General features: G+C 66.2%; 217 protein-coding genes, 6 tRNA genes, 2 other RNA genes and 2 pseudogenes (2 of these 227 cut by a window edge). 72 read left to right on the forward strand and 155 right to left on the reverse strand.

Annotated features, from left to right (window positions below; all coding sequences use genetic code 11):
- Both EJL01_RS01385 and EJL01_RS01390 read right to left on the reverse strand, forming a co-directional pair.
- Positions 1-47: the beginning of an antitoxin VbhA family protein gene (locus EJL01_RS01385; protein ID WP_125105938.1), read on the reverse strand. 154 nt of this gene lie to the left of the window's left edge; the window shows 47 of its 201 coding nt (coding positions 1-47); it begins with the start codon at positions 45-47; its stop codon lies off the left edge, out of view.
- A gap of 113 nt (positions 48-160) precedes the next feature.
- The gene (locus EJL01_RS01390; protein WP_125105939.1) at positions 161-385 is read right to left on the reverse strand and encodes a helix-turn-helix domain-containing protein; all 225 of its coding nucleotides are present in this window, start codon (positions 383-385) and stop codon (positions 161-163) included.
- 97 nt (positions 386-482) lie between these two features.
- Here EJL01_RS01390 and EJL01_RS01395 point away from each other — a divergent pair, with 97 nt between their 5' ends.
- The 3 genes from EJL01_RS01395 to EJL01_RS01405 are packed head-to-tail and all read left to right on the forward strand — an operon-like array spanning position 483 to position 2,409.
- Entirely contained in the window at positions 483-1,076 is a 594-nt protein-coding gene (locus tag EJL01_RS01395) for a helix-turn-helix domain-containing protein (protein ID WP_125105940.1), read from the forward strand.
- Between the two features lie 49 nt (positions 1,077-1,125).
- On the forward strand, positions 1,126-2,205 hold the full coding sequence (locus tag EJL01_RS01400; protein WP_125105941.1) for a tyrosine-type recombinase/integrase: 1,080 nt from the start codon (positions 1,126-1,128) through the stop codon (positions 2,203-2,205).
- 6 nt (positions 2,206-2,211) lie between these two features.
- On the forward strand, positions 2,212-2,409 hold the full coding sequence (locus tag EJL01_RS01405) for a tyrosine-type recombinase/integrase (RefSeq protein WP_125105942.1): 198 nt from the start codon (positions 2,212-2,214) through the stop codon (positions 2,407-2,409).
- A gap of 79 nt (positions 2,410-2,488) precedes the next feature.
- Here the strand turns inward: EJL01_RS01405 and EJL01_RS01410 are convergent.
- From EJL01_RS01410 to EJL01_RS01420, 3 genes are all read right to left on the reverse strand, one after another.
- Positions 2,489-2,574 (reverse strand) — tRNA-Leu (locus EJL01_RS01410).
- A gap of 120 nt (positions 2,575-2,694) precedes the next feature.
- On the reverse strand, positions 2,695-4,167 hold the full coding sequence (locus EJL01_RS01415) for an HNH endonuclease signature motif containing protein (RefSeq protein WP_125105943.1): 1,473 nt from the start codon (positions 4,165-4,167) through the stop codon (positions 2,695-2,697).
- Positions 4,168-4,410: 243 nt separating this feature from the next.
- Positions 4,411-5,412, reverse strand: coding sequence for an alcohol dehydrogenase catalytic domain-containing protein (locus tag EJL01_RS01420; protein ID WP_241209172.1), 1,002 nt, complete (start codon positions 5,410-5,412; stop codon positions 4,411-4,413).
- Positions 5,413-5,469: 57 nt separating this feature from the next.
- On the opposite strand from EJL01_RS01420, the gene EJL01_RS01425 reads away from it, so the two are divergent.
- From EJL01_RS01425 to mshC, 3 genes are all read left to right on the forward strand, one after another.
- Positions 5,470-6,786, forward strand: coding sequence for a M20/M25/M40 family metallo-hydrolase (locus EJL01_RS01425; RefSeq protein WP_125105945.1), 1,317 nt, complete (start codon positions 5,470-5,472; stop codon positions 6,784-6,786).
- 84 nt (positions 6,787-6,870) lie between these two features.
- Positions 6,871-7,719, forward strand: coding sequence for an undecaprenyl-diphosphate phosphatase (locus EJL01_RS01430; protein ID WP_125105946.1), 849 nt, complete (start codon positions 6,871-6,873; stop codon positions 7,717-7,719).
- 36 nt (positions 7,720-7,755) lie between these two features.
- Entirely contained in the window at positions 7,756-9,000 is a 1,245-nt protein-coding gene (gene mshC, locus EJL01_RS01435; RefSeq protein ID WP_125107350.1) for a cysteine--1-D-myo-inosityl 2-amino-2-deoxy-alpha-D-glucopyranoside ligase, read from the forward strand.
- 34 nt (positions 9,001-9,034) lie between these two features.
- On the opposite strand, the gene EJL01_RS01440 is transcribed toward mshC, so the two are convergent.
- Positions 9,035-10,036 (reverse strand): proteasome assembly chaperone family protein, encoded by a 1,002-nt coding sequence (locus EJL01_RS01440; protein WP_125105947.1) that lies wholly within the window; start codon positions 10,034-10,036, stop codon positions 9,035-9,037.
- Between the two features lie 76 nt (positions 10,037-10,112).
- Between EJL01_RS01440 and EJL01_RS01445 the strand changes: the two genes are divergently transcribed.
- From EJL01_RS01445 to EJL01_RS01470, 6 genes are read left to right on the forward strand one after another with little or no spacing between them, the layout of a single operon-like run.
- Positions 10,113-10,799, forward strand: a complete 687-nt coding sequence (locus EJL01_RS01445; protein WP_125105948.1) for an HAD family hydrolase — start codon at positions 10,113-10,115, stop codon at positions 10,797-10,799.
- The gene (locus EJL01_RS01450; RefSeq protein ID WP_125105949.1) at positions 10,796-11,842 is read left to right on the forward strand and encodes a tRNA (adenine-N1)-methyltransferase; all 1,047 of its coding nucleotides are present in this window, start codon (positions 10,796-10,798) and stop codon (positions 11,840-11,842) included. The genes EJL01_RS01445 and EJL01_RS01450 overlap by 4 nt, the downstream gene beginning before the upstream one ends.
- Positions 11,839-12,759, forward strand: coding sequence for an FKBP-type peptidyl-prolyl cis-trans isomerase (locus EJL01_RS01455; protein WP_125105950.1), 921 nt, complete (start codon positions 11,839-11,841; stop codon positions 12,757-12,759). The genes EJL01_RS01450 and EJL01_RS01455 overlap by 4 nt, the downstream gene beginning before the upstream one ends.
- Positions 12,759-13,721: an FKBP-type peptidyl-prolyl cis-trans isomerase gene (locus EJL01_RS01460; RefSeq protein WP_125105951.1), complete on the forward strand. Its 963-nt coding sequence runs from the start codon at positions 12,759-12,761 to the stop codon at positions 13,719-13,721. The genes EJL01_RS01455 and EJL01_RS01460 overlap by 1 nt, the downstream gene beginning before the upstream one ends.
- A 59-nt stretch (positions 13,722-13,780) precedes the next feature.
- Complete coding sequence (locus EJL01_RS01465; protein ID WP_164509681.1) at positions 13,781-14,722, forward strand: helix-turn-helix transcriptional regulator; 942 nt, start codon at positions 13,781-13,783, stop codon at positions 14,720-14,722.
- Positions 14,719-15,693, forward strand: coding sequence for a helix-turn-helix transcriptional regulator (locus EJL01_RS01470; protein ID WP_125105953.1), 975 nt, complete (start codon positions 14,719-14,721; stop codon positions 15,691-15,693). Before EJL01_RS01465 ends, EJL01_RS01470 begins: the two co-directional genes overlap by 4 nt.
- A 51-nt stretch (positions 15,694-15,744) precedes the next feature.
- On the opposite strand, the gene EJL01_RS01475 is transcribed toward EJL01_RS01470, so the two are convergent.
- Positions 15,745-16,032, reverse strand: a complete 288-nt coding sequence (locus EJL01_RS01475) for a hypothetical protein (protein WP_164509682.1) — start codon at positions 16,030-16,032, stop codon at positions 15,745-15,747.
- A 56-nt stretch (positions 16,033-16,088) separates the two neighbouring features.
- Between EJL01_RS01475 and tatA the strand changes: the two genes are divergently transcribed.
- From tatA to lnt, 4 genes are all read left to right on the forward strand, one after another.
- Positions 16,089-16,361 (forward strand): Sec-independent protein translocase subunit TatA, encoded by a 273-nt coding sequence (tatA, locus tag EJL01_RS01480; RefSeq protein WP_125105955.1) that lies wholly within the window; start codon positions 16,089-16,091, stop codon positions 16,359-16,361.
- Positions 16,362-16,433: 72 nt separating this feature from the next.
- Complete coding sequence (gene tatC / locus EJL01_RS01485) at positions 16,434-17,189, forward strand: twin-arginine translocase subunit TatC (protein WP_125105956.1); 756 nt, start codon at positions 16,434-16,436, stop codon at positions 17,187-17,189.
- Entirely contained in the window at positions 17,186-19,588 is a 2,403-nt protein-coding gene (locus EJL01_RS01490) for a DEAD/DEAH box helicase (protein WP_125105957.1), read from the forward strand. The genes tatC and EJL01_RS01490 overlap by 4 nt, the downstream gene beginning before the upstream one ends.
- The gene (gene lnt / locus EJL01_RS01495) at positions 19,585-21,153 is read left to right on the forward strand and encodes an apolipoprotein N-acyltransferase (RefSeq protein ID WP_125105958.1); all 1,569 of its coding nucleotides are present in this window, start codon (positions 19,585-19,587) and stop codon (positions 21,151-21,153) included. The genes EJL01_RS01490 and lnt overlap by 4 nt, the downstream gene beginning before the upstream one ends.
- A gap of 193 nt (positions 21,154-21,346) precedes the next feature.
- On the opposite strand, the pseudogene EJL01_RS01500 reads toward lnt, so the two are convergent.
- Positions 21,347-21,691, reverse strand: a pseudogene (locus EJL01_RS01500) (RNA polymerase-binding protein RbpA); the annotation flags it as partial.
- Between the two features lie 58 nt (positions 21,692-21,749).
- Entirely contained in the window at positions 21,750-22,502 is a 753-nt protein-coding gene (locus EJL01_RS01505) for a glycerophosphodiester phosphodiesterase family protein (protein ID WP_125105960.1), read from the reverse strand.
- An 18-nt stretch (positions 22,503-22,520) separates the two neighbouring features.
- Between EJL01_RS01505 and EJL01_RS01510 the strand changes: the two genes are divergently transcribed.
- Positions 22,521-23,297, forward strand: a complete 777-nt coding sequence (locus EJL01_RS01510) for an SDR family oxidoreductase (protein ID WP_125105961.1) — start codon at positions 22,521-22,523, stop codon at positions 23,295-23,297.
- 12 nt (positions 23,298-23,309) lie between these two features.
- Here EJL01_RS01510 and EJL01_RS01515 read toward each other — a convergent pair whose 3' ends face one another.
- From EJL01_RS01515 to EJL01_RS01520, 3 genes are all read right to left on the reverse strand, one after another.
- Positions 23,310-23,735, reverse strand: coding sequence for an SRPBCC family protein (locus EJL01_RS01515; protein WP_164509683.1), 426 nt, complete (start codon positions 23,733-23,735; stop codon positions 23,310-23,312).
- A gap of 73 nt (positions 23,736-23,808) precedes the next feature.
- Entirely contained in the window at positions 23,809-23,988 is a 180-nt protein-coding gene (locus tag EJL01_RS12900; RefSeq protein WP_164509684.1) for a hypothetical protein, read from the reverse strand.
- A gap of 154 nt (positions 23,989-24,142) precedes the next feature.
- Positions 24,143-24,850, reverse strand: coding sequence for a M50 family metallopeptidase (locus EJL01_RS01520; RefSeq protein ID WP_125105963.1), 708 nt, complete (start codon positions 24,848-24,850; stop codon positions 24,143-24,145).
- 22 nt (positions 24,851-24,872) lie between these two features.
- Here EJL01_RS01520 and EJL01_RS01525 point away from each other — a divergent pair, with 22 nt between their 5' ends.
- Complete coding sequence (locus EJL01_RS01525; RefSeq protein WP_125105964.1) at positions 24,873-25,814, forward strand: DUF4031 domain-containing protein; 942 nt, start codon at positions 24,873-24,875, stop codon at positions 25,812-25,814.
- Between the two features lie 12 nt (positions 25,815-25,826).
- Positions 25,827-27,332 (forward strand): S1C family serine protease, encoded by a 1,506-nt coding sequence (locus EJL01_RS01530; RefSeq protein WP_241209069.1) that lies wholly within the window; start codon positions 25,827-25,829, stop codon positions 27,330-27,332.
- Between the two features lie 137 nt (positions 27,333-27,469).
- Here the strand turns inward: EJL01_RS01530 and EJL01_RS01535 are convergent, their stop codons facing one another.
- Positions 27,470-29,554 carry a DNA gyrase/topoisomerase IV subunit B gene (locus EJL01_RS01535; RefSeq protein ID WP_125105965.1) on the reverse strand — a complete coding sequence of 695 codons (2,085 nt, stop codon included), beginning with the start codon at positions 29,552-29,554 and terminating at the stop codon, positions 27,470-27,472.
- 147 nt (positions 29,555-29,701) lie between these two features.
- On the opposite strand from EJL01_RS01535, the gene EJL01_RS01540 reads away from it, so the two are divergent.
- Complete coding sequence (locus EJL01_RS01540) at positions 29,702-30,697, forward strand: sugar-transfer associated ATP-grasp domain-containing protein (RefSeq protein WP_164509685.1); 996 nt, start codon at positions 29,702-29,704, stop codon at positions 30,695-30,697.
- On the opposite strand, the gene EJL01_RS01545 is transcribed toward EJL01_RS01540, so the two are convergent.
- The 4 genes from EJL01_RS01545 to EJL01_RS01560 form a co-directional block, all read right to left on the reverse strand.
- Positions 30,684-31,373: a coenzyme F420-0:L-glutamate ligase gene (locus tag EJL01_RS01545; protein WP_125105967.1), complete on the reverse strand. Its 690-nt coding sequence runs from the start codon at positions 31,371-31,373 to the stop codon at positions 30,684-30,686. The two genes, EJL01_RS01540 and EJL01_RS01545, sit on opposite strands and share 14 nt — an antisense overlap.
- 10 nt (positions 31,374-31,383) lie before the next feature.
- Positions 31,384-32,787 carry an RNA polymerase sigma factor gene (locus EJL01_RS01550; protein WP_125105968.1) on the reverse strand — a complete coding sequence of 468 codons (1,404 nt, stop codon included), beginning with the start codon at positions 32,785-32,787 and terminating at the stop codon, positions 31,384-31,386.
- A 106-nt stretch (positions 32,788-32,893) separates the two neighbouring features.
- Positions 32,894-34,243: an MFS transporter gene (locus tag EJL01_RS01555; RefSeq protein WP_125105969.1), complete on the reverse strand. Its 1,350-nt coding sequence runs from the start codon at positions 34,241-34,243 to the stop codon at positions 32,894-32,896.
- On the reverse strand, positions 34,243-35,157 hold the full coding sequence (locus tag EJL01_RS01560; RefSeq protein WP_125105970.1) for a PAC2 family protein: 915 nt from the start codon (positions 35,155-35,157) through the stop codon (positions 34,243-34,245). Before EJL01_RS01560 ends, EJL01_RS01555 begins: the two co-directional genes overlap by 1 nt.
- 50 nt (positions 35,158-35,207) lie before the next feature.
- On the opposite strand from EJL01_RS01560, the gene EJL01_RS01565 reads away from it, so the two are divergent.
- The 3 genes from EJL01_RS01565 to sucB all read left to right on the forward strand — a co-directional run bounded on the left by EJL01_RS01565 (position 35,208) and on the right by sucB (position 39,590).
- Complete coding sequence (locus tag EJL01_RS01565) at positions 35,208-36,668, forward strand: leucyl aminopeptidase (RefSeq protein WP_125105971.1); 1,461 nt, start codon at positions 35,208-35,210, stop codon at positions 36,666-36,668.
- A gap of 109 nt (positions 36,669-36,777) precedes the next feature.
- Positions 36,778-38,154, forward strand: a complete 1,377-nt coding sequence (gene lpdA, locus EJL01_RS01570) for a dihydrolipoyl dehydrogenase (RefSeq protein ID WP_125105972.1) — start codon at positions 36,778-36,780, stop codon at positions 38,152-38,154.
- Positions 38,040-39,590, forward strand: a complete 1,551-nt coding sequence (gene sucB, locus EJL01_RS01575; RefSeq protein WP_125105973.1) for a 2-oxoglutarate dehydrogenase, E2 component, dihydrolipoamide succinyltransferase — start codon at positions 38,040-38,042, stop codon at positions 39,588-39,590. Before lpdA ends, sucB begins: the two co-directional genes overlap by 115 nt.
- Before the next feature lie 89 nt (positions 39,591-39,679).
- Here the strand turns inward: sucB and EJL01_RS01580 are convergent, their stop codons facing one another.
- Complete coding sequence (locus EJL01_RS01580) at positions 39,680-40,714, reverse strand: protein kinase family protein (protein WP_125105974.1); 1,035 nt, start codon at positions 40,712-40,714, stop codon at positions 39,680-39,682.
- Positions 40,715-40,830: 116 nt separating this feature from the next.
- Here EJL01_RS01580 and EJL01_RS01585 point away from each other — a divergent pair, with 116 nt between their 5' ends.
- Positions 40,831-41,535: a DUF4191 domain-containing protein gene (locus EJL01_RS01585; RefSeq protein WP_125105975.1), complete on the forward strand. Its 705-nt coding sequence runs from the start codon at positions 40,831-40,833 to the stop codon at positions 41,533-41,535.
- On the opposite strand, the gene EJL01_RS01590 is transcribed toward EJL01_RS01585, so the two are convergent.
- Entirely contained in the window at positions 41,532-41,957 is a 426-nt protein-coding gene (locus tag EJL01_RS01590; RefSeq protein WP_164509686.1) for an RDD family protein, read from the reverse strand. The two genes, EJL01_RS01585 and EJL01_RS01590, sit on opposite strands and share 4 nt — an antisense overlap.
- Positions 41,958-42,079: 122 nt before the next feature.
- On the opposite strand from EJL01_RS01590, the gene glnA reads away from it, so the two are divergent.
- Positions 42,080-43,504, forward strand: a complete 1,425-nt coding sequence (gene glnA / locus EJL01_RS01595) for a type I glutamate--ammonia ligase (RefSeq protein WP_125105976.1) — start codon at positions 42,080-42,082, stop codon at positions 43,502-43,504.
- An 89-nt stretch (positions 43,505-43,593) separates the two neighbouring features.
- On the forward strand, positions 43,594-44,322 hold the full coding sequence (locus tag EJL01_RS01600; RefSeq protein ID WP_125105977.1) for a VIT1/CCC1 transporter family protein: 729 nt from the start codon (positions 43,594-43,596) through the stop codon (positions 44,320-44,322).
- 21 nt (positions 44,323-44,343) lie between these two features.
- Here EJL01_RS01600 and EJL01_RS01605 read toward each other — a convergent pair whose 3' ends face one another.
- Positions 44,344-47,307 carry a bifunctional [glutamine synthetase] adenylyltransferase/[glutamine synthetase]-adenylyl-L-tyrosine phosphorylase gene (locus EJL01_RS01605; RefSeq protein WP_125105978.1) on the reverse strand — a complete coding sequence of 988 codons (2,964 nt, stop codon included), beginning with the start codon at positions 47,305-47,307 and terminating at the stop codon, positions 44,344-44,346.
- 3 nt (positions 47,308-47,310) lie between these two features.
- Complete coding sequence (locus EJL01_RS01610) at positions 47,311-48,642, reverse strand: glutamine synthetase family protein (protein WP_125105979.1); 1,332 nt, start codon at positions 48,640-48,642, stop codon at positions 47,311-47,313.
- A 53-nt stretch (positions 48,643-48,695) separates the two neighbouring features.
- Between EJL01_RS01610 and panB the strand changes: the two genes are divergently transcribed.
- Complete coding sequence (gene panB, locus EJL01_RS01615) at positions 48,696-49,508, forward strand: 3-methyl-2-oxobutanoate hydroxymethyltransferase (RefSeq protein ID WP_125105980.1); 813 nt, start codon at positions 48,696-48,698, stop codon at positions 49,506-49,508.
- 18 nt (positions 49,509-49,526) lie between these two features.
- Here the strand turns inward: panB and EJL01_RS01620 are convergent, their stop codons facing one another.
- Positions 49,527-49,715, reverse strand: a complete 189-nt coding sequence (locus tag EJL01_RS01620) for an SPOR domain-containing protein (RefSeq protein WP_125105981.1) — start codon at positions 49,713-49,715, stop codon at positions 49,527-49,529.
- Positions 49,716-49,727: 12 nt separating this feature from the next.
- Between EJL01_RS01620 and map the strand changes: the two genes are divergently transcribed.
- Together map and ppgK are read left to right on the forward strand one after the other, a co-directional pair.
- The gene (gene map / locus EJL01_RS01625) at positions 49,728-50,609 is read left to right on the forward strand and encodes a type I methionyl aminopeptidase (protein WP_125105982.1); all 882 of its coding nucleotides are present in this window, start codon (positions 49,728-49,730) and stop codon (positions 50,607-50,609) included.
- Between the two features lie 44 nt (positions 50,610-50,653).
- Positions 50,654-51,439: a polyphosphate--glucose phosphotransferase gene (ppgK, locus tag EJL01_RS01630; RefSeq protein ID WP_125105983.1), complete on the forward strand. Its 786-nt coding sequence runs from the start codon at positions 50,654-50,656 to the stop codon at positions 51,437-51,439.
- A 9-nt stretch (positions 51,440-51,448) separates the two neighbouring features.
- Here the strand turns inward: ppgK and rnpB are convergent.
- The 4 genes from rnpB to EJL01_RS01650 form a co-directional block, all read right to left on the reverse strand.
- An RNA gene (gene rnpB, locus EJL01_RS01635) (RNase P RNA component class A) lies at positions 51,449-51,797 on the reverse strand.
- Between the two features lie 33 nt (positions 51,798-51,830).
- Positions 51,831-52,283, reverse strand: coding sequence for a reverse transcriptase-like protein (locus tag EJL01_RS01640; protein ID WP_125105984.1), 453 nt, complete (start codon positions 52,281-52,283; stop codon positions 51,831-51,833).
- On the reverse strand, positions 52,283-53,017 hold the full coding sequence (locus tag EJL01_RS01645) for a zinc ribbon domain-containing protein (protein ID WP_125105985.1): 735 nt from the start codon (positions 53,015-53,017) through the stop codon (positions 52,283-52,285). The genes EJL01_RS01640 and EJL01_RS01645 overlap by 1 nt, the downstream gene beginning before the upstream one ends.
- 6 nt (positions 53,018-53,023) lie before the next feature.
- Positions 53,024-53,878 carry a Nif3-like dinuclear metal center hexameric protein gene (locus EJL01_RS01650; RefSeq protein ID WP_125105986.1) on the reverse strand — a complete coding sequence of 285 codons (855 nt, stop codon included), beginning with the start codon at positions 53,876-53,878 and terminating at the stop codon, positions 53,024-53,026.
- Between the two features lie 44 nt (positions 53,879-53,922).
- Between EJL01_RS01650 and EJL01_RS01655 the strand changes: the two genes are divergently transcribed.
- The 3 genes from EJL01_RS01655 (at position 53,923) to EJL01_RS01665 (ending at position 56,803) form a co-directional block, all read left to right on the forward strand.
- Positions 53,923-54,414, forward strand: coding sequence for a PH domain-containing protein (locus EJL01_RS01655; protein WP_125105987.1), 492 nt, complete (start codon positions 53,923-53,925; stop codon positions 54,412-54,414).
- 2 nt (positions 54,415-54,416) lie between these two features.
- Positions 54,417-54,983 carry an adenine phosphoribosyltransferase gene (locus EJL01_RS01660; RefSeq protein WP_241209070.1) on the forward strand — a complete coding sequence of 189 codons (567 nt, stop codon included), beginning with the start codon at positions 54,417-54,419 and terminating at the stop codon, positions 54,981-54,983.
- Between the two features lie 428 nt (positions 54,984-55,411).
- Positions 55,412-56,803, forward strand: coding sequence for an APC family permease (locus EJL01_RS01665; protein WP_125107355.1), 1,392 nt, complete (start codon positions 55,412-55,414; stop codon positions 56,801-56,803).
- Here the strand turns inward: EJL01_RS01665 and EJL01_RS13060 are convergent.
- The 3 genes from EJL01_RS13060 to EJL01_RS01680 form a co-directional block, all read right to left on the reverse strand.
- Positions 56,800-57,402, reverse strand: coding sequence for an aminotransferase class III-fold pyridoxal phosphate-dependent enzyme (locus EJL01_RS13060; protein WP_125105988.1), 603 nt, complete (start codon positions 57,400-57,402; stop codon positions 56,800-56,802). The genes EJL01_RS01665 and EJL01_RS13060 overlap by 4 nt on opposite strands.
- Before the next feature lie 8 nt (positions 57,403-57,410).
- A tRNA-Val gene (locus tag EJL01_RS01675) sits at positions 57,411-57,484 on the reverse strand.
- Positions 57,485-57,504: 20 nt separating this feature from the next.
- Entirely contained in the window at positions 57,505-57,975 is a 471-nt protein-coding gene (locus EJL01_RS01680) for a redoxin domain-containing protein (protein WP_164509687.1), read from the reverse strand.
- A gap of 164 nt (positions 57,976-58,139) precedes the next feature.
- Between EJL01_RS01680 and aceE the strand changes: the two genes are divergently transcribed.
- The 6 genes from aceE to EJL01_RS01710 all read left to right on the forward strand — a co-directional run bounded on the left by aceE (position 58,140) and on the right by EJL01_RS01710 (position 65,731).
- Positions 58,140-60,869: a pyruvate dehydrogenase (acetyl-transferring), homodimeric type gene (gene aceE, locus EJL01_RS01685; RefSeq protein ID WP_125105990.1), complete on the forward strand. Its 2,730-nt coding sequence runs from the start codon at positions 58,140-58,142 to the stop codon at positions 60,867-60,869.
- 18 nt (positions 60,870-60,887) lie between these two features.
- Positions 60,888-62,099 (forward strand): PucR family transcriptional regulator, encoded by a 1,212-nt coding sequence (locus tag EJL01_RS01690; RefSeq protein ID WP_125105991.1) that lies wholly within the window; start codon positions 60,888-60,890, stop codon positions 62,097-62,099.
- A 51-nt stretch (positions 62,100-62,150) separates the two neighbouring features.
- The gene (locus EJL01_RS01695; RefSeq protein WP_125105992.1) at positions 62,151-63,077 is read left to right on the forward strand and encodes an ACP S-malonyltransferase; all 927 of its coding nucleotides are present in this window, start codon (positions 62,151-62,153) and stop codon (positions 63,075-63,077) included.
- Complete coding sequence (locus EJL01_RS01700; RefSeq protein WP_125105993.1) at positions 63,074-64,075, forward strand: beta-ketoacyl-ACP synthase III; 1,002 nt, start codon at positions 63,074-63,076, stop codon at positions 64,073-64,075. The genes EJL01_RS01695 and EJL01_RS01700 overlap by 4 nt, the downstream gene beginning before the upstream one ends.
- Before the next feature lie 60 nt (positions 64,076-64,135).
- Positions 64,136-64,387 carry an acyl carrier protein gene (locus EJL01_RS01705; RefSeq protein WP_125105994.1) on the forward strand — a complete coding sequence of 84 codons (252 nt, stop codon included), beginning with the start codon at positions 64,136-64,138 and terminating at the stop codon, positions 64,385-64,387.
- A gap of 90 nt (positions 64,388-64,477) precedes the next feature.
- Positions 64,478-65,731: a beta-ketoacyl-[acyl-carrier-protein] synthase family protein gene (locus EJL01_RS01710; RefSeq protein WP_125105995.1), complete on the forward strand. Its 1,254-nt coding sequence runs from the start codon at positions 64,478-64,480 to the stop codon at positions 65,729-65,731.
- A 77-nt stretch (positions 65,732-65,808) separates the two neighbouring features.
- Here the strand turns inward: EJL01_RS01710 and EJL01_RS01715 are convergent, their stop codons facing one another.
- The 3 genes from EJL01_RS01715 to glgP form a co-directional block, all read right to left on the reverse strand.
- Complete coding sequence (locus EJL01_RS01715; RefSeq protein ID WP_125105996.1) at positions 65,809-66,426, reverse strand: DUF2207 domain-containing protein; 618 nt, start codon at positions 66,424-66,426, stop codon at positions 65,809-65,811.
- 542 nt (positions 66,427-66,968) lie between these two features.
- Complete coding sequence (locus EJL01_RS01720) at positions 66,969-67,472, reverse strand: DUF3145 domain-containing protein (protein ID WP_164509688.1); 504 nt, start codon at positions 67,470-67,472, stop codon at positions 66,969-66,971.
- Between the two features lie 164 nt (positions 67,473-67,636).
- Positions 67,637-70,186, reverse strand: coding sequence for an alpha-glucan family phosphorylase (glgP, locus tag EJL01_RS01725; RefSeq protein ID WP_125105997.1), 2,550 nt, complete (start codon positions 70,184-70,186; stop codon positions 67,637-67,639).
- Between the two features lie 92 nt (positions 70,187-70,278).
- Here glgP and EJL01_RS01730 point away from each other — a divergent pair.
- Together EJL01_RS01730 and EJL01_RS01735 are read left to right on the forward strand one after the other, a co-directional pair.
- Positions 70,279-70,355: transfer RNA gene (locus tag EJL01_RS01730), tRNA-Ile, on the forward strand.
- 36 nt (positions 70,356-70,391) lie between these two features.
- On the forward strand, positions 70,392-70,721 hold the full coding sequence (locus EJL01_RS01735; protein WP_125105998.1) for a Fic family protein: 330 nt from the start codon (positions 70,392-70,394) through the stop codon (positions 70,719-70,721).
- A gap of 182 nt (positions 70,722-70,903) precedes the next feature.
- Here EJL01_RS01735 and EJL01_RS01740 read toward each other — a convergent pair whose 3' ends face one another.
- Both EJL01_RS01740 and proB read right to left on the reverse strand, forming a co-directional pair.
- Positions 70,904-72,196, reverse strand: a complete 1,293-nt coding sequence (locus EJL01_RS01740) for a glutamate-5-semialdehyde dehydrogenase (RefSeq protein ID WP_125105999.1) — start codon at positions 72,194-72,196, stop codon at positions 70,904-70,906.
- Positions 72,197-72,226: 30 nt separating this feature from the next.
- Positions 72,227-73,414: a glutamate 5-kinase gene (gene proB / locus EJL01_RS01745; RefSeq protein ID WP_125106000.1), complete on the reverse strand. Its 1,188-nt coding sequence runs from the start codon at positions 73,412-73,414 to the stop codon at positions 72,227-72,229.
- Positions 73,415-73,450: 36 nt separating this feature from the next.
- Here proB and EJL01_RS01750 point away from each other — a divergent pair, with 36 nt between their 5' ends.
- On the forward strand, positions 73,451-73,783 hold the full coding sequence (locus EJL01_RS01750; RefSeq protein ID WP_125106001.1) for a thiamine-binding protein: 333 nt from the start codon (positions 73,451-73,453) through the stop codon (positions 73,781-73,783).
- Here EJL01_RS01750 and EJL01_RS01755 read toward each other — a convergent pair whose 3' ends face one another.
- Both EJL01_RS01755 and EJL01_RS01760 read right to left on the reverse strand, forming a co-directional pair.
- On the reverse strand, positions 73,784-75,007 hold the full coding sequence (locus EJL01_RS01755; RefSeq protein ID WP_125106002.1) for a glycosyltransferase: 1,224 nt from the start codon (positions 75,005-75,007) through the stop codon (positions 73,784-73,786). It abuts the gene before it with no gap.
- A gap of 72 nt (positions 75,008-75,079) precedes the next feature.
- Positions 75,080-75,988 carry a DMT family transporter gene (locus tag EJL01_RS01760; RefSeq protein WP_125106003.1) on the reverse strand — a complete coding sequence of 303 codons (909 nt, stop codon included), beginning with the start codon at positions 75,986-75,988 and terminating at the stop codon, positions 75,080-75,082.
- Positions 75,989-76,039: 51 nt separating this feature from the next.
- On the opposite strand from EJL01_RS01760, the gene def reads away from it, so the two are divergent.
- Together def and EJL01_RS01770 are read left to right on the forward strand one after the other, a co-directional pair.
- Positions 76,040-76,612, forward strand: coding sequence for a peptide deformylase (def, locus tag EJL01_RS01765; RefSeq protein ID WP_125106004.1), 573 nt, complete (start codon positions 76,040-76,042; stop codon positions 76,610-76,612).
- A 4-nt stretch (positions 76,613-76,616) separates the two neighbouring features.
- Positions 76,617-77,870, forward strand: coding sequence for an APC family permease (locus EJL01_RS01770; RefSeq protein WP_125106005.1), 1,254 nt, complete (start codon positions 76,617-76,619; stop codon positions 77,868-77,870).
- Between the two features lie 59 nt (positions 77,871-77,929).
- Here EJL01_RS01770 and EJL01_RS01775 read toward each other — a convergent pair.
- The 35 genes from EJL01_RS01775 to EJL01_RS01945 form a co-directional block, all read right to left on the reverse strand.
- A tRNA-Asn gene (locus EJL01_RS01775) sits at positions 77,930-78,002 on the reverse strand.
- 107 nt (positions 78,003-78,109) lie between these two features.
- A complete protein-coding gene (locus EJL01_RS01780; protein WP_125106006.1) occupies positions 78,110-79,105 on the reverse strand; it encodes a D-isomer specific 2-hydroxyacid dehydrogenase family protein in 996 nt (331 codons plus the stop codon).
- Positions 79,102-80,082 (reverse strand): ATP-binding cassette domain-containing protein, encoded by a 981-nt coding sequence (locus EJL01_RS01785; RefSeq protein ID WP_125106007.1) that lies wholly within the window; start codon positions 80,080-80,082, stop codon positions 79,102-79,104. The genes EJL01_RS01780 and EJL01_RS01785 overlap by 4 nt, the downstream gene beginning before the upstream one ends.
- A 24-nt stretch (positions 80,083-80,106) precedes the next feature.
- Positions 80,107-81,984 carry a DNA primase gene (gene dnaG, locus EJL01_RS01790; RefSeq protein ID WP_125106008.1) on the reverse strand — a complete coding sequence of 626 codons (1,878 nt, stop codon included), beginning with the start codon at positions 81,982-81,984 and terminating at the stop codon, positions 80,107-80,109.
- A 10-nt stretch (positions 81,985-81,994) separates the two neighbouring features.
- Positions 81,995-83,278 (reverse strand): deoxyguanosinetriphosphate triphosphohydrolase, encoded by a 1,284-nt coding sequence (locus tag EJL01_RS01795; protein WP_125106009.1) that lies wholly within the window; start codon positions 83,276-83,278, stop codon positions 81,995-81,997.
- A 2-nt stretch (positions 83,279-83,280) separates the two neighbouring features.
- Positions 83,281-84,435, reverse strand: a complete 1,155-nt coding sequence (dusB, locus tag EJL01_RS01800; RefSeq protein ID WP_125106010.1) for a tRNA dihydrouridine synthase DusB — start codon at positions 84,433-84,435, stop codon at positions 83,281-83,283.
- A 51-nt stretch (positions 84,436-84,486) separates the two neighbouring features.
- Complete coding sequence (locus tag EJL01_RS01805) at positions 84,487-85,872, reverse strand: glycine--tRNA ligase (RefSeq protein WP_125106011.1); 1,386 nt, start codon at positions 85,870-85,872, stop codon at positions 84,487-84,489.
- Positions 85,873-85,923: 51 nt separating this feature from the next.
- On the reverse strand, positions 85,924-86,949 hold the full coding sequence (gene lipA / locus EJL01_RS01810; protein ID WP_125106012.1) for a lipoyl synthase: 1,026 nt from the start codon (positions 86,947-86,949) through the stop codon (positions 85,924-85,926).
- Positions 86,946-87,596 carry a lipoyl(octanoyl) transferase LipB gene (lipB, locus tag EJL01_RS01815; RefSeq protein ID WP_125106013.1) on the reverse strand — a complete coding sequence of 217 codons (651 nt, stop codon included), beginning with the start codon at positions 87,594-87,596 and terminating at the stop codon, positions 86,946-86,948. The genes lipA and lipB overlap by 4 nt, the downstream gene beginning before the upstream one ends.
- 27 nt (positions 87,597-87,623) lie before the next feature.
- The gene (locus EJL01_RS01820; RefSeq protein WP_125106014.1) at positions 87,624-88,427 is read right to left on the reverse strand and encodes an isoprenyl transferase; all 804 of its coding nucleotides are present in this window, start codon (positions 88,425-88,427) and stop codon (positions 87,624-87,626) included.
- A gap of 5 nt (positions 88,428-88,432) precedes the next feature.
- Positions 88,433-89,197, reverse strand: a complete 765-nt coding sequence (gene recO / locus EJL01_RS01825) for a DNA repair protein RecO (protein WP_125106015.1) — start codon at positions 89,195-89,197, stop codon at positions 88,433-88,435.
- 15 nt (positions 89,198-89,212) lie between these two features.
- The gene (gene leuA, locus EJL01_RS01830) at positions 89,213-90,952 is read right to left on the reverse strand and encodes a 2-isopropylmalate synthase (protein ID WP_125106016.1); all 1,740 of its coding nucleotides are present in this window, start codon (positions 90,950-90,952) and stop codon (positions 89,213-89,215) included.
- A gap of 157 nt (positions 90,953-91,109) precedes the next feature.
- Positions 91,110-91,850, reverse strand: coding sequence for an ATP-binding cassette domain-containing protein (locus EJL01_RS01835; RefSeq protein WP_125106017.1), 741 nt, complete (start codon positions 91,848-91,850; stop codon positions 91,110-91,112).
- Between the two features lie 94 nt (positions 91,851-91,944).
- Positions 91,945-92,616, reverse strand: a complete 672-nt coding sequence (locus tag EJL01_RS01840) for a response regulator (RefSeq protein ID WP_125106018.1) — start codon at positions 92,614-92,616, stop codon at positions 91,945-91,947.
- A gap of 9 nt (positions 92,617-92,625) precedes the next feature.
- Positions 92,626-93,984 carry a sensor histidine kinase gene (locus EJL01_RS01845; protein ID WP_125106019.1) on the reverse strand — a complete coding sequence of 453 codons (1,359 nt, stop codon included), beginning with the start codon at positions 93,982-93,984 and terminating at the stop codon, positions 92,626-92,628.
- Entirely contained in the window at positions 93,950-94,837 is an 888-nt protein-coding gene (gene era / locus EJL01_RS01850; RefSeq protein ID WP_125106020.1) for a GTPase Era, read from the reverse strand. The genes EJL01_RS01845 and era overlap by 35 nt, the downstream gene beginning before the upstream one ends.
- Positions 94,834-96,099, reverse strand: coding sequence for a hemolysin family protein (locus EJL01_RS01855; RefSeq protein ID WP_241209072.1), 1,266 nt, complete (start codon positions 96,097-96,099; stop codon positions 94,834-94,836). The genes era and EJL01_RS01855 overlap by 4 nt, the downstream gene beginning before the upstream one ends.
- 15 nt (positions 96,100-96,114) lie before the next feature.
- The gene (gene ybeY, locus EJL01_RS01860; protein WP_125106022.1) at positions 96,115-96,591 is read right to left on the reverse strand and encodes an rRNA maturation RNase YbeY; all 477 of its coding nucleotides are present in this window, start codon (positions 96,589-96,591) and stop codon (positions 96,115-96,117) included.
- Positions 96,588-97,514: a PhoH family protein gene (locus tag EJL01_RS01865; protein WP_125106023.1), complete on the reverse strand. Its 927-nt coding sequence runs from the start codon at positions 97,512-97,514 to the stop codon at positions 96,588-96,590. The genes ybeY and EJL01_RS01865 overlap by 4 nt, the downstream gene beginning before the upstream one ends.
- 28 nt (positions 97,515-97,542) lie before the next feature.
- Positions 97,543-97,890: a histidine triad nucleotide-binding protein gene (locus EJL01_RS01870; RefSeq protein WP_125106024.1), complete on the reverse strand. Its 348-nt coding sequence runs from the start codon at positions 97,888-97,890 to the stop codon at positions 97,543-97,545.
- Between the two features lie 18 nt (positions 97,891-97,908).
- Positions 97,909-98,640 carry a 16S rRNA (uracil(1498)-N(3))-methyltransferase gene (locus tag EJL01_RS01875; RefSeq protein WP_125106025.1) on the reverse strand — a complete coding sequence of 244 codons (732 nt, stop codon included), beginning with the start codon at positions 98,638-98,640 and terminating at the stop codon, positions 97,909-97,911.
- Complete coding sequence (dnaJ, locus tag EJL01_RS01880) at positions 98,640-99,734, reverse strand: molecular chaperone DnaJ (protein ID WP_125106026.1); 1,095 nt, start codon at positions 99,732-99,734, stop codon at positions 98,640-98,642. The genes EJL01_RS01875 and dnaJ overlap by 1 nt, the downstream gene beginning before the upstream one ends.
- Positions 99,735-99,780: 46 nt before the next feature.
- Positions 99,781-100,791, reverse strand: a complete 1,011-nt coding sequence (gene hrcA, locus EJL01_RS01885) for a heat-inducible transcriptional repressor HrcA (RefSeq protein ID WP_125106027.1) — start codon at positions 100,789-100,791, stop codon at positions 99,781-99,783.
- Positions 100,792-100,811: 20 nt separating this feature from the next.
- Positions 100,812-102,026, reverse strand: a complete 1,215-nt coding sequence (hemW, locus tag EJL01_RS01890) for a radical SAM family heme chaperone HemW (RefSeq protein WP_125106028.1) — start codon at positions 102,024-102,026, stop codon at positions 100,812-100,814.
- Positions 102,016-102,747, reverse strand: a complete 732-nt coding sequence (gene thyX, locus EJL01_RS01895; protein ID WP_193128264.1) for an FAD-dependent thymidylate synthase — start codon at positions 102,745-102,747, stop codon at positions 102,016-102,018. Before thyX ends, hemW begins: the two co-directional genes overlap by 11 nt.
- Before the next feature lie 70 nt (positions 102,748-102,817).
- Positions 102,818-103,270 carry a tetratricopeptide repeat protein gene (locus tag EJL01_RS01900; RefSeq protein ID WP_125106029.1) on the reverse strand — a complete coding sequence of 151 codons (453 nt, stop codon included), beginning with the start codon at positions 103,268-103,270 and terminating at the stop codon, positions 102,818-102,820.
- Positions 103,271-103,273: 3 nt separating this feature from the next.
- Positions 103,274-103,996, reverse strand: a complete 723-nt coding sequence (dapB, locus tag EJL01_RS01905) for a 4-hydroxy-tetrahydrodipicolinate reductase (RefSeq protein WP_125106030.1) — start codon at positions 103,994-103,996, stop codon at positions 103,274-103,276.
- Between the two features lie 22 nt (positions 103,997-104,018).
- The gene (locus EJL01_RS01910) at positions 104,019-104,618 is read right to left on the reverse strand and encodes a histidine phosphatase family protein (protein WP_125106031.1); all 600 of its coding nucleotides are present in this window, start codon (positions 104,616-104,618) and stop codon (positions 104,019-104,021) included.
- The gene (locus EJL01_RS01915; RefSeq protein WP_125106032.1) at positions 104,615-105,961 is read right to left on the reverse strand and encodes a M16 family metallopeptidase; all 1,347 of its coding nucleotides are present in this window, start codon (positions 105,959-105,961) and stop codon (positions 104,615-104,617) included. Before EJL01_RS01915 ends, EJL01_RS01910 begins: the two co-directional genes overlap by 4 nt.
- Before the next feature lie 74 nt (positions 105,962-106,035).
- Positions 106,036-108,297 (reverse strand): polyribonucleotide nucleotidyltransferase, encoded by a 2,262-nt coding sequence (locus tag EJL01_RS01920; protein ID WP_125106033.1) that lies wholly within the window; start codon positions 108,295-108,297, stop codon positions 106,036-106,038.
- Positions 108,298-108,550: 253 nt separating this feature from the next.
- Entirely contained in the window at positions 108,551-109,711 is a 1,161-nt protein-coding gene (gene metB / locus EJL01_RS01925; RefSeq protein WP_125106034.1) for a cystathionine gamma-synthase, read from the reverse strand.
- An 82-nt stretch (positions 109,712-109,793) separates the two neighbouring features.
- On the reverse strand, positions 109,794-110,735 hold the full coding sequence (gene ppk2 / locus EJL01_RS01930; protein WP_125106035.1) for a polyphosphate kinase 2: 942 nt from the start codon (positions 110,733-110,735) through the stop codon (positions 109,794-109,796).
- 107 nt (positions 110,736-110,842) lie between these two features.
- Entirely contained in the window at positions 110,843-111,112 is a 270-nt protein-coding gene (rpsO, locus tag EJL01_RS01935) for a 30S ribosomal protein S15 (protein WP_125106036.1), read from the reverse strand.
- A 111-nt stretch (positions 111,113-111,223) separates the two neighbouring features.
- Complete coding sequence (locus EJL01_RS01940) at positions 111,224-111,592, reverse strand: FKBP-type peptidyl-prolyl cis-trans isomerase (protein ID WP_125106037.1); 369 nt, start codon at positions 111,590-111,592, stop codon at positions 111,224-111,226.
- On the reverse strand, positions 111,589-112,779 hold the full coding sequence (locus EJL01_RS01945; protein WP_125106038.1) for a PrsW family intramembrane metalloprotease: 1,191 nt from the start codon (positions 112,777-112,779) through the stop codon (positions 111,589-111,591). Before EJL01_RS01945 ends, EJL01_RS01940 begins: the two co-directional genes overlap by 4 nt.
- 42 nt (positions 112,780-112,821) lie before the next feature.
- On the opposite strand from EJL01_RS01945, the gene EJL01_RS01950 reads away from it, so the two are divergent.
- Positions 112,822-113,238 (forward strand): hypothetical protein, encoded by a 417-nt coding sequence (locus tag EJL01_RS01950; RefSeq protein WP_125106039.1) that lies wholly within the window; start codon positions 112,822-112,824, stop codon positions 113,236-113,238.
- Positions 113,239-113,243: 5 nt separating this feature from the next.
- Here EJL01_RS01950 and EJL01_RS01955 read toward each other — a convergent pair whose 3' ends face one another.
- Positions 113,244-114,767, reverse strand: coding sequence for an aspartate ammonia-lyase (locus EJL01_RS01955; RefSeq protein ID WP_125106040.1), 1,524 nt, complete (start codon positions 114,765-114,767; stop codon positions 113,244-113,246).
- Between the two features lie 74 nt (positions 114,768-114,841).
- Positions 114,842-117,001, reverse strand: coding sequence for a DEAD/DEAH box helicase (locus EJL01_RS01960; protein ID WP_125106041.1), 2,160 nt, complete (start codon positions 116,999-117,001; stop codon positions 114,842-114,844).
- Positions 117,002-117,211: 210 nt separating this feature from the next.
- Here EJL01_RS01960 and EJL01_RS01965 point away from each other — a divergent pair, with 210 nt between their 5' ends.
- On the forward strand, positions 117,212-117,847 hold the full coding sequence (locus EJL01_RS01965) for a maleylpyruvate isomerase family mycothiol-dependent enzyme (protein WP_164509689.1): 636 nt from the start codon (positions 117,212-117,214) through the stop codon (positions 117,845-117,847).
- On the opposite strand, the gene EJL01_RS01970 is transcribed toward EJL01_RS01965, so the two are convergent.
- From EJL01_RS01970 to truB, 4 genes are read right to left on the reverse strand one after another with little or no spacing between them, the layout of a single operon-like run.
- A complete protein-coding gene (locus EJL01_RS01970) occupies positions 117,840-118,772 on the reverse strand; it encodes a bifunctional riboflavin kinase/FAD synthetase (RefSeq protein ID WP_125106043.1) in 933 nt (310 codons plus the stop codon). The two genes, EJL01_RS01965 and EJL01_RS01970, sit on opposite strands and share 8 nt — an antisense overlap.
- The gene (locus EJL01_RS01975; RefSeq protein WP_125106044.1) at positions 118,769-119,182 is read right to left on the reverse strand and encodes a hypothetical protein; all 414 of its coding nucleotides are present in this window, start codon (positions 119,180-119,182) and stop codon (positions 118,769-118,771) included. Before EJL01_RS01975 ends, EJL01_RS01970 begins: the two co-directional genes overlap by 4 nt.
- Positions 119,182-119,541, reverse strand: a complete 360-nt coding sequence (locus tag EJL01_RS01980) for a hypothetical protein (RefSeq protein ID WP_125106045.1) — start codon at positions 119,539-119,541, stop codon at positions 119,182-119,184. Before EJL01_RS01980 ends, EJL01_RS01975 begins: the two co-directional genes overlap by 1 nt.
- Positions 119,538-120,488: a tRNA pseudouridine(55) synthase TruB gene (gene truB / locus EJL01_RS01985; RefSeq protein WP_125106046.1), complete on the reverse strand. Its 951-nt coding sequence runs from the start codon at positions 120,486-120,488 to the stop codon at positions 119,538-119,540. The genes EJL01_RS01980 and truB overlap by 4 nt, the downstream gene beginning before the upstream one ends.
- A gap of 39 nt (positions 120,489-120,527) precedes the next feature.
- Between truB and EJL01_RS01990 the strand changes: the two genes are divergently transcribed.
- Together EJL01_RS01990 and EJL01_RS01995 are read left to right on the forward strand one after the other, a co-directional pair.
- A complete protein-coding gene (locus EJL01_RS01990) occupies positions 120,528-121,520 on the forward strand; it encodes a ketopantoate reductase family protein (protein ID WP_125106047.1) in 993 nt (330 codons plus the stop codon).
- On the forward strand, positions 121,517-122,407 hold the full coding sequence (locus EJL01_RS01995) for an HhH-GPD family protein (protein WP_125106048.1): 891 nt from the start codon (positions 121,517-121,519) through the stop codon (positions 122,405-122,407). The genes EJL01_RS01990 and EJL01_RS01995 overlap by 4 nt, the downstream gene beginning before the upstream one ends.
- 10 nt (positions 122,408-122,417) lie before the next feature.
- Here the strand turns inward: EJL01_RS01995 and rbfA are convergent, their stop codons facing one another.
- The 14 genes from rbfA to EJL01_RS02065 form a co-directional block, all read right to left on the reverse strand.
- Positions 122,418-122,849 (reverse strand): 30S ribosome-binding factor RbfA, encoded by a 432-nt coding sequence (gene rbfA, locus EJL01_RS02000; protein ID WP_125106049.1) that lies wholly within the window; start codon positions 122,847-122,849, stop codon positions 122,418-122,420.
- Positions 122,842-125,763 carry a translation initiation factor IF-2 gene (gene infB / locus EJL01_RS02005; protein WP_125106050.1) on the reverse strand — a complete coding sequence of 974 codons (2,922 nt, stop codon included), beginning with the start codon at positions 125,761-125,763 and terminating at the stop codon, positions 122,842-122,844. Before infB ends, rbfA begins: the two co-directional genes overlap by 8 nt.
- Positions 125,764-125,833: 70 nt before the next feature.
- A complete protein-coding gene (locus EJL01_RS02010; protein ID WP_348982887.1) occupies positions 125,834-126,136 on the reverse strand; it encodes a YlxR family protein in 303 nt (100 codons plus the stop codon).
- Between the two features lie 6 nt (positions 126,137-126,142).
- Positions 126,143-127,171 (reverse strand): transcription termination factor NusA, encoded by a 1,029-nt coding sequence (nusA, locus tag EJL01_RS02015; protein ID WP_125106052.1) that lies wholly within the window; start codon positions 127,169-127,171, stop codon positions 126,143-126,145.
- A 50-nt stretch (positions 127,172-127,221) separates the two neighbouring features.
- Positions 127,222-128,985, reverse strand: a complete 1,764-nt coding sequence (locus tag EJL01_RS02020; RefSeq protein ID WP_431834719.1) for a proline--tRNA ligase — start codon at positions 128,983-128,985, stop codon at positions 127,222-127,224.
- An 11-nt stretch (positions 128,986-128,996) separates the two neighbouring features.
- On the reverse strand, positions 128,997-129,797 hold the full coding sequence (locus EJL01_RS02025; RefSeq protein WP_164509690.1) for a tetratricopeptide repeat protein: 801 nt from the start codon (positions 129,795-129,797) through the stop codon (positions 128,997-128,999).
- Positions 129,798-129,805: 8 nt separating this feature from the next.
- Positions 129,806-130,843: a vWA domain-containing protein gene (locus tag EJL01_RS02030; protein WP_125106054.1), complete on the reverse strand. Its 1,038-nt coding sequence runs from the start codon at positions 130,841-130,843 to the stop codon at positions 129,806-129,808.
- Complete coding sequence (locus EJL01_RS02035) at positions 130,840-131,832, reverse strand: vWA domain-containing protein (protein WP_125106055.1); 993 nt, start codon at positions 131,830-131,832, stop codon at positions 130,840-130,842. The genes EJL01_RS02030 and EJL01_RS02035 overlap by 4 nt, the downstream gene beginning before the upstream one ends.
- Complete coding sequence (locus EJL01_RS02040; RefSeq protein ID WP_125106056.1) at positions 131,823-132,326, reverse strand: hypothetical protein; 504 nt, start codon at positions 132,324-132,326, stop codon at positions 131,823-131,825. The genes EJL01_RS02035 and EJL01_RS02040 overlap by 10 nt, the downstream gene beginning before the upstream one ends.
- Complete coding sequence (locus EJL01_RS02045) at positions 132,313-133,203, reverse strand: DUF58 domain-containing protein (RefSeq protein WP_125106057.1); 891 nt, start codon at positions 133,201-133,203, stop codon at positions 132,313-132,315. Before EJL01_RS02045 ends, EJL01_RS02040 begins: the two co-directional genes overlap by 14 nt.
- On the reverse strand, positions 133,200-134,198 hold the full coding sequence (locus tag EJL01_RS02050) for an AAA family ATPase (protein ID WP_125106058.1): 999 nt from the start codon (positions 134,196-134,198) through the stop codon (positions 133,200-133,202). The genes EJL01_RS02045 and EJL01_RS02050 overlap by 4 nt, the downstream gene beginning before the upstream one ends.
- Positions 134,199-134,253: 55 nt before the next feature.
- The gene (gene ispG / locus EJL01_RS02055) at positions 134,254-135,399 is read right to left on the reverse strand and encodes a flavodoxin-dependent (E)-4-hydroxy-3-methylbut-2-enyl-diphosphate synthase (RefSeq protein ID WP_125106059.1); all 1,146 of its coding nucleotides are present in this window, start codon (positions 135,397-135,399) and stop codon (positions 134,254-134,256) included.
- Positions 135,400-135,470: 71 nt separating this feature from the next.
- Complete coding sequence (locus tag EJL01_RS02060) at positions 135,471-136,805, reverse strand: M50 family metallopeptidase (protein ID WP_206427663.1); 1,335 nt, start codon at positions 136,803-136,805, stop codon at positions 135,471-135,473.
- A 37-nt stretch (positions 136,806-136,842) separates the two neighbouring features.
- Positions 136,843-137,955 (reverse strand): 1-deoxy-D-xylulose-5-phosphate reductoisomerase, encoded by a 1,113-nt coding sequence (locus EJL01_RS02065; protein ID WP_125106060.1) that lies wholly within the window; start codon positions 137,953-137,955, stop codon positions 136,843-136,845.
- An 86-nt stretch (positions 137,956-138,041) separates the two neighbouring features.
- Between EJL01_RS02065 and EJL01_RS02070 the strand changes: the two genes are divergently transcribed.
- Complete coding sequence (locus EJL01_RS02070) at positions 138,042-139,052, forward strand: asparaginase (RefSeq protein ID WP_125106061.1); 1,011 nt, start codon at positions 138,042-138,044, stop codon at positions 139,050-139,052.
- Here EJL01_RS02070 and EJL01_RS02075 read toward each other — a convergent pair.
- From EJL01_RS02075 to prmC, 16 genes are all read right to left on the reverse strand, one after another.
- Entirely contained in the window at positions 138,977-141,817 is a 2,841-nt protein-coding gene (locus EJL01_RS02075; RefSeq protein ID WP_164509691.1) for an FtsK/SpoIIIE domain-containing protein, read from the reverse strand. The two genes, EJL01_RS02070 and EJL01_RS02075, sit on opposite strands and share 76 nt — an antisense overlap.
- Complete coding sequence (locus tag EJL01_RS02080; RefSeq protein ID WP_125106063.1) at positions 141,814-142,896, reverse strand: DUF4192 family protein; 1,083 nt, start codon at positions 142,894-142,896, stop codon at positions 141,814-141,816. Before EJL01_RS02080 ends, EJL01_RS02075 begins: the two co-directional genes overlap by 4 nt.
- A 117-nt stretch (positions 142,897-143,013) precedes the next feature.
- Positions 143,014-143,817, reverse strand: a complete 804-nt coding sequence (locus EJL01_RS13340; protein ID WP_125106064.1) for a DUF5684 domain-containing protein — start codon at positions 143,815-143,817, stop codon at positions 143,014-143,016.
- A 111-nt stretch (positions 143,818-143,928) separates the two neighbouring features.
- Positions 143,929-144,690, reverse strand: a complete 762-nt coding sequence (locus tag EJL01_RS02090) for a YaaA family protein (protein ID WP_125106065.1) — start codon at positions 144,688-144,690, stop codon at positions 143,929-143,931.
- Positions 144,687-144,962, reverse strand: a complete 276-nt coding sequence (locus EJL01_RS02095) for a F0F1 ATP synthase subunit epsilon (RefSeq protein WP_125106066.1) — start codon at positions 144,960-144,962, stop codon at positions 144,687-144,689. The genes EJL01_RS02090 and EJL01_RS02095 overlap by 4 nt, the downstream gene beginning before the upstream one ends.
- Before the next feature lie 3 nt (positions 144,963-144,965).
- Positions 144,966-146,432: a F0F1 ATP synthase subunit beta gene (gene atpD, locus EJL01_RS02100; RefSeq protein WP_125106067.1), complete on the reverse strand. Its 1,467-nt coding sequence runs from the start codon at positions 146,430-146,432 to the stop codon at positions 144,966-144,968.
- Positions 146,433-146,465: 33 nt separating this feature from the next.
- A complete protein-coding gene (locus EJL01_RS02105) occupies positions 146,466-147,362 on the reverse strand; it encodes a F0F1 ATP synthase subunit gamma (protein WP_125106068.1) in 897 nt (298 codons plus the stop codon).
- A gap of 26 nt (positions 147,363-147,388) precedes the next feature.
- Positions 147,389-149,032, reverse strand: coding sequence for a F0F1 ATP synthase subunit alpha (gene atpA, locus EJL01_RS02110; RefSeq protein ID WP_125106069.1), 1,644 nt, complete (start codon positions 149,030-149,032; stop codon positions 147,389-147,391).
- 45 nt (positions 149,033-149,077) lie between these two features.
- Positions 149,078-149,869 (reverse strand): F0F1 ATP synthase subunit delta, encoded by a 792-nt coding sequence (locus tag EJL01_RS02115; RefSeq protein ID WP_125106070.1) that lies wholly within the window; start codon positions 149,867-149,869, stop codon positions 149,078-149,080.
- Entirely contained in the window at positions 149,869-150,444 is a 576-nt protein-coding gene (locus EJL01_RS02120) for a F0F1 ATP synthase subunit B (RefSeq protein ID WP_193128256.1), read from the reverse strand. Before EJL01_RS02120 ends, EJL01_RS02115 begins: the two co-directional genes overlap by 1 nt.
- An 11-nt stretch (positions 150,445-150,455) precedes the next feature.
- A complete protein-coding gene (atpE, locus tag EJL01_RS02125) occupies positions 150,456-150,689 on the reverse strand; it encodes an ATP synthase F0 subunit C (RefSeq protein ID WP_125106071.1) in 234 nt (77 codons plus the stop codon).
- Positions 150,690-150,793: 104 nt separating this feature from the next.
- The gene (atpB, locus tag EJL01_RS02130) at positions 150,794-151,591 is read right to left on the reverse strand and encodes a F0F1 ATP synthase subunit A (protein ID WP_125107365.1); all 798 of its coding nucleotides are present in this window, start codon (positions 151,589-151,591) and stop codon (positions 150,794-150,796) included.
- Between the two features lie 194 nt (positions 151,592-151,785).
- Positions 151,786-152,238, reverse strand: a complete 453-nt coding sequence (locus tag EJL01_RS02135) for a Cg1360 family ATP-synthase-associated protein (RefSeq protein WP_125106072.1) — start codon at positions 152,236-152,238, stop codon at positions 151,786-151,788.
- Positions 152,235-153,509, reverse strand: coding sequence for an MraY family glycosyltransferase (locus tag EJL01_RS02140; RefSeq protein WP_125106073.1), 1,275 nt, complete (start codon positions 153,507-153,509; stop codon positions 152,235-152,237). The genes EJL01_RS02135 and EJL01_RS02140 overlap by 4 nt, the downstream gene beginning before the upstream one ends.
- Positions 153,510-154,187, reverse strand: a complete 678-nt coding sequence (locus EJL01_RS02145) for an L-threonylcarbamoyladenylate synthase (protein ID WP_125106074.1) — start codon at positions 154,185-154,187, stop codon at positions 153,510-153,512.
- Between the two features lie 13 nt (positions 154,188-154,200).
- A complete protein-coding gene (gene prmC, locus EJL01_RS02150; protein WP_125106075.1) occupies positions 154,201-155,040 on the reverse strand; it encodes a peptide chain release factor N(5)-glutamine methyltransferase in 840 nt (279 codons plus the stop codon).
- Positions 155,041-155,185: 145 nt separating this feature from the next.
- On the opposite strand from prmC, the gene cysK reads away from it, so the two are divergent.
- Entirely contained in the window at positions 155,186-156,124 is a 939-nt protein-coding gene (cysK, locus tag EJL01_RS02155) for a cysteine synthase A (RefSeq protein WP_125106076.1), read from the forward strand.
- 89 nt (positions 156,125-156,213) lie between these two features.
- Positions 156,214-156,798 carry a serine O-acetyltransferase gene (gene cysE / locus EJL01_RS02160; protein WP_125106077.1) on the forward strand — a complete coding sequence of 195 codons (585 nt, stop codon included), beginning with the start codon at positions 156,214-156,216 and terminating at the stop codon, positions 156,796-156,798.
- A 3-nt stretch (positions 156,799-156,801) separates the two neighbouring features.
- On the opposite strand, the gene prfA is transcribed toward cysE, so the two are convergent.
- The 7 genes from prfA to argS form a co-directional block, all read right to left on the reverse strand.
- A complete protein-coding gene (gene prfA / locus EJL01_RS02165; RefSeq protein ID WP_125106078.1) occupies positions 156,802-157,896 on the reverse strand; it encodes a peptide chain release factor 1 in 1,095 nt (364 codons plus the stop codon).
- On the reverse strand, positions 157,893-159,839 hold the full coding sequence (rho, locus tag EJL01_RS02170; RefSeq protein ID WP_125106079.1) for a transcription termination factor Rho: 1,947 nt from the start codon (positions 159,837-159,839) through the stop codon (positions 157,893-157,895). Before rho ends, prfA begins: the two co-directional genes overlap by 4 nt.
- 129 nt (positions 159,840-159,968) lie before the next feature.
- Complete coding sequence (gene thrB / locus EJL01_RS02175; RefSeq protein WP_125106080.1) at positions 159,969-160,925, reverse strand: homoserine kinase; 957 nt, start codon at positions 160,923-160,925, stop codon at positions 159,969-159,971.
- Complete coding sequence (locus tag EJL01_RS02180) at positions 160,922-162,232, reverse strand: homoserine dehydrogenase (protein ID WP_125106081.1); 1,311 nt, start codon at positions 162,230-162,232, stop codon at positions 160,922-160,924. Before EJL01_RS02180 ends, thrB begins: the two co-directional genes overlap by 4 nt.
- Positions 162,229-163,644, reverse strand: a complete 1,416-nt coding sequence (lysA, locus tag EJL01_RS02185; protein WP_125106082.1) for a diaminopimelate decarboxylase — start codon at positions 163,642-163,644, stop codon at positions 162,229-162,231. Before lysA ends, EJL01_RS02180 begins: the two co-directional genes overlap by 4 nt.
- Positions 163,645-163,673: 29 nt before the next feature.
- Positions 163,674-164,429 (reverse strand): LmeA family phospholipid-binding protein, encoded by a 756-nt coding sequence (locus tag EJL01_RS02190; protein WP_125106083.1) that lies wholly within the window; start codon positions 164,427-164,429, stop codon positions 163,674-163,676.
- A 3-nt stretch (positions 164,430-164,432) separates the two neighbouring features.
- On the reverse strand, positions 164,433-166,097 hold the full coding sequence (argS, locus tag EJL01_RS02195; RefSeq protein WP_125106084.1) for an arginine--tRNA ligase: 1,665 nt from the start codon (positions 166,095-166,097) through the stop codon (positions 164,433-164,435).
- A 57-nt stretch (positions 166,098-166,154) separates the two neighbouring features.
- On the opposite strand from argS, the gene EJL01_RS02200 reads away from it, so the two are divergent.
- Positions 166,155-166,227, forward strand: a tRNA-Arg gene (locus EJL01_RS02200).
- A 22-nt stretch (positions 166,228-166,249) separates the two neighbouring features.
- Here EJL01_RS02200 and EJL01_RS02205 read toward each other — a convergent pair.
- The 3 genes and pseudogenes from EJL01_RS02205 to EJL01_RS13445 form a co-directional block, all read right to left on the reverse strand.
- On the reverse strand, positions 166,250-166,984 hold the full coding sequence (locus tag EJL01_RS02205) for a gamma-glutamyl-gamma-aminobutyrate hydrolase family protein (protein ID WP_125106085.1): 735 nt from the start codon (positions 166,982-166,984) through the stop codon (positions 166,250-166,252).
- A gap of 68 nt (positions 166,985-167,052) precedes the next feature.
- On the reverse strand, positions 167,053-167,241 hold the full coding sequence (locus EJL01_RS12905; RefSeq protein ID WP_164509665.1) for a DivIVA domain-containing protein: 189 nt from the start codon (positions 167,239-167,241) through the stop codon (positions 167,053-167,055).
- 33 nt (positions 167,242-167,274) lie between these two features.
- Positions 167,275-167,370: pseudogene (locus EJL01_RS13445) on the reverse strand (DivIVA domain-containing protein); the annotation flags it as partial.
- Between the two features lie 333 nt (positions 167,371-167,703).
- On the opposite strand from EJL01_RS13445, the gene EJL01_RS13065 reads away from it, so the two are divergent.
- The 3 genes from EJL01_RS13065 (at position 167,704) to EJL01_RS02225 (ending at position 170,950) form a co-directional block, all read left to right on the forward strand.
- A complete protein-coding gene (locus EJL01_RS13065; protein WP_193128249.1) occupies positions 167,704-169,719 on the forward strand; it encodes a TPM domain-containing protein in 2,016 nt (671 codons plus the stop codon).
- 85 nt (positions 169,720-169,804) lie between these two features.
- Positions 169,805-170,542, forward strand: coding sequence for a PspA/IM30 family protein (locus EJL01_RS02220; RefSeq protein ID WP_125106087.1), 738 nt, complete (start codon positions 169,805-169,807; stop codon positions 170,540-170,542).
- 3 nt (positions 170,543-170,545) lie between these two features.
- Positions 170,546-170,950, forward strand: a complete 405-nt coding sequence (locus EJL01_RS02225) for a Fe-S oxidoreductase (RefSeq protein WP_125106088.1) — start codon at positions 170,546-170,548, stop codon at positions 170,948-170,950.
- A 29-nt stretch (positions 170,951-170,979) separates the two neighbouring features.
- On the opposite strand, the gene EJL01_RS02230 is transcribed toward EJL01_RS02225, so the two are convergent.
- From EJL01_RS02230 to EJL01_RS02240, 3 genes are read right to left on the reverse strand one after another with little or no spacing between them, the layout of a single operon-like run.
- The gene (locus EJL01_RS02230) at positions 170,980-172,422 is read right to left on the reverse strand and encodes an amidase (protein WP_125106089.1); all 1,443 of its coding nucleotides are present in this window, start codon (positions 172,420-172,422) and stop codon (positions 170,980-170,982) included.
- Positions 172,423-172,424: 2 nt separating this feature from the next.
- Positions 172,425-173,129, reverse strand: a complete 705-nt coding sequence (locus tag EJL01_RS02235; RefSeq protein ID WP_125106090.1) for a uracil-DNA glycosylase — start codon at positions 173,127-173,129, stop codon at positions 172,425-172,427.
- Complete coding sequence (locus EJL01_RS02240) at positions 173,126-173,806, reverse strand: type 1 glutamine amidotransferase family protein (protein WP_125106091.1); 681 nt, start codon at positions 173,804-173,806, stop codon at positions 173,126-173,128. The genes EJL01_RS02235 and EJL01_RS02240 overlap by 4 nt, the downstream gene beginning before the upstream one ends.
- 132 nt (positions 173,807-173,938) lie before the next feature.
- On the opposite strand from EJL01_RS02240, the gene EJL01_RS02245 reads away from it, so the two are divergent.
- Positions 173,939-175,231, forward strand: coding sequence for a bifunctional o-acetylhomoserine/o-acetylserine sulfhydrylase (locus EJL01_RS02245; protein ID WP_125106092.1), 1,293 nt, complete (start codon positions 173,939-173,941; stop codon positions 175,229-175,231).
- 26 nt (positions 175,232-175,257) lie between these two features.
- On the forward strand, positions 175,258-176,499 hold the full coding sequence (metX, locus tag EJL01_RS02250; protein WP_125106093.1) for a homoserine O-acetyltransferase MetX: 1,242 nt from the start codon (positions 175,258-175,260) through the stop codon (positions 176,497-176,499).
- On the opposite strand, the gene EJL01_RS02255 is transcribed toward metX, so the two are convergent.
- The 5 genes from EJL01_RS02255 to EJL01_RS02275 are packed head-to-tail and all read right to left on the reverse strand — an operon-like array spanning position 176,496 to position 182,617.
- Positions 176,496-177,833: a glycosyltransferase 87 family protein gene (locus EJL01_RS02255; RefSeq protein ID WP_125106094.1), complete on the reverse strand. Its 1,338-nt coding sequence runs from the start codon at positions 177,831-177,833 to the stop codon at positions 176,496-176,498. The genes metX and EJL01_RS02255 overlap by 4 nt on opposite strands.
- Entirely contained in the window at positions 177,830-178,747 is a 918-nt protein-coding gene (locus EJL01_RS02260; RefSeq protein WP_125106095.1) for an ADP-dependent NAD(P)H-hydrate dehydratase, read from the reverse strand. The genes EJL01_RS02255 and EJL01_RS02260 overlap by 4 nt, the downstream gene beginning before the upstream one ends.
- Before the next feature lie 25 nt (positions 178,748-178,772).
- The gene (locus EJL01_RS02265) at positions 178,773-179,807 is read right to left on the reverse strand and encodes a hemolysin family protein (RefSeq protein WP_125106096.1); all 1,035 of its coding nucleotides are present in this window, start codon (positions 179,805-179,807) and stop codon (positions 178,773-178,775) included.
- The gene (locus EJL01_RS02270; RefSeq protein WP_125106097.1) at positions 179,804-181,159 is read right to left on the reverse strand and encodes a hemolysin family protein; all 1,356 of its coding nucleotides are present in this window, start codon (positions 181,157-181,159) and stop codon (positions 179,804-179,806) included. The genes EJL01_RS02265 and EJL01_RS02270 overlap by 4 nt, the downstream gene beginning before the upstream one ends.
- A gap of 27 nt (positions 181,160-181,186) precedes the next feature.
- Positions 181,187-182,617, reverse strand: a complete 1,431-nt coding sequence (locus EJL01_RS02275; protein ID WP_125106098.1) for a GMP reductase — start codon at positions 182,615-182,617, stop codon at positions 181,187-181,189.
- Positions 182,618-182,763: 146 nt separating this feature from the next.
- Here EJL01_RS02275 and EJL01_RS02280 point away from each other — a divergent pair, with 146 nt between their 5' ends.
- Positions 182,764-186,447, forward strand: coding sequence for a multifunctional oxoglutarate decarboxylase/oxoglutarate dehydrogenase thiamine pyrophosphate-binding subunit/dihydrolipoyllysine-residue succinyltransferase subunit (locus EJL01_RS02280; protein WP_125106099.1), 3,684 nt, complete (start codon positions 182,764-182,766; stop codon positions 186,445-186,447).
- A gap of 545 nt (positions 186,448-186,992) precedes the next feature.
- Here the strand turns inward: EJL01_RS02280 and rsrA are convergent.
- Both rsrA and EJL01_RS02290 read right to left on the reverse strand, forming a co-directional pair.
- Entirely contained in the window at positions 186,993-187,235 is a 243-nt protein-coding gene (rsrA, locus tag EJL01_RS02285; protein ID WP_125106100.1) for a mycothiol system anti-sigma-R factor, read from the reverse strand.
- Entirely contained in the window at positions 187,232-187,855 is a 624-nt protein-coding gene (locus tag EJL01_RS02290) for a sigma-70 family RNA polymerase sigma factor (RefSeq protein WP_206427664.1), read from the reverse strand. The genes rsrA and EJL01_RS02290 overlap by 4 nt, the downstream gene beginning before the upstream one ends.
- A gap of 118 nt (positions 187,856-187,973) precedes the next feature.
- Between EJL01_RS02290 and aroA the strand changes: the two genes are divergently transcribed.
- The 3 genes from aroA to EJL01_RS02305 are packed head-to-tail and all read left to right on the forward strand — an operon-like array spanning position 187,974 to position 191,310.
- Positions 187,974-189,401 (forward strand): 3-phosphoshikimate 1-carboxyvinyltransferase, encoded by a 1,428-nt coding sequence (aroA, locus tag EJL01_RS02295; RefSeq protein ID WP_125106102.1) that lies wholly within the window; start codon positions 187,974-187,976, stop codon positions 189,399-189,401.
- 2 nt (positions 189,402-189,403) lie between these two features.
- Complete coding sequence (gene rsgA / locus EJL01_RS02300; protein ID WP_125106103.1) at positions 189,404-190,468, forward strand: ribosome small subunit-dependent GTPase A; 1,065 nt, start codon at positions 189,404-189,406, stop codon at positions 190,466-190,468.
- A 29-nt stretch (positions 190,469-190,497) separates the two neighbouring features.
- Complete coding sequence (locus EJL01_RS02305) at positions 190,498-191,310, forward strand: inositol monophosphatase family protein (RefSeq protein ID WP_125106104.1); 813 nt, start codon at positions 190,498-190,500, stop codon at positions 191,308-191,310.
- On the opposite strand, the gene EJL01_RS02310 is transcribed toward EJL01_RS02305, so the two are convergent.
- Positions 191,307-192,752 (reverse strand): MFS transporter, encoded by a 1,446-nt coding sequence (locus EJL01_RS02310; protein ID WP_125106105.1) that lies wholly within the window; start codon positions 192,750-192,752, stop codon positions 191,307-191,309. The genes EJL01_RS02305 and EJL01_RS02310 overlap by 4 nt on opposite strands.
- 141 nt (positions 192,753-192,893) lie before the next feature.
- Here EJL01_RS02310 and EJL01_RS02315 point away from each other — a divergent pair, with 141 nt between their 5' ends.
- On the forward strand, positions 192,894-194,117 hold the full coding sequence (locus EJL01_RS02315) for a cobalamin-independent methionine synthase II family protein (protein WP_206427709.1): 1,224 nt from the start codon (positions 192,894-192,896) through the stop codon (positions 194,115-194,117).
- Positions 194,118-194,129: 12 nt separating this feature from the next.
- Here EJL01_RS02315 and aroQ read toward each other — a convergent pair whose 3' ends face one another.
- Together aroQ and ssrA are read right to left on the reverse strand one after the other, a co-directional pair.
- The gene (gene aroQ, locus EJL01_RS02320; protein ID WP_125106107.1) at positions 194,130-194,657 is read right to left on the reverse strand and encodes a type II 3-dehydroquinate dehydratase; all 528 of its coding nucleotides are present in this window, start codon (positions 194,655-194,657) and stop codon (positions 194,130-194,132) included.
- A gap of 118 nt (positions 194,658-194,775) precedes the next feature.
- Positions 194,776-195,145: a transfer-messenger RNA gene (gene ssrA / locus EJL01_RS02325) on the reverse strand.
- Between the two features lie 147 nt (positions 195,146-195,292).
- Here ssrA and EJL01_RS02330 point away from each other — a divergent pair.
- Positions 195,293-197,125, forward strand: a complete 1,833-nt coding sequence (locus EJL01_RS02330) for a hypothetical protein (RefSeq protein WP_125106108.1) — start codon at positions 195,293-195,295, stop codon at positions 197,123-197,125.
- Positions 197,126-197,213: 88 nt separating this feature from the next.
- On the opposite strand, the gene smpB is transcribed toward EJL01_RS02330, so the two are convergent.
- The 15 genes from smpB to EJL01_RS02405 form a co-directional block, all read right to left on the reverse strand.
- The gene (smpB, locus tag EJL01_RS02335) at positions 197,214-197,699 is read right to left on the reverse strand and encodes an SsrA-binding protein SmpB (protein ID WP_125106109.1); all 486 of its coding nucleotides are present in this window, start codon (positions 197,697-197,699) and stop codon (positions 197,214-197,216) included.
- Between the two features lie 82 nt (positions 197,700-197,781).
- Entirely contained in the window at positions 197,782-198,696 is a 915-nt protein-coding gene (ftsX, locus tag EJL01_RS02340) for a permease-like cell division protein FtsX (protein WP_125106110.1), read from the reverse strand.
- Positions 198,696-199,598 (reverse strand): cell division ATP-binding protein FtsE, encoded by a 903-nt coding sequence (gene ftsE, locus EJL01_RS02345; protein WP_125106111.1) that lies wholly within the window; start codon positions 199,596-199,598, stop codon positions 198,696-198,698. The genes ftsX and ftsE overlap by 1 nt, the downstream gene beginning before the upstream one ends.
- A 51-nt stretch (positions 199,599-199,649) precedes the next feature.
- Positions 199,650-199,760: a methionine/alanine import family NSS transporter small subunit gene (locus tag EJL01_RS02350; RefSeq protein WP_125106112.1), complete on the reverse strand. Its 111-nt coding sequence runs from the start codon at positions 199,758-199,760 to the stop codon at positions 199,650-199,652.
- On the reverse strand, positions 199,757-201,385 hold the full coding sequence (locus EJL01_RS02355; RefSeq protein ID WP_125106113.1) for a sodium-dependent transporter: 1,629 nt from the start codon (positions 201,383-201,385) through the stop codon (positions 199,757-199,759). Before EJL01_RS02355 ends, EJL01_RS02350 begins: the two co-directional genes overlap by 4 nt.
- Positions 201,386-201,438: 53 nt before the next feature.
- On the reverse strand, positions 201,439-202,554 hold the full coding sequence (gene prfB, locus EJL01_RS02360) for a peptide chain release factor 2 (protein WP_125106114.1): 1,116 nt from the start codon (positions 202,552-202,554) through the stop codon (positions 201,439-201,441).
- Between the two features lie 32 nt (positions 202,555-202,586).
- Positions 202,587-203,255 carry a FadR/GntR family transcriptional regulator gene (locus tag EJL01_RS02365; protein ID WP_125106115.1) on the reverse strand — a complete coding sequence of 223 codons (669 nt, stop codon included), beginning with the start codon at positions 203,253-203,255 and terminating at the stop codon, positions 202,587-202,589.
- A gap of 8 nt (positions 203,256-203,263) precedes the next feature.
- Entirely contained in the window at positions 203,264-204,400 is a 1,137-nt protein-coding gene (locus EJL01_RS02370) for an L-talarate/galactarate dehydratase (protein WP_125106116.1), read from the reverse strand.
- 106 nt (positions 204,401-204,506) lie between these two features.
- Positions 204,507-204,932 (reverse strand): pilus assembly protein TadG-related protein, encoded by a 426-nt coding sequence (locus EJL01_RS02375; protein ID WP_125106117.1) that lies wholly within the window; start codon positions 204,930-204,932, stop codon positions 204,507-204,509.
- Positions 204,932-205,390, reverse strand: a complete 459-nt coding sequence (locus EJL01_RS02380; RefSeq protein ID WP_125106118.1) for a TadE/TadG family type IV pilus assembly protein — start codon at positions 205,388-205,390, stop codon at positions 204,932-204,934. The genes EJL01_RS02375 and EJL01_RS02380 overlap by 1 nt, the downstream gene beginning before the upstream one ends.
- Positions 205,374-205,751, reverse strand: coding sequence for a TadE family protein (locus EJL01_RS02385; RefSeq protein WP_125106119.1), 378 nt, complete (start codon positions 205,749-205,751; stop codon positions 205,374-205,376). Before EJL01_RS02385 ends, EJL01_RS02380 begins: the two co-directional genes overlap by 17 nt.
- Positions 205,720-205,920, reverse strand: coding sequence for a hypothetical protein (locus EJL01_RS02390; RefSeq protein ID WP_125106120.1), 201 nt, complete (start codon positions 205,918-205,920; stop codon positions 205,720-205,722). The genes EJL01_RS02385 and EJL01_RS02390 overlap by 32 nt, the downstream gene beginning before the upstream one ends.
- Positions 205,921-205,958: 38 nt before the next feature.
- Complete coding sequence (locus EJL01_RS02395; RefSeq protein WP_125106121.1) at positions 205,959-206,903, reverse strand: type II secretion system F family protein; 945 nt, start codon at positions 206,901-206,903, stop codon at positions 205,959-205,961.
- Positions 206,900-207,766 carry a type II secretion system F family protein gene (locus EJL01_RS02400; protein ID WP_125106122.1) on the reverse strand — a complete coding sequence of 289 codons (867 nt, stop codon included), beginning with the start codon at positions 207,764-207,766 and terminating at the stop codon, positions 206,900-206,902. The genes EJL01_RS02395 and EJL01_RS02400 overlap by 4 nt, the downstream gene beginning before the upstream one ends.
- Positions 207,763-208,992 carry a TadA family conjugal transfer-associated ATPase gene (locus EJL01_RS02405; protein WP_125106123.1) on the reverse strand — a complete coding sequence of 410 codons (1,230 nt, stop codon included), beginning with the start codon at positions 208,990-208,992 and terminating at the stop codon, positions 207,763-207,765. The genes EJL01_RS02400 and EJL01_RS02405 overlap by 4 nt, the downstream gene beginning before the upstream one ends.
- 75 nt (positions 208,993-209,067) lie before the next feature.
- Here EJL01_RS02405 and EJL01_RS02410 point away from each other — a divergent pair, with 75 nt between their 5' ends.
- The 3 genes from EJL01_RS02410 (at position 209,068) to EJL01_RS02420 (ending at position 210,588) form a co-directional block, all read left to right on the forward strand.
- Positions 209,068-210,090, forward strand: coding sequence for a nitronate monooxygenase (locus EJL01_RS02410; protein WP_125106124.1), 1,023 nt, complete (start codon positions 209,068-209,070; stop codon positions 210,088-210,090).
- 39 nt (positions 210,091-210,129) lie between these two features.
- Positions 210,130-210,211, forward strand: a tRNA-Leu gene (locus tag EJL01_RS02415).
- A 143-nt stretch (positions 210,212-210,354) separates the two neighbouring features.
- Positions 210,355-210,588: a thioesterase superfamily protein gene (locus EJL01_RS02420; RefSeq protein ID WP_206427665.1), complete on the forward strand. Its 234-nt coding sequence runs from the start codon at positions 210,355-210,357 to the stop codon at positions 210,586-210,588.
- A 31-nt stretch (positions 210,589-210,619) separates the two neighbouring features.
- On the opposite strand, the gene rdgB is transcribed toward EJL01_RS02420, so the two are convergent.
- From rdgB to murI, 3 genes are read right to left on the reverse strand one after another with little or no spacing between them, the layout of a single operon-like run.
- The gene (gene rdgB, locus EJL01_RS02425; RefSeq protein WP_125106126.1) at positions 210,620-211,219 is read right to left on the reverse strand and encodes an RdgB/HAM1 family non-canonical purine NTP pyrophosphatase; all 600 of its coding nucleotides are present in this window, start codon (positions 211,217-211,219) and stop codon (positions 210,620-210,622) included.
- Complete coding sequence (gene rph, locus EJL01_RS02430) at positions 211,216-211,944, reverse strand: ribonuclease PH (RefSeq protein WP_125106127.1); 729 nt, start codon at positions 211,942-211,944, stop codon at positions 211,216-211,218. The genes rdgB and rph overlap by 4 nt, the downstream gene beginning before the upstream one ends.
- Positions 211,941-212,780, reverse strand: a complete 840-nt coding sequence (gene murI, locus EJL01_RS02435) for a glutamate racemase (RefSeq protein ID WP_125106128.1) — start codon at positions 212,778-212,780, stop codon at positions 211,941-211,943. The genes rph and murI overlap by 4 nt, the downstream gene beginning before the upstream one ends.
- A 91-nt stretch (positions 212,781-212,871) precedes the next feature.
- Here murI and EJL01_RS02440 point away from each other — a divergent pair, with 91 nt between their 5' ends.
- Positions 212,872-214,224: a nicotinate phosphoribosyltransferase gene (locus EJL01_RS02440; RefSeq protein ID WP_125106129.1), complete on the forward strand. Its 1,353-nt coding sequence runs from the start codon at positions 212,872-212,874 to the stop codon at positions 214,222-214,224.
- A 2-nt stretch (positions 214,225-214,226) separates the two neighbouring features.
- Here the strand turns inward: EJL01_RS02440 and EJL01_RS02445 are convergent, their stop codons facing one another.
- From EJL01_RS02445 to EJL01_RS02460, 4 genes are all read right to left on the reverse strand, one after another.
- Positions 214,227-214,514: a DUF3039 domain-containing protein gene (locus EJL01_RS02445; RefSeq protein WP_125106130.1), complete on the reverse strand. Its 288-nt coding sequence runs from the start codon at positions 214,512-214,514 to the stop codon at positions 214,227-214,229.
- 28 nt (positions 214,515-214,542) lie between these two features.
- Complete coding sequence (locus tag EJL01_RS02450) at positions 214,543-216,012, reverse strand: hypothetical protein (RefSeq protein WP_125106131.1); 1,470 nt, start codon at positions 216,010-216,012, stop codon at positions 214,543-214,545.
- A gap of 62 nt (positions 216,013-216,074) precedes the next feature.
- Positions 216,075-216,965 (reverse strand): ABC transporter ATP-binding protein, encoded by an 891-nt coding sequence (locus EJL01_RS02455; protein ID WP_241209073.1) that lies wholly within the window; start codon positions 216,963-216,965, stop codon positions 216,075-216,077.
- A gap of 35 nt (positions 216,966-217,000) precedes the next feature.
- Complete coding sequence (locus tag EJL01_RS02460) at positions 217,001-217,807, reverse strand: carbon-nitrogen hydrolase family protein (protein WP_125106132.1); 807 nt, start codon at positions 217,805-217,807, stop codon at positions 217,001-217,003.
- Positions 217,808-217,936: 129 nt separating this feature from the next.
- On the opposite strand from EJL01_RS02460, the gene EJL01_RS02465 reads away from it, so the two are divergent.
- Positions 217,937-218,281: a hypothetical protein gene (locus EJL01_RS02465; protein WP_125106133.1), complete on the forward strand. Its 345-nt coding sequence runs from the start codon at positions 217,937-217,939 to the stop codon at positions 218,279-218,281.
- A gap of 64 nt (positions 218,282-218,345) precedes the next feature.
- Here the strand turns inward: EJL01_RS02465 and EJL01_RS02470 are convergent, their stop codons facing one another.
- From EJL01_RS02470 to EJL01_RS02480, 3 genes are all read right to left on the reverse strand, one after another.
- Complete coding sequence (locus tag EJL01_RS02470; RefSeq protein ID WP_125106134.1) at positions 218,346-219,140, reverse strand: ABC transporter ATP-binding protein; 795 nt, start codon at positions 219,138-219,140, stop codon at positions 218,346-218,348.
- Complete coding sequence (locus EJL01_RS02475) at positions 219,140-220,117, reverse strand: ABC transporter permease (RefSeq protein WP_125106135.1); 978 nt, start codon at positions 220,115-220,117, stop codon at positions 219,140-219,142. Before EJL01_RS02475 ends, EJL01_RS02470 begins: the two co-directional genes overlap by 1 nt.
- A gap of 88 nt (positions 220,118-220,205) precedes the next feature.
- Positions 220,206-221,207, reverse strand: a complete 1,002-nt coding sequence (locus EJL01_RS02480; protein ID WP_164509692.1) for an ABC transporter substrate-binding protein — start codon at positions 221,205-221,207, stop codon at positions 220,206-220,208.
- Positions 221,208-221,340: 133 nt separating this feature from the next.
- On the opposite strand from EJL01_RS02480, the gene EJL01_RS02485 reads away from it, so the two are divergent.
- The 5 genes from EJL01_RS02485 to EJL01_RS02505 all read left to right on the forward strand — a co-directional run.
- Positions 221,341-221,820 (forward strand): Lrp/AsnC family transcriptional regulator, encoded by a 480-nt coding sequence (locus EJL01_RS02485; RefSeq protein WP_125106136.1) that lies wholly within the window; start codon positions 221,341-221,343, stop codon positions 221,818-221,820.
- Complete coding sequence (locus EJL01_RS02490; protein ID WP_125106137.1) at positions 221,821-222,654, forward strand: alpha/beta fold hydrolase; 834 nt, start codon at positions 221,821-221,823, stop codon at positions 222,652-222,654. It abuts the gene before it with no gap.
- A gap of 11 nt (positions 222,655-222,665) precedes the next feature.
- A complete protein-coding gene (locus EJL01_RS02495) occupies positions 222,666-223,484 on the forward strand; it encodes a hypothetical protein (protein WP_125106138.1) in 819 nt (272 codons plus the stop codon).
- 48 nt (positions 223,485-223,532) lie between these two features.
- Positions 223,533-224,069 carry a MarR family winged helix-turn-helix transcriptional regulator gene (locus EJL01_RS02500; RefSeq protein WP_125106139.1) on the forward strand — a complete coding sequence of 179 codons (537 nt, stop codon included), beginning with the start codon at positions 223,533-223,535 and terminating at the stop codon, positions 224,067-224,069.
- Positions 224,070-224,234: 165 nt separating this feature from the next.
- Positions 224,235-225,564 carry the 5' portion of a thiamine pyrophosphate-dependent enzyme gene (locus tag EJL01_RS02505; protein ID WP_125107370.1) on the forward strand. It continues 317 nt past the right edge of the window, so the window shows 1,330 of its 1,647 coding nt (coding positions 1-1,330); the start codon lies at positions 224,235-224,237; the stop codon falls past the right edge of the window.

Below are 225,564 nucleotides of genomic sequence, written 5' to 3' on the forward strand. Positions count from 1 at the left end.
AGCACACGCCGGACATGGGCCTCAGATACCGGAGTCTTGAGTGCCATTCGGGGTGCCTCCTTGTGGTTGGCGTTCTTGGGCTAGTTTACGTCGCTTGGCCGACATTCACATGGAAGCCGGGCACGGGGGTGCCGATTCGGCACAGCGGGCAGTGGAGAGGTCAGGACTCACTGTTGTCGCTCGCGGTGTCGGCGAAGAGGGCGAGGAACTTCTCGCGCGGGATCACGATGCGCCGCCCGAGCTTCACATACGGGATCGTGCCCTCGTTGATGCTCGTGGTGATCGTGCGCGGATCAACCCCGAGCGCTTCGGCGGCTTCTTTGCGGGTGATGACCAGGCTGCGCCGCTTGCGGAGGTCGTCCATGTCCAGGGTGCTCTGCCGCATGAGGTCACCGTCCGATCCAATACAGGGAGATTGAGGGGTGCCTACCACGGTAGAAGCCAAACCTGCTGTGTCAAGTACAACCATGTATGTTCTTAGTATGGAAACAGAGAGGGTGCGGGGCAACCCGCCAGGACACACCAACCAGTACGTCGCCGTAAACATCCGTGCGGCTCGTCAAGCGATCGGCATGGACTTGCGCACCATGTCGAAGCTGCTGACCGACGCGGGGCGAAAACTCTCCCCATCGGGGATCAGCAAGCTCGAAGCCGGGGATCGCCGCGTGGACGTGGACGACCTCACCGTGATCGCCTACCTGCTGCGCACCACCCCGGCCGCGCTCCTCACCCCGCCCGAAGCAGCAAGCGGCGTGACGGGGGTGCCTGGTGAGTATCTGACGGAAGAGATCGAGAAGTGGATGCAGGGCTGGCTCACGCTCACCCCGGAGGGGCTGCTGACCTATTGGCAGCAGGAATGGTTCGCCTGCCAGAACCGCATCCAGTATTACGAGTCCTCCCTCAGCATCCCCGGCAGCGACCAGCTCCCCAGCACCGAGACCTATATGCAGCGTCTCGCGGAGCAGCGGGAACGTGCACGGTTCATCCGGGTGCGAGGCGAGCAGATCGACCCGAGCGGGCGCGTATTCAGCGGCCCTGACTTCCTCGACCGCCTCGCCCCAGGCGGCACTGAGTAGTCCGCGCACACCCCAGCGAAACCGCTCACCCAGCAGAAGGGATTAGGCAATGGCACGAAAGGCCACAGCCGCCGGGCACGACCCCGGCGCAGACCCCGCAGGCGAGGGGGTGAAACCGGCGCGACGCTCCCGCTCTCGGCAGCCCGGCTCGATCCAGGGTTACGACACCGATAAGGGCAAGCGGTGGCGGTTCCAGATCTACGTCCTGAAAGACCCCGAGTACCCCGAGATGGGGATGCGGCGTCTCACCCGCTCCGGGTTCACCAGCACCGACGAGGCCAACGATGCCTTGCAGGAGGCGTTGAAGCAGCGCAAGCAGAACGAGAAGTTCGGCAACAAAGTTCCCTCCCTCGGCGTCTACGCCGACGAGTGGGCAGCGGGGCTGAAGCTCGCGGCATCCACGATCAAGGGGTACAAGAAGATCATACGCAACCACATCAAGCCGCAGCTCGGCACGATCCGGCTCGATAAACTTACCGCGACCAGGATCGCCCGCCACTACCGAGACTTGGAGAAGTCGGGCCGTAAAGACACATACGGCAAGGGCAAGCCGCTGTCGGCAAACAGCGTCCGTAAGGTGCACGTCGTGCTCGGCGCGATCCTCGACGCCGCGATCGACGACGGGCACGTGACAGTGAACCCGGCGAAGAAGAAGCGTACCGTGAAAGCTCCGACCACGAGCGAGGTGCGGGCGCAAAAGCCCGAAATCGTCACCTGGACAGCCGAGCAGCTCGTCCTGTTCCTCACCTGGAACGAGGACGAGCTGAAAGACGAGCTGTTCCCCATGTGGCGACTCATCGCGTACACGGGCATGCGCCGAAGTGAAGCCCTCGCCTTGAAGTGGAGCGACCTCAGCACCAAGGCAATGCGGGTCAGCATCCGCCGCGCGGTCGATACCGACGACTGGACGAAGACCAAGCCCCCGAAGACCGGCCACGCTCGGGTGATCGACGTAGACGAGGACACCCTGAAAGTGCTCGCCTCCTACAAGGTCGCCCGCGCGGAACTCTCGTTCACGCTCGCCAAGGCCGACGCCTACATCTTCGGCGACGACGATGGGAAGCTGCGCTCACCCGATGCGATGACCAGCCGATGGGATCGCCGCATGAACTGGCTCACCAAGAAGTAAGACACCATGCACCGGGTCACGATCAAGGGCCTGCGTCACACGCACGCGACCCTGCTGCTCGAACTCGGCGAGCATCCCAAGGTCGTCCAGGAGCGCTTGGGTCACTCAACGATCACCACGACGATGAACATCTACTCCCACGTCACCCCGACCATGCAACGGTCGGCCGTGACCCGCTTCGCCGCCCACCTCGGCAAGGCTTAGCACTTTTTCTAGCACTTCCGACGCGAAAGACCCCCAACCCGGAGAACTAAATCCCAGGTCAGGGGCCATTTCATTCGCGTGCGCGAGGGGGGACTTGAACCCCCACGACCTAATACGGTCACTAGCACCTCAAGCTAGCGCGTCTACCAATTCCGCCACCCGCGCGGGTGTTTTGTGCTCGTGGGCACGAATGACTACTTTAATGCTTCATTCGGTGCAGCGCAAATCGGCCCAGTTGCCCAACCGATCTGCCCACTTTTGTCGCGTGCAGACGGGTTATCCGACCTAGAACGGTGCCGGATCGTTGACGGCGTCGTAGCCCTGTTCCTCGACGGGTTTGAAGATCGGCCCGACTGGTGCGGGTGCGACCGTGACCCACTCGCCGCGCGGTGTTCTCCACCCGACCTTGCCGCCGCCGAGTTGTTCGCACTCCCACGGACGTTGATGTTTCAGCGTGTGGTGTTTTGGACAGAGGTGTCCCAGGTTGTCGACGTCGGTTTTGCCGCCCGCGGCCCACGGTTTCGTGTGATCAAGTTCGCTTTGATGCGCGGGTCTGCGGCAGCCCGGGAACAAACACACTTGATCCCTCGCCTGCAAGAACTGTCGCATCGATGGCGTCGGAGTACGCGAATCAACGGTCAATACGTGCCCGGTGATCGGGTCAGTGAGGATGCGTTGGAAGCACTTCGCCTTCGATGCCATTTCGTGGGCCTCGGTCATGCTGACCGGCGTCATCCCGTTGATCGTCGCGACATCGCGCGGTGCGTCCGGGTTCAGGAGATTCATGATCGGGATGACGATGCTCACCGTCGCGTTAACGCGCGGCCGGCCCTTGGCGTCGTATTCGCGCACGCTTTGCGGCGTCGAGGTCAGGAACGTCTCCACGAACAGGTCAGCCATGAGCTGGCGGACGGTGCGGGGATCCTCGATGAACTCGGCGTCTGCAGCGGAGAGTGCTTCCCCACGTGCCTGTGCGTCGCGGACGCGGCGACGGTGCTCGTCAGCCTCGTTCACGTGCTCCTCACGCAAAGCTTTCGCTTGCTGGTACATGAGGTCATACATCGCGTGGGCTTGCAGGGTCGGAACGTCGGCAGTGATGCGCGACATGCCAAAGTCGCGGTCTTCGATCGTGACGTGGCGGGCCTGGTATTCGTGCTCGAACGCCGCCTCGAACTCCTCAGCACCCAGTTGGGCGGCGAGCTTGCGTGCGAATGCGTCGGTTGCGGCGACGGTCTCGCCCTTCGCGAGCTCGAGCACCTTGTTCGCGTATTCATCGCGGCGCGCGTCAGGCACGATGCCCGCATGCCGCAGCAACGCGCGAGCATGCCGCATCGTCACCGCAGCCTCGCGCAGTGGGTCGAGCCACACAACAAAGTCAGTACCCAACCGGTGCGCGTCGTATGCGCGGTTCAGGAGGGCGGTGTCGGACTCGTTGGTGTGAATCCCGAACTCCGCCACGATCGACCGCAGGTTCAACCGCAGCAGGTCGTCGGGACTCGCGACCGAGGAACGTTCCTGCAGTTGCGCGTACGTGCGGTGCTCGGCGACTGCGTACGCCTGCGCGAGCCCCATCATCTTCATGTACGCGCCGACTTGCTCAAGTTTCGCCCCGTTGAGGACCATGCCCTCAATCGCCGCGAGCGCGTCATTGAGCCCGTCAGTCTCAGGTGGAGGGGTGGTGCCGTCTGGCCGGTGCTTCGGGGCGCGACGAATCGGCTCATCAGCGTCAGAGCCGGGTGGGGGAGTCGTTGCGGTCATCGGGCGTCACCTCCTCGAAGGCGCGTCAATGGGGGAACCGCTGTAGCAAGTATATACGCATCAAGGCAAAATGTGAAGGGAACATCTGTTCTAAACTTGCTGGCTTGGATGTTCGAGGTTTCGAGCATCCGCGGTCGGGTTTCTGAGACAAGTTCACTCTCGCACGAGCCACCGACATCAACTGGCCGCATGAGTGACTCGGTTAGTGACGGTTGGTGCCCGGGCTACTTCGTCGGCGTAGATCTAGCTCGCGTTGCTCAAGGAAGTACTGATTGCGATCTTGCCGTGGACGTGGCGGCTGCGCTGGTGTGAGATCGCGAGATGGAACTGGTCGAGGGTGTAGGTCGCGGCGATGGGGATGCGCAAGGACTTGGTGGAGATCAGCTCCAAGAGCCGGTCGAGCGCATCGGGCGACGCGTCGGAACCATTGACCCGAACAACACCGGCGGGCGGTTGGTCCGCCTCGATGGTGACCACGCGGTGTGGCGGGACGCCCGAGCGGATCGCAGCCTGAGCGGTGTCCGTTCCATGCAGGTCCGCAGTCGCAGCGATAGGTATGTTGCTCGCGGCAATGTCGGCGGCCAGCTCGTCGCCGTATCTCATGGGCCGCGCGCCGAGCGACCGAATGTAGTCGGTCGAAGCGAGTGACCCGGTTCCAATGACGTTGGCGCCGTGCCGAACGAGTAGCTGCGTGAGGATCGAACCAACGCCTCCGCCCGCCGCGCCGACGAGGACGGTCTCGCCGGGCTGCACAGACAGAGCGTCAGCGACGGCAGACGCCGTCCGTCCCGCGATGTCCAGCACTCCAGCCTCGAGGTCGGAGACCGTCGGTGGCGTGCGGCGCAGACTCGGATGATTTTCATCGAGGACGATCGAGGTCGCGACGGCACGGCCGCGGGCCCCGCCGAAGACACGGTCGCCGACGCTCCAGCGGCGCACGTAGGGGCCGGTCTCGACCACGATCCCGGCGAAGTCGTTGCCGAATCCCATCGGAAGCTCGAGCCCGAACACGGTGGCGAGGGCGCGAGATTCGACGATCTGCCAGTCCACGGGGTTGAGGCCCGCGACGGTGACACCGATGCGCACCTCCGTTGCCAGTAGCGGTCGCGTCTCGATGCGCGCGAGTCTCAGGTGATTGGTGTCACCGAACTGATCCAGAACAAGCGCAGAACCCATGACTTGCCCAACGATGTTTCGCGCGTGCCTATTCCGCTGGTGCACGAACCACTGACGCGCCGGCCGCACCGTCAAACAGCGTCAAGCGCGCCCCGCCCGCGCATCCACCGGCCTAGGCTTGATTTCATGACTGAGGAACACCCGCTTACTTCCGATCCGACCGTCAGCCTCACGCGCGAGCTCATCCGCATCGACACGCAGAACTGGGGCAATGGCAAGAGCTCGGGGGAGCGGGAGGCCGCGGGGTTCCTCGCCGAGCGCCTCCGCGCGCTGAACACCGAGCCGGTGCTGTTCGAGTCCGAGCCGAATCGCACGAGCGTCGTGGCGCGCATCCCAGGCCGTAACCCCGACAAGCCCGCACTCGTCGTGCACGGCCACACCGACGTCGTGCCGGCCGACGCCTCCAACTGGAGCGTCGACCCGTTCGCCGCCGAGGTGCGCGACGGCTGCATCTGGGGCCGCGGCGCCGTCGACATGAAGAACATGGACGCCATGATCGTCACGGCCCTCGACAACATCATCGCCTCGGGCGAGCTGCCGGAGCGCGAACTGATCGTCGCGTTCTTTGCCGACGAGGAAGACGGCGGCAAGCTCGGCGCCCACTGGGCGGTCGACAACAAGCCCGAGCTCTTCGCGGGAGCGACCGAGGCGATCAGCGAGGTCGGCGGCTATTCGATCAACATCGACGGCCAGCGGGCCTACCTACTACAGACCGGCGAGAAGGCCATGATCTGGCTGCGCCTGCGTGCGCGCCGCCCCTCCGGCCACGGTTCGAAAGTCGTGCCGACGAGCGATAACTCGATCTCCGAGCTCGCCCGCGCCATCGTGCGCCTCACCGAACACGAGTGGCCGGTGCAGCTCAACGAGACCTCCTCCGAGATGATCGCCGCGCTGTGCGAGGCCACCGGCGCGGATGCGGAGCAGGTTTCACCGGACGAGCTCGCCCTCCGTGGCGGCTTCGCGGCGGCCTGGTTGCGCGCCTCCCTGCGCACGACTGCGAACCCGACCATGCTCGATGGCGGCTACAAGCACAACGTGATCCCCGAGACCGCGTCGGTCGCGATCGACGTGCGTCCGCTGCCGGGCGAAGAGGATGCGGTGCTCGAGCAGATTCGCGAGATTGTCGGCGAGGGCATCGAGGTCGAGATCGACTGGCAGGCAATCGGCGCCCAGGCACCCTCAACGGGCCCGCTCGTCGACGCGAGTCTCGCATCCCTGCGCGAGTACGACCCCGAGGCCAAGATCATCCCGTACCTGCTGCCCGCCGGCACCGACAACAAGTCGCTCGCCCGACTCGGCATCAACGGCTACGGCTTCGCACCGCTGCAGCTCCCGGCCGAACTCAACTTCCCGGCGATGTTCCACGGCGTTGACGAGCGAGTGCCGCTCGAATCACTCGTCTTCGGTCGCCAGGTGCTCGAGCACTTCTTGCGCACCTACTAGCCACCGCGCGTCTCCCACGGCTTCTCGGGAAGCCTGGGCGTAATATCAACGGCTGGCATTAGGCGAGCGAAAGGAACAACGCACATGGGCTGGTTGGAGGCGATCGTTCTCGCCATCGTGCAGGGGCTCACCGAGTTCCTGCCGATCTCCTCAAGCGCGCACATCCGCGTCGCGGGCCTCGCGATGGGCATGGACGACCCGGGTGCGACCTTCACCGCCATCATCCAGATCGGCACCGAGCTCGCCGTCGTCGTCTATTTCTGGCGCGACATCGTGCGCATCATCACGAAGTGGGTGCAATCACTCACCGGCAAGGTGCCGCGCAACGACCCCGACGCGCGCATGGGCTGGCTCATCATCATCGGTTCGGTGCCGATTGTCCTACTCGGTGTGCTGCTGCAGGACCTCATCCGCACGCAGTTCCGTTCGCTCTGGATCATCGCGATCTCGCTCATCGTCTTCGGCATCATTCTCGGTCTCGCCGACGTGCTCTCGCGGCGTGCGAAGACTCTTGAGCACCTCAACTGGAAAGACGGCCTGCTCTACGGTCTTGCCCAGGCGCTCGCGCTGATTCCCGGCGTCTCGCGCTCGGGCGGCACCATTACCGCGGGTCGCCTCATGGGCTACGACCGTCCCTCGGCCGCACGCTACGCATTCCTGCTCGCGATCCCGGCCGTGCTCGGCTCGGGTGGGTATGAGCTACTTGGCGCGCTCACTGAAGACCAAACCACCGGCACACCGCTCAACTGGGGTGCCACGCTGCTCGCCACCGTCATCTCGTTCCTCGTCGGCTGGGTAGTCATTAAGTTCCTGATGAAGTGGGTCGAGACCCGCAGCTTCATGCCGTTCGTGATCTACCGCATCGCGCTCGGCACGCTGCTGATCATCCTGCTCATTACGGGCGTCGTCGACCCGCTCGCCGGGAGCGCTTAACGCGCCGCGCCCCGGTAGACTGTCGGGGTGAAGCGAATCGAGTCTTGGCCGCGTCCTGCAGTTCCACAGCTGGAAGGCGAAGCGGCCCCGGTTCGGCTGTTCGACACGGCCGCTGACGCCGTGCTCCCGCTCGAGGCGGATGCGGATGGCCGAGTGCGCCTCTACGTCTGCGGCATCACGCCCTACGACGCGACGCACCTCGGCCACGCGGCGACGTATCTCGCGTTCGACACGCTCATCCGGGCGCTCTCGCAGGCCGGCGTCGAGGTCGAGTACGCGCAGAACGTCACCGATGTCGACGATCCGCTGCTCGAGCGGGCGGCGAAGACCGGCGTCGATTGGGAAGACCTGGCCGAGTCGCAAACCGACCTCTTCCGGGGCGACATGGCTGCGCTGCGCGTGATTCCGCCGAACGCGTACGTGCGAGTCAAGGACATCGTCGACGAGATTGCGGAGGCGGTCGACCGCCTCGTCGCAGACGGCTTCGGGTACGCCGTGCCCACCAACGACGCCGACGGTGACGACATCTACTTCGACGTCGCCGCAGTGCAGGCCACCGGTCGGTACGGCCTCGGCGAGATGAGCCACTTCTCACCCGACAAACTCGCGAGCGCATTCGTTGAGTTCGGCGGCGACCCCGATCGCCCCGGCAAGCGTTCGCCGTTCGACCCGCTGCTTTGGCGCGCCCACCGCGAGGGCGAGCCGAGCTGGGATGCTGGTGTCGGCGCCGGTCGCCCGGGTTGGCACGTCGAGTGCGCCGTGATCGCCACCAGCGAGCTCGGTCCCCAGGTGACAGTGCAGGCGGGCGGCCGCGACCTACGTTTCCCGCACCACGAAATGACCTGCGCCCACGCCACGGCGCTGACGGGCGAGCCGTTCGCCCGCCACTTCGCCCACGCCGGCCTCGTCGGGTATGAGGGCACCAAGATGTCGAAGTCGCTCGGCAACCTCGTGCTCGTCTCGAAGCTCACGCAGGCCGGTCGCGACGCGGCCGCGGTGCGGCTCACCGTGCTCGGGCACCACCGCCGCAGCGACTGGGAGTGGTTCGAGGGCGAACTCTGCGAGAACGAGGCGCGCCTCGAGCGCTGGCGTGAGGCCGCCGGCCGCGCGACCTCGGGTGGTGCCGAAACCGTATCGGAAATGCGTGCGCGTATCGCCGATGACCTCGACACCGCCGGTGCGATCGCCGCGGTTGACGCCTGGGCCGCCGAGGCGACACCTGGCATGGAGGTCGTCGCTGCGGTCGATGCGCTGCTGGGCATCGACCTACTCGCAAGCTAGGTAGTTCCAGGCGCGCTGCGCCAACCGCCGCGGCCTACTTCGAGCCGTCGCCCTCGTCGTCCGAGCCCTCGGCACCGGATTCGTCGGTTCCGCCGTTCTTCGAGTCGCCGGGCTCAACGCGGGGCAGTGAGCCCGTGTCGCCGCGCGTCGCATGGCCACCGGCACGATTGGGATTGTTGCGACCATCGGCCAAAAAGCGCTCAAACTCGGCGGCGATGGCGTCGCCGGTCGCCTCCTCCGAGTCGACCACGTCGCGGGTCTGCTCGAGATACTCAACGTAACCACGCAGCTCGTCATCGGCCTCGACCGCCTCAGAGACGCGCTCCTCCCACGTGGTGGCTTCCTCGCGCAGGTGATCCGACTTGATGTCGACCTTGAGCAGCTTTGCAAGCTCGTTCACGAGCGAGAGCGTCGCCTTCGGGTTCGGCAGCTCGGGCGTCTGCGCGTAGTGAGGCACCGAGGCCCACATCGACACGATTTGGATGCCCGCGCCATGCGCCTCCTCGGCGATGGCCGAAAGGACTCCCGTGGGCCCCTCGTAAGACGACGCCTCGATGCCGAGCTCGTGCTGCGGGCCCTCGTCGTCGCTGCTCAGCGACACCTGGATGTCGCGGGTGTGTGGTGCGTCGGCGAGCAGTGCGCCAACGAGCACGATGCTCGAAATGTCGATGCGCTCGCTTGCAGCTACGACCTCGCTCGCGTAGCGGCGCCAGCGGAAGTTCGGTTCGACGCCAGTAAGCGTGTAGATACGCCCACCGCGCACCGGTCCGGCGAGGGTCGCGCCCGGCCAGCGGATCACCTTGCGGCCGTCGCCCGCGAACTCGACCCGAGGGCGCGCCACGCTGTAGTCGAAGAAATCCTCCGACTCGAAGCGCTCAACGAGCAGGTCGATGTTGAGCTGCTCTTGGAGTTCCTTCGCTGCCGAGCTTGCCGCCTCGCCGGCGTCGTTCCAGCCCTGCAGCGCAATCACTAGGGTGTTGCCCTCTGCAAAGGGGGTGTTCGAGTCGAAGTTCGGCAGGGGAAGCTGTGAGGTCACGCGGTTTCTCCGTAGGAAATTGGGTTCCGCCTAGCCTACGACGTTGCGATGACGGTCGCCGGTAGGATGTTCTCCTATGAGCGAGCGCGCACCCGTAGCCGTCCTCTGGGACATGGATGGCACGCTTGCCGACACCGAGCCGCACTGGATTCGGGCGCAGTCGGCGCTGTTGTCCCGTCGCGGCTTGCCGACCCTGACCCGGCAGCAGGAGATCGACCTGGTCGGCGCATCCTCCGAGCAGGTCGTAACCCTGTTCCAGTCGCTCGGCGTGACCGACGAGTTCGAAGAGATCGTCGACGAGGTCTTTGCCGACGTCTGCGACAGCGTCACCGACGATATCCAGTGGCGACCCGGCGCCGTCGAACTCCTCGCCGACCTCAATCACCACGGGGTACCGACGGCTCTCGTCACCAACTCAAATCGGGCGCTGGCGGATGCGGTCCTCCGGCATCTACCCGGCTGCCAGTTCACGCTGACGGTCACGAGCTCGGACGTGCGCCCGGGCAAGCCCGAACCCGACCCCTTTATTTATGCGGCGGGGGAGTTGGGTGTGGCGGTGACCGACTGCATCGTTATCGAAGACTCGATGAACGGCATCCGGGGCGCGCTCGCCGCCGATTGCGTCACCATCGCGGTGCCTCACGGCGTCGACATCCCACCGAGCCCCGACTACATCCGGCGCGACAGCCTCGTCGGCCTTGACTGGCCGCAGGTTCGCGCTCTCTACTCAACCTTCCGAACACGAGGAGTCCCCACCGAATGATTCAGTCGCCACCGTCCGGCCCCTTCCGCGCCGGCGAACGCGTGCAGCTGACCGACCCGAAGGGTCGACTTACGACCACTTGGCTCACTGAGGGCGGACAGGTCCATTCGCAGTACGGCACGATCGACCACGCCGCGATCATCGGCATTCCCGACGGTTCGGTTGTTACGTCGACCGGCGGCATGGAGTACCTCGCGCTGCGCCCACTGCTCACCGACGTGATCATGTCGATGCCCCGCGGCGCCGCGATCATCTACCCGAAGGACTCCGCGATGATCCTCGCGAAGGCCGACATCCGCCCCGGCGCCCGCGTGGTCGAGGCCGGCGTCGGCTCGGGTGCGCTCTCGCTTTGGCTCCTGCGGATGCTTGCGGGGCAGGGCGAGCTCGTGAGTTTCGAGCGCCGGGAGGAGTTCGCGGAGGTTGCTCGAGGCAACGTCGCGAGCGTGTATGGGGGTGAGCCCGACAACTGGCGCATCGCGATCGGCGACCTGCAGGATGCGCTGCCGCGCGAGTTTGAACCCGGCACAGTCGACCGGGTGATTCTCGACATGCTCGCGCCCTGGGAATGCCTGCCGGCGGTCGCGGAGGCGATGATTCCCGGCGGCGTGCTGGTGTGTTACGTGGCCACTGCGACACAGCTATCGCGCGTCGCCGAGGCGATTCGCGACTACGGCGGCTTCACGGAGCCCGAAGCCGACGAGACGATGGTGCGCGGCTGGCATGTCGAGGGCCTGTCCGTGCGGCCAGACCACCGCATGGTGGCGCACACCGGCTTCCTGCTCACCGCGCGCCGCCTTGCCCCGGGCACGACGCTGCCCGAGAAGCGCAAGACCTCGAAGGTGGCGGGCACTGACGCCGATCGCGAGGCGTGGACACCGAGCGACCCTGAGGCGTGGACCGAAGCCACGGTCGGCGAGCGAACCGTGAGCGACAAGGTCCTCCGCAAGCGCGGCCGCGACGCCCAACGTGGCGCCGAGCACGCGACGCGCGAATCGCACGAGATAATGGACCCAACCGCCACGGAAGGACAGGACTCCCTGTGATTGCTCGCCGCCGCCACACCCGCGCTTTGCTCGCGGGCACCACGATCTTCGCCGGCACCGTGCTCGCCGGCTGCGCCCAGATTCCAGCCAGCGAGAACGTGAGTTCGTGCGCGCCCGCCGACTCCGTGCAGACGCAGCGCGAGGGCGGTGGCAGCGGCCCCGTCATTAACGGTGACGGCGTCGCCGAGTTCACCTTCGCGATCTCGAGTTCCGATGGCACCGAGATCTACCCCGAGACATCGCTGCAGCAGGATGCTCAGGGCAACCCTGCGCCGGTTAACGTCGGCATCCTCGACGACTACGGCATGGTCGGCGTCAAGGATGCGCTCCAGTGTGCGCAGGGCGGTGAAACGATCACCGCGACGATGCAGATGAAGCAGATCTTCTCGCCTGATCAGTTTCAGCTGACCGAGGCGCAGCTGCAGCAGGAGGCGACGGTCACCCTGAAGGTGAACCGCGTCTACCACTCGGCCGCGACCGGCAGCATCGCGCCCCAGCACAACGGCATCCCGGCCGTCGTCACCGCGCCCGATGGCACGCCCGGCGTAACCATGCCGAGCGAGGTCGCGCCGACCGAGCTGCGCAGCGCGACGACGATCCAGGGCAGCGGGCCGAAGCTCGCCGCGGGCGACACGGTCACCATGAATTTCTCAGCGTTCGAGTGGACGTCGGGTTCGACGATCAGCACGACCTGGGGCGGTCAGGGCCCCGTTCAGACCACCGTCGGGGACACCGATGACGGCATGTTCGGCGCGACCGCCGAACTGCAGGGCATTGAGGTCGGCTCGCAGCGCGTGGTCGTGCTGCCGGCATCGACGGTCGCGGCCTACACCGCCGACGGTCAGGTGCCCGTCGGCAGCGGCGACGCGATCGTCGTGGTCATGGACGTGCTCGGCAGCACACCGGCAGCGCAGTAATGCGCCGGCCAATCCGCAGCGCCCTGTCGCTCACCATCGTCGTGGCGCTCTGCCTCACCGGCTGCGCGGGGGCGTCCGACCCGGCGCCGAGCGAGTCGGCTTCGAGTGACGCCGCGGCTCAGGTGACGGTCGTCGACGGCGGCGACCGTCTCGACGGCGTCGAGGTCTCGGGTGAGACTGGGCGGGAACCGGTCGTCAAGATCACCGCACCGGCCGAGCTGACCGGCGAAGAAACAGACATTCAGCGAACCGTTGTGGCCGAGGGTGACGGCGAACCGCTCACGGCCGACGACACGGTCGTGGTCGTGGTCGGGAGCTACTACGCCGAGGACGGCGATGCCCTGAGTGCCTACGGCTCGCTCGGCCCCGCGACCCAGCTTTCGAACACCGAGCTGCCGGCATTTGTCGAGCCGCTCTTCGTCGGCGTCAATGCGGGTTCGCGCGTCGTCGCATCAGTGCCGATCAGCCTGGTTGCGGGCGAGGGCAACGCCGGCGACCCCGTGCTCATGGTCGCCGACGTCGTCAAGGTGACGCCCGGCGCATCCGCCACCGGCACGCCAACCGGCGAGACCTTCGAGTACGCCGAGGTCTCCGACGGCGAGGGCGAACCCGATGTCACGATCAGCACCGACGCGGCTGAGCCGAGCGAGCAGCAGACCGCCGTCATCTTGCGCGGCGACGGCGAAACCGTCGCCGACGGCGATACGGTGATCGTGCAGTACACGGGCTACCTGCTCAGCGACGGCTCAGTGTTCGACACGAGCTGGGAGACCGGCTTGCCGCCAGCATTCCCGACCTCGATGGTCGTGGCGGGCTTCCGCGACGCACTCGTCGGCCAGCAGGTGGGCTCGCGCGTCGTCACGGTGTTCCCGTCTGACCTGGGTTACGGTGACGAGACATACGGTCCGATTCCTGGTGGCAGCACGCTCGTGTTCGTCGCCGACATCATTGCCCTGGTGTAAATATGGTAGCTCCGCTGAAACCCCAGCACGCTCGACAGAGCCAACTCCTACTTGCGCTCTTGAGCAGCGCGCATCCGCTGACCAGCGACGAGCTGTTCGGCAAGGTACCCGAGTATCGCGTGCAGCTCGAGCGCAACGGTGGTGAGCGCAACGACGCACTCGAGAAGAAATTCGAGCGAGATCGTGCCGAGCTCCAAGCGAGCGGTTTTCGGGTCGAGACCGTGCCCGACCCCGAGAACCCGGGCGACCGTGCGCAGTGGCGCTACCAGCTCGAGAGCAGCACCGCGTCGGTCGGGGTCGTGCGTCTTGACGCGCAGGAAACGCTGCTCATCGACTCCGCCACGCAGGTCTGGCTCGATCGTAGCCTCGACGAGGATGCGCGCCGCGGTTACCTGAAGCTGCTGCCGAGCGGCGCGAGCGGCGGCGAAGCGGCCGCGTCGCAGCCCACGGCGAAGGTGTCGACGCATCCGGTGTTCGCGCAGCTGCGCTCGGCGATCGCAAACGCGAAGCGCATCGGCTTCGACTATGTGAACCAGGACAGCCGCGACCCTTGGCCACGAACGGTGGATCCGCTGCGGCTTATCGTAAAGTCGGGTCGATGGTTGCTGCACGCCTGGGACGTCGAGCGTGACGCGCACCGCACCTATCTCGTGAACCGCATCGTTTCTGAGATTCGTATCGCGGGCGCTGCCGACGCTTCCCATACGGCCGAGCCAGGCCTTGAGGCAAAGCTCGATGCGCTTGCCGCTGAGCGCCCCGTGCGGGTGCGGGCGCGTGCGGGCACCGAGGCCGAGGCGAGGATGCGCGGCCGCGGCACCGAGCTTTGCCGCACGGACGAGTGGGTCACGTTCGACGTCTTCGACTGGGACCTCGGCGTGCTGAGCGATGAGTTTGCCGGGCTCGCCCACCTTCTGGTGGTGGAGTCGCCGAAGACTATTCGTGAGGGCGTGCGGGACCGCCTGCGGCGTGCCCTTGAACTGCACGAGGGGCAATCCGTATGACCGCCGCAGCCAACGCGAACGATGTGCTGCTCGTCTCGTCACTCGTCGACCTGCTGCGCGAGCATCCTTACGGCTTTGACCTGGGCGAGCTCGCCGCGACCTTCCGGCAAACGCCGACCCGCATGCGCGCACTGATCGACTACGTCTGGTCGCTCGAACTGTATGACAGTGATGGCCAAGTCGATCCGTCGCGAATGTTCGACTTCGACGCGGACGGGCTGGAGGCGGAGGAGCCGTGGGTCAAGCTGACGAGCGTACCCGTGGACGGCGCGCCTCGGAGCTTCAACGCCGACGAGCTCACCCTCGTGCTTACGGGACTCGACGTGCTGCGGGAGACCGCGACAATAAGCGACGCCACTCGCATCAATGAGCTCCAGGCGAAGCTTCGCGGCGCCACGACGACGGAGGCCCCGTCGAACCGCGATCCGCAGCTCGAGCTCATCCGCCAAGCAATCGATTCGGGACGCCAGCTGCGCATGCGCTACATCGGCGAGTCATCGTCGGCACCCGAAGAGCGGATCGTTGACCCGCTGCGACTCGAGTCTCGCAGCGGGCTCATCTACCTCAACACGTACTGCCACTTACGGCAGGCGCTTCGGTGGTTCCGGAGCGACCGCATCTTCGACATTGAGCTGCTCGACACCCCTGCCGAACCCCACAGTGAGGCGGAGCGCGACCGCGCCCTCGAGGTCACGGGAAAATCGCTGCTGACCGTCAGCGTCGCGATTCGCGCCGGCGCGGTCGCGGCGATCAGACCGTATTTCGGCACCGCGAAGGTGCCTGAAATCGGCCCCGATGGTTGGATTCGCGCGGATCTCCGCCTGCGCGGGCCCGAAGTTGCGGCGCGGCTCGCCGCCGAGCACGCGGGCGGTTTTGTCGTCACGGGGCCAAGCGATGTCCGTAAACTCGTCGCCGACTGGCTTCGTGGTGCGCTGATTGCCGCGGGCGATCAGGGTGACAACGTAAGCTAGCTGACTATGCCGTGGTGGTCGTGGGTAGTGATTTGGGTGGGGCTCGTCGCCCTACTCATTGCCGTGCTTGCCGTCGGCGCGATTTGGCTCTTCCGGAAGGCGCGTGCCGCCTTGCACGAGCTCGATCGCCTCGAGCTCGTGCAGCAGGAGGCGGCCCGCCTTGCGGAGGAAGCCGTCGAACTGCGCGAACGAGAGGCGGTCGCCGCGCGACAACCGATCGCATTTGGCCGGCACAGCGACGAAGTTCGCGACCACCACGAACAGCAACGGGAACTGCGCCGAGCGCGTGCGCTCGAGCGGCGGGAGGCGCGCGTTGCACGCGGCCGCGCACTGACCCATGCCGACCCCCTGCAGTACGCCCACCTGATTCACCACCCCAAGAAGGGATAGCCCCTATGCCGAACCTCTCCGGATGGCACCTGGTCATCATCCTCGTCATCATCCTGCTGCTCTTCGGCGCGCCCCGCCTGCCGAAACTTGCCCGCAGCCTGGGCGAGTCGATGCGAATCTTCCGTGGTGAAGTACGCACGATGAACGACGAAGACAAAGACTCGAAGACGAAGAGCGCCGACACGCCGGCTGTCGAACCACAGCCCGGCACGGTCGACAACACGAGCCAGGCGCCGCGCACCGACGACACCGACACCACGGGCGCTTCGCCGAGATAGCCCATGACCGCTCCGCAACAACAAAAGCGGAAGCGGGAGAAGTACTCGCGGAAGGTGAATCCGCAGGGCCGTATGCGCCTTGCGGACCACCTGATTGAGTTTCGAAATCGCTTCCTCATCTGTGCCGTCGCCATCATCGTGGCGATGGTGGGCGGTTTCCTACTCACCGACGCCGCCTTCGAGGTGCTGCGCCAGCCGATCGACGCTCTGAATGAGTCGCGCGGCGGGGGAGTGTCGATCAACTTCGGCAACGTCACGACCGCGTTCGACCTGCGCCTGCAGATGGCGCTGACCCTCGGCGTCGTCATCGCCTCGCCCGTGTGGCTCTACGAAGCCTGGATGTTCCTCATGCCGGGGCTGCGCAAGGGCGAGCGGAAGTACGTGCTGGGCTTCCTCGGCGCCGCGATCCCGTTGTTCCTCGCAGGCGTCGTACTCGGCATCATCATCATGCCCCGCATCATCGAGGTCATGGCGACGTTCGCGCCGACCGAGGACACGATCTGGTACGACGCGAAGACCTACTACTCGTTCGTGCTCACGCTCTGCCTCGCCGTGGGCATCGCGTTCGTCGTGCCGGTGTTGCTCGTCATGCTCAACTTCGCCGGGGTGCTGGAGGGTCGCGCCATCCTCAAAGCGTGGCGCGTTGCCGTCCTCATCTGTGCCCTGTTCGGTGCCATCGCGACACCGGCGGCCGACGTGCTCTCGATGCTGTTGCTCATGGTGCCGATGGTGGTGCTCTACTTCCTCGCGGTCGGAATTTCGCTCCTGAACGATCGTCGGCGTCGTAAGCGCGATGCTGCGGAAGCGGCGGCTACGCTGGACGCATGACCGATTCGAGCCCTGCCGAGCGGTACGCCCGCGCAACTGCGCGAGCCGCGCATCCGAATCTCGAGCTTTTTCGTGACCTGCAGCGGTTCGGCCTCGACGCCTTCCAGCTCTCGGCGTGCGAGGCCCTCGACCGGGGCAGCTCGGTGCTCGTGGCTGCCCCGACGGGCGCGGGAAAGACCGTCGTCGCCGAGTTCGCGGTGTTTCTCGCGATGCGCGACCCGAACGCAAAGATCTTCTACACGACGCCGATCAAGGCGCTGTCGAACCAAAAGTTCCAGGAGCTCGTGGCCGACTACGGCGCGAGCGAAGTGGGGCTGCTGACGGGCGACGTCAACATCAACTCGCGCGCCCGCATCGTGGTGATGACCACCGAGGTGCTGCGCAACATGATCTACGCGGGCAGCGAGCTGCTCGATGACCTGGCGTTTGTCGTGATGGATGAGGTGCACTACCTCGCCGACCGCTTCCGCGGCGCGGTGTGGGAAGAGGTGATCATTCACCTGCCGAGTGAGGTGCGCATGATCTCGCTGTCGGCGACGGTTTCGAACGCCGAGGAGTTCGGTGACTGGTTGCAGGCCGTGCGCGGCGACACCGAGGTCATCGTCTCGGAGGTTCGACCGACGCCGCTCTACCAACACGTACTCGTGGGCTCGCGGATGTTCGACCTTTTCCGCACGAAGAACGACCGCATCACTGACCAGGTCAATCCTGAGCTCGTGCGCGTGACGAAGGGGGAGCGGCAGGGGCGAGGCAAGGGTGGCCGTGGGCCGCGCAACATGCGCGTCGATCGAGGCGCCGTCGTCAACATGCTCGACGATGCCGCGCTGCTGCCGGCGATCTTCTTCATTTTCTCGAGGGCCGGCTGCGATGACGCGGTCAACCAAGTCACGGGTTGGGGTATCAACCTCAACACGCGCGCGGAGCGCGAGGAGATTCGCGAGATTGTCGAGGAGCGCACGCGGAACATGCTCGACGAGGATCTCGCCGTGCTCGGTTTCTGGAAGTGGCGCGACGGGCTCGAACGCGGCGTGGCCGCCCACCACGCCGGGCTGCTCCCGGCGTGGAAGGAAATCGTCGAGGAGCTGTTCCAGCGCCGCCTGCTGAAGGTGGTCTTCGCGACCGAGACGCTCGCTCTCGGCATCAACATGCCGGCGCGCACCGTCGTGCTCGAACGGCTCGAAAAGTTCAACGGAGTCTCGCGGGTGCCGATCACGCCGGGCGAGTACACGCAGCTCACCGGCCGGGCCGGTCGCCGCGGTATCGACCACGAGGGCCACGCCGTTGTGCTCTGGCGCGATGGCGTGCAGCCCGAGGCGATCGCGGCCCTCGCATCCCGCCGTTCGTATCCGCTCAACTCGTCTTTCCGCCCGACGTACAACATGACTGTCAACTTGCTCGACCGCTTCGGGCGTGACCGCACGCGGCAGCTGCTCGAGACCTCGTTTGCGCAGTTCCAGGCCGACCGCTCGGTGGTCGATATCGCGCGCACCGTGCGGCAGCAGCGCGAAGCACTCGAGGGCTACCTCGAGGCGATGCGCTGCGACAAGGGCGATTTCCTCGAGTACTCCGCGCTGCGCCGGCAGCTCAGCGACGTCGAGAAGCAGAAGATTCACGCACACGACCCCGGCAGCCATGGCGCGCGAGAGGAGCGACGCAAGCGTCTGGATGCGCTGCGCAAGGAACTCCAGCACCACCCCTGCCACGACTGCCGCGAGCGCGAGGATCACGCCCGTTGGGCCGAACGCTACTGGCGACTCGAGCGCGAGACCGACCGCCTCGTGCGCGATATCGAGCACCGCACCGGCGCTGTTGCCCGGACCTTTGATCGCCTGACCGAGCTGCTGCTGCAGCGCGGCTATCTCCGCGCGGGCGAGGGCGACCAGCTCGAGGTGACCGGCACCGGGCGTATGCTGCAGCGCATCTACGGCGAGCGCGACCTGCTCACCGCCGAGTGCCTGCGCCGCGAGGTTTGGCTCGGCCTCGACCCGGCCCAGCTCGCCGCGATTGCGAGCTGCTTGACCTACGAGCCGCGACGAGAAGAAGAGAACCCGCAGATGGGGCACATGCCGAAGGGCGAGTTTCGCCCCGCGCTCGAGCGGATGCAGGAGCTCTGGGTCGAGCTCGACGAACTCGAGCAGCTGCACCGCGTGCCGCGCACTTCGGAACTTGCGACGGGCCTTGCGCCGGCGATGTACCGCTGGGCGAGTGGCGTGCCGCTCGACCGCGTCCTCGAGCGCACCGACCTCGCCGCTGGTGACTTCGTGCGGCAGGTGCGCCAGGTGCTCGACGTGCTCGACCAGGTCGGCAAGGCCGCGGGAGGACGAATCGCGAGCAACGCCGACCAGGCCCGCCAGCTTATCCACCGCGGTATCGTCGCCTATTCGGGCAACGAGTCATGAGGCCCGCAGCTCCCCAGCCGCTCCCGTTCATCGCCGCGCTCGCCGCCATGTTCGCGGGCGCATTTGCGTTGACGCTCTCGTTCCCAGAGCGAGCCTGGTGGTGGGCGGCGCCGATCGGCGTCGCGCTGAACCTGCTCGCGATCCGTGGGCAGCGGCCGGGCATCGCGGCGTACCTGGGTTTCCTCGGCGGCCTCGCGTTCTACCTCATGCACGTCTCGTGGACCTCGCTGTTCCTCGGGCCCGTGCCGTGGGCCGCGCTTTCGGCCCTCATGGCGTTGTGGTGGATGCTCGGGTCGATCGCGATCGCCGTCGCGTACCGGCGTCTTCCGCTGCGTACCGGCCGCCCGCGCTCGCTTGGCGCGCTGCCAGTCGCGGTGGCGAGCCTGTGGACCCTGCGCGAGACGCTCGCGTCGAACGTGCCTTACGGCGGCTTCGCGTGGGGCAGAATTGCGCAGTCACAGTCGAATTCGCCGCTGCTCGAGCTGGTGTCTTGGGTCGGGTTCGCTGGCGTCGCGTTTGTCGTCGTGTGGTTTGTTGCGTTCACGATCGAGGTCGTGCTGCACCCTCGGGATGCGCAGGTCTCGCCGCGCCCGCGGGCCGGGTTCGTACTTCGCCGCGCGGCCCAGTTCACCGGCGTGGCCGCGGCGGGTGCCGCGCTACTCGTGTGGCCGCTCTGGCCCACGCAGCAGGGCGAGACCGTGCGCATCCTCGCGGTGCAAGGGGATACCCCCGGGGCGAGCTACTTCATCCCGTCAGACCCGGGCGAAATTCTTGAGTCGCACGCCCAGGTGACCCTCGATGCCCTCGAGAAGGCGGGGCAGGTCGACCTCGTGCTCTGGCCCGAGGGTTCGGTCGACGTGAGCCCGCTGCTGAACTCGTATTCGGCAGACTTGATCAGCTATGTCGAGCAGCGCGCGGGTGCCCCCGTGCTCATGAACACCGTGACGATGACGGGCGACTGGGACGACCCCGACACCCAGTACTTCAACTCGCAAATCGTGTGGCACGACGGCGAGGCGGGGGAGCAGTACGACAAGGCGCACCCGATTCCGTTCGGCGAGTATGTGCCCGACCGCGAGGTCTTCGAGGCGCTCGCGCCCGACCTCATCGGCATGATTCAGCGTGAGTACACGCCCGGCATCCGGTCGAACGTGCTTGACATCGATGGCACGCGGTACGGCGTGTTCATCTGCTACGACATCGTCGACGATCATCTCGTGCGTGAGGCCGTCGCCGGCGACGCCGGGGTGCTGCTCGCGCCCACGAACAACGCCGACTTTGGCTACAGCGAGGAGTCCGCGCAGCAGCTCGCGACGGCGCGCCTGCGTGCGGTCGAGTCGGGTCGACCGCTCGTGCAGGCGTCGACGGTGGGCTGGAGCGCCGCATTCGCGGCGGATGGAACGCAAATCGCCGGGCTCGATTGGTACGAGCCCGGCGCATTTGTTGCCGAGGTGACGACGGGTGTGGGGGAGACCCCCGCGACCGTCTTCGGTGACGCGATCGATCTGCTGGCAGGTGGAGTCGGCCTTGCGATCGTGGTCGCGGCGCCGCGACGGCGAGACTAGCGCTTGCCCGCGGCGCCCGCGGTCGCTACTTCTTCTTCTTCGGCGCGGCCGGCTTCTTCTTCTTGGCTTCCTTCGCGGCGGCTTCCTTTTCGGCAGCCGTCTGTGCCTTCGCGCGACCCTCGATCTCAATCTCGGGCGCGTCCGCGGCGTTCTGCGGCAGGCCCGCGGTTGGCTCGCGGCGCGCGGTGTTGGTGCCGCGGCGCTCACGCAGGTAGTCGAGGCGAATCTGCAGCACCTCTTCGAGGTCTTCAACGGTGCGACGCTCGAGCAGCATGTCCCAGTGGGTGCGCTGTGCCTTCGCCTCGGGAGCGTCGTAGGGCACAATGTCGCCCTCGGTGTCGAGCAGGCGGCCCTCGACGCCAGTCTTCGGCGACGGCCACACCTGCGGTGCCTCGGCGTCGGCGGCAAAGGTCACCACAAAGCGCTCGCCGTCCTCGGTCTGGTACGTGCGGAGCTGGTGATCGACGAGCACCACGCCCTCGTCACTTTGCAGGCTCTGCGCACCAAGGCGCATCCCTCGCAGGCTACGATCTGCCATTGGGTTCCTTTCGTGGTCTTCGACTGGCGTGAGCGCGCAACGCGCATATGCCAAATCTCTATTCTGCCAGGTATTCCCTGAGCACGCGCATACCGATGTCGGGTCGGTCGGTCACGATGCCATCCACGCCCCGACGAAGTAGCTCGAGCTGCTCGCTCGCGTCGTTGATTGTCCACACGTGCACCTCGCGCACGTACCGGTGCCACCAGGCGAGGCGCGGGGGAGTCACGAGGTCAATTCCTGCTGCACGCCAGGGCAGTTGCACCGCATCGACCGGTGCCAGCGTTCTCGATACCAACGCCCGAGAGCGCAGGCGTATTCCTGCGAGGGCCAGTGTGACTCGCTCGGTTGGCGCACCCTGGGTGGCCGCGGGCGCGAGTGACCGAAGCATCCCTGCCGTTCGTTCGTGAAACGACGTGAGCAGCACGCGGTCGAACGCGTGGGCGGCATCCACCGCCCGAATGACCGCTCGCGCGGCCGTCGGGGTCTTCACATCGATGTTGAAGTGGAGTCGGGGCAGTTCGGACAGCGTGGCAACGAGGGTCGGGATGCGGTGGCCCTCGACTTGTCGTTCGTCGAGCTGGGCAGCGCTGAGGTCGATGATCGGGGTGTCCTCGCCATTCCAGCGGGCGAGCGTCGGGTCGTGCCAGAGCACTGCGCTGCCGTCGGCCGTGACGTGCGCGTCGGTCTCGATGTGTGTGACGCCGACCTCGGACGCTGCCTCGAACGCCGCGATGGTGTTCTCGGGGGCAGTGAGTGCGAGCCCACGATGGGCAAGGATGCGGGGGCCGGGCGGATCAAAGTACGTCACCCCACTAGAATTACCTGCATGGTTGACTCATCGCTGAATCCGTTTGCGCCCGGCTCGCTCGCCGGTAAGCGCGTGCTCGTCACTGGCTCGTCCCGTGGCGTGGGTGCCGACACGATCCGCTACTTCGCCGATGCCGGCGCCAAGGTCGTCGTGAACTACCGCAACAAGGCCGCTCGCGCCGACAAGCTCGTCCAGGAAATCGAGGAGGCCGGTGGCACCGCGATCGCCGTCGCCGCCGACCTTACCGACGACGCCAGCCTGGCCGCAATGATGGCCACGATCGGCGAAACCTACGGCGGTCTCGACGTGCTCGTGCTCAATGCATCCGGCGGCATGGAGGCGAACCTTGGCGAGAACTATGCCCTGCGCCTCAACCGTGACGCCCAGGTGAACACCCTCAACGCGGCTCGCCCGCTGCTCGGCGCCGGCTCGCGCGTCGTCTTCGTCACGAGCCACCAGGCCCACTTCATCCGCACGACCGAGACGATGCCCGAGTACGAGGCCGTCGCGCAGTCGAAGCGCGCGGGGGAGGACGCCCTGCTGGAGCTCGTGCCGTCCCTTGAGGCCGATGGCATCGGGTTCGTCATCGTCTCGGGCGACATGATCGAGGGCACGATCACCGCGACGCTGCTCAACCGACTTAACCCGGGTGCCATCGAGGCACGCCGCGAGGAGGCTGGCAAACTCTATAACGTGGCCGAATTTGCCGCCGAGGTGGCTGCCGCGGCCTTCGAGCCCGTGCCCGCCGACCACCTTCGACTCGTCGGTGACGTGTCGAGCTTTGGCGTCGAATAGCGACGCGGCGAACTACTTTTCCGCGAGGTGCTTGTCGAGTTCGGCAAGCACCTCGCGCCATCCTTCGCGGGCTTCCTGCAGGATGACACCGGAGGCCGGGCTGTCGGAGCCCTCCTCGATGAGGCGTAGGCGTGACTTGTGCTTGAGCTGGCTGAAGAGCAGCGTCAGGCGTGTGTCGCGGTCGCGCGGCTGCGCGTTGACCTCGATCACGATCTTCGCGTAGGGCTCGACGCTCACCACCTTGCCGGTGAGCATCCGGTCGCGCTTTTTCTTTGGGCGCGGCGTGGTCAGCTTGAGCTCGCCGCCCTTGCGGGCTTCGATGTGGCCGCCATCGGGCCACCAAGTCGCGAACTCGTTGCGATCGACGATCGCATCCCAGACACGCTCGACCGGCGCAGTGAAGCGCACCGAAATGTCGAGCGAAGGCGTGTAGGCCACGCGGTCCTCCTGATAAGCAGAACGCCCCTGATTCGGTGGAACCAAGGGCGCAATTGCGGCTGTTATGAAGTTGTTACTTTCGGCCGTGGCCGACGATCTGCCAGGGAATGAAGAACGCGAGCGTGTTGAGCAGGACGCCGAGAATGAACACGAGCAGCGACAGCGTGTCGGTCGGCATCTGGAACGCGAGGCCGTAGCACCAGAGTCCTGCAACGAAGACGAGGATGCTGAAGATGGCGATGAGCGCGTTCAATGCGTTTCTCCCTAAGGTTGGCGAGCTAGAAGGGCCGGAGCCACTGCGTGTAATACTACGCGATGCCTGGGGATCCTCGGTGCACCGCGGCAAGCGTGGCGTTATCCGATAATGCACATTATGTCATTATCGCGAAGTTGGCTCCGCTCGCGAACTACGGCAGGAAGAACTGCGCCACTCCCCACGTTGCGAGGCAGCACACGACGGCGAAACTGAGGTTCCACAGCAACGCCGGCACCCGCGTGAGTTGCGTCAGTACGCCCGGGTCGCTGCTCGTGCTCGGCTGCGCCACGACGGCGCCGAGGTGTCGCCAGGCCCCAACGACGAGAACGATCGCAATGGCAATGAGCACGAGCGACTGAATCTCGTCGTCGCGCCACCACCAGAGCGCTGCGAAACCAGCGAGCGAGATCAAGGTGACACCCGCGGTGAGCCACGACCGTACGCGGATCATCGCGATCGCGAGCAGCAGCATGAGCAGCGTCACGGTCGGCGCGGCCCATCCTCGGCCGACGAACCACGCGAGGGCCGCGCCGAGGATCGCGGGCGCCGGATACCCCGCCCAGGTCGTCGCTACCCTGCCGAATCCCCTGGGCTTGCCCTGCGTCACCGCTGCGCCTGACATGTCGCCGCGCAGCACGAAGCCGTTGAACTTGCGGCCGACCATCACGCCGACGAATGCGTGCCCGAGCTCGTGCACGAGCGTGACGCCGAGCCGCACGCGCAGCCAGACGACCGGCACGGCGCAGGCGACGAGTGCCGCGGCAAGCACCCACCACAACACGGTCGCATCGATGCTCGGCGCGGTCTCGGGTGGCACAATTCGCGACACAATTGAGTCAAGCCACGGCAGATCTTCCATATGGGCAATTATCGTCTGCCAGGTGACAATTCTCGTAGATCCCGCGCGCTGGCCGGCCCACGGCCTGCGCTGGGCGCACCTCGTGTCTGACCACTCCCTCGCCGAACTGCACGCGTTCGCCCACAGCCAACGGCTCGCGCGGCGGCGCTTCGACCTCGACCACTACGACGTGCGCGAAGACGAACTCCCCGGGCTCGTCACGGCGGGCGCGGTGGCCGTGACCGGGCACGAACTCGTGCGTCGTCTCGAAGCCTCGGGGCTGCGCATCCCCCAGGCGCAGCGGGATGCGCAGCGGCCGCGGGCCCGGCTGGCCGAGCTGCGCGCGTGGTGGGCAGAGCTTGGTCACGGCTCCCCCGCCTGGGCGGATGCTGGCGAGCGGCTCCTCACGCGCTGGCAGGAGCCGCACCGCGGCTATCACGACGCCGAACATCTGCATGACGTGCTCCTCCACCTCGACCTGCTCTGGGCATCCGGCGCAGAGGTGCCCCGTGCGACGCTGCTTGCCGCCTGGTACCACGACGCCGTGTACGAAGGCGCGCCGGGTGCCGACGAGCGTGCTTCGGCCGAGCTGGCACGTGCCGAATTGCTGGCGCTTGGCCAGGGGTCGATGGTGGCCGATCAGGTTGCTCGGCTGATTCTCAGCACCGACCCGAGCGCCGTAGTTGGGGCGGTGCTCGAACCCGGTGATGAGGATGCGGCGGGACTGCTCCGCGACGCCGACCTCGCGATTCTCGCGGCGCCAGATGCCCGGTACCGCGCGTATGTCGGGGGAATTCGTCGCGAGTACGCGCACGTGTCGGCGGCCGACTTCGTCGAGGGGCGACTGCACATTCTGCAGGACTTTCTGGCGCGGCGGGAACTATTTCATACCCCGAGCGCATCCAAGCTCTGGGATCAGCGTGCTCGCATGAACCTCACCACTGAAATTCGACAACTTTCCGCAGAACGCTCAGCCTTGCGGTGATTGGATTCCTTCATGTCCGAAGAACAGCCCGGAGCCAAGCAGCACGGTCACATGCCCTCGCTTCCGCCGCTTGGCGCCCCCAATACCCCAGGTACCGCACCCTCGAGCACCGACTCGGGTGCGGGCTACTCCCCCTCCGGCGGCTCCCCCGCCGCGGGTGCGCAGGACGCGCCGATGACGCAGTTTGAGCAGCCCGCTCCTGCCGCAGCAGAGCCCGCGCCGACGACGCAGGTGAATTACGGCATCCCCCTGGCGCCCGGCGAGCAGGCGGCGGGACCGAACCAGGCCGACGCGCCGACCCAGCAGTTTTCGAGCACGCCGACGCAGCAGGTTCCTGGTGGGCGGACGCTCGCGGCGACCATGCATCCGGAATATCAGCCAGCAGGAGCAGCCGCGGATTCGTCGTCGGCGAAGCCCGCGAAGAAGCGCGGCCTGAGCACCGGCGGTGTCATCGGCGTCGCAGCGGCTACTGCACTCATCGTCGGTGCGGGTAGCGCCGTAGGCACGTGGGCGTTGCTGCCCGCGGGTGGCGGCATCAACACGTCCTCCTCCGGCACGGTCGTGCAGGCGGATGCGAACGATACGAACTGGACTGCCGTGGCGGCCGAACTTGAAAACTCGGTCGTTTCGATTCAGGTGGAGACGTCACAGGGCACGAGCCAGGGCTCGGGCGTCGTCTGGGATGGCGAGGGCCACATCGTCACGAACAATCACGTCGTCGAGGGGGCCTCTGGCGACTCTGCCGTCACCGTCACGATCGGCAACCGCGGCTACCAGGCGACCGTGCTCGGCACCGACCCGGCGACCGACCTCGCGGTGATTCAGGTCACCGATGCGCCCGACACACTCGTGCCAATGACGGTGGGTGACTCAACCGCGCTTGAGGTCGGCGACGGTGTCATGGCGATAGGGTCGCCCCTCGGCCTCTCAGGCTCGTACACGACCGGCATTGTCTCGGCGTTGAACCGCCCGGTGAACACCGGCGAGGTGAGCGGCAACGCCGTCGTCACCAATGCGATTCAGACCTCGGCCGCGCTCAACCCGGGTAACTCGGGTGGTGCGCTCGTCGACGCGACGGGCCAGCTCGTCGGCATCAACTCGTCGATCGCGACCCTTGGCACGGACTCGTCGGGCACGTCGGGCAGCATCGGCATTGGCTTCGCGATTCCGACCGTGCTCGTGCAGAACGTGGCGCAGCAGCTCATCGACACGGGCGAGGTTGAGCACGCGTGGCTCGGTACCGCGAATACCGACGGTCAGGCCGAGTTGGACGGCAGCACGGTGCTCGGCGCCGAGGTGCAGGAAGTGACCGCCGACGGTCCGTCGGACGATGCGGGCGTCAAGAAGGGCGACCTCATCATCGCGGTGAACGGTCAGGACATCTCGAGTTCATCGAGCCTCGTCGGCACCGTGCGCACGCTCAAGGCAGGCGACACCGCGACGCTGACGGTCATCCGTGACGGGAAGCAGATCGACATCGACGTGAAGCTCGGCGTCTCCCCCAGCCTCAACGGCTAGTTCTCGTGGGTCGGGCGGCGGCTGCGTCAATCGTGCGTTCCCAGCGATGCGGTTTTCTACGAATGCCGCGGTTGTAGGCGCGTCAATCGTAGAAAACCGCATCAGCGGCCAGGGAGAAGGCGGATGCGCGGGGCAGCCTAGGCGTCGATGAGCTCGGGAACGACGTGCTCGGCACCGTCGACGATGAACTCGCGACGCGGGGCGACCTCGTTGCCCATGAGCACCTCGAAGATCCGCTCGGCTTCGGCCGCATCCTTGAGGTTCATGCGCCGCAGCAGGCGGTGCTGCGGGTTCATGGTCGTATCCCAGAGCTGGTCCTCGTCCATCTCGCCGAGGCCCTTGTAGCGCTGAATGGGGTCTTGATACTTTTTGCCCGAGCGCTCGAGCTTCTTCAGCAGCGCCTGGAGCTCCTTCTCGCTGTACGTGTAGATGGTCTCGTTCGGCTTCTTGCCGGCGTTCATGACGACCACTCGGTGCAGCGGCGGCACAGCGGCGTAGACGCGACCGGCCTCGAGCATCGGGCGCATGTAGCGGAAGAACAGCGTGAGCAGCAGCGTGCGGATGTGCGCGCCGTCGACGTCCGCGTCGGACATGATGATGACCTTGCCGTACCGTGCCTGGTCGAGGTCGAATGAGCGACCTGATCCCGCGCCGAGCACCTGAATGATGTTGGCGCATTCGGCATTCTTCAACATGTCGGCGAGCGAGGCCTTCTGCACATTGAGGATCTTGCCTCGAATCGGGAAGAGCGCCTGATATTCGGAGTCGCGGGCAGGCTTCGCGGTACCGAGCGCCGAGTCACCCTCGACGATGAACAGCTCGGAGCGCTCGACCTCGTTCGTGCGGCAGTCGACGAGCTTCGCGGGCAGGGAAGAGTTCTCGAGCGCGGTCTTGCGGCGCTGCGTCTCTTTGTGGGCGCGCGCCGCGATGCGGCTCTTCATCTCGGTGACGATCTTCTCGAGCAGCATCGACGCCTCGGTTTTGTCCTGCCGCTTCGTCGAGCCGAAGCGCTCCTTCATGCCGTCGACGATCGTCTTCTGCACGATGTTGCGCGCCTGCGGGGTGCCGAGCACCTCCTTGGTCTGACCCTCGAACTGCGGCTCAGGGATGCGCACGGTCACGACGGCGGTGAGGCCTGCGAGGATGTCATCCTTGTCGAGCTTGTCGTTGCCGACCTTGAGCTTGCGCGCGTTCTTCGTGACTTCGTCGCGAACGACCTTGAGCAGGCCTGCCTCGAAGCCGCTCACGTGCGAGCCCCCCTTCGGCGTCGCGATGATGTTGACGAAGCTGCGTTCGACGGTGTCGTAACCGGCGCCCCACCGCAGGGCGAGGTCGACCTCCATGCGGCGCTCGACCTCGCGCGAGACCATGTGGCCCGTCTTGTCGTCGAGCACGGGAACGGTTTCGCGGTAGTGCCCCTCCCCCTCCATCCGCCAGATGTCGGTGAGGGCCGCGTCGGGCGCGAGGTACTCGACGAACTCCGAGATGCCGCCGTCGTACTTGAATGACTCCTGCTCGATGGCCTGCGGGTCGCGCTCGTCGGAAAGACGGATCTCGAGGCCCGGCACGAGGAACGCCGTCTGGCGGGCGCGGTCGCGCAGCTGCTCGAGCTGGAACGCGGCGTCGCGCACAAACACCTGCGGGTCGGCCCAGTACCGCACCCGCGTACCCGTGACGTTTTTGCCCACCTTGCCGACCACTCGCAACTCGGCGTGGCCGGGCTGCTCGGTGAAGGCCGATTCGGGCGAGGGCTCGCCGGAATCGGCGAAGACTCCGGCGTGGCCGCGCTGGAAGCTCATGGCGTAGGTCTTGCCACCACGATCGACCTCGACGTCGAGCCGGCTCGATAGCGCGTTGACGACGGATGCGCCAACGCCGTGCAGACCACCAGCGGCGCCGTAGTTGGTCGAGCCAAACTTGCCGCCCGCGTGCAGCTTCGTGTAAACCACCTGCACGCCGGTCCAGCCAGTGCGTGGCTCGATGTCGATCGGCACACCGCGACCCTCGTCGCGAACCTCGACGGAGCCGTCCTGGTGAAGGATGATGTCGATCCTCGCGCCGTGGCCGCCGAGCGCCTCGTCGACCGAGTTGTCAATGATCTCCCACAAGCAGTGCATGAGCCCGCGTGAATCGGTCGAACCGATATACATACCGGGTCGCTTCCGCACCGCCTCGAGCCCCTCGAGTACCTGCAGATCTTCAGCCGAATACGCCTGCGCCATGACCGGAACCTCCTAGTCCAAGCTTGAATCCTATCGACTGCCGGGCAGTCAGGCGGCAAGGCGCACCGCTGTCGCGGTAGCATCGAAGCCACTGTGTCGCCGACGGAAGAGGATTTTGTGCCTGGTGCATCCGCGAACAAGCTGCGTGTGAACTATCTCGTAGGGCGGGTGAAGGCACTCAATCTGCCGCGCGTGTGGCAACTCGCCGGTGACATCTCGAAGAACTTCCGCAAGCCGCGCATCGGCGTCGCCCTCGACATGTTCTGGTCGGCCGCGAAGTACGAGTGTGCGTTCCAGGACTACCAAGACTGGGACTTCGCGATTCTGTCGAAGGCCGAACGCACGACGTTCATGACGCATCCGAAGTCGGACCACTACGCGCGCCGCTTCAACACCGATAAGCAGGCGAACCTGCGGCTGGCCGACAAGTCGAACTTCAATGTCGAGTTCGACGACCTCCTCGGCCGCGAGTGGCTCGACGTGCGCACCGCGAGCGATGCGCAACTCGCAGACTTCGTCGAGCGGCACCCGAACCTCATGGCGAAGGTGCCCGATTCGCTCGGTGGCAAGGGAATCGAGCGCGTGCGCCCGGACGACATTGGCACTGACCTCGCGCGCTTCCGCAAGATTCGGATGAGCAACCGGCAGTTTCTGCTCGAGGAGTTCCTCGTGCAGCACCCCCACCTCGTGGCGCTCAACGAGTCGAGCGTGAACACCATGCGCATCGTCACGTTCAACAACGGCGACCGCGTCGGCGTGATTGCCGTCGCGCTGCGCATCGGCGCGGGCGGCGACGTCGACAACTTCTCTGGCGGCGGCATGTACACCATGCTCGACGAGGCCGGCATCGCGCAGTGCCCCGCCTTCGACGACAACAACGCGATCCACTCGATCCACCCGCTCAGTGGCGTGCCGATCGTCGGCTTCGAGGTGCCACACTTCGAGCGCGCGCTCGAACTGGTGGCGGCAGCCGCCCGCCGCATCCCGGAGGTGCCCTACGTCGGTTGGGACGTCGCGATCGCGCCGGATCGTCCCGTGCTGATCGAGGGCAACTACAACACCGGTGTCTTCCAGGCGAAGCCTTCGGTGTCGGGTGTGCGGCGGGGCCTGCTCCCGCGCTACCGAGCGGTTATCGGCGAATAATCCCCATCGGGGTCGACTGGTGACCCTGACCCAGCGGGTTGTCGCTGAGGATGCGCACGAACGTGTCGTTCTGCTCTCGCTCGAGCGTCGTGCCGAGGATGTTGCCGCCAATGTCGTTGATATCGACAACGAGCACATCGACCTTGTTGCCCAGCAGGATCTTGATGTCGCGAGCAACGCGCATTGGGTCCTTCGGGCCGAGCACGACGGACTCGTTGTACGGAGGAATCGTGTTCTTGGTCGGGCCGTCGATCGCGCGGGCCTTCTCGCCGGCAACCCGGTAAAAGTCGCCCGAACGGCCGAACGCCTTGGTCACCGCGGCGACACCCGAGGCGAGCAGGATGCGCGGGGTACCGCATTCGCGCAGCGCCATTTCCATGGTCTCGGGCATGCCGAGGCCGATGCCGTAGGGCGTCTTGGTGACGTACTTGGCGAGGAAGTTCGCGAGCGGGCGCGGCTTGATGTCGCCGGTCAACATCGAACGTCCCTGGGTGATCGCCACGATCTTCTCGGTGATGAACAGCACGTCGCCGTCCTGCACCTCGTCGGCGGCGTACGTGCGCACGACCTCGTGGAGGTCGTCACCCGGCATGACCACGCGAGTCTTGATCGGGATGCGGTGGTATTCGGTGCCGTCGACCGTCGAGGTCAGGGCCTTGCCATCATTCGCCTGCATACGCGTCTCCTTACTCGAGGTAGTCGCGCAGCGACTGCGAACGCGACGGGTGGCGGAGCTTCGCCATGGTCTTGGATTCGATCTGGCGGATGCGCTCACGCGTCACCCCGAACGTCTCGCCGATCTGGTCGAGCGTCTTTGGCATGCCGTCACCGAGGCCGAAGCGCATGCGAATTACGCCGGCCTCGCGTTCGGAGAGCGAGTCGAGCAGCGACTCGAGCTGACGCTGCAGCATCGTGAAGCTCACGGCGTCGGCCGGCACGACCGCCTCGGTGTCCTCAATGAGGTCACCGAACTCCGAGTCACCGTCCTCGCCGAGGGGCGTGTGCAGCGAAATCGGCTCGCGGCCGTACTTCTGCACCTCGACGACCTTTTCGGGCGTCATGTCGAGTTCGTGCGCGAGCTCTTCCGGAGTGGGTTCGCGACCGAGGTCCTGCAGCATCTGTCGCTGCACGCGGGCGAGCTTGTTGATGACCTCCACCATGTGCACCGGGATACGGATGGTGCGGGCCTGGTCGGCCATAGCGCGCGTGATGGCCTGACGGATCCACCAGGTCGCGTAGGTCGAGAACTTGAAGCCCTTCGTGTAGTCGAACTTCTCGACCGCACGGATGAGACCCAGGTTGCCCTCTTGGATCAGGTCGAGGAACTGCATGCCGCGACCCGTGTAGCGCTTCGCAAGCGAGACGACGAGTCGAAGGTTGGCGCCGAGCAGGTGGCTCTTTGCGCGCTTGCCATCGCGGACGATCCACTTGAGCTCGCGCTTGAGCTTAGCCTCGATGTCGGGCTGGCGAAGGAGCTTGTCCTCGGCGTACAGGCCCGCCTCGATACGCATTGCGAGGTCGACTTCTTCGGCGGCGTCGAGCAGCGGCACCTTACCGATCTGCTTCAGGTAGTCCTTAACGGGGTCGGCGGTGGCACCCGTGATGGTGCCCGAGTAGACCGGGGTGTCGTCATCGTCGGTGTTCTTGAGTACGAGGGCGCCAGCGGCCTTCACCGCGGACTCCGCCTTGATGGCGTCCTCCTCGGGATCCTCGCTCTTGTCATCGCGCTTGCCGAGGTCTGGGTCTTCGTCCTTCTCGGCGTGCTCTTCGTCGTCGGTCGAGGTCTCGATGTCCTTCTCGTCGACCTCGTGGTCTTCGTCGAGGTCGACCACGATGTGCTCGTCACCGTCAGCGGGCGTTGCCTTTTTTGCGGCCGTCTTCTTCGCCGGCGCCTTCTTCGGCGCGGCGGCCGACGCAGGGGCGCCGCCCTCGTGCGCAATGATGGCCCCGACGAGGTCATCCTTCTTCAGCGTCGAGGCGCCGGTCAGGCCAATTTCCTTCGCAATCGCGCGCAGGTCTGCGACCTTGAGCGCGGAAAGCTCTTCCTTCGAACGTGCGGCCGTCACGTTCGGCGTTGCTCCTGCTGCCATTACGGACCCCCTCAAGTGGTGCGGGCAAAACGAATGCCCAAGTCAAGTTCCGCCGAGGCGGAATAGATTGGGGCAGATAGTAAATGGTACACGCGCGGAGCCCGAACTATTCCCATGTGTCGCCTCGACGGCGCATCCGGCGGGCCAGAGCACGCCACAGCGGCGCGACCACGACGCCCTCTTCCGCGGCCATCCAGTTGCGGGTCTTGCCGCGGACGTGGAGCAGCGCAGCGATGCCGATCACTGTCAGGACGGGGAAAGTCCACATCGCGACGCGGAAAGCGTCCCACGTTGGCTCGGCGCCGCCGGTGACCGCGTCGATGCCGAGGCCAATCGTCAGGAACGCGATTGCGCTGGCGGTGAACCCGCCGACATTCACGATGCCGGAGGCCGAACCGTAGCTCGATGAGGGGTTGAAGGTTCGCGCAAAGTCGAAGCCGATGTTCGAGCCGGTGGTGGCAGCGCCGGTAACCACGAGCACGAGGATGTAGAACCAAAGGGGCGGCTGGCCGGGCCAGAGCAACAGGAGAGACCAGAAGATCGCGCTCGTGATCGCGATGCCGATCACGAGGTTCGAACGCCGCAGCGGGAAGCGAGCGGTCAGCAGCCCAATCACCGGGCCGACGAACATGCCGACCACGACCGGCAGGATGAGCAGGGCGGAGGCGAGCTGGGGCGCGTAGCCGAGCCCCTGCACCATGAGGGGGTACCCCCAGAGCAAGCCGAACACGTTGCCCGGGAACTGCGTCGTGAAGTGCGACCAGAACCCGAGGCGTGTACCGGGTCGGCCGAACGCCCCGCCGAGCGTGCTGAACGCGCCGGCAAGCGACATTGGCTGACCGCCGAAGCGCGAGCCGGGCACATCCTTCAGCCCCGCAATCGCCGCGACGACGACGATCACCGAGAGGGATGCGGTGGTGAGGAAGGCGACCGTCCACTCGCTGAGGTGGAGCAACGTCGAGAACGGCACAGCCGAGATGAACTGACCGAGTTGGCCAAGGTTACCCAACCATTGCTGCATGACCGGCACCTTGCGGGGCCGGAACCATGCCGAGATGATGCGCAGTCCGCTCACGAAGGTTGCCGCGTCGCCGAGACCGACGAGGACGCGCCCTACGACGGCCACCTCGATCGAAGGCGCGACCGCGACGATTACCTGGCCGACCGCCATCAGCGCAGCGCCGCTAATGATCAGGCGCGAGGGGCCGAAGCGGTCGAGCAGCATGCCGACGGGAATCTGCGCCGCGGCGTACACGACGACCTGCATGACCGCGAGCGTTGATAGCGCGGTGGCCGACGCATCGAATCGGGCAATCGCATCGACGCCGGCGACGCCGAGCGAGCTGCGCTGGGTCACCGCGACGATGTACGCGACGAGCGCGAGGGTGAAGATGATGCCGGGAAGGCGCGGTGGGATCAGGCTGAGCGAGTGGGTGTTTGGGGTGTCCGTGGACACTACTTTTCGTTGGGCTTCCGGCGCGCTGAGAGGTAGCGCTCGAGTTCGTTGGCGATGTCGTCGGCGCTCGGCATTTCGCCATCGGCGTCGGCAAATGGATTTTCACGGGGCGTGCCGCGCACCACGCCGTCGTATTGGGTTTCAAGCGCCTGAATGAGGCGCTGCATTTCTTCGTTCTCGGCGATCTGGGCGTCGACGTCGGTGCGGAACACGCGGTCGCGCTCGCGCAGCTGCTCGGTGTCGATCATGACGCCAGCCGCGCTCCCGATGCCTTCGAGGAGCTTCATGGCGCCGGCCGGCACGCTGGAATCGGCGAGGTAATGCGGCACCAGCACGACGAGGTCGACGACCGGCTCGTCGCTCGCCGTGAGCTCGAACTCGAGCTCGTGGAGGGCGTGTGCGGGCGCCTCGATATTCGTCTGCCACACCGAGTTGTTCTCGATGAACTCGTCGCGGTTGCCGGTGACCGCGAGTCGCGCTGGGCGCGTGTGTGGCACGGGCATTGGGATCGAATGTGCCCAGGTAGTACTTGACACCATGAAGTGGGCATGCAGACGAAGGAGGTCGCCGGTGAACTGGTCCCATCGAAAGTCTGGCTCGAAGCCGCTCAGCAGAAGGAACGGCTGTCCGAGCGAATCGTTGAGCAGCCGCAGGTCGAGACGCGGCACGCGGTACTCGGTGACGCGGTTCGACTCGAGCTTCACCACTGGGCGCCGCGCCCGATAGTCGAGCAGCTGGTCAGCGTCGAACGAGGCGACGACGCGTCCCTCGTCTTGCGAGAGCAGCGCCTCGATTCCTTGGCGCACCGTCTGCCCGGCATCCCTATACCCCGAGAGCAGCGCCACGAGTGGCAGGCCGGGAGGAATTTCATGCCATGCCTCGCCAGGACGGTACATCGAGGGATCAGAGAGCATGGCTTCAATGCTACGCCCTCCCCCAGTTTCCTCGGCGTAGGCTCGTGGCCATGACGTCTGCTGAAATTCGTATTGATCTCGAGCCCTATTCCTCCGATGTCGTCACCGTGATTCCGGTGCGCAAGGGCGATGTTCCGGAACCTCTGACTTCCGCAGACCTCGGCCTCGACGCCGACCGCCTCGAGCAACTCGGCGTGACCGGGACGACCGGCCAGAGCACGCGCATCCTGGTCGCCACCGATGACGAGGACGGCGAAGCTGCCGCGCTGCTCATCGGCATCGGCGACAGCCGCGACGAGGAGGCGCTGCGCCGCGCTGCGGGCACCGCAGCGCGCACGCTGAGCAAGGCGGCAAGCGTCGTCTACGACCTTGTCGAGCCGACCGATGCTGAGCTCGAGGCGCTGCTGACGGGCCACGTGCTCGGCGGCTACCGCTACGACCGCTTCAAGTCGACCGACGACGGGGTCATCGATGCGCAGCAGGTGAACGCCACCGGCACGACCGATGACATCGAGCAGCGCGTGACCTCGATCACCGACGCCGTCGTGCTCACTCGTGACCTCGTCAACACTCCCCCGAGCGCGCTCGTGCCTGAGGACTTCGCCGATGCGGTGGTCGACCTGTTCGACGACGAGAGCGTCGTAGTCGAGGTCTGGGACGAGCAGCGACTCATCGACGAGGGCTGCGGCGGCGTGCTCGGCGTCGGCGCCGGCTCGGTGAACTCGCCGCGCATCGTGCACCTCGAGTACGAGCCCGAGGACGCCGTGGCGCACATCGCGCTCGTCGGCAAGGGCATCACCTTCGACTCGGGCGGTCTATCGATCAAGCCGGCCGCGTCGATGGTTGGTATGAAGTTCGACATGGGTGGAGCAGCTTCGGTCGTCGGCACGATTCGCGCCGCAGCGTCGCTCGGCCTGCCGGTGCATGTGAGCGGTTGGTGCATGCTCGCCGAAAACATGCCCTCGGGCAGCGCGATCAAGCCCGACGACGTGCTTACGACGCACTCGGGCGTGACGGTCGAGGTCACGAACACAGATGCTGAGGGTCGCCTCGTGCTCAGCGACGGACTCTCGCTCGCTTCGGAGCAGCAGCCCGACCTCATCATCGACATTGCCACGCTGACCGGCGCCCAGGTGGTCGCGCTCGGCGACCGCACCACGGGTCTCCTCGGCAACGAAGAGGAGTGGCGCGACCGCGCACTTGCCGCTGGCAAGACCGTCGGCGAGCCCGTGTGGGCGATGCCGATTCCGGAAGAGTTCGACGAGAAGCTCGAGTCGAACATCGCCGATATCGTCAACTCAAAGCCGGGCGACCGCTCGGGCGGCATGCTGTTCGCCGGCGCCTTCCTGCAGCGCTTCATCGGCATCGACGACGAAGGCAATGACATCCCCTGGCTGCACTTCGACATCGCCGGCCCGGCCGAGACGAAAGCCCCCTACGGCTACGTCGCTAAGGGTGCGACCGGAGTGGCCGTGCGCACCCTCGTAGAACTGCTGTCGACACTGAATTAGTCGGTAACTCGCGGGTGTACCCTGGAAAAGGTTGTGTCTGCAAGATCCCTGTAGGCCTGTCCAGATCTCGTGCTGGGATCCCCATCCAAACTTCAAAGGAGCTTTCCGAGTGGCCGATCACAATTTCGACCTCGTAGTCCTTGGTGGCGGTAGCGCAGGCTACGCCGCCGCTATTCGTGCCAAGCAGCTGGGACAGACGGTTGCCCTCGTCGAGAAGGACAAGCTCGGCGGCACGTGCCTTCACCGCGGTTGTGTGCCCACCAAGGCCATACTCCACGCCGGTGAGGTTGCCGACGCGGTTGAGGATGGTGCCCGACTCGGCGTCAACCTCAAGCTCGAGGGCATTGATGGCGCCAAGATCGCGGCGTTCCGCGACGGCATCGTCTCGGGCAAGTTCAAGGGCCTGCAGGGACTGCTCAAGGCGAAGAAGATCGACGTCTTCGCGGGCGAGGGTCGCCTCGTTGACGCCAAGACGGTGCAGGTTGGCGACGACAAGCTCATCGCCAAGAACGTCGTGCTCGCGACCGGCTCGTTCTCGCGGAGCATCCCCGGCCTCGAAATCACCGGCAACGTGATCACGAGCGATCAGGCGCTGCTGATGGACTGGGTGCCGCAGCGCGCGGTCGTGCTCGGCGGCGGTGTGATCGGCCTTGAGTTCGCGAGCCTCTGGCGCGCACTCGGCGCTGAAGTCACCATCATCGAGGGCCTGCCTCACCTCGCTCCCGCAGAGGACGAGGCGATTTCGAAGGCACTCGAGCGCGCTTACAAGAAGCGCGGCATCAACTTCCAGCTCAGCACGAAGTTTGAGTCGGTCACGCAGGACGAGTACGGCGTGCACGTCAAGACCGACAAGGGTGGCGAGACCATCGACGGCGACGTGCTCCTCGTCGCGATCGGCCGTGGCCCCGTGACGCAGAACATCGGCCTCGAAGAGGTTGGCGTCGAGACCGACCGCGGCTTCGTGCTCGTCAACGACAAGCTTGAGACCAACGTTCCCGGCGTCTACGCGATCGGCGACATCACGCCGGGCCTCCAGCTCGCGCACCGCAGCTACCAGCACGGCATCTTTGTCGCCGAGCAGATCGCGGGACAGAGCCCGGTGCTCGTCGAAGACAAGAACGTGCCCAAGGTTACGTACTGTGAGCCGCAGGTTGCTTCGGTGGGTCTCTCCGAGAAGAAGGCCGCCGAAGAGTACGGCGCCGACAACATCACCGCTTATGAGTACAACCTCGCGGGCAACGCCAAGAGCTCGATCCTCGGCACCGCCGGCTTTGTCAAGGCGATCCGCGTGAACGACGGCCCCGTCGTCGGCATTCACATGATCGGTGCCCGCGTCGGCGAGCTCGTCGGCGAGGCGCAGCTCATCGTCAACTGGGATGCCTACCCCGAGGACGTCGCTCAGCTCGTCCACGCGCACCCGACCCAGGTCGAGACCATCGGCGAAGCGATGATGGCCCTCGCCGGTCGCCCGCTGCACGCGATCTAGTCACACGAGTCGAAACACTTTTAGGAGAAGTAATGAGCCAGGACGTAACGCTTCCCGCACTCGGTGAGAGCGTCACTGAAGGTACGGTCACTCGGTGGCTGAAGCAGGTTGGCGAGACCGTCGAGGTCGACGAGGCGCTGCTCGAGGTGTCGACCGACAAGGTGGACACTGAGGTTCCGTCGCCGTTCGCCGGCACGGTGCAGGAAATTCTCGTCCAGGAGGACGAGACCGTCGAGGTTGGTGCCGTGCTCGCACGCATCGGCGACGGCGCCGCAGCCGAGGCCCCGGCTGCTGAGGCTCCGGCTGCTGAGGCTCCGGCTGCTGAGGCTCCGGCTGCTGCTGAGCCCGCTGCCGAGGCACCCAAGGCGGAGGCGCCTGCCGCACCGGCTGCTCCTGCTGCCCCCGCAACCCCGGCTGCTCCCGCAACCCCGGCTGCGCCCGCAACACCGGCTGCTCCCGCGGCGCCGAAGGCCCCCGCTGCCCCGCAGCGCCCTGAGACGAAGAGCGACCCCCGCTATGTGACTCCGATCGTGCGCAAGCTCGCTGCGGAGCATGGTGTCGATCTGACCAAGATCACTGGCTCGGGCGTCGGCGGACGCATCCGAAAGGAAGACGTGCTCGAGGCCGCGAAGTCGCAGGCACCGGCGGCCGCGACTGCGGCCGCGCCCGCAGCCTCCGCCGGTGTGCCGACCGAGGCCACCCCGCACGAGGTGTCGCCACTGCGCGGCACGAGCGCGAAGATGTCGCGCCTGCGCAAGGTTGTTTCGCAGCGTGCCGTTGAGTCGATGACCACGACGGCGCAGCTCACCACGGTGATTGAGGTCGACGTGACCCGCGTTGCCAACCTCCGCGCGGCGAAGAAGAACGAGTTCCTCGAGAAGACCGGCTCGAAGCTTTCCTTCCTGCCGTTCTTCACGCTCGCCGCGATCGAGGGCCTGCAGTCCTACCCGATCATCAACTCGACCGTTCAGGGTGACGAGATCGTCTACCCCGAGGGCGAGAACGTGTCGATTGCGGTCGACACCGAGCGCGGTCTGCTCACCCCGGTGATTAAAAACGCTGGCGGTCTGAACATCGCCGAGCTCGCGAAGTCGATCGACGACCTCGCGACGCGCACGCGTGACAACAAGCTGCTCCCCGACGAGCTTGCCGGCGGCACCTTCACTGTGACGAACACGGGCTCGCGCGGTGCGCTGTTCGACACCCCGGTCGTGTTCCTGCCGCAGGAGGCCATCCTCGGCACCGGCGCGGTCGTGAAGCGCCCGACGGTCGTCAAGACGGCCGACGGCACCGAGAGCATCGCGATTCGTTCGATGGTGTACCTCGCGCTCAGCTACGACCACCGCATCATCGACGGCGCCGACGCGGCCCGTTACCTGACGCAGGTCAAGCAGCGCCTCGAAGAGGGCGCGTTCGAGGGCAACCTCGGCATTTAGTCACTGGCGAGTGAATGGGCGGGCGTGCAGCGAACTGGCTGCACGCCCGCCCATTTGTTTCCCGTGAGAATAAGCAGCAGCGGCAACGCTTACAGGAGCGGGGAAACCACCGCGACCGCGCAGCCGGCACCGACCAGGCCGAGCCAGACAGCCGGGCGAATTCCGCTCGCGCGCATGGCGATGAGCCGCCACCCGACGGCCATCGACGCCGTCACACCCACGCGACGTTGACTGGGCTGCGCTTCGATGAGCGGGTCGTCATCTACCGACCCGGCGTGGTCTTTTGCAGGCCGAGCCGGTCGTTCCGATAGTTGCCCAGGCTCGACGTGATGCGCGACGGGTGCCGCAACGGCGAGCGCCGCAGGCGGTGCCCAGGCAAACAGCGCATCAACGAGGCGTGGAATCGGGTCGGCTACCGGGGCTCCCTGGGCGAGCGTGGCAACCAGCTCGCGAACTTGCCCGCTCGCCTCGCCGCTCGAATGGGCGAGTAGCGCGTCGCAGAGGCGACCAAGACCCCGCAGGTCATCTTGGATTGCGAGGTCGCGGCGCATCCCGCTCAAGTCATCGAGATCGACGCTCGCCGACCATTCCTCGACCCACGGTTTGCCGCTGCTGTCGATTCGGCAGGCGGTGAGCGCGAGCGCCCCGTGGGTAAATCCACGCCGATGCGCCTGGGCGACCGATTCGAGCACCGGCACCGCGAGGGTGACCACTGCGCCAGGCGGCAGCTCAACTTCGCGCGACACGAGCGCCGCAAAGCTCGAGTCCTGCACTAACTCCCCCACGGTCAACCGGCGATGCCCGTCGCTGAGCAGTTCGAAGTACGGTCGCACGAAGTCACCGCCGTGTCGATGCCGAGTGCGCGCGTCGCGGCTCAACCGTGTCGCCGAGGCATCATCGGTGGCGATATTGAGGCGACGGTGCATGAGGGGCTCGGGTTGCTCGACGGAGAACCCGACCCAGTGGTTGCTCGAGGCGGCCCCCTCTGGGGTGCGTTCGGCCACGGCGACAAAGCTCAGCACACCGGGGATCTCCTGGGGCAGCGGCCGAACCAGCCGCCAGCCCGCCACGGTGGACCCGATGGCAGGTGCGGTCTCGGACTCGGGGCGGTGTTGTAGGCGCATATCGGGCATTGTGCGACGCGAACTTGCCGAGCGAACGGCTGACCGAGGGAAATTGTGGATAACGTTCGTCGGATCGAATCCTGTGGATGGCGCGGGGCGGGTATCCTAGGTGAACTATGGCTAAATCCTCTGAATCGAGCACCAAGGAGCCCGGTCGCTTCCGTCAAATCATCGACGTTGTGAAGATGACGGCGAAGTACGACAAGCCCGGCGTCGCACTGATGATCACTGCGGCGGTGCTGCCGATTCTCGCGGCGTTCTTCCTGTGCTTCTTCATGTACCGCGACAACTGGATCATGTGGATCATCTTCATGATCCTCGGCCTGCTGTTCGGCCTCATGCTGTTCATGTTCGTGCTGAACAACCGCGCCGAGAAGGTCGCCTACTCGAAGCTTGAGGGCCGCCAGGGCGCCACCGGCGCCGTGCTGCAGTCGAGTCTGCGCGGCACCTGGCGCACCAGCGACATGCCCGTCGCGTTCAACCCCCGCACGCAGGACGTCATCTTCCGCGCCGTCGGCAAGCCCGGCGTCATCCTGTTCACCGAGGCCGACAATGCCGCCTCGAAGAAGCTGCTCGCCGATGAGCGTCGCAAGGTGCAGCGCGTCGTTCCGACCGTCACCGTCCACCACATCCTCGTGGGTCAGGGCGGTGTCTCACTCGGCAAGCTGAAGCGCGAAGTGAAGCGCCTGCCGAACAAGCTCCGTCGCGACGAGATTCTCGCCGTGGATGCTCGCCTGCAGTCGCTCTCGAAGTCCGAGCTGCCGATTCCGAAGGGCATGGACCCCTCGAAGATTCGTCCTTCGCGGTCGCAGATGCGCTAAGACCGCACGTAGCGGCGCAGCACGAGTCCAGTCAGGACGTCGTGCATGCCCCGACCGTCCTCATCTGCAACGAGCGGAGGCAGGACGAGCATCACCAGCACCTGACGTACAAGCGGGCGCCACCAACCCGGGGTGGCGCCCGCGACTGTATTCAGGCGCATGCCACACAGCAGGTGTCCAAGCGAGCCACCGAGCAGGGCGATGCCGAGCCAAGACAGCCCGATGAAGATGCCCATGATGGCGACGGGGTTGTAATCGAACGCGAAGTAGGCGATCGCCACCGCGATGCCCCAGTCGATCGCGAGTCCGGCCAGCCGGCGGCCGAAGCCCGCCATCGAGCCCGGGCCTGCTTCGGGGAGGCCGAGTCGCTCCCCCTGATAGTGGCGGTCGGGTTCGGCGTTCGGGGAGGAATTTCGTGGCACAACTCAATCCTATCGATCCGTCTCCGACGGTTTTTGCGGGAAGGCGCGACAGCCGCACAGTCGATGCCGCGTAGTATGAAACCAGCCCGCAGACCCTTGTTAATCTCCCGAGATGGAGCGATATGTTCAAAACACCGTCCGAAGTGCTGGAATTTATTAAGGAGCAGGGCGTCGCATTCCTCGACATCCGCTTCACCGATCTGCCGGGCGTGCAGCAGCACTTCAACATCCCAGCGAGCACTGTCGACGAAGACTTCTTCACCGACGGTCAGTTGTTTGACGGCTCCTCGATTCAGGGCTTCGCCTCGATCAACGAGTCGGACATGCAGCTCATCCCCGACGTAACCACGGCCTACCTCGATCCGTTCCGGGCCGAGCCGACGCTCGTGATGATCTTCGACATCTACAACCCGCGCACCGGCGAGATCTACGCGCGCGACCCGCGCCAGACCGCGAAGAAGGCTGAGAAGTACCTCGCCTCCACCGGCATCGCCGACACCGCGTTCTTCGCCCCCGAGGCGGAGTTCTACATCTTCGACGACGTCCGCCACGAGGTCGCACCGAACCGTAGCTTCTACCAGGTCGACTCGATCGAGGGCGCGTGGAACACCGCGCGTGAAGAAGAGGGCGGCAACCTCGGCAACAAGACCGGCTACAAGGGCGGCTACTTCCCCGTCTCGCCGGTCGACAAGACCGCCGACCTGCGCGACGCCATCACCCTCGAGCTGATCAACGCCGGCCTTGAGGTCGAGCGCGCCCACCACGAGGTTGGTACCGGCGGTCAGCAGGAGATCAACTACAAGTTCAACACGCTCGTGCACGCGGCCGACGATATCCTCAAGTTCAAGTACCTCGTAAAGGGTGTCGCGAACGACTGGGGTCACGTCGCCACGTTCATGCCGAAGCCGCTCTTCGGCGACAACGGTTCGGGCATGCACACCCACCAGTCGCTCTGGAGCGAGGGTACTCCGCTGTTCTACGACGAGGCCGGCTACGGCTCGCTTTCGGACACGGCACGCTGGTACATCGGCGGCATCCTCAAGCACGCGAACGCCCTCGCCGCGTTCACGAACCCGAGCGCGAACTCGTATCACCGCCTGGTAAAGGGCTACGAGGCGCCGATCAACCTCGTCTACTCGGCGGGTAACCGCTCGGCGGCCATCCGCATCCCGATCACGGGCACGAACCCGAAGGCGAAGCGCATCGAATTCCGCGCACCTGACGCCTCATCGAACCCGTACCTCGCGTTCGCCGCACAGCTCATGGCGGGCCTCGACGGTATCCAGAACCGCATCGAGCCGCACGAGCCGATCGACAAGGATCTCTACGAGCTTCCGCCGGAGGAAGCCAAGAGCATTCCGCAGCTCTCGACCTCGCTCGTCGAGTCGCTGCGCGCGCTCGAGGCCGACCACGAGTTCCTGCTCAAGGGCAATGTGTTCGACGAGGACCTGATCCGCACCTGGATCGACTACAAGTTCGAGACCGAGGTGGCGCCGCTCGCGGCACGCCCCCACCCCTACGAGTTCGACCTCACCTTCGGCTGCTAGTAAGCGAGTCAGTTACGACGGGGCGAAGCGCACTGCGCTTTGCCCCGTCGGCGTTTCCGGTGTCGGTGGTTGCGCCTACGATTGGCAGTATGACGAGCAGCACCGGGCACGAGGCACAGCGAGCCGAACCGCATCAGATCACGGGGCTCGCCCAGCGGCTCAACTGGCTACGCGCCGGCGTGCTCGGGGCCAACGACGGTATCGTCTCGACCGCCGCCGTGGTCGTTGGCGTCGCGAGCGCCACAAACCAGTTCACGCCGGTGCTCCTTGCCGGCGCGGCCGCGGTTGTGGGTGGGGCGATCTCGATGGCCCTGGGCGAATACGTCTCGGTCTCAAGCCAGCGCGACTCGGAGAACGCGCTGATTGAAAAGGAACGCGAGGAACTCCGCGAAGACCCCGAAGGTGAGTTTGAGGAGCTCGTCGGCCTCTACGAAAATCAGGGCCTGAGCCGCAACACCGCCGAGCAGGTCGCGAAAGAGATGACCGAGCGGGGTGCGCTGAAGGCGCACCTGTCGCTCGAACTCAACATTTCGGAGGATGACGTGGTCAACCCCTGGCAGGCGGCGCTCGCGTCGGCCCTGTCGTTCTTCGTCGGCGCAATTCTGCCGATGCTCACGATTCTGTTCCTCCCCACAACCCTGAACATCCCCGTCACCTTCGCCGCGACCATCGTGGCGCTCGGCGTCACCGGCTCGATCGCGGCTTGGATCGGCGGTGCGAACCGCTTGCGCGCGATCGTGCGTACCTGCATCGGTGGCGTCATCGCCCTCGCCGCGACGTTCGTTGTCGGCATGCTGTTCGGCACGACGGTGCTCTAGGTACCGTCGAGGACGGGCCCGTCAGTCGCCGTAGAAGATGCGCTCAAACACGCCGCGCGCGCGCCGGGTTGCGTTGAGGTAGTCGTTCTCGAGTTCCACGCCGCTTCCGGGCTCGTAGCCGAGCAACCGTGCGACGCCCTCGAGCGCCACCGAGTCGCCGGGCAACACATCGGTTTGCGAATTCGAGTAGAGCAGCACGCCGGAACGCACGCGACTTGCGAGCAGCCACGCCGCACGAAGGGTCTCGGCGTCCTGGTGGCCGAGAATTCCGTGCTCGGTGGCGACTCGAAGCGCGGTCAGCGTTGACGTTGTGCGCAGCTCGGGAATGTCGTGGCCGCGGTCGAGCTGCAGCGTCTGCACGAGCCACTCGACATCGCTGAGCGAGCCTCGGCCGAGCTTGAGGTGGCGTTTCGGATCGACGCCCCGAGGCAGCCGTTCGTCCTCCATCCGTGCTTTGATGCGGCGGATCTCAATGAGTTCCTTCGCCGCGAGCCCCGACGAACGGTAGCGAGTGGCGTCGGCAATCTCGGTGAAGCCCGCAATGAGACTGTCGTCGCCGGCGACTCCGCGGGCGCGAAGCAGCGCCTGGGCCTCCCAGCCGAGCGACCACTTCGAGTAATAGTTCTGATACGCAGTGAGCGACCGAACGAGCTCGCCGCTCTTGCCCTCGGGTCGGAGATCCGCATCCAGGTCGATGGGCAGGCGGGCGTCCTCGAGGAGCTCCTGCACGCGACGCACGAGGGTGCGCGCGGCTCCGGCGGGGTTATCCCCCGCGAAGCCGTCGGTGCCATACACATAGAGCACATCGAGGTCGCTGCCGAAGCCCAGTTCGGCACCGCCGAATCGCCCCATACCAATGACCGCAAACGGCGGGTAGTGTCGGTCGTCGATCTGACGTGCTGCGGCGAGCGCCCCGCCGATCGCGAACTCGCCGATCACGGTGAGGCCCTCAGCAATCTCGTCGACCGAGTCGACGCTGAGCACGGCGGCGAGGGCGAGGCGCAGCATTTCACGGCGCCGTAGGCCTCGCAGGATGCGCCCGAGCCGCACGTCATCGTTATGACGCTTCAGCGCGCCGACGAACTCCGCCTGGAGGTCTTCGAGCGAGCGTGGTTTGAGCTGCGCATCCGAATCGAGCCACTTCACCGCCTCGGGGAAGAGCTCGAGGAAGGTGGCGCAGAACGCGCTGTTGGCGAGTACTTCGCAGAGCCGGCGGGCAGCAAGGTTTGAGTCACGCAGCAGCCGCAAGTACCACGAGGCTTCGCCGTTCTGCTCGGACAGCTTGCGGAACGCCAGTAGACCTTGGTCGGGGTTCGTTCCCTCAGCGAGCCACTCCAGCAGCACCGGCAGCAGGTTGCGCTGCATCGTCGCACGCCGAGACACGCCCTGCGTGAGGGCTTGGATGTGCCCGAGCGCACCCCGCGGGTCGCGGTAGCCGATCGCACGCAGGCGCACGAGCACGCGGTCGTCGGCGAGATGGAACTGGTCGGCGCTGAGGTGGGCCGCGGCGGTCACGAGGGGCCTGAAGAAGAGCTTCTCGTGCAACTGTCGCACCCGCCGGCGAACCTCCTCGAGTTCGCGCTTGAGCACCTCGACGCTGCCGATGCGCGAGCCGCGCACGAGAGCCCGCAGCGCGGCAGGATCGTCGGGCACAAGGTGAGTGCGCTTGAGGTCGCGCAGCTGCACACGATGTTCGAGGAGGCGCAGGAAGCGGTAGTCGTTCGCGAACTGGGCGGCATCGTCACGACCGATGTGGCCCTCGGCCGTGAGCGCGTTGATGGCGTCGAGGGTGCTCCGCACTCGCAGGTGTTCGTCGACCTGTCCGTGCACGATCTGCAACAGCTGCACCGGGAACTCGACGTCGCGGAGGCCACCCGGTCCGAGCTTGAGTTCGCGCTGCACCTCCGAGCGCGGGATGTGGTCAATGACGCGCTTGCGCATGCGCTGGACGCCGAGCACGAAGTTGTCGCGGTCGCCCGCGTTCCACACGAGGGGCGCCACGGCATCGACGAAGCGCTCGCCCAGGTCGAGGTCGCCCGCGATGGGGCGAGCCTTGAGCAAGGCCATGAACTCCCAGTTCTCGGCCCACCGATGGTAATAGTTCAGGTAGCTGTCGGGCGTGCGCACGAGCGCGCCGTCCTTACCCTCGGGGCGAAGGTTCGCGTCGACCTCCCAAAGCGGTGGCTCGACGGCGTAGTCCATCAGGATGTGCATCATCGTCGAGGCCAGCCGGGTGGCGATCTCGATCGCCCTCGGCACCGAGAGCTCGCTGTCGGCGGCCGGCTCGGCGACGAACATGACGTCGATATCGGAGATGTAGTTGAGCTCGCGGGCGCCGCACTTGCCCATGCCGATGACGGCGAGGCGCACGTTGTCGACCTCTTCGGCGGGGAAGCGACCGAAACCGCTCGGCGGCGCACTGAGCTCGTCTCGCGCGAGCATCAGGGCCACGTCGATGGTGACCGATGCGAGGTCGGCGAGCGCTTCGCCGATGCGATGCAGCGATACCGCCGGCTGCGGGAGTCGCAAATCGTAGAGGGCGATCTTCGCGAGCTCGACGCGGTAGCGCAAGCGCAGCCGCGCGGTCGCGTCCTCACCCTCGAAGCCGGCCACCGCATCAAGCATGCGGGTGCGCATCCCCGAGGTTGACGGCAATTCGTGTGACTCGGCATGCATCTCGTCGACGACGTCGGGGTGTCGGCGCACGAGTTCGACGAGGCGGCTTGAGCTCGCGAACAGCGAGACCACCGAGCGCAGCTTGGTGAGGTCATCCCGCCAGGCCGCGGCGAGCTCGGGCTGATGCTCGAACAGCGAAATGAGCTCGCGCAACGCGACCTCGGGCTCGGGATCGAACGGCTCGAAGAGCGACAGCACGACCGTGTCGCCGAGGTCGAGCACACCGCCGAGCTCGGTGAGCATCTCGGCGGCGCCCTGTGAATCTCGGAAACCCGCCCGCAGAATTCGGGTGCGAATGCCCTCGCGCATGCTTTAGAGCCCGAGCCCCTCGCGGAGCTCGTAGTCGGTGACCTGCCGACGGAAGGCCTTCCACTCGTTGCGCTTGTTCTCGAGGAAGAACTCGAACAACTGCTCGCCCAGGGTGTTCGCGACGAGCTCGGACTGCTCGGCAATGAGGAGGGCCTCGTCGAGGTCGTGGGGCAGGTCGTCGTACCCGAGCACGTGGCGTTCACGCATCGAAAGGTCGCGCAGGTCGCCGTCGATCTCCTCCGGCACCTCGTACTCTCCCTCGATGCCGCGCAGACCGGCTTCGATGAGCACGGCGAAGGAGAGGTAGGGATTCGCGGCGGAGTCGATCGCGCGGTACTCGACCCGTGCGGAGCGAGACTTGTTCGGCTTGTAGGTCGGCACCCGCACGAGCGCCGACGAGTTGTTGTGTCCCCAGCAAACGTAGCTCGGCGCCTCGTCGCCGCCCCAGAGCCGCTTGTAGGAATTGACCGACTGGTTCGTCACGGCGGCGATTTCGCGTGCGTGGCGAAGGAGGCCGGCGATGAAGTGGCGGCCGGTCTTCGAGAGCTGGTGTTGCGCGCCGGGCTCGTGGAACGCGTTTGTCTCGCCCTCGAACAGCGAGATGTGGGTGTGCATGCCCGAGCCAGGCCAGTCGATCGACGGCTTCGGCATGAAGGTCGCGTGCACGCCGTGCTCGGCGGCGACCTCGTGCACGACGGTGCGGAAGGTCATGAGGTTGTCGGCCATCGTGAGCGCGTCGGCGTAGCGTAGGTCGATCTCGTTCTGCCCCGGTCCACCCTCGTGGTGGCTGAACTCGACAGCGATCCCGAGTTCCTCGAGCAGCCGCACCGTGCGGGCGCGGAACGCGTGCGTGATGCCACCCGAGATGTTGTCGAAATAGCCGGCGCTATCGATCGGCTGCACGCCATTCGGCCCGACGCCGATCTCTTTGAGCACGTAGAACTCGACCTCGGGATGCACGTAGCAGTCGAACCCGAGGGAAGCGGCTCGCTCGAGCGTGCGGCGGAGTACATTGCGTGGATCACTGAGCGCGGGCTGGCCGTCGGGCGTCGTCAGATCGCAGAACATGCGGGCGCTGCGCTCGACGCCGTGCCAGCTGAGTTGCTGGAAGGTCGAGGGGTCGGGCTGCAGGAGCATATCGGACTCCGTGCGCCGGGTCAGACCCTCGATCGTCGACCCGTCGAAGCCGACTCCCTCGGCGAACGCTCCCTCGACCTCGGCGGGCGTCAGCGCGACCGATTTCAACGTTCCCAACACATCCGTAAACCACAACCGCACGAAGCGGATGTCGTTGTCGTCAATGGTCTGGAGCACGTAATCCTGCTGCTGGCTCATACTCATGAGCATAGAGACCGCGGGCCGAATGTGAGCGGGATAGGATGGCCACCATGTCGGAGCAGACCCCAGTGAAGCGTGTTCGAACCCGTCATTTTGCGAAGGCGAAAGCGGATGGCCTCAAGATCACCGGTCTCACCGCGTACGACGCACCCTCAGCCACGGTGTTCGACCGTGCGGGAGTTGACCTCCTGCTCGTCGGCGATTCCGCCGCGAACGTGATCCTCGGCTACGACTCGACCCTGCCCATCACGGTCGACGAGCTCATCACGATGACCCGTTCGGTCACGCGTGCGACGCAGCGCGCCTTCGTCGTCGCCGACATGCCGTTCGGCTCCTATGAAGAGTCAACCGAGCACGCGCTGCAGACCGCAGTTCGGTTCATGAAGGAGGCGGGTGCCCACGGCGTCAAGCTCGAGGGCGGCGTGCGGATGCGCAAACAGATTCGCCGCATCACCGAGGCGGGCATCCCCGTGCTCGGCCACATCGGCTTCACCCCGCAGTCGGAGCACAACCTCGGCGGGCACGTGATTCAGGGTCGAGGCGATGCTGAGCAGCAGCTGCTCGACGACGCGCTCGCGGTGCAGGAGGCGGGCGCGTTCGCGGTCGTGATCGAGATGGTGCCCGCCGACGTTGCCGGCCGCGTGACCCGCACCCTCGACATTCCAACCATCAGCGTCGGTGGTGGCGTCGAGTGCGACGGCCAGATGATGGTCTGGACCGACGCCTTCGGGTACACCACGGGCCGGAGCCCAAAGTTTGTGCGCAAGTACGCGAACCTCGCCGAGCAGCTCGAGCAGGCGGTCGGCAACTTCATCTCCGACGTGCACGAGCAGACCTACCCGAGCGCTGACGAGAGTTACTAGCTAGCGCTCGGGGGCGCGTTAGTCCTCGTCTTCGCGAGCATCTTCCTCGGCCCATTTGCGGGCGTTCTCGGCGAGCTTGTCGTTTGCGTGGGCCGCGTCCTCGCGGGTGGGGAAGGGACCGAGTCGTTCGGATGAGATCGACTGCTTGCCCTCCTCGACTTCGCCGGTGCGGGTGTTGAACCAGAATTCGGGCTGTTGTTCCGTCATAGACTTGACGATATGCCGAAAAACTCTGAAACCGGTCTGTTGATCCCCGGAACCGTTACGCCCGAACGCAAGGTTCCCACGAGCATCCCGCGTCCCGAGTACGTCGGCAAGAAGACGGCCAACGAGCCCGACGGCATGGGCGACCTCTACACCGAGGAAGAGATCGACCGCGTGCGCAAGGCCTCTCGCATCGCCGCCGCGGCGCTCGAATACCTCGAGCCGTTTGTCGTGCCCGGCACGACCCATGAGCGCCTCGACGAGCTCGCCCACGACTTCCTCGTGCGCCACAACGCCTACCCGTCGACGCTTGGCTACCGTGGCTTCATGAAGTCGATCTGCACCTCGCTCAACGAGTGCATCTGCCACGGCATCCCCGACGACACGGTGCTCGAGGACGGCGACATTCTCAACATTGACATCACGGCGTTCGTCGACGGGATGCACGGCGACACGAATCGCATGTACCTCGTTGGCGACGTGGCCGAGGAGTCGCGCTTGCTCGTCGAGCGCACGTACGAGGCGACGATGCGCGGCATCAAGGCGGCGAAGCCCGGCCGAGAGGTCAACGTGATCGGTCGCGTGATCGAAAAGTACGCGAATCGCTTCGGCTACGAGTCGGTGCGCGACTACACGGGGCACGGCGTCGGTCGCTCGTTCCACTCCGGCCTGATTATTCCCCACTACGACACGGATCGCTTCAACGACGTGATTCAGGCGGGCATGATCTTCACAATCGAGCCAATGCTCGTGACGGGGTCGCAAGATTGGGAGCAGTGGGACGACGACTGGACGGTCGTGACGCGCGACGGGTCGCGCTGCGCGCAATTTGAGCACACCATCGTCGTGCGTGAGGACGGCCCAGAAATTCTCACGCTGCCGCCGTCGCAACTCTAGGAAATACGGCGTTCGCGTGTCGAACTCTGCGTAGGCTATTCCTCATGGCAAAGAAGCACGCGCCGGTCGCAATCGGCATCGACATTGGCGGCACCGGCATCAAGGGCGCCCTCGTCAACCTTAATGAGGGCAAGCTCGTTGGCGAACGACAGAAGGTGAAGACCCCTGAGGGCGCCCCGATCGATGCCGTGCTGTCGGCCGTGGCGGAATTGCGCGACAAGATCCTCGCGCAGGACGAGGCAAACGACGATCACTACCACATCGGCATGTGTATGCCGTCGGTGGTGCGCCGTGGCGTCGCCTACTCGGCGGCCAACATCGCCGACGAGTGGATCGGCTTCGACGCGGCGACGGCATTCTCGGAGCACCTCGGCCAGCCGGTGTCGCTCGTCAACGACGCGGATGCTGCAGGCTACGGTGAGGCGAAGTTCGGCCATGCGAAGGACTCGCGGGGCTCGCTGCTTGTCATCACGCTCGGCACTGGTATCGGTTCTGCGCTGATCCACAACGGAAAGCTGGTGCCGAACACTGAGCTCGGCCACCTTTCGGTCGACGGTCACGACGACTACGAGAAGTTCGCTTCGGCCAAGGTACGTGAGCGCGAAAACGTACCACTCGAGGAGTGGGCGACTGATCGGCTGACGCCGTACTTCGCCAAGCTCGAGCAGCTGTTCTCGCCAGACTTGTTCATCGTCTCGGGCGGTATCTCGAAGCAGGCGGCCGACTTCCTGCCGCACATTTCGATCGCGACTCGCATCGACGCGGCCGAACTGACGAACAACGCGGGTATCGTTGGCGCCGCCCTGCTCGCCCAGGAGGGCTGGGACTAGCCAAGAAGTTGAGTGGGTCGGCCGGTACGCCGGGTTCTGTGAGGAGCGAACTCCCCGACGGCCATCTATCTCGGCGGCGCGTTACCACGTCGCTCTAGCAGCACACCCGGAAACTCGGCGAGCCGCGTCGACGTTTCCTGTTGGCCTTGCTCCGGACGAGGTTTACCGTGCGAGGAACGTCACCGCTCCCCCGGTGGGCTCTTACCCCACCCTTTCACCCTTACCCTTGCGGGCGGTTTGCTTTCTGTGGCACTGTCTCGCGGGTTACCCCGGGTGGGCGTTACCCACCGTCCTGCTCTGTGGAGCCCGGACGTTCCTCGGACCGCGTGATGCGGCACGTGACCGTCTGGCCGGCCCACTCATCCCACTATTCTAGCGTGCGGCGCATGGCTCAGAACAGCGAGTCGCCCGCGAGGGGATTCGGGCCCTGGTACTCGGCGGGGTGGTCCATCGCGGCGTTCGCCGCCGCATCCGCCCGGGAGTTCTGCGCGCGGGGTACCCACGTGAAGCGAACCTGCCGTGAGCCGATGAGGTCGCGCGCGATTGCAGCGAGCTTCTGCATGTCGGGGTGCTTGATCTTCCAGCGGCCAGACATCTGCTCGACGACAAGCTTCGAGTCCATCCGCACCTCGACCTGTGCCTGCGGGTCGATGCGGTAGGCCGCTTCGAGCCCGAGCACGAGGCCCGTGTACTCGGCGACGTTGTTGGTGCAGACGCCGAGCGAGCGCGAGATGGTTTCGAGGATCTCGCCGGTGTCGGCATCGATGATGACCGACCCTGAACCGCCCGGCCCGGGGTTGCCGCGAGATCCGCCGTCGGCCTCAACGACGAGGTTGCGCGGCATCAGACGTCCGACCGCTCGGTACGCACGAGAATCGCGCCGGTCATGGGGCAGAACAGCACCTCGTCGGCGGTCGCGCGACGCACGTTCGCCATGTCCACGACCTCGAGGGTCTCGTTCGAGGCCATCGAGACGTTACCCACGAGCTCGGCAGCGCCGATGCCGACCTTGCCGCGCACTTCTTCGTAGAGCGCGACGAGCTCTGCCGGGATGCCGCCAAGCAGCAGGCGACGCGCCGTGCCCAGCTCCTTCGCCTCGACCTGCAAGTTGACTCGGGCCAGGTCGCGCCGCTCGAGGAGGTCGCTCGCCTCGGCCTCGAGGGTGCGCATCTCATCGTGCCGGGCCTCGTACGTCGCGGTGAGTGACTCGACCTGCTCCTCGAGTTCGAGTTGCTCGCCCTCGAGGCGGTCGCGGCGACGCTTCAGCGCGGCGATCTCTGTCTCGAACGCTGTGATCTCTTTGCTCGTGGTCGCGGTCGCAAGGCGGGCCTCGTCGGCGTGCTGGCGCTGCACGACGGTCTGTACGTCGGACTCGACACGGCGCAGCTGTGCCTGCGCATCCTCGAGTTCGCCGAGGGCCTGGGCCGCGGCGGCCCGGCGCGCGCGGCGTTCGCCCTCAATCTTTTCGAGGCTGAGCTGTTCGGGAATGTGCTTGGCGGTGTGCTGGAGCCGGCCCCGTTTGGCATCGAGATTGGCCAATTCGAGCAGGCGCAGCTGGTGCTGTTGTGAGGCCTTCATAGTTCTCTATTGTCCCTGACTTGAAGCGGATGTCGTGCGCTGCGGGATATGCCACGTCCACGGATCCGTGTTGCGGGTCGAAACACGCACTTCGAGTTCGGGATGCGCGGCACGAAGGCGGTCGGCCAACCCGTCGAGCCAGAGCCATTCGCTTGCGAAGTGGGCGACATCGACGAGCGCGGGTCCCCCGCCGAGCAGCGATTGCTCGCGAGCCTCGGAAGCCGGGTGATGGCGCAGGTCCGACGTGAGGTAGACGTCGGCGCTCGTAACGAGCGGGTGCGCGAGCAGGCTATCGCCCGCGCCTGAGCAGCAGGCGACGCGGCGAATCGGTTGCTTCGGATCGCCAGCGACGCGCACTCCCCCTGCCGTCGGCGGCATGATGCGCGCGACACGCTCGGCGAATTCGCGCAGGGTGATGGACTCGGCGAACTCCCCGATGAGGCCGATGCCGCGTTCCGGGCGGCTCGCGAGCGGCTCGATCGGCCGGCGGCTGTTGGCATTGACGCCGAGGCGATCGAAGATCGTGCCGGTCGGGCCCGTCTCAACGATATCGGCGTTGGTGTGCGCGGTGTGCAGGGCACAGCCCTCTCGAATGAGTCGGGCGAGTAGCGCACCCTTGTAACGGTCCTCGCGCAGGGTTGTAATGCCGCGCAGTACCAGCGGATGGTGCGTCACCAGCAGTTGCGCGCCAAACTCGAGCGCCTCGTCCACGGTTGCCGAAACTGGGTCGACCGCGAGCAGCACTCGCGTTACCTCGGCGTCGGGATCGCCGGCTGCCGGGCCAACCGCATCCCACGGCTCGGCATCCGTCTCGGGAAATAGCGCGTCAAGGGTGGACTGCAATTGGCGCAAGCTCGTCATGTGTCGAGCGTAGCGTCGGCGGTCCCGGCGAGTACGCTGACGACATGGGAATCCCGCAACGCCTGCTCGGTGAAAATGAGCACGTCGTCTTCCATCTTCGAACCCACATCAAGCGCATCTTGGGCTGGTTGCTACTCGGGCTACTCGTGCTGGTCGCCGCCATCGTCGGCACGATCTTGCTGCCGCCGGACGCGCAGCCGATCGGCAGCTACGTCATCTGGGGTGTCTGCGTCGTGGTGCTCATTCCCGTCGCGCTCGTGCCGTGGCTGAAGTGGCTCACCACGACCTACACGATCACGGACCGTCGCGTGATTACCCGCACCGGCATCTTCAACAAGCGCGGCCACGATATCCCGCTGCGCGGTATCTCGAATGTCGCGTACGAGCGGTCATTTGTCGATCGCATCTTCCGCTGTGGCACACTCGTACTCGAGACTTCGGCTGACAATCCGCTGCGCCTCGACGACATCCCGAATATCGAGCAGGTGCACGTGCGCATGACCGAACTGCTCCACCGCATCGGCCAAGGGGAGTAGGCGTGGAGCAGACGAACCTGGTGACACCTCAGCACGTCACCGCCCCCACACCGGCTGAACTTGCGGATGCGCTGGCGCACGTGGGCAGCATCCCCGACTACCCCGAACCGGGAGTGCTCTTCCGCGACGTGCTGCCGCTGTTTGCGCAACCCGAGGCCTTCGACGTCTCGCTGCGTGCCCTCGTGGCGCCGTTTAACGGCACGTATGACGTCGTCGCGGGTGTCGAGGCACGAGGATTTCTGATCGCCGGCGCCGTCGCGGCGCGAGTCGGCTGCGGTCTCGTGCCGATTCGCAAGGCCGGGAAGCTGCCCGCGCCCGCGGCATCCCGTTCATATGACCTCGAGTACGGCTCGGCCACGATCGAGATGCAGCGCGATGTCGCGCCCGGCACCCGAGTCTTGATTCTGGATGACGTGCTCGCGACCGGCGGCACGCTCGCGGCGAGCTGTGAGCTTGTGCGAGACCTCGGCTTTGTGGTCGCAGGCGTGGGCGCGTTGATCGAGCTGGCGGACCTCGCGGGCCGCTCCCGCCTCAAGGGTGAGTCGCTGCATGCCGTCAAGGTGTTTTAGCCCGGTTCTGCGGACCTCGGGCGGCGGCTCGGGCAGCCCGCACCAGCTCGGCGATCGCGGCTAGGCGCTCCGCATCCAAACCGACGATTTCCCACCGAACATCTTCCTCGTCTTCTCCGACGGCGAGCGCGAGATCACCGTCACGGTGATGAGTGTCGAGTGTTCCTGACGTTGACGTTTCGACGCTGCAGACGGCGGCAAAGGTCAAACCTTGTCGTCTGGTCGCGTTCTGTCGAATTGCTGCATAGCGTCGATCATTTTTATACGTACAAATATCGTTCTTAACCGTCCTAGTGTGGCCAAACCTCCATTAGAGTTCTGGCAATCCGTCTGTTCGCGGAGATGCTCCTGACTCCCAGAGTCCCTGCTAAAAGGATCCGCCTATGACCGCTGTTCAACAACAAGGAACCTTGCGTCGCAACCTGGGGATGTGGGCCATCGTCGGCCTCGGCCTCGGGTACATGACCCCCACTGTCGTATTCGACACCTTCGGTATCGTCTCCGACATCACCGACGGCACCGTGCCCATGGCCTACCTCGTAGCCCTCATCGTGATGGTCTTTACCGCTATCAGCTACGGCAAGATGGCTGGCGCCATTCCGAGCGCCGGCTCGGCCTACACCTATGTGCGTGAATCGATGCACCCCAACCTCGGCTTCATGGTTGGTTGGACCTCACTGCTCGACTATTTGCTGCTGCCGATGGTCAACGCGCTCATCATCCGCCTCTACATGGAGCAGATGTTCCCCGACGTTCCCGCGTGGATCTGGGTGGTGCTCTACTGCATCGGCGTGACGGCGCTCGTCGCCACGAGCATGCGCGGCACCTCGAACTTCAACGCGCTGCTGCTGATCTTTGCGGTCATCGTGATCCTCGTCTTCATCGGCCTCGTCATTCAGCAGGTCCTCAGCGGAGAGGGCATGGGCACGTTGGTCAGCAGCCGGCCATTCGTGCACGAGGGACTCGACTCGCAGTCGCTGCTCATGGCCGCGACGGTGGTCTGCTTTAGCTTCATCGGCTTCGACGCGATCACGATGTACGCCGAGGAAGCTCGGGACTCGAAGACGATGCCGCGCGCGATTCTGCTCACCGTGATTATCGGTGGCGCAATCTTCTTCGTCGCGAGCTACTTCGCGCAGCTGCGGTTCCCCGACAACACCCCGTTCGGTGAGTTCACCGACGACCCGCTCCCCCAAATCGGTCTCATCATCGGGGGCCAGGTCTTCCAGATCATCTTCGTCGCCGCGGGCTTCACCGCGACGCTCGCGTCGGGCCTCGCCTCACACGCCTCGGTGTCGCGCATGCTGCTGGTCATGGGGCGCAACAACGTGTTCCCCCGCAAGTGGTTCGGTCGCATCAACGCGAAGAGCCACACCCCCGTGTTCAACGTCGTGCTCGTCGGTATCGTCTCGCTGTTGGCGATTGAGTTTTCGCTCGAACTCATTTCGGCCTTCATCAACTTTGGCGCGCTCATTGCCTTTAGCTTCGTGAACGCCTCGGTGATTGCCTACTTCGCGTGGCGCAAGGGGTTGCGCAAGACCCCCGGCGACATCTTCAAATACATCGTCATGCCGGGCATCGGTCTCGCGCTGACCGTGCTGCTCTGGCTGAACCTCCACCTTGAGGCGTTGATCGGCGGTGGCATCTGGCTGGCGCTCGGCCTCATCTATCTCGCGGTGATTACCCGCGGCTTCCGTAAGAAGGTCGTCGCGTTCGACGAGAACCAGCCAGTCACCGGGTTCAACAAGATTCCCGAGGGTGTCGGCGACGACGACGGCGAGCTCGAGCCTGTCACCGACGGATCGTCGCCCCGTAACTAACCCAATAGCGCAAGTTCGACGTCGAGTGCCCGAGCAACTGCCTCGACGTCGAACTCTGTGATGGTGGTGGGCGGTTTGAACTTGAGCACGTTCTGCCGCTCGCTCGCAGGCTGCACGATGATGCCGTGGTGCAGCATCCGTTCGCACACTAGTGCGGTCTCTTCGGTTGTTGGCTCGAGGGGCTCGCGGTCACGAACGAGCTCGACGCCGTGGTAGAGCCCACTGCCGTGCACCGCGCCGATCCAAACGTGGCGTGCCTGCAGCTCCTGCATCAGCTCGGTGAAGCGGGTGCCGGCCCGGACGGCGCGCTCCATGACGCGCTCCTCATCGAGGAGGTCGAGTACCGCGGAGCCGACCGCACCGGGCGGGAAGCCGTTGCCCGAGGCCTTGGCGACCGTGATGATGTCGGGGCAGGCGCCGGCAACCTCGGCGCCCCAGAAGTGGTTGCCGTGGGTGAGGAGAAGGCGATATGCAAACGGTCGAAGTTGGGACCGCGGTGATTCGGCGGTGAGTCGGTCGCAATTCAGGTGCTTCGGTGCGAATCGTGTGGGAAACGACAGGAAGCAAGGCCTCGTATGCCAAGGTCTTGCTTCCTCAATTTCTTACGTGGGCCCGGAGGGACTCGAACCCCCGACCCTCTGGGTGTAAACCAGATGCTCTAACCAACTGAGCTACAGGCCCGCAGCGATTAACTATAGCGGCTACTCTGCGCCTGCCCATTCAATGCCGCGCAGGTGGTCGTGCAGTTCGCGCGATTCCCCCGCCGCCGTGCCGGCCACGAGCACGCGCGTGCCATCGGAGCGAATTGCCCAGCTGCGCCGCAGTGCCATGCCGGCGTGCTCGTCGAACGAGCCGAGCATCGACGCCAACGAGCCGTGCGGCCAGTGGTCCGACACGCCGATGATTCGGCCGGATGCGTCTTCCGCCGCCAGCCACGCGGCAAGCGTCGCGGGGCTATCGCACGAGACGGCATAGACCTGCACGCCGAGTTGCTCTGCCCGGACAGCGAGCTCGCCGAGCTCACGAATTTCGCCCGAGCACAGCGGCGTGAAGGCGCCCGGAATAAAGACGAGGAGGCGAGGCGAGCCCGGCCCGAGCACGGTGACACGGTCACCGCGGTGCGTCGGCGCGGTGACCGGCTGGTCGCCCGAAACAGTAAAAGTCGGTTCCACGCAGCACAGCGTGGCAGCACATACTGCACATGATCTGAACTGGACGAATCATCAATCAAGCGCACAAATTCATTGTCGGAAGTCGCTAGGCTGTTGAGGTGGCGCAACATCGCAACCCGATGCGGCGTCTAGCACCGCGCTTCCTGACAACGAAAGAGGCCAACGTGGCACTCCACATCTCCGACCCGTATTCCGAGGACTACGTCGACACCGATCCGCAGGAAACTGCGGAATGGAAAGAATCTCTCGACGCGGTCATTGGCGAACGGGGCCACCAGCGTGCCCGCGAAGTCATGCTGGCGCTGCTCCAGCGCTCGCGCGAACAGCACCTGGGCGTGCCGATGCACCCGGTGACGGACTACATCAATACGATCGCGCCGGAAGATGAGCCGGAGTTCCCTGGCGATGAGTCGATTGAGCGCACCTACCGCCGCTGGATCCGCTGGAACGCGGCAATCACGGTGCAGAACTCGCAGAAGGCACACATCGGCGTTGGCGGTCACATCTCGTCGTACGCGGCGCAGTCGACCCTCTACGAGGTCGGTCTCAACCACTTCTTCAAGAGCTACGACCACCCGGCCGGCCCCGACCAGGTGTACTTTCAGGGCCACGCGGCGCCCGGTAACTACGCGCGGGCCTACCTCGAGGGTCGCCTCACGGAAGACAACCTCAACAGTTTCCGTCAGGAGGCCTCGAAGGCCCCGAACGGTCTGAGCTCGTACCCGCACCCGCGCCTCATGCCGGACTTCTGGCAGTTCCCGACGGTGTCGATGGGTCTCGGCCCGATGAACGCGATCTGGCAGGCGCAGTACAACAAGTACCTCACCAACCGTGGCATCAAGGACGCCTCGGGCTCGCACGTGTGGGCCTTCCTCGGCGACGGCGAGATGGATGAGCCCGAGTCGCGTGGCCAGCTGCAGATCGCGGCGAACTACGAGCTCGACAACCTCACCTTCGTCGTCAACTGCAACCTGCAGCGCCTCGACGGCCCCGTGCGCGGTAACGGCAAGATCGTGCAGGAGCTCGAGTCGTACTTCCGTGGTGCCGGCTGGAACGTCATTAAGGTCGTGTGGGGCCGCGAGTGGGACCACCTCCTCGCCCGCGACAGCGAGGGCGCGCTCCTTCGCCTGATGAACGAAACCCCCGACGGCGACTTCCAGACCTACAAGGCTGAATCGGGCAAGTACGTCCGCGACAATTTCTTCGGCCGCGACCCCGAAGCCCTCAAGCTCGTCGAAAACCTCAGCGACGACGACATCTGGGGCCTCAAGCGCGGCGGCCACGACTACCGCAAGGTATACGCCGCATACAAGGCTGCGCTCGAGCACAAGGGCCAGCCGACCGTCATCCTCGCGCACACGGTCAAGGGCTACGGTCTCGGCACGCACTTCGAGGGCCGCAACGCGACCCACCAGATGAAGAAGCTCACGCTCGCCGACCTCAAGAAGTTCCGCGACACGCTGCAGATTCCGATCGCCGACAAGGACCTTGAGGCCGACCTCTACAGCATCCCCTACTACAAGCCGGACGACTCCGACCCGGCCCTGCAGTACATGCTGGAGCGTCGCCGCGAACTCGGTGGCTTCGTGCCCGAGCGTCGCTCGAAGTACACGCAGATCGACCTCCCCGAGGAGAAGACCTACGCCATCGCGAAAAAGGGCTCGGGCAACCAGCCGGTCGCGACGACCATGGGCTTCGTGCGCCTGCTCAAGGACCTCATGCGTTCGGGCGAGTTCGGCAAGCGCATCGTGCCGATCATTCCCGACGAAGCCCGCACCTTCGGCCTCGACGCGTTCTTCCCGACCGCGAAGATCTACAACCCGCACGGCCAGCAGTACACCGCGGTTGACCGCGAACTGCTACTCGCCTACCGCGAGTCGCCGCAGGGCCAGCTCATGCACGTCGGCATCAACGAGGCTGGAGCGGTCGCATCGATGACCGCCGTGGGCACCTCGCATTCGGTGCACGGCGAACTCATGGTGCCGATGTACATCTTCTACTCGATGTTCGGCTTCCAGCGCACGGGCGACGGCTTCTGGGCCGCAGGCGACTCGCTCGCCCGCGGCTTCATCCTCGGTGCCACGGCTGGCCGTACCACCCTGACGGGTGAGGGTCTGCAGCACATGGACGGTCACTCGCACATCATCGCGAGCACCAACCCGGCCGTCGTGTCATACGACCCTGCCTACGTCTACGAGATCGGCCACATCATGCGCGCCGGTATCGAGCGCATGTATGGCGGAAACCACCCGGACCCCGACGTCATGTACTACATCACGATGTACAACGAGCCGATGGCACAGCCGGCCGAGCCTGAGAACCTCGACGTCGACGGCGTCGTGAAGGGCATTTACTACCTGCGCGCTCCCGAGCTTGAGCAGGGCCCGCAGGCGCAGCTGCTTGCCTCGGGCGTGGCGGTGCCGTGGGCACTGCACGCACAGCAGATTCTCGCCGAGGAGTGGGGCGTTCGTGCCCACGTCTGGTCGGTCACGAGCTGGCAGGAGCTGCGCCGCGACGGCCTCGAGGCGAGCGAGCACAACTGGACCAAGCCGTCCGAGGAAGCTCGCGTGCCGTACCTTCGCGACAAGCTGCAGAACTCCGAGGGCGTGTTCCTCGGCGTGAGCGACTTCAACCACCAGCTGCCCGACATGGTGCGCGAGTTCATCCCCGGTGACTACGCGACCCTCGGCGCCGACGGCTTCGGTATCTCGGATACCCGCGCCGCCGCCCGCCGCTTCTACAAGATCGACGCGCACTCGATCGTCGTCCGCACGCTCTCGGAGCTCGCCCGCCGCGGTGAGGTCGACGCGAGCGTCGTGCAGACGGCCATCGACCGTTACGACCTCAACAACCCGGCGGCCGGCGAGTCCGGCTCGGCGGGTGGCGACGCCTAGGAAGCGCACCCGCGACCAATGACGCCGAAGTTCGACAAAGATCGGGAGATTGCCTGGCTGCGCAGCATCACGGGCGACCTTGCCACGACGGTGCTGCGCCGGATGGAGCTCACGCTTCCCTGGTTCTCTGACATGCCGCCCGGCCGCCGCAGTGCGGTCGGCATGGTGGCGCAGTCGGGCATCGCCGCGATCGTGTCGTGGTTCGAAGACGACGGCGGGGCGCCGTGGGTCGCGCGGGACGTGTTCGACACGGCCCCGCGCGAACTCCTGCGTTCGGTGAGCCTGCAGCAAACGCTGCAGCTCATCCACGTCGTCGTCGACGTCTTTGAAGAGCGAGTTGCCAACGCCTCGCCCGAGATCCGCGAGGGCGTGTTGCGGTATTCGCGCGACATGGCCTTCGCCGCGGCCGAGGTCTACGCACGCGCGGCCGAACAGCGTGGGCTCTGGGATGCGCGCCTCGAGGCGCTTGTCGTCGACTCGATCCTCACGGGCGAGCATGACTCCGAGCTCCCGAGCCGCATTGCCGCCCTCGGCTGGAGCGGCCATGGCGAGGTGGCGGTGCTCGTCGGCACGACCCCGAAGGTCCTCGAGGTCGACCAACTGCGCCGCACGGCCCGCCACAACCAGACCGACCTCCTGGTCGGTGTGCAGGGCAACCGCCTCGTGCTCGTTATTGGGCGCGCTAAGCCGAGCGACGAGTTTGAGGGGCCGCCGATCAGCTTTCTCGAGGTATCACAGCTGCTCGAGGGCGGGTTCGGCGAGGGTCGCCTCGTACTTGGGCCCGAGGTGCCGAACGTGGTCAAGGCCGCGATGAGCGCCCGCGCCGCGCTGGCGGCTTTCTCGGTGGCCGGCGCGTACCGGCGGACCGATCGGCCCATCCTTGCCGACGATCTACTGCCCGAGCGCGCCCTCGCGGGTGACCCCCTCGCGCGGCAGGCGCTCGTGCAGCGTGTCTACCTGCCGCTCGCCGACCACCAGTCCGACCTGCTCACGACCCTCTGGTGCTACCTCGACAACGGCCGCTCACTCGAGGCCACCGCGCGCGAGCTGTTCGTGCATCCGAACACCGTTCGGTACCGCCTCAAGCGCATCAGCGAGGTCATTGGGTGGGACGCGACCGGCGCGCGCGAGGCCGTAATCCTGCAGTCCGCCCTGATCCTCGGCCGCATCGCCGATTCAAACTCCTATGACGGGCGCGTCACCCCGAAGCCGACAAAGCGTTCCCGCTAGCGTGGTTCGCAGCCACTTCCCGCAATTGACCACCCGAAGAAACGCAGATACATGACCATCATTACCTTCCCCGGTCAGGGGTCGCAGAAGCCCGGCTTTCTTGGCCCGTGGCTCGCGACGCCCGAACGCCGAGACACGCTGGCGCAGCTCAGCGACGCGGTTGGCGTTGACCTCGTTCGCCACGGCACCGAGTCGGACTCCGAGACGATCCGCGACACCGCGATCGCGCAGCCGCTCATTGTTGCCGCCGGCATCCTGACCTGGGATGCCCTGGTCGCGTCGGGCGCCGACCTCTCGGGTGTCGAGGTGGCGGGCCACTCGGTGGGCGAGATCGCCGCGGCGTACGCCGCCGGGGTGTTTGACGCAGCCACCGCGCTCGCGTTCGTGTCGCGACGCGCGACGCTCATGGCCGAGGACGCCGCGAAGCAGACTACGGGCATGTCCGCCGTCCTCGGCGGCAGCGAAGACGAGGTGCTCGCACGCCTCGCCGAGCTCGAACTCGAACCAGCCAACTTCAACGGTGCCGGACAGATCGTCGCCGCAGGCGACCCGGATGCGCTCGAGCAGCTTCGCGCCGAGCCCGCCAAGGGCACCCGCGTGATTCCGCTCAAGGTCGCCGGCGCGTTCCACACTCGCTACATGGCGGATGCACACGAGCAGCTTGCTGCGTCGGCCGGCGGATTCGCGGTGAACGACCCGAAGCTTGGTCTCTACACGAACTATGACGGCACCCGAGTCGACTCGGGCAGCCGCTACCTTGAGTTGCTTATCGACCAGGTGAACCGCCCCGTTCATTGGGACGCCTGCATGGCCGCGTTTGTGGAGGCCGGGCACACGACGCTCGTCGAGGCCGCACCCGCGGGCACGCTCGTCGGGCTCGCGAAGCGTGGCATGAAGGGCACGAACGGCATCGCCGTGAACGTTCCCGAAGACATTGACGCGGTAGTTGCCGCACTGGCCGCAGAGGATGCAGCATGAGCCCGAAACTCCACCAGGCAACTGGCCCCCAGTTCACCCGTATTCACAGCATCGGCGCCTACCGCGGCGAACTGACGGTCACGAACGACGACATCGCTGGGCCGATCAACTCGTCTGACGAGTGGATCCGCCAGCGCACGGGTATTATTTCGCGCCAGCGCGCCACTGACGACGTCAATGTCATCGACATGGGCATTCGCGCGGGCCAGGAGGCCATCGAGAAGGCGGGCATTGAGCCGAGCCAGATCGGCGCCGTCATCGTCGCCACGGTCACCAACGTGATGCAGACGCCGGCCGCCGCCACTCGCGTCGCTGACGGCCTCGGCGCCACGCCCGCCGCGGCGTACGACATTTCGGCCGGCTGCGCCGGGTACTGCTACGCGGTCACTCAGGCCGACGCCCTCATCCGTGCCGGTGTCGCCGAGTACGTACTGGTGGTCGGCGCCGAGAAGCTGTCGGACGTCATCTCCCCCACCGATCGTTCCATCTCCTTTCTGCTCGGCGACGGTGCGGGCGCGGCGCTCATTGGTCCGTCCGACGAGCCAGGCATTGCCGAGTCAGTCATCGGTTCCGACGGCAGCAAGTGGGACGCGGTTTCGATGAGCAGCCCGCTGCAGGACTACCGTCGCGGCGAGGCCGAGTGGCCCACGCTCCGCCAGGACGGCAAATCCGTGTTCCGCTGGGCTGTGTGGGAGATGGCGAAGGCGGCGCGCGAAGCGCTTGATCGCGCTGGCGTGACGGTCGATGACCTCGCCGCGTTCATCCCACACCAGGCGAACATGCGCATCGTCGACGAGTTCGCGAAGCAGCTCGGCGTGCCCGAGACCGTGGCGATCGCTCGCGATATCGAGACGATGGGCAACACCTCGGCGGCATCAATTCCGCTCGCGACGCACCGTCTGCTCGAAGAGCACCCCGAGCTGTCGGGTGGGCTCGCACTGCAGATCGGCTTCGGCGCCGGCCTCGCTTATGCGGCGCAGGTCGTTCGACTGCCCTAACGGGCCCCCAGCTCTCACCGACCCCCAATCAAACCAACCACCCATAACAAGGAGAACACCATGGCACTTTCGAACGAAGAGATCCTGGCCGGCCTCGCCGAGCTCGTGAACGAAGAAACCGGCATTGCGGCTGACACCGTGACCGGCGACAAGTCGTTCACCGACGACCTCGACATTGACTCGATCTCGATGATGACGATCGTCGTCAACGCCGAGTCGAAGTTCGACGTCGAGATTCCCGACGCCGAGGTCGAGAACCTCAAGACCGTGCAGGACGCGGTCGACTTCATCGCCAAGGCCCAGGACGCCTAGCGAGCCCGTGGTGGCCGCCCGAGCTGTTTGCGGCCACCACGGTTCGTTTCACCCCCACTGGCCCTGTCCCCTCGAGGAAAAGCTACGTTCATGACGAAAAAGATCGTGATCACGGGTATCGGTGCGTTCACGCCGCTGGCAACGGATGCACCCGGCACCTGGGAGGCACTGCTGCGCGGCGAGTCCGGCGCACGTACGTTGCCCGCCGAGACCACGCAGAAGTACGAGATCGACCTGCCGGTGAAGTTTGCTGCGACGGTCAAGGAATCTCCGAGTGAGATCCTTGGTCGCGTGCAGGCCAAACGGCTAGACCCGTCGAGCCAATACGCGCTCATCGCGGGCCGCGAGGCCTTCGCCGACGCGGGTCTTGAGAAGGGCGCGATCGAGCCGCAGCGGTTCCTCGTCGACTGGGCCACCGGCATCGGTGGCGTCTGGACCCTGCTCGACGCCTGGGACACCTTGCGTGAGCGCGGTGCCCGCCGAGTGCTCCCACTGACTGTTCCCATGCTCATGCCGAACGGGCCCGGGGCCGCGATCGGTATGGACCTCGAAGCCCGCGCCGGCATCCGCACCGTCGTGTCGGCTTGTGCCTCGAGCACCGAGTCGGTCATCAACGCGTACGACCACCTGCAGGCCGGCCTTGCTGACGTGGTCATCGCGGGCGGTTCGGAGGCGGCGGTGCACCCGCTGCCGATCGCCGCGTTTGCCGCGATGCAGGCGCTGTCGAAGCGTAACGACGACCCGGAGCACGCTTCGCGGCCGTACGACCGCGACCGCGACGGCTTCGTGCTCGGCGAGGGCGCGGCCGCGCTCGTACTCGAGACCGAAGAGCACGCGCTCGCCCGTGGAGCGAAGATCTACGCCGAGGTCGCGGGCGGCGGCGTGACGGCCGACGCCTACCACATCACGGCACCCGAGCCCGAGGGGGAGGGCGCTGCCCGAGCCGTCGAGGAGGCACTCAAGATCGCCGGCGCATCGCCCGAGGACGTCGTGCACATCAACGCGCACGCTACCTCGACCCCGGTGGGAGACATCGCCGAGTACAACGCGTTCAAGCGCGTGCTTGGCGACCACATTCACTCGGTGCCGGTTTCGGCGACGAAGGGCTCGACCGGTCACCTGCTCGGTGGCGCCGGTGCGATCGAGGCGATGTTCACGGCGCTCGCATTGCACAACAACGTGCTGCCTCCGACGATCAACATCGAGAACCTCGACGAGGAGATCCCGCTTGACGTGGTCACCTCGGCTCGCGAGGTTGCGCTCACCCCCGGCGCGCTCGCTATCTCGACGTCGTTTGGTTTCGGCGGCCACAACGCCGTGCTTGCGCTGCGCAAGTACGCGTAACGCACCACCCACATTGACGGATGGCCGGGGCCCCGGCCATCCGTCGTTTTCTTGCCTGCGTGCGCCGCAGCTCGCGCCTAGTCGGCTCGCCCAGCGAAGGAGGCGATCGTTCCGATCACGCGCAGAACCTGCCCGATAATCGAGAGCACCTCCATCACGATGACGATGCCCTCCATCGTGGTGCTGACGGCCTCGAGGTTCTGGGCGCGGATGCCGGCGGCGTCGAAGTGCGCGAACTCATTCGCCCATTGACGTTCCTGGCCGAAGAGCACGGCGTACGGCAACAGTTCTTCGGTGAGGATGATCTGGTCGAGCTGAAATTGCTCGACAGCGTTGGGCGCCTGCGGTACGCGTGGCAGTCCGAGCGCGTGCCCCGCCGGCGTGAGGTCGCCGACCGGGTCGCGCAGCGCCGTCCGCGGCGTCTGTGTGAATCGGAGTCGCTCCTGTTCGCCGAGGCGAACGTATTCGCGGAGGCCGGCGAGCCTGACACGTAATTCTTTACCTGCGGCGGTAAAGCGAAGAATTGGTGGCGCGGCGAGAAAAAGAATGAAGAAATATCCGACGAGGAATAGCGGCGCGACCACGACAAACCACCAGGCGCCGTCCAAGATAGCGCCAAGGATGAGTAGCGCGAGTACGGCGAAGCTGAGCAGGAATAGCAGCGACAGCGTTGCGAGAAAAAACCCGTTTTGCATACGTTTCGCGAGGCCCGCATCCCTGAGCGACTGGCGTGCATTGTCAAAGTAGCGCGCGAGCTGCCGACGCTGATACCGGCGATCCGCCCCGCGGCCCTTGAGAAAGTAGATGTCGGGTAGCTGCTGACCGTTGCTGGCGGCGATACCAAGTTCGGCGAGGCCCTCGCTGTAGCGACGTTGTTGTCGCTCTGTGGGGCGCGTGGGCGGAGGCAGTCGAGCAGCATCCGCTCTTGCGTCGTAAGTCCATTGCCGAGCATCGCCTCGAGCGCAACCGGGCCCCGGTCTCCGCTCGGCGCGAGCACCCGGACTCGCCTCTTGACCGCGAGGCCGACGAACGCGGCGCCAATCAGCCGGCGATCAGCACGCGTGAGGAGGCCATGCGTGACGACGTCGCCCTCGGGCGGCACGTACTCGGCGATGCGGTGCTTGGGCAGCCCGGAGGCGGCCGCCCGAGACCACAGGGCGACGCCGAGCATGACCGCTCCCTAGGCGGTGAGCAGAATCAAATAGCCGACGATATCGCTGGAGTCCACGCGCCGATGCTAGCCGACGCGGTGCATCCAGACGACTGGGCTCTCGTCACCGGCGGTGCGGAAGGGCTCGAGTTCGTCGTCCCAGGCCTGGCCGAGGGCGAGCGAGAGTTCGCGGTGGAGCTCGGTCGCGTTGCCGCCGGCGATCTCCATCGCGTAGCGAATGCGGTCTTCGGGCACGACCATGTTGCCCGACATGTCGACCTGCGCGAAGAAGATGCCAAGGCCGGGCGTGTGCATCCAGCGTCCGCCGTCGGTGTTCGCGCTCGGGTCTTCGGTTACTTCGAACCGCAGGTGCTCCCAGCCGCGCAGTTGCGACGCGATTGCCGCAGCGGTACCGGGGGTGCCGCGCCACGCGAACTCCGCACGAACCGAGCCCGGAATCACCGGCTGTGGAATCCACGGCAGGTTAGTGGGCTCGCCGATCGCCCGGCCAAGCCCCCACTCAACGTGTTGGCAAAGCGCGCGCGGTGCGGAGTGTACGTAGAGCACACCCTGAGTTGTTGGTGCAGCCATGTTGTCCTCCTGTTTCACGTGTGGTGCGTCTTCCCCTACGACCATTCGTGACTCAGGCATGCTGACCGCCGATATTCAATTCGACTGTCGTCACAGGAATTATGCCCGACTTTATCGCTGAATTACAACCCTGTGATTTAGCCGCACGGCGTGTTGGAACCCGATTATCCCGGGAATCGAACGAGCCCCATTTCTGCGGGCGAACGAAGCAGTTCGTGATTCGGCACGACGCGCACGGTGTAGCCGAATTCACCGGTCTCGTTCGTGCGCACCGCGACCTCGTAGCGGCCCTCACCGAGCGGCACCATCGGCAGGCGCACCGGGTTTTCAAGCTCGCCGAACTCGCCAACGCGTCCGGCCACGCCCTCCACCAGAACATCCTCGGGCAAGAGCGAGCCGAGGTCGACTTGTGCCGAGATCCGCGCATCGTCGCCGGCCGTCGGGTTGCCGACCTCGTTGTGCACCTCGGTCACCGCGACGCCGTTCCAACCCGCGATGACGCGCTGCTGCCAGTCAGCGAAGCGTCGGCTGCGGTCGAGGTCAGCGGCGATGCGAGCGGTGCGGCCGGCTGGCAGGTAGAGCTGCTCGACGTAGTCGCGCACCATGCGCTCGGCGGCCACCTTCGGACCGACCTGTGACATCGAGCGGCGAACCTTGTCGACCCAGGCCTGCGGGATGCCCTGGCTGTCGCGGTCGTAGAACATGGGCACGATCTCGTGCTCGAGGATGTCGTAGAGGGCCTGTGCCTCCCACGCGTCGCGTTGGTGCGCATCCGCGTTCGACACTGTTGGGATCGTCCAGCCGAGCTCGTCGTCGGCGATCTCGTCCCACCAGCCGTCGGAGATCGACATGGTGAGGCAGCCGTTCATGACCGCCTTCATCCCCGACGTACCCGAGGCCTCTTGAGGGCGGATCGGGTTGTTCAGCCAGATGTCCGATCCCGCGACAAGGAACTTGCCGAGCGAGATGTTGTAATCGGGAATGAATACGATGCGGTCGCGCACGCCCGCGTCGTCGGCGAACTGCACGAGCTGCTGCAGGAGTTGCTTGCCGCCCATGTCGGCCGGGTGTGCCTTACCCGCGATCACGAACTGCACGGGACGGTCCTCACTAAGCAGGATGCGGCGGAGGCGCTCGGGCTGCTGGAGCATGAGGGTGAGGCGCTTGTACGTCGAGACGCGGCGGGCAAAGCCGATCGTGAGCGCATCCGGGTTGAGGATGTTCTTAGTCCAGCCAAGCTCGGCTTCCTGTGCGCCGCGCTCCTCCCATGATTCGAGTGAAAGGCCACGCGCACGCTCGACGAGCTCTCGCCGGAGCTCGTCACGGATGCGCCAGAGCTCGGCCGAGCCAACCGCATCCGCGTTCTCCCAGCGGTCCGCGGTGGCGACGTCGCGACCGCCGGCCATCGAGTTGATGACCGACTTGATCGGGCCGCGCGTCCAGGTGGGTACGTGCACGCCGTTGGTGATCGATGTAATCGGCACTTCGGCGACGTCGAAGTTCGGGTAGAGGTCCTTAAACATCTCGCGCGAGACCGCGCCGTGGAGCTTGGCAACGCCGTTCGCATACTGCGCGAGGCGCAGACCGAGGTGCGCCATGTTGAAGCGCTGCGGGTCGTCTTCACCGCCGAGCTCGAGTACGCGGGCGACGGGCGCCCCGGCCGCGAGGCGCGACGTACCGTCGGCCAGTGGCTGCAGGTAGCGCTGTGCGAGGTGCATGTCGAAGCGGTCGATGCCCGCGGGCACCGGGGTGTGTGTCGTGAAGAGCGTGGATGCGCGCACGGTTGCGAGGGCGGTCTCGAACGACTCGCCCGCCGTGATGAGCTGGCCGATGCGCTCGATGCCGAGGAAACCGGCGTGGCCCTCGTTCATGTGGAACACATCAGGCTGTGCGAGACCGCTGACCTCGCAGAAGCGCTGCACCGCGCGCACGCCGCCAACGCCGAGCACGAGCTCCTGCTTGATGCGGTGCTCGGCGTCGCCGCCGTAGAGACGATCGGTGATGATCCGGTAGTCCTCGGGGTTCTCGGGCAGGTTCGTGTCGAGCAGCAGCAGCGTGATGCGGCCGATTGCGGCGCGCCAGACGATGGCGTGCACCTCACGCTCGTCCGGGAAGTTCACCGAAATGCGCAGCTGCTCGCCGGTCTCGTCGAGCACCGGTGAGACCGCGAGATCGGCCGGGTTGTGGCGCTCGTAGCCCTCCTGCTGCCAACCCTCGCGGCTCAGCGACTGGCTGAAGTAGCCGTAGGTGTAGAGCAGGCCGATGCCGATGAGCGGCACGCCGAGGTCGGAGGCCGACTTGAGGTGGTCGCCCGCCAGCACGCCGAGGCCGCCCGAATAAATGGGCAGCGACTGGTGCACACCGAACTCCATCGAGAAGTACGCGATGCTCGTCGCTGCATCCTCGCTGCCGCGCGTGGTGCGCTCGAACCAGCGCTCGACGCCGAGGTAGCCGTCAAGCTCATCGATTTCGAACTGGAGGCGCTGCAGGAAGTCGGCATCGGCCTCGAGCTCGGCGACGCGCTCGGCCGAAAGGCGCTGGAGCAGCGTGATGGGGTTGTGGCCGGTTGCGCTCCACAGCTGCGGGTCGATCGACTTGAACAGCTGGTGAGTCTGCTCGCGCCACGACCAGCGTAGGTTCATCGCCAACGTGCGCAGCGGCTGCAGCTTTTCGGGGAGGACGGGGGCAACGGTGAGCGTATCGAAGGCCTTCACGCATCCGAGCGTAGCGAGTTACGGGTGAACGCGAAGCGAATCTTCGCGAATGCGAACAATCGGCAGATCGTCGCTAGAATTGCTCAGGTTGCGGGGCGGTAGCTCAGCTGGTTAGAGCAGTGGACTCATAATCCATCGGTCACGGGTTCAAGTCCCGTCCGCCCCACCATTTGCCCGCGAGTCAGCGCGGATCTTGAGATGCATCGTGTGGCGCGCCGCACTCGGCCGCATCATACTGCTGCTGCTCGACACGAATCTGCCCGAGAACCCCGAGGACTACTTCCGGGCCCTGACGTCCTCCCGAGAAGGCGATGTTGTGTCGATCGTGCGCGTCTTCACCGCATCCTCTTTCGCATCGATTGCGAATGCGACGCGCCTGGTGAACGACCTTGGTGAGGTGCGTACGATGTGGAAGGCCGCGCTCAACGCGCGTCGTGGTTCCACTGCGCGTCGGGCGCTCGACGTCCTGATCCGACAACCAGTGGTCACCGTGCAGTACCTGGCCAGCCGCCTGGGGGTGAGCATGTCGCCGTGAATAGTGCTCTCCCCCCCACCTCGAAACGGCCGGAGTCCTCCGGCGGCGAAATGAGGGCAGACGAAACCGGCACTGGCAGGCCGACGGCGTGCTCGATGCCCTCGACGCGTTCGATGCCTGCGCCCGAAGCGCAACGCACTAGGTAGTAGCGACCGGCAGTTGCCGCGCCGGATCGGCGAAGGCTAAGGTCGCACCTGCCCGTTGCCCTCGACGATCCACTTCGTGGTGGTGAGTTCAGCGAGGCCCATCGGACCACGCGCGTGAAGCTTCTGCGTCGAAATGCCAAGCTCGGCACCGAGGCCAAACTCGGCGCCGTCGGTGAAGCGCGACGACGCGTTGACCATGACCACGGCGGCGTCGACCTCGTCGGTGAACTGGTTCGCGGCGGCGAGCGACTCGGTCACGATGACCTCGGTGTGGCCCGTCGTGTAGCGGCGGATGTGCTCGATCGCGGTTTCGATCGACGGCACGACCTTCGCCGCGATGTCGAGCGAGAGGTACTCGGTCTCCCAGTCGGCATCGGTGGCCGCAGTGGTGGCCGAATCTGCCGAGAGCTGCTGCGTGACATCGTCGGCGTGCACGGTCACGCCCTGCTCGGTGAGCGCAGCGGTGACGAGGGGCACGAACTTGTCGGCGATGCCCTCGTGCACGAGTAGCGTCTCGACGGCATTACAGACGCCGACCCGCTGCGTCTTCGCGTTGAGGATGATCGGCAGCGCCTTTTCGATGTCGGCTGACTCATCGACGTAGATGTGCACGTTGCCGGTGCCCGTCTCGATGACCGGCACCTTCGACTCGAGCACGACCGTCTGGATGAGCGCCGCGCCGCCGCGCGGCACAAGCAGGTCGACGAGGCCGCGCGCCTGCATCAGCGCTACGCCACCCTCGCGGCCGTACTCGTCGATGGTCTGCACGAGGTCGGCCGAGTAACCTTCGGCGACGAGTGCATCCTGCATCACCTGCACGATGGCCCGGTTCGTCGACATCGCCGCCGAGCCACCGCGAAGAATCACGGCGTTACCCGACTTCAGCGCGAGGCCAGCCGCATCCACCGTCACGTTCGGGCGAGCCTCGTAGATCATGCCGACGACGCCCATTGGCACGCGAAGCTGGCGCAGGCGCAGGCCGTTCTCAAGGGTCGAACCGCGCACGACCTCACCCACGGGGTCGGGCAGGTCGGCGACGTCGCGCAGGGCCTCGGCGATGGTCGCGACGCGCTCCTTGGTGAGCTGGAGGCGGTCGAGCAGGCCATCGCTCATGCCGCGTTCCCGGCCGCGAGCCATGTCATCTTCGTTCGCGGCAACGATCTCAGCCGCGGCCGATTCGAGGGCCGACGCGATCGAGAGCAGCATGTCGTTCTTCGAACCGCTGGACGCGCGCGACAGCTGAATCGATGCGGTCTTAGCTCGCTGCGCGGTTTCACGCACCGCGCGCACCGTGTCAGCGTTGATCGTGGAGGCAGCCGTTTCGGTCATACCCACCAGTCTAGATCGCGCGGAGCATCACTAGTCGAGCACCGGAATGCCTGACTGCGTCACCCGTCCCGTGACGATGTCGGTCACCGTGGGGCTCACGAGCGTGAGCTCGTCGCGGTGCACGACCGAACGCACGAAGTCGTCACCGAGACTTGCGCGCATTTCGTCGGTGCTGCGGCCGAGCATCTGCGGCAGCTCGCTCGAGTCGAAGTTCGAGATGCCGTGAGCGATGGCGTCGCCGGCTTCGTTGACAACCTCGACCGGGTCGCCCGCGGCGAATTCCCCATGCACCGAACGGATGCCAGCCGCGAGTAGGGATGCGCCCCGATCCCGCAGTGCGCGCTCGGCTCCCGGGTCGACGACGAGACGACCGTACATCTGCGCGGCGTGCTCGAGCCACACCTTGCGGCGGCGCGAACGGCCCGACGTCGGCACGAACCAGGTGCCCACATCTATGCCCTCGAATGCGGCGCGAACATTCGGCGCGCTTGTGAGCATGACTGGGATGCCGGTCGTCGTCGCCATCTCAGCCGACTGCAACTTCGTCACCATGCCGCCCGTACCGAACGCCGAACCCCGGCCCGTTACCTCGACCCCCGCGACATCCTCCATGCGCTCGACGGTCGCGATGCGTCGGGCCCCCGGCTGCTTCGGCGGGGCGTCGTAAAGCCCGTTGACGTCGGTGAGCAGGATAAGCGCATCGGCTTGCACGAGTTGGGCCACCAGCGCCGCGAGGCGGTCATTGTCGCCGAAGCGCAGCTCGCTCGTGGCGAGCGCATCATTTTCGTTGACGATGGGCACGGCGCCGAGTTCGAGCATGCGCTCAAACGCCTGAGCGACGTGCTGATACCGGTCACGGCGCAGGGTGTCGGCCGCGGTCATGAGGATCTGCCCGACTGTAATTTCGTACGCGCTGAACGCGTCGGTGTACTGCGCCATGAGCACGCTCTGACCCACAGCCGCAGCGGCCTGGGCACCGGCGACGTCGCTTGGCCGTACGTCGTAGCCGAGCGGCATGAAGCCGGCCGCGATCGCACCCGAGCTCACGAGCACGACCTGCTTGCCCGCAAGCGACTGTTCCGCGAGCACGTCGACAAGTTTCCGCAGCGCCGGTACGTTGAGGCGGCCATCCGCTCGCGTGAGCGACGACGAGCCGATCTTGACGACGACCCTCCCTGCGTTTGGAAGTTGGCTGCGATCGACGATGGGCGAGGTCATGTCTCTATTGTGCCGTGCGCACGGCACAATGAATTCATGATTGCAGCGATCTCCATTGCCCCCTCCGGCCCCGCGAGCGACCCGTCGGTCACCGCCGACGCGGCGGGCTCGTATAGCAACGCCGTCGCCGCGGTCGTGCGCGTGATTCGCGCGAGCGGGCTGCGCAACGAGACGACCGCGATGTTCACCTCGATCGAGGGCGAATGGGACGAGGTCATGGCCGTCGTCAAGGCAGCGGTCGACGAGGCCGGTCGCTATGGTTCGCGGGTCTCGCTCGTACTGAAGGCCGACATTCGCCCGGGGCACGACGACGAACTCACCGGCAAGGTGCAGCGCGTCGAAGCGGCCCTGCAGCAGCTCGGCGACTAGCTAGCGTTTCGGCAGCCCGTCGAGCGAGTGGTCCTGCTCATTGACCGAGTCGCGGCCGACCGACTGCACCGACTCGCCACGGTAGAGGCGCTCGAACAGCTCCATCGTCGTGTCGATGTCGTGCGCCTGCACGTCTTTCAACCCCGCGCGACCGAGTGCCTCGCGCTCGTCGCGCGGGAGGTCGAGCACGCGCTGAAGCTTCTCACGCGCATCCTCGACGCTGCCAGGCTCGAAGAGCAGCCCGGTCTCGCCGTCGTGCACGAGGTGCGGCAGCGCCATCGAGTTTGCGGCGACGACGGGCAGGCCTGAAGCCATCGCCTCCATCGTCGCGATCGACTGCAGCTCGGCGATCGAGGCGATCGCGAACACCGTCGCGTCGGCGTAGATCGTGCGCAACTCCTGGTCGGTCACGTAGCCGTGGAACTTTGAGCGGTCAGCAACGCCAAGGTCTTTCGCGAGCTTCTGCAGGTGTTGCAGTTGGTCGCCCGTACCGACGATGTCGAAAAAGAGGTCGTCGCCCTCGAGCTTCGCGAAGGCCTTGAGCAACACGTCGATCTGCTTCTCGCCAGTCACGCGGCCGACGAAGAGGATGCGCTTCGGCGACTTCTCTTCGAACTTCGGCGTGTAGTTGCTCGTACGTAGCCCGCACGAAATGGCGAGTACGTCGTGCAGGTTGCCGTTCTGCTCGAGGAAGTCGGCGGCACGGCGCGTGGGCGTCGTCAGCGCGGCTGTCTCGGCGAACGTCTTGTGGGCATCGCGCCACCAGATGCCCGATGCCCATCCCTGCAGAAACTTCGGGATATGCGTGTGCTCGAGCATGTTCTCGAGCATGAGGTGGTTCGTGCCGATGATGCGGATGCCCCGGGATGCGCCCTCGCGCACCGCCGCGCGACCGAGCACGACCGCGGACTGGTAGTGGATGACGTCGGGCTGCACACGGTCGAGCACCTCGCGCATGTGCGCCCGAGCGCGCCACGGCTTCACGTAGCGCAGCCAGTCGTGCGGCCACCAGCGGTCACTCGGCAGGCGGTGCACCGTGATGCGCTGCCCGTCGTATTCCTCGTACCAGGTGCCGTGACGCTTCGACGCGGCGGGCGTCACCACGTGCACATCGAGTCCGCGCGCCGCCATGCCGCTCGCGAGGTTCTGCGTGAACGTCGCCGCGCCATTCACGTTGGGCGGAAACGTATCGGCGGCGATCAACAGTCGAAGCGGCGAAGTCATGAAGTCCTTTGTCATCCAACATATGCACGCACTGGCCCTCGTGGGGCATCCGGCGCAGGCTGAGAGTCGATTCTAATTGCCGCGGCCGAGCGCGTGGTTGCGCACCGCCGACACCTCGTCATCCGACTGGGCCAGCTGCAGCAACAGTACGCCGACGATCGCAACGGCGCCCAGGGCCACGAACAGGACGTTCACGAGCAGGCTCGCCCCCTCGGTTTCGCGGAGCACGACGATGCCAATCGTCACGGCCACGAGCGGGTCGATCACGGTCAGGCCGGCGATCACGAGGTCGGCCGAACTCGAGGCGTAAGCCGTCTGCACGAAGTAGCCGCCGACGAGCAGCGAAATGATGACGCCGGCGAGGCAGGCGAGGAAGTACCAGCCGTAATCGCCCTGCTGCCAGCGCGCGAGCACGACTTTCGCGAGGGTGACGAGGAAGCCGTACATGACGCCGCCCGCGACGACGTAGAACAGGCTGCGCCACTTCGTGCGGCGCACGAGCGCAAACACCACGCCGAGCAGCACGACGAGCGCGGCGAGGATCACGAGCACGATGATGAGCTGCGGCTCGGTGATCTCCTTGTCGACCGCGACCGACGAGGCCACGGCGACGAAGCCGCCCACTCCAGCGACGCAGAGCGTGATCGACAGCGCCTTGCGCCGACCAACCGGCATGCGGCTCTGCTTGGCCGTGATGATCGCCGTGAGCACGAGCGAGATGACGCCGATGGGCTGTACGAGCACGAGGGGCGAAAACAGCAGGGCGCTGAGCTGGCAGGCGACCGCGATGCCGAGCAGTAGCGTGCCCGAAAGCCAGGTCTTCGAATTGAGCAGGCGCAGGAAACTGCCGAGGCCGAGTCCCTCACCGCCATCGCCGTTGCCCGCAGCATCCGCTCGGGCCACCCCGCGATGCTGCAGCATCGCGCTCACCGACATGAGCACGGCGCCGAGGATCGCAAGTGGAATGCCGAGGTACTGCACCCGCCAGAGTTTACGGCCGTTTGGGAAACCCCTGGCCGATACACTCCAGGTATGAGCGTCCTTCCCATTCGCATCTACGGAGATGCGGTGCTGCACACCCCTGCCGAAACCGTCGACGAGATCACCGACGAGGTTCGCGAACTCGTCGCCGACATGTACGAAACCATGGCGGCCGCGCCGGGCGTCGGCCTCGCTGCCCCGCAGGTGGGCGTCGGCAAACGGATGTTCGTGTACAGCTGGGTGGACGAGGACGGCACCGACCACCGCGGCGTCGCGATCAACCCGCGACTCTGGCAGGCGCCCCTCGTTCCCGAGAGCTTTGAGCAACTCGAGGAGGACGAGGAGGAAGGCTGCCTCTCGGTGCCCGGCGAGCGCTTCGAGCTGCGCCGCTCCCCCGCCGTGCTGCTTCAGGCGACTGATCTCGAGGGCAAGGCATACGAGCTGCGCGCCGAGGGCTGGCTCGCGCGCATCCTGCAGCACGAATACGACCACCTCGACGGCGTGATCTACGTCGACCGCCTTGCGGTGCCCAACCACAAGCAGGCCTTCAAGATCATGCGCAAGCGCGGCTGGAACGTGCCCGGTAAGTCGTGGCTGCCCGGCGACGAGAAGCTCGAGGGCTAGCGCCGTGACGCAGCCGGCGCTCGACCGCAAACTCGGCCTCTTCGGAGCCATGAGCATCGGCCTCGCGGCCATGATCGGCGCCGGCGTTTTCAGCGTCTTCGGCCCGGCCGCCCGGGTTGCCGGAGAGTGGCTGTTGCTTGGCCTCGCGCTCGCACTGCTCGTCGCCGCCTGCAACGCGACCTCGACGGCGCAGCTGTCGGCGAAGTACCCGACCTCGGGCGGCACTTACCACTTCGGCAACCAGGAACTCGGCGCGTGGCCGGGATTCATCGCGGGCTGGGGCTTCGTCATCGGCAAGACCGCCTCGGCCGCCGCGATGGCCCTCACCCTGGGCGCGTATCTCGTACCCGACCTGTTCTGGCAGCGCGCGATCGGCCTCGTCGCCGTCGCACTCGTGGTTGTGCTCAACCTTGTCGGCATCACGCGCACGGCCCGCGCCGCCGCGGGCATCGTGACGCTCGTGCTGCTCGGCCTCGCGGTCACCCTGATCGTCGCGTGGACCACCACGCCGACCTCCGACGCGACCTTCGTGCTCATCCCCGACGTCTCGGTCTACGGGGTGCTTCAGTCGGCCGGCCTCATGTTTTTCGCCTTCGCCGGTTACGCGCGCATCGCGACCCTCGGCGAGGAGGTGCGCGACCCGACCCGGGTGATTCCACGGGCCATCATCACGACGCTTGGGCTCGTCGCCGCTCTCTACGTGCTCGTGGCGGTCACGCTGCTAGCTCGACTGGGGCCGCTGCGCCTCGCCGCGTCGGATGCTCCGCTCGTCGACCTCGTCTCCGGTGCGCCGGGCGTTGGCATGGTTGTGGTCGTCACGGCCACGCTCGCATGCCTGGGGGCCCTGCTTGCGGGCGTCGCGGGCATTACTCGCACCGGCCTCGCGATGGCGCGCAACCACGATCTGCCGGTTGTGCTGTCGCGCCTGTCGCCGAGCCACAACGTGCCGGCGCTGCTCACCATCGTGGTCGGCGTCGCCGTAGCCGCGTTGATCCTCATCGGCGACATTCGCGACGTCATCGGCTTCTCGAGTGTCGGCGTGCTCGTGTACTACCTCGTCGCGAACCTCTCGGCGCTCCAGCAGCGCGGCGACGATCGCCGGTATCCAAAGTGGATGCAGCTGCTCGGCGCCGCGCTCTGCGCCGTCCTCGTCGTCACGTTGCCCGTGTGGTCGGTTGTCGGAGGGCTCGGGGTGCTCGCCCTCGGCGTCGTCGGTCGGTTGATCTTCCGACGGGGCAGCGCCAGCGCTAAGTCGTAATTACGGCCGTAGTCTTGGGAAAAGAAGGATGCCCTCCGCGCGAGGGCGGAGGGCAGAAGCTCCCCGAGTTGGACTCGAACCAACAACCTGCCGGTTAACAGCCGGCTGCTCTGCCAATTGAGCTATCGGGGATGACAACTCGAATAGCCTAACATCACCCGGCGCGCAATGTGAAATCGACCGCCGAGTCGCCCCGCTCGCATCCGATCACCAGTGGATGCGCCCCAGAGCGAGGTCGCCTAGTACCCCTTCACGGGGTCGGCCAGCCCCACGAATTCGCCGGTCGAGAGGAAGCCACGCACGTTGTCGTCGATTCGGCGTAGCAGCAGCGGCAGGGTCATTTCGGGGGTGTCGGCCGAGTGCGGCGTAATCAGGCAGCGATCGTTCGACCAGAGCGGGTGGCCCTCCGGCAGCGGTTCGGGGTCGGTCACATCGAGTGCGGCGCCGTAGATCTCCTCGGCGTTGAGGGCCGCGTCGAGCGCCTCGGTGTCGACGAGCGGGCCGCGACCAATGTTGACGAGCACCGATGTCGGCTTCATGGCGTGCAGCCGTTCAGCGTTGATGAGGTGATAGGTCTCGTCGGTCGAAGCGGCAGCGAGCACCACGACGTCGGCCTCCGGCAGCACGGCGTCGAACTCGTCGCTCGTCACGGTGCGGTCGGCTCCCTCGAGCGGCGCCGCGCTGCGGCGCACCACGGTCGTAGTCACATCAAAGGGCCGCAGCAGGCTGAGTAGCTCGCTCGCAATTCCGCCGGCGCCCAGAATAACGACGTGATTGCCGTAGAGCGAGCGGCCCAGCGACGGGCCCCACTTCGTGGCACGCGAGCGCAAGACGAGGCTGCGCTGCGCTGCGAGGGTGAGCGCGAGCGCGTGCTCCGCGACCGGCTGCGCGTACGCCCCCTTCGCCGAGGTGACCACGAGGCCGCGCTCGGCGTACGGTGCGAGGCGCTTTGCGTAAGCGTCGATCCCCGCGTAGGGCAGCTGCACCCAGCCGATGCCCGGGTAGCTGTCAAGCGCCTCGAACAGCGGCTCGATGTCGCGGTACGACGTGTAGATGAGGCCGCGCGTGTCGTCAGACAGCTCGACAACCTCTCCCCCAGCAGCGAGCACCGTCTGCGTCTGCGCCCGTCCCGACCCTGCGGGCAGCACCGTGATCTTGCCGGGCTCGGGACGCGCGTCGCCCTCGAGCTTCGTGGCCGGCGCACTCAGAACTTCGCGGTGGTGAAACTCGGTCAATTGGTGGTCTCCTCTTCATCGGTGTGGAATCGTGCAAACTCTGGGCGATCCTCGACGAGTCGATCGCGCTCGGCGGCGGCGACCTCATCGGGGTCGTCGTCGCGAAACAACCCGCCGGCCACCCGCTCGGCCGCGGCGACAAGGTCGCGGTCGACCAGGCCAGGAAGGGGCGCGCGGGCGAATTCGCGGGCGTCGCGCATCCGCTGCAGATACGGGTCGAACGGGTCGCGCAGCACCTCGTCGATCTTGCCCCGCGCGAGCACCGTGCCGCGGTCGGTGATGACGACGTTGCTCGTGAGTCGCTCAACGGTTGCGAGGTCGTTGCTGATGACGAGCATCGAGAGCGTGCGGCCACGATTGAGGCGTTCGAGCAGCTCGAAAAGTGCCGGGCGCGCAATGACGTCGACGCCCTGCGCCGGCTCGTCGACGATGAGCAGCCGCGGCTCGACGATGAGCGCGCGTGCGAACGCGACGCGTTGGCGCTGACCTCGCGAGAGCTCGAACGGAAAGCGGTTGAGCACGCCGAGCTCGAGGTCGACCGCGTCGATGAGCAGCGCGGCTGCCTTGCCGAGCGAGCGCTTGTCGAAGTGCCGGTCGCGGCTCAGTACCGGCTCGGCGATGTTTTCGGCGACAGTGAGGTCGTTGCGCATCGTCTGACCGGAGTTCGGCGCGAGGTACCCGACGGTTAGGGGCAGGCGGCGCAGGTCGGCCCGGGTGGGTTTGCGCAGGTTGACGCCGTCAACGTGCAGTTCGCCGCCCGAAATCCAGGGCCACGGATGCGGTGCTCCGCGCAGCAGGCCGCGGCCCGAAATCACGCGACCGAGCGACGTCTTGCCGCTGCCGGCCGAGCCGACGACGCCAAGAATCTCGCCCTCGCGCAGCTCAATGTTCACGCCCGAAAGGACTCGGGCCTCAGCGTCGCCGATGTGCGGACCGTAGGAAATCGACAGATCCCGGGCACTGATGACGCTGCTCATGCCACGAGCCTAGCGGTCGCGCGCTTAGGCCTCGACGGACTCGCGCAGCTCGCGCTTGCGGCGCTCAACCTCGACGAGCCGCTCGCTCAACTCGCGGTGTCCAAGCGGATCGGTCTCAATGTCGGTGCGCTTCAACTCACCGAGCAACTCCGCCTTGCGGCGAAGCAGGTCGCGCTCAACGAGCGCTGCCGTGACCGATCGTACGTACGCGGCCACCTGTTCGGGGCCGGGACCGGCGGGCAGCGGCGCCATCGACAGGTCGGTCACGAGCGGCACGAACGACGACGGCACCTCCTCGTGCACCTCCGGCAGCCACTGCGGCGTGCCGAGAGTTCCGCGGGTTGCCACGATGGCATTTCGCACCGTGTCGAGCGACGCATCCGAGAAGTTCGCCGCGAGCACGCCGTCGAGCTGCACCTCTGAAAGCATCCTCGGGTACTGCAGCACTGCACCGAGCGCGTCACGCTCGAGTCGGGTGATCGGGTCGTTTGGCAGGTCGCGCATGCGCACGACCGGCATGGCGTACGTGTTGTCGGCGATGCCACTCGGGTGGCCGTGGGGGTCGCTCGGCGAATTCGCCGCCTGCTCGTGTCGACGCACCTCGCGTTGAACCTGCTCGAGGTCCATGCCGAGCCAGCCCGAGAGTTGGCGCACGTACTCGGGGCGCAGCGCGCGGTCGCGAATGCTGGCGATGATCGGTGCGGCCTCACGCAGAGCGGCCACCCGGCCTTCGGCGTTGCGCAGGTTGTGGCGCTTGATCTGTTCCCGCACGACGAACTCATACATCGGCACGGCGTGGTCGATGAGCGAGACAATCGCCGCGTCGCCGTGCTTCAGGCGCAGGTCGCACGGGTCGAGGCCCTCGTGCGTGGTGTCGACGGCGACAAAGGTCTGCGCGACGAAGCGGTTCTCTTCGGCGAACGCCCGCATGGCAGCTTTTCGGCCCGCCTCATCGGGGTCGAAGTTGAAGATCACGCGCCCGCGGTTCGATTCGTCGTCCATGATGCGGCGCAGGATCTTGATGTGGTCGACGCCGAAGGCCGTGCCACAGGTGGCGACCGCAGTGGTCACGCCAGCCAGGTGCGCGGCCATGACGTCGGTGTACCCCTCGACCACGACGACCTTGTGGCCGCGTGAGATGTCGCGCTTGGCAAGATCGAGCCCGTAGAGCACTCGGGACTTGTGGTAGATCTCGGTCTCTGGTGTGTTGAGGTACTTCGGGCCCTTGTCATCGTCGAAGAGCTTGCGCGCGCCGAAGCCCACCGTCTGACCGGAGGTGTCGCGAATCGGCCACACGAGCCGGCCGCGGAAACGGTCGTAGCTCGAGCCACGGTCGTTCGTCGACACGAGCCCGGCATCCTGCAGCTCCTGCGTCGAGTAGCCCTTCGTGCGCAGGTGCTTCGAGAGCGCATCCCACGACTTCGGGGCGTAGCCGACGCCGAAGTGCGCGGCCGCCTGCGGATCAAACCCGCGGCCACCAAGGAAGTCGCGGCCGATCTGCGCGTCCGCGGTGGCGAGCTGGCCCTGGAAGAACTTCTCGGCCTCGGCATTCACCTGCAGCAGCCGCACGCGGTTGCTGTGGTCGGGCGCCTCGCCGCCGTCCTCGTACGTGAGTTGGTAGCCAAGGCGGCCCGCGAGCCGCTCGACTGCCTCAACGAAGGTGATGTGGTCCATCTTCTGCAGGAACGAGAAGACATCGCCCGACTCACCGCAGCCGAAGCAGTGATAGAAGCCGAGCTGCGGGCGAACATGGAACGATGGCGTGCGCTCGTCGTGGAACGGGCAGAGGCCCTTGCGCGAGCCGACGCCAGCCGACTTCAGCGCGACGTACTCGCCGACGACGTCGTCGATATTTGTGCGCGCTCGTACCTCGTCAATGTCAGTTCGTCGGATGCGCGCCATGGCACCGATTCTAGGCCGTGGCTACGCGGACGGCGGCGACGTTCGCATGCAGCGCAAGCGCCGACTGATCGGTGAGTGACGCGACCTGATCGACAATCACCCGGCGGCGAGCAGCGTCGTCGTCGGCTTCGTCGAACAAGTCGGAGAACTCGCGCTCGAGGTGCAGCGTGCCGGTGGCCCAGAGTGCCTCGAGCAGTTCGGTGAGCAGCTCACGCTGGCGGGCATACACCGGCTGGCGCGTGGGCAGGCTCATGACGAAGCCTGCCACGGCGCCCTTGAGCAGTGCGATCTCGGCTTCGATCTCGCGAGGCACGATCACCTCGGCACCAAAGCGAATGAGCAGGTTCTCGCTGCCGTATGCCTCGAGAGTCGCCGCAATTGAGGCTTTCGCAAAGCGGCCGATGAGCTGCGAGGTGAGGTTCTTCAATGCCGCGCGGTCGCGCGCCGCCGCCGAATAGTCGTGCACCCACCACGGCAGCGTGAGCAGCCGATCGAACGCCGCGCCGAGCTCGCCCTCGTCGAATTTGCGCCCCGCCCACTCGACGGCGTTGAACAAGATTGCCTCGCGGTTTTCGGCGTCTTCGAGTTCGGTCAGGGGCAGGAAGCCCTCGACCACGGCATCCTCGAGGTCGTGCACCGAGTACGCGATGTCGTCGCTCAAGTCCATGACCTGCGCCTCGATGCACTTGCGCCCGCTCGGGGCGCCGGCTCGCAGCCAGTCGAACACCGGCTTGTCGTCGTCGTAGACGCCGAACTTGCGCGTGCCGAGTGCGAGGCCGGTGTCGCGATCCCACGGGTACTTGCACGCCGCATCGAGGGATGCGCGGGTCAGGTTGAGGCCGTAGGCGAGGCCCGATTCGTCGAATACCTTTGGCTCGAGCCGCGACACGAGCCGAAGCGTCTGCGCGTTACCCTCGAAGCCGCCGATGTCGGTCGACCAGTCGTTGAGGGCGCGCTCGCCGTTGTGGCCAAACGGCGGATGCCCGATGTCGTGGGCGAGGCACGCGGTGTCGACGATGTCGGGGTCGAGCGCGAGCGAGCCGGCGATCTCGCGGCCGACCTGGGCCACCTCGAGCGAGTGCGTGAGTCGGTTGCGGGCAAAGTCCGCGCCCGTCGTCGGTGAGAGCACCTGCGTCTTCAGCGCGAGGCGCCGCAGACCCGAGGAGTGCAGCAGGCGCGCCCGGTCACGGGCGAAGGATGAGCGGCGACGGTTCTCGTGGAACTCCGGCAGGAACCGGGCTTCGTCGTCGAGCGAGTACTCGCTCGCGGGGCCATTCAGGCCGGGCGCGCGCATCCCTAGCCTCCCGAGACGTCAAGTTCGGCAGCCGCGATGTCGGCGCTCTCGGAATCGAGCAGGCGGCGCGAGTCGAGCCAGCCCTGCGGCAGCACGGCGCGCTTCGGGCTGCCCGAACGGCCGCGCGGGCCCTCGGCACCGACGCCCGGCCACGAGGAGTCCTCAAGCCCATCAGCGAGCTCGCGCAGCTCGTCGAGCGTGTCGATGAGCGCAAAGCGCTTGCGCAGCGAGCCACCGACCGGATACCCCTTGAAGTACCAGGCGACGTGCTTGCGGAAGTCGCGGCAACCGTGGCCTTCGTTGCCGAAGAAGTCGACGAGCAGCTCGGCGTGGCGCACCATCGCGTGACCGACCTCGCGCAGGCCGGGCTGGATACGCCGCTCGCTACCCGAGAACGCCGCCTCGAGATCGCCGAAGAGCCACGGGCGGCCGAGCACACCGCGACCCACGACGACGCCGTCGCAGCCGGTCTCAGCCATCATGCGCGGGCCGTCCTCACCCTCGAACACGTCGCCGTTGCCGAGGATCGGAATCGACGTGATGGTCTCTTTCAGCGTGCGGATCGCGTCCCAATCAGCCGTGCCCGAGTACTGCTGCTCGAGCGTGCGCGCGTGCAGCGTGATCGCGGCGACGCCCGCCTGCTCGGCGATCTTCGCCGCCTCGAGGTAGGTCAGGTGATCATCGTTGATGCCCTTGCGTATCTTGATCGTCAGGGGCACGTCACCGGCGCGACGCACCGCGGCTGCGCAGATTGCCTCGAATAGATCCGTCTTCCACGGCAGCGCCGAACCGCCACCACGACGGGTGACTTTGGGTACGGGGCAACCAAAGTTGAGGTCGATGTGGTCGGCGCGATCCTCGTCGACAAGGAGGCCAACGGCGTCACCGACGGTGATCGGGTCGACGCCATAGAGCTGGATCGACCGGATGTCTTCCGACGGATGGTGGTGGATGAGTCGCATCGTCGACTCGTTGCGCTCGACGAGTGCTCGGGTCGTCACCATCTCGGTGACATACAGGCCGGCGCCGTACTCGCGGCAGAGCCGACGGAACGCCTCATTCGTCACCCCGGCCATCGGCGCGAGCACGACCGGCGAGGCGACCTCGAGGTCGCCAATCTTCAGCGCGGGTGTGTGCGAGAGAGTTGCAGTCGGCATAACCGAACTATTCTCGCACCCCGCACCCGTATTGGCGACCCCGAACTGCGATTAGGCTCCGCGCAGGCGCTCGGCGACGTAGCCATAGAGGCGGTCGACGCTCACGCGCTCCTGCGTCATGGTGTCGCGGTCGCGTACGGTCACGGCGTTGTCGTCGAGCGAGTCGAAGTCGACCGTGATGCACAGCGGTGTGCCGATCTCGTCCTGGCGACGGTACCGGCGGCCGATCTGGCCGGCGTCGTCGTAGTCGATATTCCAGCGCCCACCGGCGCGAAGCTCCTCGGCGACGCGCTGCGACAGCGGGGCGAGCTCTTCCTTCTTCGACAGGGGCAGCACGGCGGCCTTCACCGGTGCGAGGCGCGGGTCGAGGCGCAGCACGGTGCGGGTGTCGACGCCGCCCTTCGCGTTCGGCGCCTCGTCCTCCTCGTACGCGTCGACGAGGAACGCCATGAGCGAGCGGGTGAGACCGAACGAGGGCTCGATCACATACGGCGTGTAGTGCTCGCCGGAAGCCTGGTCGAAGAACTGCAGCGCCGAGCCCGAGGCATCGGTGTGCGACTTGAGGTCGAAGTCGGTGCGGTTGGCCACGCCCATGAGCTCGCCCCAGGCGCTGCCGGTGAACCCGAACTCGTACTCAAAGTCGATCGTGCGGTCAGAGTAGTGCGCGCGCTCATCGTTGGGCACGTCGAACTGGCGCATGTGCTCGGGGTTGATGCCGAGGTCGACAAACCAGTTCCAGCAGGCCTCGACCCACTCATCGAAGTGCTGCGACGCATCCGCCGGCGGCACGAAGTACTCGATTTCCATCTGCTCGAACTCGCGGGTGCGGAAGATGAAGTTACCGGGCGTGATCTCGTTGCGGAACGACTTGCCGACCTGGCCGATGCCGAACGGCGGCTTCTTCCGCGCAGTCGTCACCACGTTGTTGAAGTTGACGAAGATTCCCTGCGCCGTCTCGGGGCGCAGGTAGTGCAGGCCCTCTTCGTTGTCGACCGCGCCGAGGTAGGTCTTCATGAGGCCCGAGAAGTTCTGGGGCTCGGTCCACTGGCCCTTGGTACCGCACTCGGGGCAGACGATCTCGTCCATGCCCGTCGCCTCGCGGCCCTTCTTTGCCTCGAATGCCTCGAGCAGGTGGTCCTGCCGCTGGCGCTTGTGGCAGTTCGTGCACTCGATGAGCGGGTCGGTGAACGTCGCGACGTGGCCCGAGGCCTCCCACACGCGCTTCGGCAGAATCACCGCCGAGTCGAGGCCGACCATGTCGGCACGGCCGCGCACGAAGTACTGCCACCACTGCTGCTTGATGTTCTCCTTGAGTTCGACGCCGAGGGGGCCGTAGTCCCACGCCGAGCGCGAACCTCCATAGATTTCACCCGCCTGGTACACAAAGCCGCGTCGCTTAGCGAGCGCGATGACCTGGTCGAGCTTGGAGGCTGCCATCTGTTGAACACTCCTGATGGTGGGCGGGCGCCGGCGCAGAGCCAGCGAGAATCAGCTTCCCATCTTAGCCATGTGGCGAGCGAGCACCTCGGTGGCTTCCTGACGCGCCGGGGTGTCGCTGTCGAGGTGCGCGAGCTGCTCCGGAATCGGGCGACCCTTAGCCTTGGTCGCTTGGGCCCACAGGCGGCCGGCCCGGTACGAGGAACGCACGAGCGGACCGGCCATGACGCCGACGAAGCCGAGCTCGCGAGCAATGTCGGAGAGCTCGATGAACTCTTCCGGCTTCACCCAGCGATCGATCGGGTGGTGCAGCTTGCTCGGGCGCAGGTACTGGGTCAGCGTGAGGATGTCGACATCGTGTTCGCGCAGCTCGCGCATTGTCGCCTCGATCTCGTTGCGGGTCTCCCCCATGCCGAGAATGAGGTTCGACTTCGTAACCATGCCAAGCTCGCTCGCCCGGGCGAGCATCCGCAACGATCGGTCGTAGCGGAACCCAGGGCGGATCTCCTTGAAGATACGCGGCACCGTCTCGATGTTGTGGGCGAACACCTCGGGTTCAGCCTCGCAGACCGCGACGATCGCGTCGTCGCCGCCGCGGAAGTCATCGACGAGCAGCTCGACGCCGGTGCCCGGATTCAGCGCATGAACTTGCCTCGCGGTCTCGGCGAAGAGCCAGGAAGCGCCGTCCGGCAGGTCGTCGCGCGCGACCCCCGTGACGGTCGCATAGCGGAGGCCGAGCTCGCGCACCGACTCGGCCACTCGGCGCGGCTCCTCGCGGTCGTAGTCGAGGGGCTTACCCGTCGCGATCATGCAGAAGTCGCAGCGGCGGGTGCACTGGTCGCCGCCGATGAGGAACGTCGCTTCGCGGTCCTCCCAGCACTCGTAGATGTTCGGGCAACCCGCCTCTTCGCAGACGGTGTGCAGGTTGCTCTGGCGCGCGAGGCGCTTGACGTCCTGGTACTGCTCGTTCGCGGTGGCGCGGGTGCGAATCCACTCGGGCTTGGTCTCAATCGGGGTCTCGGCGTTACGCGCCTCAACGCGCAGCAGCTTTCGCCCTTCGGGTGCGAGCGTGTTCATGCGGTCACCTCCACGGGTGCCTGGAAACGGACAAGTTGACGGTCGAGGTGCGGGTGCAGCACGTCGGCGATTTCGGCGAGGCTGGCGTCGACACCGAGCTCGGCAAGCGAGGTGACACCGGCGTCGCGGATGCCGCACGGCACAATGCGATCGAAGTCGTGCAGCTTCGGATGCACGTTGAGTGCGAGCCCGTGCATCGTCGCGTGCTTCGAGAAGCGCACGCCAATGGCACCAAGCTTGCGGTCGGGCACGCCATCGCGCACCAGCCACACGCCGGTGCGGCCGTCGACGCGCTGGCTCTGCACGCCCAGCTCGGCGACGGCGCCCATGACGGCCGCTTCGAGGGCCCGCACGTAGGCGACGACATCCTGCCGGCCGTGAATGAGCACGATCGGGTACGCGACGAGTTGCCCCGGGCCGTGGTAGGTCACCGAACCGCCGCGGTCGATGCGCACGATCGGCACATCCTCGTTCGGAATGTCGGCATCGGCGGTGCGAGAGCCGGCCGTGTAGACGGGGTCGAACTCCGAGTAGATCACCGTGCTCGGGTGGGTACCACCGGCCACATCGGCGTGAATGCGACGTTGAATCGCGTCGACGTCGAGGTACTTCGAACGGCCTGATTCAAAGAGGCGTAGTTGTTGCACGCCGTCCAGTAAAGCAGATTGTTGCCGTCAAGGTGTTTCCGTGGCCTGCTGCGGCGCGTCGACCGCACCGCCGAAGCGGCGGTCGCGAGACACGTAGAGTCCGATGGCGCGCCAGAGATCTTCTCGCGTGAAGTCTGGCCACAGCGTGTCGAGAAACACCATCTCGGCATAGGCCGACTCCCAGAGCAGGAAGTTCGAGGTGCGCTGCTCCCCCGACGAGCGCACGAACAGGTCGACGTCGGGCAGCTGTGGCTGGTACAGATGTGCCGCAATGTGCGACTCACGGATGCGTTCGGGCTTGAGCTTGCCCGCCGCGACGTCACGCGCGATTGCCTGCACCGCATCCCGTAGCTCAACGCGCCCGCCGTAGTTGACACACATATTCAGCGTCATGCCGGTGTTGTTGCGGGTAAGTTCTTCGGCGGCGAGCAAGTCCTTGATCACCGACTTCCACAGGCGGGTGCGGTTGCCCGACCACACGACCTTCACGCCCCAGGCATGCAGCTGATCTCGCTGCCGGTGCAGCACCTCGCGATTGAAGCCCATGAGAAATCGCACCTCGGCGGCCGAGCGGGCCCAGTTCTCGGTCGAGAACGCGTAGACCGAAAGGTGCTTCACGCCTGCCTGCACGGCGCCCGCTACAACGTCGAGCAGCGCGGCCTCACCAGCGCGGTGCCCCTCGGTGCGCGGCAGGCCTCGCTGGTTTGCCCAGCGGCCGTTGCCGTCCATGACGACGGCGACGTGTTCGGGAACTGAGCCGCTCGGAAACGCCGGCGGCGTGAGTCCCGTCCAGTCCAGGGGCTTGAACGTGCGGGCCTCGGGCGTAGTCATACCGATTAGGGTACGCCGGGGCCGGGGCGATCCTGGTCGTGCACCGCCATCGACCGAAGCCCGCGTTCGAGGTGAAACTGCGCGTACGCGCTCACGATGCGATGCGCGGCCGCGCGCGTGCCGTCGTCGCTCGCCTCAGCAACGCCCCAGTTGCCAGCGAGCAGGGCCCAGAGCAGGCGCATGGTGTCGACATCCGCATACATGACGGCACCGCTCGAGCGGGCGTCGTCGTCACACACCGCGCCGCCAGCGGTGAGCGAGATGCGCGAGTGCGGGCCGGGCTTGCCGCAGCGGGCGCAGTCGGTGAATGTCGGCCGCCAACCGGCCAGCGAGAGGGAACGCAACAGGTAGGCGTCGAGTACGAGCCCGGCCGGATGCTCACGCCGCGCGAGATACCGCAGCGAGCCGACGAGCTGGGCAAACTGCAGCGGCGCCGGCTCGGCCTCGAGGATGCGGTCTGCCGCCTCAAGGATCGCGGCCGACATCGTGTAGACGTCGAAGTCGTCAACCATCTTGGCCGCGAAGCTGTGCACCGTGACGGCCTGGGTGAGGGTGTCGAGGCCGGCGGGTCCGTGGCCACGAGTGTAGAACTGCGCGTCGATGACGTTGCCCGCCTCGACGCGTGCGCCGAATTTCGACGCGGTACGGCGCACGCCGCGGGCGACAGCATTGATCTTGCCGTGCTGTCGCCCGAAGCAGGTGAGGATGCGGTCGGCCTCACCGAGCGGACGGCCGCGAAGAATCACGACCTCGTCGGTATAGTTCGGCATCCTCAGCCCTCGTACTTAGTGCTGCGCGTTGCGCACCGCGCGGTTCACGCTTGACACGATCGCCTTGAGCGAGGCGTTCGAGATGTCGGGGTCGATGCCGACGCCCCACAGTCGCTGGCCGTTGACTTCGAGCTCGACGTAGGCCGCAGCGAGGGCGTCGCCCGATGCCGACAGCGTGTGCTCGACATAGTCGTAGAGCTTCACCTCGTAGCCGCGGTCTTCGAGCACGTTAAGGAACGCGTTGATCGGTCCGTTGCCGGTGCTCTCAATCGTGAGCTCTTCGTCTTCGCGGCGCAGCTTCACCGTAATCGCGGTGGTGCCGTCCATTTCGGTTGCCGTGCGGACGCCGAAGATCTCGAGGCGGCCCCACTTCTCAGCGTCCTCAGTTGCCGGCAGGTACTCGTCAACGAAGATCTGCCAAATGTCGTCGGGAGCGACCTCGCCACCCTCGGCATCGGTGCGCTGCTGCACCGTTGCCGAGAATTCGATCTGCAAGCGACGCGGGAGCTCGATGTTGTGGTGCTCCTTGAGCAGGTAGGCAACGCCGCCCTTGCCCGACTGCGAGTTGACGCGGATAACGGCCTCGTACGTGCGGCCGAGGTCGCGTGGGTCAACCGGTAGGTACGGCACAGCCCACTCGAGTTCGTCGACAGGTACGCCGGTCTCGTCCGACTTTGCGGCCATCGCCTCGAAGCCCTTCTTAATCGCATCCTGGTGCGAGCCCGAGAACGCGGTGTAGACAAGGTCGCCGCCCCATGGGTGGCGCTCCCCCACGCGCAGCTGGTTGCAGTACTCGACCGTGCGGCGGATCTCGTCGATGTTCGAGAAGTCAATCTCGGGGTCGACACCCTGCGTGAACAGGTTGATGCCGAGGGTGACGAGGTCGACGTTACCGGTGCGCTCGCCGTTGCCGAACAGGCAGCCCTCGATGCGGTCCGCGCCAGCCATGTAGCCGAGCTCAGCCGCGGCCACCGCGGTGCCGCGGTCGTTGTGCGGGTGCAGCGAAATGATCACCGATTCGCGGCGGGCGAGGTTGCGGTGCATGAACTCGATCGAGTCGGCGTAGACGTTCGGCGTCGACATCTCGACGGTCGCGGGCAGGTTGATGATGATCGGGCGCTCGGGCGTCGCGTCGAGCTCTTCGATAATCGCGTTGCTCACCTCAAGCGCGTAGTCGAGCTCGGTGCCGGAATAGCTCTCGGGCGAGTACTCGTAGAAAATCTCGGTTCCCTCGGCGATGGACTCGAAGCGCTTGCACATGCGTGCGCCCTCGAGCGCGATCTGCTTCACGCCCTCGCGGTCTTCGCGGAATACGACCTCGCGCTGCAGCACGCTCGTCGAGTTGTAGAGGTGCACGATCGCGCGCTTGGCCCCGCGCAGTGACTCATAGGTGCGCTTGACGAGGTGCTCGCGCGCCTGGGTCAGCACCTGAATGGTCACGTCGTCGGGAATGTGGTTCTCGTCGATGAGACGACGAACGAAGTCGAAGTCCGTCTGGCTGGCCGACGGGAAGCCGACCTCGATCTCTTTGTAGCCGAGGCGCACGAGCAGGTCGAACATGACCAGCTTGCGCTCGGGCGACATCGGGTCGATGAGGGCCTGGTTACCGTCGCGCAAGTCGACGGCGCACCAGCGTGGTGCCTTCGTGATGACCTGATCGGGCCAGGTGCGGTCGGGAAGGGTGACACCAAACTGGTCCGCGTACGAGACGTACCGGTGGGTGGGCATTTTGGACGGCTGCTGCAGATTGCGCATGTGCGAACTCTCTCCTGAAGATTCTTGGCCTAAGCCATGCTTCAACTCCGCGGCAGGGAAGGCTTAGTTGCTAAGCCCCGCCGCGGCATAGAAGGAGGAGGGTGCCGTACGAATGCATGCGATTAGCGTAGCACCGCCAAAATTGGCGCCCGTCGAGCTAGCGCACGTTGCGACCGAGCAGCCGCTGCACGCGCAGGGTGCCGCGCAGGTCGTTCGTGATGCGCCCGCCCTCGATCACGACGACGTGATTTGCCCGCGTGGCGAGGTCGACATCGCCCGTCGCGTGCACGACGCCGATGCCGTGCTCGCTGGCAACCGCGCGCAGCAACGACACGAGCAGGTGGCGCTCGCGCTCCGGGAGGCCACCGTAGGGGTCGTCGGCGGCGATGATGGCGGGCCTCGCGGCGACCGCTCGCCCAATGGCGACGCGGTACTGCAGCGAGAGCGGCAACTCCGACACGATAGCGCTGCCGGCGTTCATGAAGCCAAGCGAGTCGCGAAGCGTCTGCACTTCCTGCTGCCCGAGCGCCCCACGGTGATCAGGCAGAAGCCCCTGGCGCAGGTGCTCGTCAAGGGTGCGCCCCTGCGTGACCACCGGGTCGCGCAACAGTACGCCTACCCGCTCGGGGTCGGCAATCGGCTCGGGACCGGGGGCCGGCACGAAGCGCCGACCCTCGATGACGCTAAAACCCGACTCAACGGGCTCGAAGCCGAGGGCGGCACGCAACACGGCGCCGCCCGAGCCGTCGGGCGACAACAGCGCCGTGGTCTCGCCCCTGCGCGCAACAAAGCTGACGCGATGCAGCGGCGCATTGCCGGTGCGGTGGAGGCCGAACACTTCCATCCCGTACGCACCGGGGGCGTGTTGCCCGGCAGCGAATTTGGGTTGGGCGTTCATGCGATCCACGTTACGACCAGGCTCAGCATGATTCGTCAGCGACACATCCGAACGGGCGTCATACGCAGGTATGACTCTGTCGCCGGTGCGCAAGCTAGAGCAGCCCGTGCTCGTACGCGTAGACGACGAGCTGCACGCGGTCGCGCAGGCCAAGCTTCGCCAGGATGCGCGAAATGTGCGTCTTGACGGTGGCTTCCGAGAGGAACTCCTGGGTCGCGATCTCGCCGTTCGACATGCCCTTCGCTGCGAGGAAGAACATCTCGCGCTCACGCTCTGTGAGGGCCTCGAACTCCTCCGGTTCGCCCTCGAGCCGGTTCGGCGACTGCGAGAAACGGCGGATGAGGTCGGCGGTCGCCTGTGCGGCGAACACCTCCGAGCCGCCGTGCACGGTGCGGATGGCGGCGAGCAGGAACTCGGGGTCGGCGTCCTTGAGCACGAAGCCCGAGGCGCCGGCCGCGACCGCGCGCGCGACCGCCTTGTCGAGGTCGAACGTGGTGAGGATGAGGATGCGGCTTTCGAGTCCGCGGGCGACGATCTGCTGGGTCGCCTCGAGCCCATCCATGTTCGGCATGCGCACGTCCATGAGAATCACGTCGGGCTTCACCGACATCGCGAGGCGGACGGCTTCGGCGCCGTCGGAAGCCTCGGCGACATACGCCATGTCATCCTGCGAGTCGACCAGCATGCGGATGCCGCCGCGGAAGAGCTGCTGGTCGTCGACGAGCGCGACGCGGATCGGACCGCCGTGCTGGGGAGATTCGTTCATGGCAACAGATTACGTCGTGCCGCCAACATCCTCGTTCTGCAGGTTCGGCAAGCCCGGAGTTGCTGCCGCACGCGAGCGGTCCGAGTACGGCACCGTCGCGGTTACCACCCAGTCCTCGCCCTGCGGACCGGCCGCGACCGTGCCGCCGACGACGGCGAGTCGCTCGCGCATCCCGACGAGACCGTGGCGAGATCCGCTCTGGGACTTCGGCTTGCGTGAGACTCGATTGCGCACCGTGATCTCCAGCTGTTCGCCCCATTGGGTTTGCAAGCGCGTCGGGAATCGACCGTCACCGTACTTGAGCGCGTTGGTGAGGGACTCCTGCACGAGCCGGTAGATCGCCACCTCGGCGTTCGCACCCACCGGATGCGGCTCCCCCTGCATATTCGTCTGTAGGTTGAGGCCGGCGGCACGGATGCGGCCGATGAGCGGCGGGAGGTCGTCGAGCGTCTTGCGCTCGGTTTCGGCTTGGGTGTGCCGCAACTGCGAGAGGAGGCCGCGCACATCGAGCAGCGCGTCGCGAGCCGTCTCGGAAATCGTCGCGAGCACCGGCTCCACGGCCTGCGGCGAACTTTTCATGAGATAACGGCCGCCGTCGGCCTGTGCCACCACAACGGCCAGGGAGTGCGCGACGACGTCGTGCATGTCGCGGGCGATCTGGCTGCGCTCCTGTTCGACCACGAGCTGTTCCTGCGCCCGCTGGTACTCGAGCTCGGCGATCTGCGCCGAGTGCGCCGATCGGCTCGTTGAGATCTGCATGCGCTGCAGCGCGCCCGCAACCCAACTGATCATGGCAAACAGCGTCAACGGCACGGCAACGATCGAGAAGTTCACGATAATGCGGTCGAGGCTGACGATGCCGTCGCCCGCAAAAATCGTGATGAATGGCATGTCCTGCGGAAAGGTCGCGATGTAGGCCGACTGCACGACCGGGTACACGACGCTCGCGACGGCCGTGAGGTAGAACAGCGTGCGCGAGCCCCAGACGGCGCCCGTGTAAAGCACGATGAGGATCGCAACTTCCATGCCGTGCGGCCGCAGCCCCAGCAGCAGCTTGATGCAGAAACCGATCGTGACAAGCACGAACGAGGCCCACGGTGATATGCGTCGAATGACGCAGGCGGCGGTGAAGAGCAGCCACACGGGCACCGACGCCCAGTTGAAGAAGTAGCTCCAGTCGGCTCGGGTCGTAAACGGGAAGCCGATGGTCAGCATCATGCCGATGCCGAAGACGCTGTCGACGAGCCACCGGTGCTGCCCGTTGTGGCCAACCGTGTGGCGCAGCCACGCCGGTAGCGGCGAGTTGACGCGACGCCGCGGTTGCGGCGGAACGTCAGAAGCCGAGGCGGCCGAGCTGCTTTGGGTCACGCTGCCAATCTTTCGCCACCTTGACGTGAAGCGTCAATTTCACCTTGGTCGGCGAGATGGCGCTGATCTGCTTCGCCGCGTGCTGGCGCACCATCTTGAGGCGCGAGCCGCCCTTGCCGATGACGATGCCCTTCTGGCTGTCGCGCTCGACAATGACGTTGGCGAAGATCTCGCGGCTGCCATCGTCGGAGTCGAGAATGTCTTCGATCTGCACGGCGATCGAGTGGGGCAGCTCGTCGTGCACACCCTCGAGCGCGGCCTCACGAATCAGCTCCTCGACGCGCTGTGCGTAGCGTTCTTCTGTGACCATGTCGGCCGGGTACAGCGCTTCCGACTCGGGCATGAGCCCGATAAGTACGTCGACGAGCGGCTCAAGGTTGATGTCGTCGACCGACGAGACCGGGATGATCGCATCCCACTCGCGCAGCTCGGCGAGCGCAAGCAACTGCTCGGCGACCTTGGCCTTCGACACGAGTTCGGACTTGGTGACGAGCGCCACCTTCTTCGCGCGCTTCGCCTTGTCGACCCACTCGTTGATGAAGCGGTCGCCGGGGCCGAGCTCTTCGTCGGCAGGCACGCAGAACCCGACCACGTCGACCTCAGCGAGCGTCTCTTCGACGACGTCATTGAGCCGCTGGCCGAGCAGCGTGCGGGGCCGGTGGACACCCGGCGTGTCGACGATGACGAGTTGGCCGTGGTCGCGGTGCACGACTCCCCGCACCGCGCGGCGCGTGGTCTGCGGCTTCGACGAGGTGATGACGATCTTCTCGCCCACGAGCGCGTTGGTCAGGGTCGATTTGCCCACGTTCGGGCGCCCGATGAAGGTGACGAATCCGGCGCGGTACTCGCTCATGCTGCTTCCTCTTTTTCGTTCGTAGAGTGCGGTGCGAGCACTCGCACCTGGATGCGCGTGACGCGGTGGCGACGCCCGACGCGGTCGGCGAGGAGCGCGAGTCCCCCGATCTCGGCGTGGTCGCCGAGCTGTGGAATCCTGCCGAGCGCCGTGGTGAGCAGGCCGCCCACCGAGTCCACGTCTTCGTGTTCAAGGTCGATGTCGAGGAGCTCCCCGAGATCGGTAATGTTCATGCGCGACGAGACTACGAGCGTACCGTCCTCGAGTCGCTCGTACTCGTCACCGCCGCGGTCAAACTCGTCGCTGATCTCGCCGACGAGTTCCTCGATGAGGTCCTCGAGGGTCACGAGCCCAGCGATGCCGCCGTACTCGTCCACGACCATCGCGAAGTGCGTCGAGTCGCGTTGCATCCGGCGCAGCAGCGTGTCGGCGGCGAGGGACTCGGGCACGAACACCGGGGGCCGTGCCAACGAGGCGACCCGCAGCGTCGACTCGGGGTGTTCGAGCAGGTGCCGGGCGAGGTCTTTCTGATACGCGATGCCGCGGATGTCGTCGCTGTCACGGCCGACGATCGGCGCGCGCGAGATGCCGACCTCGAGCAGTGACCGCAGGCCGTCGTGCACCGTGTCGTCAGCGTCGACCGTAAGCATGTCGGTGCGCGCAACCATCACTTCGCGGACGAGACGGTCCGAAAAATCGAACACCGAATGGATGAGCTCGCGGTCATCCTCGTCAAGCACCTCCTGCTCGGTGGCGGCGTCGACCATCGAGAGGAGTTGCTCCTCGCTCGAGACGGTCGCGTGTCGATGCTTTTGCGAGGGGGTCACGATGTCGCCAAGCGTGCCGAGCAGATCGCTGATGGGCCCGAACACGACGCGGCAGCCGCGCGCGAGCCAGCCGAGCATCCGCAGCGTGTCGCGGGGGTGTGTTCGGCCGATCGTGCGGGGCGTCGACCCCGTAAACAGCACGTGCACCGCGAGCATGAGCAGCGAGGCGAACAGAAACGCGAGCCACGGTCCGGCCACGAAGGTGGCAAACCAGACCGAAATGAGCACCGTCGCGAGGGTCTCGGCGCCGATGCGCGCGAAGCCGACGGCCTCACGGTGCCCGGACATGTTGTCGCCGATGCGACGCAGCGTGTCGGGAGAGTTCGCCGCCTCGGCCTCATCCACCACGTCGGCGCGGGAAAGCACCGCAATGGCCGACTCGACGGCGGCGAGCAGTGCCGCGCCAACGATGAGGAGAATGGTGATGAGGACCACGAGCGGTCCGCTCACTTACTTACGACCCCGCTGCTTCTTGCGCTCTTGCGCCGCGAACCCCGCGAGGATCTCGTCTTGCAGCCCGAACATCCGCTTGTGTTCCTCGGGCTCGGCGTGGTCGAAACCGAGCAGGTGCAGGATGCCGTGGGCCACGAGAAAGCGAATCTCGTCCATCGTCGAGTGCCGGTTGGTGACGGCTTGAGCGGCCGCGACCTCGGGGCAGACGACGATGTCACCGAGCAAACCGGGAGGCGTCTGCCGCTCGATCGAGCCGGGGCGTAGCTCGTCCATGGGAAAGCTGAGCACGTCGGTCGGACCCGGCTCGTCCATCCACTGCACGTGGAGCTCTTCCATGACCCCGACATCGGCAAATACGATGCTGAGTTCGGCGTCCGGATGCACGTGCAGGTAGTCGAGCGCGAACGTCGCCAGGCCGAGCACCGACGACTCGTCGACCTCGGCGCCCGACTCGTTGTTGATTTCAATACTCATCGGCTGTGCTCCTGGCGGCTCGTGTACTCGTCATAGGCGTCGACGATCTTTGCGACGAGGCTGTGGCGAACGACGTCGTCGCTCGTGAGCTCGGCAAAGTGAATGTCGGGGATGTCGCGGAGCACCCGCGACGCGTGCCGGAGACCGGAGTTGCCGCCGGGAAGATCGACCTGGGTGACGTCGCCCGTCACGACGAGCTTCGAGCCGAAGCCGAGGCGCGTGAGGAACATCTTCATCTGCTCCTGCGTCGTGTTCTGCGCCTCGTCGAGGATCACGTACGCGTCGTTCAGGGTGCGGCCGCGCATGTACGCGAGGGGTGCCACCTCGACCACGTTCTGGCTCATGAGCTTGACGACGAGGTCTGGGTCGAGCATGTCGCCCAGGGCGTCGAAGAGTGGCCGCAGGTAGGGGTCGATCTTGTCGTTGAGGGTGCCCGGCAGGAAGCCGAGGCGCTCCCCCGCTTCGACGGCGGGGCGCGTGAGCACGATCTTGTTGATCTCGTTGCGCTGGAGCGCCTGCACGGCCTTCGCCATGGCGAGGTAGGTCTTGCCGGTACCGGCGGGGCCGATGCCGAAGGTGACCGTGTTGACGTCGATGGCGTCGACGTACCGCTTCTGTCCGAGCGTTTTCGCCCGCACGGCGCGACCGCGGGCGTTGACGATAGCCTCGCCAAACACCTGGGTCGGCGATGGACCCTCGCCATTCGAAAGCAGCTGCTTCGAGCGCGCGATCTCGTCGGGCGCGAGCATGGCGCCCGACCTTGCGAGCGACGCCATCTCGCGCACGAGCCGCTCAGCGAGCTCGACGTCGTCGACATCGCCCCGCAGATGCACCTCATTGCCTCGCACGAGCACCGTGACGCTCGGATGCTCGGCTTCGATCGTGCTCAGGAGGCGATCGCCCGGCCCGAGCAGGTGCAGCATCGAAGCACCCTCAATTACGACTGTTCGTTCAGTCTGCTCCAAGTGAGCCTTCCTCCAGCCCGCCCGCAAGGACGTGCGCGTGTACGTGGAATACCGTCTGACCGGCGTTCGCACCGGTGTTGAACACGAGACGGAAATCGCCGTCGCTGTGATCGCCCGCGAGGCGCTTGGCCGTCGCGACGACGTGCGCGAGCAACTCGGGGTCGCCCGCAGCGAGCTCGGTCACGTCACGATACTGCGGGTCCTTCGGCACGACGAGCAGATGCACCGGTGCCTTGGGGTGAATGTCGGTGAACGCGATGACGCGATCGTCTTCAGCAACGATCTCGGCGGGAATCTCGCGATTGATGATCCGGGTGAAAATGCTCTCGGCCATGCGGGTGAGTCTAGTCGCCTACCAGCGCCCGAGCTTGGTGAACATCGCCGCAAGTGCCGCTGGGCCCGCGGTCGAGGTGCGCAACACATTTGCACCGAGCCGTCGGCGCTCAGCGCCCGCCTCGGTGAGCAGCCCGAACTCACGTTCGTCGATGCCGCCCTCGGGGCCCACCACCAGCGCGAGATCCCGCGCATCCGGCTCGAGCTCGCTCAATGGCGCAGTGGCGATCGGGTCGAGCACCACGAGCCGAAGTGTGCCCGAGAGTTGCGCGAGCTGTTTCGTGGTGACCGGCGCATCCACCCGCGGCACTCGCGCCCGCACCGCCTGCTTGCTCGCCTCCCGAGCGATCGTCTGCCACCGCTCGTGCTGCTTCACGACCTTGTCGCCCCGCCACGTCGACACCGAGCGCTGCGCCTGCCAGGGAATCACCCCGTCAATGCCAAGCTCGACCGAGGCCTGCAGCGCCATCTCGTCACGGCCGCCCTTCGCGAGGGCCTGAACGAGCAGGATCCGGGGGCTCGGCGCAGGCTCGACCGTCGCGTCGGCGAGCGCTCGCGCGGTGAACTCTGCTGCGCCGACTTCGCTCGCCTCGGCGATGACGCTGCCACCCTCGCCGTCGAGCAGGGTGAGTTGTTCCCCGACGCGCAGGCGCGCGACGCCCACGGCGTGGCGCGCCTCGCCGCCGCTCACCGTGATCAGTTCGCCGGAGCGAACCGCGGCAAGACCGGCGGCGAAGTAGGCGTGTGCCACTAGCGGCCGAACTTCCCGCGCAGCTTCGAGAACAGTCCGGGCTGGTCCTTGATCAGGCCGGGAGCCTGGGGGTGCTTGTCGCGGGCCGCAAACTGCTTGAGCAGATCCTTCTGCTTGTGATCGAGTTTCGTCGGCGTGCGCACCTGCAGGGTCACGTCGAGGTCGCCGCGCATGGGGCTGCGCAGGCGGGTCACACCGCGACCGCGCACTGTGAGCACGTCGCCAGACTGTGCGCCGGCCGGGATCTCGAGCTCGATGTCGCCATCCACGCCGGGCAACGTGGCCGAGGTACCGAAAACCGCGTCGACCATCGAGACCTCGACGGCCGCGAGCAGGTTGTCTCCGTCACGCGTGAAGGTGTCGTCTTCGCGCACGCGGATCTCGAGGTAGATGTCGCCATAGGCGCCGCCCGCGGCACCCGCCTCGCCCTGACCTGGAAGGTGCAGGCGCAGGCCCGTGTCGACGCCCGCGGGAATGTCAACGGGCAGGGTGACCTGCGCGCGCACGCGGCCCTGGCCGTGGCACGTGTCGCAGGGGTGCTCGATGACGGTGCCGTAGCCCTGGCAGACGCCGCAGGGGCTCGAGGTGACGACCGGGCCGAGCACTGAGCGCACCTGGCGGGTGACCTCACCCGCGCCACCACAGGTCGAGCACGTGGTCGGGCTCGTGCCTGGCGCGCAGCAGCTGCCCTCGCAGGTCTCGCAGCGCACCGCGGTCGCGATCTCGATGTCGCGATGCGTGCCAAAGATCACATCGGCGAGGTCGAGGTCGACGCGCACGAGCGCATCCTGCCCCCGCTGGGCACGCGAACGCGGGCCGCGGCGCGAGCCCTGGCCACCAAAGAACGCGTCGAAGATGTCGCCGAATCCGAATCCGCCGCCAGCTCCGCCGGCATCGCCGAGGTCGTACTGCTGCCGCCGTTGCGGGTCAGAGAGGGTGTCGTAGGCAGCGGTGACGTCCTTGAACTTCTCGGCCGCCTCGGGCGACGGGTTGACGTCGGGGTGCAGCTGACGGGCCAGCTTGCGATACGCCTTCTTGATCTCTTCTGGGCTTGCCTCGCGGCTCACACCGAGTGTCTCGTAGTGGTCTGCCAAGACCTCTGCCTCCTGAGTGGATGAAATGAAGTGGTTGGAGCCGTAGTCAGCTCGGAGTGTCGAAGCTGCGCGAGAGGTATCGCGCGACCGCCCGAACGGCGGCGATGTTGCGCTGATAGTCCATACGCGTCGGACCGAGGATACCCACTCGGGCCTCACCGTCGGGGGTATAGCCGGTAGCGAGGATGCTCGTCTCCTCAAGCGCCGAGTTGAGGTTCTCGTGACCGATCGACACTGCAACGCCGCGTTCGTCGAGATCGAGTTCCCCGACGAGTCGCAGCAAGACTACCTGCTCTTCGATCGCCTCGAGCACGGGGAAGATCGACGAGAAGTCGTGCTCCGTCAGTGCGAGGTTGGCGGCGCCGGCGATGATCAGCTTGTCGTCGCGGTTCGCGAACACCTGCTGCACGAGCGATTGCAGCACCCGGTCGGCGACACCGCCGAAGTCATCGCCGTCATGCAGCTCGCGCAGCTCGGCCGCGGCGTCTTCGAGCCGCTTGCCAACGAGCCGTTCATTGACGAGGTCGCGCAGCGCGAGAAATTCCTCGTCGCCGGTGTCGCGTTCGAGATCGACGATGCGCTGTTCGACACGGCCTGTGTCGGTGATGAGCACCACCAGCACGCGGCGCACCGACAGCGAGACGAGCTCGATGCGATGGATGTGCGCGTCGAGGAGCGAGGGAAGGTGGCCGATGGCCACGGTGCCGGTGAGCTGCGCGAGCGTGCGCACCGAGCGGGTGAGCAGTTCCTCGGGCTCGAGCGAACCCTCCATGAACTGCTCGATGGCCCGCCGCTGCGCCGTGGTGAGCGGGCGTACGTCGGCGAGCTGATCGACGAAGACGCGGTAGCCCTTGTCGGTGGGCACACGCCCCGACGAAGTGTGCGGCGCTGCGATGAGCTCGGCCTCCTCGAGGACGGCCATATCGTTGCGGATTGTCGCCGCAGACACGCCAAATTGATAGCGCTCCACCAACCGCTTCGACCCCACAGGCTCGTGCGTGGCGACATAGTCGCCGATGATGGCGCGCAACACCTCTAGACTGCGTTCGCTCACCATGGCGACCAGTTTACTTCGGCTTAGGCGAGCGCTCGGGCAACCACGTCGGCAAGCAGCCGACCGCGAACGGTAAGTCGCAGCGTGCCGCGAATTGCGTCGGCACCCTCGATGAGGCCATCGGCGATGAGTTCCGCGACGGCGCGGCGATCCCGCAGCTCCTCGAGCGGCAAACCCTCAACCAGGCGCGAGCGCAGCAGTACGCGCTCGGCGTAGCGCTGCTCGTCGTCGAGCACCTCACGAGCCGCGGCGGGTGAAGTGCCCTCCGCGAGTCGCCGCGCGTATGCCGCGGGGTGCTTCACGTTCCAGAATCGTGTGCCGTTGACGTGGCTGTGGGCGCCCGGCCCGAAGCCCCACCAGTCGGTGTCGTGCCAGTAGGCGAGGTTGTGCCGCGACGGATGCGCGCCATCGAGCGACCAGTTTGAAATCTCGTACCACTGGAAGCCGGCCGCGGCGAACGCGGCATCGGCATACTCGTACATCTCGGCCTGCAGGTCGTCGTCAACCTCGGCGACCTCGCCTCGACGGATCTGCCGAGCGAGGGCCGTGCCAGGTTCAACGATGAGCGCGTACGCCGAGATATGCGACGGTTGAAGTTCGAGCGCGGCATCGACCGAGCGACGCCAGTCGTCGAGCGACTCCCCCGGCGTGCCGTAGATCAGGTCGACGGAGGCTTCGAGGTCGACCGCCTTCGCCGCGGCGACGACCCCTGGCACGCGGAGCGGGTCGTGCGTACGGTCGAGCGTGCGCAGCACGTGCGGCACCGCCGACTGCATCCCGAAACTCACGCGGGTAAAGCCGCCCTCACGCAGGGCCGAGAGATAGTGGGCGTCGACCGAGTCGGGATTCGCCTCGGTCGTAACCTCGGCGCCCTCGACGATGCCGAAGGTGTCGCGGAGCGAACCGAGCGTGCGCACCAGGTCGGCGGCAGGTAGCAGCGTCGGCGTGCCGCCGCCAAAGAACACGGTGCTGAGCGGCTCACGATGCCCGACCTGGTCGAGCACGGCCCGAGCGAGCGCGATCTCTTGCGCCACCGCATCCGCGTAGCTTGCCTGGCTCACGCCCCGCAGCTCGGTCGCTGTGTAGGTGTTGAAGTCGCAATAGCCGCAGCGAACGCGACAAAACGGGATGTGCACGTACGCCCCGAATTGCCGACCCGCGAGGCCCTCCGTGACGGACCCGGGCAGCGAGCCGTCCTGCGGCACCGGGGCGCCGTCGGGCAGCGCGCTAGGGGGCAACGCGACCGTTCGCCTGGAACACCTCGGCGGTCACGGGCATGTGCTGCGACCAGAGGTCTTCCATTTTCTCGGCGCACATCTCAATCTCGCGCTGCGGGAATGACGGGAACGTCGAGCCCTCGGCCTTGCGCCGCAGCGAGAGGAAGTTCATGAGCGAGCGGGCGTTCATCGTCACGTACATCGACGAGTAGATATTCAGCGGGAGCACGGTGCGCGCGACCTCGCGAGCGACGCCGGCGTCGAGCATCCGCTGGTAGCTCGCGTAAGCGGCCTCGGACTGGCCGCGCACCTCGGATTGCACGAGCTCGACCTGTTCGGCGCTGCCGGGGAAGAACTCGTACTTGCCGGGACGACCCTCCTGGCGGAGGTTGCGCTCGGCGTCCGGTACGTAGAACACCGGTCGCAGCTCGCGGTAGCGGCCCGACTCTTCGTTGTAGCTCGCCATGCGGTGGCGCTGGAATTCACGGAAAACGAAGAGCGGCGCCTGCACGTAAAACGTGAGCGAGTTGTGCTCGAACGGGGTGCCGTGACGGTCGCGCATCAGGTAGTTGATCAGACCGCGGTCGCGCTTTGCGAGCTCGGCGGTGTCGCCGGTCGCGGAGTCGAGGCTCTGCTCGCCCACGGTCGAAACGCGGGCCGCGAAGAGCACATCGCGGTCGGTGGCCTGGGCCCGGACGAGTTCGACGGTTACGTCGCTGCGGAATTCGATGTCACCACTCACACGTTCAATCCTAACCGCGTCGCAGGCGGCCCAGACTCGACTCAAACGGCTTGAGCCGGCGAGTGCGCAGTTAGACCCCGCGCTCGAGCGCGATCGCGCGACGAAGCGCCTGGCGAGCTCGCGGCGTGTCGCCAGATGCCCGGTACGCAAGGCCGAGCAGCACCCAGTTTCGCCAGTCGCCCGGGTTCGCCTCGACGCGGTCCTTCCACGACTCGAACTCGGCGTCGGCTGCGGCACGATCGGGGCGTCCGCTGTTTTGACGCGGCAGGTTGTCCTCCGGTAGTTCGCCGGACTCGGCCATGCGCTCGATGAGCCGGTTCGACTGCAGGACGAAGCGGAGGTCGCGGATGACGAACAGCACGCCGACGACCGGAAACACGATGAGCGCAAAACCCATGACGATACCGATGACCTCGCCACTCGTGACGAGCCCCCACACGATTCCTGCGATGGCAACCAAGTAGATCGCCATGAGCGCGAGCAGCACATAGACGCCAATCTGCGCCCCGCTGAGCTTCCGCACGGGTTAGCTCCCCAGCCCGAGGAGGGCGTCGAGCCCCACTGTGAGGCCGCGAAGCGTCGGGGCTTGCTGCAGAGCCAGGGTGATGCCGTGCACGTAGGCGCGATTGCTCACCGTCTCGTGACGGATGTTTACGAGTTCGCCCTCACCACCGAAGATCACCTGCTGATCAGCGACGACGCCGCGCAGTCGCAGGGCGTGGATGGGAATGCCCGCGACGACCTCGCCCCGCGCGCGCTGATCGGTGTTCGGCGACGAGACCTCGGCACCGCGTGCCAGCGCGATCGCTTCGGCGGTGCGCACCGCGGTGCCCGAAGGCGAGTCGACCTTGCGGTCGTGGTGCGCCTCGAGGATCTCGATCGAGTCGTAGAACTTGCCCGCGATCGATGCGAGGTGCGTCGAGAGCACCGAACCCACCGAGAAGTTCGGCACAACGAGCACACCCCGTTCAGCCGGAATGCTCGACTCAAGTTCGGTGACCCGATCCTTGCCCCAGCCGCTCGTGCCGATGATGACGTTGAGCCCGTGCTCAAGCGCAAACCGTGTGGCGCGCTCGGAGGCGTCGTAGTGCGTCACATCAATGAGCACGTCGGCACCGAGCATTTCGTCGAGCGACGAGGACGAGTCGAGGGCGGCGTGCACCTCGAAGCCGTCGAGGTCATCGACGATGCCTCGAATCAGCGTGCCCATGCGGCCGGTGGCTCCGCTGATGGCGACGGAAACAGTCATGTGCAAGGTGCTCCTGGGGTAGTTAGATAGCTGGTGTCCACGTCATACCGGTGCGCATGTCGCGCGGCAGGTGTGCCGTCGACCCGAAAAGGGTGAGCTCGCTGGGGCGCGTAGAGCGCAGTCGCAGCACGGTGAGGGCAGTGTTGCCACTACCGAGCGTCAGCCAGCGCCACTCGGGCATGCCAAGCGCGTGCGCGACGAGGTAGCCGATAACGAAGTTGTGGGTGACGAGCAGTGTGTGGACGTCTTCGCGCGGCCGGGTCATGAAGGCCGAGACGGCGTCTTGCATCTGCGCCTGGCCGGCCTCGATGTCTTCCTCGTCGACCCCGGAGAAGAACGCGTCGTAGCCGTCGGGGGCATCTTTCGAAGAAGACGGGATGCAGTCGAACAGCAGGTTGGTCTGCTCAACCGGCGGCCCCTGCACGTAGTTGCTGAGGATGCTCGAGGTTTCGAGTGCGCGGTCGAGCGGCGAGGTGAACGCCTGGTCGAACGGCACATCGGCGAGGCGCTTACCGAGCGCGTGCGCCTGTTGCCGGCCGCGCTCCGAGAGCGGGCCGTCGGTGATGCCGAATTCGGCATCACGCACCTCCCCGTGCCGCACCAGGTAGAGGAAATGACTCATGCGAGTGCCTCCAACTCGGCCCGAGCCTCGTCGGTTACGGGCCCGATCGTTTCGACCGTCATATCTCCCTGCAGCATGCCCGCAACCTCCCGCACCTGCTCGCGCGTGACCTCGGCGAGTCGCGCAACGGAGGCGTCGAGATCGAGGAACTCCCCCAGCGCGAGTTCGGCGCGGGCGAGGCGGTTCATGCGCGAGTGCATGGACTCAAGTGCCAGGGCACCCCCACCCGCGGCTGAGGTCTTCGCGTCGGCCAACTCGCTCTCGGTCACACCGTCTTGCGCCACGCGGTCGAGCTCATCCCGAATCACGCGCACCGCCTCGGCGGCCTTCTCGGGCAGGCAGGCAGCGTTCACCCCGGTCACGCCAACATCGGCGTGACTGGCGGCAAAGGAGAAGACGGAGTACACGAGCCCGCGCCTTTCCCGCACCTCGTGGAAGAGCCGCGACGACATCCCGCCACCGAGGATGTGGTGGAGCAGCCCGAAAGCGTGCCGACGGTCGTCACCCGAGACGAGCCCCGGTGTAGCGAGGATCAGATTCGTCTGCTCGAGCGGTCGCTCGATGCTTTCGAGGGCGTGATGACGCGTCACCTCGACGGGCGATTCAGCGGTGCGGCGAGCGACGGGCGCGGCGGTCAGGTCGAGGTCCCAGCCCCCGTTGCGAAGGCCTGCCTCGAGGCGATGCAACGCGGCGTCGTGGTCGACGCGGCCAGCGATGGCCACGACGAGCGTGTCGGGCCGATAGTTGCGGTGGTAGAAGTCCCAGACTTCGTCGCGCGTTGCCGCCCCGATGCTCTCGGGCGTGCCCGCGATTGGCCGGGCCAGTTCATGGTTGCCGAAGAAGTTCGCGTAGAAGCGCTCCCAGAGCACGTCATCCGGGTCGTCGGCACTCATCGCGATCTCTTCGAGAATCACACCACGCTCGAGCTCAAACTCGTCGTTGTCGAGCAGTGAACCGGTGAGCATATCGCTCAGCACGTCGATGGCCATGCCGAGATCTTCCGCGCGCACCCGTGCGTGGTAGACGGTTTGCTCGCGCGATGTCGCCGCGTTGAAGTCGCCACCGACGCGCTCGAACTCGAGCGCGATGGTGCGGGCGTCTCGGCTCGGCGTGCCCTTGAACAGCAGGTGTTCGAGGAAGTGGCTCGAGCCGTACTCGCGATCGCGCTCGTCGCGCGAGCCGAGGGGCACGTAGCAGCCGATCGAGACGGATGCCGCGCCGGGCACATCCTCGGTGATCAGGCGCACCCCGCTCGGCAGCACCGTGCGCTGAAGCCTGGCTGCTCCGGCGACCTCTTCATCGAGGTGAGTCGTGTTCAGTGGCAGCAAAATCGGTGCAGACATATCGGCTTGAGTGTAGCCGAATAGAGTAAAGCGGCGCGTGCGCTGCACGGGCCGCTTTACTCAGCCAGGTGTGGCTACTCGGCGTCGGTCGACTCGACCTCGGTCTCGTCGGCGCCTTCGCCCTCCTCGAGCACGGGCTCGAGTGAGAGCTTGCCACGGTCGTCCACCTTCGTGATCTTCACGAGCAGCTTCTGACCAACCGAGACCACGTCTTCGACGTTCTCGACGCGCTTGCCACCAACGAGCTTGCGCACCTCCGAGATGTGCAGCAGGCCGTCCTTGCCAGGCAGGAGCGACACGAACGCACCGAAGCTCGCAAGCTTGACGACGGTACCGAGGTACTGTTCGCCGACCTCGGGAACCTGCGGGTTCGCGATCGCGTTGACCTGTGCACGGGCAGCCTCGGCCGAGGGGCCGTCGGTCGCGCCGATGAACACGGTGCCGTCGTCCTCGATCGAGATGTCGGCGCCGGTGTCTTCCTGGATCTGGTTGATGACCTTGCCCTTGGGGCCGATGACCTCACCGATCTTGTCAACGGGGATCTTCACCGAGATGATGCGCGGTGCGGTGGCCGCCATCTCGTCGGGCTCCGAGATCACAGCAGTGATCGCCTCGTTGAGGATCTTGATGCGAGCGTCGTGCGCCTGCTGGAGCGCGGCGTCGAGCACCTCCGAGGGGATGCCGTCGAGCTTGGTGTCGAGCTGCAGAGCGGTAACGAACTCCGAGGTACCGGCGACCTTGAAGTCCATGTCGCCGAGCGCGTCCTCGGCACCGAGGATGTCGGTGAGTGCCTGGTACTTCATCTCGCCGTCGACCTCAGCCGACACGAGGCCCATGGCGATACCCGCGACGGGCGCGCGCAGGGGCACACCGGCGTTGAGCAGCGAGAGCGTGGAGGCGCAGACCGAACCCATCGAGGTCGAGCCGTTCGAGCCGAGGGCCTCCGAGACCTGACGGATCGCGTAGGGGAACTCCTCGCGGGTGGGCAGCACTGCAAGCAGCGCCTTCTCGGCCAGATTGCCGTGACCGATCTCGCGACGCTTCGGCGAGCCAACACGGCCGGTCTCACCGGTCGAGTAGGGCGGGAAGTTGTAGTGGTGCATGTAGCGCTTCGACTGAACGGGGCTGAGCGAGTCGATCTGCTGCTCCATCTTGAGCATGTTCAGCGTTGTGACGCCGAGAATCTGCGTCTCGCCGCGCTGGAAGATGGCCGAGCCGTGCACGCGGGGCACAACCTCGACCTCAGCGTCGAGCTGGCGGATGTCGGCAACTCCGCGGCCATCGATACGCTGACCGTCGCTGAGGATGCGGCCGCGAACGACGTCCTTCGTGACCGACTTGTACGCAGCCGAGACCTGGCCCAGAGCCGAGTCCTCGAGCTCGCCAGCCTCGACCTTGGCCGCAACGGCCTCGGTCACGCGCGCCTTGAGGGCGTCGTCAGCATTCTGGCGCTCGATCTTGTCGGCGATCTGGTAGACCTTGCCGAGCTCGTCCTTCGCCTCGGCCTCGACGAGCGCGCGAACGGGCTCGGTGTAGGCCGGGAATACCGGGTATTCCTTGATTTCCTTGTTCACCTGGTCGGCAACCGACTGCTGCGCCTTGATGAGCTGGGTGATGAAGGGCTTCGAGGCCTCGAGACCGCCAGCAACGACGGCCTCGTCTGGCTTCTGGGCGCCGTTCTGGATAAGCTCCCACGCGTTGTCGGGTGCCTGCGCCTCAACCATCATCACCGCGATGTCTTCGCTGCCGTCGGCGTTCGTCACGAGGCGACCGGCAACGGTCAGCTCGAAGACAGCCTGCTCCTGCTGCGAGTACTTCGGGAACGCGACCCACTGGCCGTCGATGAGCACGATGCGCACGGCACCGATGGGGCCCGAGAACGGCACGCCAGAGATCTGCGATGACATGGATGCCGCGTTGACGGCAAGCACGTCGTAGGTCTCGTCGGGGGCGATCGAGAGCACGGTCACGACGATCTGCACCTCGTTGCGGAGGCCGTCGACGAACGACGGGCGCATCGGGCGGTCGATGAGGCGGCACGCGAGGATCGCGTCGGTCGAGGGGCGGCCCTCGCGGCGGAAGAACGAGCCAGGGATGGCGCCCTTGGCGTACGAGCGCTCCTCAACGTCAACCGTCAGGGGGAAGAAGTCAAAGCGCTCCTTCGGGTGCTTCGAGATGCTCGTCGCGCTGAGCAGCATGGTTTCGTCGTCGAGGTAGGCGACTGCCGAACCCTGCGACTGCTGCGCGAGACGACCCGTTTCGAAGCGGACGGTGCGGGTGCCGAACTTACCGTTGTCAATAACGGTTTCGGCGAACTTGATTTCGGGACCCTCCAAAGGTCTCCTCCTTAGTGTCGCTCGCACGCACACAACACCTGTCGAGGCTCCCTCGGCTGACCATCAGTAATTGCGCTCCGGCGTCGCGTTTCAGACGAGTCCGGCTCGCCACCACCGACAATCAGCAATGCTGAGCCGCGTGCGAATTAGTACGAACCCCCTGATCCTAGCAGCGAGCGGTCTGGAAACCCCGAACGCCACCCCACCATCACGCTTGGCGGACGGGTGGGGTGGCGTTCGGGGCTGAGGAAGACTAGAGCGCGGCGTCGAGGGCGGCCTTGAGGTCGACGATGAGGTCTTCGACCGGCTCGATGCCGATCGAGAACCGCAGCAGGCCGGGCGTGATGCCGGCGGCATCCTGCGCCTCGGGCGTCATCGACGCGTGGGTCATGGTCGCGGGATGTGCGACGAGCGACTCGGTGCCGCCGAGCGACTCCGCGAGCGAGAAGAGCTCGACCGCCTCGACGAAGCGGCGTGCCGCGTCCTCGCCGCCGACGAGGTCGATCGAGAACATCGCACCGAAACCCGACTGCTGACGCTTCGCAAGCTCGTGGCCCGGGTGCTCGGCAAGACCCGGGAAGTTGAGCTGCTGCACCGCGGGGTGGTCCCTAATCGCGTCGACGACGGCGATCGTGTTTTCTTGGTGCCGTGCGAACCGCACCTCGAGCGTGCGCAGGCCGCGAATTACGAGGTACGAGTCGGCCGGGCTGGCCGTGACGCCGAGCACATTGCCCCACCAATCGAAGCGTTCCGCAAGCTCGGGGGTGCGACCGATGACCGCGCCCTGCACCACGTCGGAGTGGCCGTTCAGGTACTTCGTGACGGAGTGCACAACCACGTCGGCGCCGAGTGCAAAGGGCTTCTGCGCGAGCGGCGTGAGGAAGGTGTTGTCAACTGCAACGAGCGCACCCGATTCGTGAGCGGCCGCCGAGATGGCCTCGACGTCAGTCACGCGCAGCAGCGGGTTCGAGGGAGTCTCGAGCCAGACGAGCTTCGGCGAGAGCTGCGCGATGCGAGCCTTGGCCGCTTCGACGTCGGTGAAGTCAACGGGCTCGAAGCGGTAAAGCCCCTTCGAGCCGAGTTGCTCGAACAGGCGCCAGGTGCCGCCATAACAGTCGTGGGGGTAAGCAACAACGTCGCCCGGCTGCAGCAGCGCCACGGTCACGAGCGTAACTGCGCCCATGCCGGTCGCCACGATCGTCGCCCCAGCGCCTCCCTCGAGCTCGGCGATTGCCTCGCCGAGGATGGCACGCGTGGGATTTCCGGAGCGGGTGTAGTCGAACCGTCGCGGCTCGCCGAACTTCGCGAAGGTGTAGTTCGAAGAAAGGTACAGCGGTGGGACAACCGCGCCCTGCGCGGTGTCGGTCTCAATGCCCGCACGGGTGGCGCGAGTGAGGCTCGAAAACTCAGTCATGATGCTCCTGGAAAACGGTCGTTGCTGCCCGTAACCCTAGCTACGGGCAGCAACTGTCGCCGATTCGCTTCGACGCATTCCGTCACACGACGGGAAACTCCTCGGGGCGCTCGCCATCGTCATAGATCACGCGCGGAGAACCAACGATTTTCGGGTCAGGCGCGACTGCAACGGCTTTGTCCTTGTTCGGGTAGTCGAACTCGTTCAACACGTAGCGCATCGCCTCGAGCCGCGCTCGCTTCTTATCGTTCGACTTCACGACGGTCCACGGCGACTCGGCGGTGTCGGTGTAGAAGAACATCGCCTCCTTTGCGGCCGTGTATTCGTCCCACTTATCGAGCGATGCGAGGTCGGTCGGCGAGAGCTTCCACTGGCGTACCGGGTCGTCGCGGCGGGCAGCAAAGCGCGCGAGCTGCTCGGCTCGCCCCACGGAGAACCAGAACTTGATGACGTGAATGCCGGAGTTCACGAGCATCCGCTCGAACTCGGGCGCGGAACGCGTGAACTCCAAGTACTGCGTCGGCGTGCAGTACCCCATGACGCGCTCAACCCCGGCCCGGTTGTACCAGGAGCGGTCGAACAGCACGATCTCGCCGGCCGAGGGCAGGTGCTCGACATAGCGCTGGAAATACCACTGCGTGGATTCTTTCTCGGTCGGTTTCTCGAGCGCGACGGTGCGGGCACCTCGTGGGTTCAGGTGCTCCATAAAGCGCTTGATGGCGCCGCCTTTCCCCGCAGCATCGCGGCCCTCGAAGATGATGACCAGCTTCGTGCCCGACTCCTTGACCCACGTCTGCAGCTTGAGGAGTTCGATCTGCAAGAGGCGCTTCTGGCGCTCGTACACGGCGCGCGTGAGTTTGCGGCTGTACGGGTAGCCCTGCTTCCACGCGTCGATGTTGCCGGGCTGACGACCGGCCAACTCGGCCAGCTCATCGACCTCGGGTGTGGTGTCGGGCACGCCGGCACGATTGAGGCGGTAGGTACTCGCGTCGTCCGCCTTTGTTGCCTTATCGGTGTCGGACATAGCTACTCCCCTGGTGCGGTGCCGTTGCTGCGATAGGTACTGAGACAGCTATGCCCCACGTCGAAGACGTGGGGCATAGCCTTAGCACGATGCTTGGGTTCCTGAACCTAGCGGCGCAGGCCCAGGCGCTCGATGAGCGCACGGTAGCGTGCAATGTCGACGTCGGTGAGGTACTTCAGCAGACGACGACGCTGACCAACCAGGAGGAGGAGGCCACGACGCGAGTGGTAGTCGTGCTTGTGCTCTTTGAGGTGCTCGGTGAGCTCGTTGATGCGGGCGCTCAGGAGCGCAACCTGCACCTCGGGGCTTCCGGTGTCACCCTCGTGGGTGGCGTACTCGGCGATAATCGACTGCTTCTTTTCTGCGTTCAGCGCCATTGGCGGTGAGCCCCTTTCGTTCGCTGCGCGGCGTCGAGGGAAGGAATCCCGCGACTCTCTTTGTCCGCGGCCGATTTCACGGCAACCTCAGAATGCTAGCACGGTACGACGCTACTTGGCGCCGAGCAGGTCAATGATGAAGATCAGGGTGCGGCCCGACAACGGGTGGCCCTGACCGGCATCACCGTAGGCCAGGGCCGGCGGCACGGTGAGCTTGCGACGGCCGCCCACCTTCATGCCCGGAATGCCGAGCTGCCAGCCCTTGACCAGCATGGCAAGCGGGAACTCCACAGACTGGCCACGCGACCACGACGAGTCGAACTCGTCGCCGGACTCGTAGTCGACGCCGAGGTAGTGCACGTTTACGGTGCCGCCGGCCTGGGCCTCGGCCCCCTCGCCTACGACGAGGTCTTCGATGACGAGTTCGGTCGGGGCCGGACCATCGGGGAATTCAACTTCAGGCTTCGTAAGTTCAGTCATGCCTTCGATCGAACCATATCTTGCAGGTCTTTTCTGTCACGTCGGGTGACCGCGAGCAGCGACTTCTCGATGGCCCGGCGATGCGGGTCGCGTTTGTCGATCGAGGCATGCTCGCGCGCGAAGGCGAGCCTCGTCGCATCCTCAACGAAGTTCTTCATGGCCCGACCCTGCTCGGTCGACTGCGCCCGCGCCCACTGAATCGCCTTGCGCCGCAACTGCCAGTTCGTGATCATCTCGACCTCGGCGGTCGTGAACCAACCGGCGCGTCGATACTCGTCGAGTCTGTTGCGAATGATCTGTCGGTCGCGATGCTGCAGTTGCATCAGCAACCAGCCGAAGGCGAGGAAGAGCGGCAGTTGGAACAGTCCGTACGAGATGATCCAGGCAAACGGGTTCTGCGCGTCGACGCCGAAGAGCGGGAGTAGGTAGATGCTCGCTCCGTTCCAAAACGCGTGCAGACCAACGGCCATGACGAGGCCCAGCACGCCGGCGACAGCGAACTGCAACGGTTTTCGCTGCTGTGCCGCCCAGCCCAGGGCCAGCCCGATCACCCCCGTGAACATCACGTGCGCAAACGGCGAGAGAATCCCCCGCACCACGAGCAGCCACACGAATTCCAGCCCGGTCGAACCTGACGACGCGAAGTAGACGATGTTCTCGGTGAACGCGAAGCCAGCGCCAATCACCGCCGCGTAGACAAAGCCGTCGAGCGGGCCGTTAACCTCGCGCCAGGCGATGATGAGCAGCACCGCGACACCTACGCCCTTGACGAGCTCCTCCACGAACGGACCCTGGAGCAGGATCGACCAGGCCGCGAGACCGACGGAGTCTCTCGCGTAGGTGTTCGTCACCTCGAGGAGGAAGTTTCCGACAGTGAGGGTGCCGAGGATCGAAGCCCCCGCGCCGTAGACGAAGCAAAGCACGAGCAGGATCGTGGGTTCCGGCTCCCAGCGGTCAAGAAAGTGCACCGCGATGAGCACGAGCGTGAGCGGAATCAGCGCCGGGATTGCCATGACGATCGCGTCGAGCTGCCAGTTCACGAGCAACCAGCCCACCGCGATGAGACCGAGAGTCAAGACGATCGACAACACGATCATCCAAATGAACGGCCCCCGCCGATCACGGGGAAGCCGAAGAGGAACTTTGGTCGTTCCCTCAGCGAGCTCGGGCACCTCGTTCGTTGGCATCCGCCCAGCGTAGTTGTTTCACCGCCAGGTAGATTGAGTGCCATGAAGCGAGCCATATTTCTTCTCGGAACCGCAGTTGGATTTGTTGTCGGAGCCCGGGCCGGTCGTGCCCGTTACGAGCAGATCAAGGCGGCCGCGACGAGTGTTGCCGAGTCCGAGGCGGCGAAAAAGACGGCCGAAGCGGCACAGCAGGGCCTCGACTCGGCAGTGGATGCGCTGCACCGTGTGGGCAACCGCGTGACCGAGACCTCGCGTGAGATCCCTTCGCGGCTCGTGCACACCACGGAGTCGCTCCGACAGGAGCTCAACGAGGCGAACGAGCGCAACCGTCAGCGCCAGGCCGAGACGATCGTGACCGCGGCCGATCTCCGTGACGGTGCACTCGATGACCTCAGCGACAACGACGACGACGCCATGCTCGATGAGCATGACGCCGACGATCGCAATCTGAGCGAGTAACCGAGCTACACGATTTCGTGCATCGGCCCGGCGAGTTCCTTCGGGTCGAGCGAGTCGATGCGACGTTCCTGCTCGAGAATCTCGTCGTCGGTGAGCGAGCCGACTGACGTCGCTTCGGGGAAGCGGCCCGCGAGGGCCTCGGGGTGCAGCAGCTCGATCACGCGCTCGCGCTCGAGCAGGCCGGCCTCGACGACCAGGTCGACAACCTTGCTGTTGGTGGCAAGTGCCTTCTTCGCGATCTTCGATGCCTCGGCATAGCCGATCACCGGGTTGAGCGCGGTGATGAGGCCGACCGAAGCTGCAACCTGCGCCTCGGTCTTCTCCTTGTTGGCGGTGATGCCGATGATGCAGTTCACGCGCAGCGTGCGCATGGCGCGGCGCAGCCAAACCGAGTTCTGCATGAGCGTGTGCATCATGACGGGCTCGAACGCATTGAGCTGCAGCTGACCAGCCTCAGACGCGAACGCGACGGTGACGTCAGAGCCCGCGATGACGAAGGCAACCTGGCTCACGGCCTCGGGAATAACAGGGTTCACCTTGCCCGGCATGATCGACGAGCCGGCCTGGCGGGCGGGCAGGTTGATCTCACCGAGACCGGCCTGCGGGCCCGAGGAGAGCAGACGCAGGTCGTTGCAGATCTTCGACAGCTTCATGGCACAGCGCTTCATGACGCTCGAGAGCGACATGAAGACACCCGTGTCGCTGGTGGCTTCGATAAGGTCGGTCGCGGTCACGAGTTCGTCGTAGCCAGTGATCTCGCGCAGGTGACGCATGATTGCCGCCGGGTATTCGGCCGGCGCGTTGATGCGTGTGCCGATTGCGGTGGCACCGAGGTTAAGCTCAAGCAGCAACGGCCCAACGTCCTCAAGACGCTGGATGTCCTCGCCGACCGTCGTGGCGAAACCGTGGAATTCCTGCCCAAGCGTCATCGGCACGGCGTCCTGCAACTGCGTGCGGCCGACCTTGAGCACCTCCTTGAACTCGAACGCCTTCTTCATGATGGCATCCTGAAGGAGCTTGTACTCGGCGATGAGGTTCTGGGTCGAGTGCACAAGACCGAGCTTGACCGCCGACGGGTAAGTGTCGTTGGTCGACTGCGACGCGTTCACGTGGTCGTTCGGCGAAATATACGCGTAGTCGCCGAACTCACGGCCCGCGAGTTCGAGGGCGCGGTTGGCGATGACCTCGTTCGCGTTCATGTTCGAGCTCGTACCCGCGCCGCCCTGAATCACGCCGACGACAAACTGGTCGTGCAGCTTGCCATCGATGATGTCCTGGCACGCCTGCTCGATGTAGCCTCCGCGCTCCGAGTCAAGTATGCCGATCTCCTGGTTCGCGCGGGCCGCGGCCTGCTTCACCTGAGCGAATGCGACCAGGAAGTCCGGGTACACACTGATTTGGCGTCGCGCGATGTCGAAGTTCTCGACAGCCCTCGCGGTATTGACGCCCCAGTAGGCGTTCGCCGGAATCTTGATTTCACCAATCGAGTCGCGTTCAATGCGGAACTGATCAGACGTTGACAATGTCATCCACCTTCGTTGCGTTTGGCTCCGATGCCTCGGCTACCAGCATAATGTGAAAGACGTTCGTTTTTACAAACGAGCTACGCGTCAACTCCATTCTGGTAGATCCGCAGCCGCTCAAGCAACAGATTCACGATCGCGTCAACCTGAATGTCTTCGCTCGAGACCTCGCCGGTATCGGTGCCCTCGAGCGCACGCGCGGCGAGGCCTTGCTTCGCATCGATGAGCTCCGCGACGTGCGCATCCACCGTCTGCGACGCGATGATGCGCCACGCGGTAACGGGGATCTCCTGGCCAATGCGGTGCACGCGGTCGATGGCCTGGGTCTGCTCGGCAGCGGTCCAGCTCAGCTCGGCCAGCACAACATCGCTCGCAACCTGCAGGTTGATACCGACGCCGGCCGCCATAAGCGAGCACACGATGACCTTGACCTCGGGGTCGTGCTGGAATGCGTCGATGGCTCGGTCGCGCTGCGCCGTGGTCTGGTCGCCACGGATGTGCACCGCGCGAAGACCCTCGGCCTCGAAGACTTCCTCGGCCCGGTCCATCGCCTCAATGTGCTTCGCGAAGAACACGACCTTGCCAACCGAGTGGGCCAGCTGCGCCGTGTACTCGGCCGCGAGGCGCGACTTGGCGATACCGATGCGGTGCAGCATCGCGAAGATCGAGTCTCCGCCGCTCGCGGCCTTCGACTCCTCGACCTCCTGGCGCGCGAGCATCCGAAGACGGTTTTCATCGATCGTCGTCTGCGGCAGGTCGGCCGCGCTGAGCATCCGCGAGTAGCGCGCCAGGAGGCGGTCGACGAGCAGTCGCTCAGCGCGTCGAATCGACGCGCCCTCGTCGGTGTCGAGCTCGACCGGCATGTCGACGACCCGCTTCGCGGGAAGCGACTTCGCGACGTCGACCTTGCGGCGACGCACGATGCCAAGGTCGATGACGGCGCGACGGGCGGCCGCTGCGAAGCCCGCGTCGCTCGGCACGAGGCCAGTCTTGTCCAGCGCGTCGAGCAGCACAGGAGCGGGGCGATCGCCGTCGAGCCAGCCGAGCAGCTGCCAGATTGCACGGAAGTCGTCGACGTCGTTGATGAGCGGGGTACCCGTGAGCGCCATCATGAGCGGGTCGACGCCCGGCACACGGCTGCGAATGCTGCGGGCGAGCTGCAGCACGAGCCGGCTTCGCTGCGAGGTTGGGTTCTTGATGAAGTGCGCCTCGTCGACCACCATGCCCTTGAGGCCGATGCGCTGCAGCCAGCCAATGTGGCGGTCGAGGATCTCGTAGTTGACGATGAAGACGTCGCTGAAGGCGTCGATGTCATTGCCGTCACCGCTGATGATGGTGGCGCGGCGGGTTGGCGTCCACCGCGCGACCTCCTGCGCCCAGTTCGTCTTGACCACGTTCGGCACGACGCAGAGCAGCGGATACGCGCCGGCCACCGACGCCGACAGCACTGCCTGGGCGGTCTTGCCGAGGCCCGGCTCGTCGGCGAGCAGCACCGAACGCTGCCCCTGACGAACCGCCTCGATCAGCTGCGCCTGGTGCGGCATGAGTTCGAGCGACGGGGGCGACACGCGGTCGAAGCGCGGCGGGTCCGGCAGCTCCATCGACGCGGCACCGCCACCGGCGCCGGTCGCGAAGGCCTTGAGTAGCGGGCCGAGCAGCTCCCAGTTGGCGAGCCGCGTGTAGTGGTGGCTCGGTGGCCGAATCTGCGTGAGATCCGGCGAGAGGAACGGGTTCGAACGCACGCGCGCCTTAACACTAGGTGGCATCACCTGACGCTCGCGAATGCCCTCGGGCAGCAGCATCGTCTGCGGCTCGGGTGCCGTCTCTTCTTCTTCGTCGACGACCATGTCGACGCCGCCAGCGAAGAGCATCTGTTTGCGCAGCTCGCGTGCCTGCGGCGTCGTCGGCGCGTCTTCCTTGAGCAGGTTGAGCAGCGTCGTGTCGCGCGCCGCCGTCTTCGCGAGAATAGCACCGAGGCCATCGAGGCGCTTGAGCGACTCGTTGCGCTCCCCCGTCGGCACGGATGCGTCGGTCTTCAGCCGGGCGCGCTCCTCGCGCACCAGGAGACCCACAACCTGGAACTTCGTGCGCATCGAGGGCGAGATGCGCCCCCGCATTGCCGCAGTTTCGACCTCGCGGGCCGCCTTGGCCAGTTGCGGGATCACACCGGTGTTGTCGCCCTTAGAACGGCGACGCCGGGTGGATTGTGTGCTCATGTGCGTGTGCGATTTCGGCGACATGCGCCTCCTTCAACAGGTGAAACCGCGGGCCGAAAACCAGCGACTCGCGGGTGACTTCAGAACGTCGTGGGCCGTGCGACGGAACATACAGAGATCCGGGTACGCAGGGCGTCGCGACCATTCTACCCGAATCACCGCGCGCTCACGGAGCCACACAACTCAGGTGCCATAATTGCCAATGTGACACCCGATTCAGCATCCGAGCAGCCCTTGTCCAACGCGTCGTTCTCGCGCCCGGCCTCGCGCACCTCGGGTGACTGGAGCGCGCACATCGCGACCACGCTCGACCGCCTCGCCGACACGCTCGATCGCCTCGACGACGAACGGTGGGAGGCGCCGAGCATGTGCGGTGACTGGCGCGTGCGCGATGTCGCCGGCCACCTCATTTGGCGGCTCGGCCTCAACAGCTCCGACATGGTCGGATCGGCATTCGCGAGCATCGGCCGCAAGGGGTTCAACTTCAATCGCATCGTCGCCCAGCTGGCCCGCGATGAGGCCGCGGCGCCGACGCCCGTGCTCGTCGAGCAGCTGCGCGAGATCGCGAGCAGCAAGCTCGCGGGCGATCACCGCAACGGCATCATTGAGCTCACCGAAGCAGTCGTGCACGCCTACGACGTGACCGAGGCACTCGGCCTGCAGCTGCGGTTAAGCCCGCGCTCCACCGGCTCGGTCGCGCTCGCACGCACGAAGATGCCCTTCGGCGGTAAGGCAGTCAAGCTCGCGAGTAAGCGCTCGCTGCGGGCGACGGATGCGCGCTGGCAAATCGGCTCCGGCCCGACGCTCGATGCGACCGCCGGCGAGATCATCATGCACTTGTTCGGGCGTCGTCGCCTCGCCGTTAACTGAGCAGTTCGCGGGTGCGGGCGACGTCGTCGCCGAGGCTCGTAATGAGCGCCTCGAGCGAGTCGAACTTCAGCATCGGGCGAATGAAGTCGACGAACTCGACCGTGACGGAGTTGCCGTAAAGGTCGAGCGTCGCGTCGAGCACGTACGCCTCGATCTGCTTCTGCGGAACACCCTCGAAGGTCGGATTGTTGCCGATCGAGATAGCGGCCGGTAGCCGCTCTCCATCGACGTGCAACCAACCTGCGTAGACGCCGTCAGCGGGCACGTACCCCTCGAGCGTTTCAGGGCCGAGGTTCGCTGTCGGGAAGCCAAGCTCGCGCCCGCGCTTTGCGCCGTGCACGACCACGCCGCGCACGCGGTGGTTGCGGTCGAGCGCCGCCGCGGCGCCGCGCACATCCCCCTGCTCGAGCAGCTCGCGGATGCGTGTCGACGAGGCCCGGTGCGTGCCATCGTCCGAGGTGTCCTCGATGACGATGGTGTCAAAGCCGAGCTCGCCCCCGAGTTCGCGAAGATAGGCCACGTCGCCTGTCCCCTTGAAACCGAAACGGAAGTCGTTGCCAAGCACGATCGCGCGCATCCCAAGCTGTTCGATGAGGAACTTTCCGACGAAGTCGGCGGGGCTCATCTGCGAGAACTCGCGCGTGAACGGCACTACCACCGTGGCGTCGACACCAGAGTCGGCGAGCAGCTCTTCCTTCTGCAGCAGCGAGACCACGGGTTTCGGGGCTCGCTCGGGCGCGAATAGCGCGGCGGGGTGCCGGTCGAAGGTGACGACGACGCTGGTGAGGCCTCGCGCGAGCGACTCCTCACGCACTCGCGCGATGAGGTCGCGATGGCCGCAATGGAGCCCATCAAATTTGCCGATCGTCACCACGCTCGGTCGCAGCAGCGCCGGGAAGCTTGCGGGGTCGTTGACCAGAATCACGCGGTCACCGCCGCAGCGAAGCCGGCGCGCTCGGCACGTGAGCGTGTCTCGAGCACAGAGAAACCAGCGAGAGGAAGCACGAGAGGAATATACAGGTAGCCGCGTCCAAAGCCGCTCCAGACTGTTGCGGCGGGAAACAATTCGGGGTCGAGGCCGGAGAGCACACCGACCGTGATGACCCCCACGAATTCGAACCCGAGGGCCACCCAGGCGAGTCGACGCCACACAGCGCTGTGGTCCGCGAGGGCGAGCGCGATGCCCGCAAGGAGATAGACGACCGCGGCGACGGCGCTCAGCGTGTACGCGAGCGGCGCGACATCGAACTCCCGGATGATCTGAAAGGTGCTTCGGCCGCCTGCCGCGAGAAAGAGCACGACGTAGATGGCGACGAGGATGCGCGACTTGCCCATCAGCCCACCCAAATCGTTTGCATCCGGATCACCATAACCCCGACCGCGAACGCGGCCACCGCGAGCACCGCATTCGACCAACGCACGCGCTCGATGATCGCCCAGAGTCCGGCTAGTGGCGGAAGCAGCAGCGCGGCGATGAGATACATCCACAATTCGAGGCCGTCGCCGCGGATCGGATTGCCGACCGCGGGAGCGACGAGCACGGCGACGAGTTGGACGATGAGGAGCACCTCGACGAGCGCCAGCGAGCCGACGGTGACGTCGCCCGGCTTGCGATTCGCGAACGCCATGATGAGGCACAACAGGCCCGCGGCGGTGGCGACCGCGAACTGCACCCACGAGAACCACTCGCTCATTCGGCGCCCACGCTGCGCTGCGGCATGTTCATGAGGATCTTGCTCTCGCCGTCACGGATCTCGATGAGACCGATGAGGTTCCCCTCGGCGTCGAGGGCGGCGATCGGCTCGCTGAGACCATCGGTGCCCTCGGGGGCTGGGATGCGACGACCGTTCCGCAACGCGCTCGCCTGGACCTCGTCGGCGACAAAGGAAGGGAAGCGGGTCGTCGCGACCTTGGCGGGCGGTACGAGTCGGCTCGCGAGCTGCGCGTCGTCCACCGTCGTCGCGTTCGCCACGCGAAAGTCACCGACCGCGAGTCGGTTGAGCGCGGTGAGGTGTGCCCCCACCCCGAGGTCATTGCCGAGGTCGCGAGCAAGCGCGCGCACGTAGGTGCCCGACGAACAGCCGACGCGCAGGCGCACGTCGAGCACCGGCTGAGTCGTGCCGTCGGCGAGCCCCAGCTCGCGGAACTCGGTGCCGAGCACATGCAATTCGTGGATCGTGACGGTGCGCGCGGCGAGCTCGACCTGCTCGCCGTCGCGCACGCGCTTGTAGCTGCGCACACCGTTGACCTTGATGGCGCTCACCGCGCTCGGTACCTGCTGGATCTCGCCGCGCAGCTTCACCAGCGCGGCCTCGAGCCGGTCGTGAGTGACGGCCCGCACGAGCTCCGGGGACGCAAGACTCGTCACCTCGCCATCGGCATCCTCGGTGTTCGTCGCGATGCCGAAGCGCGCGGTGGCCTCGTAAACCTTGTCCTCGCCAACGAGGTACGTCAGCAGGCGAGTGGCGTCGCCGACGCCGAGCAGCATGAGCCCCGTCGCCATGGGGTCAAGCGTGCCCGCATGACCGACCTTGCGCGTGCCCAGCGCGCGCCGCGTCTTGGCAACGAGATCGTGGCTTGTGATGCCCGACGGCTTGTCGAGCAGCAGCAGGCCGTGCGGGCCATCGGAACGTTGAGACATCCGTACGATTCTATGCCCGCTCGTCGCTAGGCTGAGTCGATGCGAATTTCTGTGGTGGGCGTTGGTGCGGTCGGTGGAACGCTGACGGCGCTCCTCGCCCGCGCCGGGCACGAGGTGCACGCCGTCGCGCGCGGCGCGACGCTCGACGCGCTGCGCGAGCACGGCATCCGCTTGCGCGGCGCGCAGGGCAACTTCACGGTGGCCGTCAGTGCCAGCGACGCGGTTGCCTCCGACACGGAACTCGTCCTGCTCGCCGTGCGCACCTACCAAACCGAGGCGGCGGTGCAGCAACAGGCCGGAGCGATTGCGTCAACGCCCATTGTGGTCACCCAGAATGGCGTCCGCGGACCCTCCGAGGTCGCCCGGCTCCTCGGTCGGAGCGACGGCATCTACGGCCTTGTCTCGACGTTCCCCGCCACGAATCTCGGTGCCGCCGAGATCCGCGTAACCGGCCCCGGCAAGTTGACGCTCGCCGCCATTTCCGCGGGCGGCTACGGGGCCGCGCAAGAGCTTGCGGGCGCATTCACCGGTGCCCTGCCGTCGGCCGCCTCGCCGAATCTGGACGGCCTGTTGTGGATGAAGCTGTTCTTGAATCAGGTCAACGCCCTGCCCGCCGTCACCGGCCTCAGCGTGCAGCGCGTGAGCGCGCATCCCCTGCTCGCGCCGATCGTCGCCCGCTCGCTCGAAGAACTCGTTTCGGTGGCGGATGCACGGCGCATCTGCTTTGCCCGGGTGGCCGGCATGCACCCACACTTTGCCGACCTGGTGCGCGATGGCAGGGCGCTCGAGGTGGTCCGCGGCAAGCTGGGCCGCATGTTCGGCACGACCCCAAACCCCGCCTCAACGCTCCAATCTATTCGGCGCGGCCAGATAACCGAGATTGACGCGCTCAACGGCGAGGTCGTGCGCAGCGCCGCTGCTGTCGGCCTGGCTGTTCCCGTGAACACGCGAGTCACTCGGCTCGTGCACGAGGTGTCGGCGACGCAACGGTTCCTGCCGCCCCGCGAACTCGCCCGCAGGGTCATGGCATGACGTCGAAGAATGCGCTGGTCGGCACCGTCATTGACTGGTACGGCCGCACGGCCCGCGATTTCCCTTGGCGCAAACCCGACTGCAGCCCGTGGGGCATCCTCGTGAGCGAGGTCATGAGCCAGCAGACCCAGATGTCGCGCGTGTTGCCCAAATGGCTCGAGTTCATGTCCAAGTGGCCGACGCCCGCCGACCTCGCGGCGGCGAGCGACGCCGACGTGATTCGGGCCTGGGACCGGCTCGGTTACCCACGTCGGGCAGTTGCCCTACGCCGTTGCGCACAGGCGATAGTCCAGCACCATGATGGTGAGGTGCCGCGAAGCCGGGATGCGCTGCTGGCGCTACCTGGCATCGGCCCGTACACCTCGGCCGCGGTCGCTTCGTTTGCCTATGGCGAGGTCGTGCCGGTCGTCGACACGAACGTGCGACGCGTGCTCGCGCGCACGCGTCACGGCCAGCAGCACGCGTGGCTGCCGAACCATCGCCGCGACGACGCCGAGATGCTCGCGGTGCTCCCCATCGACCCCGACGAGGCATCATCGTGGAACGCCGGATCGATGGAGCTCGGCGCGGTCATCTGCGTCGCCCGCGCGCCATTGTGTGACGCCTGCCCCGTTGCGGAGCTGTGCGAATGGCACCTCGCCGGCAACCCCGAAACACCCGCACCGGGCCGTTCGCAGGCGAAGTTTGCCGGGTCGGACCGCGAACTGCGCGGCAGAATCATGCGCCTGCTGCGAGAACGTCACGAGGGTATCGCCGAGGATGCGCTCCCCCACGAACTCGGTGCAGCAGACACCGAATTTTCTGCCCGCATCGCTCGGCTCATCGACGCGTTGGTGGTGGACCAACTAGCAGTGCGGGAGGACGAATTTCTTCGCCTCCCGCACTGATTGATGGAGCTTATTGCTGCTCGTCGTCAGCGTCTCGATAGGGGTTGGACTCCCCCGCGAAACCCTTACCGTCGCGTTCGGACGCGAGTCGCGCATCCTCATCACGCGCCCGAGCCAGGAGGTCGTCGATGCGACCCGCGTTGTCAGGCAGGGCATCCAGCACGAACTCGAGCGACGGCGTCAGCCTCACATTGAGGTTGCGACCCACCTCGGAGCGAATCATGCCCGTCGCGCTCTTCAGCGCGGCGGCCGACTCGATCCGTTCCTCGTCGGTGCCATACACCGTGTAGAAGATGGTTGCGTGCTGCAGGTCGCCGGTCACACGCACGTCGGTGATGGTGACGAAGCCGAGACGAGGGTCTTTCACCCCTCGCTCGAGGGTCTTCGCCACCAGCACCTTGATGCGATCAGCCAGGCGTGCAGCCCGAGCGTTGTCAGTCACGAGGCTTCTCCACCATCTCCGTGGTTTCGATCTCGTCACCGATCTGGATGTCGTTGAACTTGCCGAGTCCGATACCGCACTCGAAGCCATCACGAACCTCGGTCACGTCATCCTTAAAGCGGCGCAGCGACTCGATGGCGAGGCCATCGCCAACGACAACACCGTTGCGGATGACGCGGGCCTTCGCGTTGCGCGTGATCGTGCCCGACTGCACGAGGCAGCCGGCGATGTTGCCAAACTTCGACGAACGGAAGATCTCGCGGATCTCCGCAACGCCCGACCGGACTTCCTCGTACTCCGGCTCGAGCATGCCCTTGAGCGAACGCTCGACCGAATCGATGGCGTCGTAAATGACCGAGTAGAAGCGGATATCCACGCCCTCGCGGGCCGCGGCGGCACGCGCCTTCTGGTCAGGACGAACGTTGAAGCCGATGATCACGGCGCTGTCGATGGTCGCCAGGTTGACGTCCGACTCGCTGATCGCACCAACACCGCGGTGGATGATGCGCAGCTGCACCGAGTCGTCGACCTCGATCTTGAGCAGCGAGTCCTCGAGCGCCTCGACGGCACCGGAGACGTCACCCTTGATGATGAGGTTGAGCGACTGCACCTTGCCCTCTTCGAGCGCGCGGGTGAAGTCCTCGAGCGACATGCGCTTGCGGGCCTTCGCGAGCTGCGCGTTGCGTTCGACCGCTTCGCGCTTCTCGGCAATCTGACGAGCCGTGCGGTCGTCCTCGGTCACAAGGAACGTGTCACCAGCGCGAGGCACCGAGCTGAGGCCCTGCACCTGCACGGGACGCGACGGGTAGGCCGCCTCAACCATCTCGCCGTTCTCGTCGAGCATCGCACGCACGCGGCCGTATGCCGTGCCGGCCACGATCGAGTCACCGACACGGAGGCTACCCGACTGGATGAGCACGGTCGCAACCGCACCGCGACCCTTGTCGAGCTTCGCCTCGATCGCCGTTCCGCGGGCATCCTTGTTCGGGTTCGCGCGCAGGTCGAGCTCGGCGTCGGCGGTGAGCAGCACGGCGTCAATGACCTCGCGCACACCCTCGCCGGTCTTCGCCGAAACGTTGACGAACATGGTGTCGCCACCATATTCCTCAGCAATGAGCTCATACTCGGTCAGCTGAGCGCGGACCTTGTCGGGGTTCGCACCCTCGGCATCGATCTTGTTGACCGCGACGACGATGGGCACGCCCGCCGCCTTCGCGTGGTTCAGCGCCTCAATCGTCTGCGGCATGATGCCGTCGTCGGCCGCGACCACGAGGATCGCAACGTCGGTGACGTTCGCACCACGGGCACGCATGGCGGTGAACGCCTCGTGACCCGGGGTGTCGATGAAGGTAATCGCGCGCTGGACACCCTCCTGCTCGCCCCACACCTGGTACGCACCAATGTGCTGGGTGATGCCGCCGGCCTCGCCAGCTTGAACGTCACTGCGACGGATCGCGTCGAGCAGTCGAGTCTTACCGTGATCGACGTGACCCATCACGGTCACAACCGGCGGACGAACCTCGAGCTCTTCATCGGTCTCCGCGTCCTCTTCGCCTTCGAGGTCAATGTCGAAGGTTTCGAGCAGCTCGCGGTCTTCGTCCTCGGGCGAGACGATCTCGATCTTGTAGCCGAGCTCCTCACCGAGCACCTGGAACGTGCCCTCGTCGAGCGACTCTGTCGCGGTCGCCATCTCACCGAGGTGGAACAGCACCGTTACGAGGTCACCGGGCGACGCATCAATCTTGTCGGCGAAGTCTGAGATCGACGCGCCGCGACGCAGCCTGATGCGCGTCTCGCCATTGCCGCGGGGAACCTTCACGCCGCCAATCGACGGCGCCTCCCGCATCTCAAATTCTGCCCGCTTCGTCCGCTTCGACTTGCGCGCCTTCGACTTACCGCCGCCGCGACCGAAGGCACCAGCGGTGCCGCCGCGACCGCGGCCGCCGGGGCCCGGACGTCCGCCGCCGCCACCGGCGCGAGGCGCGCCGAATCCGCCGCCACCGCCGCCGGCACCGCCTGGACGACCACCGCCGCCAGCGCCGCCAGCGCCGCCGGGACGACCGCGACCGCCACCAGCGTTCTGGGGACGCTCACCGGGCAACACGCGGGGCTGACCCGGGCGCGCCGGACCAGCGGGACCACGACCGCCGACGGAACCCGGCTTCGGGGCACCCGGACGGGGGCCACCGGGGCGCGGTGCGCCACCCTGGCCCTGCTTGGGGCTGAAGGGGTTGTTCCCCGGTCGCGGGCGTGCACCCATACCCTGCGCCGATGCGTAGGGGTTGTTTCCGGGGCGTGGGCCGCGGGGGCGAGGGATGTTGTTGCCGTCGGCGCCGCCGGGCTTCGGCGCAGCTGCACCGGGCTTCGGCGCAGGCGACTGACCGGGCTTGGCGCTACCTTGTGCGGGCTTTGCCTGCGCCTCACCGGGCTTCGGCGTGGGCGTTGGCGCGACAGCCGAACGAGCAGCCGGCTTCGGCGCGGCAGCCTCGGCGGGCTTGTTCGACGCAGGCTTCGGAGCCGACTGAGCACGGCTCTGCGCCGCCGGAGCGGCCTTGCCAGCACCCGACTTGGCGGCGCCAGGCTTCGCCGCACCGGTCTTCGCTGCGCCCGGCTTCGGCGCGGCCGAACGAGCGGCGGGCTTCGGGGCGCCGGGCTTCGGCGCACCCGATGCGGATGCAGGCTTCGGCGCAGCGGGTGCTGCCGCTGCGGCCGGCTTCGGTGCCTCGGCAGCACTTTCGGCGCCGCCCTGGTCGGCACGACGCTTCAGTTCGTCTCGCAGGCGGCGAGCCACGGGAGGCTCAACACTCGAGGACGCGGTCTTTACGAACTCGCCCATTTCCTGCAGGGTCGCGAGTGCGACCTTAGATTCGACGCCCATCTCGGCGGCGATCTCATGTACGCGTGGTTTTGCCACAGTTCTCCTCATCAGGGTCTGCCCCTGACGGGAGCAGACCAATTAACGGTTGTGCCTCATCGCGAGCCACTCATGATTGGTCCATAGTCCGATCAACAACCTTTGCTGGTAGTGCAGTTAGGTACGAACGAAGGGCGCTGTCATCCAACTCCCCGGCGCGCAATGCGCGTCGGAACTGCTTTCGGTCGAGCGCGTGAGTTACGCAGTCAACCTGCGGATGTAACCACGCACCCCGACCCGGCAGCGTCCGGTTCCAGTCAAGCTGGAGCCTTCCGGATACCTCGACAACTCTGATGAGTTGTTCTTGTGAGGCGCGCACGCGACATCCAATGCACGTTCGCACTGCATCCATAGTACTCCCATGTCGGCGCATGCGCCGCTATGACTCGTCGGGGTCTTCCATCACGCTGTCGGGCTGAATGTCAATCCGAGCTCCGGTGAGGCGCGCCGCGAGGCGGGCGTTCTGTCCTTCCTTGCCGATCGCGAGCGACAGCTGGAAGTCGGGAACGAGCACACGCACTGCCTTCGTCTTCGGGTCGAGTACGAACGAGCTCGAAACCTTTGCCGGGCTCAGTGCGTTCGCCACGAAGTCGGAGAGGTTGTTCGAGTAGTCGACGATGTCGATCTTCTCGTCATCGAGCTCGTTGGTGACGGCACGCACGCGAGCGCCGAGCGGGCCGATGCAGGCACCCTTCGCGTTGAAGCCCGGCTCGGTGGCGCGCACGGCGACCTTGGAGCGATGACCAGCCTCGCGAGCAACCGCGACGATGTCGACCATGCCGTTGGCGATCTCGGGAACCTCGTTCGCAAAGAGCTTTCGCACAAGCTGCGGGTGGGTTCGCGAAACCGTAATGCGTGCGCTGCGGGTGCCACGCCCTACGCGCTCAACGCGCTCCACCTTGGTCACAAACACGCGGATGCGGCGACCGTGGCGGTAGTCCTCACCCGGCACCTGCTCCTCGGGCGGCATGATGGCCTCGACACCGGGGGCGATCTCGATGCGCACCATCTTCGGGTCGTCACCCTGCTGGATGACGCCGTTGACGATGTCGCCCTCGCGACCACGGAACTCCCCGAGCACCTTGTCGGTGTCGATGTTGCGCATCCGCTGCGTGATGACCTGCTTCGCTGCCGAGGCGGCGATGCGGCCGAAGTCTTCGGCGGGCAGAAGGGCCTCGCCGATTACCTCGCCCTCGTCGTTGTACTGCGGCTCAACGATGGTGACCTCGCCAGTGCGACGGTCGAGGTTGACGCGCGAGCCCTCGGGCGGAGTGTCCTTGCCGGCTTCCGCGGTCGCGTGCTTCACGTACGCGGCGAAGATGGCCTGCTCGAGGATCTCGACGAGTTCGTCGAAGGGGATTTCCCGTTCCCGCTCGAGTGTTCTCAGCACTGCAGGATCGATCTTCATGGGCTCTCCTCCGTATTCAGATTTGGGTGCCGGCTACTCGCCGGAAACGATTATCTTACCGCACGGGCTGCCAGCAGCGCGGGAATTGCCTCGTCGATCGAAACCTGAGTCCGTTCGTTGCTCCGTCGGTTCCAGAGTTCGACGATGCCGTCTGCTGCCGTCTTGCCCGCGATCAGGATCCACGGAATGCCGATGAGCTCGGCGTCGCCGAACTTCACGCCGGGCGATTCCTTCGGACGGTCGTCGAAGAGCACCTCGAGACCAGCTGCCTCGGCGCCTTCCGCGAGCTGGGTGGCCACCTGCAGCGGCACCTCGCCCTTGCCAGTGGCGATGACGTGCACGTCAAACGGGGCGAGTTCCTCGGGCCAGATGAGACCGCGCTCGTCGTGATTCTGCTCGGCCACGAGCGCGAGGTTGCGCGTCACGCCGATGCCGTAGGAACCCATCGTCACGACGACCTGCTTGCCGTTCGGGTCGAGAACCTTCGCGCCGAGCGCCTCGGCATACTTACGTCCGAGCTGGAATACGTGACCGATCTCGGTGCCGCGTTCGGCGGTGATGGGGCCGAGCCCGCCGGGAGCCGGGTCGCCGTCGCGCACCTCGGCCGCCTCGACTCGTCCGTCAGCGACGAAGTCGCGACCGTACACCAGGTGTCGAACGTGCTTCTCGTTGGTGTTGGCGCCCGTGACCCAGGTTGAGCCGTCGCCGATGCGGGTGTCGAGGAAGTACGGAATGCCGGTGGTCGAGCCCTCGCCGAGAAACTGCTCGCCGTCCTTCCACGGGCCGATGTAGCCGCGGACCAGCTCGGGATGCGCCTTAAGGTCGTCCTCCGTCGCCGCCTCAACCTCCCGCGGCGCGAAGGCGATCTCGAGGCGCTTCATGTCGACCGCGCGGTCGCCCTGCAGGCCAACGATGGCGAGCTCACGCTTGCCCTCGTGGTCGGTGAGCGCGACGACGAGGTTTTTCAACGTGGCATCGCCGGTGATGTTTTCCAGTTCGCAGATCGCGGTGATCGTGCCCGCGTTCGGGGTGTCGAACACCTCGACGGCGGGGTCGCTCGACGCGTCACGAGGTTCGGCCGGAGTCGCCGTGTACGCCTCGACGTTCGCGGCGTAGCTGCCGTCAGCGGTGCGCACGAAGGTGTCCTCGCCGATTTCGGTCGGGTGGAGGAATTCCTCCGACTTCGATCCGCCCATGGCGCCCGAGTCGGCCGCGACGATGACGTAGTCGAGCCCGAGGCGGCGGAAGATGCGCTCGTACGCATCGCGCTGCGCCTGGTAGCTCGCGTCGAGCCCCTCATCGTTCCAGTCGAACGAGTAGGCGTCCTTCATGGTGAACTCGCGGCCGCGCAGGATGCCGGCTCGGGGCCGGGCCTCGTCGCGGTACTTGTCCTGGATCTGATAGATCGTGATCGGGAGATCCTTATACGACGAGAACAGGTCCTTCACCGCGAGCGTGAAGGCCTCCTCGTGCGTCGGCGCCAGCACCATCTCGGCGTCCTTGCGGTCGGAGAGGTGGAACATCCCGTCGCCATAGTCGTCGACACGGCCCGTGGCCTCGTAAAACTCCTGCGGCAGCAGCGCCGGGAAGAGCATCTCCTGCGCGCCGGCAGCCGCGAGCTCTTCGCGGATGATCGCCTCAACGCGTCGGCGAACACGCAACCCGATCGGCAGCCAGGCGAAGATACCCGGTGCCTGACGTCGGATGTACCCGGCGCGAACGAGGAGGCGGTGGCTCGCGACCTCGGCGTCGGCCGGGTTGTCGCGGAGCGTGCGAAGGAAGTAGTTCGACAGACGTTGGATCACGTCGGCCATCGTACCCCGCGCTACCAGGGTTGATCGGGCTGGCTCTGCCCGTAACCGCCCTCTTCGTCCTCGACGTCGTTCTGACGATCCTGCTGATTGTCGCCGAGCCCGTTCTCGAGCTCGTCGAGCGCGTCCGGGTCGGGTTGCGTCTCGGTGCCGCCATCACTTTCACCGCCAGGGCTATCGGAGCCGTCGCCGCCGTCCTGCGGCTGCTCCTGTTGCTCCCGCTGCTGCTCGAGTTCTTCGAGCTTCTCGGTGATGCGGGCGTCGCTGTCGGTGATCGAGCGGTTCGAGGTCGAGAACTCGCAGCTCACGTCTGCCTCATCGAGTACGGTCAACGCCTCCTGATACTTCGCAATGGCGGTTTCGGCGTCCTCCGCCTCGAGCGCGACATCGCCCTCGCGCTCGATCGCGATCGCGAGGTTCGCGCGAATCGGGCACTGCTCGCTGGGACTCGCCAGATCGAGGGCCGAGTGGAACTGCTCCTGTGCCTCGGCCAGTGCATCCAGTCGCAGGTAGTTCGTGCCCATGTTGTAGAAGGGCTTCCACGGCTCGACGACATTGGCAAACTTCAGCTGGCCGGAGGTATTCAGCGAGCCCTCATACTCGGCCTGCGAATACTGGCTCAGCGCGGTCTGGGCGATCGCGTGCTGCGAAATGAGCTTTGCCGACACCAACAGCAAGGCGATCGAGAACGGCAGGCTCCACAGCATGAGGCGACGGCGAAGTCGCCTGCGCCGACGCGCCGCTGAGATCGCGGGGTCCTGCACCTTCTGCTTTCGCTGGTGACGCACCGTGCGGTCGCTCACAAAGTCGTTCATCTCGTCACTCATACGTCGTCACCCGCCCCGACGGCACGCGCATCCTCGCGCCGCTCCTGCTCGCCCAGCGCATCGCGCACCTCTCGCCCGGCGCGCACGAGCAGGAAGCTCTCAACGAGCAACCACCCGACAATGACCAGCGCGAACACCCAGTAGACCGGGAAGCTCATGCGGTTGGCGGCCTCGGGTGCCAACGTGCCGCGGCGCACATCGACTTGCGCCGCCTCGGGTTCCGAGTTTGCGTCGCGGTGCTGGTAGCTCACCCGCAGCTGCTGCGCGATGCCGTCGAGCGTCTCCTCGTCGATCTTCGAGACTCCCGGCTCATAGGTGCCGTAGTCATAGAGGTAGTCGGTGTAGTTGCGGCCATAGGTGTCATAAGCTCGCACTTTTCCGCCGGCCTTCGTCCCATAACCGAGCACGCTGCCGCCCTGCACGAGTCCCGCGGATTCCGAGAAGTCGTTGGCATCGCTGCCGAGCGTGTCTTCGCCATCACCGAGGTAGTAGACGACGCGGGCGCGCTCGCCCTCAGGGTCGGCCTCGACCGCATCCTGCAGCACGTCGTGCAGGAGGTCGGCCGCAATCGTGGGTGAGGAGCCCATCGCATAGAAGCCATCTTCCGGCGTCAGCAGGTCGACCGCCTCCTGCAGCGCCGTCGCATCGCTCGTGAACGGCAATCGCTGCGAGGCGACCGAATTGAAGGTGATCATGGCGAAGCGGGCCCCTGGGTGATCCGCGGCGAGCTTCTTGATGTCGTCTTTCATGCCCTCAAGCCGCACCGCGGTACTCCCCCAGTCTTCCGCCCCGACCGACGCTGAAGTATCGACGACAAACACGACGTCGACCGCATCGTTCGCGACGTTCGCCGAGTAGGTGCCGATGCCCGGGCGTGCGAGGGCTCCCACGAGCGCGAGCACCATCACCAGGCGACCGAGCCACATCAGCCGGGCCCGCGCGGGCGCGCGGACGGCCGCGAAACCGACGTAGCCGACCAGCAGCGCCGCGATGACCACGAGGAGCCACGGCGGGAGCATGGGATCCCAGGTCATATGCGCAGCCTCCTCGCGCACACGAGGAACACCGGAATACCGATGAGCAGTCCCCACAGCCAGAACTCGGGGCGGTCGATGACGTAGAGCTGCGGAGCGCCCTGAATCTTGCTCGTCTGCTCGCTCGTGATCGTGTCCACGATCTCGTCGACCGAGTCCTCCGCGGTGAGTGGGAAGTACGGGAACTCGTACTCGGTCATGACGCCCTCGTACTCGGCCGCGAAGGCGTCTCGGTACTCGTTCGCGTCCAGACCGAACACCGTGATGAAGTTGTCGCGGGCGTACGCGGCCGCCTGCTCGAGCGACACGGTCGGGGCCCCGTTCACGACGTTGTCGGTGGCGAGAATGATCGACCTCGAGCGGCCGTCGTCAACCGGCGGTTCGGTGGAGGACGGCTCGGCCCCCGGGAACTGCATGACGCACGAGGCGAGGCCGTCGCCGACGAGCGAGGCGCCGGGCCGGGTAAGCGTTCCGCTCGTATACACCGCGGACCCCGTGCCGGACTTCATGGCGTCCCGTACCGTCTTGAGTTGGTCTTCGACGAACGCATAGTCGTCGGTGAGCGGGAAGACAGGCACCGCGGACGAGTTCCAGAGCACGAGCGACATGCGTTCGCCCTCGAAGCCGGGCAGCATTTCGAGGTAGCGATCAATCACGTCGGCGTCGTACTCAGTCATCGACCCCGACACATCCAGGCAGAGCACGATGTCGCGGTTGTATTTCTCGGGAGTCTCGACTCGCGTGTAGACCCAGCGCGCCGCCGCAACGGTACCGGTCGCGAGCACGAGGGCGAGCACCACGGCGGTGACGCCAATGAACAGGCCAGACCGGGCGAGTGCCGTTCGATAACCAGGCAGCTCGGTCACGCGCCAGGAATTCGCGATTGCTCGGCCGGCCGTTCGGCGCCGGCCGAGCCACCACCCCGCGGCAATCACCGCGATCAGCACCACGATTACGGCGATGGGCAACCACCAGAATGCTAGTTCCATCCCGAAATCACCGCCCTCGCATCTCGTGTTGCCGCCGCTACATCACGCTGCGCCTCGGGCGCGAAGATACCCGGGTAGAGCTGCGCCACCGTTCTCGTCGTGCCCTGCAGCTGTGTGCGCGAGAGGTCGGCCAGGGTCATGTGGTCGGCGGGAACGCCGGTGGCCTCGGCCACGAACTCGCGCATGGTCGCGCTGAGCTGCTCGTAGGCGGAGCGATCGTCGAGTTCACCCGAGCTGGCCTGTCGTTCGATGGTATCGACCCGCGCGAATGCCTGGGCCCGAGCGGCGTCCACATCGATGGTCTCGTCGTGCTCAGCTTCGTTCGTGCGCGAAGGGTCGCGGGTAAACACCCACACGAGCAGGTAGTAGACAACAACGAGCGCGATGAACCCGATGCCAAGCCAAAGCCAAAACGCGCTGTAGCCGACGAGCGGCAGCACCTCGCCCGGCAGCTCGGGCGGCGTGGTGGCGCTCGCGAAATCAAATCCGGGCATGCTGCCTCACTCGTAGGAGTTCGAGCAGCGCCGGCACTGCGCCATCGACGCGCTCGATGCGCGTATGCGACACGCCTCGGCGCTCGAGCTCGGTGCGCAGTTCGCGGGCGCGCTCGGCCATGGCGGCGTCAAGCTCTCGGCGCAGCTTCGGAGAGCGAGCGAGCGTGCGTGGCATCTCCCAGCCGCCGTCGACGTCAAAGCTGGTGGCTTGCCCACCGCGCCCGATGGGGTCGCCATCGCCGACCTCGATCCACACGAGTTGGTGCGCGGCCGAAAGCGCGCCGAGCTGCTCACGCAGCCGCTCATCCAGCCGCAGTTCATCGGCGATGACCACCACGAACATCCGCTGCTTGAGCGTGACGCGGGCGCGCTCGAGCAAGCTGATCACGTCGCTGCGGGCGCCATCAACCGCGATCGGTGCGCTCGCGGCCCGAAGACCGCGCTCGAGCGACCCCTCGGTCGCGCGAAACGGAAGTTGCTGGATCCCGTCGGCGTTGCCGCTGATGAAGGCGACTTCGTCGCCATGGCGCTGCGCGATGTAGCCGAGCGCACCGGCCGCCATGATCGCGATGTCACGCTTCGGGTCGCCGCCGGTCGAGCCGGTGGCCATGTTTCGGCCCGAATCCATGACGAAGCAGACGCGGTTGCGCCGCTCGTCGGCCCAGCGGCGCACGAGCGTCGTACCAGAGCGTGCCGAGGCGTTCCAATCGATGTCGGCCACCTCGTCGCCCGGCTCATATTCGCGCAGGTCATCGAAGTCCATGCTGCGACCGCGATGCATCGCCGCGTACTGGCCCTCAAGCAGGTGCGTCGCACGTCGCCGAGACCGCAGAAAGAGTTTGGTCTTGACGCGCGTCAGCAGTGCCTCTTCGGTCACGGGGTACGAACCGCCTGCAGGATCGCGTCGATGACCTGCTCGGGCCGAACGCCGGTCGCCTCGGCCTCAAAGCCGAGCAGCACGCGGTGGCGCAGGACGCGGTATGCGAGCGAGCGCACATCCTCGGGGATCACGTGGTCGCGGCCCTGCAGCAGCGCGACCGCACGGGCACCCGCGGTGAAGTTGATCGACGCACGCGGCGAGACGCCCGCCTCGACCAGGCGCGCGACGTCGGGGTCGAGGTACTGGTCGACGTGCCTGGTGACATAGGCGATCGACACGATGTACTCGGTGATCGCCGGGTCGACGTAGACCCGACGCGTGAGCTCCTGTAACTCCAGGACCTCCTCGAGCGAGGCCACGGGCGCCGGATGGTCGAGGAACACGCCCGCGTCGATGCGGCGCAGCACTTCGGCCTCCTCGTGCGGCTGCGGGTAGTCGAGCACGTCCTTGAGCATGAAGCGGTCGAGCTGCGCCTCGGCGAGCACGTAGGTGCCCTCCTGCTCTATCGGGTTCTGCGTGGCGATCACGAGGAACGGGTCGGGCAGCGGGTAACGCTTGCCGCCGATTGTGGTCTGACGCTCCTGCATCGCCTCGAGCATCGCCGACTGGGTCTTCGCGCTCGAACGGTTGATCTCGTCAAGCAGCACGACGTTCGCGTGCACTGGGCCGAGCCGGGTCTCGAAGCGGGCCTCGACCGCGTCGTAGACCTGCGTGCCGATGATGTCGCTCGGCAGCAGGTCGGGAGTGCACTGGATGCGCCGAAATTCTCCGTCGAGCGCCGCAGCGAGCGTTTCTGCCGCCGTCGTCTTCGCGAGACCTGGCACGGATTCGAGCAGCACGTGGCCGCCCGTTAGCAAGCCGATGAGCAGCGTCTGCCGTAGGCGGTCCTGCCCCACCACCCGACTTTCAAGTGCGGTGCCGATCCTGCCGGTGAGGTCGTACGCTCTTGCGAGATCGTCGTGGGTGATGCGGGAGGCAGTCATGCAGGCCATCGTACGCAGCCCTCGCTCGCGACTGCGTCAAACCGAAGTCGGCCCCGAAGCAGAACTAGGCGATGACTTCGGGCGTGCCCTGCACATCCGACGGCATCTCCGCCGCGATACGCTCGGCTTCCGCGATGAGCGTTTCGACGATCTGGTCTTCCTGCACTGTCTTGATGACCTCGCCCTTGACGAAGATCTGGCCCTTGCCGTTCCCGCTGGCGACACCGAGGTCGGCCTCGCGGGCCTCACCGGGTCCGTTGACGACGCAACCCATGACCGCGACACGGATCGGCACCGTGAGGTGCTTCAACCCTTCCTGCACCGAGTCGGCGAGCGTGTAAACGTCGACCTGAGCGCGACCGCAGGACGGGCACGAGACGATTTCGAGGCGACGCTGGCGCAGATTGAGCGACTGCAGGATCTGCAGGCCGACCTTGACCTCTTCGACCGGCGGTGCCGAAAGTGACACGCGAATCGTGTCGCCGATGCCGTCGGACAGTAGCGAGCCGAAGGCGACGGCCGACTTGATCGTGCCCTGGAACGCCGGGCCGGCCTCGGTCACGCCGAGGTGCAGCGGCCAGTCGCCGCGCTCGGAGAGCATGCGGTAGGCACGCACCATGACGACGGGGTCGTTGTGCTTCACCGAAATGCCGAAGTCGTGGAAGTCGTGTTCTTCGAAGAGGCTCGCCTCCCACACCGCCGACTCGACGAGCGCCTCTGCGGTGGGCTTGCCGTACTTCTGCAACAGCGACGGCTCGAGCGAACCCGCGTTCACGCCGATGCGCAGCGCAACCCCGGCGTCCTTCGCCGCCTTCGCGATGTCGCCCACCTTGTCGTCGAACTTGCGGATGTTGCCCGGGTTCACGCGCACGCCCGCGCAGCCGGCGTCGATGGCCTGGAACACGTAGTTCGGCTGGAAGTGGATGTCGGCGATGACCGGAATCTGGCTCTTCTTCGCGATGATCGGCAGCGCCTCGGCATCGTCACGGCTCGGCACCGCGACGCGCACGATGTCGCAGCCCGATGCCGTGAGCTCGGCGATCTGCTGCAGCGTCGCGTTGATGTCGGTGGTCGGCGTCGTTGTCATCGACTGCACCGAGACGGGCGCGTCGCCGCCAACGAACGTCGAGCCGAGCTTGACCTTGCGAGTCTTGCGGCGCGGGGTGATGACGGAGGGGACGCTGGGAAGTCCGAGATTTACTGCAGGCACATCGCCAGTTTACGCGGGAGCGCCTTCGACCGCGGTATTCCCGATTGCTCTATCAGCGATCACGCCGCTCGTTAGGGCGAAGAGAACAGGCTGATCGGGTTCACGATGTCGGTGAAGATGAACAGCGCGCCGATGAGGATGAGCACGGTCGCCATCACCATCGTGACGGGCAGCAGCTTCGCCGCGTCAAACGGGCCCGGGTCTGGCTTGCCGCGCAGACGCGCCCACCAGCGGCGCAGCCCGTCCCAGAGCGCGGCCGCGATGTGCCCGCCGTCGAGCGGCGGCAGCGGCACGAGGTTGAGCACGCCGAGCATCACGTTGAGCGAGCCGACGATCGAGAGCACCGTGGCGACCCGATCAAGCACCGGCGTGTCTTCCATCGAGACCACCTCGCCCGTGATGCGGCCCACACCGACGACGCTCATGGGACCGTAGGGGTCGCGCTCAGCGCCGAGGAACCCGGCTTGGAACATCTGCACGACCCGCTCCGGCATCGTCACGATCACGTTGGCGACGCTGGTGAGGTTGTCCCAGTACATCTCCCCCACGAAGGTGAGGTCTTGCTGCTGACGCGCGCTCACCGCCGTGAAGCCGACGAATCCGACCGTTTCGGTGATCGGGTTGCCGTTGTCATCCTCGACCACCTGACCGGTCTGGGGGTCGGTGACGTAGATCTCGTTCGGACGCGGCGTCACGGTGAGGTCAAGCGTCTCGTCGCCGCGCTCGACCGTGAGAGTGAGTGGCACATCCGCCGAAACGCGGATCGTGCTCTGCAGTTCGTCCCAGCCGCTCAGCGGCGAACCGTTCAGCGCGGTGATCGTGTCACCGGGAAGCAGGCCCGCGGCTGCGCCCGGCGCGGGTTCGTCACACTCGTCGGCCGACGTCTCGCTGCCGGCGGGCACGACGCACTCGTAGACATCGCCGACCCTCGTAGTCGGCTGGTAGACACCGAAACCAACCGCGACGATCGAGAAGATGATCGCCGCGAGCACGAAGTTCATGATCGGCCCGCCGAACATGATCAGCAGGCGCTTCCACACTGGCAGGCGGTAGAACGTCCGGTCTTCCTCGCCGACCATGATGGTCTCAGCGCTCGCCTCGCGGCCGTCCTGAATGAGTCGACTGAACATGCCCGTGCCGGCGGCCTTCGCCGTGTTGCCGGGTTCGGGCGGGTACATGCCGATCATCGAGATGTAGCCGCCGAGCGGGAGCAGCTTGAAGCCATACTCGGTTTCGCCGCGCTTGAATGACCAGAGCGTCGGCCCGAAGCCGATCATGTACTGCGGCACGCGCACGTTGAATCGCTTCGCGAAGAACAGGTGGCCGACTTCGTGCAGGGCGATGGAAATCCCGAGCCCGAGAACGGCCGCGAGAATGCCAACGACGAAGAGCACGATTCCAGTCACGAGCGGCAAGCCTAGCGCCGCAGGCTTGAGAGCGAGCTTAGGCGCGGTGCAGGATGCGCTGCCTCGCGGACTCGCGTGCCCAGCTTTCTGCGCGGGCCAGGGACTCTCGGGTCACGGGGCCGGGTTCTGCCGCATAGGTGTCGACCACTTCGCCCACCGTGTCGACGATGCCAAGGAACGACAGGGCACCGTCATGGAACGCGTCGACGGCGACCTCGTTCGCGGCGTTGAACACTGCCGGATGTGCTCCGCCTGCCTCACCGACGCGGCGCGCGAGCCGTAGGGCGGGAAAGTTCTCGTGGTCGGGTGCCGAAAACGTCCAGGTCTGCTCGAAGTCCGGGTCGCCCCACCGTATCGGTGCGACGGCGCCGGGGATTCGGCGCGGCCAGTCGAGCGCGAGGGCGATGGGAAGTTTCATGTCGGGGTTCGAGACCTGCGCGATCGTCGCCCCGTCGGAGAACTCCACCATCGAGTGCACCATCGAAGTCGGGTGGATAACCACGTCGATGCGCTCGAACGGCACGTCGAACAGCAGGTTCGCCTCGATCATCTCGAGGCCCTTGTTCACCAGCGTCGCAGAATTGGTCGTGACCACGCGGCCCATGTCCCAGGTCGGGTGCGCGAGCGCGTCGGCCGGGGTGACCTCCTCAAGCTCGGCACGGGTGCGCCCGCGGAATGGGCCGCCGGACGCCGTGAGCACGAGTCGAGACACCTCACCGCGGGTGCCGCCCGCGAGGCACTGGGCGATCGCGGAGTGCTCCGAGTCAACGGGCACGATCTGTCCGGGGCGCGCGACCTGGCGTACGAGGGGTGCCCCGACGATGAGCGACTCTTTGTTGGCGAGCGCCAGGGTGGTGCCCGTTTCGAGGGCCGCCAGCGTCGGGCCGAGCCCCACCGAGCCCGTGATGCCATTCACGATGACGTCGGCCTCAACGTCGCGCACGAGACGCTCCGCGTCTTCGGCGCCGAGCGCTGTCGCCGAGCTTTCAAGGCCAAACGCCGCGGCCTGCGCAGCGAGCTGCTCGCGATTCTGGCCGGCGCTCAGCCCGACGATCCGAAAATGATCGGGGTTCGCACGCGCGATGTCGAGGGACTGGGTGCCGATGGACCCGGTCGAACCGAGCACGAGGACGCGTCTGAGATCAGGCATAGTCCCCAAGGTAGACCGTCACCGGCGGCGGCTTGTGCGTAACATGGCCAGGTTGGAGCGATACAGCAGACGCGAGAGGTGCGGCGATGACCACGGCTACGTTCACGGGAGACAGCGCAGCCGAATTGGCGGTGGTCTCGCGCAATGGTTTTGTCGAGTCTCGGCACCTCGGCAGCGCGGTCGTCGTCGGCCGTGAGGGCGAGTTGCTCTACGAGCTTGGCAGCCCCGCCTCCCCCGTGTTCGCGCGCTCGACGCTCAAGGCCCTGCAGACGCTCGCGTCGCTTGAGGCCGGCGCGGAGCTCGATGGCGAGCACCTCGCGATCGCTTGCGCGAGCCACATCGGCACCCCGGGTCACGTCGCGCTGGTGCGGGATGTGCTCGGGCGCGCTGCGCTCGACGAGCGGGCCCTGCAGTGCCCGCCGGCGTGGCCGCTTGATCGGGCGAGTCGCGACTCCCTCATCCGTTCGGGCGAAGCCTCCGCCTCGGTCTACATGGAGTGCTCGGGCAAGCACGCCGGCTTCCTGGCGGCCTGCCGCGCCGCCGAGTGGCCCGTCGAGACGTACCTGCAGCCCGACCACCCCCTGCAACAGCTCGTGGCCCAGACCGTGGCTCGGTTCTCAGGTGAGCAGATTCGCGCCACCGGCGTCGACGGCTGCGGCGCCCCCGTATTTGCCATTTCCCTCACCGGCCTGGCCCGCGCGATGTCGCGGTTCGCGACGGCGCAGTCAAGCTCGCCTTTTGCCATCTTCCGCAACGCCGCAAAGATCTGGCGGGCGCAGCTCGAGCACCCCTGGACGATTCAGGGTGCCGGTCGCGCTGACTCGGTCGTGATGGAACAGCTCGGCGTGTTTGCGAAGTCGGGTGCCGAGGGGCTCCAGGTGCTCGTTGCACCCGACGGCACCTCGGTCGCGGTGAAGATGCTCGACGGCTCAAACCGAGCCGGCATGCTCGTCGCGCTGCAACTGTTGCTCGCCGCCGGCAGCATCGACGCTGAGGGTGCCCAGCGCGTGCTGCCAGCGCTTCACCTCGAGGTACTCGGCGGCAGACAACCGGTCGGCAGCATCATGCTGGGCAAGGATGTTCCCAGCACCTTGTAGTCGCTGACCTGCGGCGCGGCCGGCACCTCAACAGCGATCGGCACGCCGTCGCGCACCTGGAGCCGCCGCACCGAGCCGTCCGGCGCTCGCAGGAATCCGCGCGTGGCGAGGTCGCGCACTGCCGGCGGCAGCGGGTCTGCCCGAAAGAGGCTCCGCCATTCACCGGGTGTGATGCCGATGATGGCGATGTCACGGTGCTCAGCGACTCGTGCGAGCGAGCCATAGGCACCGAGCCACTGCTCTACGTCGCCGAGGTAGCTCGCGTCGCCGAGGCCCTGTTCACGCAGCGTGGCCGCTGTCGGCGGAGCGTTCACCGCCACTATGTGCTGTTCGAATGCCTGCGCAATCGGTGCGCAGCGGCGGGCGACGATGGCGGCTCCCGCCGTTGCTATCTCGAACGGTTCCCAGCGAGGCGACGCCGACTCGAACGCTGGCGTGGCCTCAACAACCGCGACCTGCACGAGGTCACGGCCGAGCCTGCCGCGCCCCGGCGGCCAGTTCGGCTGCCAGTCTGCGGGCTCGCCACCCTGCAAAATCCAGTCATTGCGCGTGACGTGCGCGAGCCGCAGCGTCTGATTGCATTGCTGCTGGATGCGCAGCAGCTGACCTCCGCACCGCCGTGCCGACACGACGATGCTCGTGGCCCGTTCTGACCCGCCCCGCACGAGGGCGTGCACCCGATCGAGCAGCGCCGCACGATGCTCGTCACCGAGGCGCTGCTCGATGGCGTCGAGGTCGTCGATCACGACGAGTCGACGTCGTGGGACGCCTTCCCCACCATCAGCGAGCCGCTCGATCGAGTCCCACGCTCCCTCGGCGTCAGGCGGCACGCGCACAACCTCCCATGCGGCCCGTCGAGCGGCCGCGGCGAGGGTCTCGAGCGCCGAGGTGCGACCGCAGCCCGCTGCACCGAGCACGAACAGTTGTTCTCCCGCGAGCAAGGATGCCGGGCGACGAAGCTGCTGCGCTGGCAGATCGAGTTCACCGAGAACAAGTTCGTCTGGCCGTCTCAGCGGCGACTCGACCACCGGCAGCACGCTCGGAAGCGGTGGATGCCAGACGGCATGGGGAGTCGGGGCGCCCGCACGCGCAAGCCGCGCACACTCGTCTCGAGCGATCCTCTCGATGAGTGGCTGATTCACCATCGCGACCTGCACGAGCGAGTTCGTGCCGCCGACGCGCAGCCACGCGCGACCTCGCTGAGCGGCCGGAATATTGGCGGCATCGGTGTTGCCGAGGAGCGTTTGCGAATCGCTGGCCTGCTCGACGCGCAGACAGATGCGGAGCGAACAGTTCGCGAGCAGTTCTTCACGAAACGTTCCGGTGGGTCGCTGGGTGCAGAGCACGAGGTGGATGCCAAGGCTCCTGCCCCGTGCTGCGACATCGGCGATCAACTCCTGCAACTGCGGATGCGCGCCGATGAGCGCCTGAAATTCGTCGATCAGCACAACGAGCCGACTCATGCCCGCGATGCCCTCGGCAGGGAGCTCGCGCAGCTCGTGGTCACGCAGCCACTGCTCGCGACGTCGAAGCTCGGCGCGCAGACTCTCGCTGACCCGCACCGCGTCGTCTCCGTCGAGGTCAGTTACGATGCCGGCGCAGTGTGGCAGCGATGCCAGCGCATCGAAGGTGGCGCCGCCCTTGAAATCGAGGCAGAGCAGGGTGAGTTCAGCGCTGCTGTGCTGGGAGGCGAGGGCCACGGCCCACGCGACGAGCAGCTCGCTCTTGCCGCTGCCGGTCGTGCCACCGATGACCGCATGTGGACCGTCGCTGATCAGATCGACGCTTCGCGGGCCCTGCGAGTCGAGGAGGAACGTCGCGGCGCCCGTGTGGCCCGCCGCTGCTGCGAGGTCGCCGAGCCCAATGCTGCTCGGCAGGAGCTGTTCTGCCCGCCGGCGAGAGTCCTGTGCTGCAACCACCGTCGGCAGCCACGCCCGAAGCTGGGGCGCGCCGAGTTGGGCTGGCACGATGCGAGTTACGACGCCCGAGGCATCAACGAGCGTCGCGGAGTGATCCGCCTCGAGCTGGAGCCATACGCGGTCGCCGACGTCTCGAGGTTCGTGCGTTGCCAGGATCAGGTCGGCATCGGCGCAACCGGCGAGTTCGACACCGATAGCCGCCAGCTCGGAACGAAGCGGCCCGAGGGCTTGCCCGGCGACGGCGACCCGTGCCTGCAGATCGGTCGCGAGCAGCCCGACCAGTGCAGCTCGCGCGAGGGCGAGGAGTCCCGGAGCCGCTCCGGCGAGAACGACGCAGCGCGTTTCGACGACGACCGGCATACCCGGGGTGGTCGTGACCCGAGTCGCGAGTTCGGCGTTCGCGCCGCTCGTGCGTAATTCGCCGCGGACGGATGTCGTGCCGAGGGCGACTCCAGGGCCGTTGACACGTGCGCCCCGGACGATGTCCTCCGGCACCGGCGCCGCGATACGAGCCCGCATGCGGATGCGCTCGTGCGCGGCCTCGGCCTGAACGAGGCACCGCTCAACCTCCCCCTCGTACTCCCGCAGCGCACGACGGTACCGCCGACGCCCACCCACCCGCTGGTCGATCACATTCGCGATGCCGAGCACCGGGCCAAATACCGCAAAGATCAGCACATAGGGGCTCTGCAGCACGGCGAAGAGCACCCCGGCGATCACAATCGGGGCCAACACCATCACATACGGGAAGCCGTTCGGACGGTCGCGTTTCGGGAGTTCGGGGAGGACCAGCGCGACCTCCTGCTGCTCGGCCGGGGTTTCGGCAACGTGCGAGAGCAGGGTCATTCGGGTACCGAGTCGTCGAGCTCGCTGTAGCGACCGGGGCCAGCGCATCCGGAGCCGACGACCCAGCCGGGCACGTACCCCTGGTCGATACGCTCAAGCACTTGGGCGGCGAGGGCATGATGGCCCGCACGCAGCGCCCTGCGCGCGTATTCACTCGCGATCGAGGCGCGCCCCGCGAGGCAGGTCAACCAGGCCAGGGCGGCCAGCGCGCCACGAGCCTCACGCTCGCTGACGTGGCTCGCGATGCTGCGCAGCGCGCTGATCGCCCGATCGACTCGTGCCAGGTCGGCCGGAATGAAGTCCGCGAACACTTCGGTGAGCCCCGTTAGTTCGGCCTCGGGCATGTTTTCGGCGAGGTCGAGCCAAATCGCCTCGACGCGCTCGCAGATCTCGCTGCCGAGCGCGCCGTTCGCGACGATGAGTTCGAGGGTGCGGAGCCGACGCAGGCCACGGCTGACGAGGGCTACGAGGATCGGCTCGTACTCAGGGTCGAGCCACCGCGCGCCGTCGAGGTAGAGGTTCCACGCGCACAGCACTTCGTCGTCGGTGATCTCGGCGAGTCGGGCGTGTTCTGCGAGCAGCTCTTCGACGCGCGACCTGGCCTCTTCGGGCGCTGAAGCGATCTCGGTCGCCTCGGACACGTCGGCGGGGATCACCGGCGCCAGCGCTGACACCACCTCGTCGCGGGGACCACCGCGTGCGCCCCAGTACTCCGACCACGCGTCACCCGCGACGCAGGCGCCACCCACGATGTGGAGTCCGAGTCGCCTCGACTGTCGTGCGAGTGTCTCGAGTTCGATCGTGTATGGCGCGATCTCGCCGGCGTGGGCCTTCGAGGTGAAGACGGCGAAGAACACACGCTCGACGTCACCCAGGCGAAGCACGTGCTCGAGCACGGCATGGCTGAAGTGTTCGGCGTCGTCGCCCGCCGGTTGCGGCAGGTCGACGCGGATCATGGCGCTGCTCGGGCCGCCGCTAAAGGGAATGACGACGAGGGATTCGGTCGGCGTAAAGCCGAGCACTTCGGGGATTGTGCGGAGGACTTCGTGGATCGAAGTGAGGATGCGTGGAGAGGTCATGCCGCTCAAGCTAGAAGGACCCGCCAGCTGTGCGCTGACGGGTCCAGAGAATCCGTGGATTACTCCGCGGGGCCACGATCTGTGGAGAACTCCCCCGATCGCGAACCTTGACGGTTCCTAGGAGTTATTGCGGTTGTAGTCGCCGCCGTAAGGGTTCTCGTTCGACCCTCCGTACGGGTTGTCGGAGACGCCGTTCGTGCCTGTCTGACCCGGCGTGCCTGCCTGCTGACCGTACTGGTTCGGCTGGCCCGACTGGCCGGGCTGCTGACTATAAGGGTTCTGCTGCTGGCCACCCTGCGTGGGCTGCTGGCCGTACTGGTTCGGCTGGGCGGCCTGCTGGCCGTACTGATTCGGCTGCTGGCTGTAACCGGGCTGCTGACCATACCCCTGCTGCGGGGGCTGTGCCGGGTACGACCCCGGCTGCTGCGCGTAGCCACCGGGCTGCTGGTAGCCCACAGTCGAGTAGGGCTGAACGCCCCGGTTCGCGCCGGCTGCCGAGGGGCCCGCAACCTTGCCATCGGGCAGGCCGCGCCACTTCGAGCTGTCAAATGCCACGATGGCGAGCCAGACGATAGGCAGGAAGATCCAGAGGACGACCCAGGCGCCCTCCTTGTTGAAGCCGATGCCGATGCGGTAGATCGAAATCGCGAGGAACACAACGGCGGCGATGGCGGCAAGCTGCCCGAGGAAGGGAATCCAGCTGACGAGGAAAGCCAGGGAAATCCAGCCAGGATTGCCACCGGCCTCGAGGAGCACCCACTGACTGTAGATGGGCACCCAAGCCTTCCAACCCTCGATGTTCATCTTCTCAAATACCTTCATGAGGAAGAAGGCGGTAATGGCGTAGCTGAGCAAGCCGATGACGAGACCGATGATGATCGTCCCCACGCCAAACGAGGCGGCATAGTGGTAGTCGTACATTGATTCGCTCCTAATGTGCGAGATGAGAGATACGTCAAGACCTTAACGCGGCAACCTCGCGCGAAGCGCACCAATGCGCAAAGTCACAACTCGGGTACGACGTCCGCTCCATCAACGGACGACGTCGAGGGTTCCGACGGCGCGTCGTTCCCAGCTCGCGAACGAACTGAGTGCATCCATCACCTCGGCGAGCGAGGTCGGCTCGGCCTCGCCAGCGAAGCGCTCGGCCATGGCCCGGATGAGCAGGCCCTTGTTCTGCTTGTTGAAGTGATTGAGCGAGCGAGTCGAGCCGTCGTCAAGACGTTCCTTCACGTCACCCCAAGCACGGTCGGCCCCGTGGTCGAGCGGCCCCAAACCGACGTACCCCTTCGAGCGGAGGTCGAGGATGGGCCCCCGATGCGCCCGCAGCGCGGTGGCGATGTGCGTGCGCCAGCGCTGCTTGAGGGGTGCCCCGGGCAGTCTGGAGTCGTGGGACAGCCGGTAGGCCGCGATCGGGTCGCCTGCCATGATCAGTCCATACAACGCGGAATGGATGGCGACGTGGCGCTCGACCCAGGCCCGGCCCTCGGTCGACAGTGTCTCGGCGGCGATGGCGTCGTAGAGCACGCCCGTGTACCGCTCGATCGCGGGTTTGCGCGGCGCATCGTCGAGGGCGCGATTGCGCTCGAGCTCAGTCTCAGCGAGCTTCGGCGAGATCTTGAGCGCCGAGCGCGCGGCGTCGGGTGAGCCATGGGCAAGCTGCAACAGGCTTTCGCGCACGTTCGCACGCACCGGCTCGAGCTCGGGCCAGTGGAGTTTCTTGCTGAGACGGCGATTGCCGCCGTCCGATTTGGTTTCGGACGGCGGCAATAGCACGAGGAATGACGAGGTCACTCGGTAATGGAGGCCTCACCGGCGACGACGGTCACCACGTTGTTCGCCACCGAAAGGAAGCCATCCGCCGCGTGCGCGTGGATCTGCTTGCCCTCGGCGGTGGTCACGCGCACCTTGCCATCGGCAAGGATCGCGAGCACCGGGGTGTGGTCGGCACGAATGCCGATCTCACCTTCGACGGTGCGGGCGATGACCTGGCTCGCCTGGCCTTCCCACACGGTGGCCGTCGCCGAAACGACGGTCACGTGCAGCTGGTTTGCGGAGTTGACCATGCGCTAGTTCATTTCCTTCTGCATCTGGGCCCACTTCTCTTCCACGTCCGAGATCGCGCCGACGTTGAAGAACGCCTGCTCAGCAACGTGGTCGAAGTCGCCGCGAACGATCGCGTCGAAGCCCTCCACCGAGTCCTTGATGCTCACGGTCGAACCCTCGACACCGGTGAAGCGAATCGCGGTGTAGGTGTTCTGCGAGAGGAACTGCTGGATGCGGCGTGCGCGCGACACGGTGATCTTGTCTTCTTCAGAGAGCTCGTCAACACCGAGAATCGCGATGATCTCCTGGAGTTCCTTGTTCTTCTGCAAAATCTGCTTCACCGCGGTCGCGACACGGTAGTGGTCGTCACCGACGTACTGCGGGTCGAGGATGCGGCTGGTCGAGGCCAGCGGGTCGACGGCCGGGTAGAGACCACGCGAGGCAATTGCACGCGAGAGCTCCGTGGTGGCGTCGAGGTGCGCAAACGTCGTCGCGGGGGCCGGGTCGGTGTAGTCGTCAGCAGGCACGTAGATGGCCTGGAGCGACGTAATCGAGTGACCGCGCGTCGAGGTGATGCGCTCCTGCAGCAGACCCATCTCGTCTGCCAGGTTCGGCTGGTAGCCCACGGCCGAAGGCATGCGACCCAGCAGGGTCGACACCTCCGAACCAGCCTGCGTGAAGCGGAAGATGTTGTCGATGAACAGGAGGACGTCCTGGTTCTGCACATCGCGGAAGTACTCGGCCATGGTGAGGCCGGTGAGCGCGATGCGCAGACGGGTCCCCGGCGGCTCGTCCATCTGGCCGAACACAAGGGCGGTCTTGTCCAGCACGCCCATGTCTTCCATCTCGTAGATGAGGTCGTTACCCTCACGGGTACGCTCACCGACGCCAGCGAACACTGACACACCACCGTGGTCCTGTGCAACACGCGTGATCATCTCCTGGATGAGCACCGTCTTGCCAACGCCGGCACCACCGAAGAGGCCGATCTTTCCACCCTGCACGTAGGGGGTGAGGAGGTCGATGACCTTGATACCGGTCTCGAAGATCTCGGTCTTCGACTCGAGCTGGTCGAATGCCGGCGGCTCGCGGTGGATCGGCCAGCGCTCGGTGATCTCGTACGGCTCGTTGATCATCGAGCCGTTGAGCACGTCACCGGTCACGTTGAAGACCTTGCCCTTGGTCACGTCGCCAACGGGGACCGTGATTGGCCCGCCGGTGTCCATGACCTCCTGGCCACGGACGAGACCGTCGGTCGGCTTCATCGCAATGGCGCGGACGAGGTCATCGCCGAGGTGCTGGGCAACCTCGAGCGTCAGCTCGAAGCTCTCCTCGCCCATGGTGACCTGCGTCTTCAGGGCGTTGTAAATGCCGGGCATCGCGTCGTGCGGGAACTCGATGTCGACCACCGGGCCCGTAATTCGAGCGATGCGACCGACGCCCGCGGCCGCAGGGGCCGAGGACTGTTCGAACGTCGCGTTCGTCGTCATGTGAGGTGTCCTTTTCTTCGTGTTCAGCGCGGGTTAAGAAGCGAGCGCGTCCGCGCCGCTCACGATTTCGCTAATCTGCTGCGTAATTTCAGCCTGGCGGGCGTTGTTGGCAAGCCGGCTGTAGTCACGCACCAATTCTTGGGCGTTGTCGGATGCTGCCTTCATTGCCCGCTGGCGTGCGGCCTGCTCGCTTGCCGCGGAGTGCAGCATGGCGTTGAACAGGCGTGCCTCGATGTAGACCGGCAGCAGCGCGTCAAGCACGGAGGCCGGGTCGGGCTCGAAGTCGTAGAGCGGGAAGAGGTCTTCCATGCCGGACTCGCCGGCTTCGCCCTCGACAACCTCGAGCGGCAGCAGGCGAACCGTGGTGGGGTCCTGGGTCACCATGCTGACAAAGCGGTTATAGATGACGTGGATTTCCTGCACGCCACCGGTGGTGTGGTGGTCGGTGAAGCGCTCGACAAGCGCCTTACCGATCTCCTTAGCGGTGCCGAAGACCGGCTTCTCGGTCGTGCCGGTCCACTCCTGCTCGAACGTGCGTCGGCGGAAGGTGAAGTAGCCAACCGCCTTGCGTCCGACAAGGTAGAACACGACTTCCTTGCCCTGCTCGCGCAGCATGGTCGCCAGTTCTTCGGATTCCTTCAACACACCCGACGAGAAGGCGCCGTTGAGGCCGCGGTCGCTCGTAAATACGACGATCGCAGCGCGCTTGACTTCGTCGTGCTCGTTGAGCAGGACGTGATCGATGTCGGCGTAGGTCGCGGCGGCCGAAACCGCCTGCGTCACGGCCCGGGCGTACGGGTTGGACTCTTCCATTCGACGACGAGCCTTGGCGATACGCGAAGTCGCGATCAACTCCATGGCACTCGTGACCTTCTGCATCGTCTGAGCCGACTTAATGCGGGCTCGGTACTCGCGAAGCTGTGCTCCCATGGTTCTCCTCTCGCTCCCGTCGCCGACTACTTGCGCTTACCGCGGACGATCTGCTCCTGGTTCACGTCCTCGGCTTCCGCAGCGTCGAATTCTTCGCGACCGGGCTTGCCGATGCCCCTGCCGTCGGAGCTACGGAAGCTCGCGGTGAAGTCGTCGATGCCCTTGTCCATGGCCGCAATGGTCTCATCCTCAAGCTTGCCCGAGGCGCGCAGACGGTCGAGCACGTCGGTGTTGCGCTTGAGGTAGTCGAGCAGTTCCTGCTCGAAGCGCAGCACGTCCGAGACCTCAACCTTGTCGAGCTTGCCGTTGGTGCCGGCCCAGATCGAAACGACCTGCTCTTCGATCGGGTACGGGCTGTACTGGCCCTGGCGGAGGAGCTCAGTGAGGCGCGCACCGCGGTCGAGCTGACGCTTGGTCGTGTCGTCGAGGTCGGATGCGAACATCGAGAACGCCGCGAGGTCGCGGTACTGCGCAAGGTCGATCTTCAGCGTGCCCGAAACCTTCTTGATGTGCTTGCGCTGGGCCGCACCACCAACTCGAGAAACCGACACACCGACGTCGACCGCCGGGCGCTGGTTCGCGAGGAAGAGGTCGGACTGCAGGAAGATCTGGCCGTCGGTGATCGAGATGACGTTGGTGGGGATGTACGCACCGACGTCGTTCGCCTTGGTCTCGATGATCGGAAGACCGGTCATCGACCCCGCACCGAGCGCATCCGAGAGCTTCGCGCAACGCTCGAGGAGGCGCGAGTGCAGGTAGAAGACGTCACCCGGGTACGCCTCGCGGCCCGGCGGGCGACGCAGCAGCAGCGACACGGCGCGGTAGGCCTCGGCCTGCTTCGACAGGTCGTCGAACACGATGAGCACGTGCTTGCCGCCGTACATCCAGTGCTGGCCGATGGCCGAGCCGGTGTATGCCGAGAGGTACTTGAAGCCGGCCGGGTCGGATGCGGGCGACGCGACGATAGTCGTGTACTCGAGGGCGCCGGCCTCTTCGAGCGCGCCGCGCACCGAAGCAATGGTCGAGCCCTTCTGTCCGATGGCGACGTAGATGCAGCGAACCTGCTTCGAGGGGTCACCGGTCTCCCAGTTCGCCTTCTGGTTGATGATCGCGTCGATCGCAATGGCGGTCTTACCCGTCTGGCGGTCGCCAATGATCAGCTGGCGCTGGCCACGGCCGATCGGGATCATCGCGTCAATCGACTTGATGCCGGTCTCGAGCGGCTCTTCAACCGACTGGCGGGCCATAACGCCGGGAGCCTGGAGCTCGAGGGCTCGACGGCCCTCGATACCGGTGATCTCGCCGAGGCCGTCCATCGGTGCGCCGAGCGGGTCGACAACGCGGCCGAGGTAGCCCTCGCCGACCGGAACCGAGAGGACCTCGCCGGTTCGGGTGACTTCCATGCCCTCGACGATGCCGCCGAACGGGCCGAGCACAATGGCACCGATCTGGTCTTCTTCAAGGTTCTGCGCGAGGCCGAGGGTGCCGTCGGCGAAGCGGAGCAGCTCGTTGGCCATGGTCGAGGGCAGGCCCTCGATGCGGGCAATACCGTCGGCCGCCGAGATGACGGTTCCGACCTCGGTAGCCTCGGCGCCCTGGGGACGGTAGGAGTTCGCAAAGTCGCTGAGCGCGCTGCGGATCTCCTCCGGGTTAATCGTAAGTTCTGACATGTTCTTCCCTTGTCGTTGGGGCGTCGCCCCGCGTTCGATGCGCTGCTAGGCGAGCTGCAGGCGAAGATTCTTCAGGCGTGCTGCGGCGGTGTCGTCGATGACTTCGTCACCGAATTCCACACGCATACCGCCCACTACCGAGGGGTCGATGACCTGGTTGACGGCCACATCGTGGCCGAAGCGTTTCGTGAGCGCGACGCGAAGGCGATCCAGCTGTGCCTCGGGCAGGGCCCGGGCGACCGTAACAATCGCGACCTGCCGACCAGCCTGGTCCGCCACGCTCTCGCGCGCGGTCGCGGCAAGGCGACGGATGCGCTGTGAGCTCGGGAGGGTCAGCAACGATCGCAGAACGTCGAGGGTCTCGGCGCTCAAGCTGCGGGCGAACAGTCGTTCGAGCAGGGTGACCTTGCTCTGACCATCCGCGAGGCGGGAGCCGAATGCGAGTTCGAGTTCACCGTTCGACGAGATGGTCTCGAGGAACTGGTCGAGCTCGGCGCCGATGCGCTCGTGTGCACCGCTTACCTGGGCGACGGCGCGGATGCCGGCGTCCTGGATGGCCTGCACGAGCTGCTGCTCCGACTGCCACTTCTGGCTGACCGCAGCGTCGAGCACGTTGCTCGCGCCGATGCCGATGCGCTCGCCAAACACGCGTCGTGCCAGCGCGCGCTTGGCCGACGCGTCAGCACTACGGTCAACCAGCGCCACGGCCAGCTGCTTGTTCGACGCGAGCGTTTCCGCCACGTCGAACAGCTTGCGCGCCGAGTCAGCGTCCGCAGCGGTGAGCGTGTCGACCTCGCGCTTGACGGCTTCGAGGGCGTGCTTGGTTGCAGTGCGCATCAGCGGTTCGTCTCAGCCTTCTCGTCGAGGTCAGTGAGGAAGCGGTCGACGTACGCTGCGGAGCGCTGGTCGTCCGAGAGGTTCTCTCCAACGACGCGCGAAGCGAGGTCGATCGCGAGGGTGCCGACTTCCTGGCGCAGCGAAACGATGGCCGACTGGCGCTCCGCTTCGATCTGCTCCTTCGCCGACTTCGTCATGCGGTCGAGCTCGTTCTGAGTCTCCTGCTTCTTCTCAGCCTTGATCGATTCGCCTTCGGCGCGTGCCTTTTCGCGAATCTCTGCGGCCTCGGTGCGGGCGTCAGCCAGCAGCTTCTCGTACTCGTCGCGACGAGCGTCAGCCTCAGCCTGAACGGCGGCGGCCTTTTCGATGCCGCCTTCGATCTTGGCGGCCCGCTCCTCGAGCATCTGGTTGAGCTGCGGAAGGACGAACTTCCAGAAGAACAGCAGGAGCACCACGAGCACGACAAGCGACCAGATGATGTCGTAGCTGGCGGGAAGCAGCAGGCTGGGGTCCCAGCCGAACGAGTTCCCGTCACCGACCTGCGCGAGGGCGGGTCCGTAGTTCATGATGCCCATTTGGAAGTGCCTTAGTTACCGAAGATGAACGGGGTTGCGATGCCGATGAAGGCGAGCACCTCGGTGAATGCGATACCGAGGAACATGGTGGTCTGCAGGCGACCGGCCATCTCAGGCTGGCGAGCCATAGCCTCAACGGTCTTGCCGGCGACGATACCGATACCGATACCAGGGCCGATTGCTGCGAGGCCGTAGCCAACGGTCGCAATGTTGCCCGAAATCTCGGCGAGCGTGGTGTTGTCCACAGGGGTTTCCTTCCGGTTGGAAAATCGCGCCAGGGTGGAGCGATCAGTCGGTGTTCAGTTGAGATTCATTGGGGAATCGTTCGCGCGGTGCGCTAGCCGAGTGGCTAGTGCTCCTTGGCGACCGACAGCTGGATGTAGCTCGTGGTGAGCAGAGCGAACACGTACGCCTGCAGCACGGCAACGAGGAGCTCGACGAGCGTCATGAAGAAGCCGCCAAACAGTGTGAGGATGCCCATGGTGCTCCAGACGTTCAGCATGCCGAAGAAGAACGCGGTCGCCGAGAAGCAGAGCACGAGCAGCAAGTGGCCGACCATGAGGTTGAGCATGAGTCGCAGCGCGAGCGAAAGCGGACGCACCACGAAGGTGTTCACGAGCTCGATCGGTGTGAGCAGAATGTAGAGCGGCCACGGCACACCCGACGGGAAGAGCGCGTTCTTGAAGAACGTGCCCGCGCCAGCTTCGCGGATACCCGCGTAGATGAAGGCCACGTACGTGCAAATCGCGAGTACCAGCGGCATGCCCATCAGCGCGTTACCCGAAATGTTGAGCAGCGGGATCACGCCGGTGATGTTCATAAACAGCACACCGAAGAACACCGTGAGGACGTACGGCAGGTACTTTTTGCCGATGCGCTCGCCGAGCATGTCGAACACGACACCGTCGCGGATCATGCCGACGCCCATTTCGACAAGCGACTGCAACTTCGTCGGCACGATCTTCGGCCGGCGGAGGGCGATCCAGAACAGCAGCAGGAGAATTGCGACCGCAATCAGACGAACGAGGATGACCCGGTTGATCTCGAACGGAGTCCCGTCAAACAGAAGCGCCGGAGGAAAGAGCTCCTCATCGATGTTCGGCGCGTGGAATCCTCCGTCACCGGAGGTGAACGAGAATCCCGTCATCAGATTCAAGGCCGAAGCGTACAGAGGGGTCTCCTGTCTCGTTGCACGACTCAAGAATCGCGATCGTGCGGCGGTTGACGGCTATGTCTTCGACGCTGTGCCAGGTGAACGGCCACTGACGTTTTTCGACTTAATTACTGTAGCAACAATTCACAGCCCACACACTCACGCCGGGGCGGTTGACGGAAATAAATCTACGACTTGTCGTCATTTTCACCCGGCAGCGCGACGTCGCTGACATACGGCTGTCGGCTGCGCTGCACCACGATGATGTCGATCGCGAGTTGACCCACCATCGCGGCCATCATCGTCGACCAGAGCATCCAGTCATGGGTGAAGTCGAAGGCCTTCACGATCGCGAGCACACCGAGGAAGGCGATGAATTTGAGGATCCACATGCCGAGAATCACGGCGATGAAGAACATCGGGTCGAACCGCGCGGCGAGGATGATCGACAACACCGTAAGCCCAGTGAACAGGAGCGTCACGCCGGCGGCCACGAGCGCCGACCAGACGCCGGGCCAGTCCGCGACAAAGTAGCCGATCACTCCCCCGATGACAGCGATCGCCAGGGTCAGCAGCAGCGACCACTTCAGCACACGTCGCATTACGGGCACGCTGGTGGGGGTGTTCGTGGAGGAGGTCATGAGTTTCCTTTGTCGTCGCTCGGCAAGGAGCGGGTGGGGATGAGACCGCGGAGGCGCTCTGTCAGCGCGACGGGAGCCGGATCAGCCGCCCGGTCACGATCGGACTGCGTGCCGCCAAGTTCGTCGAGCGGATCGTGGGCGTCGTCGTCGAGTTCGAGCGAGCGCTGTGCCTCGACCTCGAGTCGTTTGCGCAGCGACATCGGCGAAATCGTGAGGATGCTGCACACGATCATGCCGAGCACGAGGAACACGCCAGAAATCCAGATCGGCTGCACGAGGAACGCGAGCAGGGCCGCGACACCCACCACGGTGGCCCAGGCGTAGAAAATCAGCACGGCGCGACGCTGCGTGTGCCCCATGTCGAGGAGTCGATGGTGCAGGTGTTTGCGGTCTGCCGTGAACGGCGACTTGCCGGCGCTAAGCCGGCGCACCACCGCGAGGATGAAATCGACAAGCGGCACCACGAGCACCGCAAATGGCAGCAGTAGCGGGAGGAAGGCGGGCATGAGCGCATCACGGCTGATGAGGCTCGGGTCGATCTCGCCGGTGACGGCGATCGTCGACGCGGCCATGAGCAGGCCAACCAGCAGCGCGCCGCCGTCACCCATGAACATCTTCGACGGGTTCCAGTTCCAGGGCAGAAAGCCGACGCACACGCCGACCACGAGCGCCGACAACAGCGCCGCCAGGGTGAAACGGCTCGACGAGAGCGATTCGGTGAGGAAATAGCTGTAGAGCAGGAACACGCCGCCCGAAATGATCGCGACGCCGGCGACGAGTCCGTCGAGGCCATCGATGAAGTTGACCGCGTTCATGACGAGCACGACCGCGAGCACTGTCGCGAGCACCGACATCCACTGCGACGCCACCGTGACACCACCGATGGGCAGCGAGGTGATCGCGACACCCGAGAACGCGAGGATGAGCCCCGCGACGATCTGTGCCGCGAGCTTGATCATCCAGTCGAGATCGACGATGTCGTCGATCACGCCCACGATCACGATGAGGGTCGCGGCGCCGATCAAGCCCCAGAGTCTCGTCGGGTTCGCAAACACGAGTTGAAACCAGCTGATTTGCGTCGCAATCGCGATCGTCGCGAGGAACGCAAAGTACATCGCGACGCCGCCGAGTCGGGGCTTTGGGGTCGTGTGCACGTCACGTTCGCGCACGGCGGGGTACCAGCGATAGCGCATCGCCACGCGGTACACCAGCCAGGAGGCAAGGAAGGCCAGCACCGCGGCGATCAGGATGACCCTTGCGTAAAAGAGCACCTAGACGAGAGTCCCTCGATCTGGCTCAAGCTGGTCGCCGAGCACCTCCGCGATTTGCGTGCGTTTGAGCGCACCCGCTCGCACGATGCGGGCCGGCAGCGGGTCGCGCGCGGTGAGTCCCGTAGCGTCGACAATCGTCGAGGCGGCTCCGCCGACCTCGCCCGCGTCCAAGAAGATCTGCACATCGTCGCCGAGCTGGGCGACCGCATCCTGCACGTTGCCGGGCGCGGGCTCGCCGTGCTTGTTGGCCGATGAGACGGCGAGCGGCCCGGTCTCTTTGAGCAACTCGAGGGCGAACTCGTTGTTCGGGATGCGCAGGGCGACGGTGCCGTGCGTCTCACCGAGGTCCCACTGGAGGCTCGGCTGCGCCGGCAAGATTACGGTGAGGGGTCCCGGCCAATGCTGCTCGACGAGCGTGCGGATGACCTCGGGAACCTCGCGCGCCAACGCGTCGACCGCGGACGCGCTCGCCACAAGCACCGGCGGGGGCGAGGTGCGGTCGCGTCCCTTCGCCGCGAGCAGCTTTCCAATGGCGGACGCGTCGAAGGCGTTCGCGGCGATGCCGTAGACCGTGTCGGTCGGCATCACGATGACGTCACCGCGAGCGAGCGCGCCGCGGGCCTCGCGCATCCCGGCGAGGAGTTGCGGCGGCTGAGCGAGGTCATATACATCCGGCATAACGTCGCCCAGTCTAGTCGGGGCGACGTGCGAACGTATGGCGATCCCGCTCGGCGAGGTCTTGAATCGTGAACGAACCGACAAGACCCGCGTCGCCGAACAGCTGGCGTACCGATCCCCCTTGGTCTTCGGTGTGCTCCACGGCCACGAACCCGCCCGGCACGAGTCGCTCGGAGGCGACCTCCGCAATACGGCGAATCTCGTCGAGCCCGTCCGAGCCCGAGTAGAGGGCGGCCTCGGGGTCGAACAGTCGCACCTCGGGGTCGCGGGGGATCTCGCGCGCAGGAACATAGGGCGGATTCGAGACGAGCGCCGCGAACTCGCCGTCGATGCGGTCGATCGAGGCGCGCCAGTCGCCGAAGCGGGGCACAACCTCGGGTGCGAGTGCGTTGATGTTTCGGCGCAGCCAGGGCCAGGTATATGGAGAGGACTCGAAGGCAAACACGTCGCGCCCTGCCGCCCGGCGTGCCAGCGTGATCGCAATCGCGCCCGAACCTGAGCCGAGGTCGGCGATGTGGCCCGCGGGCGTGGCACTGAGTTCCTCGGTCACGCGTTCGACGAGCACCTCGGTCTCGGGCCGAGGCACGAACACCCCGGGCCCGACGGCGAGGTCCAACTCGAGAAAGGGCGCCGCACCCGCGAGATGCTGAAGCGGCTCGCGCCGGGCCCTCCGATCGGCGAGCGACAGGACGCGTTCCGCTTCGCTGACCTCGACCGTCTTACCGAGCAGCCGCGCGAGTTCGATGTCGCCGAGCGAACGCCCAAGGCCCACGGAGGCGAGCAATGCCGCATCCCGTGCCGTGAGCTGCGATCGCAGCAGCCGGCGGGTCACCATCGCGAGAAGTTGGTCCATGCGCACGCGTCAACTGTAGGCGGCGTACCAAGGTGACGGATCGTGACGCGCTTCCAGGCGTGGCTCACGGAGTGCTGATTGGATAACTGCCGTACGGTCCGCCGGGTTCGATCCCGGCTCCCACACTCTGAGAGGCAATCTTCACATGGCCAAGATCTACAACGACGTCACCGAAGTGATTGGCGGCACTCCCCTGGTGCGCCTCAACCGCATCAACGACTCCGACGCGAACGTCTACGCGAAGCTCGAGTTCAATAACCCGACCGCGAGCGTAAAGGACCGCCTCGGCTGGGGCATCGTCCGCGCAGCCGAGCGCAGCGGCGCGCTCCAGCCGGGCGGCACCATCATCGAGGGCACCTCGGGCAACACCGGCATCGCGCTTGCGGCGGTCGGCGCCGCGCGCGGCTACAAGGTCGTCATCGCGATGCCCGAAACAATGTCGCTTGAGCGCCGGCAGCTCATGCGTGCGTTCGGTGCCGAGCTCATCCTCACCCCCGGCCCTGAGGGCATGCGCGGCGCAGTTGCCAAGGCGCAGGAGTTACAGGAGAACACGCCGAACTCGATTCTCGCGAGCCAGTTCGAGAACGAGGCGAACGTCGAGATCCACCGTGAGACCACCGCGGAAGAGGTCTGGAACGACACCGACGGCGACATCGACATCTTCGTTGCCGGCATCGGCACCGGTGGCACTATCACCGGCGTTGGCCAGGTGCTCAAAGAGCGCAAGCCGGAGGTAAAGATCGTCGCCGTTGAGCCGAAGGACTCGCCGCTGCTCACCGAAGGCAAGGCCGGCCCCCACAAAATCCAGGGCCTCGGCGCCAACTTCATCCCCGAGATCCTCGACCAGTCCGTTATCGACGAGGTCATCGACACGACGCTCGAGGACTCGATCGCAACCTCGCGTGAACTCACGCGCTCAGAGGGCCTCTTCTCAGGCATCTCGTCGGGGGCGAACGTCTGGGCCGCACTCCAGGTCGCGCGCCGCCCCGAGAACGCGGGCAAGAACATCGTCGTGATCGTCTGCGACACGGGTGAGCGCTATCTCTCGAGTGTCCTCTTCGACGACCTCCGCGAGAGCAACTAACCAGTCACCGCATCGTGAACGGCGAGGTCGTGCGCAACTGCGCGCGCCCCGCCGCTTGCGTGCCCGACGGATGTGGAAAAATAGCAAGCATGGTTCGACTTCCCGGTGACGAGTTCTTCCGAGGTGTGCGCGAGGACATCACCGCCGCCCAACACGGCGACCCCGCGGCCCGCTCGCGCGCATCCGTTGCGACGATCTACTCGGGGCTGCACGCCGTCTGGGCGTATCGCATCGCGCATCGCTTCTGGGTCACCGGAACCCCGGGCAAGAAGTATTTCGCGCGGGCCATCTCGCAGTTCGCCCGCTTCGCGACGGGCATCGAGATTCACCCGGGGGCGACGATCGGGCACCGCCTATTTATTGACCACGGCATGGGCGTCGTGATCGGCGAGACCGCGGTCGTTGGCGACGACGTGAAGATCTACCACGGCGTCACGCTGGGCGGCGTGTCGAGCAAGCGCATCAAACGCCATCCGACCATCGGTGACCGGGTGATGATCGGCGCCGGTGCGAAGCTGCTCGGCCCGATCGAGATCGGTAGCGACACCAAGATTGGTGCCAACTCCGTCGTGACGCGTTCGGCGCAGCCGAGGTCGGTTCTCACCGGAATCCCCGCCCGCAACCGCCCGCAGTCACGAATCGCACTGCAAGAAGCCGGCGACTGGGTTATCTAGCGGTTACTCCCCGCCGAGCGCAGCAAGGCGCGCCTCTTCGTCGGCCGTGATGGCCGACTCGATGACCGGGCCAAGCGCCCCACTGAGCACCGCGTCCAAGTTGTACGACTTGTAACCGGTGCGGTGGTCCGCGATGCGGTTCTCGGGGAAGTTGTACGTGCGGATGCGCTCGGAGCGATCCATCGTACGAATCTGCGAGTGACGAGCATCCGCCTCGGCCGCGGCCTGCTCCTCCTGCTGGCGAGCGAGGAGGCGGGCCTGCAGCACGCGCATTGCGGCCGCGCGGTTCTGGATCTGCGACTTCTCGTTCTGCATCGACACGACGATTCCCGTGGGCACGTGCGTGATGCGCACCGCAGAGTCGGTCGTATTCACCGACTGGCCACCGGGGCCCGACGAACGATAGACGTCGATCTTGAGGTCGTTCTGGTCAATTTGCACCTCTTCGGGCTCATCTACCTCGGGGAAGACGAGCACACCGGTCGTCGAGGTGTGAATGCGCCCCTGTGATTCGGTCGCGGGAACGCGCTGCACGCGGTGCACGCCACCCTCATACTTGAGCGACGCCCACACGCCCTCGGCGGGGTCGTTCGACGACGACTTGATCGCCACCTGAACGTCCTTGTACCCGCCAAGGTCACTCGTGGTGGAGTCGAGTATCTCGACCTTCCAACCCCGTTGCTCGGCGTAGTGGCTGTACATGCGCAGGAGGTCGGCTGCGAACAGCGCCGATTCCTCGCCGCCCTCGCCGCCCTTGATCTCCATAATCACGTCGCGGCCGTCGTCGGGGTCACGAGGGATAAGCAGACGGCGCAGCTTCTCGGATTGCTCGGCAACGCGGGCGCGAGTCGTCTCGGCCTCCTCGGCGAACAGCTCGTCTTCCTTCGCGAGTTCGACCGCGGCCTCAAGGTCGCCCTCGAGCGCCGCGAGCTTGTCGTCGGCGGCGATGATCTGCGAGAGCTCCGCGTAGCGGCGGTTGACCTTCTTGGCGCGCGCCGGGTTCGAGTGCAGCTCCGGCTCAGCGAGCTGGTTCTGCAAATCGGTGTGCTCGGCGCGTAAGGTCGCAAGCGACTCCGCGAATTCGTCCCGGCGGCTCATCGGGCCGTCACCGGGCTGATCGGGTTGGCGCGCACCGACGCGAGGAATTCCTCGTTCGTCGTCGTCTGGCTGATGCGTTCGAGCACGGCCTCGAGCGACACCTGTGCGTCGCCGCCGAGGGCACGGCGAATCGCCCAAGTCGCCTCGAGCTCGTCAGCGTCGAGCAGCTGGTCCTCGTGCAGGGTTGAGGACTGCTGGATGTCGAGGGCCGGGAAGATGCGCTTGTTCGCGATCTCGCGCGACAGGCGAAGCTCCATGTTGCCGGTGCCGGCGAACTCCTCGAGGATCACCTCGTCGGTGCGCGAACCGGTCTCGACCATTGCCGTGGCGAGGATCGTGAGCGAGCCACCATTCTCGACGTTGCGGGCAGCGCCGAAGAAGCGCTTCGGCGGGTAGAGCGCGGATGCGTCAACGCCGCCGGCAATGATGCGGCCGGTTGCTGGCGCGGTCAGGTTGTAGGCGCGACCGAGCTGCGTGATCGAATCGAGCAGCACCACGACATCGAGCCCGAGTTCGACAAGACGCTTCGCGCGCTCGATCGCGAGCTCGGCGATCGTGGTGTGGTTCTCGGCCGGCATATCGAACGTCGACGAGATGACCTCGCCGTGAATCGTGCGCTCGAGGCGGGTGACCTCTTCGGGTCGCTCGTCGACGAGCACGAGCATGAGGTGTGTGTCGGGGCTGTTCTGGGCAATCGCGTTCGCGATGCGCTCAAGCATGATCGATTTGCCCGACTTCGGCGGGGCGACGATCAGCCCACGGGTACCCTTGCCGATCGGCGCAAACAGGTCGATCATGCGCTGCGCGGCGTGGCCGCCCGGGGTCTCGAGCGTGATCCGTTCCATCGGGTAGAGCGCGGTCAGCTTCTCGAATTCGGCGCGCTCGCGGGCCGGGTCGGGCTGCTCGCCGTTCACCGTGTCGATTTTGACGAGCGCGTTGTACTTCTGGCGCCCCGACTGGTACTCCCCCTCGCGCGGCTGACGGATCGCGCCAACGATGGCGTCGCCCTTGCGGAGGTTGTACTTCTTCACCTGGCCGAGCGAGACATAGACGTCGTTGCTGCCGGCAAGGTAGCCGCTCGTGCGTACGAAGGCGTAGTTGTCGAGCACGTCGAGGATGCCCGCGATCGGCAGCAGCACGTCGTCAGGTGCGATCTCTGGGTCGACATCATCGCGGTTGCGCTTGCGCTTGCGGTCGGCGTTCGTGCTGCCGCCCTGGTTGTTCTGGCCGGCCTGGTTGCTCTTCGCATTCTGGCCGGAGTCATTGTTGCCGGGCTGACGACCCGAGTCCTGCTTCGCGTCGTCGCCCTGCCGTCCGTTGCGATTGCGGTTGCGGTTGCGCTTGCGCCCGTGGCTCTCGTTCTGCTGCTCGTCGTCGGCCGAATCGGCCTCGTCCTCGCGCGCGGGCGGCAGGACGATGTCGTCCAGACTGAGCGGCGAGTCGCTCTTGGCGGCGCCGTCGTTGGCTTGTGCCTTGCGTGCGCTCTGCTTCGGCTCTACCTGCTGGGCCTCACCCGAGCTGCTCGCGCGGCGATTGCGCCGACCGCGGCCCTCAGCGGGCTTGGTCTGCTCGGCCGCGGCCGCGGCCGGCGCCGGCGACTTGGTGGTGGCGTCGGCCTCGGGTGCGTCCCCGGCGGACAGGCCGGACTCGGCCACTTCGGTGGACTCGGCCTCGGGTGCCTCGGGTGCCTCGGCGGCAGGAGCTTCGGCCTGAACAGCCTCGGGCTCGGCGTTCGCCTCGGTTGCCGGTGCCGCAGCGGCCTCGGCGGGCTGCGCCGGCGCGGCGGTCGCGCCCGCCTGCGCCTGCTGGATCGCGTCGATCAGCACGCTCTTGCGCATGCGTGCGGCGCCCTTGATTCCGTGCTGAGCCGCCAGGGCCTGCAGGTCGGCGACACGCATCTGTTCGAGCGAGCGCGACTCGTTCGGAGTCGTGGAATCGGTCATGAAGTTCTTTTCCTTGCGGTGACGCACCCCGCGCGTATGCGGGGCGCTGGGAAATCGACGCTGGCGAGAAACCTCACCGGTCGAGAGAAATGGCGAAGCGGGATGCCGATCGCGAGAAGTGCGACCGAGCTAACCGAGCGGCGCTGATGTCGCCTGGCCCGCAGCCGCACCAACTGTAGCACCCTGAACATCAACGGCGGTCATGAGCGCGCGCCATGTCGTGTCAGTGCGAGCGGCGGCAATTTCTGCTGCTCGCAGGCGTGCACCCGGGTCATCACAGAGCACGAGCACGCTTGGCCCGGCACCCGAGACTACCGCGGCCAGCCCCTGTTCGCGCAGCGCGTCGATGAGCGCCTTCGTCTTCGGCATCGCCGCGGCGCGGTACGTCTGGTGCAGGCGGTCCTCGGTGGCGTCGAAGAGCAGCTCGGGACTTTGAATCATCGCGGCGACCATGAGAGCCGAGCGCGAGAGGTTAAAAATCGCATCGGCGTGCGGCACGTGCTCGGGCTGAAGCGAGCGTGCGACCTTGGTCGACATCGTCTCGTCGGGCACCAGCACCAGCACTGAGACGCCGCGATGCACCGCGAGCTGCTTCGAATGCGCCTGCTCGTCGGCGTCCATCCAGGCAATCGTCAGCCCACCGAACAGGCAGGGAGCGACGTTGTCGGGGTGCCCCTCAAGGTCGGTCGCGAGCCAGAGCATTTCCTCGGCGGTCACGGTCCGCTGATCGGAGATCAGGCCGGATGCGGCGAGCACGCCCGAGACAATGGCCGCCCCCGAGGAACCGAGTCCGCGGCCGTGGGGAATCGAGTTCACCGCACGCAGTCGGATGCCCGGCATATCGAAGCCGAGCTTCTCGAACGTGTGCTGCATCGCGCGAATCACGAGGTGACGTTCGTCGCGAGGGACCGCATCCGCGCCGACGCCCGAGAGTTCAAACTCGTAGCGGCCGGGCGCGAGCGCCTCGACCTCAAGCTCGTCGTAGACCGCGAGGGCTAGGCCGAGGGTGTCAAAGCCCGGGCCAAGGTTGGCACTCGTGGCGGGAACTCGTACGTGGGCCCTCGCGCCCTCCGTCACGCGGCTCACTCGGCGCCTCCTTCGACGCGAAGGACACCGGCAATGCGCGTCACGACATCGAGCTCACCCAGCGACTCCACGAGCCGCTGCAGGGCGCCGTCGGTGGCGAGGTGCGTCACAATGACGATCGTCGCAGCGTGATCGTCTTCAGTGCGCGCCTGCTCGAGCGTCGACACCGAGACGTGGTGTTCAGCGAAAGTGCGTGCGACTTCGGCGAGCACGCCGGGCGCATCCGTCACGCCGAGGGCGATGTGGTAGCGCGTGCGGATCTCGCCCGAGTCGAGCACGGTGAGGTTCGCGTCCATCGACTCGCCGAGGCCGGGGCCCCCGAGCACGTGCCGGCGAGCGGCCGAGACGAGGTCACCCAGCACCGCGGATGCAGTCTGGATGCCGCCGGCGCCCGCACCGTAAAACATGAGCGGGCCGGCCGCCGCGGCCTCGACGAACACGGCGTTGTTGCCACCGTGCACCGAGGCGAGCGGGTGCGCCTCGGGAACGAGCGCGGGGTACACGCGGGCAGAAATCGCCTCGGCGCCGTCGGCACCGGGCACCCGCTCGCAGATCGCGAGCAACTTGACGACGAACCCGGCGCGCTTCGCATCCTCGATCTGTTCAATCGTGACCTGCGTGATGCCCTCGCGGTGCACCTGCTCGAGTGGCACCTCAGTGTGGAACGCGATCGACGCGAGAATCGCCGCCTTCTGCTGGGCGTCGTATCCCTCAATGTCGGCGGTCGGGTCGGCCTCGGCGTAGCCGAGCTCCGTCGCGATGCGCAGCGACTCCTCGAACGTGTCACCCTTCGAATACATGCGGTCGAGAATGTAGTTGGTCGTGCCGTTGACGATGCCGAGGATGCGCTCGATGCGGTCGCCCGCGAGGTTCTCGCGCAGCGGGCGGATGATCGGGATCGCGCCAGCGACGGCCGCCTCGTAGTGCAGCTGAGCACCCACACGTTCTGCGATGCCGAAGAGCTCGGGGCCGTGGCTAGCGAGCAGCGCCTTATTTGCGGTCACGACGTCGGCGCCGGACTCGAGCGCCTGGGTGATGAGCTCGCGTGCGGGCGAGATGCCTCCCATGAGCTCGATCACGAAGTCGGCCTGAAGAATGAGGTTCTCGGCGTCCGTGGTCAGCAGTTCGCGCGGGAGCTCAACGTCGCGCTTCGAATCAAGATTGCGCACGGCAATCCCGACGAGCTCGATTTTCGCGCCGGCACGGCGCGAAAACTCCTCGCCGTCCTCCAGCAGAAGTCGGGCCACCTGGCTCCCAACGGAACCGGCTCCGAGGAGCGCGACTTTCACGGTGCGCTGTTCGTTCACGAGCTCGCCTTTCCATTCCATGCGGCGTCGTAGGCCAGCAGGTCATCGATGGTCACACGCCGCACGAGAACTCGCGCGACTCCGTCGCGCACCGCGGCAATTGCCGGGCGCTCCAGATAGTTGTAGTTGCTCGCCATTGACCAGCCGTAGGCGCCGGTCGCGGGCACGGCGAGCAGATCCCCCGCGGTGACATCACCGGGAAGGTAATCATGGTTCACCACGATATCGCCGGACTCGCAGTGCTTGCCCACGACGCGCACGAGACGCGGTTGCGCGTCCGAAACCCGATTCGCGAGTCGCACGCAGTAGTCGGCACCGTAGAGGGCGGGGCGGATGTTGTCGCTCATGCCACCATCGACCGCGATGTACTCGCGCTCGCCGCCGGACTCCCCCGGCACCGTGACGATCTTCGTCGAACCGACGGTGTACAACGTCACGCCCGACGGACCCACGATGGACCTACCGGGTTCGAATACGAACCGGGGCAGGCTGCTCCCAGTCTCGTCGCAGACGCGCTCAACTTCGGCCGCAATCCCGCGGGCGAGCTCGCGCACGTCGGGCGCCTGGTCGCTCGGCAGGTAGTTGATGCCGAACCCGCCGCCGAGGTTCACCTCGGGCACCGGGCCGTCGGCGAGCAGCTGCGCGCGCAGGAGCATGAGCCGGCTGGCGGCGGCACCGAAGCCCTCGGACTCGTAAATCGACGAACCGATGTGCGAGTGCAGGCCGACGAGTTCGAGCGACTCGCTCGCGCGGATGCGCGTCACGGCGTCAATCGCCGCCTCGCGCGTCAGGCCAAACTTCTGGTCTTCGTGACTCGTCGCGAGGTAATCATGCGTCGAGGCGTGAATGCCGACGTTGATGCGCACCATGACGGGCTGGATGCGGCCCAACCGGGCTGCGACCTCGGCGAGCAGCGCAACCTCGCCCATCGAGTCGATGATGATGCAGCCGACGCCAGCGCCGACCGCGCGCTCGAGCTCGGCGCGCGACTTGTTGTTGCCGTGCATCCCGATCTTGGCCGGGTCGACGCCCGCCGCCAGCGCGACCTCGAGCTCGCCGCCGCTTGCGACGTCGAGGCCCAGACCGGCCTCGGCCATCCACCGAGCAATATCGATGGTCACCAGCGCCTTGCTCGCATAGTGGAGTTCGACCTCGGCGCCAATGGCGCCAAACGCGTCGGTGAATGCGCCGAGCGTGTGGGCGGCGCGACCCCGCGCATCCTGCTCGTCGATGACATAGAGCGGCGAGCCATGCGCCTCCAGCAGCTGGGCCGCGGAGACGCCGCCGAGTTCGAGCTCGCCAGAATCGGTGCGACGCGCTGTGACGGGCCAAACCCCGTCGTCAAGCGTTGCGGTGTCGCTGGGCAGCTCGAGCCAGTCGGGCGCGAGCGGTGCGTTCTCGGAGGCGTGCATCCTCGTCATCCTACTTGGGGGGCCAATGGTCAGGTGCAGCTGCCGAGCTCGGCGAACGCGGTGTCGTCGAGCGGAATGGCGCTCGTGCTGCGGAAGCTGATGTCGACGTGCTGTGCCGAGGGCTGCACGCTCGTGAGTTGCACCTCGGCAGGGAGGTGTTCGGCCAGGCACATTTCGAAGCTGAAGCGATCGGCATCGAGCTCGACCTGCGCCGAGCCGAGGCCCGAAGTGATCGAGACCTCCTCGGCCACGACGCGCAGGCGACCACCGCTGCGGGGTTCGAGATTGGCGACGACCGAGAGCCCGACTGTCTCGCCAAATACCTCGACCTCGGTGCCGTAGGAGATGCCGTCGTCGCGCAGTTCGATTGAGTGAATCTCGATGCCCGACTGCGCCGCCACCTCCTGCAGCAGTGCATTGAGTTCGTCTTCGTCGATGCCAATCGAGCCGTTCAGGCTGCCCACCGTGATCGGCGAGCCGAGCTTCACGTCGTGCGCGTCGACACTCGCGGCCCCGGTCACGTCGCCAAACGTCACGTCGTCGCTCGTTACGTGGATGCCCGAGAGCGAACCGCCAAGTAACTCGCACGTGATGCACGTGCCGGTCGCGGCCGCGCTGACGTCAGCCGAGAGCCCGTCGGGCAGTCGTTGCTCAACCTCCTGCGCCGTGATGCGGCCGACGAGCACCCGAGCGACGATCTCGACCACGACGAGCAGCACCACCACGGCGATCACGATGATCGCCGCGATGATGCCGGGTCGGGTGCGTCGACGCGCTGCTGCCATCGGCTACATGCGCTCCGGCGCGGTCACGCCGAGCAGCTCAAGCCCGGTACGCAGCACCTGCGAGGCCGCCTGATTGAGCACGAAGCGGCTGTGGTGCAGCGCCTCAACCTCGCCGTCGCCCTGCGGCAGCACGCGGGTCTGGTCGTACCAGCGGTTGTAGCGCGCGGCCAGGTCTTCGAGGTAGCGGGCCACACGGTGCGGCTCGCGTTCTAGCGCCGCAAACTCAACGATGCGGGGGAACTCGCGCAGCTGGCCGAGCAGCTCGTTCTCGCTCGCGTGCGCGAGCAGCGCTGGGTCGAAGCCGCTGCCGTCGATGCCCACCGCCTCGGCGTTGCGCGCGACGGCGCGGGTACGCGCGTGGGCGTACTGCACGTAGTAGACTGGGTTGTCGTTCGTGCGGCTCACGAGCAGGTCGAGGTCGATGTCCATCGACGAATTCGTCGAACCACGCACGAGGGCGTAGCGTGCCGCGTCGACACCGACCGCATCCACCAGGTCGTCGAGCGTGACGATCGTGCCCGCACGCTTCGACATGCGCACCGGCTGGCCGTCCTTCACCAGATTGACCATCTGGCCGATGAGCACCTGCAGGTTCACGTTGGGGGTGTCGCCGAATGCCGACACCATCGCCATGAGGCGACCGATGTAGCCGTGGTGGTCGGCACCGAGCAGCATGATGCACTCGTCAAAGCCGCGCTCGCGCTTGTTCAGGTAGTAACCGATGTCGCCCGCGAAATAGGTGGGCTCGCCGTTCGACCGGATGATCACGCGGTCCTTATCGTCACCGAAGTCGGTCGAGCGAAGCCACGTCGCGCCGTCCTCGACGAACACCTCGCCGCGCTCCTTGAGTCGTTCGACCGCGAGGGCGACCGAGCCGTCCTCGTGCACCGAGTCCTCGTGGAAGAAGACGTCGAAGACCACGCGGAAGTCCTCGAGCTTTTGCTTGATCTCGCCGAACATGCGCTCGACGCCGCGGCTTCGGAAGAACTCCTGCTGCGCCTCACGCGACTCGGCGGCAGCCAGCTCGTCGGCGAACTCGTCGGCGACCGCGGCGGCGATCTCGGCGATGTACGCCCCGCCATAGCCGTCGTCGGGCGTTGCCTCGCCGAGGTGCGCGGCGAGCAGTGACTTGGCGAAGCGGTCGATCTGCGCGCCGTGGTCGTTGAAGTAGTACTCGCGGGTCACCTGTGCACCGGCCGCAATGAGCACGCGGGCGAGCGAGTCGCCGACGGCGGCCCAGCGGGCACCACCGAGGTGGATGGGGCCGGTCGGGTTCGCCGACACAAACTCAAGGTTGATGTTGTGACCGGCGAGCGCGGCTGATGTGCCGTAGGAGCCTGCCGCCTCGACGATCTTGAGCGCGAGCGCACCCGCGGCCGCCTCGTCGAGCGTGATGTTGATGAAGCCGGGGCCAGCAACCTCGACGCGCTTGACGCTCGGGTCACCCTCGAGCCCCTCCGCGATCTCCTGCGCGAGCTGGCGGGGATTCGTGCCCACCCGCTTCGCGTAGCGCATCGCAATATTCGAGGCCCAGTCGCCATGCTCGCGATTACGCGGACGCTCGAGCTTCAGGTCATCGTCGCTGAGCTCAACGGCACCGGCATCGTGACGGGAAAGCGCTGCGGTCGTGGCGGCAGCAAGGACGTGCGAAAGGTTCTGGTCAGTCATCACGCTCAATCGTACGCAAGTTGCGTGCCCGGTTGCTGCTACGCTTGTCGCTTGTTCGCCTCCGTAGCTCAGTGGATAGAGCGCCGGTTTCCGGTACCGTAGGTCGCAGGTTCGACTCCTGTCGGGGGCACTCAGTTGTCACTAGCGAACCCTCACGCGCGTTCGCGAACCTCGGCTCGCAGCCCGGTCAAGAGGGCGGGCAGTTGCGAGGGCTCGCTCGACTCCGATTCTGGGTGCCACTGCACCGCGAAGACCGGCGCGCTCACGTGCTCGAGACCCTCCGGGGTGCCGTCCTCGGCGTGCGCGCTGACGCGCAGTCCCTGGCCCGGCTCCGCCACGACTTGGTGGTGCGCCGACTCCACCGCCTCGAGATGCTCCCCCAGGTACTGTGCAAGCAGCGAGCCCGCATCGATGTCGACCGGGTGCCGGATGAAGTCGCCGTCGCGCGGCGGAAGGTAGCGGTGCGCATCCGAGTTCTCGAGGTGCTGCACGAGCGTGCCGCCGCAGGCGACGTTGAGCAGCTGCAGACCGCGGCAGATCCCGAGCAGGGGGATACCGTCGCTGATCGCGCGACGGATGAGCTCGCAGCTGCGCTCATCCGCCTCGCGCAGGTGCGTGCCCGACTCGGGGTAGTCGGTGCCCATGCCGTAGAGGCTCGGCGTCACGTCTTCGCCGCCCATGACGACGATCGCATCGGCGCGCTCATAGGCAGCCTCGACCTCCTCGGCGGTGGCGTCACCGATCGCGAGCCGCTCGGGCGTCAACTGCGCCGCCTCGCTCACGCGCGCGACCTGCTGGCTGAGGGGTTCGAGCTGGCCGGTGAAGCGCGTGTCCGCGCGCAGCATGGTCGCGTCGACGATGAGGACGCGTGGGGAAAGAAGTGACATGGCCACCGTTATAGCAGTCGGCAGGCGCCTTCTGCGTCACGGTGGCCATGTCGGGTTGTGGAGCGTGATTAGTCTCGCGGTTCGGGGGCTTCCAGGATTTGGAACGCCGATGCGAGTCGGTCGAGGAAGTCGTCCACATCGTGCTGGTCGTACCCCTCGCTGAGGTGCGTGGGGGTGAACCGAACGTTGTTGACGAACTGCGAGGTGATCGGCGGATGCTCGAGACCGACATCGCTGGTGCGGATGTCGCTGTGCACGGTGCCAGACTCATAGATTTTGAGCGTGGCGGCCGCCCGGTCGATGAATGTGTCTACTTCTCGCTGGTCGTACCCGTAGGAGTACTTGGTTGAACGGAACTGTTGATTCAGTAATTCATCACTGCGCATATTTATTTCTCCGAGATAGTCATTTCCATCTCGCCACCAGATGTTAGCCCGGGGCCTACGGCGTGACTAGCCACACGCAGGGGTACACCAATTGTTCACCTCGTCGCGTCGCCGCTCTGGCTCGGCTGAGGGGTTCAGATAGATCCCCGCATCGTGCCCTAGTTTCGGTAGGGACTACGTTCGATTCCTCTCGAATCCCCCGGTTCGATGAGGCTCGACATCTGGAGGGACTGGATGCTCACACTCCGCCGTACCGCTGCGCTGTTGCTGTCGCTGTTCTTGGCGAGTTGCCTCGCGCTTCTCCCCGCGCAGGGCGCATCGGCGGAGGAGCCGATGGAACTGACTGGGCTCGTCACCGACACGACGAACACCCTCTCGAACAGCGACATCTCTGAGATCGAAGACGCTTCGGCGAGCCTCGAGTCCGCCACGGGCAGCAGCCTCTACGTGGTCATCGTCAGCACCTTTGAGAACCCAAACGTCGGCAATGACTGGGCGAGCGCGGTCGCCCTCGACAGCCAGCTCGGCATCAACGACATCGTTCTCTACATCGGCACTGACGCAGGCGAGTACGGGCTCAACGTCGACCAGAGCCTCTCGCTGTCAAGCGCCGATCGCGAGTCGATTCAGAACGACATCCTGCCGCTCGTGAACCAGCGCGACTTCGTCGGTGCCGCGGTGCAGGCGGCGAGCGAACTCGAGCAGGCGCTGAACGGCTCGTACTCCGGCGGGTCCGGGAGCTCAGGCAGCGACACCTCCGGTGCCACGAGCACGAGCAGCGAGAACTCAAACGTCTTCACGATCGTGCTCGGCGTGCTCGTGTTGGTGGTGCTCATCGTCGTCGCGATCGTGTTCCTCAACGGCCGCCGCAAGCGTCAAAAACAACTTCGCGAGGCCGAACAGAAGCAGGCCGCCGAACTCGAGGCGCGCCGGCAGCAGGCGTCAATCCAGCTTGTGCGGATGGACAACCTGATCAAGTCGTCCGACGAGGAGGTCGCCTTTGCGAGCGCCGAGTTCGGCTCTGACGAAGTGAAGGTGTATCAAAACGAGCTCGGCATGGCGAAGAAGGCGTCGAAGGAGGCCTTCGAACTCCAAGGCAAGCTGCTTGACCATATCCCCGATGCTCCCGAGGACCGCGAGGCGTGGATCGAGCGCATCCTGACCATCACGGACACCGCGACCAAGCGACTCGGCGACCAGGCCAGCCACTTCCAGGAGCTCCGCGTGCGGCAGAACGACGCACCGAAGCTGCTCGTCGCTCTGCGCCAGCGTGCGGAGGCCGCCCGGCCGCGCCTCGCCGAGATTTCGAGCTGGTTCGACGGCTTGGATGCGCACTACGACCAGTCGGCGCGCGACCGCATCGGCGCGGACATCGGCCAGGCTGGTCAGTTGCTCGATCTCGCCGACGATGAGATCGAGGGGGCCACGGCATCCGCCGAGGCCGGCAATGCCGGCGCCGCGATCGTCGATATCACCGACGCCGAGAACGCATTCGCCCAGTTCGACGGACTCGTGAAGGGCCTCACGGCCACGCGCGAGCTGTTTGAACGAGCACCCCGCCAGATCGCCGACGAGGCCGCCCAGCTCAAGCGCACGCTCGCGCAGGTTGAAGACCTTACCGGCACCGCGTCGGTCACGCCGTCGGCGACTACGACCGAAACAGTCACCGAGGCACGCAAGCTGCTCGCCGACATCGACCAGGCTGCGGGCCGATTCACCGACCCGGCGGGCACGATCGAGCGGCTCCACGCGGTGGCGGGTCGCCTCGACGACGCACTCGGCGGCCTGCTCGACGCGAAGGAGCGCGTTGATCACGCGCGCGCCCGGCTGCCCGAAGCGCTGCGCAACGCGAGCGCGGAAATCAGCGCCGCAGCGCAGTTCATCAACTCGAAGCGCGGCGCCGTGTCCTCCGGGCCCCGCACCCGCCTCGACCAGGCCGAGTCTCAGCTCGCCCGCGCCGAGGCCCTCCGCAACGATGATCCGGTGCAGGCGCTGCAGCTCGCGAACGATGCCGATCACCTCGCCCGCACCGCGCTCTCCACCGGCAAGCAAGAGGTCGACAACACGTACTCGTTCAGCTCGTGGGACTCGACGAGCCATGCAGGCTACGGGCGACACCGCAATTCCTACGGCGGTGGCGGTGACCAGTTCCTTTCGAGCATGGGCGGGGCAATCCTCGGCGGCATCATCAGCGGCATCTTGAGCGACTCGGGCTCGTCGCGGCGCCACGACAACGACTGGAGCGGCTTTGGCGGCTTTGGTGGTTTCGGCGGCGGCGGAGGCGGCGGCGGTTTCTCGGGCGGCGGCGGCAGCCGAGGCGGCTTCGGCGGGGGCGGCGGAACCCGCTAGTCGCCGCTATCAGCCAACTGGTCAGACACGCAACATAAATTCAGTTCACGATCATCCACCGATTCGATCACCAAGGAGCATTCCCATGGCCCAGAAGCAGTCAATTTTCGGCCGCATCTCACAGCTTGTTCGTGCCAATATCAACAGCCTGATCGACCAGGCGGAAGACCCGCAGATCATGATCGATCAGCTGATCCGTGATTACTCCGCGAACATCGCCGACGCCGAGGCCGCGATTTCGCAGACGATTGGCAACCTGCGCATGCTCGAGGACGACGCGCGCCAGGACGAGCAGGATGCGCGCGACTGGGGCCAGAAGGCGCTCGCCGCGTCGAACAAGGCCGACGAGTTCCGCAACAGCGGCGACATCGCGTCGGCCGACAAGTTCGACAATCTCGCGAAGGTCGCGATTCAGCGCCAGGTCGAGGAAGAGGGCAACGTCAACACGGCGCGCCCGCAGATCGAGCAGCAGACCCAGGTCGTCGACCAGCTGAAGAACGGCCTCGAGGGCATGCGCGGCAAGCACAACGAGCTGATCCGCAAGCGCGACGAGCTCTCGGCACGCGCCAAGACGGCCGAGGCACAGGGCAAGGTCAACGATGCCCTCTCGCAGATCAACGTGCTCGACCCCACCACCGACCTCGGCCGCTTCGAGGAAAAGGTACGTCGAGAAGAAGCTCGTGTCCGTGGCCAGCAAGAGTTGCAGGCGTCGAGTCTTGACAAGCAGTTCGAAGAGCTCGAGAACGTCGGCCAGATGACCGAGGTCGAGGCTCGCCTCGCCGCGCTCAAGTCGGGCAACTCGCAGTCGAGCATCACCCAGTAGCCCTTGCGACTTCGACAACTCATCGGCGAAGTAGCCCTCGACTCGCCACTGTCGCGACTCGGCTGCCGCTTCGCCACGGCGGTGGCGCTCCTCTACGGGGCGCCACTGTCGGTTGGTCGCATTGAGCGCCACGACGGCATGATCGTGCTGCATGGGCTGCCCAAATGGGCATTCAAGCGGGGCGGCGTCTGCATCGGCCGGGTCTATCTCACCGACACGAACGTGAGCTCGCGCGTGCTGCGGCACGAGCTCAGGCATGTACGCCAGTGGGAGCGATACGGCATGCTGTTCCCGGTCCTCTACTTCCTGGCCGGCTCAAACCCGCTCAAGAACCGCTTCGAGATTGAGGCCGGGCTTGCCGACGGCAATTACGTGCGCACGGGCGGAGGCCGCCGAAAGGCGAGCTGAGCGGCGGCGCTGCGGCGTGCGCGCCGGGGCTAGTCCGCGATGGTCCACCCCGGCGCCCTGCGCTCGTGCCAGGCGAATTCGCGCTCGAGGTCGCGCGCGAGGCGCAGCAGCGTCAGTTCGTCGCCCGGGCGGCCAATCGCATGTATGCCCATCGGCAGTGCCCCCTGGAACACCGGCAGCGACATCGCGGGCAGTCCGACGACGTTCACGTAGCTCGTGAACGGCGTGTACTGACACTGCTGCATGAAGTTACGCTCGCCGTCGTGCGGGTCGAACCAGCCGAGCGGCCGGGGCAGCATCGCCATCGCCGGCGTGAGCACGACATCAAACGGTTCGTAGGCGGCGACCATGCGCCGCTCGAACGCCGACAGCGCCGACAGCGCTCGCGAGAGCTCCTGGATGGGCAGCTCGCGGCCGCTGCGCACGAGCCACGCCGTCAACGCCTCTACGCCGTCGAGCTGGGCATCGTCGAGCGGCAGACCCGCCGCTCCCCCGCGCCACACGGCGCGGAACGCGTCGAAGTACTCCGGCGCCGCGGGCGGGGTGAACTCCGCCACCTCGTGGCCCAGCGCGCGGACCGCTTCGAGCCCGGTCTCGAACGCCTCGATCGCCTCCGCGGCCAGCTCGATGTCGTAGCTCGGTTCCCACGGAGTCCACGTGTTCCAGGCCACGCGAAGGCGCGGGCTGCGGTCGACTTTGCGCAGAGCCTCGACATAGCTCCGCGGTGGTTCGCTCGCGGCCGCGGTCGTGAACCGGTTCGCCGGTCGACCCTCGGCGTCCCGCGCGATCATCGCGTCGAGCAGCAGCGCAGCATCCTCGACCGTGCGGGCGAGCGGGCCGGCGACGCCGAGGCCGGCCAGCGCATCCAGACCGCTGCCGTCGGGCACGCGGCCGCGCGACGGCTTGAGGCCCACGAGGCCGGTCGCCGCGGCAGGAATACGGATCGAGCCTCCGCCGTCGCTGCCAGGCGCGAGCGGAAGCAGACCCGCGCTCACGGCGACCGCGGCGCCGCCGCTCGAGCCACCGGGGCCTCGCCCGAGGTCCCAGGGGTTGCGAGCGACGCCGCCCGGCAACTCGTTCTCGCAGTAGCAAGGGAAGCCGAACTCCGGCGTGTTCGTCTTGCCGAGCGACACGGCGCCGTGTGCGTCGAGCGTCTCAACGAGCGGGTCGGAGACCTCCGGCACGAAGTCGGCCATTGACCGCGAGCCGTAGCTCGTCGGCACGCCGGCGCGGTTCGTGAGGTCTTTGTCGCCAAGCGGGAGGCCGTGCAGCACGCCCGGGCGGCCAGCCTCATCGAGCTCGGCCGCGCGTTGCCGTGCGTGTTCCGCATCGACGGTTGTGAAGGCCCGCAGCGTGGGGTTCGCTCGCTCGATGCGGCCGAGATAGTGCTCGGCGAGCTCGGTGCTCGTGAGTTCGCCCACCGCGAGCAGGCGCACCTGCTCGCTGGCCGTGAGTTCGTGGAGCTCAGTCATGGCTATTCCTCCGGTACCTCGACCCGCCAGTTGATGGGCTCGGCGCCCTGTTCTCCGAGTAGCGCGTTGACGCGCGAGAACGGCCGCGAGCCGAAGAACCCGCGCGATGCCGAAAGCGGCGAGGGATGCGCGGATTCGACCGTCGGTGTCGCGCCGAGAAACTCCTTCGCCTTGCGCGCATCCGCACCCCACAGCAGCGCGACGAGCGGCGTGCCGCGGGAGGCGAGCGCACGCAGGGCGGTCTCGGTCACGGCTTCCCAGCCCTGCCGCCGATGCGACGCCGGCGCCCCCGGCCGCACGGTGAGCACACGGTTGAGCAGCAGCACGCCCTGATCGCTCCAGCGGCTGAGGTCGCCGTGGGCGGCCGGCGCAATGCCGAGGTCGTCGTCGAGCTCCCGATAGATATTGCTGAGGGAACGAGGCAGCGGGCGCACGTCGGGGTTCACGGCAAACGACAGGCCGATCGGATGCCCTGGCGTCGGGTAGGGATCCTGGCCCACCAGCACGACACGCACGTCGGCAAGCGGCTGCGCGAACGCGCGCAGGATGTTCTCGGCCGCCGGCAGGTACTCGCGGCCGGCTGCGAGCTCGCTGCGGAGGAACTCCCCCGCACGTCGCAGCTCGGCCTGCGCCGGTTCGAGCGCAACCGCCCAGTCATCGGCGATCACGCCCTCGGCTGCGAGCTCCCCCAGCGACCTCGCCGTCACGCCGAGACCCGACTCGTGCGTACGAGTACCCCGTCCTCGGTCCGAAGGAGCTCCCACATGCTGCCCGGGCCGAGCAACTCGAGTGCGCCATCCCGGATCGAAAGGGTGGTCGCGTCGTCGAGCCCGATGATGCGATCAGTGAGACCGGCCTCGATCGTCGCGACGCCGAGGCCAATGCGACCCGATGCCGCCGCGTGCGGCAGTACCGTGAGGTCAATGAGGCCGAGCCCGGCGGTGAGCTCAACCTCGCGCTCGGTCTCGCTCGTCGTCGGCGCGACCGGCACCGAGCCGACCTCGCTACCGCCCAGCAGCGCTTGTTCCGCCGCGATAGCTGCGCCAGAGCCGATACCGGCGTAGCTGGCGCCGCGATGCACCAGCCCGCGCAGATCGCTGATCGTCTCGCCAAACGCCATGAGCTGCTGCGCCGCGTCCCCGTCGCCGACAAGGACACCCGCGAGCATCAGCAAGTCGCCGGTCTGCGGAGTCTCGGGCAGGTGCACTGCGTCGACACCGAGCGGCGGCGCTACGGCGTCGACGACCTCGCGTGTCACGGGGTCGCCGCCGGCGAGAACGCCGAGCCGCGCCTGCGAGGCGCCCGCTTTACTCGCAAGCTCTCGACAGAGCCGATCAACAACCCGGCGCACCGCCTTGCGGTCGCCACCTCCAGACAACAGCACAGTCACCTCTTCATCGTCCCACACCCGGTGTCTCCGTATTACAAGTGGATTTCACATGGCCTCGCCACCTCGGTGATGATTGGGGTGCGCCGGCACCCCTCCGTGTCACCGCTGCCACCTCTAGGAGATTTCATGTCACAGCGCTTCGAAACCCGCCAGATTCACGCGGGCACGCGGATTGACCCCTCGTCCAACGCGGTCATCACGCCGATCGTCCAGACGACCGCGTACGCCTTCAACGACGCCGATCACGCCGCGAACTTGTTCGCGCTCACCGAGACCGGCAACATCTACACGCGAATCACCAACCCGACGACCGCCGTGCTCGAAGAGCGCGTCGCCGCGCTCGAGGGCGGCACCGCCGCGCTCGCGGTCTCGAGCGGTCAGGCCGCCGAAACGCTCGCGATCCTCAACATCGCGGGCGCAGGCGACCACGTCGTCTCATCGACCTCGATCTACGGCGGCACCTACAACCTCTTCAAGTACACGCTCGCGAAGGCGGGCATCGAGGTGACGTTCATCCTCGATGAGAACGACCCCGAGCAGTGGCGCAACGCGGTTCGCCCGAACACGAAGGCCTTCTACGCCGAAACAATCGGCAACCCCGCCATCAACGTGCTGGACATTCGCACCGTCGCCGACGTCGCCCACGAGGCAGGCGTGCCGCTCATCGTCGACAACACCGTCGCGACGCCGTACCTCATTCGCCCCTTTGAGCACGGCGCCGACATCGTCGTGCACTCGGCAACGAAGTACCTCGGCGGTCACGGCGCCGTGGTGGCTGGCCTCATCGTCGACGGCGGCTCGTTCCCCTGGTCGCAGCACGCCGAGCGCTTCCCCGGCCTCAACGAGCCTGACCCCAGCTACAACGGACTCAAGTACGCCGAGGCCGTGGGAGACGGTATCGCCTACATCATCAAGGCTCGCGTGCAGCTACTGCGGGACGTCGGTGCGGCGCTCGCGCCCGCCTCAGCGTGGCAGGTGCTCCAGGGCATCGAGACCCTGAGCCTGCGCCTCGAGCGACACGTCCAAAATGCCCAAGCCGTTGCCGAGTGGCTCGATGGCCACCCGGACGTCGTCAGCGTCAATTACGCGGGTCTGCCCGGCAACCAGTGGCACGAGCTGGCACGCAAGTACGCGCCAAACGGCGCGAGCGGCTTGCTCGCCTTCGAGCTTCGCGGCGGCGTCGACGCCGGCCGTCGCCTCGTCGAGTCGGTCAAGCTGTTCCGCCACGTCGTGAACATCGGCGACGTGCGTTCGATCGCGACGCACCCCGCGTCGACGACGCACGCGCAACTGACCCCCGAGCAGCAGCTCGAGGCGGGCGTCACGCCCGGTCTCGTGCGGCTCTCCGTCGGTCTCGAGCACATCGACGACATCATCGCCGACCTCGAGCAGGCGATCGCGGCCGCGGTCGCCGCCTAGGCACGGGAAGGCAATAGACTCCAGGGATGCAGTGGTCTGACGATGATTTCCGGGTCGGCGTTCGTTCGCAACGCGTCGACCTCGAGACCCGTCAGCCGGCGCGGATCCGTCCTCCTGCCACCGGCGCGTGGCTGGAGGGCGATCACCCGGGCAACCGGCAGTTTGCCGCGCTCGACGACTTCACCGTCGAACAGGGTGGCACCGTGCCGTTGCGCATTGCCTACGAGTCCTGGGGCACGCTGAACGAGGATCGTTCGAACGCGGTACTCATCTTCCATGCGCTCACCGGCGACACGCACGTCGCTGGCACCGCGGGCCCCGGCCACGCGAGCGCGGGTTGGTGGCCCGGCATGGTCGGCCCCGGCATGCCGTTCGATACCGACGAACTCTTCGTCGTCGCGCCGAACATGCTCGGCGGTTGTCAGGGCACGACCGGCCCCGCTTCCATCTCGCCCGACGGCAGCGAGTGGGGTGCGCGGTTCCCGCGCACGAGCATCCGCGACCAGGTGCGGGCGCAAGCGGCCCTGGCAAACGCCCTCGGCATCCGCAAGTTCCACAGCGTCGTCGGTGGTTCCATGGGCGGCATGCAGGCCCTCGAGTGGGCGATCATGTACCCGGATCGCCTCGAGAACCTCGTCGTGCTCTGCGCGCCCGCGGCGATCGACGCGATGAACATCGCGCAGAATACCCTGCAGGGCGACGCGATCCGGCTCGACCCGGCCTGGCGCGACGGCAACTACTACGACGCCGGCGCGGGTGAGGGCCCATATCGCGGCCTCGCCCTGGCTCGACGCATGGCCATGCTCAATTACCGCAGCGACAGTGAACTCGAGGACCGCTTCGGTCGTGCCTGGCAGTCCTCGGTCTCACCCGCGGGCGGCCACGGTCGCTACTCGGTTGAGTCGTACCTCGACTTCCACGGCAACCGATTCACGCGTCGCTTCGACGCGAACACGTACATCGTGCTCGCCAACGCGATGAGTACGCACGACGTCGGTCGCGGCCGAGGCGGGGTGGATGCGGCGCTCGAGCAGGTGCGCGCCCGCACCCTCGTCATCGGCGTCGACTCGGACACGCTCTTTCGCATCGATACCCAGCACCGCATCGCCGCCGGAATCCCGACCTCGGTTACCGGCGATGTCGCGTTCACGGTGCACTCACCGTTCGGCCACGACGGCTTTCTCCTCGAGATTCGCGAGGTCGGCGGCGCCGTGCGCGCGTTCCTCGCGGACGAGCCGTTGCCGCCGCACGCGGCGGCAACGGCCTAGTTAGCGAGGGTGCCCTCTTCGGAGCTCGCGTCCTCGTCGTCCGTGGTCGCGGCCGGTTCGGCGTCCGCGGCAACCACGGCCCTCGCCGCCTTGAGCGGTCGCATGTACAAGACCGCGGACACGAGTAGCACGACGAGCAGGGCGTTGCGCACGAACAGCGCGAACGCACCGATCGGTGCAGCACCAACGACGGTCCAGTAGAACCACGGGTAGATGTACTGGGTGAGCCCCGCGATGACGAGCGAGATCCACGCGAGCGGCGCGAATCTGCGGCCATCCCAGACCAGCCCGAGCACGATGATCGGCGCGAGCCAGGTCATGAACTGCGGCGATCCGACCTTGTTGAACACGATGAACGAGGTGACCAGCGCGAGCAGCAGCGCTGGGAACACGCGGGCAATGCCGGCGCCCTTGCGGTGCCACCAGAACCCAAGGGCGAGCAGGAGCAGCACCATCACGAACATGAGGGGCGTGAGCACGTCACCGACGAGATCGACGCCCGGGCCCGAAATCTGCTGCGTCAGAATGTCGTAGTCGAATCGCACCTCGTAGTCGCTGTTGCCAAGCGACTTGAGCACGAGGAAGACGCTCGCGGCCGCGGACTCGAGCTGCAGGCCACGGCCGGTCTGCCCGGTGACGAAACTGAAGGCGTTGCGCAGCCCGTCGGTACCGTTGAACACCATGACCGGCAGCAGCACCACTGCGCACGCGATGAGCGCGCCCTGCACGAGCTTCCAGCGGCGCTCGATGATGGCGAATGCGCCGGCGAACGCGGCGGCCGGCCAGACCTTGAACCAGGCCCCGATAGTGAGCCAGAAGCCCGAGGTGCGCACGCGCGAGCGGATCTCAAGCAGCGCGATGAGCACGATCGGCACCGTCAGGGTGTCGATGCGCCCGAGCGCGATGGGCCCGAGCAGCACAAGGAAGGCGAGCCACCACCACGCCGCCGCGCGCCGGAGTCCGGCCGAGGCGTTGCTGTTCTGACGCATCGTGAGCCACCACAACGCGATGCAGTCGAGCACGATGACGATGATCATCCACGCGAGGCCATACGCCTCGCCTGGACCGATCAGGTTCGTCAGGAGCATCGGACCGAGCGCGCCGACCGGGTAAACGAACGCCTCCTGGACACCGGGGAATGAACCGGTGGCAAAACCCGACTCAACCCAGCCGCGGTACACGCCAGTGACATCGTTAAACGGCACCGAAGGGTGCCAAGACGCGACCCAGCCGTAGAAGGCGTGCACGCCGATGAAGAGGAGCCAGAGGGTCCAAAGTTCGTTCTCGAGCGTCCACCGGCGGGGTCGGCCCGGGGCAAAGATTCTCGTCGTCATTTCGCGAGCACCGCCGCGATCACGCCGGGCAACGCCGTTGCGACATCGGACGCGAGGATCGGCCCCCCGTGCGGTCCGTGGTCGAGCATGCTCAGGGGCGCGTGCACCGTCGTCGGCGCCACCTCGATGCCCGCGTTGCGCTGCGACGCAAGCCAGCCAGCGCGGGCGTGCAACCAGGCTCCCGCTGCGACGGTGGTCGCGAGGCAAAGCGGGGCGCCGCGGCCGGCCTGCCCGGCAACAATCGTGCCGATGATGCCGGCGAGCACGTCGCCGGTGCCCGCTGTCGCGAGCCATGAGTTCGGTGCGCGCAGCTTGCGGCGGTCCGCCCCCTCGACGACATAGGTGACGCGGCCCTTGAGCAGCACGGTGCAGCCGAGCAGTTCCGATGCCTCGATGGCGGCTTCTCCCTCGGAGCGCGCCACGTCCTCGGCCGACCAGTCGGCCAGACCGAGCCGGCGCATCAGTCCGGCGAGCTCGCGAGCGTGCGGGGTCACGACGACGCCCTTCATGCCGGGTTCGACGAGCGAGAGGGCCCCAGCGTCAACGATCGCCGGGACACCGCGCTCGAGCGCCTCGGCGAGCAGCCCGCCGCGGTCGTCCTCGCGGGCATCCGGAATCCCGGAGCCGATCACGAGACACTGGTACTGGCCGTGACCGTGCACCACCTCGGGCCGCACGGCGAGCACCGCCGCGGCGACGCGCTCGGGGCCGGCGTAACGAACCATGCCCGCGCCGGCCCGGCAAGACGCCTGCGCGCTCAGCACGGCCGCGCCCGGATACGTCAGCGAGCCCGTCGCCAACTGCACAACGCCGCGACGATACTTATCGTCCTCTTCGCCGGGCAGTTCGAGGGTCGATCGCACATCGGCGGCCAGCACCGCCTGAAACCGCTGCTCATCATCTGACGCAATCATCCCAGCCAATCTACCGGCAAAGACGCTAGCGCCGTGCCGTCGCGTCGTGGACCTCGCCGACGAGCACCTCGATCACGTCCTCGAGGAAGAGCACGCCGATGGTGTCGCCGGTCTTGCTCACGACCCGCGCGAGGTGGCGGCTGGTGCGGCGCAGCGAGGCCAGCGCATCCTCGAGCTCGGTGCCCTCGTAGAGCGAAGTCAGTGAACGAATGCTCGTGGACGGCAGCGGCGAGTCGAACGCGTCATCGGGCACATCGAGCACGTCCTTGATGTGGACGTAGCCGACCGGACCGCTCGCGTCAGCGATGACGTATCGCGAGAAGCCGTACTCGGCGACAGCCCGCTGGAGGTCGTGCGGGGTGCAGTCGGTGGCGAGCGCTCGAATGGCCCCGACGGGCACGGCTACCTCGCCGACGCGCTTCGAGGTGAACTCGAAAGTGTTCGCGAGGGTGCCGGCGTCGTCCGCGAGAATGCCCTCGCGGGTGGACTGCTCGACGATGCCAGCGACCTCGTCGAACGTGAATGCGCTGGTCGCCTCGTTCTTCGGTTTCACGCCCACCGCACGTAGCGAGAGATTCGCGAGCTCGTTGAGCAGCCAGATGACCGGCCGGAACACCTTCGAAAGAAACACGAGCGGAGGCGCCAGCAACAGCACCGCGCGATCCGGCACCGAGAATGCGAGGTTCTTCGGCACCATCTCGCCAAACACGACGTGCAGGTAGGTCACGAGCAGGAGCACGATAACGAACGCGACGATGGTGACCCACTCGGTGCTGAGCCCCAGCCACGCGAGCGGCCCCTCAAGCAGGTGGTGCAGCGCGGGCTCGGAGACGTTGAGAATCAGCAGCGAGCAGATCGTGATGCCGAGCTGCGTGGTCGCGAGCATGAGCGTCGCGTGCTCCATCGCGAACAGCGCGGTGCGCGCCGACTTTGAGCCGCGATCGGCCCGAGGTTCGATCTGCGAGCGTCGCGCCGAGATGACGGCGAACTCCGCCGCCACGAAAAATGCGTTGAACAGCAGCAGCACGACAAGCCAGACGATGCCCATAAGATCGCTCATCGGTGGCTCCTCTGCCCCTCGTCACCGCGTTCGCGTCGAAGGTGCTCCTCGCGGCTCACGTAACGCTCGCCGGGAACAAACGCGAGGCGGGCGGCGCGACGACCGTCCATCGCCTCGACCTCGAATCGTCCCTCTGGATGCTCCACAACATCACCGACCACCGGCACGCGACCAAGTTCGCGCATGACATAGCCGCCCAGGGTTTCAAAGGGCCCGTCCTCGTCGAGGTGCACGTTGAGTCGCTCTCGCAGCTCGTCGGGGCGCAAGAGGCCGTCGATACTGATGCGGTCGCGGCGCCGGATGATCTCGACCGCCGCGTGGTCGTGCTCGTCGACGAGGTCGCCCACGATCTCCTCGACGAGGTCTTCGAGGGTCACGATGCCGGCCGTACCGCCGTACTCGTCGAGGACAATGACCATCTGGAAGCCCTCGCGGCGCACCTGGCCAAGCACCGCATCCACCGACAGCGTCTCGGGCACGAACACGGCATCGTTCTTAATCGCGCCGACCGGCACGCTGGGACGTCGCTCGCGCGGCACGGCGACCGCGTGCTTGAGGTGCGCAATGCCGGTGATGTCATCGACATCGTCTTCGACCACCGGGAACCTCGAAAAACCAGTGGTGTGCGCGAGCTGGATGAGCTGAGCGACGGAGGCGTCGGCCTGAATCGACTGTACGCGCGAGCGGGGCGTCATGACGTCCTCGGCCGAAAGCTCGCTGAAGCGCAACGTGCGGTTGAGGAGCACCGCCTTGTCGGCCTCGAGTACCCCGACGAGCGCGCTGCGGCGCACGAGACTCGAGAGTTCCTCGGCCGACCGCGCGCCCGAGAGCTCCTCTTGGGGTTCGACGCCCATCGAGCGGATTACGCCGTTTGCGGAGCCGTTGAGCACGCGGACGGCCGGGCGAAACACCGCCGTGAAAACGTTCTGAATGGGCACCACGATCTTCGCCAGCTGCAGCGGCAACGAGAGCGCAAAGTTCTTGGGGATGAGCTCACCGATGACCATGGAGAGCACCGTCGCGATGATCATCGCCACGATCGTGCCGACGGCCGACACCCAATCCACGGGCAGCCCGAGGGCAACAAAGAAGTCTCCGAGCAGGTTCGTGATGGCCGGCTCCATCGTGTAGCCGGTGAGCAGCGTCGTCAGCGTGATGCCCAACTGCGCGCTCGAGAGGTGCGTCGAGGTGTGCTTCAGCGCCGAGATGATCGGACCGAGCCGCTTTTCACCGCGCTGCTGGCGCAGCTCGAGGTCGTTGCGGTCGAGATTCACGAGAGTGAACTCGGTCGCGACAAACACCCCGGTGCCGAAGCAGAGAAGGATGCCGACGGCGAGGAGTAACCAGTCCATAGTTGCGCGGAACTCTACCAGCGACGCCTACCACGAGACCGGCAGCGGCTTGCCCTCCTCGTAGCCGGCGGCCGACTGCAGACCGACCTTGGCGCGCTCGTGGAACTCTCGAATCGAGCGCGCGCCCGCGTAGGTGAAGCTTGAGCGCAGGCCGGTCGTGATCATGTCGACAAGGTCGTCGACGCTCGGTCGCTCCGGGTCGATGAGAATGGTCGAGTTCGAGATGCCCTCCGCGAAGAGCAACTTGCGCGCGCGCTCGTACGGGTCGAGCTTGCTAAACCGGCCCGCGACGGCGCGTGACGACGCCATGCCAAACGACTCCTTGTAGCGGCGTCCCTGGGCATCCGTGAGCACCGTGCCGGGCGCCTCGACGGTGCCTGCAAACCACGAACCGATCATGACCGCGCCCGCGCCGGCCGCGAGGGCCAGCGCGACATCGCGCGGGTAGCGCACGCCGCCGTCGGCCCACACCGTCGCGCCATACTTCGCCGCTTCCTCCGCGCTCTCGAGCACCGCCGAGAACTGGGGTCGCCCCACGGCCGTCATCATGCGCGTCGTGCACATCGCGCCGGGGCCGACGCCGACCTTGATGATGTTGGCGCCGGCGTTGACCAGGTCACGCGTGCCTGCGGCCGAGACGACGTTGCCCGCGACGATCGGCACGCCGAGTTCGGCGCCGCGCACTCCCTCGATCGCGCGCAGCATCGATTCCTGGTGTCCATGCGCCGTGTCGAGCACGAGCACATCGGCGCCAGCCTCGACGAGACGGCGCGCGCGAGCGACGACGTCGCCATTGATGCCGACGGCGGCGGCGACGCGGAGGCGACCCAGCGCATCCACCGCGGCCGGATAGATGCTCGAGCGCAGCGCGTCGGCTTGCGAGAGCGAACCGATCAGTTCGCCGTCACGACGCACGGCCGCGAACTTGCCCGGCAGCGCTTCGAGTTCATTGAATGCAGATCGGGCATCCTGCGATACCGAAAGTTCGGGAGCGGCGAGGTGCGTGAGGTTGTCGAGGGTGGCATCGGCGGGGATGTGCTCGAGGTCGCTCGCCTGCAGCAGCATGCTGATCCCGGCGTCGCGTTCGACGGCGATCGCCTGGCCCGCGACGGCCGGCACGTGCGTGAGCACCTCCGCAACGGTGGTCTCACCAGAGAAGCGGAACGGGCTGGTAACCAAGGGGTCCTGCCCCTTCACCCAGGCGAGCTGCTCAAGCGCTGCCTCGTCGTCGAGGTCCTGCGGCAGCACTGCGAGGCCGCCGCGACGCGCGAGGGCCGCGGCCATACGCTCACCCGACACCGCGTTCATGTTGCTGGCAACCAGGGGGATGCGCATGCCGGTCTCGTCCGGCGTCGAGAGATCGACGTTGAGGCGCGAGCCAACGTCGGAACGCGACGGCACGAGGAAGACGTCGGAATAGGTGAGGTCATGCTGAGGCACTTGGCCGTAGAACTGCATATCACCAAGCCTAATCTTTCCCACAACTGTGCCTGGGGACTGATGTAGGTGTCTGCAAGGAAAAGTCGTTAGGCTTGACGACCGGACGCTGCCTCTTCTTGGTGGCGTCAAGAACGTCAATTTGAGTAGAAGGCGGCGATTTTCGCGTGTCGACGACCACCGGTCCGGAATCCACCAGCTCAGTGCCTGACTTCGGAGCCAATGACTGGCTCGTAGAAGAGATGTACGCGAAATTCAAAGAGGATCGGAGCAGCGTCGATGAGGCCTGGTGGCCGACCCTCGAGCGCTACGCCGCTTCGCAGTCAGCCTCAGCACCCGTGAGCACGTCAAAGCCGACCGCGCCCGCCCAGCCTGCTGCCTCGGCGACCGCGCAGCCCGCCGCCAGCAAGCAGAGCCGCACGACGGCCCGCCCGGCGACCGCCGCACCGATTCCCGCCGAGGCTCCCGCCAAGACCGAGAAGAAGGATGCCGCGCCCGCCGCCGAGCGCCAGGCCGAGACCACCGCGCTCAAGGGCATGGCAAAGGCCATCGCGAAGAACATGGACGACTCGCTGTCGATCCCGACCGCGACGAGCTACCGCGAGATCCCCGCGAAGCTGATGATCGACAACCGTATCGTCATCAACAACCACCTGCGCCGCACGCGCGGTGGCAAGATCTCGTTCACACACTTGCTCGGCTACGCGCTCGTGCAGGCGCTGAAGAAGTTCCCGAGCCAGAACGTCTACTACGACATCGTCGACGGCAAGCCCTCGGTCATCCAGCCCGCGCACGTGAACCTCGGTATCGCCATCGACGTGCAGAACAAGGACGGCTCGCGCGGCCTCGTCGTGCCGAGCATCAAGGCCGCCGAGGAGATGAACTTCCGCGAGTTCCTCGAGGCCTATGAAGAGCTCATCAAGAAGGGCCGCACAGGCAAGCTCACCGCGGCCGACCACGCCGGCGCGACCATCTCGCTCACCAACCCGGGCGGCATCGGCACCGTGCAGTCGGCCCCGCGCCTCACGCGCGGCCAGGGCGCCATCTTCGGTGCCGGCGCGCTCGACTACCCAGCCGCCTTCCATGGCATGGCGCAGGAGACGATCGACAACCTCGCGATCTCGAAGCGCCTGACTGTCTCGTCGACCTACGACCACCGCGTCATCCAGGGTGCCGGCTCGGGCGAGTTCCTGAAGATCGTGTCGGAGCTGCTTACCGGCGGCGAGGGCTTCTACGAGGAGATCTTCGCGTCGCTGCGCATCCCGTACAAGCCGATCACCTGGTCGAAGGACGTCCACGTCGACGTCGCGGCCGCGGTGAACAAGACCGCCCGCGTGCAGCAGGTCATCAACATGTTCCGCGTCCGCGGGCACATGATGGCCGACATTGACCCGCTGACCTACGTGCAGCGCACCCACCCCGACCTCGAGATCGAGTCGCACGGCCTCACTTTCTGGGATCTCGAGCGCCACTTCGTGACCGCGGGCTTCGGCACCAAGCGCACCATGAAGCTGCGCGACATCCTCGGCATCCTGCGCGACACCTATTGCCGCACGATCGGCATCGAGTACATGCACATCCAGGACCCGGAGCAGCGCACCTGGTTCCAGGAGGAGCTCGAGCACCCGTACGTCGCCCCGACGCACGACGAGCAGCTGCGAATCCTGACGAAGCTCAACCAGGCCGAGGCCTTCGAGACCTTCTTGCAGACCAAGTACGTCGGCCAGAAGCGCTTCTCGCTCGAGGGCTCGGAGTCGGTCATCGCACTCATCGACCAGATTGGCCAGGATGCGGTCGACGACGGCATCCAAGAAATCGCCATGGGCATGGCGCACCGCGGCCGCCTCAACATGCTGACAAACATCGCGGGCAAGACCTACAACCAGATGTTCCGCGAGTTCGAGGGCGCGAAGGCGGGGCGGGTCACCGGTTCGGGCGACGTGAAGTATCATCTCGGCATCGAGGGCACGTACACCTCGCCCAAGGGCGGCGAGATCCCGATCTATCTCGCCGCGAACCCGTCGCACCTCGAGGCCGTCGACGGCGTACTCGAGGGCATCGTGCGTGCGAAGCAGGACCGCACCGACGCGCAGACCTACGACGTGCTCCCCGTGCTCGTGCACGGTGACGCGGCCATGGCGGGTCAGGGCATCGTCTACGAGACCCTGCAGATGTCGCAGTTGCGCGGCTACCGCACCGGTGGCACGATCCACGTCGTCATCAACAACCAGGTCGGCTTCACGACCTCGCCGCAGGACGGCCGCTCGTCGATGTACTCGTCGGACGTCGCGAAGTCGATTCAGGCGCCGGTCTTCCACGTGAACGGTGACGACCCCGAGGCCGTCGCACACGTCGCGTCGCTCGCGTTCCGCTACCGCCAGCGCTTCAACCGCGATGTCGTGATCGACCTCGTGTCCTACCGCCGCCGCGGCCACAACGAGGGCGACGACCCGTCGATGACGCAGCCGCTTATGTACGACCTCATCGAGAACAAGCGCTCGGTGCGTAAGCTCTACGCCGCTAACCTCGTCGGCCGTGGTGACCTCACCATGGAGGAGTACGAGAAGGCGCAGTCGGACTTCCACTCGGAGCTCGAGCGTGCGTTTGCCGAGACCCACGAGGCGCACACCGCATCGATCTCGGCGCAGGAGCTCTCGACCGTCGGCTCGAACGAAGAGCAGCGCCCGTCGGAGCCCGAGTCGACGGCCGTCGACCAGGACGTCGTGACCACGATCGGCGAGGCGCACAGCAACCCGCCGGAGGGCTTCACTGTGCACCCGAAGCTCCAGCGCGTGCTCGATAAGCGCGCGAAGATGTCACAGGAGGGCGACATCGACTGGGCCTACGGCGAGCTGCTCGCCCTCGGCTCACTCGTCATGGAGGGCACCTCAGTACGCCTGGCCGGCCAGGACTCGCGTCGCGGCACGTTCACGCAGCGCCACGCGCTGCTGCACGACCGCAAGACCGACCAGAACTGGATTCCCCTCCAAAACCTGTCGGAGTCGCAGGCGAAGTTCACGGTCTACGACTCGCTGCTGTCGGAGTACGCCGCGCTCGGCTTCGAGTACGGCTATTCGGTGGAGCGCCCCGACGCGCTCGTGCTGTGGGAAGCCCAGTTCGGTGACTTCGTCAACGGTGCGCAGGTCGTGATCGACGAGTTCATTTCGTCGAGTGAGCAGAAGTGGGCCCAACGCTCGAGCGTCGTGCTGCTGCTCCCCCACGGCTACGAGGGCCAGGGCCCCGACCACTCGTCGGCGCGCATCGAGCGCTTCCTGCAGCTCGCGGCGCAGGACAACATGACGGTCTCGCAGCCGTCGACGCCGGCGAACTACTTCCACCTGCTGCGCCGCCAGGCCTACGCCCGACCGCGCAAACCGCTGGTGGTCTTCACACCGAAGTCGATGCTGCGTCTTCGCGGCGCGACCTCGCCGGTCGAGGGCTTCACGTCGGGCAAGTTCCAGACGGTCCTCGACGACACCCGCGTGGCTGACAAGGCCGCGGTGAAGCGCGTCGTGATCCACTCCGGCAAGCTCCACTACGACCTCCAGCAGCAGCTCGAGAAGTCGGGCGACCAGTCGGTCGCCCTCGTGCGCCTCGAGCAGTACTTCCCGCTGCCCCTCGACGAGCTCAAGCAAACCCTCGCGCAGTACCCGAACGCCGAGCTCGTCTGGGCACAGGAAGAGCCCGAGAACCAGGGTGCCTGGAGCTTCCTGCTGTCGGGCCTCGCGCCGAAGCTCGACCGTCCGCTCGCCTCCGTGACGCGACCCGAGGCATCCGCCCCATCGGTCGGCACCATGAAGGCGCACCAGGAACAGCAGCAGGCGCTCATCAACAGAGCCCTCGGCCACTAACGCCAACACGCAAACGGCCGGCCCGGAGCAACAGCTGCGGGCCGGCCGTGTTGTTGACGAGGGGCGCTGTCAGTAGCCCTTGACGAACTTCTTGTTCGTGCTGGTTCGCAGCCACGCGGGCGATCGGCCTCGCCCCGAGAAATAGCGAATCTCGACGTGGGTGCCCGCCGGCACGTGGCGCCTATGACCCCCCATTCGCCCAACACGGCATACCTTCGTTAGCTACGAACTGCCCCGTCGCCTGAACGAACGTACCGATATTGAACTGGCGTGCCCGCTCGCAGGCATCCGTCACCTTTGCGGTCATCAGATTGCCGACAGTCCTGACGCGGCTGCTTCGCTCGTTTCGTCCCCTGGCGCGCTGCGTGATCGCTACAACGATGAGCCGCGCCTCGATGTCGAAGCGCGCCGAACATCGCGGTGCCGACCGCGCCGCAGAACAGCATGCCGGGGATGTTGAACCGGGTCGCGGCGGAAACGAAAGCCGACCCCGTAGCGTGCTGCGGGGTCGGCTGCGTCTCGGCCTCGGGTGCCGAAGACGGGGTCTATGCAGGTGCGCCACCGCGCAGCGAGCTGAGGACCCGGGCGCGCAGTTCCTCGGGCGCGACTTCTTCATTGCACGAGCGACGAACAACCTGCGTGATCACCTGGTTGACGTGGGCCTCGCCCGAGCAGTCTTCGCATGTCGCGAGGTGCTCCTTGATGGCCTCACGATCCGTGGTGCATATTTCCTGACGCAGGTACTCCTCGAGTTCCAGACGTGCTTTATCGCAGCCACAGTCGGTCATGATTCCTGCTCCCTTCCAATTCCGTATTCCCCGGCGTAGTCGCGGAGTCGATCCCGGAGCAGCTTGCGCCCTCGGTGCAATCGACTCATGACCGTGCCCGTGGGGGTGTCCATGATTTCGGCGATTTCCTTATAGGAGAAGCCCTGCACATCAGCGAGCAGCACCGCGACCCGGAACTCCTCGGGAATCTCAGCCAGCGCATCCTTCACGGCATCGGACGGAAGGTTGTCGACCGCCTCCGCCTCAGCTGACCGTGAGGTGGTCGTCGACGTGTACGACTCGGCACCGCCAAGCTGCCAGTCCTCAAGCTCCTCGAGTGGATTCTGGTAGGGCGTGCGCTGCTGCTTGCGATAGTTGTTGATGTAGAGATTCGTCTGGATGCGGTACAGCCAGGCCCGGAGGTTGGTGCCCTGCTTGAACGACTTGAACGACTGAAACGCCTTCGTGAAGGTCTCCTGCACGAGGTCTTGGGCGTCGGCTGGGTTGCGCGTCATGCGCATCGCATGGCCGTAAAGCTGATCGAGCAGCGGAATCGCCTGTTCCTCAAAGAGCGTTGCGAGGCTCGTCAAGTCGACGGCGTGGTCGCTGGCACGCCGCGGTGCATCATCACTGGAATTCATCGCAGACGAGTCTACGGTGAGAACGCTGGTTAACACGGCGCTCATCGTCCTCCATTCCCGGTCTGCCGATGCAATGCTTCATCCCTCGCGCGCGGTTGCGCGATAGTGTGTGTAACCGATGGAGATCTTCAGATATTCCGGCGATGAGTTCGATTTGTACGGCGACGGCGTACACGAGGCGACTTCCGGCGAGCCCGGCTATTGGCGGGCCCCGATGGCCGAGGTGCCGCTCGATGCCGATATCGAGGTACCCGGTTCGAAGTCACTGACCAACCGCGAGCTCGTGCTCTCGGCGATCGCCCACGAGCCGACCACGCTGCACGCTCCGTTGCACGCGCGCGACACGATCCTCATGGCACAGGCCCTCGAGGAGCTCGGCACGGGCATCGAGCGGGTAGCCAGCTCACACAACGCTTCCGACGATCTCGTCATCACGCCGACGGAAGAGCTCTCCGGCGGTGTCTCGATCGACTGCGGTCTCGCGGGCACGGTCATGCGCTTCGTCCCGCCACTCGCCGGCCTCGCGCTGGGCCCGGTCACGTTCGACGGTGACGAGGGCGCGCGCCGACGCCCGATGGCCCCCACGCTCGCGGCGCTTCGCGGCCTCGGGGTCAAGGTGAGCGGCGACACCGGCGAGCGCCTCCCGTTCTCGGTGCAGGGCACCGGACGCATCCCCGGCGGCGTGCTCGACATCGATGCCAGCGCATCGAGCCAGTTCGTCTCAGGCCTGCTGCTCGTGGCGCCCCGCTTCGAGCAGGGGCTCACGCTGACGCACACCGGTCAATCGCTGCCGTCGTTGCCCCATATCAACATGACGCTCGATGTCCTGACGCGTCGCGGGATCAGCGCCGAGGCGATCGACTCGCGTACGTGGCGCGTCGAGCCGGGCGACATCGCCGGCGGCGAGATTACGGTCGAGCCCGACCTCTCGAACGCCGCGCCCTTCCTCATCGCGACCATCATTGCGGGCGGCACAGTGCGCATCCCCAACTGGCCCGCGTCAACCACGCAGGTCGGCGACCTCTTGCGCGAGCTGCTGCCGCGCTTCGGCGCCGAGATCACGCTCGAGCACGGTGTGCTCACATGCACCGTCGAGCGCGGCATCGACGCCGGCACCCGCCCCGCCGGCGTCGACCTCGACCTGTCGGTCGGCGGTGAGCTCGCCCCGAACATCGCGGGCCTGCTCGCGCTTTGCGAAGGCGAGAGCAATATTCGCGGCGTGGGTCACCTCCGCGGGCACGAGACCGATCGCCTCGCTGCCCTGGCAACCGAGCTGAACCGCGTCGGCGCCGACGTCGAGGAGACCGAGGACGGCCTCATTATTCGGCCGGCCCCGCTGCACGGTGCGCTCTGGCAGTGCTACGCCGACCACCGCATGGCCACGACCGGTGCGCTGATCGGACTCGCTGTCGACGAGGTGCAGCTCGACGACGTCGAGTGCACCACGAAGACGTTGCCCGACTTTCCGGGCATGTGGCGCACCCTGCTCGGCGAGCAGGACGACGCTGAGTCTCCGATTTCGCTCGATTCGCTGCTGGAACTCTAATCGTGGGGTGGGACCGCACCGACGCATTCGACGCGTACGGCGATTTCGATGAGGACCGCGTGCGTGTGCGCGCACCGCGCCGGGGCTCGCGGCCCCGCACCAAGCAGCGCCCCAGCCACGAGGATGCGGTGCCCGGTTTCGTCACGACAGTGAACCGGGGGCGCTATACCTGCCTCGTCGGCGAAGGCGCGCCCGTGATCGCGGGGATACCCGAAGGCGCCGCACACCGCGTGGTCGCGACCACTGCGCGCGAACTCGGCAAGAAGTCGGTCGTTGTTGGCGATACGGTTTGGCTCGTCGGCGACGTCACCGGCGGCGACGGTTCGCTCGCGAGGATCATCCGGGTCGAGGGCCGCCGCACCCTACTGCGTCGCTCGGCCGACGACTCTGACACCGTCGAACGCATCATCGTCGCGAACGCCGAGCAACTCTGCGTCGTGGTCGCGGCCGCGAATCCTGAACCCCGTCCTCGGCTCATCGACCGCTACCTCGTGGCCGCCTTCGACGCCGGTATCTCACCGCTCCTCATGATCACGAAGACCGACCTGGCCGACCCCGAGGCGGTGCGCGAACTCGTCGCGCCGCTCGATGTGCCGGTGTTTACCTCGGCGCTCGGCGAGCCACCCCACGAGGAGTTCCTCGCTTCGCTCGCCGACCGCGTCACCGTCATGGTCGGACACTCCGGCGTCGGCAAATCGACCCTCGTCAACGCCATTTCACCCGACGCCCAGCGCGCGACTGGGCACGTTAACGAAGTCACCGGGCGCGGCCGACACACGAGTTCGTCGTCGCTCGCCCTGCCCGTCGTCCCCTCCGGCTGGATCATCGATACCCCCGGCGTTCGCTCGTTCGGGCTCGGGCACGTCTCCCCCAACGCGGTGTTCGCGCCGTTCGGAGAGCTCGCGGAGATCGTCGCCGAGTGCCCCCGCGGATGCACGCATCTCGAGGATGCCCCCGACTGCGAGCTCGATGCCGCGGCCGAACGGGGCGAGCTTGATGCGCTCGGCCGGGCACGCGTGGCCTCGCTGCGCCGACTCATTGTCTCGATGAGCGCGTCCGAGGGCTAAGGTCGCGGGCGTGCTGCGATAATCCAGCTATGGCCCTCGAACTGCTGCATCCCATCACCGCCGATCTTCGCCTTGCCCGGCAGCTCGCCGATCTCGCGGACGAGATCTCGATGCGGTACTTCACGGCACGCGACCTCGGCGTGTATGTGAAGGAGGACCGCACCCACGTCACCGATGGCGACCGCGCCGTCGAGCGGGCCATCCGCCAACGTCTCGAGCAGGAACGCCCGAGCGACTCGGTCTTCGGCGAGGAATACGGCACGCAGGGCACCTCTCGCCGGCAATGGATCATCGACCCGATCGACGGCACCGCAAACTTCATGCGCGGCGTACCAATCTGGGCCACCCTGATCTCACTCGTCATCGATGGTCGCCCCGAAGTCGGCGTCGTGTCGGCCCCCGCGCTCAACCGCCGCTGGTGGGGTGCTACCGGGCTCGGCGCCTACCTCGACGATGACCTCGCCGACTCGAACACCGCGACCGACCGCCGCATCGAGGTCTCGGGCGTCGAGTCGTTCGATAAGGCACAGATTAGCTACGGATCACTCAAGTACTGGCAAGAGGAGGCCTCAGTCGAGCCGATTCTCGAGCTCAACAAGCGCGCGTGGCGCTCGCGCACGGTCGGTGACTTCTGGCCGTACATGCTCGTGGCCGAGGGCGCGTTCGATCTCGCGTGTGAAGTCGGCCTGCAGCCCTACGACCTGGCCGCGCTGGTGCCGATTATCGTAGAGGCGGGCGGAACGTTCACGGCCATCGACGGCGCCGAGGGCCCCTGGCACGGCACGGCCCTTGCAACGAATGGCCTGCTCCACGAAGCGGCGCTCGCGCTGTTCAGGAGCTAGCCGAGGTCTCTCGCCGTACGCGCGGAACGTCGCTGAGCGGCGAAGTCGAGGGCGGCGATGATCACGGCGACCACGCCGACGGCGATCACGAAGACCATGGCCCACGCGAACGCCGCGCGAAACGCGGTTTCGGTGCCCTCGTTCGAGAGGGCGAAGTAGATCGAGGTGCCGATCGCGATGCCCATTGCGTTGCCGAGTCGCTGGCCCACCTGCATGAACGAGCCGGCGACGCCGGCCGACTCGAGCGGCACATCCTTCACCGTACGCATTTGATTCGCGGGCATTACTATGCCGGGCGCAACCCCCGCGAAGGCGAGCACGATCGCCATCAGGATGGGCATGGCGGCGCCGTCGGCGAAGGCACCGAGCAACGCGAGCGCGACCAATGCGAGCGTGAACAGCGACGCGCCGATCAACACCATCGAGGCCGCGTGACGATAGGTGTAGCGGCCCGCGATGGCCGAGACGATCGCCGAGATGATCGCGTAGGGAATCGTGATCATGCCGACGATGACCGCTTCATGGCCGAGGCCCTGCTGATTGAACAGGGTCATCAGGAAGAACATCGGCGGCATGATCGCGAAGAACAACGACGTAAAAATGACCCCGTACCTGTACGAGGGATGCTGGAACAGGGTGAAGTCGATGACCGGGCTCTTGCCCTCCCGCACGTAGCGGCGCTCCCACAGGTAGAACGCGACGGCAAACACGACTGCGCCGAGCAGCATCCACCATCGTGCCGGGCTGTCGGCCGAGGTGCCGGTCGTCAGCACGAACGGCAGCATGATGAGCAATACCGTTCCGGCCATGAGGAACACGCCGGGGAGGTCGAGGTCGTTGCTGGCGTTGTGACGCTGGCGCCCCGGCAGCAGCCAGATCGCGAACGGCAAGATGATGAGGCCGATCGGCACGTTCATGCCGAAGATCCAGCGCCAACCCCACTCGTCGCCGAACGCACCGATGAACAGGCCACCGATAGTCGGGCCGAATGCCGTGCCGAGGCCGATCGCTGCGCCGAAAATACCGAACGCCGACCCGCGCTCCTTGCCCTGAAATAGGTTCTGGATGAGACCGATCACCTGCGGCATGAGGATGCCCGCGGCCACACCCTGCAGCAGTCGCGAGAGCACGAGGATGCCGGACGACGGCGCGAGCATGCACGCGAGGCTCGCGGTGACATAGACCGACAGCCCGATGACGAACATCGCCTTGCGGTTCCAGATGTCGCCGAGGCGACCCGCTGGCACGAGGCAAATGCCGAACGCAAGGATGTACCCGGCGACGATCAGCTGCGCCTCGGACGACGAGGCGCCGAGCGTTGTCTCGATCGGCGCGATCGCGACGTTGACCTTCGCGAGGTCGAGGATCGTCGCGATCGCGACGGCGATGCAGACGATGAAGGCGGGCCAGCGGTTCTGCTGCGTCGTACGGGTTTCTTGCACCTGCGCAGTCTAGGCCGCCGCGGCGACGCCCTAGGACATCCGGCGAAGCAAACGAAGCGCGTTGTGGAATGTGACCGAGTTTGACAGCGTGGCCGGCGGCTCGGGCGGCGGACGATACGGTGAACAAACCAAGACTGAAGGATAACTATGTCGACCGAACGGATCCGCACGAGCCACGTTGGCTCGCTCCCCCGCACCAAGCGCCTGCTCGAAACCAACGCGCGCCACCAGGAAGGCGCCCTCAGCTGGGACGAGTTCACCGGTGTTCTGCACGAAGAGGTCGTTGCCGTCGTCCAGCGCCAGATCGACACTGGGATCGACATCGTCAACGATGGCGAGTACGGCCACCTCATGACCCAGTCGGTCGACTACGGCGGGTGGTGGAACTACTCGTTCACGCGCCTCGCGGGTCTCACCCCGAGCACGGCCGGCGACCGCTGGGACGAGAACGGCGAGGTCATCACGTCGGAGCCCGGCAAGGTTCGCCTCGCCGACTTCGCTCACCGTCGTGACCGCACGCTGTTCCACGATGCCTACCTCGACCCTGAGAACGGCGTGCTCGCGGGGCGATCGAAGGCCACGCCGCCGGCGATCACCTCCGAACTACGCTACATCGGCCAGGACGCGGTGGCGGCCGACGTCACCGGCCTCCGCTCCGCACTCGACGAGCTTGGCGCCGCCAATGACGGTTTCGTCGCCGCGCTCTCGCCCGGCTCGGCAGCCCGACTCAAGAACACGTTCTATGAGACCGACGAGGACGTCGTGTGGGCCAGCGCCGAGGCGCTGAAGGAGGAGTACAAGGCGATCGTCGACGCCGGATTCATCGTGCAAATCGACGACCCGTCGATCGCCGAGAGCTGGGACCAGGTCGTGCCCGAGCCGACGGTCGAGGACTACCTTGCCTTCACACAGGTTCGCGTTGATGCCCTGAACCACGCGCTCGAGGGGCTGCCCGCGGACCGCGTTCGCTTCCACCTCTGCTGGGGCTCGTGGCACGGTCCGCACACGACCGACATCGAGTTCCGCCACCTCATCGACCAGATGCTGACGATCAACGCGGGCACCTACTCCTTCGAGGCGGCCAACGTTCGCCACGCGCACGAGTGGAAGCTGTGGCGCGACGTGAAGCTCCCTGCCGGCAAGCAGATCGTGCCCGGCGTGGTCTCGCATTCGACGAACGTAGTCGAGCACCCGGAACTCGTGGCCGACCGCATTGAGAACTTCGCGTCGGTCGTTGGCGCCGAGAACATCATCGCGTCGACCGATTGTGGCTTCGGCGGCCGCATCCATCCCGACATCGCGTGGGCGAAGCTCGAGTCGCTGACCGCGGGCGCGCAGCTCGCGTCGCAACGACTGTTCGGCTAGTCTCGCCAGGCGCTATGCCGACGGGTTCTTGTCCTCAAAGGTAATATCGCGCAAGTCCTTGATTCGATCAAACGGCAGCCCGTTCGATCGGGTCGAGGGCTTGCTGCGTTTCTGGTGCTGCTCAACTAGGTATTCGATGGCGAGCTCGTAGCCGAGCGTTCCCGCACCCGCGATCACCGCATCCGCCTGGGGCGACACATATGAGGTGTGCCGGAAGGGCTCGCGACGGTGCACATTCGAGATGTGCACCTCGACGGTCGCCGTCTCGGCGTACTCCAGCGCGTCGTGGATCGCCACCGACGTGTGCGTGTAGGCCCCGGCGTTGAGCACGATGCCCTCGGCGTCAGTACGGGTGCGCTGGATCAGTTCGATGAGCTCGCCCTCGTGATTCGTCTGGTAGCACTCGACCGTCGCGCCGTGCTCCGCTGCCCGGCGCGCGCACCGCGACTCGATGTCAGCGAGGGTTTCGGTGCCGTAGACCTCGGGGTTGCGGCTGCCCAGCGTGTTGAGGTTGGGGCCGTTGAGAACAAAGATGCGCATGCTCGCAGTGTAGGCGCGCATCGACGAGCGCCAGGCTCGGCGAGCGGTATGGCGCCCGACCCATCGAAAAAGTCCCGAGCCGCATCGGTGTCAGTGACACCGATGCGGCTCGGGACAATCGTGGAGGTGGAGGGAATTGAACCCTCGTCCATCGCGACGAGTCTGCGGCTTCTCCGGGTGCAGTTTGCCAAACGTTTTACTTGGTCCCGACCATTGGGGCAAACACCTTGGTCGACGGACCCAGTCACAGTTAGAGTCCCACGAAACCCTGCAACACAGTTTCGTAGCAAGCGTTCAAAATGACGTCAGGATCTAGGTCGAACGCAAACCTAGCCTGACGGACTCGAGCTCGCTACTTAGGCAGCGAGGGCGAAGTCAGTGCGCTTGTTATTGGCACTTATGTTTTGCGAGGGGCGTTTACGAGATAACCCCGCGTCCTCGACCCGCTTCACGCAGTTTCCCCAACGATGTCGAAACCGATCACCCCCGAGACTGCGAAGCTCGTGCATCGCTATTGAGTTGTATCCGATGAAACACCGGGACGTTCGAGTATATTCCATTTCGGCGTGTAACCCAAGCCTGATTTCTGCTGCGCCCCGCGTCATTTCGCCCACCGACTCCGTATTGTTAGCTCTATGAGTTGGAACGATGGCAGCGCCGGCCCGTTCGGCCGCAACAATGACGACAACAGGCCCGAAAACGAGCCTGAGCACAACCCCACGGCGGGTGCGGGTGCGATCGACGACGCGTCGTCGACCCCGGCGATGCCCGACCTTCCCCCGCTGCCGCCGCTCGGCACCCCCGAGTCGGATGCGGCGAGCGGCCCGAGCGCCGAGCCCCAGGCCCCCGCGGGCAACGACACTTCACAGACCGAGTCTTCGGGCGGCTGGTCTGCCTTCGCCCCACCCGCGTTCGGCGCGAGCTCGAGCGACTCGACCGCATCCGCCGACGCACCCGCGCCGCCCTCGTTCGTCGCCTCGCCGAGCGAAGCAGACGAGAACGCGAGCGACGGCTCGTTCGCCGCGGCGCTCGGCGCGGATGGCGATGCCCACGCCGCACGCGAGGAAGCCGCGCACGACGAGAGCGCAACCCAGGCATACCCGACCGCGGGATTCCCGGCCGACGTCGCGGACGATGCCCCCACAACTCCGTACGAGCGCGAGGCCCTGAACGAGGGCGCGAGCTCGTCGCCTGACTCACAGCCAACGCAGGCGTACACCATGCCGTCGTTCCAGACCGAGGCACCCGCAACCCAGCCGTTCGGGGCGCCGCCCGCCGCGTTCCCCGGTGACTCGCGCAACGGTCCCAGCGCCGGCTACGGTGCTCCCACGGCTGGGCCGGGTGGCCCGGGCGGCCCAGGCAGCAATGAGCCGCCCCGCTCCGAGCCGAAGAAAAGGAAGCCGTGGTTCCGCCGCACCGGCTTCATCGTGACCGCCATCGTCGCCGTCATCGTCATCGCCGCCGCCGCGATCGGCATCCCGTGGTTCATCCACAATCAGAACGTGCAGCGCGGCGACGACCTCGCCGCCACGTTCCAGCAGGAGTTGAAGGACTACAACGCCGCTTGGAACGCCGAGAACCTCGCGGCTGTGACCGCGCCCGAGATCTCCTCGGTACTCTCGGCCTCGAGCCAGACGTTCTTTGACCTCACCACCGACGGCATCGACTCGCTGAGTTCGGCGTGCGGCGACATCGCGGGCGGCCAGGACACGCGCCAGCACCTCGCCGACACCACGGTTCCGGAGCTTCCTGCCGATGAGGGTGCCGAGGCATCCGAGGCATATCAGCAAGCGCAGGCCGATGCCGACGCGCTTGCCTCCTCGCGAGACGCGGCCGAGACCTTCCTCACACAGTCAGACGCCTACCTCGCGGCGCAGCAGCAAGTCTGCGACTCGCTGCCCGCCTACGCGGAGCTGCAGCAGAACTACCGCGACGACCTCAACACGACGATGCCGGACGCCTACGTCATCGAGAACGGTGGCGAAATCACGACGAACGACGGCGCGATCTACTTCCCGTGCTCGAACGCGTCGGGTTGCCCCGACCTCTATAACGACGACACGCGCGAAACCTTCGCCGCGGCCTACGAGTCGACCTATGTCGACTACTACGCCGGGCTCGCGAAGCAGTACAGCGAGAACTGCTTCCTCGACGCATTCCAGTCGGTCTGCGATGTCGCGGCGACGGAGTACCAGAACGCCGCCGACGCGAACCAGGCGGTCGTCGACCACCTGCGCAACACGGCCCCCACGGTTGAGGTTGGGCAGACGCTCTACCCCGACCTCGACGGCCTGATCCAGGACGCGCAGTCGGCCGAGGACGCGGCGGCTACCGCCGTGCTCACCGAATGGCAGTCGATCGAGCCGAACGTCGGTTCCTCACTCACCCGCACCGGTTCATCGATCGCGACCTACCTCGATGGCCTGAAGAGCGACGCCGACTCGACGGCGAGCGCGATTATCGGCTAATCGAACCTCCAGCCCAATGGAGGAGGGTCCCGCACCAATCGGTGCGGGACCCTCCTCCATTGTCGAGAGCGATCTGCCGGCCGCGGGCCTAGCCCTCGCCCACGTAGCCGCGGGATCGCATGGCGCGACGCGCCTCAAGGCTGTCCTGTCGCTCACGGAGCGCTTGCCGCTTGTCGAACTCGCGCTTCCCTTTGGCGACCGCGATCTCAACCTTCGCGCGGCCGTCAACAAAGTACAGCTGCAACGGCACGATAGTGTAGCCGCCCTCGCGGGTCTTGCCGGAGATCTTGCGAATCTCGTCGCGGTGCAGCAGCAGCTTGCGCTTGCGGCGCGGCGCGTGGTTGTTCCACGTGCCCTGGAAGTACTCGGGGATGAAGACCGCCTCGAGCCACATCTCGCCGTTCTCGACGTGCGCGAAGCCGTCGACAAGTGACGCGCGGCCTTGCCGCAGGGCCTTAACCTCGGTGCCGGTCAGCACCATGCCTGCTTCGTAGGTGTCTTCGATGTTGTAGTCGTGCCGCGCCTTGCGGTTCGACGCCACGACCTGACGACCATCGTCTTGCTTCTTCGCCATCGCGTCCTCCTCCGCCGGCTCGTCGCTGTTCCGGGCAAAGTCTTAGTCTAGGGCCTTGCCACGGATGCGATCAACCGGTCCGCTAGACGCGAAGGTAGCGGCGAATCGACATACTCGAGGCGAGCCCCGCCAAGAGGACGCCGATGGCGACGACAACGCCGGCGGAGATCGCCGCCTCCGGCCAAATCGAGACCAGCTGCATCCCCGGCATCCGGGGTTGGAGGTACCCCTGCACGAAGAAGTGCGTGCCCCCGAGCACGGCCGCTGCCGCGAGCAGCGAACCGACCAGGCCAGCAAACACACCCTCGAGGATGAACGGCGCTTGAATGAAGCCGTTCGAGGCGCCAACGAGGCGCATGATGCGCAGCTCGCGTCGGCGCGAGAAGGCCGAGAGACGGATGGTCGTGGCCACAAGCAAGACGGCCGCGACGAGCATGACGAGCGCGACCGCGAACGCGGTGATGCTCGCGCCGTTGAGCACGGCGAAGATACCGTCGAGGAACTGCCGCTGGTCGGTCACCGATTCGACGCCGGGCATGCCGGTGATCGATTGGATGACGATGTCGGAGTCCTCGGGGTTGACCATGTTCACCCAGAACGCCTGGTTGAGCTGCTCGGGCGTCACGAACGAGACGAGCGGGTCGTCCTTGAACTGCTCGACGAATCGCCCGTAGGCGTCGTCCTGCGACTCAAAGAAGTACTCGTTCACGTATGGCGACAGCGCGTCTCCCTGGATTTCCGTCTCGACCGCATCGATCTGATCCTGCGTCGCGACGCCGCCGGTGCAGTTTGGTGACTGTGACTGCTCGGTGCAGAAGTCGACTGCGACCTGCGCCCGGTCGTACCAGTACGTTTTCATACTCTGGATTTGGAACTGCAGCAGGATCGCGGCGCCGACAAAGGTCAGCGAGACGAACGTGACGAGGATCACCGAGATGACCATCGAGGTGTTGCGGCGCAGGCCCTGCCACATCTCGCCCATGATGAAGCCGAACATTAGCGCTCACCCCCATTGCTCGCGGTGCCGTCGATATTGTGCTCGAGTTCTTCGCCATCGTCGTCCTCGGTGAGGCGCGAGGTGGGCGAGTCGATATCGGAGTCGGCCTGGTGGGCGCGCTGGTCTGGTTCTGCGACACGCGCCGCCATCGACTCGGCGATGGTTGGCTTGCGCTTCGTCGCCACCTCGGGCGCCTCGGGCTCTTCGTAAATGACGATCTCGGGGGTGTACACGCCGCCCGACTCGTCGCGGACGAGCTCACCATCGGCGAGTTCGAGTACCCGCTGACGCTCCTCGTCGACGACTGACACGTCGTGCGTGGCCATCAGCACGGCGGTGCCGTTCTTATTGATTCGCCGGAGCACGCGCATGATCTCGCGCGAGGTCGCCGGGTCGAGGTTACCGGTGGGCTCGTCGGCGAGCAGGATCGCGGGCTTGTTCACCACAGCGCGGGCAATCGCGACGCGCTGCTGCTCACCGCCGGAGAGCTCGTGGGGGAAGCGATCTTCTTTGCCGGCGAGACCAACCGTGTCGAGCACATCCGCCACCGAGCGACGGATGTGGGCACGCGAACGTCCGATCACCTTCTGCGCGTACGCGACGTTCTCGTAGACCGTCTTGTTGACGAGGAGGCGAAAGTCCTGAAAAACCATGCCGACGTTGCGGCGGTAGAAGGGCACCTTGCGGTTGGAGATCTTGCTGAGATCCTGGCCGAGTACGTGCACCTGGCCGTCTGTGGGGTGCTCCTCGAGGAGCACGTGCCGCAGCACGGTGGATTTGCCAGAGCCCGACGGACCGACAAGGAAGACGAATTCGCCTCGGAGAATCTCGAAGGTCACGTCGTCGAGCGCAGCGCCGTGCTGCTCGCGGTAGACCTTGGAGACGTGATCGAATCTAATCATGACGCCCCATACGCTACGGGGCGCCGCGGCGATTAGCCGCGCGACGCGCGGTTAGTCATCACCATCTGTGCTGCGCTGGCGAAGGTTGATGAACGCAGCAACCATCCCTCCCCAGATCACGACAATTGCGACAACCATCATGACGATTGCATCGCCGTTCATGACGTGGCCTCCGTTCCGTTCGTTGCGCTCCGCTCGTCGCGTTCGCGGGCGAGTCGCGCCTCGTAAATCTCGTCAACTTCAGCATCTTCCGCCGCCTCGTCAAAGCCCGTGTCGATGCGTCTCGACCAAGGCAGGGCCGCGAGAATAATCGCGACCACGACGAGCGCGATCACCATGCCCCAGCCGAACACCGCGACGAACTCGGGCGGGTACCCGCCGTAGACACTCGAGAGGTCCTTCGTGAGCTGCGTGTAGAGCATGTAGGCGAGCGCGAGCGGCACGATCGCGCCCACGAAGAGAATCCAGACCCAGTTGGCAGGGATGCTCGAGAGCTTGGACAGGTGGCGCGAGAACAGTGGCAACTTGCCGCAGATCCAGCCAACGCAGATGATCGCCACCAACGCGGCGGCGAGGATGCCGTACTGGTTGACGAACGCGTCGAACACGTCGAGGAAGTACAGGCCGGCGGTCGTCGGGAACAGCAGCAGCGAGATGATCGCCATCGGCACGATGACCACGAGCGAGGCGACCTGGCGGGTGAGCCCGAGCTTATCGCGCACGCCGGCGACGACGACTTCGATGATCGACACCATCGACGTGAACCCGGCAAACACGAGCGAGCCGAAGAAGAGCACGCCGATGAGTGCACCAAGCGGCGCCTGCGAAATAATCGTTGGGAACGCCACGAATGCGAGGCCGATGCCCGAGGTCGCCGTCTCATCCACTGTGGTGCCGGCAGCCTGAGCCATGAAGCCGAGCGCCGCAAACACGCCGATGCCCGCGAGGATCTCGAACGCCGAGTTCGAAAAGCCCACGACAAGGCCCGATCCGGTGAGGTCGGACTTGCGCTTGAGGTAGGACGCGTAGGTAATCATGATGCCGAAACCGACCGAGAGCGAGAAGAAGATCTGGCCCACAGCCGCGGCCCACACCTCGCCGCGCCCGAGCGCCGACCAATCTGGTGTGAACAACGCGTTGAGGCCGTCCATCGCGCCGGGGAGGAAGAGGGCCTGCACCACCATGATCACAAACATGATCACAAGCAGCGGCATGAAGATGAGGTTGGCGCCGGCGATGCCCTTGTTCACCCCGAGGAAGATGACGATGAAGGTCACGACCCACACCATGAGCTCTGGCCAGAAGATGTGGCCGACGAACTCGCCGGTGAATGCGACCGTGTCGCTCATCTGCAAGAAGTCGTTAAAGAAGAAGCCGTTCGCGTCGTCGCCCCACGCGCCGGTGATCGAGTAGATCATGAACATCGCGGCCCAGGCCACGATGACCGCGTAGTAGAGCCCGATGATGAAGCAGATGAGCACCTGCCACCAACCGATAGTCTCGAGCCAGCGCGAGATGCGGGCCATCGACAGCGGCGCTGAGCCGCCGTAGCGGTGCCCGATCACGTAGTCAAAGAAGAGCAGTGGGATGCCCGCGCAGACCACCGCGATGACGTACGGCACGATGAAGGCGCCGCCACCGTTCTCGTAGGCGACGTACGGGAACCGCCAGATGTTGCCGAGCCCAACGGCCGAGCCGATGGCCGCGAGGATGAACATATTGCGCGAGCCGAAGAACTCACGCTTCTGGCGTGGCTGCGGTGTGCCTACTTCGTGGGACACGGTCATGCTCCTTTGCAGTGGCCGGCTGGCTCCTTCGAGAAACCCCGTTCGCGCCGATGCTACATGGATTCCGACTGGGTCGTCTTGCGCCAGCGAATGCCCGACGAGATGAACTCATCGAGATCGCCGCCGAACACGCGATCGGGATTGCCCGACTCGTGACCGCTGCGGAGGTCCTTCACCATCTTGTAGGGGGCGAGCACGTACGAGCGCATCTGATCGCCCCAGCTCGCGGTGATGTTGCCCGCGAGTTCCTTCTTCTTCGCCTCTTCCTCTTCGCGGCGCTGCAGCAGCAGGCGCGACTGGAGCACGCGCATCGCGGCGGCCCGGTTCTGAATCTGCGACTTCTCGTTCTGGCAGCTCACGACGATGCCCGTCGGCAGGTGCGTGATGCGCACCGCCGAGTCGGTCGTGTTGACCGACTGGCCGCCGGGGCCCGACGACCGGAACACGTCGACGCGAATGTCGTTGTCGGGAATGTCGATGTGGTCCGCCTGCTCGATCAGCGGCACGACCTCGACCGCGGCGAAGCTCGTCTCGCGCGAGCCGGCCGAATTGAACGGGCTCATCCGCACAAGGCGGTGCGTGCCCGCCTCGACCGAGAGGGTGCCGAAGGCGTACGGTTCGTCAACCTCAAACGTGGCCGACTTCACGCCGGCCTGCTCGGCGTACGAGGTGTCGAGCACGTTGACCCGATAGTCGTGCTGTTCGGCCCAGCGCGTGTACATGCGCAGCAGCATCTCGGCAAAGTCCGCGGCGTCGACGCCGCCGGCGCCGGCGCGAATCGTGATGACGGCCGGGCGAGGGTCGAACTCACCGTCGAGCAGCGTCTGCACCTCGAGGTCACCGATCACCTTCGTGACCGCTTCGAGCTCCTGCTTGGCCTCGGCCGCGGTCGCCTCGTCGTCGCCCTCGTTGGCAAGTTCGATGAGCACTTCGAGGTCGTCGAGGCGCGCCTCAATGCTCTGGATGCGCTTGAGGTCGGCCTGCGCGTGCGACAAGTCGCTCGTGACCCGCTGCGCATTCTCGACGTCGTCCCACAGGTCGGGGGCCGAGGCAACGGCCTCAAGCTCTTGCGCCCGAGCGGCGAGCGCCTCCGGGTTGAGCACCTCGGTGATCGAGGCAAACGTCGACCGCAAGTCAGCGATCTCGGCGGAAAAGTCGAGATTGATCATGATCCCTCCAGCCTACTCGTGCGCGGTCGGGGTCAGGCGTCGTGTTCGCGGCGCGCGACCGAGGCAAGTAAGTGTGCCCGCATGGCCGCGTTCGCTCCCACCGCATCCTGCGCCTCGATCGCGGTGAGCACCGCGCCGTGTTCGGCGAGCATCGCCGCGGTGGCGGCACGGTGCGAATCCGTCAGGCGAGCCGGGGGCAGCACGATCGCGCGGGGCCCGAGCCGGTCGGTCGCTTCGAGCAGGAAGCGGTTGGCCCCGGCTTCGGCAACGGCCCGGTGAAAGGCGACGTCGGCCTCGACGGTGTCTGCGGGGCGGCTCGCGTCGGCGAGTCGTTCGAGCGCGCGAGCGATCGCCGCGAGCTGCCGCGCTGACGCCCGTCGCGCGGCGAGGGCTGCCGATTCGGCCTCAAGGGCGATACGGAACTCGTGCAGTTCTGCACGCTCCTCCGACCCGGATGCGGTGAGCCAGTCGGCATCGTCCGCCCGGGGCGCAGGTGGGGCCAGGGCGTAACTCCCCGACCCCACCTTGGTGTGCACGAGGCCCCGAGATTGCAGCCGGTGAACCGCCTCGCGAATCACCGTGCGGCTTGCGCCGTAGGCCTCCGTGAGGCGCTGCTCGCTCGGCAGCCGCTCCCCCGGCGCGATTTCGCCCGCAACGATTCTTGCGGCGAGGTCGTCGGCAATCTCTTCGGCTCGCGTCATGCGATTAGCTAACCACGCTCGGTGACCGTGACCGACTCGGTCACCCACGCGCGAGCCTGGTCGCTGAAGGTGATGCCGAGGCCCGGGCGCTCAGGCACGAACATGCGGCCGTCACGGGTCTCGAGGCGCTCCTCGAACAGCGGGTCGAGCCAGTCGAAGTGCTCGACCCAAGTCTCGCGGGGGTAGCACGCGGCGAGGTGCACGTGGATCTCCATCGCAAAGTGCGGTGCGATGTCGAGGCCCGCCTCGTCGGCAAGGGCGAGGATGCGCAGGAAGTTGGTGATGCCGCCGACTCGCGGGGCATCGGGCTGCAGCGTGTCGCAGCCGCGCGCTGCGATGAGCTGCTTGTGGTCGCCGACCGAGGCGAGCATCTCACCGGTGGCGATCGGCGTGACGAGGGCGCGAGCAAGCTCGGCGTGGCCCTCGAAGTCGTAGGCGTCAAGCGGCTCCTCGATCCACACGAGGTTGTACTCCTCGAGCTGGCGGCCGAGGCGCATCGCCGTTGCGCGGTCCCACTGCTGGTTCGCGTCGACCATCATCGGCACGTTGGGGCCGACGTGCTCGCGCACGCGACGCACGCGCTCCATGTCCTCCTTGCGGTCGGGCAGGCCAACCTTGATCTTGATGCCGCCGATGCCGGCCTCGAGCGACTTCGACGCGTTCTCGACGACCTCGTCGATGGGCGAGCTCAGGAAGCCGCCGGAGGTGTTGTAGGTGCGCACCGAGTCGCGGTGGCTGCCGAGCAGCTTTGCGAGGGGCAGGTTTGCGCGCCGCGCCTTGAGGTCATAGAGCGCGATGTCGATCGCGGCGAGCGCCTGTGTCGCGACGCCGGCACGACCAACGGATGCGCCGGCCCAGAGCAGCTTGGTATAGAGCTTCTCGATGTCGTTCGGGTCTTCGCCGATGACGGTCGAGGCAACTTCCTTCGCGTGAGCGTACTGGGCGGGGCCGCCTGCGCGCTTCGAGTAGCTGAAGCCGTGGCCGTTGAAGCCCTGCGCGGTCTCGATTTCAGCGATAAGGAAGATGACCTCGGTCATCGGCTTCTGCCGGCCGGTGAGAACCTTCGCATCGGAAATCGGGCGTGCGAGGGGCAGTCGCAGCGTCGAGAGGGTGATCGAGGAGATGGTGTCGGGCGTGTATGTCATGGTTCCTTCACCTTTGAGGTGACCTGTCGGATCACACCCAAAGCTATCAGACAGGTTTGCGATCCGTCATACAGATTCGGCATCTATCCCAGATTGATCGTGCGAGCTACCGGAGTTCGGATACCGCGGTCGCCGTCACCGTCACCTCGATGGTCGCCGGCACGACGTCGTTGACGATCGGCGCGTACCAGGTACCGGTCACCGTGATCGCGACCGTGTCGCCGCTCACGTGCACTTGCGTGACCCGCGCATCCTCGGGTCCATAGCGGGCAACGTAGTCGGCCGCTCGCTCACGGACCTGCTCGGGATCCAGTTGCACCCGCACGCCGTCGACGTCGAGGTGGACGGAGTCGAGGTCGTAGGACTGCGCAGCGGCGAGCGCGGCCGCATCCGCGAGCTCGAGCAGCTGCTTACGTTCGAGATATAGGCTGCCAGCGGCCGCGATGACGAGCGCGACGAGGAGCGCCACGACAACATAGACGATCGCGAGCGGTGTGATCGAACCGCGGTCTTCGGCGACGTTTCGGTGCATCACTCCCCCGTCGCGAATCGCTGTTGCGGAAATGTGCTGCTCGCCTCCACGGGGATGCTGAGCAAGTCACTCGTGCCGAACATCAGTGGCAATTCGAGTTCGTAGCGCACGGTGACAGTCAGTGTCTCGCCCGCCACCGTGCAGTCCGGGGTTGGCGCACAGCGCACGTCGACCGACGCGAGTTCCGGGTCGAGCCCATGATTCTCAAGGGCGATCGTAATGTGGTGATTCGCGAGGCTGAGTTGGTCGATGCCGTCGGCCGCCAGGACGCGCGCCGCGTTCCTCGCGCCAAGTTCGCTACCGAGCACGGCCTGTTCCGCCTGCCCAAGCGTGAGGGTGCCGTAGGCGACGGGCACGAGCAGTAACACACCGACGCCGAGAAACTCGAGGCTTGCCGAGCCCCGTTCGTCGCCGAGCCGCTGGCCGAGTCGCTGGACGAGGTCATTCCATCGGTGCATGGGCGACGACCTCCATTCCGTCCGGGAATCCGAGCAGTCCGATGAACGGCAGCGGTGCGGTGACTCGCACTTCAATGAGCCCGCCGGTCTGCGAGACGACAATGTCTTCCGCGTACGCCGCCGAAAGCGCGGTCGTGACGAGGTATTCGGTGCGCTCGGCCCCGGCCGCGGGCGAGCCCTCTCGCAGCCCCGCGACCCGCGCACCTTCGGCCGCCGCGTCGATGATCGTCGTGCGCACGTGCATGAAGAACGCCAACTGCAAGACGGTGAGGAAGAGCAGCGTCAGTATCCCGGCGACGAGCGACCACTCGGCCGGTGCCGCGCCCCGGTCAGAAGTTACTCGTGACGCGATTGACCGCATCTTCGAATACCTGGGTCAGGAGCGGACCAGCGAGGGCCCAGATCAGCACGACCAGCCCCGCGCTCATGATGGCGATGAGGATCCAGCCGGGTACGTCGCCGCGTTCTTCGTCGCGGGTTCGCGCGCTCACGGAGATCAGGGTGGTCTGGAGCCAGAGGAGGAGTTGCACGGGGTTCCTTTCGATGCGGTGGAGCGTGTCGGGTGGCGTTAGAAGGAGGTGGAGATGATGAAGAACGACGGATACAGCGCGAAGAGCACCGTGACGGGGAGGATCAACATGACGAGCGGCACCATCATGCGGAGCTCGTTGCGGCCCGCGACCTCGAGCAACTCGCGCTTGCCAAGGTCACGCGCGTCGCTCGCCTGGGCTTGCAGCACCTCGACAAGTGGTGCGCCGCGCTCCATCGCCGTGAGCAGGTGGTCACAGGTGCGGGCAAGCGGGACGTAGCCGAGGTCTCGGCCGAGTTCCCGAAGCGACGGGCCGAGTGCGGCGCCGGCACGAACCCGGCGCACCACACCCGCAAACTCGCGCCCGAGCTCACTGTTACCGAGCGCGCTCACCCGCACGAGCGAGTCGAAGATTCCCTCGCCGGCGGCGAGCGACAGGCTCATGAACTCGAGCACGGTCGGATACTCACTTGCGATTCGGCGGATGCGGGCGCTCGCCGCGTGTCGCAGCAGCAGTTCGCGGACCGCGACCGCAATCACCCCGCCCAGGAGTGGCATCACGATGATGACGAGCGCCTGGTTGGCCGCGCTTCGGAGGCTTGCCAGGGCGAACACCAGACCGAGCACGATTCCGACGAGTGCCCAGACTGCCTGCTGGGTGCGAAATCGCTCGACGCTCGTCGTCTGGCCCGCCTGGCGCAGTCGCATGGCAACGAGGTCGTTGCCGCCGATGACCTCGCCGAGGATGCGACGTAACCACGCGATGAGCGGCGAAAGCAGTTGCCCAAGGATTGGGAGCGGGTCGATGACTCGGCGCAGAGCGTGCTCGCGCGCCGCTGGTGCGATGTCGACGAGATGCGGTGCGACGCGGTCGATCAGCCGGGGGCGACGCAGCTGCGGCAGCGTGGCGACCACCGACCAGAGACCAAGCCCAAGTACCGTGCCGAGTAGCAGGGCGAGCGCAAGCGGCTGCGACGTGATCACGCGAACCACCGTCCCTCATCCGGGATACGGCCCAGAGCGATCATGAGGCGGTACGCCAGCACCGTGATGCCGAGCCCGAGCAGAATCACGATGAAGCCGACGGGGGTGTTGTAGGCCGCCGCGGCCTCGGGCCGACTCACGAGCAGCAGGAGTACGAGCCACGGCGCGACCGCGCCCAAGCGAGCGGCGTTCACCACCCATCCCTGCCGTGCTTCTGCCTCGTGTCGCACGGCCTGGGCTTCGCGCAGGTGTTCCGAGAACGCGCGCAGCACCGGCACGAGCTGGGTGCCGCCGACGTCGCGCGCCATGCGCAGTGTTTCGAGCAGACGGTCGCCCACCGGGTCGGCAAGCCGCTCCTTGACTTCGTCGACCGCGGTCGCGAACGAACCCGTTGCGCGGTAGCGACGCACAAACTGCTCAAAGTCGTCGCGCAGTGTCTCTGGTCCCTTAGTCGCGAGCTGAGCCACTGCATCGGGCAGGCCGAGGCCGCTGCGGATCGACGCGATGAGATGGTCGACCGCGTCTGGCCAGGCGCCCCGATGTGCTTCCCGGCGTTTTGTCGCCCGCATGCGGATCGCAAGAATCGGAAGCCAGCAGCCTGCGACCGCGCCGAGCACCCCGAGGGCGATCACGCCACTCAGAGCCAGTGCGATTGCGGCGGTCGCGATGCCACACACGGTGACAAGCGCGATGAACGCGAGGGCCGGAAACTTCGGCAGGCCAGCGCGCAGCAGCGCATCTTCCACGAAGCCGAGTCGTGAGTGCGCCACGAGCTCGTCGTCGTGCTCGCGCGGCCAGATCCAGGTTGACAGACACAGGGCGACGCCGAGCGCCGCGACGATCGCGATCAGCCAGGCCGTCACGAGACTGCCCCGATGAGTTGCGTGCCGTCAAGGCCGTGGCGACGGAGCTTCTCGTCGCGCTGCAGTGTCATGCCAGTGGCGACAAGCTCCTCGCGCTCACGGCGGAATAGCGTCGTGGCTTCGATGACCCCGGCATTCACCGCGCCCGTGGGGGCGAGGATCTCGGCGACACGGCGCCCGCCGGTTGGCGTGTGCTCGAGATGCACCACGAGGTCGATCGTCGAGGCGATGGTCGGCACGACGAAGCTCGCGTCGATATTGCGGCCCGCGAGGAGGGGTAGCGTCGCAAGCTTGACGAGGGCATCGCGGGCGGAGTTCGCGTGGATGGTGCACATGCCCGGGACGCCCGAGTTCAGCGCCACGAGCAACTCGAGTGCCTCGGCCTCACGCACCTCGCCCACCACGAGCCGATCGGGCCGCATGCGGAGCGCCTCTTTCACGAGTCGTCGGAGCGTGATTTCGCCGCTGCCCTCGAGCGAGGGCGGTCGACACTGGAGCGCGACGACGTCGCGCGTGACCACATCAAGCTCGAAGGTCTCTTCAACCGTGATGACGCGGTCACTCGCTTCGCCCGCCGCCAGCAACGCGCCCACCATCGTGGTCTTGCCGGTGTGTGTGGCGCCGGACACGAGAATGTTGAGCCCGCAGCGCACGGCCCCACGCAGGAGCCTGGCTGCCTGCGGCGTGAGCGAGTCCCGCTCAACGAGCGCCTGCAGGTCGCGGATGCGGCGGATGAATTTGCGGATGTTGATGGCCGGGTGTCGTCGAGCGATCTCGGGAATCGCGACGTGCAGTCGGCTGCCATCGGGCAGCGAGGCGTCGACAAACGGGCTGCTCAAGTCGAGTCGGCGACCGGTCGACCGCAGCATCCGCTCGACGAGATCGCGCAACTCGTTCTCGCTGATGACAGTGTTTGTCAGCTCTGAGCGGCCGTTCTTGGCGACAAAGATGCGGCTCGGCGCGTTCACCCAGATCTCTTCTATCTCAGGGTCGTCGAGGTAGGGCTGCAGCGCTCCGAAGCCAGTGACGTTTGCGAGCACGTCGCGCACGGTCGCGTGCTCGTCATGCAAGAGGCGCGCTTCTTCGCCCGTGGCGCGCTCGCCGTAGGCCCGGACTTCAGCCCGCACGAGTTCGCTCGCCTGCTTCGACCCGGGGGCGAGTTCGATGCCCTCGCGTTCGACACGGTCGCGGACCCGATCGGCAATGGCGCTCACGGCAATGTTCACGAGAGCATCATGACGAAATCGCAAGAACCATGTTCGAGTTATCCACAGGTCGGCCCAAATGCATAGACTGGCCAGGTGATTGACTTGCATGCTCGCCGGCTGCCCGTCGTTCAGGCGCCGATGGCAGGAGGCCCCACCACGCCGGAACTCGTTGCCGCCGTGAGTAACTTCGGGGCTCTCGGAACCCTGGCAGGTGGCTACCTCTCGGCCGAGGCGTTCGCCGAGAAACTGGCCGCGACCCGCGCCCTCACCGCTGAGCCATTCGCGGTCAACCTATTCGTCCCCGAGTCGACTCCGGCCGACGTCGCTGCGGCTGAACGCTACCGAGAGCGGCTCATCCCCCTCGCCGAACGTCTCGGTGTCGAGGTGCCCGAGGTGTGTGACCCGGGCGACGACGCGTTCTTCGAAAAGATCGAAGCCCTCGAGGCGTCTCCCGTCCCGCTCGTCACGTTCACGTTCGGGATGCCCGATCTCCAGGTCGTGAAGCGGCTCCGCGCCGTGGGCACGGCCATCGGCGTCACGATCGCGAGTGTCGAGGACGCCGTGATGGCGTTTGAGACCGGGCCTGAAGTCCTGATCGTGCAGGGCCCCGCAGCAGGTGGCCACCGCGCGAACTTCGATCAGTCCACGATCCCCGACTCGCTCTCGCTCGACCAGTTGCTTGCGCGCATCCTGCCCCTCGCACGCGTGGCCCGCGCCAGCATCATCGCAACCGGCGGCATCGACACACCCGAGCGCGCCCGGAGCCTCCTCGACGCCGGTGCGGATGCGGTGGCCCTCGGCACTGCCTTCCTCACCGTGCAGGAGGCGGGCACGCGCCCGCCTCACCGGGAGGCGCTGCTCGCCGGAACTCGCGAGACCGTCGTGACACGCGCCTACTCCGGCCGCAACGCTCGCGGCCTCCGGAATCGCTTCATAGATGAGTTCGATCTCGTCGCACCAGCGAGCTATCCGATCGTGCATTTCCTGACCAAGCCGATTCGTGATGCCTCAAGCGACAGCCCCGAGTACCTCAACCTGTGGGCGGGCGAGAACTACCGCAGTTGCCGCGACGAGACCACCGAGGAGCTCCTCGCCCGCTTCAGCGAAGCGCTGTGACACCGCCACTCCCCAGAAACCCTTAAGATGGGGAGTCGCGCGGGAGTGGTGAAATTGGCAGACACGCAGGATTTAGGTTCCTGTGCTTTCGAGCGTGCGGGTTCAAGTCCCGCCTTCCGCACTTGAGGCCACGGCCCGACTCCCCCAGCAATTTGCCGGGCAGTCGCGCCGTCGCTGTTTCCGCCGCCAGCCCAGTCCCATCGTGGACGCCGCTGATCGCAGTTGACGTGCGTTCGATACGTCAGCCACCACGAGCGCTCGGTTGTGCCACCCACACGAACGACCTTGCCGGCAGGCGTCGCCAACACCTCCATCGAGATCACGGTGATGTACCCGCGTCCAGTCACGTCGACGAGCGGTCCGCTCCTCGGCGTTGGCCCCGTCACAATGCCCGGCCACCGCGTCGTCTTCGCCGACCGCGAGGTGCTCGGCGACCAGGCCAAGGTCGTCGCTCCGGCGTCGAGCATCCTTCTCGTCTTCCCGCTCACCGAGGCCTAAGCGTCAGCCCACCAGCGCACAGGGCAGGCGACTACGCCTCGCTCAGCAGGCGCTGCAGCTCGGGCGCAATCGCCTCGAAGGCCCGTCGGCGGTGACTCATGCTGTCCTTACGCTCCGCCGACATCTCGGCGGCCGACTCCGTCTCGCCCTCGGGCAGAAACACCGGGTCGTAGCCGAAGCCACCCGCGCCGCGCACCTCGCGCACGATCTGGCCCGGCCACTCTCCGCGCACCGTGAACTCAGTGCCGTCGGGTAGTGCAACCGCGGCGACCGCCACGAACTGTGCCGCGCGGGCCGAATCGGGTACATCGCTCAGCTGCCAGAGCAGCAGGTCGACATTGTCGGCATCCGAGCGGTCGGGCCCCGACCACCGCGCCGAGAAGATCCCGGGCATACCGCCGAGCACCTCGACGCAGATACCCGAGTCGTCAGCAATCGCAGGAAGACCGGTTGACTGTGCCGCCGCGCGGGCCTTAATCAGCGCGTTCTCTTCGAACGTGAGGCCCGACTCAACGGGGGCCTCGCCGTCGTACGACAACAGTTCGAGCTCGGGCAGCTGAGCGCCAAGGATGCGCTGCAGCTCCGCGAGCTTGTGGGCGTTCTTCGATGCGAGGACGGCCCGCTGCGTCATCGCGCGAGCACCTCGGACTGGATGCGGGCAAGGTCGGCGTTGCCCTTGATCGCCAGGGCAAGCAGCGCATTGAGCTCGGTCCCATCGAACGGCGCCTTCTCGGCCGTGCCCTGCACCTCGATGAACTTGCCGGTGCCGGTCATCACGACGTTCATGTCGGTCTCGGCGCGAACATCTTCTTCGTAGGGCAAGTCGAGCATCGGCGTGCCGTCGATGATGCCCACCGAGATTGCCGAGACGGATGCGGCGAGCACCTCGGCCTTGCGCGGGATGTGCTTCTGTGTGCGGGCCCAGTCCACGGCATCCGAGAGGGCCACGAACGCGCCGGTGATGGCCGCGGTTCGCGTGCCGCCGTCGGCCTGCAGCACATCGCAGTCGAGCACGATCGTGTTCTCGCCGAGCGCCTCCATGTCGATCGCGGCGCGCAGCGAGCGGCCGATCAGACGCGAGATCTCGTGGGTGCGGCCGCCGATCTTGCCCTTCACCGACTCGCGCTGCGAACGCTCGTTCGTGGCGCGGGGCAGCATCGAATACTCGGCCGTTACCCAGCCGGTGCCCTTGCCCGTGAGCCAGCGCGGCACACCCGGCGTGAACGACGCCGTGCAGAGCACGCGCGTGCGGCCGAACGAGATCAGGGCCGACCCCTCGGCTTGCTCACTCCAGCCCCGCTGGATCGAGACTTCGCGAAGCTCGTCAACGGCGCGACCATCAGCACGAGTGGTCATGAGTTCTCCTTCTGAGTGTGGCCGGCGAGGTCAATTACGCCGGTGGGGTGATGTTCAACTCTCGACACCTCGCCGCCGAGGATGCGGCTCGCGAGGGTGACAAAGGCAGCGGTATTTTCGCCCGTTGCCCGGTATTCATATGTGGGTTCGGTGGTGCCGTCGTGCAACAAGCCGCGCGTGAGCAGCGTGCGATAGACATCCTTCGCCGTCTCGACATCGCTCGACACCAGCCGCACGTCGCCGCCCATGACATAGCCGAGCACACCCTGCAGCAGCGGGTAATGGGTACACCCGAGTACGAGCGTGTCGATTTGCTGCTGCTGCAGCGGCGCGAGGTATTCGCGGGCAATCGCGATGAGCTCTTCGCTCGTCGTATCGCCGGCCTCGACATGCTCAACGAACGCCGGGCACGCCTGCGAAAACAGTTGCACGTTGACGGCGGCAGCAAACGCGTCGTTGTAGGCGCGCGAACTGATCGTCGCGTGCGTGCCAATCACGCCGACTCGGCCCGAACGAGTGGCGCTCACCGCCGCGCGCACAGCCGGCGCGATGACCTCAATCACCGGCACCGAATAGCGCTCGCGGGCATCGCGCAAAACAGCCGCGGAGGCCGAATTGCAGGCGATCACGAGCATCTTCACGCCCTCATCGACTAACTGATCGAGGATCTCGAGCGAGAACTTGCGGATCTCGGCGATCGGCCGCGGACCGTAGGGCGTGTGCTCGGTGTCGCCGATGTACACGATCGACTCGTGCGGCAGTTGGGCGCGCACTTCGCGTGCAACCGTGAGACCCCCGACTCCGGAGTCGAAAATGCCAATCGGTGCGTTACTCACAACCGGCAATCGTACCCGGCTGGCGATCGCAATGCCTGCGGATGCGACCAGGTACAGCGGCGGCACTCCCCCGATTCGTTACTCTGTGCCTATGTCGAACCCCGAAGCACGCCCGGCACTGCCCTCAGCGACGTCGCTCCTCACCGACCACTACGAACTCACGATGGTGGAAGCCGCCCTGCAGGACGCCACGGCCGATCGTGAGTGCATGTTCGAGCTCTTCGCACGACGCCTGCCAAACGACCGGCGCTACGGCGTCGTCGTGGGCTTCGGGCGCGCGATCGAGTTGCTCGAACGATTCCGGTTCGAGGATTCGGAGCTCGAGTTTCTGCGCGACACGAACGTCGTTTCTGCGCAGACGCTCGATTGGCTCGCGAACTACCGATTCTCGGGCTCGATTCGCGGCTACCGCGAGGGTGAGGTCTACTTCCCGCAGTCACCGCTGCTCGAGGTGCATGCGACGTTTGCCGAGGGTGTGATCCTCGAGACCCTCCTGCTCAGCGTCTTCAACTACGACTCCGCTGTCGCGTCGGCCGCCGCCCGCATGGTTTCGGCTGCCGAGGGTCGGCCGCTCGCTGAGATGGGCTCGCGCCGCACCGGCGAACGCAGCGCCGTCGCTGCCGCGCGTGCCGCGTACATTGCAGGATTCTCGGCCACCTCGAACCTCGAGGCGGGCCGCAGCTGGGGTGTTCCCACGATGGGGACCGCGGCGCACTCCTGGACGCTCCTGCACGAGTCGGAGCGCGCGGCCTTCCAAGCCCAGGTGGATGCGCTCGGCGTCGGCACGACGCTGCTGGTCGACACCTACGACGTCACCGAGGGCGTTCGCCTCGCGGTCGAGGTCGCAGGCACCGACCTCGGCGGAGTGCGCCTCGACTCCGGCGACCTCCCGGTGCTCGTGCGGGAGGTGCGCGAGCAGCTCGATGATCTCGGCGCCGTGAACACGAAGATCACCGTGACAAACGACCTCGACGAGTACACCCTCGCGGGCCTCGCCGCGGCGCCCGTCGACTCCTACGGCGTGGGTACAAGCGTCGTCACCGGCTCCGGTTCGGTCGCCTCCGGCATGGTCTATAAGCTCGTGGCCCGCAAGAACGAGGCCGATGAGTGGGTTTCGGTCGCGAAGGCCTCACCCGGGAAGAAATCGGTGGGTGGCGTGAAGTTCCCGCTGCGCCGTCGTGAAAACGGCGTCGCGACAGGTGAGCTCATCTCGCTCGGTGGTGCGCCGATCGGCGACCATGACGACCGCCCGCTCTATGTCGACTACGTCGTCAACGGCGAACTCGACCGCCAATGGCTTGGTGCCGCCGGCGTTGCCGCGGCCCGCGAGCACTGCGCTGCGGCGCTCGCCGAGCTGCCTCGGACCGCGCGCCGGCTCGGAAAGGGAGAACCCGCCCTCGCGACGTTCTACGTCGACGAGGACGGGATCACGACACGGGCCTAGGCCTATTCGCCGCGCATCCGCTCATAGATGCGCTTGCAGTCAGGACAGATCGGGAACCGGTCGGGGTTGGAATTCGGCAGCCACTTCTTGCCGCAGAGCGCCCGAACCGGCTTGCCCGTCACGGCCGACTCGACAATCTTCTCTTTGCGCACGTAGTGCGCAAACTTGTCGTGGTCGCCGTCGTCGTACTGCTCATCTTCGATGAGCTGTTCGAGTTCGCGGTCGAGCACATCCGTGCTGCCGCCCGACCCAATCGAGCCGGGATCTTCGGTACGTGCGAATCCAGTCATGCCCCAAGACTACTCGCGGCCTCGAGCCTCAGTCGATGAGGGTGGCGCGGTTGAGTAGGTGGGTTCGCCGAGCGGTGAAGACCTGGCCGCCGATGAGAATGCCAGCCACGCACGCGAGCACACCGGTGCCGAGCGCGACGCCGACCGCGAGCAGCGCATCCGACCAATCATCCGACAGTAGGGCGAGCACGCTGAGCCAAATCGCGGGTGCGCAGATCGCGAGTTCGACGAGCAGGCTGATGCCGTGGACGGCGAACGAGCCGCCCCACGTTGAGACCGGCTGTGACCAGGGCGACTCGCCGGGTCGCGCCACCGGGTACGGCGACACCGCCGACATGATCGACGAGCCGCCCACCCCGGTGCCGAGCAGCGCCAGTGACACCGAAGCAACGAGGACGGCCCGGAGCGCGTCGTCGGTAACCCAGAGCACGAGCGCCGAGCCCGCGAGGATGAGCACCACACCCGTAATGAGCGTGGGAATTGCGCGGCCGAGGCGGTCGGCGCGGCCCGGCAGCCCACCCGTGACGTGGAGCCACAGGGCGGTCGAGTCGTAAGCGATGTCGTTGTGCAAGGCCCAGCCAAACAGCAGCGCAAAGATCGGCACGGGCAGCAGCACGAGCTCAGCCGCGCCGACACCGGCGATCCACAACGGGATCACGAGCAGCGGCGGCAAGATCGCGATGGTGATGAGCGTCAGCCGGTAGCGGCCGTCACGCAACCACGCGAGCCAGGTGCGGGCCGCGATCGACCAGGTCGCAGACCCCGGTGCTGAAGCGAAGATGCCCAGGTTGACGCGGCCGCCGCTGCCCCGCACATACATTGCGCGTTGCGCGTCGCGGCGCGAAAGCAGCCATTCGAGCACCGCGGCCAGCAGCACTACGGCGACATTGACTCCGACGATCGTGCCGAGGTCGCCGACCGAACCGGCCAGCGCGAGGCTCGCGCCGGGCACCCAGTCGAGGCCTCGGGCGATGAGCTGGGCCGCCTCGTCGGCCACCTCCTGCCACGGCAGGAACAGCAGCGCGAAGGCGACGGTCGCGCCGAGCACCGACACGGCATACCAGAACAGGGCGCCAACCTCGCGGGTCGTGCGGCGCGCTGAAACCGCGCGTCCGGCACGTGCCCCGAGGCGATGCGCGAGCACGCAGCCGGCCCAGCCGACGGCGGCGAGCAACCAGGCGACGCCGGGGTCGAGCCGCTGCTGCAGCGCGAGGCCAAGCGCACCATAGGGCACAAGAGCGATGGCTGAGGTGAGCTGAACAAAGCCGAGCGCGAGCGTCGTACTCGCCGCACGTGCGGGGCCGCGTCCGTGCACGGCGATACGGCGCGCATCGAGGGCATCGCTCGGATGCCCGAGCACGCCGAGCCCGAAGGCCGCGATCGGCACGAGCAGCACCAGCAGCGGGGTCCACAGCAGCGCCGCGGCATCGCTGCCAGCGGTGCCGCTGTGAATGAGCACGCCGGCACTGAGCGCACCGACAATCGTGAGCAGGAGCATCCAAAGCGTAGAGGCCCCGATTTGCGCGCGGGGCCGCAGGGACGCGGCGACGCTCCCCCAGCTCACCCGAAGGAGATTTCGAGCCAATCCAGCCCCTCCGTCTGCCCCGGGCCACGAACGAGGTCGCGGAATCGTTCTTCGAGCGAGACATTGCCGCGAACGTCGTCGACGGTGCCCTCAGCCAGCAGCTCGCCCTTGGCAATGACGGCGACGTGATCGCAGACTCGCTGCACGAGGTCCATCGAGTGGCTCGAGAGCACGACCGTGCCGCCGCGGTTCACATAGCTGTTGAGCACGTCGATGAACGTGCCGGCCGACACCGGGTCGATCGCCTCGAACGGCTCGTCGAGCACCAGCAGCTTCGGCGCGTGTATAAGCGTCGCGGCGAGCGCGAGCTTCTTCCGCAGACCGAGTGAATAGTCGACAACCAATCGATTCGCCTCGTCACGCAGGCCGAAGTCGTCGAGGAGGTATTCCATGCGCTCGCGCAGCGTCTCTCCCTTGACGCCGCGCACTGCGCCGACATACGACAAGAACTGTGCGCCGGTGAGCTGGTCGAACATGCGCAGGCGGTCGGGCAGAATGCCGATGAGTTGCTGTGCCTTCGCGCGGTCACGCCACGCGTCGATGCCGAACACTTCAACCGTGCCATGGCTCGGCGGAAGCAGACCGGCAATCATCGAGAGCGTAGTGGTCTTGCCGGCACCGTTCGGTCCAACGATGGCCGAGAAGGAGCCCTGCGGAATGGTGAAGCTCAGGTGATCGACCGCGGTGTGTCGACCAAACTTCTTCGTCAATTCGGCGAGGTAGAGGGCCTCACCACCGTGCGTTCGCGGCGCTGCCTCGGTCTGACGCGCCATCGGCGTCATGGTCGACAGGCCCTCAGCCGTCTTCTTGCCGAGGCCGAGATCGCGGTTTTCCCCGCGCTCTCCCTGTTCGTCTGTTTTCGTCACATCTTCCAAGCTAGCAATCCCCCCCCACAGCCAACTTAGTCGGACGCGCGCACCGTGTACTTACGAAGACGTAACGCTGGGTTTTGATCTCGGGCTGCGGCGACCTCTGCCGGATCCAGCCAGGCCATCGCCACACCGGTGTCGGTGCCGAGCGTGGCGATGGTGACGCCGCGAGGGTCAACGACGCTGCTGCCACCAACACCGGTCGGTGCCGGGTGGTCGGCCGCCACGACGTAGGCGACGTTCTCGATCGCTCGCGCGCTGAGCAGCGTTCGCCAGTGGTGTTCCTTGAGCGGGCCGCGCACCCACTCGGCCGGCACCGCGAGCACGTCAGCGCCCGCATCAACGAGGCGACGGCTCGACTCCGGGAAACGCAGGTCGTAGCAGGTCTGCAGACCGATCGTGAGACCGTACGCCTCAAACACTGCCGGTTGCTCGCTCGGGTCGCCGGCGGTCAGCCACGCGCTCTCGCGTCCAGCGAACGCGTCATAGAGGTGCACCTTGCGGTACGCCGCGAGCAGTTCACCGGTGTCACCGAACGCGACGAGCGTGTTCGCGACGCCATCGCCGACCTGCTCGAGCATCCCGGCCACGAGGGTGACGCCGAACTCTGCCGCCAGCTGGCCGAGCGCCGTCGCGAACTCGCCGTCGAGCGGTTGCGCGACCGAGTGCATCCAGTCGCCGTAATCGCGGTCGAAGCCCGAACTGTATTCGGGTGCGACGAACATGCGTGCGCCGCGGTCGGTCGCGATTGCGAGATGGTCGCGAAGCAAGCGCAGATTCTTCGACGTGTCGAGGGTTGGTGCGAACTGACTCACTGCGCATGCAATTGCCTCTGACATGCGGCCAGCCTACGGGCATTTCCCCAAATCCCCTGCGCGGCCGCCGAGTCACTTGTTTCCTACGGAATAGCGCGCTAGCGTCAGTCGTGGTCGCGACGCACCGGGTGTCGCCGTTGAGAGGAATCCCCCATGCCGAAGTATGCCGTGATGCTGCGGTACGAGGTCGTCTCGGGTCTCGTCGTCGAGGCCAAGGACGAAGACGAGGCCGCCATGCTCGCGACCGAGCACGAGGCAAACCTGCACGACAGTCTCGAGGACTCTGAAGAGATCGAGGTCGTCGTCCGCAGTTGGGGCGGTGGCGACGTCGAGATCGAAGAGGCCGCCGACTCCGACGAGGCCGCCGAACTGCTCGACGAATGGGCCGACGACTACGAGGTCGACGACGAATACGACGAAGACGACCTCGACGACGAAGAATTTGACGACATCGACGAGGGCGACGACGAGCCCGACGAGGGGGAAAAGCGCGTCTAGCGCAACCACAAAACAAAGGGCCGCTCCACCAATCGGTGGGCGGCCCTTCGTCTTGTTGGTGTGACTAGGTAGCGAGCATCGTCTTGTCGTCGATGACCGCGCCCTTGATCGCGGCGAAGCGGCCGAGGAGGTCCTCCACGGTGGTCTTCGACTTCGCCTCGCCCGCGACTTCGTAGATGATGCGACCGTCGTGCATCATGACGAGGCGGTTGCCGAGGTCGATCGCCTGCTGCATGTTGTGCGTCACCATCAGGGTCGTCAGACCCGACTCCGACACAATGCGGCGGGTCAGCTCCGACACGTGCGCGGCGCGTGCCGGGTCGAGCGCGGCGGTGTGCTCGTCGAGCAGGAGGATGGACGGGTTCGTGAACCCGGCCATGAGCAGCGACAGCGCCTGCCGCTGACCACCCGAAAGCAGCCCGACTAGGGTCGTAAGCCGGTTCTCCAGCCCGAGGTCGAGGTGCGCGAGTTCGTCCCGGAAGAGCTGCTTGCGCTTCGAGGTGATGCCCATGCCCAGCCCGCGTGGCTTGCCGCGACGCAGGGCGAGGGCAAGGTTCTGCTCGATCGTGAGGTCGGGCGCCGTGCCCGCCATCGGGTCCTGGAACACGCGGCCGATGTAGCGCGCGCGACGGTAGTCGGGCATCCGTCGCACCGAGGTGCCGTCGATGCGCACGTCACCGCGGTCGACGTTGAGCTTGCCCGACACCGCGTTGAGCAGTGTGGACTTGCCGGCACCGTTCGAGCCGATGACGGTGACGAAGTCGCCGTCGGCGAGGTGCAGGTCGAGGTCGGCGAGCGCCTTCTTTTCGTTGACGGTGTTCGGGAAGAACGTCTTGGAGATCTTGTCGATGTCGAGCATTACTGCTGCGCCTCCTTTGCCGGTACCGCTGCGGGTTCAGCCTCGGTTGCGGACGGAGCCGCGGCCGGTTCGGTCTGTTTGCCACGCATCAGGCGATCGAGTCCGAGTCGTTTGCCAATGCCGAAGCGCGGAATCAGCAGCGCGATGACGACGATGACGGCGGTGATGAGTCGAACGTCGGTGTTGCTGAGGCCCGCTGAAAGTGCCGCGAAGATGACGAGGCGGTACAGCACGGCGCCGACAATCACGCCGAAACTCGCAAGCCACACCCAGCGGTTGCCGAAGAACGCCTGGCCGAGAATGACCGACGCGAGGCCGATGAGGATCAGACCCACACCCATCGAGATGTCCGCCGAGCCGGTGTACTGCGCGACGAGCGCGCCGCCCACCGCGACGAGACCGTTCGAGAGCGCGAGCGTGAGAATCTTCATCGCGTCGGTGTTCACGCCGAACGAGCGAATCATCTGCTCGTTGTTCCCCGTCGCCTGAATCGAAAGACCGAGGTCGGTCGACAAGAACCAGTCGATCACGAGTTTCAGGACGAACACGGCGACGAAGAGGATGCCGACGGCACCCCAGGTGCCGAGCAGGCCGGCCTCGCGCAGGCCACTAAACGCGCTCTCCGAGCTGCGAATACCGACATTTGAAAGGGCGGCCGTGCCATTGGATATCCCCATGATGCGCAGGTTGACCGACCACAGGGCGATCATCGTCAGGATTCCGGCGAGCAGACCGTCGATCTTGCCGTAGGTGTGGAGCACACCGGTAATCGCGCCCGCAATGGCGCCCGCGGCGAATGACAGCAGGATCGCCAGGACGGGGTTCATGTCGTAGCTCAGGCACACGGCGGCGACAGCGGCGCCGGTAGTGAAGCTACCGTCGACCGTGAGGTCGGGGAAGTTCAGGATGCGGAAGGTGAGATACACGCCGAGCGCCACCACGGCGTAGATCAGGCCGAGTTCAAATGCACCAATCACGTGCGTCTCCTCTCAAAAATGGTGGGTTTTGAGCACAAACGGGTGGCCGCAATTGTGGCGCGGCCACCCGTGTGCACGTGGGATTGGATTATTCGACGACCGTAGCGGCCTCGTCGAGCAGCTCCTGCGGAATCTCGAGGCCGACGGCCTCGGCACCCGCGGGGTTCACGACGAGGTCGAACTCGGTCTGTTCCTCGACGGCCATCGTCGCGGGGTCTTCGCCGTCCTGGAGGATGCGAATCGCCATCTCGCCGGTCTGGACGCCGAGCTTCGTGTAGTCAAGGCCGAGCGTCGCAACGGCGCCCGACTCGACGGGGCCCGTGTCGCCCGAGACGACCGGAACCTGCTTGTCGGCGGCGTAGGTCAGCACGGTGTCGATGCCCGAGACGACGGTGTTGTCGGTCGGCACATAGATCGAATCGACGTCACCGAGCGAGTCGAGCGCGGTCGGCACCTCGCCCACGTTCGTCACGGTGGCGGTCTTCAGCTCGAGGCCGAGCTCGTCGGCCTTTTCTTGGGCCAGGTCGACCTGGACCTGCGAGTTGACCTCACCCGAGGAGTAGACGATGCCGACCGACTCAACCGACGGGTCGAGCTGGGTGATCAGGTCGATCTGGTCGGCGACCGGGTTGAGGTCGGTGGTGCCGGTGACGTTGCCGCCCGGCTCCTCGGCGCTCGCGACGAGGTCGGCGGCGACCGGGTCGGTGACCGCGGTGAACAGCACCGGCACGTTCGTGATGGCGGTCGCGGCCGACTGAGCGGCTGGCGTCGCGACGGCCAGCACGAGGTCAATGTCCGGGTCGCCGGCAAAGCCTGCGGCGATGGTCGCGGCGGTCGACTGCTCGCCGTTCGCGACCTGCACGTCGAATTCGACGTCGATGCCCGCGTCGGTGAAGGCCTGCTCGAAGCCAGCGGTGGCAGCGTCGAGCGCCGGGTGCTGCACGAGCTGAATCACGCCGACCTTGAACGAGTCGCCCGAGGCGGCGCCATCGGTCGAGGCGGCGTCGCCACCACCGTTCGAGCAGGCGGAAAGCGCCAGCGAGCCAACAGCCAACATGCCGAGAGCGGCAAGAGATTTACGGATACGCATTTTCTACGACCCCTTTGTCAAATACGTGTCTGTCCCTAGTGGGATTAACACTGAAAACTAGCAGGAGATTGCCGGGAAGGCCCAACTAGTTATACATTCTGTCAACAGTCCTCACGAATGCAAAGGTGCACCTATGGATCGACTCGACTTCCAGATCGTGGAGCTGTTCACACGGCGGCCGGACTCCAGTGTGTTGTCGGCCTCACGGGACTTGGGCGTGGCCCGCCCCACCGTGCAAGCGCGGCTAAACCGCCTGCGTGAACGCGGCATCCTCGTGGACATCGTGCCGAAGCTGCAGCCAAGCCAGATGGGCTATCCCGTGCAGGCGATGGTGATGTTGCAAATTGATCAGCGGGTTGGGCATGAAGGCTTACATGATCGGCTTCTCGGCATCCCCGAGGTGATCGATTGTTCGACCATGGCCGGCCCCTGGGACATGCTGCTTCGGGTCGTGGCCCACTCAAACACCGACCTGCAGCGCGTCATCGACCGCATCGGCTCGCTCGAGGCGGTCGGTCGAACGAGCACCTCGATCGTGCTTCGCGACCTCGCCCGCGACCGGGTGCTGCCGCTCATGGACGACGCGACACAGGACGGAAAGATCACCGAATAGATGTTGCCCTCCTACACCGGCACTCACCCCCTGGCTGACGGCCGCTGGCTGCAGTGGGTGCGCTTCGGCGATGCGCAGGCACCTCCCGTGCTCTCGTTTCACGGTGCGCCCGGTTCGCGCTTCGAGGCCGCTCTGTACAACCGAGCGGCCTCGCACTTTGGCGTTCAGGTCGTGTGCCTCTCACGACCCGGATTCGGTCTGTCGACCTGGCGCCCGCACCGCCACGTGGCGAACTTTATCGACGACGTCGAATCGTTTGTCGCCGCGAGGTCGTGGTCGCGTTTCGCCGTCGTTGGCTATTCCGCCGGCGGCGCCTACGCGCTCGCCACAGCGCTCGCCATGCCGGAGCAGGTATCCGGCGTCGGCCTCCTGGCGCCTGCGGGGCCCCCGCAGTACACCGGGATGCCCATGGGTCCGAACCTTGCGATCTTTGCGGGTGCCGCGGCGAGCGTCGGCGCCCTTGGCCACAACTCCCTCTTCACCTCGGCAAGACAGCGCGCGGGCCTCGGACTCGACCGCAGGTTTGGGTTGCCGGATGCCTCCGGCGATGCGTTTCTCGACTCGGTCGTCGGCGCCTTCCGTCGCGGCCCCCGCGGCGTAGCTCTGGACCTCTCGCTCGTGCTCTTCGACTGGGGCTTTGATCCGGCGGAACTCGACCAGAGCATCCCCGTCACGATGTGGCAGGGCAAGCGCGACCTTTCGGTCCCTTGGCGCGGCAGTATGCAGCTCGCCCGACGCATCCCCAATTGCGAGTTTCATCTCGACCGCACGGCGAATCACTTTTCGGTCTATACGCGGCACGCCGACGAGGTTCTCAGCAAGTTGGCACGCTAGCCTGACGCCTCATGACTGAGCAATCCGCAACCGAACGAACCTCATCGCGTGGCGATGTGCTCGTGCGCGCGCTCGACCGCGCGCTGCGCGTGCAGCGCCCGGCGGCCCTCGCGTTTGTTCGTCGTCTGAGACGGGCCGCTCCGGAGGCCACTCCCGATGACCTCCTGCGCGTGGTCGAGAAGTGGTATCGGCGCACCGCGATGGGTACGGGCGGTGGCGTCGGCGCGGCGAGCGCGATTCCCGGCATCGGTACCGCGACCGGTATCGCGCTCATTAGCGCCGAAGTCGTGTCGTTCCTCGACCTCACGGCGCTCTACGCGCTCACGGTGGCGGAGCTCCATGGCGACGCGACCGACGACCCCGAGCGCGCCCGGGCGCTCGTGATGGGCATCCTGCTCGGTGACCGCGGGCGCAAGCTCGTCACCGAGTTTGTGCGCACCCGCGCCCCGCAGACGCTGCTGAAGTCGGCGGCCTGGGGTGAACTCGTCACCGAGGCGCTCCCCCAGGTGTTCGTCGGCGAGTTGGGCCAGCGACTCTCGACGTCGTTCCTGACGAAGTTCGCGGACACGCACCTCGGCGGGCTCATCGGCAAACTGCTGCCTTTTGGTATCGGCGCCGCCGTCGGCGCGCTCGGTAACCGCGCCCTCGCGAACGACGTGATCCGCACCGCCGACGGCGCATTCGGGCCGGCGCCGCGATGGCACGTTGGCGACCTCAGCGACGACACGCTCGCCCAGCTCGATGCGGCGAACCCGAGGTTTCAGCGACGGCAGGCGAAACTCGAGCGCGGCCTGGAGCGCAAACAACTGCGGGCGAAGAAGACAAAGTAACCACAAATTTACTTGATCCTTCAAGTAAATTTGTGGCAGAATCGGCACATGGCGCAAGAAGAACCGAAGTGGCTGTCCGTTGACGAACGTGCCGCATGGATGCGCCTCCTCGGCGTCCTCCAGTTGCTGCCGAGCGCCCTCGACTCGCACATGCGCAAGCACGCGCACCTCACTCTCACCGAGTATTACGCCCTGGCGATGCTGTCAGACGCGCCGCACAACCGCATCCAGACGAAGCAGCTCGCGGTGTTCACCAACACGACCCTCTCCCGTCTCTCGCGCGTGATCTCCGGACTTGAGGACGAGGGCCTGCTGCGCCGCGTGCCGAACGAGCATGACGGCCGGGCGACCGACATTGAGCTGACCGAGGCCGGGGCCGCGCGCCTCGTCGAGTCGGCGCCCGAGCACGTGAATTTCGTGCGGCAGGTGGTGTTTGCACCCCAGGGTCCGGATGGGGTCGGCGAACTCCACCGGTCAATGGACGCAATTCTCAATGAGCTCGACCCCCACCAGCAGCTGCATCGAGACCCCCTGGAGCTGCAGCCGAGCTGCTCGGGTGGCAACCCAGAGGAGTCCGCGAGGTAGCGCACTCCCCCGGCGGGTTGGTGAACGTCGTTCAAAAAACTTGAACGGGAATTTTGTCAGAATTCCGAAGGACCACTCTGGGTTGATCCCACCTGCAAAGGAGCTTGCTACATGGAAACCCCCGCCACTGGCGCGATTCCGACGATTGACGTCGTCACCGCACAGATGAACCAGCTCGTCGAGCGCAAATCGGCCGGTCATCAAATCGTCGAGTCGCTCGAGGCGCACGGTGTGAAGCGCGTGTACGTGGTGCCGGGTGAAAGCTACCTCGACGTGCTCGACGGCCTGCACGGTTCGTCGATCGACACGATCGTCTGCCGTCACGAGGGCGGCGCGGCCTACATGGCCGAGGCCGACGGCAAGCTCGGCGACTTGCCCGGCGTCGCCATGGTCACGCGCGGACCCGGCGCGGCGAACGCCCACGTTGGGCTCCACACCGCGTGGCAGGACTCGACGGCCATGGTCCTCTTCGTCGGCCTCATCCCCTTCGAGCACCGCGAGAAGGAGGCCTTCCAGGAGTTCGACCCGAAGCGCTGGTTCGCCTCGGGCGCGAAGCGCGTCATGGTGCTCGACCATCCGGCCCGCGCGAGCGAGGTTGTCGCCGAGGCGATGTTCTCGGCCTCGTCGGGTCGCCCGGGCCCCGTCGTCGTCGGTCTCCCCGAGGACGTCATCACCGAGCTCATCGACACCCCGATTCACCCGACCATCCCCGTGGCCCTCGGCGGCATGACCGTCGATGACTGGAAGTCGCTACGCACGGCGCTGCTCGAGTCCGAGAAACCGCTGTTCGTCACGGGTGGCAACGACTGGAGCGTTCAGTCGACCGAGGCCCTCACGAAGTGGCTCGAGGAGCACTCGCTGCCCGCCGCCGCCGAGTGGCGTACCGAGGGCACGGTGCCCTTCGACTCGCCCTCCTACGTCGGCCCCCTGGGCTACGGTCGGCCGAACTTCTCGGCTGACCTGCTCGACGAGACCGACCTCATTGTGTTCGTCGGCACGGTTCCCGGCGACGTCATCACAAGCGGGTTTACCTCGCGCCAGAACTGGAACCAGCGCAACTTCATCGTCACGATTGACCCCTCGCTGCGGGGTCGCAGCGGACCGATCTCGCACCAGATCGTCGCCAAGCCGCACAGCTTCGTGCGCGACCTCGTACGCATGGACCTGCCCGAAAAGGCCTCGTGGCGTGAGTGGACGCAGCGCCTGCGCGCGAAGCAACAGACCTGGTCGGCCGCACCGAGCTCGACGCCGAACGACGGCAAGGCGACCATGGAGACACTCATGGGCAACCTCGTCGAGCGTCTGCCCGAGGATGCCATGGTCACCTTTGGCGCGGGCGAGCACACCAACTGGGCGCACCGCTACTTCCCCACGCGCGGCTACGCCTCGATGATCTCGGCCCGCAACGGTTCGATGGGCTACTCGGTGCCCTCGGCAGTCAGCGCCGCCCTGAACTTCCCGGGTCGCGTCGTCGTGACGATCGCCGGTGACGGCG

The sequence above is a fragment of the Gulosibacter massiliensis genome (genome assembly GCF_900626105.1).
GTDB classification, from domain to species: domain Bacteria; phylum Actinomycetota; class Actinomycetes; order Actinomycetales; family Microbacteriaceae; genus Gulosibacter; species Gulosibacter sediminis.

Bases quoted from the DNA above. Each gene is read 5' to 3' on its own strand.
- EJL01_RS01390 (WP_125105939.1), bottom strand. From the start codon at position 385: ATGCGGCAGAGCACCCTGGACATGGACGACCTCCGCAAGCGGCGCAGC.
- EJL01_RS01395 (WP_125105940.1), top strand. From the start codon at position 483: ATGGAAACAGAGAGGGTGCGGGGCAACCCGCCAGGACACACCAACCAG.
- EJL01_RS01400 (WP_125105941.1), top strand. From the start codon at position 1,126: ATGGCACGAAAGGCCACAGCCGCCGGGCACGACCCCGGCGCAGACCCC.
- EJL01_RS01405 (WP_125105942.1), top strand. From the start codon at position 2,212: ATGCACCGGGTCACGATCAAGGGCCTGCGTCACACGCACGCGACCCTG.
- EJL01_RS01415 (WP_125105943.1), bottom strand. From the start codon at position 4,167: ATGACCGCAACGACTCCCCCACCCGGCTCTGACGCTGATGAGCCGATT.
- EJL01_RS01425 (WP_125105945.1), top strand. From the start codon at position 5,470: ATGACTGAGGAACACCCGCTTACTTCCGATCCGACCGTCAGCCTCACG.
- EJL01_RS01430 (WP_125105946.1), top strand. From the start codon at position 6,871: ATGGGCTGGTTGGAGGCGATCGTTCTCGCCATCGTGCAGGGGCTCACC.
- EJL01_RS01445 (WP_125105948.1), top strand. From the start codon at position 10,113: ATGAGCGAGCGCGCACCCGTAGCCGTCCTCTGGGACATGGATGGCACG.
- EJL01_RS01450 (WP_125105949.1), top strand. From the start codon at position 10,796: ATGATTCAGTCGCCACCGTCCGGCCCCTTCCGCGCCGGCGAACGCGTG.
- EJL01_RS01460 (WP_125105951.1), top strand. From the start codon at position 12,759: ATGCGCCGGCCAATCCGCAGCGCCCTGTCGCTCACCATCGTCGTGGCG.
- EJL01_RS01470 (WP_125105953.1), top strand. From the start codon at position 14,719: ATGACCGCCGCAGCCAACGCGAACGATGTGCTGCTCGTCTCGTCACTC.
- EJL01_RS01475 (WP_164509682.1), bottom strand. From the start codon at position 16,032: ATGGGTCAGTGCGCGGCCGCGTGCAACGCGCGCCTCCCGCCGCTCGAG.
- tatA (WP_125105955.1), top strand. From the start codon at position 16,089: ATGCCGAACCTCTCCGGATGGCACCTGGTCATCATCCTCGTCATCATC.
- tatC (WP_125105956.1), top strand. From the start codon at position 16,434: ATGCGCCTTGCGGACCACCTGATTGAGTTTCGAAATCGCTTCCTCATC.
- EJL01_RS01490 (WP_125105957.1), top strand. From the start codon at position 17,186: ATGACCGATTCGAGCCCTGCCGAGCGGTACGCCCGCGCAACTGCGCGA.
- lnt (WP_125105958.1), top strand. From the start codon at position 19,585: ATGAGGCCCGCAGCTCCCCAGCCGCTCCCGTTCATCGCCGCGCTCGCC.
- EJL01_RS01510 (WP_125105961.1), top strand. From the start codon at position 22,521: ATGGTTGACTCATCGCTGAATCCGTTTGCGCCCGGCTCGCTCGCCGGT.
- EJL01_RS01520 (WP_125105963.1), bottom strand. From the start codon at position 24,850: ATGGAAGATCTGCCGTGGCTTGACTCAATTGTGTCGCGAATTGTGCCA.
- EJL01_RS01530 (WP_241209069.1), top strand. From the start codon at position 25,827: ATGTCCGAAGAACAGCCCGGAGCCAAGCAGCACGGTCACATGCCCTCG.
- EJL01_RS01535 (WP_125105965.1), bottom strand. From the start codon at position 29,554: ATGGCGCAGGCGTATTCGGCTGAAGATCTGCAGGTACTCGAGGGGCTC.
- EJL01_RS01545 (WP_125105967.1), bottom strand. From the start codon at position 31,373: ATGCAGGCGAATGATGGCAAGGCCCTGACCTCGACGGTCGACGGCACC.
- EJL01_RS01550 (WP_125105968.1), bottom strand. From the start codon at position 32,787: ATGGCAGCAGGAGCAACGCCGAACGTGACGGCCGCACGTTCGAAGGAA.
- EJL01_RS01560 (WP_125105970.1), bottom strand. From the start codon at position 35,157: ATGCTCTCTGATCCCTCGATGTACCGTCCTGGCGAGGCATGGCATGAA.
- EJL01_RS01565 (WP_125105971.1), top strand. From the start codon at position 35,208: ATGACGTCTGCTGAAATTCGTATTGATCTCGAGCCCTATTCCTCCGAT.
- EJL01_RS01580 (WP_125105974.1), bottom strand. From the start codon at position 40,714: ATGCGCCTACAACACCGCCCCGAGTCCGAGACCGCACCTGCCATCGGG.
- EJL01_RS01585 (WP_125105975.1), top strand. From the start codon at position 40,831: ATGGCTAAATCCTCTGAATCGAGCACCAAGGAGCCCGGTCGCTTCCGT.
- glnA (WP_125105976.1), top strand. From the start codon at position 42,080: ATGTTCAAAACACCGTCCGAAGTGCTGGAATTTATTAAGGAGCAGGGC.
- EJL01_RS01600 (WP_125105977.1), top strand. From the start codon at position 43,594: ATGACGAGCAGCACCGGGCACGAGGCACAGCGAGCCGAACCGCATCAG.
- EJL01_RS01605 (WP_125105978.1), bottom strand. From the start codon at position 47,307: ATGCGCGAGGGCATTCGCACCCGAATTCTGCGGGCGGGTTTCCGAGAT.
- EJL01_RS01610 (WP_125105979.1), bottom strand. From the start codon at position 48,642: ATGAGCCAGCAGCAGGATTACGTGCTCCAGACCATTGACGACAACGAC.
- panB (WP_125105980.1), top strand. From the start codon at position 48,696: ATGTCGGAGCAGACCCCAGTGAAGCGTGTTCGAACCCGTCATTTTGCG.
- EJL01_RS01620 (WP_125105981.1), bottom strand. From the start codon at position 49,715: ATGACGGAACAACAGCCCGAATTCTGGTTCAACACCCGCACCGGCGAA.
- map (WP_125105982.1), top strand. From the start codon at position 49,728: ATGCCGAAAAACTCTGAAACCGGTCTGTTGATCCCCGGAACCGTTACG.
- ppgK (WP_125105983.1), top strand. From the start codon at position 50,654: ATGGCAAAGAAGCACGCGCCGGTCGCAATCGGCATCGACATTGGCGGC.
- EJL01_RS01640 (WP_125105984.1), bottom strand. From the start codon at position 52,283: ATGCCGCGCAACCTCGTCGTTGAGGCCGACGGCGGATCTCGCGGCAAC.
- EJL01_RS01645 (WP_125105985.1), bottom strand. From the start codon at position 53,017: ATGAAGGCCTCACAACAGCACCAGCTGCGCCTGCTCGAATTGGCCAAT.
- EJL01_RS01650 (WP_125105986.1), bottom strand. From the start codon at position 53,878: ATGACGAGCTTGCGCCAATTGCAGTCCACCCTTGACGCGCTATTTCCC.
- EJL01_RS01655 (WP_125105987.1), top strand. From the start codon at position 53,923: ATGGGAATCCCGCAACGCCTGCTCGGTGAAAATGAGCACGTCGTCTTC.
- EJL01_RS01665 (WP_125107355.1), top strand. From the start codon at position 55,412: ATGTGGGCCATCGTCGGCCTCGGCCTCGGGTACATGACCCCCACTGTC.
- EJL01_RS01690 (WP_125105991.1), top strand. From the start codon at position 60,888: ATGACGCCGAAGTTCGACAAAGATCGGGAGATTGCCTGGCTGCGCAGC.
- EJL01_RS01695 (WP_125105992.1), top strand. From the start codon at position 62,151: ATGACCATCATTACCTTCCCCGGTCAGGGGTCGCAGAAGCCCGGCTTT.
- EJL01_RS01700 (WP_125105993.1), top strand. From the start codon at position 63,074: ATGAGCCCGAAACTCCACCAGGCAACTGGCCCCCAGTTCACCCGTATT.
- EJL01_RS01705 (WP_125105994.1), top strand. From the start codon at position 64,136: ATGGCACTTTCGAACGAAGAGATCCTGGCCGGCCTCGCCGAGCTCGTG.
- EJL01_RS01710 (WP_125105995.1), top strand. From the start codon at position 64,478: ATGACGAAAAAGATCGTGATCACGGGTATCGGTGCGTTCACGCCGCTG.
- EJL01_RS01715 (WP_125105996.1), bottom strand. From the start codon at position 66,426: ATGCAAAACGGGTTTTTTCTCGCAACGCTGTCGCTGCTATTCCTGCTC.
- EJL01_RS01720 (WP_164509688.1), bottom strand. From the start codon at position 67,472: ATGGCTGCACCAACAACTCAGGGTGTGCTCTACGTACACTCCGCACCG.
- EJL01_RS01740 (WP_125105999.1), bottom strand. From the start codon at position 72,196: ATGACCGAAACGGCTGCCTCCACGATCAACGCTGACACGGTGCGCGCG.
- proB (WP_125106000.1), bottom strand. From the start codon at position 73,414: ATGACCTCGCCCATCGTCGATCGCAGCCAACTTCCAAACGCAGGGAGG.
- EJL01_RS01750 (WP_125106001.1), top strand. From the start codon at position 73,451: ATGATTGCAGCGATCTCCATTGCCCCCTCCGGCCCCGCGAGCGACCCG.
- EJL01_RS01755 (WP_125106002.1), bottom strand. From the start codon at position 75,007: ATGACTTCGCCGCTTCGACTGTTGATCGCCGCCGATACGTTTCCGCCC.
- def (WP_125106004.1), top strand. From the start codon at position 76,040: ATGAGCGTCCTTCCCATTCGCATCTACGGAGATGCGGTGCTGCACACC.
- EJL01_RS01785 (WP_125106007.1), bottom strand. From the start codon at position 80,082: ATGAGCAGCGTCATCAGTGCCCGGGATCTGTCGATTTCCTACGGTCCG.
- dnaG (WP_125106008.1), bottom strand. From the start codon at position 81,984: ATGGCGCGCATCCGACGAACTGACATTGACGAGGTACGAGCGCGCACA.
- EJL01_RS01795 (WP_125106009.1), bottom strand. From the start codon at position 83,278: ATGCGCGCGCCCGGCCTGAATGGCCCCGCGAGCGAGTACTCGCTCGAC.
- dusB (WP_125106010.1), bottom strand. From the start codon at position 84,435: ATGCCGACTGCAACTCTCTCGCACACACCCGCGCTGAAGATTGGCGAC.
- EJL01_RS01805 (WP_125106011.1), bottom strand. From the start codon at position 85,872: ATGGCAGCCTCCAAGCTCGACCAGGTCATCGCGCTCGCTAAGCGACGC.
- lipA (WP_125106012.1), bottom strand. From the start codon at position 86,949: ATGAACACGCTCGCACCCGAAGGGCGAAAGCTGCTGCGCGTTGAGGCG.
- EJL01_RS01820 (WP_125106014.1), bottom strand. From the start codon at position 88,427: ATGACTACGCCCGAGGCCCGCACGTTCAAGCCCCTGGACTGGACGGGA.
- recO (WP_125106015.1), bottom strand. From the start codon at position 89,197: ATGCCGAACTATACCGACGAGGTCGTGATTCTTCGCGGCCGTCCGCTC.
- leuA (WP_125106016.1), bottom strand. From the start codon at position 90,952: ATGCGCAATCTGCAGCAGCCGTCCAAAATGCCCACCCACCGGTACGTC.
- EJL01_RS01835 (WP_125106017.1), bottom strand. From the start codon at position 91,850: ATGAACGCCCAACCCAAATTCGCTGCCGGGCAACACGCCCCCGGTGCG.
- EJL01_RS01840 (WP_125106018.1), bottom strand. From the start codon at position 92,616: ATGAACGAATCTCCCCAGCACGGCGGTCCGATCCGCGTCGCGCTCGTC.
- era (WP_125106020.1), bottom strand. From the start codon at position 94,837: ATGAGCGAGTACCGCGCCGGATTCGTCACCTTCATCGGGCGCCCGAAC.
- ybeY (WP_125106022.1), bottom strand. From the start codon at position 96,591: ATGAGTATTGAAATCAACAACGAGTCGGGCGCCGAGGTCGACGAGTCG.
- EJL01_RS01865 (WP_125106023.1), bottom strand. From the start codon at position 97,514: ATGCTGCACCTGCTCGGGCCGGGCGATCGCCTCCTGAGCACGATCGAA.
- EJL01_RS01870 (WP_125106024.1), bottom strand. From the start codon at position 97,890: ATGGCCGAGAGCATTTTCACCCGGATCATCAATCGCGAGATTCCCGCC.
- hrcA (WP_125106027.1), bottom strand. From the start codon at position 100,791: ATGGTGAGCGAACGCAGTCTAGAGGTGTTGCGCGCCATCATCGGCGAC.
- dapB (WP_125106030.1), bottom strand. From the start codon at position 103,996: ATGACTGTTTCCGTCGCCATCAGCGGAGCCACCGGCCGCATGGGCACG.
- EJL01_RS01910 (WP_125106031.1), bottom strand. From the start codon at position 104,618: ATGAGTCATTTCCTCTACCTGGTGCGGCACGGGGAGGTGCGTGATGCC.
- EJL01_RS01915 (WP_125106032.1), bottom strand. From the start codon at position 105,961: ATGTCTGCACCGATTTTGCTGCCACTGAACACGACTCACCTCGATGAA.
- metB (WP_125106034.1), bottom strand. From the start codon at position 109,711: ATGACTGAGTTTTCGAGCCTCACTCGCGCCACCCGTGCGGGCATTGAG.
- ppk2 (WP_125106035.1), bottom strand. From the start codon at position 110,735: ATGTCCGACACCGATAAGGCAACAAAGGCGGACGACGCGAGTACCTAC.
- rpsO (WP_125106036.1), bottom strand. From the start codon at position 111,112: ATGGCGCTGAACGCAGAAAAGAAGCAGTCGATTATCGCCGAGTACGCC.
- EJL01_RS01940 (WP_125106037.1), bottom strand. From the start codon at position 111,592: ATGACTGAACTTACGAAGCCTGAAGTTGAATTCCCCGATGGTCCGGCC.
- EJL01_RS01945 (WP_125106038.1), bottom strand. From the start codon at position 112,779: ATGCCAACGAACGAGGTGCCCGAGCTCGCTGAGGGAACGACCAAAGTT.
- EJL01_RS01950 (WP_125106039.1), top strand. From the start codon at position 112,822: ATGAAGCGAGCCATATTTCTTCTCGGAACCGCAGTTGGATTTGTTGTC.
- EJL01_RS01955 (WP_125106040.1), bottom strand. From the start codon at position 114,767: ATGACATTGTCAACGTCTGATCAGTTCCGCATTGAACGCGACTCGATT.
- EJL01_RS01960 (WP_125106041.1), bottom strand. From the start codon at position 117,001: ATGTCGCCGAAATCGCACACGCACATGAGCACACAATCCACCCGGCGT.
- EJL01_RS01975 (WP_125106044.1), bottom strand. From the start codon at position 119,182: ATGGGCAAGTCGCGCATCCTCGTCGCCATCTACGTCGTGCTCTTTCTC.
- EJL01_RS01980 (WP_125106045.1), bottom strand. From the start codon at position 119,541: ATGAGCGAGTGGTTCTCGTGGGTGCAGTTCGCGGTCGCCACCGCCGCG.
- truB (WP_125106046.1), bottom strand. From the start codon at position 120,488: ATGTCTCAACGTTCCGATGGCCCGCACGGCCTGCTGCTGCTCGACAAG.
- EJL01_RS01990 (WP_125106047.1), top strand. From the start codon at position 120,528: ATGCGAATTTCTGTGGTGGGCGTTGGTGCGGTCGGTGGAACGCTGACG.
- EJL01_RS01995 (WP_125106048.1), top strand. From the start codon at position 121,517: ATGACGTCGAAGAATGCGCTGGTCGGCACCGTCATTGACTGGTACGGC.
- EJL01_RS02010 (WP_348982887.1), bottom strand. From the start codon at position 126,136: ATGCGCCGACATGGGAGTACTATGGATGCAGTGCGAACGTGCATTGGA.
- nusA (WP_125106052.1), bottom strand. From the start codon at position 127,171: ATGAAGATCGATCCTGCAGTGCTGAGAACACTCGAGCGGGAACGGGAA.
- EJL01_RS02020 (WP_431834719.1), bottom strand. From the start codon at position 128,985: ATGGCCGACGTGATCCAACGTCTGTCGAACTACTTCCTTCGCACGCTC.
- EJL01_RS02025 (WP_164509690.1), bottom strand. From the start codon at position 129,797: ATGAACGACTTTGTGAGCGACCGCACGGTGCGTCACCAGCGAAAGCAG.
- EJL01_RS02030 (WP_125106054.1), bottom strand. From the start codon at position 130,843: ATGACCTGGGATCCCATGCTCCCGCCGTGGCTCCTCGTGGTCATCGCG.
- EJL01_RS02035 (WP_125106055.1), bottom strand. From the start codon at position 131,832: ATGGAACTAGCATTCTGGTGGTTGCCCATCGCCGTAATCGTGGTGCTG.
- EJL01_RS02040 (WP_125106056.1), bottom strand. From the start codon at position 132,326: ATGCCCGGATTTGATTTCGCGAGCGCCACCACGCCGCCCGAGCTGCCG.
- EJL01_RS02050 (WP_125106058.1), bottom strand. From the start codon at position 134,198: ATGGCCTGCATGACTGCCTCCCGCATCACCCACGACGATCTCGCAAGA.
- EJL01_RS02065 (WP_125106060.1), bottom strand. From the start codon at position 137,955: ATGCCTGATCTCAGACGCGTCCTCGTGCTCGGTTCGACCGGGTCCATC.
- EJL01_RS02070 (WP_125106061.1), top strand. From the start codon at position 138,042: ATGACCACGGCTACGTTCACGGGAGACAGCGCAGCCGAATTGGCGGTG.
- EJL01_RS02075 (WP_164509691.1), bottom strand. From the start codon at position 141,817: ATGACCCTGCTCTCGCACGTTGCCGAAACCCCGGCCGAGCAGCAGGAG.
- EJL01_RS02080 (WP_125106063.1), bottom strand. From the start codon at position 142,896: ATGACCTCTCCACGCATCCTCACTTCGATCCACGAAGTCCTCCGCACA.
- EJL01_RS13340 (WP_125106064.1), bottom strand. From the start codon at position 143,817: ATGTACGACTACCACTATGCCGCCTCGTTTGGCGTGGGGACGATCATC.
- EJL01_RS02095 (WP_125106066.1), bottom strand. From the start codon at position 144,962: ATGGTCAACTCCGCAAACCAGCTGCACGTGACCGTCGTTTCGGCGACG.
- atpD (WP_125106067.1), bottom strand. From the start codon at position 146,432: ATGACGACGAACGCGACGTTCGAACAGTCCTCGGCCCCTGCGGCCGCG.
- EJL01_RS02105 (WP_125106068.1), bottom strand. From the start codon at position 147,362: ATGGGAGCACAGCTTCGCGAGTACCGAGCCCGCATTAAGTCGGCTCAG.
- atpA (WP_125106069.1), bottom strand. From the start codon at position 149,032: ATGTCAGAACTTACGATTAACCCGGAGGAGATCCGCAGCGCGCTCAGC.
- EJL01_RS02115 (WP_125106070.1), bottom strand. From the start codon at position 149,869: ATGCGCACTGCAACCAAGCACGCCCTCGAAGCCGTCAAGCGCGAGGTC.
- EJL01_RS02120 (WP_193128256.1), bottom strand. From the start codon at position 150,444: ATGGGCATCATGAACTACGGACCCGCCCTCGCGCAGGTCGGTGACGGG.
- atpB (WP_125107365.1), bottom strand. From the start codon at position 151,591: ATGACGGGATTCTCGTTCACCTCCGGTGACGGAGGATTCCACGCGCCG.
- EJL01_RS02135 (WP_125106072.1), bottom strand. From the start codon at position 152,238: ATGACCTCCTCCACGAACACCCCCACCAGCGTGCCCGTAATGCGACGT.
- EJL01_RS02145 (WP_125106074.1), bottom strand. From the start codon at position 154,187: ATGCCGGATGTATATGACCTCGCTCAGCCGCCGCAACTCCTCGCCGGG.
- prmC (WP_125106075.1), bottom strand. From the start codon at position 155,040: ATGGACCAACTTCTCGCGATGGTGACCCGCCGGCTGCTGCGATCGCAG.
- cysK (WP_125106076.1), top strand. From the start codon at position 155,186: ATGGCCAAGATCTACAACGACGTCACCGAAGTGATTGGCGGCACTCCC.
- cysE (WP_125106077.1), top strand. From the start codon at position 156,214: ATGGTTCGACTTCCCGGTGACGAGTTCTTCCGAGGTGTGCGCGAGGAC.
- prfA (WP_125106078.1), bottom strand. From the start codon at position 157,896: ATGAGCCGCCGGGACGAATTCGCGGAGTCGCTTGCGACCTTACGCGCC.
- rho (WP_125106079.1), bottom strand. From the start codon at position 159,839: ATGACCGATTCCACGACTCCGAACGAGTCGCGCTCGCTCGAACAGATG.
- lysA (WP_125106082.1), bottom strand. From the start codon at position 163,644: ATGCACGCCTCCGAGAACGCACCGCTCGCGCCCGACTGGCTCGAGCTG.
- EJL01_RS02190 (WP_125106083.1), bottom strand. From the start codon at position 164,429: ATGGCAGCAGCGCGTCGACGCACCCGACCCGGCATCATCGCGGCGATC.
- argS (WP_125106084.1), bottom strand. From the start codon at position 166,097: ATGACTGACCAGAACCTTTCGCACGTCCTTGCTGCCGCCACGACCGCA.
- EJL01_RS02205 (WP_125106085.1), bottom strand. From the start codon at position 166,984: ATGTCACTTCTTTCCCCACGCGTCCTCATCGTCGACGCGACCATGCTG.
- EJL01_RS13065 (WP_193128249.1), top strand. From the start codon at position 167,704: ATGGAACTGACTGGGCTCGTCACCGACACGACGAACACCCTCTCGAAC.
- EJL01_RS02220 (WP_125106087.1), top strand. From the start codon at position 169,805: ATGGCCCAGAAGCAGTCAATTTTCGGCCGCATCTCACAGCTTGTTCGT.
- EJL01_RS02230 (WP_125106089.1), bottom strand. From the start codon at position 172,422: ATGACTGAGCTCCACGAACTCACGGCCAGCGAGCAGGTGCGCCTGCTC.
- EJL01_RS02245 (WP_125106092.1), top strand. From the start codon at position 173,939: ATGTCACAGCGCTTCGAAACCCGCCAGATTCACGCGGGCACGCGGATT.
- metX (WP_125106093.1), top strand. From the start codon at position 175,258: ATGCAGTGGTCTGACGATGATTTCCGGGTCGGCGTTCGTTCGCAACGC.
- EJL01_RS02255 (WP_125106094.1), bottom strand. From the start codon at position 177,833: ATGACGACGAGAATCTTTGCCCCGGGCCGACCCCGCCGGTGGACGCTC.
- EJL01_RS02260 (WP_125106095.1), bottom strand. From the start codon at position 178,747: ATGATTGCGTCAGATGATGAGCAGCGGTTTCAGGCGGTGCTGGCCGCC.
- EJL01_RS02265 (WP_125106096.1), bottom strand. From the start codon at position 179,807: ATGAGCGATCTTATGGGCATCGTCTGGCTTGTCGTGCTGCTGCTGTTC.
- EJL01_RS02270 (WP_125106097.1), bottom strand. From the start codon at position 181,159: ATGGACTGGTTACTCCTCGCCGTCGGCATCCTTCTCTGCTTCGGCACC.
- EJL01_RS02275 (WP_125106098.1), bottom strand. From the start codon at position 182,617: ATGCAGTTCTACGGCCAAGTGCCTCAGCATGACCTCACCTATTCCGAC.
- rsrA (WP_125106100.1), bottom strand. From the start codon at position 187,235: ATGACCGACTGTGGCTGCGATAAAGCACGTCTGGAACTCGAGGAGTAC.
- EJL01_RS02290 (WP_206427664.1), bottom strand. From the start codon at position 187,855: ATGAATTCCAGTGATGATGCACCGCGGCGTGCCAGCGACCACGCCGTC.
- aroA (WP_125106102.1), top strand. From the start codon at position 187,974: ATGGAGATCTTCAGATATTCCGGCGATGAGTTCGATTTGTACGGCGAC.
- EJL01_RS02305 (WP_125106104.1), top strand. From the start codon at position 190,498: ATGGCCCTCGAACTGCTGCATCCCATCACCGCCGATCTTCGCCTTGCC.
- aroQ (WP_125106107.1), bottom strand. From the start codon at position 194,657: ATGCGCATCTTTGTTCTCAACGGCCCCAACCTCAACACGCTGGGCAGC.
- EJL01_RS02330 (WP_125106108.1), top strand. From the start codon at position 195,293: ATGAGTTGGAACGATGGCAGCGCCGGCCCGTTCGGCCGCAACAATGAC.
- smpB (WP_125106109.1), bottom strand. From the start codon at position 197,699: ATGGCGAAGAAGCAAGACGATGGTCGTCAGGTCGTGGCGTCGAACCGC.
- ftsX (WP_125106110.1), bottom strand. From the start codon at position 198,696: ATGTTCGGCTTCATCATGGGCGAGATGTGGCAGGGCCTGCGCCGCAAC.
- ftsE (WP_125106111.1), bottom strand. From the start codon at position 199,598: ATGATTAGATTCGATCACGTCTCCAAGGTCTACCGCGAGCAGCACGGC.
- EJL01_RS02350 (WP_125106112.1), bottom strand. From the start codon at position 199,760: ATGAACGGCGATGCAATCGTCATGATGGTTGTCGCAATTGTCGTGATC.
- EJL01_RS02355 (WP_125106113.1), bottom strand. From the start codon at position 201,385: ATGACCGTGTCCCACGAAGTAGGCACACCGCAGCCACGCCAGAAGCGT.
- prfB (WP_125106114.1), bottom strand. From the start codon at position 202,554: ATGATCAATCTCGACTTTTCCGCCGAGATCGCTGACTTGCGGTCGACG.
- EJL01_RS02365 (WP_125106115.1), bottom strand. From the start codon at position 203,255: ATGACGCGAGCCGAAGAGATTGCCGACGACCTCGCCGCAAGAATCGTT.
- EJL01_RS02370 (WP_125106116.1), bottom strand. From the start codon at position 204,400: ATGACATACACGCCCGACACCATCTCCTCGATCACCCTCTCGACGCTG.
- EJL01_RS02375 (WP_125106117.1), bottom strand. From the start codon at position 204,932: ATGCACCGAAACGTCGCCGAAGACCGCGGTTCGATCACACCGCTCGCG.
- EJL01_RS02380 (WP_125106118.1), bottom strand. From the start codon at position 205,390: ATGCACCGATGGAATGACCTCGTCCAGCGACTCGGCCAGCGGCTCGGC.
- EJL01_RS02385 (WP_125106119.1), bottom strand. From the start codon at position 205,751: ATGCGGTCAATCGCGTCACGAGTAACTTCTGACCGGGGCGCGGCACCG.
- rdgB (WP_125106126.1), bottom strand. From the start codon at position 211,219: ATGACGCAGCGGGCCGTCCTCGCATCGAAGAACGCCCACAAGCTCGCG.
- rph (WP_125106127.1), bottom strand. From the start codon at position 211,944: ATGACCACTCGTGCTGATGGTCGCGCCGTTGACGAGCTTCGCGAAGTC.
- EJL01_RS02440 (WP_125106129.1), top strand. From the start codon at position 212,872: ATGTCGAACCCCGAAGCACGCCCGGCACTGCCCTCAGCGACGTCGCTC.
- EJL01_RS02445 (WP_125106130.1), bottom strand. From the start codon at position 214,514: ATGACTGGATTCGCACGTACCGAAGATCCCGGCTCGATTGGGTCGGGC.
- EJL01_RS02450 (WP_125106131.1), bottom strand. From the start codon at position 216,012: ATGCTCCTGCTCACGATTGTCGGTGCGCTCAGTGCCGGCGTGCTCATT.
- EJL01_RS02460 (WP_125106132.1), bottom strand. From the start codon at position 217,807: ATGTCAGAGGCAATTGCATGCGCAGTGAGTCAGTTCGCACCAACCCTC.
- EJL01_RS02465 (WP_125106133.1), top strand. From the start codon at position 217,937: ATGCCGAAGTATGCCGTGATGCTGCGGTACGAGGTCGTCTCGGGTCTC.
- EJL01_RS02470 (WP_125106134.1), bottom strand. From the start codon at position 219,140: ATGCTCGACATCGACAAGATCTCCAAGACGTTCTTCCCGAACACCGTC.
- EJL01_RS02480 (WP_164509692.1), bottom strand. From the start codon at position 221,207: ATGCGTATCCGTAAATCTCTTGCCGCTCTCGGCATGTTGGCTGTTGGC.
- EJL01_RS02485 (WP_125106136.1), top strand. From the start codon at position 221,341: ATGGATCGACTCGACTTCCAGATCGTGGAGCTGTTCACACGGCGGCCG.
- EJL01_RS02490 (WP_125106137.1), top strand. From the start codon at position 221,821: ATGTTGCCCTCCTACACCGGCACTCACCCCCTGGCTGACGGCCGCTGG.
- EJL01_RS02495 (WP_125106138.1), top strand. From the start codon at position 222,666: ATGACTGAGCAATCCGCAACCGAACGAACCTCATCGCGTGGCGATGTG.
- EJL01_RS02500 (WP_125106139.1), top strand. From the start codon at position 223,533: ATGGCGCAAGAAGAACCGAAGTGGCTGTCCGTTGACGAACGTGCCGCA.